This window comes from Polyangium sp. y55x31 (genome assembly GCF_029946505.1).
Classification (GTDB): Bacteria; Myxococcota_A; Polyangia; order Polyangiales; family Polyangiaceae; genus Polyangium.
Genome location: NZ_JARZHG010000005.1, coordinates 1 through 230,686, shown reverse-complemented (window position 1 = coordinate 230,686; position 230,686 = coordinate 1). Strand labels below are relative to the sequence as shown.

Annotated in this window: 195 protein-coding genes, 1 tRNA gene and 1 pseudogene (1 of these 197 cut by a window edge); 100 read left to right on the top strand and 97 right to left on the bottom strand. The window is 68.4% G+C overall.

Translation table 11 applies throughout. The features are described 5' to 3' along the window. A protein-coding gene (locus QHF84_RS12455; protein ID WP_281313473.1) for an SCE4755 family polysaccharide monooxygenase-like protein crosses the window boundary here: on the bottom strand, positions 1 to 511 show its 5' portion. Its footprint begins 269 nt before the window's first position; 511 of the gene's 780 nt are visible here — the first part of the coding sequence; the start codon lies at positions 509 to 511; its stop codon lies beyond the left edge, outside the window. A gap of 100 nt (positions 512 to 611) precedes the next feature. Next, the gene (locus QHF84_RS12450) at positions 612 to 1,523 is read right to left on the bottom strand and encodes a DUF2726 domain-containing protein (protein ID WP_281313472.1); all 912 of its coding nucleotides are present in this window, start codon (positions 1,521 to 1,523) and stop codon (positions 612 to 614) included. Between the two features lie 150 nt (positions 1,524 to 1,673). Here QHF84_RS12450 and QHF84_RS12445 point away from each other — a divergent pair, with 150 nt between their 5' ends. After that, positions 1,674 to 2,318 carry a hypothetical protein gene (locus QHF84_RS12445; RefSeq protein WP_281313471.1) on the top strand — a complete coding sequence of 215 codons (645 nt, stop codon included), beginning with the start codon at positions 1,674 to 1,676 and terminating at the stop codon, positions 2,316 to 2,318. On the opposite strand, the gene QHF84_RS12440 is transcribed toward QHF84_RS12445, so the two are convergent. After that, positions 2,270 to 2,806: a hypothetical protein gene (locus tag QHF84_RS12440; protein WP_281313470.1), complete on the bottom strand. Its 537-nt coding sequence runs from the start codon at positions 2,804 to 2,806 to the stop codon at positions 2,270 to 2,272. The two genes, QHF84_RS12445 and QHF84_RS12440, sit on opposite strands and share 49 nt — an antisense overlap. Positions 2,807 to 2,914: 108 nt before the next feature. Here QHF84_RS12440 and QHF84_RS12435 point away from each other — a divergent pair, with 108 nt between their 5' ends. From QHF84_RS12435 to QHF84_RS12370, 14 genes are all read left to right on the top strand, one after another. Further along, complete coding sequence (locus QHF84_RS12435; protein ID WP_281313469.1) at positions 2,915 to 3,946, top strand: tetraacyldisaccharide 4'-kinase; 1,032 nt, start codon at positions 2,915 to 2,917, stop codon at positions 3,944 to 3,946. Further along, positions 3,943 to 4,518 (top strand): hypothetical protein, encoded by a 576-nt coding sequence (locus QHF84_RS12430; protein ID WP_281313468.1) that lies wholly within the window; start codon positions 3,943 to 3,945, stop codon positions 4,516 to 4,518. Before QHF84_RS12435 ends, QHF84_RS12430 begins: the two co-directional genes overlap by 4 nt. A gap of 45 nt (positions 4,519 to 4,563) precedes the next feature. After that, entirely contained in the window at positions 4,564 to 6,063 is a 1,500-nt protein-coding gene (gene gcvPB, locus QHF84_RS12425) for an aminomethyl-transferring glycine dehydrogenase subunit GcvPB (RefSeq protein ID WP_281313467.1), read from the top strand. A 130-nt stretch (positions 6,064 to 6,193) separates the two neighbouring features. Further along, a complete protein-coding gene (locus QHF84_RS12420) occupies positions 6,194 to 6,511 on the top strand; it encodes a hypothetical protein (RefSeq protein ID WP_281313466.1) in 318 nt (105 codons plus the stop codon). Between the two features lie 163 nt (positions 6,512 to 6,674). Then, positions 6,675 to 7,661 carry an AAA family ATPase gene (locus QHF84_RS12415; protein ID WP_281313465.1) on the top strand — a complete coding sequence of 329 codons (987 nt, stop codon included), beginning with the start codon at positions 6,675 to 6,677 and terminating at the stop codon, positions 7,659 to 7,661. After that, on the top strand, positions 7,658 to 8,671 hold the full coding sequence (locus QHF84_RS12410) for a DUF58 domain-containing protein (RefSeq protein ID WP_281313464.1): 1,014 nt from the start codon (positions 7,658 to 7,660) through the stop codon (positions 8,669 to 8,671). The genes QHF84_RS12415 and QHF84_RS12410 overlap by 4 nt, the downstream gene beginning before the upstream one ends. Next, on the top strand, positions 8,668 to 9,792 hold the full coding sequence (locus QHF84_RS12405; protein ID WP_281313463.1) for a hypothetical protein: 1,125 nt from the start codon (positions 8,668 to 8,670) through the stop codon (positions 9,790 to 9,792). The genes QHF84_RS12410 and QHF84_RS12405 overlap by 4 nt, the downstream gene beginning before the upstream one ends. Further along, a complete protein-coding gene (locus tag QHF84_RS12400) occupies positions 9,789 to 10,925 on the top strand; it encodes a VWA domain-containing protein (protein WP_281313462.1) in 1,137 nt (378 codons plus the stop codon). Before QHF84_RS12405 ends, QHF84_RS12400 begins: the two co-directional genes overlap by 4 nt. Next, positions 10,922 to 12,022, top strand: a complete 1,101-nt coding sequence (locus QHF84_RS12395; RefSeq protein WP_281313461.1) for a VWA domain-containing protein — start codon at positions 10,922 to 10,924, stop codon at positions 12,020 to 12,022. The genes QHF84_RS12400 and QHF84_RS12395 overlap by 4 nt, the downstream gene beginning before the upstream one ends. Further along, on the top strand, positions 12,009 to 13,109 hold the full coding sequence (locus QHF84_RS12390) for a tetratricopeptide repeat protein (RefSeq protein WP_281313460.1): 1,101 nt from the start codon (positions 12,009 to 12,011) through the stop codon (positions 13,107 to 13,109). The genes QHF84_RS12395 and QHF84_RS12390 overlap by 14 nt, the downstream gene beginning before the upstream one ends. Then, positions 13,106 to 15,013 carry a BatD family protein gene (locus QHF84_RS12385; protein ID WP_281313459.1) on the top strand — a complete coding sequence of 636 codons (1,908 nt, stop codon included), beginning with the start codon at positions 13,106 to 13,108 and terminating at the stop codon, positions 15,011 to 15,013. Before QHF84_RS12390 ends, QHF84_RS12385 begins: the two co-directional genes overlap by 4 nt. Next, a complete protein-coding gene (locus QHF84_RS12380) occupies positions 15,010 to 15,813 on the top strand; it encodes a hypothetical protein (RefSeq protein ID WP_281313458.1) in 804 nt (267 codons plus the stop codon). The genes QHF84_RS12385 and QHF84_RS12380 overlap by 4 nt, the downstream gene beginning before the upstream one ends. Positions 15,814 to 15,878: 65 nt before the next feature. Then, positions 15,879 to 16,463 (top strand): hypothetical protein, encoded by a 585-nt coding sequence (locus tag QHF84_RS12375; RefSeq protein ID WP_272419903.1) that lies wholly within the window; start codon positions 15,879 to 15,881, stop codon positions 16,461 to 16,463. Between the two features lie 62 nt (positions 16,464 to 16,525). Further along, positions 16,526 to 17,692 carry a dienelactone hydrolase family protein gene (locus QHF84_RS12370; RefSeq protein ID WP_281313457.1) on the top strand — a complete coding sequence of 389 codons (1,167 nt, stop codon included), beginning with the start codon at positions 16,526 to 16,528 and terminating at the stop codon, positions 17,690 to 17,692. 52 nt (positions 17,693 to 17,744) lie between these two features. Here the strand turns inward: QHF84_RS12370 and QHF84_RS12365 are convergent, their stop codons facing one another. After that, entirely contained in the window at positions 17,745 to 18,185 is a 441-nt protein-coding gene (locus QHF84_RS12365) for a universal stress protein (protein WP_281313456.1), read from the bottom strand. Positions 18,186 to 18,294: 109 nt separating this feature from the next. On the opposite strand from QHF84_RS12365, the gene QHF84_RS12360 reads away from it, so the two are divergent. The 8 genes from QHF84_RS12360 to tssD all read left to right on the top strand — a co-directional run bounded on the left by QHF84_RS12360 (position 18,295) and on the right by tssD (position 26,048). Continuing rightward, positions 18,295 to 19,077 carry a GGDEF domain-containing protein gene (locus QHF84_RS12360; protein WP_281313455.1) on the top strand — a complete coding sequence of 261 codons (783 nt, stop codon included), beginning with the start codon at positions 18,295 to 18,297 and terminating at the stop codon, positions 19,075 to 19,077. Between the two features lie 35 nt (positions 19,078 to 19,112). Continuing rightward, on the top strand, positions 19,113 to 20,336 hold the full coding sequence (clsB, locus tag QHF84_RS12355) for a cardiolipin synthase ClsB (RefSeq protein WP_281313454.1): 1,224 nt from the start codon (positions 19,113 to 19,115) through the stop codon (positions 20,334 to 20,336). A gap of 44 nt (positions 20,337 to 20,380) precedes the next feature. Continuing rightward, positions 20,381 to 20,788: a hypothetical protein gene (locus QHF84_RS12350; RefSeq protein WP_281313453.1), complete on the top strand. Its 408-nt coding sequence runs from the start codon at positions 20,381 to 20,383 to the stop codon at positions 20,786 to 20,788. A gap of 2 nt (positions 20,789 to 20,790) precedes the next feature. Further along, on the top strand, positions 20,791 to 22,449 hold the full coding sequence (locus QHF84_RS12345; protein ID WP_281313452.1) for a protoglobin domain-containing protein: 1,659 nt from the start codon (positions 20,791 to 20,793) through the stop codon (positions 22,447 to 22,449). A gap of 7 nt (positions 22,450 to 22,456) precedes the next feature. Continuing rightward, positions 22,457 to 23,854, top strand: coding sequence for a sigma-54 dependent transcriptional regulator (locus tag QHF84_RS12340; protein ID WP_281313451.1), 1,398 nt, complete (start codon positions 22,457 to 22,459; stop codon positions 23,852 to 23,854). 52 nt (positions 23,855 to 23,906) lie between these two features. After that, positions 23,907 to 24,287: a response regulator gene (locus QHF84_RS12335; RefSeq protein WP_281313450.1), complete on the top strand. Its 381-nt coding sequence runs from the start codon at positions 23,907 to 23,909 to the stop codon at positions 24,285 to 24,287. A 69-nt stretch (positions 24,288 to 24,356) separates the two neighbouring features. Further along, the gene (locus QHF84_RS12330) at positions 24,357 to 25,196 is read left to right on the top strand and encodes a MoxR family ATPase (RefSeq protein ID WP_281313449.1); all 840 of its coding nucleotides are present in this window, start codon (positions 24,357 to 24,359) and stop codon (positions 25,194 to 25,196) included. A gap of 348 nt (positions 25,197 to 25,544) precedes the next feature. Then, entirely contained in the window at positions 25,545 to 26,048 is a 504-nt protein-coding gene (gene tssD, locus QHF84_RS12325) for a type VI secretion system tube protein TssD (RefSeq protein ID WP_281313448.1), read from the top strand. Positions 26,049 to 26,112: 64 nt separating this feature from the next. Here tssD and QHF84_RS12320 read toward each other — a convergent pair whose 3' ends face one another. Continuing rightward, positions 26,113 to 28,212: a choice-of-anchor L domain-containing protein gene (locus QHF84_RS12320; protein ID WP_281313447.1), complete on the bottom strand. Its 2,100-nt coding sequence runs from the start codon at positions 28,210 to 28,212 to the stop codon at positions 26,113 to 26,115. A gap of 131 nt (positions 28,213 to 28,343) precedes the next feature. On the opposite strand from QHF84_RS12320, the gene QHF84_RS12315 reads away from it, so the two are divergent. The 5 genes from QHF84_RS12315 (at position 28,344) to QHF84_RS12295 (ending at position 33,415) form a co-directional block, all read left to right on the top strand. Continuing rightward, entirely contained in the window at positions 28,344 to 29,069 is a 726-nt protein-coding gene (locus tag QHF84_RS12315; RefSeq protein ID WP_281313446.1) for a glycosyltransferase, read from the top strand. A gap of 55 nt (positions 29,070 to 29,124) precedes the next feature. Beyond that, on the top strand, positions 29,125 to 30,066 hold the full coding sequence (locus QHF84_RS12310; protein WP_281313445.1) for a hypothetical protein: 942 nt from the start codon (positions 29,125 to 29,127) through the stop codon (positions 30,064 to 30,066). Then, positions 30,063 to 30,557 carry a hypothetical protein gene (locus QHF84_RS12305; RefSeq protein ID WP_281313444.1) on the top strand — a complete coding sequence of 165 codons (495 nt, stop codon included), beginning with the start codon at positions 30,063 to 30,065 and terminating at the stop codon, positions 30,555 to 30,557. The genes QHF84_RS12310 and QHF84_RS12305 overlap by 4 nt, the downstream gene beginning before the upstream one ends. Before the next feature lie 212 nt (positions 30,558 to 30,769). Continuing rightward, positions 30,770 to 32,155, top strand: a complete 1,386-nt coding sequence (gene glmM, locus QHF84_RS12300) for a phosphoglucosamine mutase (protein ID WP_348652857.1) — start codon at positions 30,770 to 30,772, stop codon at positions 32,153 to 32,155. Positions 32,156 to 32,164: 9 nt separating this feature from the next. Continuing rightward, on the top strand, positions 32,165 to 33,415 hold the full coding sequence (locus QHF84_RS12295) for a tetratricopeptide repeat protein (RefSeq protein ID WP_281313442.1): 1,251 nt from the start codon (positions 32,165 to 32,167) through the stop codon (positions 33,413 to 33,415). Positions 33,416 to 33,422: 7 nt separating this feature from the next. On the opposite strand, the gene QHF84_RS12290 is transcribed toward QHF84_RS12295, so the two are convergent. Then, positions 33,423 to 35,543, bottom strand: a complete 2,121-nt coding sequence (locus tag QHF84_RS12290; protein ID WP_281313441.1) for a tetratricopeptide repeat protein — start codon at positions 35,541 to 35,543, stop codon at positions 33,423 to 33,425. Beyond that, complete coding sequence (locus QHF84_RS12285; RefSeq protein WP_281313440.1) at positions 35,540 to 36,712, bottom strand: tetratricopeptide repeat protein; 1,173 nt, start codon at positions 36,710 to 36,712, stop codon at positions 35,540 to 35,542. The genes QHF84_RS12290 and QHF84_RS12285 overlap by 4 nt, the downstream gene beginning before the upstream one ends. Positions 36,713 to 36,808: 96 nt before the next feature. Here QHF84_RS12285 and QHF84_RS12280 point away from each other — a divergent pair, with 96 nt between their 5' ends. Then, the gene (locus QHF84_RS12280) at positions 36,809 to 38,608 is read left to right on the top strand and encodes an OmpA family protein (RefSeq protein WP_281313439.1); all 1,800 of its coding nucleotides are present in this window, start codon (positions 36,809 to 36,811) and stop codon (positions 38,606 to 38,608) included. Next, positions 38,605 to 38,928, top strand: coding sequence for a hypothetical protein (locus QHF84_RS12275; protein WP_281313438.1), 324 nt, complete (start codon positions 38,605 to 38,607; stop codon positions 38,926 to 38,928). The genes QHF84_RS12280 and QHF84_RS12275 overlap by 4 nt, the downstream gene beginning before the upstream one ends. Positions 38,929 to 39,285: 357 nt before the next feature. Here the strand turns inward: QHF84_RS12275 and QHF84_RS12270 are convergent, their stop codons facing one another. After that, the gene (locus QHF84_RS12270) at positions 39,286 to 40,467 is read right to left on the bottom strand and encodes a hypothetical protein (protein WP_281313437.1); all 1,182 of its coding nucleotides are present in this window, start codon (positions 40,465 to 40,467) and stop codon (positions 39,286 to 39,288) included. Between the two features lie 1,189 nt (positions 40,468 to 41,656). Between QHF84_RS12270 and QHF84_RS12265 the strand changes: the two genes are divergently transcribed. Continuing rightward, on the top strand, positions 41,657 to 41,806 hold the full coding sequence (locus tag QHF84_RS12265; RefSeq protein WP_281313436.1) for a hypothetical protein: 150 nt from the start codon (positions 41,657 to 41,659) through the stop codon (positions 41,804 to 41,806). A 120-nt stretch (positions 41,807 to 41,926) separates the two neighbouring features. Here the strand turns inward: QHF84_RS12265 and QHF84_RS12260 are convergent, their stop codons facing one another. The 3 genes from QHF84_RS12260 to QHF84_RS12250 form a co-directional block, all read right to left on the bottom strand. Beyond that, positions 41,927 to 42,304, bottom strand: a complete 378-nt coding sequence (locus QHF84_RS12260; protein ID WP_281313435.1) for a hypothetical protein — start codon at positions 42,302 to 42,304, stop codon at positions 41,927 to 41,929. 82 nt (positions 42,305 to 42,386) lie between these two features. After that, positions 42,387 to 42,459: transfer RNA gene (locus QHF84_RS12255), tRNA-Ala, on the bottom strand. A gap of 113 nt (positions 42,460 to 42,572) precedes the next feature. After that, positions 42,573 to 43,742 carry an acyl-CoA dehydrogenase family protein gene (locus QHF84_RS12250; protein WP_281313434.1) on the bottom strand — a complete coding sequence of 390 codons (1,170 nt, stop codon included), beginning with the start codon at positions 43,740 to 43,742 and terminating at the stop codon, positions 42,573 to 42,575. Between the two features lie 192 nt (positions 43,743 to 43,934). Here QHF84_RS12250 and QHF84_RS12245 point away from each other — a divergent pair, with 192 nt between their 5' ends. Continuing rightward, on the top strand, positions 43,935 to 44,951 hold the full coding sequence (locus QHF84_RS12245; protein ID WP_281313433.1) for a RimK family alpha-L-glutamate ligase: 1,017 nt from the start codon (positions 43,935 to 43,937) through the stop codon (positions 44,949 to 44,951). After that, complete coding sequence (locus tag QHF84_RS12240; RefSeq protein WP_281313432.1) at positions 44,948 to 45,706, top strand: enoyl-CoA hydratase/isomerase family protein; 759 nt, start codon at positions 44,948 to 44,950, stop codon at positions 45,704 to 45,706. The genes QHF84_RS12245 and QHF84_RS12240 overlap by 4 nt, the downstream gene beginning before the upstream one ends. Positions 45,707 to 45,757: 51 nt before the next feature. On the opposite strand, the gene QHF84_RS12235 is transcribed toward QHF84_RS12240, so the two are convergent. After that, a complete protein-coding gene (locus QHF84_RS12235; protein ID WP_281313431.1) occupies positions 45,758 to 47,536 on the bottom strand; it encodes a hypothetical protein in 1,779 nt (592 codons plus the stop codon). A 197-nt stretch (positions 47,537 to 47,733) separates the two neighbouring features. Here QHF84_RS12235 and QHF84_RS12230 point away from each other — a divergent pair, with 197 nt between their 5' ends. Beyond that, complete coding sequence (locus QHF84_RS12230) at positions 47,734 to 48,891, top strand: PAS domain-containing protein (RefSeq protein ID WP_281313430.1); 1,158 nt, start codon at positions 47,734 to 47,736, stop codon at positions 48,889 to 48,891. Between the two features lie 197 nt (positions 48,892 to 49,088). Here the strand turns inward: QHF84_RS12230 and QHF84_RS12225 are convergent, their stop codons facing one another. After that, a complete protein-coding gene (locus QHF84_RS12225) occupies positions 49,089 to 49,541 on the bottom strand; it encodes an SUKH-3 domain-containing protein (protein WP_281313429.1) in 453 nt (150 codons plus the stop codon). A gap of 227 nt (positions 49,542 to 49,768) precedes the next feature. Between QHF84_RS12225 and QHF84_RS12220 the strand changes: the two genes are divergently transcribed. Beyond that, positions 49,769 to 50,485: a hypothetical protein gene (locus QHF84_RS12220; RefSeq protein ID WP_281313428.1), complete on the top strand. Its 717-nt coding sequence runs from the start codon at positions 49,769 to 49,771 to the stop codon at positions 50,483 to 50,485. After that, on the top strand, positions 50,485 to 50,952 hold the full coding sequence (locus QHF84_RS12215; RefSeq protein WP_281313427.1) for a hypothetical protein: 468 nt from the start codon (positions 50,485 to 50,487) through the stop codon (positions 50,950 to 50,952). Before QHF84_RS12220 ends, QHF84_RS12215 begins: the two co-directional genes overlap by 1 nt. Before the next feature lie 22 nt (positions 50,953 to 50,974). On the opposite strand, the gene QHF84_RS12210 is transcribed toward QHF84_RS12215, so the two are convergent. From QHF84_RS12210 to QHF84_RS12200, 3 genes are all read right to left on the bottom strand, one after another. Then, positions 50,975 to 52,009 carry an SDR family NAD(P)-dependent oxidoreductase gene (locus tag QHF84_RS12210; RefSeq protein ID WP_281313426.1) on the bottom strand — a complete coding sequence of 345 codons (1,035 nt, stop codon included), beginning with the start codon at positions 52,007 to 52,009 and terminating at the stop codon, positions 50,975 to 50,977. Positions 52,010 to 52,086: 77 nt separating this feature from the next. After that, entirely contained in the window at positions 52,087 to 53,613 is a 1,527-nt protein-coding gene (locus QHF84_RS12205; RefSeq protein ID WP_281313425.1) for a mechanosensitive ion channel family protein, read from the bottom strand. Between the two features lie 34 nt (positions 53,614 to 53,647). After that, a complete protein-coding gene (locus QHF84_RS12200; protein WP_281313424.1) occupies positions 53,648 to 54,160 on the bottom strand; it encodes a hypothetical protein in 513 nt (170 codons plus the stop codon). A 74-nt stretch (positions 54,161 to 54,234) separates the two neighbouring features. On the opposite strand from QHF84_RS12200, the gene QHF84_RS12195 reads away from it, so the two are divergent. Together QHF84_RS12195 and QHF84_RS12190 are read left to right on the top strand one after the other, a co-directional pair. Continuing rightward, positions 54,235 to 54,753, top strand: a complete 519-nt coding sequence (locus QHF84_RS12195) for a hypothetical protein (RefSeq protein WP_281313423.1) — start codon at positions 54,235 to 54,237, stop codon at positions 54,751 to 54,753. Positions 54,754 to 54,785: 32 nt separating this feature from the next. After that, complete coding sequence (locus QHF84_RS12190; RefSeq protein WP_281313422.1) at positions 54,786 to 57,116, top strand: ankyrin repeat domain-containing protein; 2,331 nt, start codon at positions 54,786 to 54,788, stop codon at positions 57,114 to 57,116. Between the two features lie 27 nt (positions 57,117 to 57,143). Here the strand turns inward: QHF84_RS12190 and QHF84_RS12185 are convergent, their stop codons facing one another. The 3 genes from QHF84_RS12185 to QHF84_RS12175 form a co-directional block, all read right to left on the bottom strand. Further along, positions 57,144 to 59,387: a 3'-5' exonuclease gene (locus tag QHF84_RS12185; RefSeq protein WP_281313421.1), complete on the bottom strand. Its 2,244-nt coding sequence runs from the start codon at positions 59,385 to 59,387 to the stop codon at positions 57,144 to 57,146. Positions 59,388 to 59,517: 130 nt separating this feature from the next. Beyond that, positions 59,518 to 60,825 carry a monooxygenase gene (locus QHF84_RS12180; RefSeq protein WP_281313420.1) on the bottom strand — a complete coding sequence of 436 codons (1,308 nt, stop codon included), beginning with the start codon at positions 60,823 to 60,825 and terminating at the stop codon, positions 59,518 to 59,520. An 11-nt stretch (positions 60,826 to 60,836) separates the two neighbouring features. After that, the gene (locus QHF84_RS12175) at positions 60,837 to 61,466 is read right to left on the bottom strand and encodes a TetR/AcrR family transcriptional regulator (RefSeq protein WP_281313706.1); all 630 of its coding nucleotides are present in this window, start codon (positions 61,464 to 61,466) and stop codon (positions 60,837 to 60,839) included. Positions 61,467 to 61,553: 87 nt separating this feature from the next. Here QHF84_RS12175 and QHF84_RS12170 point away from each other — a divergent pair, with 87 nt between their 5' ends. Beyond that, entirely contained in the window at positions 61,554 to 62,333 is a 780-nt protein-coding gene (locus tag QHF84_RS12170; RefSeq protein ID WP_281313419.1) for an enoyl-CoA hydratase/isomerase family protein, read from the top strand. 128 nt (positions 62,334 to 62,461) lie between these two features. Beyond that, positions 62,462 to 62,971: a hypothetical protein gene (locus QHF84_RS12165; RefSeq protein ID WP_281313418.1), complete on the top strand. Its 510-nt coding sequence runs from the start codon at positions 62,462 to 62,464 to the stop codon at positions 62,969 to 62,971. 9 nt (positions 62,972 to 62,980) lie between these two features. Here QHF84_RS12165 and QHF84_RS12160 read toward each other — a convergent pair whose 3' ends face one another. Together QHF84_RS12160 and QHF84_RS12155 are read right to left on the bottom strand one after the other, a co-directional pair. Continuing rightward, on the bottom strand, positions 62,981 to 64,165 hold the full coding sequence (locus QHF84_RS12160) for a PAS domain-containing protein (protein WP_281313417.1): 1,185 nt from the start codon (positions 64,163 to 64,165) through the stop codon (positions 62,981 to 62,983). Positions 64,166 to 64,276: 111 nt separating this feature from the next. Next, a complete protein-coding gene (locus QHF84_RS12155; RefSeq protein ID WP_281313416.1) occupies positions 64,277 to 66,013 on the bottom strand; it encodes an aldehyde dehydrogenase family protein in 1,737 nt (578 codons plus the stop codon). 156 nt (positions 66,014 to 66,169) lie between these two features. On the opposite strand from QHF84_RS12155, the gene QHF84_RS12150 reads away from it, so the two are divergent. After that, a complete protein-coding gene (locus tag QHF84_RS12150) occupies positions 66,170 to 67,348 on the top strand; it encodes a hypothetical protein (protein WP_281313415.1) in 1,179 nt (392 codons plus the stop codon). Between the two features lie 10 nt (positions 67,349 to 67,358). Here the strand turns inward: QHF84_RS12150 and QHF84_RS12145 are convergent, their stop codons facing one another. From QHF84_RS12145 to QHF84_RS12130, 4 genes are all read right to left on the bottom strand, one after another. Then, positions 67,359 to 68,819, bottom strand: coding sequence for a hypothetical protein (locus QHF84_RS12145; RefSeq protein ID WP_281313414.1), 1,461 nt, complete (start codon positions 68,817 to 68,819; stop codon positions 67,359 to 67,361). Positions 68,820 to 68,889: 70 nt separating this feature from the next. Continuing rightward, entirely contained in the window at positions 68,890 to 69,468 is a 579-nt protein-coding gene (locus tag QHF84_RS12140; RefSeq protein WP_281313413.1) for a DedA family protein, read from the bottom strand. A gap of 23 nt (positions 69,469 to 69,491) precedes the next feature. Then, positions 69,492 to 70,307, bottom strand: a complete 816-nt coding sequence (locus QHF84_RS12135; protein WP_281313412.1) for a hypothetical protein — start codon at positions 70,305 to 70,307, stop codon at positions 69,492 to 69,494. 50 nt (positions 70,308 to 70,357) lie between these two features. Further along, positions 70,358 to 71,116, bottom strand: coding sequence for an alpha/beta hydrolase-fold protein (locus QHF84_RS12130; RefSeq protein WP_281313411.1), 759 nt, complete (start codon positions 71,114 to 71,116; stop codon positions 70,358 to 70,360). Between the two features lie 119 nt (positions 71,117 to 71,235). On the opposite strand from QHF84_RS12130, the gene QHF84_RS12125 reads away from it, so the two are divergent. From QHF84_RS12125 to QHF84_RS12110, 4 genes are all read left to right on the top strand, one after another. Further along, positions 71,236 to 74,766 (top strand): nitric oxide synthase oxygenase, encoded by a 3,531-nt coding sequence (locus QHF84_RS12125; protein WP_281313410.1) that lies wholly within the window; start codon positions 71,236 to 71,238, stop codon positions 74,764 to 74,766. A 230-nt stretch (positions 74,767 to 74,996) separates the two neighbouring features. Next, the gene (locus tag QHF84_RS12120) at positions 74,997 to 75,854 is read left to right on the top strand and encodes a response regulator (protein ID WP_281313409.1); all 858 of its coding nucleotides are present in this window, start codon (positions 74,997 to 74,999) and stop codon (positions 75,852 to 75,854) included. A gap of 79 nt (positions 75,855 to 75,933) precedes the next feature. Continuing rightward, positions 75,934 to 76,641, top strand: coding sequence for a hypothetical protein (locus tag QHF84_RS12115; RefSeq protein WP_281313408.1), 708 nt, complete (start codon positions 75,934 to 75,936; stop codon positions 76,639 to 76,641). A 16-nt stretch (positions 76,642 to 76,657) separates the two neighbouring features. Next, positions 76,658 to 78,295 (top strand): glycosyl hydrolase family 28-related protein, encoded by a 1,638-nt coding sequence (locus tag QHF84_RS12110; RefSeq protein WP_281313407.1) that lies wholly within the window; start codon positions 76,658 to 76,660, stop codon positions 78,293 to 78,295. On the opposite strand, the gene QHF84_RS12105 is transcribed toward QHF84_RS12110, so the two are convergent. Next, positions 78,292 to 79,791 (bottom strand): CHASE3 domain-containing protein, encoded by a 1,500-nt coding sequence (locus QHF84_RS12105; protein ID WP_281313406.1) that lies wholly within the window; start codon positions 79,789 to 79,791, stop codon positions 78,292 to 78,294. The genes QHF84_RS12110 and QHF84_RS12105 overlap by 4 nt on opposite strands. Beyond that, positions 79,764 to 80,228, bottom strand: coding sequence for a response regulator (locus QHF84_RS12100; protein ID WP_281313405.1), 465 nt, complete (start codon positions 80,226 to 80,228; stop codon positions 79,764 to 79,766). The genes QHF84_RS12105 and QHF84_RS12100 overlap by 28 nt, the downstream gene beginning before the upstream one ends. A 605-nt stretch (positions 80,229 to 80,833) precedes the next feature. On the opposite strand from QHF84_RS12100, the gene QHF84_RS12095 reads away from it, so the two are divergent. Next, positions 80,834 to 81,619 carry a CBS domain-containing protein gene (locus QHF84_RS12095; protein ID WP_281313404.1) on the top strand — a complete coding sequence of 262 codons (786 nt, stop codon included), beginning with the start codon at positions 80,834 to 80,836 and terminating at the stop codon, positions 81,617 to 81,619. On the opposite strand, the gene QHF84_RS12090 is transcribed toward QHF84_RS12095, so the two are convergent. Both QHF84_RS12090 and QHF84_RS12085 read right to left on the bottom strand, forming a co-directional pair. Then, positions 81,620 to 82,174 carry a CAP domain-containing protein gene (locus tag QHF84_RS12090; RefSeq protein ID WP_281313403.1) on the bottom strand — a complete coding sequence of 185 codons (555 nt, stop codon included), beginning with the start codon at positions 82,172 to 82,174 and terminating at the stop codon, positions 81,620 to 81,622. It abuts the gene before it with no gap. Further along, entirely contained in the window at positions 82,171 to 83,880 is a 1,710-nt protein-coding gene (locus QHF84_RS12085; RefSeq protein ID WP_281313402.1) for a radical SAM protein, read from the bottom strand. The genes QHF84_RS12090 and QHF84_RS12085 overlap by 4 nt, the downstream gene beginning before the upstream one ends. A gap of 158 nt (positions 83,881 to 84,038) precedes the next feature. On the opposite strand from QHF84_RS12085, the gene QHF84_RS12080 reads away from it, so the two are divergent. From QHF84_RS12080 to QHF84_RS12070, 3 genes are read left to right on the top strand one after another with little or no spacing between them, the layout of a single operon-like run. Further along, a complete protein-coding gene (locus tag QHF84_RS12080; protein WP_281313401.1) occupies positions 84,039 to 85,706 on the top strand; it encodes a DUF1592 domain-containing protein in 1,668 nt (555 codons plus the stop codon). After that, positions 85,703 to 87,058, top strand: a complete 1,356-nt coding sequence (locus QHF84_RS12075) for a DUF1552 domain-containing protein (protein WP_281313400.1) — start codon at positions 85,703 to 85,705, stop codon at positions 87,056 to 87,058. The genes QHF84_RS12080 and QHF84_RS12075 overlap by 4 nt, the downstream gene beginning before the upstream one ends. Positions 87,059 to 87,069: 11 nt before the next feature. Next, on the top strand, positions 87,070 to 88,086 hold the full coding sequence (locus tag QHF84_RS12070) for a hypothetical protein (RefSeq protein WP_281313399.1): 1,017 nt from the start codon (positions 87,070 to 87,072) through the stop codon (positions 88,084 to 88,086). Between the two features lie 8 nt (positions 88,087 to 88,094). Here the strand turns inward: QHF84_RS12070 and QHF84_RS12065 are convergent, their stop codons facing one another. Further along, entirely contained in the window at positions 88,095 to 89,123 is a 1,029-nt protein-coding gene (locus QHF84_RS12065; protein ID WP_281313398.1) for a CapA family protein, read from the bottom strand. Positions 89,124 to 89,175: 52 nt separating this feature from the next. Continuing rightward, positions 89,176 to 90,243, bottom strand: a complete 1,068-nt coding sequence (locus QHF84_RS12060) for a hypothetical protein (RefSeq protein WP_281313397.1) — start codon at positions 90,241 to 90,243, stop codon at positions 89,176 to 89,178. A 150-nt stretch (positions 90,244 to 90,393) separates the two neighbouring features. Here QHF84_RS12060 and QHF84_RS12055 point away from each other — a divergent pair, with 150 nt between their 5' ends. Further along, positions 90,394 to 91,632 (top strand): hypothetical protein, encoded by a 1,239-nt coding sequence (locus tag QHF84_RS12055; protein ID WP_281313396.1) that lies wholly within the window; start codon positions 90,394 to 90,396, stop codon positions 91,630 to 91,632. A 50-nt stretch (positions 91,633 to 91,682) separates the two neighbouring features. On the opposite strand, the gene QHF84_RS12050 is transcribed toward QHF84_RS12055, so the two are convergent. Beyond that, on the bottom strand, positions 91,683 to 92,231 hold the full coding sequence (locus tag QHF84_RS12050) for an NUDIX hydrolase (protein WP_281313395.1): 549 nt from the start codon (positions 92,229 to 92,231) through the stop codon (positions 91,683 to 91,685). A gap of 396 nt (positions 92,232 to 92,627) precedes the next feature. Between QHF84_RS12050 and QHF84_RS12045 the strand changes: the two genes are divergently transcribed. The 3 genes from QHF84_RS12045 to QHF84_RS12035 all read left to right on the top strand — a co-directional run bounded on the left by QHF84_RS12045 (position 92,628) and on the right by QHF84_RS12035 (position 95,984). Beyond that, positions 92,628 to 93,863 carry a M57 family metalloprotease gene (locus tag QHF84_RS12045; RefSeq protein ID WP_281313394.1) on the top strand — a complete coding sequence of 412 codons (1,236 nt, stop codon included), beginning with the start codon at positions 92,628 to 92,630 and terminating at the stop codon, positions 93,861 to 93,863. Between the two features lie 131 nt (positions 93,864 to 93,994). Next, the gene (locus QHF84_RS12040; RefSeq protein WP_281313393.1) at positions 93,995 to 94,747 is read left to right on the top strand and encodes a hypothetical protein; all 753 of its coding nucleotides are present in this window, start codon (positions 93,995 to 93,997) and stop codon (positions 94,745 to 94,747) included. A gap of 28 nt (positions 94,748 to 94,775) precedes the next feature. Continuing rightward, on the top strand, positions 94,776 to 95,984 hold the full coding sequence (locus tag QHF84_RS12035) for an acyltransferase (RefSeq protein ID WP_281313392.1): 1,209 nt from the start codon (positions 94,776 to 94,778) through the stop codon (positions 95,982 to 95,984). Between the two features lie 110 nt (positions 95,985 to 96,094). Here QHF84_RS12035 and QHF84_RS12030 read toward each other — a convergent pair whose 3' ends face one another. Continuing rightward, a complete protein-coding gene (locus QHF84_RS12030; RefSeq protein WP_281313391.1) occupies positions 96,095 to 97,840 on the bottom strand; it encodes a hypothetical protein in 1,746 nt (581 codons plus the stop codon). Between the two features lie 123 nt (positions 97,841 to 97,963). On the opposite strand from QHF84_RS12030, the gene QHF84_RS12025 reads away from it, so the two are divergent. After that, positions 97,964 to 98,350 carry a hypothetical protein gene (locus QHF84_RS12025; protein WP_281313390.1) on the top strand — a complete coding sequence of 129 codons (387 nt, stop codon included), beginning with the start codon at positions 97,964 to 97,966 and terminating at the stop codon, positions 98,348 to 98,350. A 52-nt stretch (positions 98,351 to 98,402) separates the two neighbouring features. Here the strand turns inward: QHF84_RS12025 and QHF84_RS12020 are convergent, their stop codons facing one another. The 4 genes from QHF84_RS12020 to QHF84_RS12005 all read right to left on the bottom strand — a co-directional run bounded on the left by QHF84_RS12020 (position 98,403) and on the right by QHF84_RS12005 (position 103,555). Beyond that, positions 98,403 to 99,191 carry a hypothetical protein gene (locus tag QHF84_RS12020; protein WP_281313389.1) on the bottom strand — a complete coding sequence of 263 codons (789 nt, stop codon included), beginning with the start codon at positions 99,189 to 99,191 and terminating at the stop codon, positions 98,403 to 98,405. Continuing rightward, entirely contained in the window at positions 99,188 to 100,660 is a 1,473-nt protein-coding gene (locus tag QHF84_RS12015; protein WP_281313388.1) for an alkaline phosphatase family protein, read from the bottom strand. The genes QHF84_RS12020 and QHF84_RS12015 overlap by 4 nt, the downstream gene beginning before the upstream one ends. A 241-nt stretch (positions 100,661 to 100,901) precedes the next feature. Beyond that, positions 100,902 to 102,026 (bottom strand): UDP-galactopyranose mutase, encoded by a 1,125-nt coding sequence (gene glf, locus QHF84_RS12010; RefSeq protein ID WP_281313387.1) that lies wholly within the window; start codon positions 102,024 to 102,026, stop codon positions 100,902 to 100,904. Between the two features lie 185 nt (positions 102,027 to 102,211). Continuing rightward, positions 102,212 to 103,555 (bottom strand): erythromycin esterase family protein, encoded by a 1,344-nt coding sequence (locus QHF84_RS12005; RefSeq protein ID WP_281313386.1) that lies wholly within the window; start codon positions 103,553 to 103,555, stop codon positions 102,212 to 102,214. Positions 103,556 to 103,810: 255 nt separating this feature from the next. Between QHF84_RS12005 and QHF84_RS12000 the strand changes: the two genes are divergently transcribed. Beyond that, positions 103,811 to 104,182, top strand: a complete 372-nt coding sequence (locus QHF84_RS12000) for a helix-turn-helix domain-containing protein (protein WP_281313385.1) — start codon at positions 103,811 to 103,813, stop codon at positions 104,180 to 104,182. A 358-nt stretch (positions 104,183 to 104,540) separates the two neighbouring features. Here the strand turns inward: QHF84_RS12000 and QHF84_RS11995 are convergent, their stop codons facing one another. Further along, positions 104,541 to 105,260, bottom strand: coding sequence for a hypothetical protein (locus tag QHF84_RS11995; RefSeq protein WP_281313384.1), 720 nt, complete (start codon positions 105,258 to 105,260; stop codon positions 104,541 to 104,543). Positions 105,261 to 105,383: 123 nt separating this feature from the next. On the opposite strand from QHF84_RS11995, the gene QHF84_RS11990 reads away from it, so the two are divergent. Beyond that, positions 105,384 to 106,244 (top strand): MBL fold metallo-hydrolase, encoded by an 861-nt coding sequence (locus QHF84_RS11990; protein WP_281313383.1) that lies wholly within the window; start codon positions 105,384 to 105,386, stop codon positions 106,242 to 106,244. Positions 106,245 to 106,459: 215 nt separating this feature from the next. Then, positions 106,460 to 106,759, top strand: coding sequence for a KTSC domain-containing protein (locus QHF84_RS11985; RefSeq protein WP_281313382.1), 300 nt, complete (start codon positions 106,460 to 106,462; stop codon positions 106,757 to 106,759). A gap of 25 nt (positions 106,760 to 106,784) precedes the next feature. On the opposite strand, the gene QHF84_RS11980 is transcribed toward QHF84_RS11985, so the two are convergent. Together QHF84_RS11980 and QHF84_RS11975 are read right to left on the bottom strand one after the other, a co-directional pair. After that, positions 106,785 to 108,353, bottom strand: coding sequence for a hypothetical protein (locus QHF84_RS11980; protein WP_281313381.1), 1,569 nt, complete (start codon positions 108,351 to 108,353; stop codon positions 106,785 to 106,787). Between the two features lie 267 nt (positions 108,354 to 108,620). Further along, the gene (locus QHF84_RS11975) at positions 108,621 to 111,638 is read right to left on the bottom strand and encodes a kelch repeat-containing protein (protein ID WP_281313380.1); all 3,018 of its coding nucleotides are present in this window, start codon (positions 111,636 to 111,638) and stop codon (positions 108,621 to 108,623) included. A gap of 203 nt (positions 111,639 to 111,841) precedes the next feature. Here QHF84_RS11975 and QHF84_RS11970 point away from each other — a divergent pair, with 203 nt between their 5' ends. After that, a complete protein-coding gene (locus tag QHF84_RS11970) occupies positions 111,842 to 113,668 on the top strand; it encodes a right-handed parallel beta-helix repeat-containing protein (RefSeq protein ID WP_281313379.1) in 1,827 nt (608 codons plus the stop codon). A 93-nt stretch (positions 113,669 to 113,761) separates the two neighbouring features. Beyond that, positions 113,762 to 115,765 carry a hypothetical protein gene (locus QHF84_RS11965; protein ID WP_281313378.1) on the top strand — a complete coding sequence of 668 codons (2,004 nt, stop codon included), beginning with the start codon at positions 113,762 to 113,764 and terminating at the stop codon, positions 115,763 to 115,765. 7 nt (positions 115,766 to 115,772) lie between these two features. Here QHF84_RS11965 and QHF84_RS11960 read toward each other — a convergent pair whose 3' ends face one another. After that, positions 115,773 to 116,858, bottom strand: a complete 1,086-nt coding sequence (locus tag QHF84_RS11960; protein WP_281313377.1) for a hypothetical protein — start codon at positions 116,856 to 116,858, stop codon at positions 115,773 to 115,775. A gap of 53 nt (positions 116,859 to 116,911) precedes the next feature. Between QHF84_RS11960 and uvsE the strand changes: the two genes are divergently transcribed. The 3 genes from uvsE to QHF84_RS11945 all read left to right on the top strand — a co-directional run bounded on the left by uvsE (position 116,912) and on the right by QHF84_RS11945 (position 120,691). Next, complete coding sequence (gene uvsE, locus QHF84_RS11955; protein WP_281313376.1) at positions 116,912 to 117,841, top strand: UV DNA damage repair endonuclease UvsE; 930 nt, start codon at positions 116,912 to 116,914, stop codon at positions 117,839 to 117,841. 66 nt (positions 117,842 to 117,907) lie between these two features. Further along, the gene (locus QHF84_RS11950) at positions 117,908 to 119,263 is read left to right on the top strand and encodes a hypothetical protein (protein ID WP_281313375.1); all 1,356 of its coding nucleotides are present in this window, start codon (positions 117,908 to 117,910) and stop codon (positions 119,261 to 119,263) included. Between the two features lie 51 nt (positions 119,264 to 119,314). Continuing rightward, entirely contained in the window at positions 119,315 to 120,691 is a 1,377-nt protein-coding gene (locus QHF84_RS11945) for a hypothetical protein (protein WP_281313374.1), read from the top strand. A 403-nt stretch (positions 120,692 to 121,094) separates the two neighbouring features. On the opposite strand, the gene QHF84_RS11940 is transcribed toward QHF84_RS11945, so the two are convergent. After that, positions 121,095 to 121,340, bottom strand: a complete 246-nt coding sequence (locus QHF84_RS11940; RefSeq protein ID WP_281313373.1) for a hypothetical protein — start codon at positions 121,338 to 121,340, stop codon at positions 121,095 to 121,097. Between the two features lie 916 nt (positions 121,341 to 122,256). Here QHF84_RS11940 and QHF84_RS11935 point away from each other — a divergent pair. From QHF84_RS11935 to QHF84_RS11915, 5 genes and pseudogenes are all read left to right on the top strand, one after another. Then, complete coding sequence (locus tag QHF84_RS11935) at positions 122,257 to 123,879, top strand: hypothetical protein (protein ID WP_281313372.1); 1,623 nt, start codon at positions 122,257 to 122,259, stop codon at positions 123,877 to 123,879. Continuing rightward, positions 123,872 to 124,345, top strand: coding sequence for a hypothetical protein (locus QHF84_RS11930; protein WP_281313371.1), 474 nt, complete (start codon positions 123,872 to 123,874; stop codon positions 124,343 to 124,345). The genes QHF84_RS11935 and QHF84_RS11930 overlap by 8 nt, the downstream gene beginning before the upstream one ends. Before the next feature lie 57 nt (positions 124,346 to 124,402). Continuing rightward, positions 124,403 to 125,602 (top strand): tetratricopeptide repeat protein, encoded by a 1,200-nt coding sequence (locus tag QHF84_RS11925; RefSeq protein ID WP_281313370.1) that lies wholly within the window; start codon positions 124,403 to 124,405, stop codon positions 125,600 to 125,602. A gap of 95 nt (positions 125,603 to 125,697) precedes the next feature. After that, positions 125,698 to 125,952 carry a hypothetical protein gene (locus QHF84_RS11920; RefSeq protein ID WP_281313369.1) on the top strand — a complete coding sequence of 85 codons (255 nt, stop codon included), beginning with the start codon at positions 125,698 to 125,700 and terminating at the stop codon, positions 125,950 to 125,952. Between the two features lie 12 nt (positions 125,953 to 125,964). Beyond that, positions 125,965 to 126,378: pseudogene (locus QHF84_RS11915) on the top strand (deiodinase-like protein); the annotation flags it as partial. An 18-nt stretch (positions 126,379 to 126,396) separates the two neighbouring features. Here QHF84_RS11915 and QHF84_RS11910 read toward each other — a convergent pair. The 4 genes from QHF84_RS11910 to QHF84_RS11895 form a co-directional block, all read right to left on the bottom strand. Beyond that, a complete protein-coding gene (locus tag QHF84_RS11910; protein ID WP_281313368.1) occupies positions 126,397 to 127,704 on the bottom strand; it encodes a GAF domain-containing sensor histidine kinase in 1,308 nt (435 codons plus the stop codon). A gap of 126 nt (positions 127,705 to 127,830) precedes the next feature. Continuing rightward, the gene (locus tag QHF84_RS11905; RefSeq protein ID WP_281313367.1) at positions 127,831 to 129,330 is read right to left on the bottom strand and encodes a M14 family metallopeptidase; all 1,500 of its coding nucleotides are present in this window, start codon (positions 129,328 to 129,330) and stop codon (positions 127,831 to 127,833) included. A gap of 58 nt (positions 129,331 to 129,388) precedes the next feature. Beyond that, a complete protein-coding gene (locus QHF84_RS11900) occupies positions 129,389 to 129,511 on the bottom strand; it encodes a hypothetical protein (RefSeq protein WP_281313366.1) in 123 nt (40 codons plus the stop codon). A gap of 127 nt (positions 129,512 to 129,638) precedes the next feature. Further along, positions 129,639 to 129,965: a hypothetical protein gene (locus QHF84_RS11895; protein ID WP_281313365.1), complete on the bottom strand. Its 327-nt coding sequence runs from the start codon at positions 129,963 to 129,965 to the stop codon at positions 129,639 to 129,641. Positions 129,966 to 130,091: 126 nt separating this feature from the next. Here QHF84_RS11895 and QHF84_RS11890 point away from each other — a divergent pair, with 126 nt between their 5' ends. Beyond that, positions 130,092 to 130,952, top strand: a complete 861-nt coding sequence (locus QHF84_RS11890) for a phytanoyl-CoA dioxygenase family protein (protein WP_281313364.1) — start codon at positions 130,092 to 130,094, stop codon at positions 130,950 to 130,952. Here QHF84_RS11890 and QHF84_RS11885 read toward each other — a convergent pair. The 10 genes from QHF84_RS11885 to QHF84_RS11840 all read right to left on the bottom strand — a co-directional run bounded on the left by QHF84_RS11885 (position 130,934) and on the right by QHF84_RS11840 (position 140,097). Then, on the bottom strand, positions 130,934 to 132,154 hold the full coding sequence (locus QHF84_RS11885) for a PLP-dependent transferase (protein ID WP_281313363.1): 1,221 nt from the start codon (positions 132,152 to 132,154) through the stop codon (positions 130,934 to 130,936). The two genes, QHF84_RS11890 and QHF84_RS11885, sit on opposite strands and share 19 nt — an antisense overlap. Positions 132,155 to 132,199: 45 nt before the next feature. Beyond that, the gene (locus tag QHF84_RS11880) at positions 132,200 to 133,429 is read right to left on the bottom strand and encodes a hypothetical protein (RefSeq protein WP_281313362.1); all 1,230 of its coding nucleotides are present in this window, start codon (positions 133,427 to 133,429) and stop codon (positions 132,200 to 132,202) included. A 125-nt stretch (positions 133,430 to 133,554) separates the two neighbouring features. After that, on the bottom strand, positions 133,555 to 134,295 hold the full coding sequence (locus QHF84_RS11875) for a hypothetical protein (protein WP_281313361.1): 741 nt from the start codon (positions 134,293 to 134,295) through the stop codon (positions 133,555 to 133,557). A 109-nt stretch (positions 134,296 to 134,404) separates the two neighbouring features. Continuing rightward, on the bottom strand, positions 134,405 to 134,983 hold the full coding sequence (locus QHF84_RS11870) for a hypothetical protein (RefSeq protein ID WP_281313360.1): 579 nt from the start codon (positions 134,981 to 134,983) through the stop codon (positions 134,405 to 134,407). Beyond that, positions 134,983 to 135,615, bottom strand: coding sequence for a hypothetical protein (locus QHF84_RS11865; protein WP_281313359.1), 633 nt, complete (start codon positions 135,613 to 135,615; stop codon positions 134,983 to 134,985). Before QHF84_RS11865 ends, QHF84_RS11870 begins: the two co-directional genes overlap by 1 nt. A 44-nt stretch (positions 135,616 to 135,659) precedes the next feature. Continuing rightward, the gene (locus QHF84_RS11860) at positions 135,660 to 136,493 is read right to left on the bottom strand and encodes a Sir2 family NAD-dependent protein deacetylase (RefSeq protein WP_281313358.1); all 834 of its coding nucleotides are present in this window, start codon (positions 136,491 to 136,493) and stop codon (positions 135,660 to 135,662) included. A gap of 75 nt (positions 136,494 to 136,568) precedes the next feature. Further along, on the bottom strand, positions 136,569 to 136,907 hold the full coding sequence (locus QHF84_RS11855) for a helix-turn-helix transcriptional regulator (RefSeq protein ID WP_281313357.1): 339 nt from the start codon (positions 136,905 to 136,907) through the stop codon (positions 136,569 to 136,571). A gap of 108 nt (positions 136,908 to 137,015) precedes the next feature. Beyond that, positions 137,016 to 138,149 carry an SUMF1/EgtB/PvdO family nonheme iron enzyme gene (locus QHF84_RS11850; protein ID WP_281313356.1) on the bottom strand — a complete coding sequence of 378 codons (1,134 nt, stop codon included), beginning with the start codon at positions 138,147 to 138,149 and terminating at the stop codon, positions 137,016 to 137,018. After that, a complete protein-coding gene (locus QHF84_RS11845) occupies positions 138,146 to 139,465 on the bottom strand; it encodes a radical SAM protein (protein WP_281313355.1) in 1,320 nt (439 codons plus the stop codon). The genes QHF84_RS11850 and QHF84_RS11845 overlap by 4 nt, the downstream gene beginning before the upstream one ends. Then, on the bottom strand, positions 139,462 to 140,097 hold the full coding sequence (locus tag QHF84_RS11840; protein ID WP_281313354.1) for a hypothetical protein: 636 nt from the start codon (positions 140,095 to 140,097) through the stop codon (positions 139,462 to 139,464). Before QHF84_RS11840 ends, QHF84_RS11845 begins: the two co-directional genes overlap by 4 nt. A gap of 101 nt (positions 140,098 to 140,198) precedes the next feature. Between QHF84_RS11840 and QHF84_RS11835 the strand changes: the two genes are divergently transcribed. Further along, positions 140,199 to 140,897, top strand: a complete 699-nt coding sequence (locus QHF84_RS11835) for a phospholipase (RefSeq protein ID WP_281313353.1) — start codon at positions 140,199 to 140,201, stop codon at positions 140,895 to 140,897. Here the strand turns inward: QHF84_RS11835 and QHF84_RS11830 are convergent, their stop codons facing one another. The 3 genes from QHF84_RS11830 to QHF84_RS11820 form a co-directional block, all read right to left on the bottom strand. Then, complete coding sequence (locus QHF84_RS11830; protein WP_281313352.1) at positions 140,898 to 141,278, bottom strand: hypothetical protein; 381 nt, start codon at positions 141,276 to 141,278, stop codon at positions 140,898 to 140,900. It lies immediately after the preceding gene. Between the two features lie 85 nt (positions 141,279 to 141,363). Next, positions 141,364 to 142,416 (bottom strand): hypothetical protein, encoded by a 1,053-nt coding sequence (locus tag QHF84_RS11825; RefSeq protein WP_281313351.1) that lies wholly within the window; start codon positions 142,414 to 142,416, stop codon positions 141,364 to 141,366. Between the two features lie 66 nt (positions 142,417 to 142,482). After that, on the bottom strand, positions 142,483 to 142,869 hold the full coding sequence (locus QHF84_RS11820; protein ID WP_281313350.1) for a DUF423 domain-containing protein: 387 nt from the start codon (positions 142,867 to 142,869) through the stop codon (positions 142,483 to 142,485). 97 nt (positions 142,870 to 142,966) lie between these two features. Here QHF84_RS11820 and QHF84_RS11815 point away from each other — a divergent pair, with 97 nt between their 5' ends. Next, complete coding sequence (locus QHF84_RS11815; RefSeq protein ID WP_281313349.1) at positions 142,967 to 144,727, top strand: hypothetical protein; 1,761 nt, start codon at positions 142,967 to 142,969, stop codon at positions 144,725 to 144,727. 106 nt (positions 144,728 to 144,833) lie between these two features. Here the strand turns inward: QHF84_RS11815 and QHF84_RS11810 are convergent, their stop codons facing one another. The 7 genes from QHF84_RS11810 to QHF84_RS11780 form a co-directional block, all read right to left on the bottom strand. Then, positions 144,834 to 145,952 (bottom strand): methanobactin export MATE transporter MbnM, encoded by a 1,119-nt coding sequence (locus tag QHF84_RS11810; protein WP_281313348.1) that lies wholly within the window; start codon positions 145,950 to 145,952, stop codon positions 144,834 to 144,836. Further along, positions 145,949 to 146,461, bottom strand: coding sequence for a hypothetical protein (locus tag QHF84_RS11805; protein WP_281313347.1), 513 nt, complete (start codon positions 146,459 to 146,461; stop codon positions 145,949 to 145,951). Before QHF84_RS11805 ends, QHF84_RS11810 begins: the two co-directional genes overlap by 4 nt. 10 nt (positions 146,462 to 146,471) lie before the next feature. Further along, positions 146,472 to 147,335, bottom strand: a complete 864-nt coding sequence (locus tag QHF84_RS11800; protein WP_281313346.1) for an MbnP family copper-binding protein — start codon at positions 147,333 to 147,335, stop codon at positions 146,472 to 146,474. 142 nt (positions 147,336 to 147,477) lie between these two features. After that, entirely contained in the window at positions 147,478 to 150,579 is a 3,102-nt protein-coding gene (locus QHF84_RS11795) for a CusA/CzcA family heavy metal efflux RND transporter (RefSeq protein WP_281313345.1), read from the bottom strand. Continuing rightward, positions 150,579 to 151,832, bottom strand: a complete 1,254-nt coding sequence (locus QHF84_RS11790; protein ID WP_281313344.1) for an efflux RND transporter periplasmic adaptor subunit — start codon at positions 151,830 to 151,832, stop codon at positions 150,579 to 150,581. Before QHF84_RS11790 ends, QHF84_RS11795 begins: the two co-directional genes overlap by 1 nt. Beyond that, positions 151,829 to 153,115, bottom strand: coding sequence for a TolC family protein (locus tag QHF84_RS11785; protein ID WP_281313343.1), 1,287 nt, complete (start codon positions 153,113 to 153,115; stop codon positions 151,829 to 151,831). The genes QHF84_RS11790 and QHF84_RS11785 overlap by 4 nt, the downstream gene beginning before the upstream one ends. A 125-nt stretch (positions 153,116 to 153,240) precedes the next feature. Next, positions 153,241 to 153,588 carry a hypothetical protein gene (locus tag QHF84_RS11780; protein WP_281313342.1) on the bottom strand — a complete coding sequence of 116 codons (348 nt, stop codon included), beginning with the start codon at positions 153,586 to 153,588 and terminating at the stop codon, positions 153,241 to 153,243. A 179-nt stretch (positions 153,589 to 153,767) separates the two neighbouring features. Between QHF84_RS11780 and QHF84_RS11775 the strand changes: the two genes are divergently transcribed. Further along, the gene (locus QHF84_RS11775; protein WP_281313341.1) at positions 153,768 to 154,142 is read left to right on the top strand and encodes a cupin domain-containing protein; all 375 of its coding nucleotides are present in this window, start codon (positions 153,768 to 153,770) and stop codon (positions 154,140 to 154,142) included. 47 nt (positions 154,143 to 154,189) lie between these two features. After that, entirely contained in the window at positions 154,190 to 155,833 is a 1,644-nt protein-coding gene (locus QHF84_RS11770; protein WP_281313705.1) for a DUF255 domain-containing protein, read from the top strand. On the opposite strand, the gene QHF84_RS11765 is transcribed toward QHF84_RS11770, so the two are convergent. Continuing rightward, on the bottom strand, positions 155,830 to 156,648 hold the full coding sequence (locus tag QHF84_RS11765) for a hypothetical protein (RefSeq protein ID WP_281313340.1): 819 nt from the start codon (positions 156,646 to 156,648) through the stop codon (positions 155,830 to 155,832). The two genes, QHF84_RS11770 and QHF84_RS11765, sit on opposite strands and share 4 nt — an antisense overlap. Before the next feature lie 115 nt (positions 156,649 to 156,763). Here QHF84_RS11765 and QHF84_RS11760 point away from each other — a divergent pair, with 115 nt between their 5' ends. Then, the gene (locus tag QHF84_RS11760; RefSeq protein WP_281313339.1) at positions 156,764 to 157,354 is read left to right on the top strand and encodes a hypothetical protein; all 591 of its coding nucleotides are present in this window, start codon (positions 156,764 to 156,766) and stop codon (positions 157,352 to 157,354) included. 4 nt (positions 157,355 to 157,358) lie between these two features. Next, positions 157,359 to 158,234, top strand: a complete 876-nt coding sequence (locus tag QHF84_RS11755) for a hypothetical protein (protein ID WP_281313338.1) — start codon at positions 157,359 to 157,361, stop codon at positions 158,232 to 158,234. A gap of 7 nt (positions 158,235 to 158,241) precedes the next feature. Here QHF84_RS11755 and QHF84_RS11750 read toward each other — a convergent pair whose 3' ends face one another. From QHF84_RS11750 to QHF84_RS11735, 4 genes are all read right to left on the bottom strand, one after another. Beyond that, positions 158,242 to 159,195 (bottom strand): NAD(P)-dependent alcohol dehydrogenase, encoded by a 954-nt coding sequence (locus QHF84_RS11750; RefSeq protein WP_281313337.1) that lies wholly within the window; start codon positions 159,193 to 159,195, stop codon positions 158,242 to 158,244. 16 nt (positions 159,196 to 159,211) lie between these two features. Then, positions 159,212 to 159,556, bottom strand: coding sequence for a hypothetical protein (locus tag QHF84_RS11745; RefSeq protein WP_281313336.1), 345 nt, complete (start codon positions 159,554 to 159,556; stop codon positions 159,212 to 159,214). 59 nt (positions 159,557 to 159,615) lie between these two features. Next, positions 159,616 to 161,025, bottom strand: coding sequence for a PAS domain-containing protein (locus tag QHF84_RS11740; RefSeq protein WP_281313335.1), 1,410 nt, complete (start codon positions 161,023 to 161,025; stop codon positions 159,616 to 159,618). A 195-nt stretch (positions 161,026 to 161,220) separates the two neighbouring features. Further along, positions 161,221 to 162,591, bottom strand: coding sequence for a PAS domain S-box protein (locus tag QHF84_RS11735; RefSeq protein WP_281313334.1), 1,371 nt, complete (start codon positions 162,589 to 162,591; stop codon positions 161,221 to 161,223). 379 nt (positions 162,592 to 162,970) lie between these two features. On the opposite strand from QHF84_RS11735, the gene QHF84_RS11730 reads away from it, so the two are divergent. The 3 genes from QHF84_RS11730 to QHF84_RS11720 all read left to right on the top strand — a co-directional run bounded on the left by QHF84_RS11730 (position 162,971) and on the right by QHF84_RS11720 (position 167,236). Then, the gene (locus QHF84_RS11730) at positions 162,971 to 165,427 is read left to right on the top strand and encodes an FAD-dependent oxidoreductase (RefSeq protein WP_281313333.1); all 2,457 of its coding nucleotides are present in this window, start codon (positions 162,971 to 162,973) and stop codon (positions 165,425 to 165,427) included. Positions 165,428 to 165,490: 63 nt separating this feature from the next. Then, positions 165,491 to 166,075 carry a TetR/AcrR family transcriptional regulator gene (locus QHF84_RS11725; protein WP_281313332.1) on the top strand — a complete coding sequence of 195 codons (585 nt, stop codon included), beginning with the start codon at positions 165,491 to 165,493 and terminating at the stop codon, positions 166,073 to 166,075. A gap of 78 nt (positions 166,076 to 166,153) precedes the next feature. Further along, a complete protein-coding gene (locus tag QHF84_RS11720; protein WP_281313331.1) occupies positions 166,154 to 167,236 on the top strand; it encodes an aldo/keto reductase in 1,083 nt (360 codons plus the stop codon). A gap of 59 nt (positions 167,237 to 167,295) precedes the next feature. Here QHF84_RS11720 and QHF84_RS11715 read toward each other — a convergent pair whose 3' ends face one another. From QHF84_RS11715 to QHF84_RS11685, 7 genes are all read right to left on the bottom strand, one after another. Then, complete coding sequence (locus tag QHF84_RS11715; RefSeq protein ID WP_281313330.1) at positions 167,296 to 167,703, bottom strand: hypothetical protein; 408 nt, start codon at positions 167,701 to 167,703, stop codon at positions 167,296 to 167,298. A gap of 84 nt (positions 167,704 to 167,787) precedes the next feature. Next, the gene (locus QHF84_RS11710) at positions 167,788 to 169,473 is read right to left on the bottom strand and encodes a mechanosensitive ion channel family protein (RefSeq protein ID WP_281313329.1); all 1,686 of its coding nucleotides are present in this window, start codon (positions 169,471 to 169,473) and stop codon (positions 167,788 to 167,790) included. A 15-nt stretch (positions 169,474 to 169,488) separates the two neighbouring features. Then, positions 169,489 to 170,889: a family 2B encapsulin nanocompartment shell protein gene (locus QHF84_RS11705; RefSeq protein WP_281313328.1), complete on the bottom strand. Its 1,401-nt coding sequence runs from the start codon at positions 170,887 to 170,889 to the stop codon at positions 169,489 to 169,491. 98 nt (positions 170,890 to 170,987) lie between these two features. After that, positions 170,988 to 172,394, bottom strand: a complete 1,407-nt coding sequence (locus QHF84_RS11700) for a family 2B encapsulin nanocompartment shell protein (protein ID WP_281313327.1) — start codon at positions 172,392 to 172,394, stop codon at positions 170,988 to 170,990. A 21-nt stretch (positions 172,395 to 172,415) separates the two neighbouring features. Further along, complete coding sequence (locus tag QHF84_RS11695) at positions 172,416 to 174,731, bottom strand: family 2 encapsulin nanocompartment cargo protein terpene cyclase (RefSeq protein ID WP_281313326.1); 2,316 nt, start codon at positions 174,729 to 174,731, stop codon at positions 172,416 to 172,418. A gap of 484 nt (positions 174,732 to 175,215) precedes the next feature. Then, positions 175,216 to 176,838, bottom strand: a complete 1,623-nt coding sequence (locus QHF84_RS11690) for an amidase (protein WP_281313325.1) — start codon at positions 176,836 to 176,838, stop codon at positions 175,216 to 175,218. Between the two features lie 5 nt (positions 176,839 to 176,843). Then, positions 176,844 to 179,993, bottom strand: coding sequence for a serine/threonine-protein kinase (locus tag QHF84_RS11685; protein ID WP_281313324.1), 3,150 nt, complete (start codon positions 179,991 to 179,993; stop codon positions 176,844 to 176,846). A gap of 221 nt (positions 179,994 to 180,214) precedes the next feature. Between QHF84_RS11685 and QHF84_RS11680 the strand changes: the two genes are divergently transcribed. The 3 genes from QHF84_RS11680 (at position 180,215) to QHF84_RS11670 (ending at position 183,121) form a co-directional block, all read left to right on the top strand. Further along, on the top strand, positions 180,215 to 181,060 hold the full coding sequence (locus QHF84_RS11680; protein ID WP_281313323.1) for a hypothetical protein: 846 nt from the start codon (positions 180,215 to 180,217) through the stop codon (positions 181,058 to 181,060). 171 nt (positions 181,061 to 181,231) lie between these two features. After that, a complete protein-coding gene (locus QHF84_RS11675) occupies positions 181,232 to 182,338 on the top strand; it encodes a putative sensor domain DACNV-containing protein (protein ID WP_281313322.1) in 1,107 nt (368 codons plus the stop codon). Between the two features lie 27 nt (positions 182,339 to 182,365). Beyond that, the gene (locus tag QHF84_RS11670; protein WP_281313321.1) at positions 182,366 to 183,121 is read left to right on the top strand and encodes a hypothetical protein; all 756 of its coding nucleotides are present in this window, start codon (positions 182,366 to 182,368) and stop codon (positions 183,119 to 183,121) included. 17 nt (positions 183,122 to 183,138) lie between these two features. Here QHF84_RS11670 and QHF84_RS11665 read toward each other — a convergent pair whose 3' ends face one another. Beyond that, a complete protein-coding gene (locus QHF84_RS11665; RefSeq protein ID WP_281313320.1) occupies positions 183,139 to 183,462 on the bottom strand; it encodes a hypothetical protein in 324 nt (107 codons plus the stop codon). 131 nt (positions 183,463 to 183,593) lie between these two features. Between QHF84_RS11665 and QHF84_RS11660 the strand changes: the two genes are divergently transcribed. Genes QHF84_RS11660 through QHF84_RS11650 form a run of 3 tightly spaced genes read left to right on the top strand, consistent with a single transcriptional unit; the run spans position 183,594 to position 186,109 of the window. Further along, positions 183,594 to 184,478, top strand: coding sequence for a PfkB family carbohydrate kinase (locus QHF84_RS11660; RefSeq protein WP_281313319.1), 885 nt, complete (start codon positions 183,594 to 183,596; stop codon positions 184,476 to 184,478). A 26-nt stretch (positions 184,479 to 184,504) separates the two neighbouring features. Continuing rightward, on the top strand, positions 184,505 to 185,080 hold the full coding sequence (locus QHF84_RS11655; protein ID WP_281313318.1) for a L,D-transpeptidase: 576 nt from the start codon (positions 184,505 to 184,507) through the stop codon (positions 185,078 to 185,080). A gap of 36 nt (positions 185,081 to 185,116) precedes the next feature. Further along, entirely contained in the window at positions 185,117 to 186,109 is a 993-nt protein-coding gene (locus QHF84_RS11650; RefSeq protein ID WP_281313317.1) for a DUF2169 domain-containing protein, read from the top strand. Here QHF84_RS11650 and QHF84_RS11645 read toward each other — a convergent pair whose 3' ends face one another. Genes QHF84_RS11645 through tssI (QHF84_RS11605) form a run of 9 tightly spaced genes read right to left on the bottom strand, consistent with a single transcriptional unit; the run spans position 186,110 to position 201,561 of the window. Further along, entirely contained in the window at positions 186,110 to 187,870 is a 1,761-nt protein-coding gene (locus tag QHF84_RS11645) for a hypothetical protein (protein ID WP_281313316.1), read from the bottom strand. Continuing rightward, complete coding sequence (locus tag QHF84_RS11640; protein ID WP_281313315.1) at positions 187,867 to 188,871, bottom strand: hypothetical protein; 1,005 nt, start codon at positions 188,869 to 188,871, stop codon at positions 187,867 to 187,869. Before QHF84_RS11640 ends, QHF84_RS11645 begins: the two co-directional genes overlap by 4 nt. Then, on the bottom strand, positions 188,868 to 191,411 hold the full coding sequence (tssI, locus tag QHF84_RS11635; protein WP_281313314.1) for a type VI secretion system tip protein TssI/VgrG: 2,544 nt from the start codon (positions 191,409 to 191,411) through the stop codon (positions 188,868 to 188,870). Before tssI (QHF84_RS11635) ends, QHF84_RS11640 begins: the two co-directional genes overlap by 4 nt. Positions 191,412 to 191,414: 3 nt before the next feature. Then, positions 191,415 to 192,113 (bottom strand): hypothetical protein, encoded by a 699-nt coding sequence (locus QHF84_RS11630; RefSeq protein ID WP_281313313.1) that lies wholly within the window; start codon positions 192,111 to 192,113, stop codon positions 191,415 to 191,417. Between the two features lie 4 nt (positions 192,114 to 192,117). Further along, positions 192,118 to 192,720 (bottom strand): hypothetical protein, encoded by a 603-nt coding sequence (locus QHF84_RS11625; RefSeq protein ID WP_281313312.1) that lies wholly within the window; start codon positions 192,718 to 192,720, stop codon positions 192,118 to 192,120. A 9-nt stretch (positions 192,721 to 192,729) separates the two neighbouring features. Next, complete coding sequence (locus tag QHF84_RS11620) at positions 192,730 to 196,698, bottom strand: RHS repeat-associated core domain-containing protein (RefSeq protein WP_281313311.1); 3,969 nt, start codon at positions 196,696 to 196,698, stop codon at positions 192,730 to 192,732. Between the two features lie 16 nt (positions 196,699 to 196,714). After that, entirely contained in the window at positions 196,715 to 197,224 is a 510-nt protein-coding gene (locus QHF84_RS11615; protein WP_281313310.1) for a hypothetical protein, read from the bottom strand. Then, complete coding sequence (tssI, locus tag QHF84_RS11610; protein WP_281313309.1) at positions 197,190 to 199,361, bottom strand: type VI secretion system tip protein TssI/VgrG; 2,172 nt, start codon at positions 199,359 to 199,361, stop codon at positions 197,190 to 197,192. The genes QHF84_RS11615 and tssI (QHF84_RS11610) overlap by 35 nt, the downstream gene beginning before the upstream one ends. Position 199,362: 1 nt before the next feature. Then, positions 199,363 to 201,561 (bottom strand): type VI secretion system tip protein TssI/VgrG, encoded by a 2,199-nt coding sequence (gene tssI, locus QHF84_RS11605; RefSeq protein WP_281313308.1) that lies wholly within the window; start codon positions 201,559 to 201,561, stop codon positions 199,363 to 199,365. Between the two features lie 159 nt (positions 201,562 to 201,720). Here tssI (QHF84_RS11605) and QHF84_RS11600 point away from each other — a divergent pair, with 159 nt between their 5' ends. Then, a complete protein-coding gene (locus tag QHF84_RS11600) occupies positions 201,721 to 203,121 on the top strand; it encodes a hypothetical protein (RefSeq protein WP_281313307.1) in 1,401 nt (466 codons plus the stop codon). A 118-nt stretch (positions 203,122 to 203,239) separates the two neighbouring features. Here QHF84_RS11600 and QHF84_RS11595 read toward each other — a convergent pair whose 3' ends face one another. Both QHF84_RS11595 and QHF84_RS11590 read right to left on the bottom strand, forming a co-directional pair. Then, positions 203,240 to 204,580: a hypothetical protein gene (locus tag QHF84_RS11595; protein WP_281313306.1), complete on the bottom strand. Its 1,341-nt coding sequence runs from the start codon at positions 204,578 to 204,580 to the stop codon at positions 203,240 to 203,242. Between the two features lie 408 nt (positions 204,581 to 204,988). Further along, on the bottom strand, positions 204,989 to 205,816 hold the full coding sequence (locus QHF84_RS11590; protein WP_281313305.1) for an endonuclease/exonuclease/phosphatase family protein: 828 nt from the start codon (positions 205,814 to 205,816) through the stop codon (positions 204,989 to 204,991). Between the two features lie 105 nt (positions 205,817 to 205,921). On the opposite strand from QHF84_RS11590, the gene QHF84_RS11585 reads away from it, so the two are divergent. Beyond that, positions 205,922 to 206,125: a hypothetical protein gene (locus tag QHF84_RS11585; RefSeq protein ID WP_281313304.1), complete on the top strand. Its 204-nt coding sequence runs from the start codon at positions 205,922 to 205,924 to the stop codon at positions 206,123 to 206,125. A 20-nt stretch (positions 206,126 to 206,145) separates the two neighbouring features. Here QHF84_RS11585 and QHF84_RS11580 read toward each other — a convergent pair whose 3' ends face one another. Then, positions 206,146 to 206,709 carry a hypothetical protein gene (locus QHF84_RS11580; protein ID WP_281313303.1) on the bottom strand — a complete coding sequence of 188 codons (564 nt, stop codon included), beginning with the start codon at positions 206,707 to 206,709 and terminating at the stop codon, positions 206,146 to 206,148. A gap of 364 nt (positions 206,710 to 207,073) precedes the next feature. Here QHF84_RS11580 and QHF84_RS11575 point away from each other — a divergent pair, with 364 nt between their 5' ends. The 3 genes from QHF84_RS11575 to QHF84_RS11565 are packed head-to-tail and all read left to right on the top strand — an operon-like array spanning position 207,074 to position 212,399. Next, positions 207,074 to 208,642, top strand: coding sequence for a serine/threonine-protein kinase (locus QHF84_RS11575; RefSeq protein WP_281313302.1), 1,569 nt, complete (start codon positions 207,074 to 207,076; stop codon positions 208,640 to 208,642). After that, positions 208,642 to 211,206 carry a VCBS repeat-containing protein gene (locus QHF84_RS11570; RefSeq protein WP_281313301.1) on the top strand — a complete coding sequence of 855 codons (2,565 nt, stop codon included), beginning with the start codon at positions 208,642 to 208,644 and terminating at the stop codon, positions 211,204 to 211,206. Before QHF84_RS11575 ends, QHF84_RS11570 begins: the two co-directional genes overlap by 1 nt. Beyond that, on the top strand, positions 211,203 to 212,399 hold the full coding sequence (locus QHF84_RS11565) for a PEGA domain-containing protein (protein WP_281313300.1): 1,197 nt from the start codon (positions 211,203 to 211,205) through the stop codon (positions 212,397 to 212,399). Before QHF84_RS11570 ends, QHF84_RS11565 begins: the two co-directional genes overlap by 4 nt. 75 nt (positions 212,400 to 212,474) lie before the next feature. Here the strand turns inward: QHF84_RS11565 and QHF84_RS11560 are convergent, their stop codons facing one another. Beyond that, positions 212,475 to 212,987 carry a DUF1993 domain-containing protein gene (locus QHF84_RS11560; protein WP_281313299.1) on the bottom strand — a complete coding sequence of 171 codons (513 nt, stop codon included), beginning with the start codon at positions 212,985 to 212,987 and terminating at the stop codon, positions 212,475 to 212,477. Positions 212,988 to 213,231: 244 nt separating this feature from the next. Here QHF84_RS11560 and QHF84_RS11555 point away from each other — a divergent pair, with 244 nt between their 5' ends. The 3 genes from QHF84_RS11555 (at position 213,232) to QHF84_RS11545 (ending at position 218,048) form a co-directional block, all read left to right on the top strand. Continuing rightward, positions 213,232 to 216,423, top strand: a complete 3,192-nt coding sequence (locus tag QHF84_RS11555; RefSeq protein WP_281313298.1) for an amino acid adenylation domain-containing protein — start codon at positions 213,232 to 213,234, stop codon at positions 216,421 to 216,423. Positions 216,424 to 216,632: 209 nt separating this feature from the next. After that, on the top strand, positions 216,633 to 216,971 hold the full coding sequence (locus tag QHF84_RS11550) for a helix-turn-helix transcriptional regulator (protein WP_281313297.1): 339 nt from the start codon (positions 216,633 to 216,635) through the stop codon (positions 216,969 to 216,971). Positions 216,972 to 217,064: 93 nt separating this feature from the next. Continuing rightward, positions 217,065 to 218,048, top strand: coding sequence for a Gfo/Idh/MocA family oxidoreductase (locus QHF84_RS11545; RefSeq protein WP_281313296.1), 984 nt, complete (start codon positions 217,065 to 217,067; stop codon positions 218,046 to 218,048). Between the two features lie 6 nt (positions 218,049 to 218,054). Here the strand turns inward: QHF84_RS11545 and QHF84_RS11540 are convergent, their stop codons facing one another. Beyond that, positions 218,055 to 219,506 (bottom strand): aminotransferase class I/II-fold pyridoxal phosphate-dependent enzyme, encoded by a 1,452-nt coding sequence (locus tag QHF84_RS11540; protein WP_281313295.1) that lies wholly within the window; start codon positions 219,504 to 219,506, stop codon positions 218,055 to 218,057. Positions 219,507 to 219,643: 137 nt separating this feature from the next. Here QHF84_RS11540 and rpmG point away from each other — a divergent pair, with 137 nt between their 5' ends. The 4 genes from rpmG (at position 219,644) to QHF84_RS11520 (ending at position 223,229) form a co-directional block, all read left to right on the top strand. Then, positions 219,644 to 219,814 (top strand): 50S ribosomal protein L33, encoded by a 171-nt coding sequence (rpmG, locus tag QHF84_RS11535; RefSeq protein WP_281313294.1) that lies wholly within the window; start codon positions 219,644 to 219,646, stop codon positions 219,812 to 219,814. Further along, on the top strand, positions 219,811 to 221,091 hold the full coding sequence (zigA, locus tag QHF84_RS11530) for a zinc metallochaperone GTPase ZigA (RefSeq protein WP_281313293.1): 1,281 nt from the start codon (positions 219,811 to 219,813) through the stop codon (positions 221,089 to 221,091). The genes rpmG and zigA overlap by 4 nt, the downstream gene beginning before the upstream one ends. Positions 221,092 to 221,265: 174 nt before the next feature. Then, positions 221,266 to 222,429: a histidine kinase gene (locus QHF84_RS11525; protein ID WP_281313292.1), complete on the top strand. Its 1,164-nt coding sequence runs from the start codon at positions 221,266 to 221,268 to the stop codon at positions 222,427 to 222,429. Continuing rightward, positions 222,426 to 223,229: a LytTR family DNA-binding domain-containing protein gene (locus QHF84_RS11520; RefSeq protein WP_281313291.1), complete on the top strand. Its 804-nt coding sequence runs from the start codon at positions 222,426 to 222,428 to the stop codon at positions 223,227 to 223,229. The genes QHF84_RS11525 and QHF84_RS11520 overlap by 4 nt, the downstream gene beginning before the upstream one ends. A gap of 12 nt (positions 223,230 to 223,241) precedes the next feature. Here QHF84_RS11520 and QHF84_RS11515 read toward each other — a convergent pair whose 3' ends face one another. After that, positions 223,242 to 223,937 (bottom strand): SPOR domain-containing protein, encoded by a 696-nt coding sequence (locus QHF84_RS11515; protein ID WP_281313290.1) that lies wholly within the window; start codon positions 223,935 to 223,937, stop codon positions 223,242 to 223,244. A 117-nt stretch (positions 223,938 to 224,054) separates the two neighbouring features. Then, on the bottom strand, positions 224,055 to 224,567 hold the full coding sequence (locus tag QHF84_RS11510) for a hypothetical protein (RefSeq protein ID WP_281313289.1): 513 nt from the start codon (positions 224,565 to 224,567) through the stop codon (positions 224,055 to 224,057). Positions 224,568 to 225,171: 604 nt separating this feature from the next. On the opposite strand from QHF84_RS11510, the gene QHF84_RS11505 reads away from it, so the two are divergent. Then, positions 225,172 to 225,669 (top strand): hypothetical protein, encoded by a 498-nt coding sequence (locus QHF84_RS11505; RefSeq protein WP_281313288.1) that lies wholly within the window; start codon positions 225,172 to 225,174, stop codon positions 225,667 to 225,669. Between the two features lie 48 nt (positions 225,670 to 225,717). Here QHF84_RS11505 and QHF84_RS11500 read toward each other — a convergent pair whose 3' ends face one another. Further along, complete coding sequence (locus QHF84_RS11500; RefSeq protein WP_281313287.1) at positions 225,718 to 226,218, bottom strand: hypothetical protein; 501 nt, start codon at positions 226,216 to 226,218, stop codon at positions 225,718 to 225,720. Positions 226,219 to 226,435: 217 nt separating this feature from the next. On the opposite strand from QHF84_RS11500, the gene QHF84_RS11495 reads away from it, so the two are divergent. The 4 genes from QHF84_RS11495 to QHF84_RS11480 all read left to right on the top strand — a co-directional run bounded on the left by QHF84_RS11495 (position 226,436) and on the right by QHF84_RS11480 (position 229,762). Then, complete coding sequence (locus QHF84_RS11495) at positions 226,436 to 226,897, top strand: hypothetical protein (protein ID WP_281313286.1); 462 nt, start codon at positions 226,436 to 226,438, stop codon at positions 226,895 to 226,897. 222 nt (positions 226,898 to 227,119) lie between these two features. Further along, positions 227,120 to 227,788, top strand: a complete 669-nt coding sequence (locus QHF84_RS11490) for an START domain-containing protein (protein ID WP_281313285.1) — start codon at positions 227,120 to 227,122, stop codon at positions 227,786 to 227,788. 50 nt (positions 227,789 to 227,838) lie between these two features. Beyond that, on the top strand, positions 227,839 to 228,666 hold the full coding sequence (locus QHF84_RS11485) for a helix-turn-helix transcriptional regulator (RefSeq protein WP_281313284.1): 828 nt from the start codon (positions 227,839 to 227,841) through the stop codon (positions 228,664 to 228,666). A gap of 67 nt (positions 228,667 to 228,733) precedes the next feature. Further along, positions 228,734 to 229,762 (top strand): serine hydrolase, encoded by a 1,029-nt coding sequence (locus QHF84_RS11480; protein ID WP_281313283.1) that lies wholly within the window; start codon positions 228,734 to 228,736, stop codon positions 229,760 to 229,762. A 31-nt stretch (positions 229,763 to 229,793) separates the two neighbouring features. Here the strand turns inward: QHF84_RS11480 and QHF84_RS11475 are convergent. Then, on the bottom strand, positions 229,794 to 230,686 hold an 893-nt coding region (locus QHF84_RS11475), incomplete at its 5' end, for a hypothetical protein (protein ID WP_281313282.1).

The window sequence follows — 230,686 nt, the reverse complement described above, 5'->3', positions numbered from 1 at the left end:
TCGGGTCGACGATGTTCACGGCGGCGCACGAGTAGTAGTAGGGCTTCGAGGCGCCCTCCATGAACTGGCGAAGCTGGATCACGCAGTTCTCGCACGGCGTATTCGGGACGGTGATGGTCGCGCTCACGAGCCCGCCCGACTGCGAGTTCGCGTCGTTGGCCTCGTAGATCACCCCGGCGTCGAGGTCCGCGCGCTTGACCGTGTCGATCGACTTCGTCGAGAGCGCCACGCGGAACTTGCCATTGTGGTTGACCGTCTCCTTCCACGTGACCTGGAGCGGCTGCCCGACCATGAGGTCGGTGATCTTGTAGCCGGCCGGGCACGCCGAGGCAGAGCTGTCTTCGGCGGGATCCTCGGGGCCCGCGCCGAAATAACAGCCGCACGGGCCGCTCTTCGCGTTGTCGTCGTTCGTGAGGGGTTGCGGGTTCATCAGCACGGCGTGCGCGAACGCGCTCGAACCCACGAGGAGAACCGCGGCAAAGGCAAAAAAGGCAGGAGCTCGGGAATGCATGGCCACCTCGGACACGCCGAGGGTACCCGAGACGCGTGAGCGACGGGAGGAAAGCCGTTGCGAAAGGAAAAACCCAGCCGGGCGAGAAAACCGGCGAGGCTCAGAACGAGCCGGGCGGCATGCTCGGCGGGACGGCCTTGACCTTGTAACGCATGCGGAAGGCCGCGATCGTGGCGCCGAGCTCGGCGCGCGAGACGAGCCGGCCGCGGCCGCGGATGCATTCGAGCAGCTCCTGATAAAGCTCGTAGAGGAGCATCTCGTCGACGAGCGTGTTCGTCGTCGCGGGGAAGAGCTGGTTGCGCACCGCGATCTTCGAGCTCGCCACGGCCTCGTCCGTCACGCGGACGAACCCGACGGCGTGGAAGTTGCCGGCCGCGTCGACGCCGATCACGGACGACGCGACGGGGCTCTTGCATTTGCCCGACTCGTAGATGCGGCGGATGTTCCTGCGCACGTCGCCGAGCGCGCCCGTGGTGGGATCAAATTCCGCCGCGGAAGAGGCGGAGCCCGCCGAGAGGGCCGCCGTCGAGCCGGGGCCGGCGGTGCCGAAGAGATCGATCTCGCCGCTGCGGAACGAGCGCGACTTCTCCCCGCCGCTCGGCATGCCCTTCGAGGCGAACCAGCTCTCCAGCATGAGCGTCATGAGCTCGATGCTGTGGTGCTTCTTCGAGAGGTGGAAGGCGTGTACCCGCACGAGCGGCAGGAGCAGCTTGCGGCAGATCTCGTTCTCCTGCTGCTGCTTGACGCTCGCGACGTCGGTCGGGTGCGAGGTGCCGTCGAACTGGACGACGAAGAGCGGCATGCGCTCCGTATCGACCGCGACGTAGTCGAACGTGGCGCGGGCGACGAACTGGAGGAGTTCGTCCGAGAGACCGCTGCCCTCCGTTCGGAAGACGTCTTGCGCCTTCACGCGCATGAGCACGCCGGCGCCGAGCCGCTTGCAGACGGTCGAAAGCCCGAAGCTTACTGCCTCTTCGGTGTGGTGAACGAGCTTCTTCAGGTTTCCGTTCATCGCGCGACCGCTTGCCTACGGTAGGCTGATAGCGCGGGTGACCGCAACCGGAGACGACAGCGATCCAAGGTGATTCTCTTTACAGGATCTCACGAAGCCCCACCTTGCCCGCGGGTTCGCCCGAAGAAGCATGAGGGCGTCACGCCACACGTGGCCAGCGTTCGCGTTGCAGTCGTGCTCTTCGCGCTCTTCGTTCTTGCTCCATGCATCTCGCTCGGTTGCCGGTCGGAGGCGCCGCACGCGAGCACGTGCCCCGCGCCCTTTCGCCCCGATGCGGCGCGGGCCGAGGGCATCCTGGCGAAGCTCGGTGAGGTGCCCGCGGGGGCGCGCGCGAGAGACCGCGCGCTCGCGAAGGGCGGGGTGTCGTTCTGCTTCGGTCGTATCGGCGTGTCGTCCGTGACGACGTCGGGCGCCGTGCTGATCGACGAGGCGCTCGGTACGGAAGAAGCCGCGGCGCGGGTCGCGCACCTGCTCACGCACGTGGCCGAGGGGCTCCGCGTGGAGCCGAGCAGCCGCGAGGACGACTGCGAGGAGATCACGGCGCGCGCGCTCGCCGCAGAGGCGAAGGCGTTGTCGCTGGAGCTCGAGCTGCGCCGCGCGTTCGGGATCGGCGCGTCGGCGCGCATACGGTACGAGTTCGAAGGAAATTTCTGGGCGGCGCCGGCGGAGACGCGCGAGGGGCTCGTGCTCGACTATCTGCGCGCGCATCCCGACGGCGCGCCGGGCATCGACGCGCTCGCCTCGGGTTATGCGCGGCGCTGTCGCGAGGCGCGGGACGCGGCACCCGCGCGCTGACGGCGGCGCGCGAAGGCCGCGACGCCGAGCCCAAGCGCGAGCGCGCCGAGCGAGGCTTCGAACGATGCGGACGGCGCGAGCCGACACCCGCACCCGGCGTCGCTGTCCGCCGAGGAGGAGGAGGCCGCGGGAACACACACCTTCTGCGTCTTGCAGGTCGCGTCCGCGGCGCACTCGTTACCGTTCGGGCAGGAGCCTTCGATCTTCGCGCGATCGTAGTCCGTGGGGCTCGCATCGGGCGGCAGGAGGCCGGCACAGTTGATCGTGGAGACACAAAGCGGCGTGTCCTTGCACGTCTCGCCGCGCCCGCATTCCGCGTCCGAGGTGCACTCGATGGGGCGGCAGTAGGGCCCACCGTGGCAGCTCGCGCCCTCGGTGCCCGCGGGGCACTCGTCCGGCGGCGGCCCAACCACGTCTGCGCGCGCGGGCGTGACGTACGCGAGAGCCGAGAGCCCGAAGACCGCGATCCAGAAGGACGAACGCTTCATCGACGAACCTCCTGGCCTCTTGCCCTACGCGATCCCGCGCGCGCCGTCGACATCGAACGAGCCGCGTCGCGGCCCTGCGCGCCGCGCGCTACGTTCGAGGCGAGCGCCATGGACTCTCTCCGCGCCCGCATCGCGCGACGCCTCGAGCGTGGGATCGAGCCTTCCTTGCCCGGTCGCGCGCTCGCGAATGCATGGGCTGCGATCGCCGCCGCCCGCGTGGCGCGCCCCGTGACGCTCCCTGAAGGCGCGCGGATCGTCGGCGTGGGCGGCGCGGTCCTCGGCGGCGCGGGCAAGACGCCGGTGGCGATCGAGCTCGCGCGCGCGCTCGCGCTCGCAGGTCACGACGTCGCGCTCATCGGACACGGCTACCAGGCGCGCGTGCCTTTCCCGCGCCGCGTCTTCCCCGCGGATCCCGTCGATCGCGTCGGCGACGACGCCCTCTGCGCGGCGCGCGCGCTCGCTGCGATGGATGCGCCCGTCTTCGTGGCGAAGCGACGCGAAGGCGCGCTCGCGCTTGCGGTACGGTCCGGAAAAACCCTCCTCGTCGTGGACGGCCTCCTCCAGGCATCACCGCGCCGCCTCGACGACGCCGTCCTCGTGCTCGACGGCGCCTCCCCGTTCGGCGCCGGCGTCTGCCCTCCGCTCGGTGATCTCCGCGCCCCCGCGTCCGCGCTCGTCGAAGCGGCCGATCACGTCGTCGCGCTCGGCGGCGCGCGCTCGCCGGCTCTGCCTGCGAGCGCGGTACCGCTCGCCTCCTCGATCGATGGCGCCCTCGACGCGTCCGGCCGCCGTCACGACCTCGCATCCCTCGCTTCGCAGCGCGTCGGACTGCTCGTGGCCATCGCGCGCCCCGATCGACTGCTCGCTGCGCTCGATCGTGAGCGCATCCACCCTCGCGCGGTCCTCTGCCTGGCCGACCACGCCCGCTTCGACCCTGGGACCCTCGATCGTGCCCGAGACCTTGGCCTCGACGCCTGGCTCACCACGGCTCGGTGCGCTACCAAGCTCCCGCCCCGGCTCGGCGGTGCTCCGGTCCTCGCCCTCGATCATCGGATCGACGTGAGCCCGCTCCTCGCTCGGCTCTCGTTTCGAGGCTCGCGCGAGGGCGCACCTGCCTGTGCTAGGCTCCCGGCCCCATGAAATGGAAGCGTTCGCTCTGGTTGGTCGTGACGGCGATGGCGCTCGTCGGCGCTCCTCTTTCGACGGTGGGCTGCGCAGGTGGCTCGGGCGGCGCCAAAGCCGCGGATCTTCAGCCCGGTGACATGCCTTCCGGCGCGAGCTGGACCGGCGTCTACTTCAGCGAGCTCTACGGCTACCTGCACCTCGTCCAGGACGGCAACGTGGTCGAGGGCAAGTGGATCCGCCCGCACAAGGACCGGTGGGGCAAGCTGAAGGGCGAGGCCACCGGGGACGTCATCAGGTTCGAGTGGACCGAGTACACCCAGGGCCTCGTCGGGCCCAACGCGGCGAAGAGCGGCCGCGGCTACTTCAAGTACAAGCGCCCCGCGGGTGACAACGTCGACGACACGTTCGCCGGCGAGATCGGCTTCGACAAGGACGAGGTCGGCGAGCCGTGGGACGCGGTCAAGCAGCGCAACGTGAACCCGGACCTCGCGTCGATCGGCGGCACGGGAGCCTCCGACATCGGCGGCGGCGACTGGGATTCGGAAAACAAGGAACAGGGCGCGCCCGAAGAACCGGCGAACCCCTGAAACAAGGCTCGGGGACGTTCCCTCGCCCGAGCGAGATGGCGACACATGGCACGACCTCAACCGCAAGGAATCAAGTTCCGCGAGCCCCCCATTTTCGAGCGGGGCACGACGGGGCGCTCGGGCGCCTCGCTCTCCCCGCTCGACGTGCCGGACGTCGATCCGGCTGCGCACTTCGGCGCGCTCGCACGCAAAGAGGCCGCGGGCCTGCCCGAGGTCAGCGAGCCCGAGGCGTTCCGGCACTTCGTGCGCCTCTCGCAGTGGAACTTCTGCATCGACTCGCAGCTGTATCCGCTCGGGTCGTGCACGATGAAGTACAACCCGAAGATCAACGAGTGGGCCGCGCGCATTCCGGGCTTCTCGAAGATGCACCCGGAGACGCCGGACGAGCTCGCGCAGGGCTCGCTCGAGGTCATGTGGCACGTGCAGCAGATGCTCAGCGCGGTGAGCGGCATGGACGCCTGCTCGCTGCAGCCCTCGGCGGGCGCGCAGGGCGAGCTCACCGGCCTCATGATGATGCGCGCCTACCACGAGTCGAAGGGGCGCAGCCCGAAGAAGGTCTTCATCCCGGAGAGCGCGCACGGCACGAACCCGGCCTCGTGCGCGCTGAACGGGCTCGTCGCGGTGAAGATCGAGAAGAACCCCGGCGGCGTCGTCACGCCCGCGGAGGTCCTCGCCGCGATCGAGCGTGAGGGCAGCGACGACGTCTGCGGCCTCATGATCACGAACCCGAACACGCTCGGCGTCTACGAGAAGCACCTGCCCGAGATCATCGAGATCGTGCACGGCAAGGGCGGCCTCGTGTACGGCGACGGCGCGAACACGAACGCGATCATGGGCCACGCGCGCCCCGGCGACATCGGCGTCGACGTCATCCACATCAACCTGCACAAGACCTTCACCACGCCGCACGGCGGCGGCGGCCCCGGCTCGGGCCCGGTCTGCTTCAAGAAGCACCTCGAGCCCTTCCAGCCCGGTCCCGTGCTCGTGCGCAAGGACGACGGCACGTTCGCCTTCGATCGTGATCGCCCGCAGTCGATCGGTCGCCTGCGCGCGTTCTACGGCAACTTCGGCATGTTCATCCGCGCCTACACGTACCTGCGCGAGATGGGCGGCGAGGGCCTCAAGATGGCGAGCTCGCTCGCGGTCCTCAACGCTCGTTACCTCTGGGCGATGCTGAAGGACACGTACGCGGCGCCGGTGTCGGAGGCGTGCATGCACGAGGTCGTGCTGAGCGACGTCGACCTGGAGAAGACGACGGGCGTCAAGACGCTCGACGTCGCCAAGCGCCTGCTCGACTACGGCTTCCACGCGCCGACGATCTACTTCCCGCTCGTCGTCCCGGGCGCGCTCATGATCGAGCCGACCGAGACCGAGACGAAGGAGACGCTCGACGAGTTCGTCGACGCGATGAAGGCCATCGCTCGCGAGGCGCAGGAAGACCCGGCCCTCGTGAAAGGTGCGCCCCACAACACCGTCGTCGGTAGGCTCGACGAAGCCCGCGCGGCGCGGCAGCCGCGGCTGCGGTGGCGGCGCGAGGCGCGCTGAACACGGACTCCGGTTCGCCCCAAATTCGCGAACCGGAGTTGTCCGTGCGTACAATGTCGCCCGTCGGCCGCTCGCTCCCTCTCGGGAGCGGGCGGCGTGTCAGAGCGTAAAGGCCTGAACGAGTAGCGGCGTGTCCCGGACCATCACCGACAACGTCGGAGAAATCGAGACGATCTGCAAGACCGACCCTGCGCGCGTGGGGGACCTGGTCAAGCTCGTTTTCCGCTCGGACGATGACGCGGATCCGCCGTTCAACGTTCGGATCAAATCGCCCTCGGGCAAGGTGATCATCGAGCGGGTCCTGCGCGATCTGCCCACGGGCAAGCCCCAGAGCGCGCCGCCGATCGAGTTCACGGCCTCGGCCCCGGGCCCGTACAAGATCGAGATCTGGCAGCTTTACGGCAAGATTCGCGGAAACGCGGTGCTCAACGTGATCCCGGCGATGTAGCGAGCGCCGCGCGCCGCTTTCGGGAATAAACGCGCCGCCGCGCCTGTCCAGGCGCCGCGAGCCTTGCTATGTGCACGCCGCACGTCGATCTCGCGCGAGGCGCGGGATCGAGCCATGACGGCTTCGCGGCAATGCCCGCCCAGACAACCTCCCGGTTCATGCCATGCACGACGTCCGCGCCCTGAACGAGCTCGTCGCGAAAGAGAGTGCCTTCGTCGACAACCTGATCGCCGAAGTCGGCAAGGTGATCGTCGGGCAAACCTACATGCTCGAGCGGATCCTGATCGGCCTGCTCACGGGCGGGCACGTCCTGCTCGAAGGCGTGCCGGGGCTCGCGAAGACGCTCACGGTCCGCACGCTCTGCGATGCGCTCCACGCGAAGTTCTCGCGCATCCAGTTCACGCCGGATCTCCTGCCCGCCGACGTTATCGGCACGGTCATCTACAACCACCAGAAGGGCGAGTTCTCCTCGAAGCTCGGCCCGATCTTCGCGAACCTCGTGCTCGCCGACGAGATCAACCGCGCGCCTGCGAAGGTGCAGAGCGCGCTGCTCGAAGCGATGCAGGAGAAGCAGGTCACGATCGGCGACTCGACCTACAAGCTGCCCGATCCCTTCGTGGTCATGGCGACGCAGAACCCGATCGAGCAGGAGGGCACGTACCGTTTGCCCGAGGCGCAGGTCGATCGCTTCATGCTGATGGTGAAGGTCGGGTACCCGACGCGCGCGGAGGAGCGGCAGATCATCGACCGCACGACGGGGCTCGTCGAGGCGAGCGCGAACAAGATCATCGAGCCCGAGACGCTCGTCTCTGCGCGTAAGGTCGTGCGCGACGTCTACATGGATGACCGCGTGAAGGACTACATCGTCGACGTGGTCTTCGCGACGCGCGAGCCGAGCCAGAAGGGCATGAAGGAGCTCGCGAGCATGATCGAGTACGGCGCGAGCCCGCGCGCCTCGATCGCGCTGGCGCTGGCCGCGCGGGCGCACGCGTTCTTGCGGCACCGCGGGTACGTGACGCCCGAGGACGTGAAGGCCGTGGGGCCGGACGTGCTGCGGCATCGCATGGTGCTCACGTACGAGGCCGAGGCCGAAGAGGTGACGACCGAGCAGGTCGTGCGGCGCGTGTTCGAGGTGGTCGAGGTGCCGTGAAGGCCGCCGGCCGCACGAAGAAGGGGGCGACGAAGAGCCCGAGCTTTGGGGAGCGCCTGCGCGCGTTCTTCGGGCTCGGCGACGAGCCCCCGCCGGACGACGCGCCGAACAAGAAGGAAGGCGCGAAGGCCGACGCCGCGGAGCTGCTCAAGCGGCTGCGCGTGATCGAGATCAAGACGAGCCACATCGCGAACGAGCAGCTCTCGGGGACGTACTCGTCGGTGTTCCGCGGCCAGGGCCTCTCGTTCCGCGAGGTGCGCGCGTACCACCCCGGCGACGACGTGCGCTGGATCGACTGGAACGTGTCGGCGCGCATGAACGAGGCCTTCGTGAAGGTCTTCGTCGAAGAGCGCGAGATGACCGTGATGCTCGTGGTCGACGCGTCGGAGAGCGAGCTCTTCGGGACACGTCGGGCCTCGAAGGCCGCGGTGGCCGCGGAGATCTGCGCGCTCTGCGCGTTCAGCGCGATCCGCAACAACGACCGCGTGGGCCTCGTGTTGGCCACGGATCGCGTGGAGAAGATCGTCCCGCCGAAGAAGGGCGACAAACACGTGATGCGCGTCATCCGCGAGATCCTGGGGCACGAGCCGGAGAGCGCGGGGACGAGCCTCCGGGTCGCGCTGGAGACGCTGTCGAAGGTGCAGAAACGAAGGAGCGTCGCGTTCGTCGTGAGCGACTTCTTCGACCACGGCTACGAGCGGGCCCTCGCGCTCGCGGCGAGCAAGCACGACGTGATCCCGGTCGTGATCGAGGATCCACGCGACGCGGAGCTGCCGGACGTCGGGCTCGCGACGTTCGAGGATCTGGAGACGGGCGAGCAGGTGCTCGTCGACACCTCGGATCGCAAGGTGCGGGAGCGGTACGCGGCCGAGATGCGGAAGATGCGGCGCGAGCGGGACAAGCTGTTCAAGAAGCTCGCGGTCGACACGGTCACGATCCGCACGGACCAGAGCTACGTGGAGCCGCTGCGTCAGCTCTTCGCGAAGCGCGCGAGGAGGGCCCGGCGATGACGAGGACATGCCTCCCGCTCGTGTTCGCCGTGGCCCTGGTCGCCGTCGCCGCGTCGCGCACGGCGTCGGCCGAGGAGACGGACGCGGACGCGGGCGCGCCGGCGGCGGACGCGGGCGCGCGGGTGTGGGCGTCGTGCGTGGAGCGTGTGCCCGAGGGCGCGAGCCGGCCGAAGATCACGGACACGTTCCCCGAGCGCGGGACGAGCGGCTGGGCCGCGCCGCTCGAGATCACGGTCGTGCACGGCAAGGGCGAGACCGTGATGCCCGGCGGTTTTCGCGTCGAGCGAGGCAGCGATCAGTACAAGGCGCTCGAAGAGGCAGGGTTCGTCCTGCCCGACCCGGACGGCGGCGCAGGCCCGATCGCGGTCACGGAGGCGAGCGAGACGTCGTCCACGACGAAGGTGACGATCCCGTTCGTGGCCCTGCCCAAGAACCCCGGTCGCAACGTGATGATGCTGCCGCCCGTGCCGATCACGCTGGCGCGCGCGAGCGGGGATCTCGTGACGATCTGCACGGCGCCGCATCCGATCCTGATCGAGGATCCGATCGCGAACGAGCTCGATCCGAAGGTCCGACCGAACCCCGACGGGAGATCACAACGCGAGGAGTGGGTGCTCGCGAAGCAGCTCGCCGTGGGCGCGCTCGTGGGGGCGATCCTCACGGCGATCGGCGCGTGGCTCTTCGTGCGCTGGTCGCGCCGCCCGAAGCCCGAGCCGTACGTCGCGCCGAAGCTACCGTGGATCGCGGCGCTCGAAGAGCTCGAAGCGATCCGCGCGTCGAGCCTCATCATCGAGGGCAAAAACGACGAGTACTTCGACCGCGTGAGCGACTGCGTGCGCAAGTACCTCGGCGCGCGGTACGGCTTCGATGGTCTCGAGAGCACGACCGACGAGATGCAGCGGACGCTCGCGCGCGTGCGCCCGCCGGTGCGCGGGCTCGACACGATCACGCGCTTCCTCGAAGAGGCGGATCTCGTGAAGTTCGCGCGCGTCGTGCCGAGCGAAAACGACTGCCTCGCCGCGCTCGAACGCGGCATCACGATCGTGCGCAACACGACGCCGCCGCAGGCCTCCACCGGCGAGACCGCGGCGCACAAGGAAGCGGCGGGAGGGCCGACATGAAGCGGTTTGCCCTCGTCCTCTTGCAGACGCTCGTCGTGCTCGCGCTCGCGCTCGCGTGGCCCTTCTTCGCGCGGCGCGACGCCTGGGAGAGCGCGAGCTTCGAGCTGCCGTGGCTGCTCCTCGGCCTCGGGATCGTGCCGGTCCTGCTCTGGTGGGGCACGGCGGGTCAGGACCGGCGAACGCCGCGGCTGCGCGTCGGCACGATCTTCCCCTTCACCACCGGCCCGCGTGGCGTGCGCGCAAAGCTCCGGGATCTGCCGGGCGTCCTCCGTGCCGTCTCAGTCGCGCTGCTCGTCACCGCGATCGCGCGCCCGATCTCGATCCTGCGCGACGAGCGCAGCGACGACAAAGGCATCGACATCGTGGTCGCGCTCGACCTCTCGGGCTCGATGCGCGCGATCCTCGACGCCAAGCCGGGCGATCTTCCGGGCCGGATCACGCTGCCGCGCGGCAAGCGCCTCACGCGGCTCGATACGGCGAAGATCGTCCTCCAGGACTTCATCTCGCGCCGGAAGACCGACCGCATCGGCGTCGTCGTCTTCGGCAAGAGCGCGTATGTCCTCTCGCCGCCCACGCTCGACTATCACCTCCTGAGCGAGCTCGTCGGCAAGATGACGCTCGACGTGATCGACGGATCGAGCACGGCGATCGGCGACGGGCTCGCCACGGCCGTCGCGCGCCTGCGCAAGAGCGACGCGCAGTCGAAGGTGATCGTGCTGCTCACGGACGGCGACAACAAGGAAGGCCTGGTTTCGCCGCAGTACGCGACGCACCTCGCGACGAGCGTGGGCGCGCAGGTGAACACGATCCAGATCGGCAACGACGACGAGGTCGACGTCGAGGACGGCTTCGATCTGCTCGGCCAGCCGCGCTACGTGCGCCGCCGCTACCCGGTGAACCCCGAGCTGCTCAAGTGGATCGCCAAGACCACGAAGGGCGAGGCGTACATCGCGACCGACGCGAAGGCGCTCGCCGAGAGCATGCACGCGGTGCTCGACAAGCTGGAGAAGACGCGCTTCGAGGCGAGCCGCGGATCGTTCGAGGATCTGTTCCCCTTCCTGCTCGTCCCCGGCGTCGTGCTCGTGGGCCTCGACGCGCTCCTTCGCGCGTGGCTGCTCCGGAGGTTCCCGTGATCTTCGGCGCGCCCGTCTTCCTGTTCTGCACGGCCCTCGCGGCCCTCGTCGCGCTCCTGCTCGCGCTCGGCGCGGTTTATCGGCGTCGCGCGGCGCAGGCCTTTGGTGATCTCGAACGAGTCGAGGCGCTGCGGACGAGTGACCCCTCCGTACGCCGCGCATGGAAGGCCGTCCTCCTCGTGATGGCTACAGCGCTCGCGTTTTTTGCGGCGGCGCGCCCGCAGTACGGCAAGGGGACGCGCCTCGTGCCGGCGACGAACGTCGACGTGGTCCTCGTGCTCGACTACTCGAAGAGCATGTACGCGCGGGACGTCGAGCCCTCGCGGATCTTCCGGGCGAAGGTCGAGGTCGCGCGGCTCGTGAAGGAGCTCGAAGGCGCGCGTTTCGCCGCCGTCGCGTTCGCCGGTGAGCCGATGGGTTTTCCCCTCACCGCCGACGGCGCCGCGGTCGCGCAGTTCCTCCGCCAGCTCGACCCGAACGACATGCCCATCGGCGGCACCGCGATCGCCCGCGCCCTGACGCTCGCGCGCGACCTCTTGAAGCGGGATCCGAAATCGTCGGAGCACAAACGAATTATCCTGCTCGTCACGGACGGCGAGGACCTCGAGGGTGATCCGGCCTCCGTCGCGCGTCAGCTCGGCGCCGAGGGGACGACGGTGCACGTCGTGCAGATCGGCGGCCGTACGCCCGAGCGGATCCCCGAGGTCGGCGAGGACGGCCGGGTCGTCGGCTTCCGGACGGACCGGAACGGAAAACCGCTCACGACGGCGCTCACCGTGCACGGCGAGAAGCAGCTCGCGTCGATCGCCGCCTCGACGCCGGGCGGCGAGATCATCGTCGCGGAGAAGGGCACGACCGGGATCGATCGGATCGCCGCGGATCTGCGCAAGCAGATGAAGAGCGAGCTCGCCGAGAAGATCGAGACGGTCTACGCCGACGTTTATTACTACCCGCTCGGGCTCGCGATCCTCCTGCTCGTGGCCGAGGCGCTGATCACGGACGCGCCGCTCCGGATCCTCCGCCGCAGGGCCGCGCCGAAGCCGATCGCGCCCGCGGGCGAGCGCAAACGAAAGGAGGCGCGTCGTGTCCCGGCCTGATCGCAAACCACGCGTCCCTCGCGCCGCGGGTGGATCGAACGTGCTGCGTGACCGCGTGAAGACCGCGGCGATCGCCCTCTTCGCGCTCGCCTGCGTCGCCGGCGGCGCGACCTGGCTCGCGTCCGGATGCACCGGATGGGACCCGAGCTCGCCGTTCGAACGCAACGCGCCCGTCGTCGATCAGGCCCTCGCCGATCTCGACGCGGGCCGCTTCGAATCGGCCGAGCAGGCGCTCGAAACGTACCTCGGCACGGGCCCGTGCACGGACGCAGGCCTCGGCCTCCCGGACGCGGTTCGCCAGAAGTACAACGGCTCGTTCGATCTCGGCCTCGTGCTCTTCTCGGTCGCGGAGAAGTACGGCCGGCGCTTCGGCGAGGAGGAGCAAGGCGACGGCGGCCCCGAGGAGGAGCAGCTCGCCGCGATGCGCTCGCTCGAGATCGACTGCGCGCTCATCGTCGTGCGGGCGATCGCCGAGGATCCGAAGGTCCCGATCGATCTGCGCGCGCGCGCGCACTACCTCGCGGGCAACCTCGAGTTCTTGCGGAAGAAGTACGAGGAAGCCGTGCGCCACTACGACGACGCGCTCGCGCTCATTCCGGGTTTGCCCGAGGACGCGGCCGCCGACGGCATCGGGCGCGACGCCGCGTGGAACCGCGCCATCGCGCTCCGGCGCATCGAGGACCAGAAGGACGCGGGGCAAGACGCCGATCAGGACGCGAACCAGGACGCAGGCCAGGACGGCGGCGACGACGCGAGTGATGGATCCGACGGCGACGATGGATCTGATGGCTCGGACGGCGGTGACGACGGCGGCAACGACGCGGGCGAGGACGGCGGCGACGACGGCGGGAAAGATGCCGGCGACGACGGCGGAGGCGACGGCGGAGACGGGGACGCGGGCCAGGATGCGGGCGGACAGGACGGTGGACAGTCGCCGCCTCCGCCGCCGCAACCCGCGTCGCCCGAGCCTCAGCCGGGCCAGGAAGATCGCATCCTCGATCGCTTCGAGGAGGCGCCGACCTACCAGGAGCAGGAGGCCAAGATGAAGGCCGGCACGCGGCGCGGTCGCGTGATGGAGGACAAGTGAGGGCCGGGGCGCTCGCGTGCCTCCTCGGCGTGCAGGCCGCGATCGTTTCAGTCGCAACGATCGCGCATGCCGATCCGCAGGTCACGACCCGCGTGAGCGCGCGCAAGGTCGAGGTCGGCGAGCCCTTCTCGGTGCAGCTCTCCGCGCTCGTCACGCCCGGCGAGCCCATCCCGAACGATCCGCGCCTCGCGCCGCCCGCGGGCGCCACGATTCAGGGCGGTCCGGCCGTCGGCACCTCGATGGTCTCGATCAACGGGAGCACGCGCGTCGGCATCGACGCGAGCTGGCAGCTCGTCTCGAACGCGCCCGGCCGCGTGAAGATCCCCGCGCCGAGCGTACTCTGGCAGGGGAAACGTGTCTCCGGGCAAGCCGTCGAGGTCGAGGTCGTCCCCGCGAGCGGCCGCCGCAGGCCGCAGAGCCCGTTCCTCTTGCCGGGCGGCCCTGGGCTCTTCGGGCAGATCTTCGGCGGCCACGATCCCTTCGCCGACGACGATGACGACGACGAGCCGCAGCCCGCGCTCGACGAGAAGCTCGAGCTCAAGACCGCGCCCGATCCGTACGTGTTCCTCCATGCGCGCGCCGACAAGAAAGAGGCCGTCGTCGGCGAGCAGGTCACCGTCTCGTTCTACATCTACCAGCGCGTGAACGTGGAGATGGCGCCGGCGCGCGACGCGTCGATGACCGACTTCATCCGCATGTCGATGATCTCGACGCCCGGCTTCGAGCCGCCGTTCCGCACGCGCGCGGGCGGCAAGACGTACATGGCGCGCCTCATCGATCGCGTCGCGCTTTTCCCCGTCCGCACGGGTGATCTGCACGTCGGACCGATGACCATCAAGTTCTCGGGCCAGCACGTCGGCCGCATGGTCGATCGGTCGAGCGAGGACCTCGTCATCCACGTGACCGAGCCGCCGCGCGCGGGTCGCCCGCCGGGCTACGTCCTCGGCGACGTCGGTCGGTTCTCGCTCTCGGCCACCGTCGAGCCGCGTCGCCTCACGCAGGGCGGATCGATCGCGGTCACCGTGCAGGTGAAGGGCAGCGGCAACTTCCCGCAGACGCTCGCGGTGCCGGCGCGCACCGGCGTCGAGTGGCTCGATCCCGAGAAGCGCGAGTCGATCGGCCCGCAAGGCGCGATCATCACGGGCTATCGATCGTTCGGGTACGTCGTCCGCATCCAGGAGCAAGGCCAGGTCGAGCTCGGCAAGATCGACCTGCCGTACTGGGATCCCACATCGAAGCGGTACGAGGTCGCGAGCGTCGAGCTCGGCAAGGTCGACGTCGCGCCCTCCGCCACGCCCGATCCCCGAGCGTCCGCGAGCGCGTCTCCGAGCGCCGCGCCCGGCGCCGATCCAGCGGCCCCGAAAGGCGAAGCCGATCCCTTCGCGACCCTCCCTGCCCCGCGCGCCACGCTCGGCGCCTTCATCGCGCCCTCCGCGCCCCTCTTCGACGGTGCGAGCCTCTACGTCGTGATCGCCGCGCCGCCCCTCGCGTACGGCCTGCTCGCCACGGCGGCCGCGGGCGCGCGGCGCCTCCGATCGCGCAGGGCCGCGGGCGCTTCCTCGCCGACGCGCCTCGCGAACGTCGCGCTCGACGAGGCCGATCAAGCGCGCGAGCGTGGCGACACGAAGGCCCTCTCGGCGGCCGTCGAGCGCGCGATCCACCACGCGATCAAGGCCGCGACCGATCTCGAATCACGCGGCATCCTGCTCGGCGATCTCACGAAGGAACTCGAAGACGCGGGCGTCTCCGAGGACCTCGCGTCTCGCACGCGGAGCCTGCTCGACGAGGCCTCGGCGCTGCGCTTCGATCCGGGCGCGAGCGCGGCGAGCCTCGAAGAGCTTGCGAAGCGCGGACGAGCTGTCGTGCGTGATCTCCTCGCCGTCTCCGGGAGGGCGCGGGGATGAGGCGCGGGCAGGCCGCCGCGATCTCGCTCGTGCTCGCGTCCGTGCTCGCGTTCGCGAGCATCGCCCGCGCGGCGACGCCCGAAGAGCTTCATCGCGAAGGCACCGAGGCGCTCGCGCGCGGCGCCTACGGCACGGCGATCGAGCGCTTCGAGGCCCTCGCCGACATGGGCTTCGTGCACCCCGACGCGAGCTTCGGCCGCGGCCTCGCCTACGTCGCGCGCGTGCGCGCCGGCGCCGATCGACCCGGCGATCTCGGTCGCGCCGCGGCTGCTTTCGAGGAGACGCTCCGCCTTCGTCCTTCCGACATCGAGGCCGATCACGCCCTCGACCTCGTCCGCGCCGAGGTCGTGCGGAGGCGCGCGCGGCGCGGCAAGGATGCGACCACGGTGCGGCCCACGCTCGATCGCGCCGTCATCGGCCTCGCCTCCGAGCGCACCTGGAGCCTGCTCGCGCTCGTGTCCTCGATCCTCCTCTCGATCGGCCTCTTCCTCCGGCGAAGCCGCGCCTCTTCGTTCTCCGTCGCGGGCCGCATCATGGCGCCCACGGCGCTCGTTCTCCTCTGCGTCTTTTTGCCGCTCACGATCGCCGCGCGAAGACTCAGGCTCACCACGCGCGCGGGTGTCGTCGTCGTGCCCGAGGTCCATCTCGTCGACGATCACGGCACGGCGCTCGGCGGCGAGCCGATCCCGGAGGCGCATGCCGTCGAGGTCGGCGAGGCGCGCGGCGGGCTCGTTCATGTCCGTTGGGGTGCGACGGAGGGGTGGGTCCCGAGCGGCAGTGTCCGCTTGCTCTCGCCGTGACGTCCGCCTGATGGCCGTGGACGATGACGCAAGAACGCAACGTCGCCGTGTGCTAGGTTTCCGCCGTGTGGGTCCGCCGCGCTGCCATCCGTCCGGTACCGTCCTTCGCGCAGGTCCCTCTACGGGCCCTCTCGGAGGTCGAGGAGCAGCTCGCGGAGGATGACGAAGAGGCGCGGCAGAAGCTCGACGAAGCGTTCGCCCGCTTCGAGCAGACCCAGCCTGCGATGGCTGATCGCATCGCGCAGGTCCTCGGCGGTCCTCTCGATGAAACCGCGCTCGCGCTCGGATATTTCCTGACGCTCGCCGTCTGGCTCGCTTTCGACAACGTCTTTGGTGAAGACCTCGCGGAGGTCACGCCGCTCGCGCTCGCCGGCGTGGAGGAATCGCTCAAGCTCGACGAACAGCTCCGCATGGCCGATCCGGCCGAGGCGGTCGATTCCGACGACGTCATCGCGATGGAGCAGCCCGATGTGCTCTCGTTCGTCCACGAGCACGTCGACGCGGCGCTCGAAGCGAATGCGAGCGAGGTGGACGTCGACGACGTGCACGAGATTTATCGCATCGTATTGATCGAGGTCCTCGCGCTGAGCTACGCGGTCCGTCCCCCGACGAACTGGGGGATTCAGATGACGACCGAGTTCACGGCCTGATCGCTCCTGCACTCTCGGGTGACCGCGTTGACGCTCCCGCAGCGCCGGCTTACGCACGCCCCATGCAGAAAATCGGCTTTGTCTTGGGCATTGCAGGCCTCGTGTTCACGTCGGCTTGCACGGGTGGGAGCGATCTCGGGCTCACGGGAGGGACGATCACCGGGCCGACGGGGAGCGGCTCGGGCACGTCGGGGCCGGGCGGCAGCGGCGGCGAAGGTGGGACCGGCGGCGACGGTGGGAGCGGCGGCGTCGGCGGGATGGGCGGCGCAGGCGGATCGGGCCAAGGCGGCGCGGGCGGGGACGGCGGCGCGCCGATGGTTGTGCTCGACCCGAACAAGGACGGGCCGTTCACGTTTGCCGAGATCGACGACAACCAGTGGAAGTCCTCGACGGGTGACACGGTTCCCATGCACGCGGCGTATCCCACGGCGGGCCCCTCGAATGGGCCGTATCCGGTCGTCGTCGTGGCGCACGGCTTCCAGATCGCGGCGAGCCAGTACGACAGCTACTTGAAGCGCCTCGCGAGCTTCGGATACGTCGCGGTCACGCCCGATTATCCGACCTCGTTCCTCGGGAACGACAACACCAAGGCCACGAAGAACATCATCAGCGCCCTCGATTGGGTCGAGTCGAAACCCGAGCTCAAAGGCGACACGAAGCTCGCGGGCGCGACGGGGCACTCGCTCGGCGGCAAGCTCGCGGTCTACGCGGCGAAGCTCGACGATCGCTTCAAGGCCACGATCGTGCTCGATCCCGTCGACGGCGCCTCCGGCAACCCGCTCGACCCGAACCCGATGTGCACCGCGCCGGCGTGTATCGACGTGAGCGCAGAGCTCCCGATCGCCAAACCCACGGGCTTCCTCGGCGAGACCCTCGACAGCGGCGGCGGCGGCGGCTTCCAGCCCGCGTGCGCGCCCGCGGCGGAAAACTTTCTCACGTTTTATGCGGCGGCGAAGTTCCCGAGCTTCGCCGTCACGATCAACGGCGCGAACCACGTCGGCTTCGTCGACAACACGCAGACCTGCGGCATCGCCTGCAGCGCGTGCAAGATGCCCACGCTCGACAACGCCACGGTCAACGCCCTCTCGCGCGCCTACGTCACCGCGTTTTACGAGCGCTACCTGCGCGGCAACACGGGCTACGACACCTACCTCACCGGCGCCGAGGCCCAGGCACGCTACGTCGACACGGGCATCGCGGTGATCCAGTCGAAGCCGTTCGCGCCGTAACGAGCAGCCTTCGCGTGCGGCGCAGCCCTTGCGCTGCGCCGCACGCCTTGCATCACGACGTGAGCTTCTCGGCGTGCCGGACCACGAGCACCGATCGATCCGCGTGGTTCACGACCTTCGCCGCCGTCGTCCCGATCAGCCGATCGAGCCCCTGATAGCCGTGCGACCCGATCATGATGAGGTCCACGTTCTCGTCCTTCGCCGCCTGGCAGATCGCCTGCCACGGCGTCCCGACGGCGACCTTCACCGGCCCGCGCAGCTCCTCGGGCACGCGCTCGAGCTCCTTCTCGATGTACCGCAGCGCCTCTTGTTCGAGCAGCCCTTCGAGCGACGACGGCGGCAAGACGTAGGCTTCCGGCGGGATCTCGACCGGGATCCCGATCGCCCGCATCAGGATGAGCTTGCTGCTCGTTCGCCGTGCAAGGTCGATCGCCGCGTCGAGCACGTCGTTCGCCCGCGGGGAAGCATCGAGGCCAACCAGAATCCGGTGCATACTGTCGCTCTCCTTCTGCGCGGCACGGGCGTAACACGACCCGTGCCATGCGCGAAGCACCCTCGTGCCGCGACGCCGGCACGGATCTTCCAGGCAACCAAGGTCCACGATGCGATGGCTGCGGCGTGTCCCCGAGAGCTTGCCCCGCCGGCGGGTCTTTCCCGTCCTCGGCGCCCTCTTCGCCCTCGGCGCGCCTCTCGGCCTGCTCGTGCTGCGCGCCGTCCTCGCCGGGAAAGCGCCCACGCCCGCCTTGCTCGTCGCCGAGACCGAGGCCGATCCCGTCACCCTCGGCTACCTCGTGTTCACCTTGCTCCTCGTGTTCGTCCTGCTCGGCCGCGCCCTCGGCGCGCGCGAGGACGAACTCGCCACGACGAGCATGACGGATCCGCTGACCGGCCTCTCGAATCGCCGTCACCTGGACGCACGGCTCGCCGAGGAGATCGCGCGCCTCGCGCGGTACGAGGGCGCCGCCACCGTCCTCCTGCTCGACGTCGACCACCTCAAGGAGATCAACGATCGCGGCGGCCACGAGGCCGGCGACGCGGCGCTCCTCGCGGTCGCCGAAGCGCTGCGCCACACCTGCCGCGCGATGGACCTGCCTTCGCGGTACGGCGGCGACGAGTTTGCCGTGCTCTTGCCGGAGACCACGGCCGTGCAGGGCCTCGAGCTCGCCGAGCGGATTCGCGCGGCGCTCCGTGACATGCCCGGCGCGCCCACGGTCTCGATCGGCATCGCCGACCTCGACGCCGCGGCCGCGCCGCGCCCGCTCGCGCTGATGGAAGCCGCGGATGCGGCGCTCTATGCGGCAAAAAAGGCGGGACGGGATCGCGCTGCGCTCGCACCCTCTTCTCCGCCGCGGACGTCGCCCCTCGGCGAGGGGGCTCCGGGCTGATTCTGCGCTACCCTGGGGCTCGAAAGGACAAGCGTTTGAGCCGAGGCGATAGTCTGCCGCTCTTGCCGAGCGTCGACGTCATTCCGTCCGTCGACGCCGTGCCGCCGCCGCCCACGACGCTCCTTCGCACGCCGGCCTTCTGCGACATGGTCGTGGGCTACCACCGGCTGCGCCTCCTCCACGACGGCGCGCAGGCCTTCCCCGCGATGCTCGAAGCGATCGCGCGCGCTCGCTCCACCATTTGCCTGGAGACGTACATCCTGCGCGACGACCACGTCGGCCAGGCCTTCGCGTGCGCCCTCGCGGAGCGCGCGCGCGCGGGCGTCGAGGTCAACCTGCTTTACGACGCCTGGGGATCGTCGGTCTCCGGGGAATACGTGGCGAACTTGCAGGACGCGGGCGTGCGCGTCGTCGAGTTCCGGCCCGTGCGCCTCGCGCTCCAGAATCGAAAGCTCCTCCGCCACGTGGTCCGGAGAAACCACCGCAAATCGCTCATCGTCGACTCGCGCATCGCGTTCACCGGCGGGATCAACATCTGCGGCGATTACGCGCCGAAGGACATGGACAGCCCTCCGCCCTGGCGCGACACGCACCTCGAGCTCGAAGGCCCCGCCGCGATCGAGCTCCAATACTTCTTTTTGCGCACCTGGCGCAAAGCGAAGGGCCCGGCGCTCGACGAGCCGCGCTACAGCCACGCCGGCCGAAGGCCCGATCCGCACGTCCGCGTCATCACGAGCGACATGCGCCGCGGCCGCGCGGGCATCCGCGACGCCTACCGCTCGGCCATCAAGAACGCCGCGCGGCGCATCTGGATCACGAACGCGTATTTCCTCCCCTCGTTCGGCTTCCTCCACGCGCTCTCGGAGGCGGCGAAGCGCGGCGTCGACGTGCGGATCATGGTCGCGGGCACGACGGACGTCCCGGCGGTCCTCCACGCCGCGCGCTCGATCTACGGGCGCCTGCTCGAATCGGGCGCGCGGCTCTACGAATGGAAGGGCCGCGTGCTCCACGCGAAGACGGCCGTCATCGACGGGCGCTGGTCGACCGTGGGGTCGAGCAACCTCGACATGCAATCGCTGCGGCAGAACCTGGAGGCGAACGCGCTCATCGAGGACGAGCGGTTCGCGCTGGCGATGGAGGCCATGTTCATCGGGGACTTGCCCCATTGCGAGGAAGTCACCCAGACGAGCTGGGGGAAGCGGCCGCCGTGGGAGCGGGTAGCCTCCTGGGCGGCGTACCTGTTCCGGGATTGGCTGTAACGACGAAACGGCGCGCGCGGCGCGGGCCAAGGCCCGCCGGTTGCATGACGGCCGCGACCATCATGTCGAGCAGCAAGCCTCCGCCTCGTAACCCGCTCCCCGAGGTCCATCGTCTCCCGATCCGCGTCCTCGGCGCCGGCGGCAAAGAAATGCTCGTCGATTGCCCTCGCCGCGCCGCGGAGGTCCACATCGATCGATGCACCCTCTGCGCGGCGTGCACCGGCCTCTCCATCCGCGGCCGATACCTCGTCTGCACCGTCGATCCGGAGACGCGCGAGACCGAGGGGAACGAGCCTCCAGGGGCCGGTGACGTCGACGCACCCGTTGCACCCGAGGCGCAAGCTTTGCGCTGCTGCGGCTGTCGGGTCGCCTGGTTCGGCGCGGACCTCCCCTTGCTCGACGGCTGGATCGAAGGCAACGTGGACGACCCTTCGGCGCCGAAACCCCCGTGACCATGGACCGAAAGGCACCTCTCCGCGCCGAGACCGACGAAAGTCTGGTCCAGGAGCTCTTGCGGTACGTCCGCTTCAGCGAGGAAGACGCGCGCCTGCTCCGCGCGCTCCGGCCCCTCGCCGCCCCGCATTTCGAGCGCATCGCCACGGCCTTTTACGACCGCATCCGCGAGCACGACGGCGCGCACGACGTCTTCACGGGCGAGGATCAGATCCGGCGGCTCCAGGGCTCCATGGCCCGCTGGATGGATCGGCTCTGCGCCGGCCCGCACGACGAGGCGTACTTCAAGAAGACCCTCGAAATCGGCCGGATCCACGTCCAGATCGGCCTCCCGCAGCGCTACATGTTCACCGCGATGGCGCTCATCCGCGTCGCGCTCCAGCGCGTCGTCGACGACACGATGGGCGAAGAGGCCAGAGCCTGCCGCGAGGCGCTCGATCGCGCCCTCGACCTCGAGCTCGCGTTCATGCTCGAAGGCTACCGCGACCATTCCCTCGCGCGCACGCAGCAGCGCGAGCGGCTCGAACGCGCCGAGATCGACCTCGCCTTGCGCCGCACCGAGCACCGCTACGTGAGCGCCGTCGAGCTCGCCCGCGTGCTCGTCGTCGGCCTCGATCGCGAGGGCAAGATCCGCCTCTTCAACCGCGAGGCCGAGCGCGTCACCGGTTTCGGCCGCGAGGAAGTCATCGGCGTGCCTTTCCACGAAGCGCTCCTGCCCGAGGCCCTCCGCGACGAGCAGGCGGGGCTCCTCCAGGCGCTCCTCGACGGCCGCAAGAGCCGCGCCTCCCTCGACGACGTCGAAAGCGCGGTCCGCACCCGCGCCGGCAAGATCCGCGACGTCCGCTGGCAATTCGCGTATGCGCCGGGCGACGACGACGACATCGTCCTCTTCGCCGTCGGCCGCGACACGACCGACGAGAACGCGCTCGCCGCGCGGCTCCGGCAAAACGAGAAGCTCGCGGCCGTGGGCACGCTCGCCGCGGGCCTCGCGCACGAGATCCGGAACCCGCTGAACGGCGCCCAGCTCCACGTCACCTTCCTCGAACGAGGCCTGCGCAAGAGCGGCGCCGACGCCGAGCAGCTCGAAGCCGTCCACATCGTGGGCGAGGAGATCAAGCGGCTCGGCACGCTCGTCAGCGAGTTCCTCGACTTCGCGCGGCCGAAGCCCCTCGAGCTCCGCCCCACGTCGGTGCACGCCGTGTGCGAGCGCGCGAGCAAGCTCGTCGAGGCCCGCGCGATCCAGACCGGCGTCACGCTCACCCTGGAGCTGCCTGCGAGCGAGCTCGTCTTCGACCTCGACACGCCCAAGATCCAGCAGGTCCTCCTGAACCTCCTGCAGAACGCGGTCGAGGCGCTGCAGCCGACGGGCGGCGGCACCGTCACGCTCCGGGCCCGGCGCAGGCCGCGGGACGTCATGATCGAGGTCGAGGACGACGGCCCCGGCCTCTCGAGCCCCGACGCCCCGATCTTCGACCCGTTTTTCTCCACGAAGCCCGAGGGCACGGGCCTCGGCCTCGCCATCGTCCACCGCATCGTCACCGACCACGGCGGCACGATCGACGTCGACAGCCACCCCGGCAGGACGGTATTTCGTGTGTCCCTCCCGGTCCGCCTCGGCGCCCACGACGCCCAGTCGAAAGCGGGAAAGATTCTCCCTTGAGGCTCCCATGACGGATACGAAGATCGCGGGCAAACCGAAGGCGCGCGTGCTCGTCGTCGACGACGAAGCGAGCGCCCGCTCCGGCCTCGAAAAGCTGCTCCGGCAAGAAGGTTATGCGGTCGACGCCGCGGCCGATGGGCCGAGCGCGCTGCAAATCGCCGCCGAGCGCCCGCCGGACGTGGTCGTGACCGACCTCAAGATGCCGCGCATGGACGGCCTCGAGCTCTTGCAGAAGCTCCGCGCCACGTACCCGACCGTGCCCGTCATCATGGTCACCGCGTTCGGCGAGGTCTCGACCGCCGTCCAGGCGATGCGCAGCGGCGCCGACGATTTCATCACGAAGCCCGTCGATTTCGACGCGCTCACGCTCTCGATCGAGCGCGCGATCGAGCGGACGAACCTCAAGGCCGAGGCCGAAGAGCTCCGCCGCCAGCTCCGCGAGCGCGAGGGCGAAGGGTTCGAGGGCCTCATCGGATCGAGCCCGGCGCTGCAGAAGGTCTACCGCGTCGCCAAGCAGGTCGCGCCTGCCCGCGCGACGGTCCTCATCACGGGCGAGAGCGGCACCGGCAAGGGCGAGCTCGCGCGCGCCATCCACAAGAAGAGCCCGCGCGCGGGCGGCCCCTTCATCACCCTGCATTGCGCCGCCCTCGCCGAGAGCCTGCTCGAGAGCGAGCTCTTCGGCCACGAACGAGGCGCCTTCACGGGCGCCGACAAACGCCGCGTCGGCCGCTTCGAGCAGGCGAACGGCGGCACCTTGTTCCTCGACGAGGTCGGCGAGATCCCGCCGGCGACACAGGTAAAACTCCTCCGCGTCCTGCAGGAGCGCACGTTCGAGCGTGTCGGCGGCAACGAGCCCGTCGAGGTCGACGTGCGCCTCATCGCCGCGACGAACCGCGACCTCGCGAAGGACGTGCACGACGGCCGATTCCGCGAGGATCTCTACTACCGCCTGAACGTCGTGCACGTCGAGATGCCGGCGCTCCGCCTGCGCGGCGGCGACGTGCTCTTGCTCGCCCAGCATTTCCTGAAGCGGTTCGCGGTCGAGAACAAGAAACGTATCGACGGCTTCAACGACCGCGCCCGCGCCAAGCTCCTCGCCCACCGCTGGCCGGGCAACGTGCGCGAGCTGGAGAATGCGATCGAGCGCGCCGTGGTGCTCTGCGAGGGCACGCAGATCGACGAGGGGGATCTGCCGATCGACGTGGCTCCGTTGCCCAAGGGCGGCGTCCGGATCCCGGGCGCCACGATGGCCGAGATCGAGCGGTTCGCGATCCTCTCCACGCTCGACGCCACGAACGGCTCCACGGCGAAGGCCGCCGAGATGCTCGACATCAGCGTGCGCACCATCCAGTACCGCCTCCACGAGTACGGCATCGCCGCGAAGGAAAAAGAGAAAAAGGTCTGATCCCGCGTACGCCTACGATCGGGGTGGCACGACGTTTGTAGGCACTCCGGACGTGGACACGCAAAAGAAGCCGCGTCGACTGGTCCTTCTCGTGGACGACGACATCCGCTCGGCGCGTGTCTTCGTGCGGATGCTCCGCGAAGACGGCTTCGACGTCGAGGTGGCGCACGACGGCGCGCACGCCATCGGCAGACTCTCGCGCGCGCCTGCGCCCGACGTGCTCGTCACGGACCTGCAAATGCCGCACGCCGACGGCATCGCCGTCGCGAAGTACGCGCGCTCCTGCAACCCCACGCTGCCCATTTTCATGGTGACGGGCTATCCGGACATCGTCGCGGCGCGCGCCAAGGCATTCGATCCCGAGCCGCGGATCTTCACGAAGCCGCTCGATTACCCGACCTTCGCGAAGGAGCTCGATCGGACGGGCACGTGAACGCACGCTTTGCGCTCCGGCGCAAACCGCGCGCCCCGCGGGTGGTTCGTCCGTGCTAGGTTCCCGTCCATGACGGAGTTTCGTCGTTTCCGCGGCACGATTGGCTACCTGACGAACGAATCCCTCGAGGCTGCGGTGAACTGCGCCCTCGCGCTCGAACGTCCCCTGCTCGTGAAGGGCGAGCCTGGAACGGGCAAGACCCTGCTGGCCGAGGCGATCGCCCAGACGCTCGAGACCGAGCTCATCCCGTGGCACGTCAAGAGCACCACGCGGGCGCAGGACGGGCTTTACGTCTACGACACGGTCCAGCGCCTCTACGACTCGCGCTTCGGCGACGGCGACGTACGCGACATCCGCCGCTACATCAAGCTCGGCCCCCTCGGCCGCGCGCTCGCTTCGGACAAACGGGTCGTCCTGCTCATCGACGAGGTCGACAAGGCCGACCTCGAGTTCCCGAACGACCTGCTCCACGAGATCGATCGCATGCGGTTCCGCGTGACCGAGACGGGCGACGAGTACGTCGCGAAGGAGCGGCCCGTGGTGGTCATCACGAGCAACAACGAGAAAGAGCTGCCGGACGCGTTCCTGCGCCGCTGCGTCTTTCACTTCATCGATTTCCCCGACCGCGAGTTCATGCGGCAGATCGTGAACGTGCACCACCCGGAGCTCGCGCGGACGTTGATCGATCAGGTCCTCTCGGTGTTCTACGAGATCCGCAACATGTCGCGGCTGCGCAAGCGCCCGTCGACGAGCGAGCTCATCGATTGGATCGCGGCGCTCCGCAAAGCGGGCATCGACGAGGTGAAGCTCGAACAGGCGCTCCCCTTCCTCGGCGCGCTGCTCAAAAAAGAGCAGGATCTCGTCGCTTATGCCGATCAGCTCGCCGGCGGCCGCAAATATCGCTCCTGACGCGCCGCATCCTGGATCTTCTTTTCCCCAGGTGGGGCCTCGAAGATCCAGGCTTTTTGCCCCACCCTCCCCCCAATTTCACGCAATGACACGGTAGCCGTACGACCCGGCTGCGTCTTTTTGTCGTCTGCGGGGTGGCATGCCGACTGCAATGGTGTCTGGTCGGCGCCTCTCGAAGCCCGGCACGAAGATGCTTGACGCCGGCGCGGAAAAGAGGGAAAGCCGAAAGACCGCACGCGGAGGTCTTCGGATCTTCGGGTTCGGCTGGGAGACCGTCATCTGCCAGCGCGCAATAGGGCGTAGACTGAGTCCAGGGGACGGCGCGACCAAACGGAAGAGGTTAGCACCATGGCTCTCAATGCGTATCTCCGGCTGAAGGGGCAGAAGCAAGGCGAGATCAAGGGCTCCGTGACCCAGAAGGGTCGCGAGAACAGCATCATGGTCATCGCGGTCTCGCACGAGATCATGAGCCCCCGCGATCCGGCGAGCGGCCTGCCGACCGGCAAGCGCATGCACAAGCCCTTCATCGTGACGAAGGAGCTCGATAAGGCGTCGCCGCTGCTCTACAGCTCGCTCGTCAACAACGAGAACATCTCGGAGTGGGAGCTCAAGCACTACACCCCGCAGGTGAAGGCGCAGCAGGGCGTCGGCACCGAGGTGAACCACTACACGGTGCGCCTGATCAACGCGAACATCGCGTCGATCAACTTCCGCATGCCGAACAACCGGAACCCCGATCTCATGAAGTACGCCGAGTACGAGGAGATCGCGTTCACGTACCAGAAGATCATCTGGACGTGGACCGAGGGTGGCATCACGGCCGAGGACGACTGGGAGACCCCCCTCGTGTGATGTTGGGCTAACGCCCAGCAAAACCCACCGGGCGGCCGATTGGCCGCCCGGTTTCATTTTGTCCTCAGCCGCCCGTGCCCGGAAGGGTGGCCGCCGAGAGCCACTGGAACCCGTCCAGAATCGCGAGCGAGTCGTACGACGAGTCGCCCACGTCCCAGAGCGCGATGCGGATCTCCACGATTTGCCCGGGGATCACATTGCCCGCGGTCGTCAGCCAGAACGTACCGCCGCCGACGAGGCAATCTCCATCCGATTCGAATCCCGTACCCATGAGCTGCGCCGAGCCGAGCGAGCACGAGGTCGCGCTGACGCTCGTGTCCCAGCAGGTCGGCGACGCGGCTTGCGAGTCGCAGACGGCGAAGAGGTTCGTGCCCTGCGCGATGTTGATCCCGATCGGCCATTTCTGGTTGCCCGACGTGAACGTCATCAGGTTCTTGTCGACCGGGTTCGGCGTCGGCGAGGGCACGCCGCTCGGCGTGTCGACGAGCGCGATGAACTGATCGTTGTAGCTCGTGCAGACGAATTCCGGGTATTCGGCCGACATGAAGTACGAGTTGAACGAGAATGCCCGCGCATTCGTGGGCGCCCGCAGCCGCAGCACGAGCATGACCGAGTCCTCGGCCTCCGGCGTGTTGCTCGCGTTGCAGCCCGGCGAGTCGGGCAGGCCGTTCGCCGGCTTGAGCGGAAGGTTTGGCGTGGCGAACCAATCCTTGACCGAGAAATCGCTGCCGCCCGAGATCAGCACGTTGCTCACCGGCGTGTGCGACGTCGACACGTTGAGGCCGCCCCCGCCGCCGTTCGGCCCCGGGTTCGTCTGCGTCTCGTCCGCCGCGATGCCGCTCGACAGCACGACGGCGCTCTTGCCCTCCAGCACGGCCGGCGAGATGCTGCCGAAGCCCTGGCGGATCGACGCCGCCCGCACGTCCCCGAGCGCCGAGCCGTCGGCGCGCAGGAGCTTGGCGCTGAGCAGGCCCCACGTCCTCTCCGGCTTCGAGGCGTTCTCCGTCGTCGTGCGGCAGATGCCGAGCGCCTTGGCGTAATCGGTCGGGGACGACGAATCGGAGGCCAGCCCGTCGTCGCAGGAGACCGTGTCTTCCAGGTCGAAGAGGTCGGTCTTCGTGTTGCAATTGTCGTCGATGCCGTTGCCCACGACCTCGATCGCGCCCGGGTTCACCTTCTCGGGCTCGGCGCCGCAGAGGCCGGGTTTGTCGCAGCAATCCCCCTCGCTCGCGAGCCAGCCGTCGTTGTCGCAGTCCGTCGTCGCGCTGTCGCAGGCCTGGCAGGTCCCGTCCACGCACGACGCGCCGACGGGGCACTTGTTGCCGCACGTCCCGCAGTTCGAGGCGTCCGTCGCCGGCAGGACGCAGAGCTGCCCGCATTGCAGGAACGGCGCATTGCATTCGCCGATGCTCACGCACATGCCCGCCGCGCAGAGCTGCCCCGACGGACAGGCATTGCCGCACGTCCCGCAATGCGCCGGATCCGTGTCGAGATCCACGCAGCTCGATCCGCACAGGGCCGAGCCGCCGAGGCACGTCACCGCGCATTGCCCCATCGAGCAGACCTGGCCCGCGGCGCACGTCGTGCCGCACGCGCCGCAATTCGCCGGATCCGTGTCGAGGTCCACGCAGGACCCATTGCAGAACGTCGCGCCCACGCACGACGTACCGCATTGCCCCGCCGAACAGACCTGCCCCGGCAGGCACGTCGTGCCGCACGCGCCGCAGTTGTTCGGGTCGTTCTGGAGATCCGCGCACGCGTCATTGCATTGGGTCGTGCCGCCGAGGCAGGTGATCCCGCACTGGCCCAGCGAGCAGACCTCGCCGGCCGCGCAGGCCTTGCCGCAGGCGCCGCAGTTCGCCGGGTCGAACGAGAGGACCGTGCAGGCGTCCCCGCAAAGCGTCGTGCCGGGCCCGCAGGCCGAGCCGCCGCCCTGCCCTGCGCCGCCCATTCCCGCGCCGCCCTGACCGGGAATCCCGCCCTGCCCCGCCGTACCGCCTTGCCCGCCGGACGCGCCGTCCCCGCGGCCCCCGTCGCCGCCGGGGAACGTGTCCGAAGAGCTCGTCGCACACCCGGCCCACGCGCTCGCCGATCCCACGGCGAGCAGCGCCGCGAGCCTCGCGTTCTTGAATACGAGATTGGATATACTGGAATTTTTCGCCATGACAGGGATCCCCCGTTTGGAAGGGAGGACCTCCTTACCAGAGTTTCCTTCCGGCGAGCGCCTCTTGTCGGCGCCGGGCACGGTTCCGCGGACGTTGAAACCCGGGCTCCGTTTCGCTAAGGCGTCGCTTCGTGTTCTCAGGTGCGCGCATCGCCGTGGTGATCCCGGCTTTCCGGGAAGAGGATCGAATTGCCGATACCGTCCGAGCCGTGCCTTCGTTCGTGGACCACGTCGTGGTCGTGGACGACGCGAGCGACGACGCCACCTCGGCCGCGGCGCGCGCCGCGGGGGACGGACGCCTCGTGCTCGTTCGGCATGCGGAGAATCGCGGCGTCGGCGCGGCCATCTTGACCGGCTATCGCGAGGCGCGGGCGCTCGCGGCCGACGTCGCGGCCGTGATGGCCGGCGACGGGCAGATGGATCCGCTCGATCTGCCCGCCGTCGTCGGCCCCGTGGCGCGGGGCGAGGCCGATTACGTCAAAGGCGACCGCTTGCGCCACCCTTCCGTCTGGAAAGACATGCCACTCCACCGGCTCCTCGGCACCTCGGCGCTCGCCTGGATGACGCGGCACGCGGCGGGATTACCGTCGCTATCGGATAGCCAGTGCGGTTACACCGCGATCGGCGCGGCGGCGATGGATTGCCTGCTCCGCGAGGGGATGTGGGCGCGATATGGTTATCCAAACGACCTGCTCGGCACGCTCGCACGTCATGAGCATCGCATTCACGAGGTCCCGGTGAAACCCGTGTACCGCGGCGAGGCGAGCGGGCTGCGGCCGTGGCACGTGTTCACGATTGGGTACGTCGTCGGACGCGTCGCAGCGCGTCGTGCTGCGTTATCGTTGAAAGCACGCTAGCCACGCGCGATGCATTCGCGCATCCTGAAACCTCACGCTTCGGAATGGAGGTTTCATGATCCGATCGATTCGATGGGCGCTCGCCCTGCCCATGCTCCTCGTCGCGGCCTGCGGAGGCACCGACGACGGGAGCGCCCCGGCCGCGCCCGACGACGGCATCCGCGACCTGCGCGTCGAAATCCCCGCCGCCGACCCGAATTTCATCGATTTCGTGGGCGCGGAGGTCGTCGTCCAGCCGGGCGAGGACAAGATGATCTGCACGCATTTCCGCTACGACGGCGAGGACATCGCGTTCTCGCTGCAGGAGACGCTGCAAGGCAAATTCGGCCACCACGCCATCCTGCTCTCCGCCAAGGAGCCGCTGCCCCCGGGCACGATGGAGGACTGCACGGACGTCGCCAGCATGGCGAAATTCGACCCATTCACGGTCCCGAGCTACGAGCTGCCCGCGGGGCGCGGCACCTTCCTGCCGAAGGGCAAGGCGCTCGTGCTGCAGTCGCATTACTTGAACAGCGGCGCCGTGCCCATCCGCATCCGCGACGTCGTCCGGCTGAAGACGATGCCGGTCGCCGCCGTCGAGAAATGGGCCTCCATGTACGTGACGAACGACTACGGCTTCGAGCTCGCGCCGCACGGCCCGGGCGAGAGCAAATTCGATTGCGTCATCTCCGAGGACGTGACCCTCCTGCTCGTCGGCGGCCACATGCACGAGCGGGGCACCCGCTTCGAGGCCCTGATCGGCGAGGACGAGGCGAGCCTCGAGTCGATCTACCTCGTCGATCCGTGGGTCGGCGACTACCGCGACAATCCCCCCGTCTCGCTCTTCTTCGAGAACCCGAGACCCCTGCCCGCGGGCACGATCGTGCGGACCCATTGCTCCTGGAACAACCCCGACATGGGGCCCGTCGCGTTCCCGAACGAGATGTGCTCGACCTTCGGATTCGTCGAGGGGCCGAAGGACGCGATCAAGTGCTTCATTGGAGGCGAAACGAAATGAGCCGGAAGCTCCTCGGCCCACTCTTCGCCTTGCTCGCGCCCTGCCTCGTCGCCTGCGGCGGCGATCCCGAGCCCGACGGGCCCGAGGCGCCCCAAGACGGCACGGTCGTCCTGAGTTTTTCCGCGACGAACGGCGTCCGCGGGAGCAAGAACCTCGTCGATCCGCTGAAGGGCACGGTCTACGGAGGCCTGTACCTCGCCGAGGACGTCTCGGCGGGCGGCCCTCGCCCCGACGCCGTGCAAATGGCGGAGGTGGAGGTCTCCGGCGTGGACCTCGAAGCAGCCGACCCGAGCGAGGCCGCCTGGAAGAGCGGCCCGCTCGCGCCGAACCGCTATACCTTCCTCGGCTTCTTCGACGTCGACGGCAACGGCCCCGAGACGTACGAGCCCGACCCGGGTGATCCCGTCACCCTGCCGTTCATCAACCAGTTCGACATCACGTCGAGCCAGGAAACGTCGATGACGGCCGTCTTCGAGCTCGTCTACAACTGACCGTTCCTCCACGGCCCTGCCGGGCCGCCTCCCCGAATTTCTTCCGCTCCCGGAGAACCCGTTTCTCCGCGCCGTCATCCAACTGCCGCCTCACGCCGGCCGGGAATTTCACCGACGTACGCCTCATCTAGGGGCTAACGTTCGGCCCCATCCGCGGCTAGCGTGGCGGCGTGGCCAGGACGAAGTCGACCAGGAAAAAGGAGCAAGGGCCTTTGACCAAGGGCAGCGGACGAAAGCTCTTCGGGACCGATGGTATTCGTGGGACCGCAAACGAACCGCCCATGACGCCCGAGATGGCGTTGCGGCTCGGGCGCGCCATCGCGTTCGTCGCGCGGCGGGGCAAGGGTCGCAAGGTGCGCGTCGTCATCGGCAAGGACACGCGCCTCAGCGGCTACATGTTCGAAACCGCGCTCGCGTCGGGCATCTGCGCGATGGGCGGCCACGTCATGCTGAGCGGCCCGATTCCCACCCCGGCCGTCGCGCAGCTCACCCGCAGCATGCGCGCTGACGCCGGCGTCGTGATCAGCGCCAGCCACAACCCGTACGGCGACAACGGCATCAAGATCTTCGGCCCCGACGGCTTCAAGCTGCCCGACGCCGAAGAGGCCGCGATCGAGCGGCTCATGGAGGGCGGCGAGCTCGACGCGCTCCGCGTGACCGGCGCCGCCATCGGCGACGCCATGCGGCTCGAAGACGCGCGCGGCAGGTACGTCGTGTTCTGCAAGAACACCTTCCCCGCGCAGCTCTCGCTCGACGGCGTCAAGCTCGTCTGCGACGCCGCGCACGGCGCCGCGTACAAGGTCGCGCCGCTCGTCTTCAGCGAGCTCGGCGCGGACGTCGTGCCGCTCGGCGTGAAGCCGAACGGCCGCAACATCAACCGCGACTGCGGCGCCTTGCACCCCGACCACGTGGCCTCCGAGGTCGTGCGCAAGGGCGCGGCGCTCGGCATCGCGCTCGACGGCGACGCCGACCGCGTGATCATGGTCGACGAGAAGGGCCAGATCGTCGACGGCGACGCGATCATGGCGCTCGTCGCGCTGCGCCTGCTCCGCCAGGGCAAGCTGCCGCATGGAACCGTGGTCAGCACGGTCATGTCGAACCTCGGGCTCGAGCGCGCGCTCGCGAGCGAGGGCGGCCGCGTCGAGCGCACCGCGGTCGGCGACCGGTACGTCGTCGAGGCCATGCGCTCCGGCGGCTACACCTTCGGCGGCGAGCAGTCGGGGCACCTCATCTTCCTCGACCACGCGACCACGGGCGACGGCATCGTGGCCGCGCTGCAGGTCCTCGCGATCATGCTCGAGTCGGGCAAGCCCCTCTCCGAGCTCGCCTCGAAGGCGATGCAGCGGGTGCCGCAGGTGCTGGAGAACGCCACGTTCGTGCGGCGCATGCCGCTCGAATCGATGGAGACGATGCGGCTCGTCGTCGACCGCGTGGAGAAGACGCTCGGCGGCAAGGGCCGCGTGCTCGTGCGCTGGAGCGGCACGGAGCCGAAGCTCCGCGTCATGGTCGAGGGCGAGGACGAGGCGCTGATCGCCAGGTACGCGCAGGAGATCGTCGAGGCCGCGAAGAGTGACGTATCGAGCGTCGCGGCAGGGTAAATTCCGCGCGTGCTCCTCCTGCTCGACGTGGTGACGCGCGCTGCGCGCCTCTTCTTGCTCGCGCTGGCGCCGCCGCTCTCGTCGCCCGAGCCCGCGCCTGCCGGCAATCCGATCGTCGCGGCCATCCTGGCCGCTCTCCTGCTCGTAGCCGTGCTCTACGGGGCCGTACGACTTCGCGCGTGGGGCGCGGGAGACAAGAGGCTCGCGTGGAGCGCGGCCTTCGCGTGGGTCGCGGTCGCGGCCGCGCTCGGCGCCGCGCTCTACTTCCGCGAGGGCCGCGCGCCGCTCGGCCAGGGCGTCGCGTTCGTCGCGGTCCCGGCGTGGGCCTCGCTCGCGCTCGCGGCCTCGGCGCTCGCCGGAAAGAAGTTGCCTCGTGCGCGCACTGCAGGGCGCTTCGCGGCGCTCGCCGTGCTCACGGCGTCTGCGCTCGTCTTCGCGTCCGCGTCGTCGTGGCTCGCCTCCCCCGCGCAGATGTGGTGGGACGCGCTGCGCCGCGACGGCGAGCACCCTCGCGCGATCGGCGAGCTCACGCGAAAGCCGCTCGGATCCCGCGATTTCCTGGCCGCGCGCGCCATCGTGGACGAGTGCTTGCGGCTGCACCCCGGGAGCTGCCGCTGCCAGGGCGAGCGCGCCGAGATCGCCATCCGCGCGCACGACTTCGTGCAAGCCGAGAGCCTGGCGCGCGCCGCGCACGAACAATGCCCTGGCAACGGCGATCTGCGCGCGCTCCACGCCGAGACGCTCGGCTTGAGCGGTCAGGCGATACGCGCCGAGGAGGAAGCTCGGCGTGCCCTCGCCCTGGGCGGCGCAGAGGCGCGGCTCAGGTATGCGCTCGCCCTCGCGCTCGCGGGCCAGGGCAAGGACGCCGAAGCGATGCGGGAGGCCAAACGCGCCGTCGAGCTCGGTGCCGGCCGCAGCGCCGCGCTCTTCGTCGGCTCCTCCGCGCTCGTGAAGGGCGACCTCGACGAGGCCGCTCGGGTGCTCGGGCCGCTCGTCGCCGCCGATCCGGGCGACGCCGAGGCGCAGTACGATCTCGGGCTCGTGGCCGATCGCCGCGGCGACTACAACGCCGCGCGCTCGGCTTACCTCGCGGCCCTGCGGGCGGACCCGTCGTTCGCGGACGCGCGCTACAACCTCGCGCTCCTCACGTTCCGCCGCGGCGTCGTCGAGGAGGCGAAGCACCACGCGCAGAAGCTCCGCGAGGCGCACCCCGAGGACCCGCGCAGCGCCGAGCTCGCCCGATCGTTGGGCATGCAATAGTTGGAGCTCAAGGATTCTTGGCGAGGCGCGCGCGCGCGGCGTCGGCCGTCTTCGTATCGCCGATGCCCTCGGCCATGCCGAGCATCTTCGTCCAGAGCGGCCGCGCCTCGGCGGGCCTGCCGGCTTGATCGAGCGCCGTCGCGAGCTGGAACGTCGCGCCGTAGTGATCCGGATGATGCGCGAGTACGGCGCGGAAATGCGCCACCGCGGCCTCGGGGTTTTTCCGGTTGTAGAGCGCGTCGAGGCCGAGCTGCATCGAGGCCGTCGGATCGTCGAGCGACAAGGCGCGCTGCCGCTCGTCGAGCGCGGCCAACCGCGCGCGGGCGTGCTCGGCCGTCTTCGTGTCGCCGATCGCGTCGGCCATCGTCGCCATCTTCTCCCAGAGCGGTCGCGCCTCGCGCGGCTCGCCGGCCTGTTCGAGCGCGGTCGCGAGCTGGTACGTCGCGCCGTAATGATCGGGGTTTTTCGCGAGCACCTCCCGGAAACGCGCCGCCGCGAGGACGGGATCGTTCCGCGTGTAGAGCGCTTCGAGCCCGAGCGTCATCGGATCCGCCGGCGCGCCGGGGCTCCGCGCAGGCGCCGCGCGCGGGTTCGGCGTCGCGGCCGGAACGCTCACGCCGCCTGGTTTTCCGGCGGGAGCCGGGCTCGACGCCTTCCAGGCGATGACGATCGAGAGGACGGCGACCACGACAGCGCCGAGCCAGAAGGCCACGAGGTTCGATCCGCCGGCCGGTTTCGGCGCGCGCGCGGCGGTCTTCGCGGCGGGCTCTTCGTCCGTGGTTTCTTCGTTCGTGTCAGGTTCCGTCACGGCGACTTTCCTCCGGACGACGAGCCCCACGAAGAGGGCCCCGAGCGCCGCGAAAAAGACGAGCGGGAAGGCGCTCGAGCCCGCGCGCGCGGCGGCACCGGGCAGGGCGCCGAGCGCGTGGAGGACATCGTACGTGGTGGGATCATAGGTGCGAAAGGTGATGAACGTCTCGTGGAACAGGGCGAGCTCGAACACGGCCGACGGGATCAGCAAAGCAGCGGCGAACCCGGCCCCGCGCGCGCGCCCGGCCCAGGGGAACGTGACGATCGCCCACGCGGCGAGCAGGCGGAGGATCGGGTCGAGGATCACGACGAAACGCAGGTTCTTGGGCAGGCCCGCGAACGCGGCGAGGGAGACGAGCAAGAAACACGCGAGCCAGAGCGCGCCGCGATGTTCGCGCGGGCGCTCGGCCAGACGCGCGAGCGCGAAGACCCCGAGGACGCAGACGATCGGCGCGAGCACGAAGAGGTCGAAGAGGGGCCGATGCGGCGGGCCGCTCTGGTACTGGATGCCGTAGTCGTCGAGGAACGAGGCCCGCGTGAGGCGGAGGAGCTCGAAGAAGGCCGAAGCGTCGCGGCCGAGCAACACGAAGCCCGCGAAGAAGAGGACCGGCGGGGCCAGGAAGAGAAGCACTTGCGCGGGGCGCAGGCGCGCGCGTGAGGCGAGGACGGTCGCGGCCGCGAGGCCCGCATACGGAAAGACGAACGCCTCCTTCACGGCGAACGCGAGCGTCGCGAGGACGACGAACAGCGCCATCGGTCGCCATCGTGCGCGGAGCGCGTCGCGTTCGTCCTGGGCGAGCCGAACGAAGGACCACGCCGCCGCCAGGAAGATCGCGCAATACACCTCGTCCTGGAGCGCGCGTCGCGAGAGCGCGAGCTGGAGCGGCGAGGTCACCGTGAGCAGAGCGGCGACGAGCCCCGCGCGTGGCCCCACGAGGCGCGCGCCGAGCAGGTACGTGAAGACGATCGACACGATGCCTGCGAGCGTCGAGAGCCACGCGAGCATGCGCCCGTCGCACGGCGCGTCCGCAGCACACGCGAGCGTCGTCATCGCGAAGTAGCCCCAGCGCAGCGGCGTGGGGAACGTGGCGAGATCCGCGCGTTCGAGGTGCGCCGCGACGAGCTGCGGGTACGCGGACAACCCCTCGCGCTGGAGGAACTGTGTCGAGGACACGTAGTACGCCTCGTCCGCGGGCGCATACGACGCGACGTCGTTCCACACGATCCGGAGCGCCGCCCCGAGCCCCACGATCCCGAAGAGGACCGCGTACGTTCGGACGAACTTCACGAGCGCCGCGCCGAACGAGCGCTCGGTCATCGTTTCGCCTTCGAAGGTTTCTCCTCGGCGGCCTCGGCCTTCTCCTGCGCCGCTGCGAGCGCCTCGACGCGGCCCTTCGCCTCTCGCTGCAGATCCGCGACGAGCTGCTTCTGCGGGCCTTCGAGCGGGAGCGCGAGCAGGCGCCGGAACGCGGCGAGCGCCTGCTGGGTGCGCCCGAGATCCTCATTGGCCATGCCCACGCCGAACAGCGCCGGCGGCGCGAGCGGATCGGCCGCGAGCACCCCTTCGAGCACGTCGAGCGCCGCGACCGACTTCTTCTGCCGCGCCAGCGTGAACCCGAGCGCGATCGACGTCCCCACGTCCGACCGGAGCTCGAGCGATGCCCGCAGCGCCCGCTCCGCCTCGTCGAGCTTCCCCGCGCCGAGCAGCGCCTGCCCGAGCAAACCGAGCGCCTCCGGGCTCCGCGGATCCATCTGCACCGCACGCGCGAGATCCACCGCGGCCTCGGCATGTTTGCCCTGCTGTAGCCGCGCACTCCCCAGCGCGAGCCGCGTCCCGAAGTCGTCCCCCGCCTTCAGCGCCTCGACGAACCGCTCGATCGCGCCGGACAGATCCCCTTCGGCGAGCTTGATCTTCCCGAGCCCCACGAGCGGCCCCGGCGCACCTGGCCGGATCACGAGCGCCCGCTCCAGCGCAGCCTTCGCCTCCGTCGCGGCCTCGGGTCTGCCGGCGAGCAGCGCCCCGAGCGCCGCGTGCGCCACGTACGAGTTCGGATCGGCCTTCACGGCCTCGGCGAGCTTCAGCCGCGCGCCTTCGCGGTCCCCGCGCCGCGCGAGCACGTTGCCGAGCGCGGTCAGGCAAACCGCGTCGAGGTCCTTCTCCGTCCGCCGCAAGAGCTCCGCCTCGTACCCCACGTCCTCCAGCGCATCCGCGCCGATCCGGGCCGGGCTCTCGGCCATGAGGGAGACCCGCGCCCGCATCTGCGCCCGTTGCACGCGCGGATCGTGCGGCGCGAGCTCGTGCGCGTGGGCGTACGCGGCGAGGGCCTCCCCGTAACGCCCCTCCGCGAGCGCGCGATCGCCCCGGCCGAGATGCGTCACGGCGAGGTCGGGGAGCGCGTCACACCCCCCGGCGAGCGCCACGACCAGCAAAAAAGGCCGCAAGGCGGCTTGGCAAGCCGCGGCGCGAGCGGGGGTTCGGCGATCCATCGGCATGCCGTTGTACTCCGCCGGGTCGCCCTCGCGGAAGCGTCGCGTCCGCCGCGCAGCTTGACAGCTCACGCGTGGTCAGGGTTTTCTGCGGATATGCGCCTCGATCGCCGCCTGGGGCGGACTCGGTCGATCCTGGCCGGGGCCGCGTTCTTTCTGCTCGCGCGCGCCTCACTCGCGCAAGAAGCGAGCACGACCGGCGCCCTCGAGCGCTTTCAGCCCTCCGTCGCGGGCGACGCCCTCTTCGGCGTCCCCTCCCCGGGCGCGTCTGGGCACCTCGTCCCCCGCGCCAAGGCCGTCGTCGACTTCGGCCTGCGCCCGCTCTCGATCCAGGACGGCGACACCCGCTACGCCATCGTCTCGCAGCAGACGTTCTTGCACGTGAACGCCTCGCTCGCGCTCTGGGATCGGCTGCTCGTCTCGCTCGACATGCCCTTCGCGCTCACGCAGGGCGGCGACAGCCCCACCGTCCTCGGCGTGCCGTTCACGTCGCCGCAATCGGCCGAGGTCGGGGATCTGCGCATCGGCGCGCGCGTGCGCCTCTTCGGCGAGGATCGCGGCGCCTTCCAGGTCGGCCTCGGCGGTTACCTCGTCGCGCCCACCGGTCCGAGCGGCTACGCGGCCGAGGGCGCGGTCCGCGGCGAGCCCCACGTCGTCATGGGCGGCCGCGTCGATCGGTTCCTCTACAGCGTCTCGCTCGGCACGACCCTGCGCGCCTCGGCCCGCCCGCACACGTTCGACGCGCGCGCCGGCGCGGCCGTGGTCTTCGGTCAGGACTTCTTCCAGATCGGCCCCGAGCTCTCGCTCTCGACGCCGTTCACACGCGAAGTCCTCGTCGACACCCCGGATACGCGGATCTCCGTCGCGTCCCCGGTCTCGGCCGAGCTCCTCGTCGGCGCCAAGCTCCGCCCGCTGCCCTTCCTCGTCGTCGGCGCCGCCGCGGGCCCGGGCCTCACGCAGGGTTATGGAACGCCCGTCTTCTCCGCCGTCGGGAGCATCGGCTACGAGCCACAAGCCTCCCCGGCCGACAAGGACACCGACGGCGACGACATCCCGGACAAACGCGACGCCTGCCCCGACACGCCGGGCCCAGAGAACGACGATCCCCACAAGAACGGCTGCCCGCCCGACGCCGACGGCGATCGCATCGCGGACAAACACGACGCCTGCCCGAACGAGCCCGGCCCGAAGAACGAGGATCCCGCGAAAAACGGCTGCCCGGTCGACACAGACGGCGATCGCATCGCGGACAAACAGGACGCCTGCCCGAGCGAGCCCGGCCCGAAGAGCGCGGACCCCAGGAAAAACGGCTGCCCACCCGACACGGACGACGACAGCATCCGCGACGTCGTGGACGCCTGCCCCACGGATCCCGGCGTGCCGAACGAGGACCCGAAAAAAAACGGCTGCCCACCCGATCGCGACGCAGACACGGTCCCCGACAAGACCGACGCATGCCCGGACGTGCCCGGAAAGCCCGACGCAGAGCCGCAGCTCAACGGCTGCCCCAAGGTCGAGGTGACGAACGAAGAGATCGTCATCCGGCGCCAGATCCGCTTCCGGTTCGGGCAATCGAGCCAATACCAGACGGTGGATCCCATGAGCGACGACCTCCTGCACGAGGTCCGCGACGCGATCCTGAAGCACCCCGAAATCGAGCTCATCGAGGTCCAAGGCCACGCCGACGCGATGGGCGCCGACGAGTACAACCAGATCCTCTCGCAAAGCCGCGCCGACTCGGTCCGCGCCTGGCTCATCAAGCGCGGCATCCCACCCGAGAAGCTCGTGGCCAAAGGCTACGGCGCCTCGGTGCCCGTCGGCTCGAACGACTCGAAGGAAGGCCGCCAGCAAAACCGCCGCGCGAACTTCGTGATCATCAAGAAAAAGGAGCCTTGAACCTCGAGCGAGGCCGGCTCTACAATCGACGTATGGCTTCCCTCGCGCGCCTCTCGGTCGGATCCCTCGCGATCTTCGCGGTGATGGGCGTCCTCGGTTGCGACGCAGGTGGCCTGCTCGAGGTCGAGGGCAACCAAACGCCGCCCGTCACAGCCAAAGGCCACCCCGGGACGGAGATCGTCGCCGCCGGCACGCAGGCGCGAAACGCCAAGTACAAGCTCATCTACACGATGGGCCAGCCGACGCCGCAAAGCGTGCAGAAGCTGCCGGAGGGCAAACGCCTGAACGGCGGCATGCCCGGCTCGACGCAAGAGCCCTGAGGCCGCCGCGCCGGGGCGCTGCCCCGGACCCCGCGGGGGCTGTTCGCCCCTCGACCCGAACCAGGCACGGCCTGGACCGGGGGCGGAAGAACTGCGCTCCGCGCAGTTCTTCCGACGGGCCGGTGGCAAGACCAGGAAGGTCGTCGCACGCAGCGGCACGTTGCCGGCTGAAACGTCAGCGCTGCCGTCTTCGTTGGCAGGGTCGTCGTTGGTCTTGACCTGGCCTGTTCGATGAACTGCGCATCGCGCAGTTCATCGACCCCGAGTCCAGCGCTTGCGCTGGTCCGGGTGCAGGGGCGGACAGCCCCTGCTGGGGCCTGGGGCAAAGCCCCAGCGCAGCGCCTTCGAGCGAAAAGGCTATCGCCCGTTGTGCATGAGTGGCAGGAGCGCCTGCAGCCACGCGAGCGATGGGTCTGCGGCTGCGCTTGGGTTCTGTGTGCTCGGCGTATCGACGCGCGCGGGCATCGAGGCGAGGTCGTCCAGCGCGACTCCGAAGCGCAGATCTGCGTAGTGGGAGAGACGCCCGCTTGGTGTGATCTCGTCCGCGCGATTGCAGACGACGTGCCACTGGAAGGGCATGTTGGATGTCCCGCCGCCGAGTTCCACCACGTCGAAGCCTGTCGCCGTCTTGTTCTTCACGACCACGCCGCGCGTTTGCTCGTTTTCCTCGAGCTGGATGAACACGCGCAGTGGGTGCCGCTCGTCGACCTGGACGTTGGCTGTGAAGATTGGGTCGAGCTCGACGTGGGCGACGCCGTTTTTGAGCCGTGCCTCGCCGTAGTCCTCGAAGAGGACCTCTGGCGCCTCGGGCGCGTAGAGGGTCACGCGGCGCTGGCCTGCGGCGTCGGTTGGGTCGTGGACGACGGTCGAGACGACGCCGATGCCGTTGATCTTGAAGTTCGTGAGACCGTCCCAGAAGTTCACGCGGACGATGTCGCCGAAGTTGTCGGTGTATTCGGCTTGCGCGATGCCCGAGGAGAGGTTCCTCGAGTAGGTGCCGGTCGTTTGGCCGGTGAACGCGCCGCCGGAGCCGGCGACGAGGATGAAGCCGGCGACGTTTTGGCCCGCGCCGTGGATGGCGGTGCCGCTCGGGCTGTTGTTGTCGCCGTACACGGCTGCGAGGCCTCTCTGGCTCGTCACGCCGTACACGCCTGAACCACCGTCCGCGTTTGCGCCTTCCGGCGCGGAGTTGATGCCGACGATCGCTGCGCCGGTGGTCGTCGTGTTCTCGGTGAGGATTGTGCGGACCGTGCTCGCCGAGGTGGCGTGGAATGGGGAGTTCGGGGCGGTGGTGCCGAGGCCGACGTTGGTGCCGTTGTCGAAGAGGCGCGAGTTGCCGCCTGTCGTGGCGCTCGTGAACTTGATGATGAAGTTGGTCGTGCCGTTGATGTTCGCCGAGCCGGCGGGGCCCTGCGGACCCTGCGCGCCCGTCGGGCCGATCGGACCTTGCGGGCCCTGGATGCCCTGCGCACCCTGCGCGCCCGTCGGGCCGATCGGACCTTGCGGGCCTTGGATGCCTTGCGGGCCCTGCGGGCCCACGGCGCCGGTTGGACCGATCGGACCCTGCGGACCCATTGTACCTGTCGCGCCGGTGGGTCCTACCCCTCCCGTGGGACCCGTCGCTCCCTGCGGACCCATGGGTCCAACTGGTCCGGTCGGACCTACAGCTCCCTGCGGACCCATCGCACCTGTCGCGCCGGTGGGTCCCACCCCTCCCATGGGACCCGTCGCTCCCTGCGGACCGATGGGTCCAACTGGTCCGGTCGGACCTACAGCTCCCTGCGGACCCATTGCACCTGTCGCGCCGGTGGGTCCCACCCCTCCCATGGGACCCGTCGCTCCCTGCGGACCGATGGGTCCAATTGGCCCCGTCGGACCGACAGCTCCCTGCGGACCCATTGCACCTGTCGCGCCGGTGGGTCCGACGTCACCTTGCGGACCCGTCGCTCCCTGCGGACCGATGGGTCCAATAGGCCCGGTCGGACCTGCAGCTCCCTGCGGACCCATTGCACCCGTCGGTCCCATGGGTCCGACGTCACCTTGTGGACCCGTCGCTCCCTGCGGACCGATAGGTCCAACTGGCCCCGTGGCGCCTACGTTCCCTTGCGGACCCATCGCGCCCGTCGGACCCATCGGCCCCACGGGACCCACGGCGCCGGTCGCACCGGTCGCGCCGGTCGGACCCATCGGACCCATCGGACCCATCGGCCCCGCAGGACCCAGCGCGCCGGTCGGACCCATCGGACCGGCCGGACCCATCGGCCCCGCCGGACCCACCGCGCCCTGCGCGCCCGTCGCACCCATCGGGCCCATCGGACCCTGCGCGCCCGTCGCACCCGCGGGGCCCGCTGCGCCCTGCGCGCCGACCGGACCTTGCGGACCCGTCGCGCCCGTCGGGCCCACGAGCCCCGTCGGCGGACCGACCCACTCGCCGTTGTTGTTGATCACCTCGGTGCCGTTGATCGTCACGCTCGTCGGGTGGATGTCCCCGTTCACGTCGTTCGCGAGCAGCGCGTACGGCACGCTCTGGATGGGCGCGCGCGGCTGAAGCTCCGGATCGCTCTCGATCGTGATCCCCAGGTACCGCACCGAGCCGTCGAAGAGTTTGTCGAAGGGAACGATCGAGCCGAGCGAGACCGAGTAGAACCCCTCGTCGAACGCGACCTTGTGCTCTTCGCTCCAGAGCGGCGTCTGCGCGTTCGCCGCGTCGTAGATCGCGAACGTCACGGTGAGCTCGCCGTTGATCGGCGCGTCGTCCGCGTCGAAGAGCCGCCCCTGGTTGGTGATCGTCACGGGCACGGCCGCGCTCGCGCGCATCGCCGCCGCCGACACGCTGCCAGCGAGGAGTGCAGCCGTGATCCACCGCCGGATCGTGTGAGTCCTCATGCCAAGCGCTCCGCGAGTCGAAAGGATCCAGAAGCCGATCCATGAACGCGCGCTCGCGCGATCGAGCGCGCGCGGATCTCCTCTCGATCGTAAACGCCTCGCGAGAAAACAGTCAATCGCCGCGGCAGCTCCGCCGACGTGGCCTCCCGAGCCAGCCGAAGACCACCACGCCGAGCAAGTTCGCCGCCAGATCGCCCAAGCTGAAGGTCCGCGTCGGTGAAAACTTCTGCGCGCACTCCTCGATCGTCGCGAGGAGCCCCACCACGAAGGGCCCCGCAGGCAGCCCGATCCGCGGCACGCGCGTGTCGTCCGTGGCCCGCCGCGCGAGGAACGAGGCACCGCCGAGCAGCACGAAGTGCAGCACCTTGTCGAGGTACGGCGTCGATAGCACCGCGAGCGGCAGCCCGCGTGCGTACGCGAGGCCCGAGATGATCCCGAGCAGCACCACGTACCCTGCCAGGGCAACTCGCCACGCGCGGACCGAGCGCATCGTGTCCATCTCCGGCATTCGACCCCTGAAACGACGAAGGGCGCCGCATCTTCTGCGGCGCCCTCGTCGTCCTTCGTGCCGGTGGAGCTGAGGGGAATCGAACCCCTGACCTCCTGACTGCCAGTCAGGCGCTCTCCCAACTGAGCTACAGCCCCGTCGTGCTTGGGAGGCGCAGTATCTACAGCCTCCCAGCCCGTTTGTCTCCTGTTTTTTTAGCGATCCAACCTACACCGGTGCACTTTTCTGGTCGGGGGGTCGGTCCGGACGGTCAGAAGCCCATCAATTTGGCGATGTAGTACTTCATGGTCTCGGTCGTCCCGCCGCCGATGCGGAAGAGCCGCTGGTCGCGCCAGGCGCGGGCGATCGGGAAGTCCTCGATGTAGCCCCAGCCGCCGTGGAACTGCAGGCACGCGTCCATGATGTCGTTCACCACGTCGCCCACGAGCACCTTCGACATCGAGATGTATTTCACCGTGTCGAAGCTGACCGGCCCCTTCTTCACGTACCGCTCGTCGTTGTAATGGTCGACGCACTTGTACACGAAGGACTTCGCCGCCTCCGCGCGCGTGTAGAGGTCCACGAACTTGTGCTGCCAGACCTCGCGCTTGATGATCGGCTTGCCGAACGCCACCCGCTCGCGCCCGTACGCGACCGCCTGCTCCAGCGTGTAGAAGGCGCCGGCGAGCGCGCTGACCGAGCCGATGAGCCGCTCGCTCTGGAAGTTCTGCATCAGGTACATGAAGCCCATGTTCTCCTCGCCGAGCAGGTAGCGCTTCGGCACGCGCACCTCGTCGAGGAAGAGCTCCGCCGTGTCCGAGGACTTGTTGCCGATCTTCTTCAGCTTCTTCGAGACGCTGAAGCCCGGCAGGTTCGTCGGCACCAGGAAAAACGTACAGCCGTGCGCCCCGCGGTCGGGGCTCGTCTTCGCCAGCAGCGTCACGAAATCGGCGCGCGTCCCGTTCGTGATGAACGTCTTTTGCCCGCTGATCACGTAGTCGTCGCCGTCCTTGCGCGCCGTCGTGCGGATGCCGGCCACGTCGCTGCCCGCCGCAGGCTCGCTCACGCCGAGCGAGATCACCTTGTCGCCCGCGAGCACGGGCTTCAAAAACTCCTCGATCTGCTCCTTCGTCCCGAGGTCGCTGATCACCGGCGTCGCCATGTCGCTCTGCACGAGCAGGCCCATGGTCACGCCGGCCAGGCGCGAGCGCGGCAGCTCCTCCGCCTTCGCCGCGCTGAACCAGTAGTCGAGGCCTTGCCCGCCGTGCTCCTCGGGGAAATGGGCTCCCAGGATGCCGAGCTCGCCGGCGCGCTTGAACACCCAGTTCGGGAAGCACTCGTCCGCCTCCCACTCCTCCGCGTGCGGCGCGAGCTCCTTCTCGGCGAACGCGCGGACGGTCTTCCGGAACTGCTCGTGCTCCTCGGTGAAGGGCTGCCACATGGCCACGGTCTCCTCGTTTTGGCCGGCCCCTGGGGCGCTCCCACCCCACGATTTCCCGGCGTTTCGAAAATGATTCGTACACGAAACATTCGCGAACGCAAGAGGAAGAAATGTGAGGCCGTATCCTGGCCTGCGACGCCGAGGGAAGCGCGCGCCCCCGCTCCCAAGCTCTGCTAGCCTCGGTCCCCCCGGATGCGGTTCCTCCTCCTCTCGCGTAACGCCAATCTCTACTCGACCAGCCGGATCGTCCTGGCCGCCCGCGCGCGCGGGCACGAGGTCACGGTCATCGACCCGCTCGACCTGCAGATCGTCGTCTCCAAGGGCCGATCGAGCCTGCTGCACGAGGGCAACCCCGTGCCCCGGTTCGACCTCGTGATCCCCCGCATCGGCGCGAGCATCACGAACTACGGCCTCGCCGTGGTGCGCCAGTTCGACCTCATGGGCGTGCCCGTGCTGAACAGCGCCGTCTCCATCGCCCGGAGCCGCGACAAGTTGCGCGCGCTTCAGCTCCTGAACCGCAAGAACATCGACGTCCCCGCGACCATCTGCGCCCGGAGCCCCGCCGGCGTCGACTCGGCCCTCGCCCTCGTCGGCTGTCCCGCCATCGTCAAGCTCCAGCAGGGCACGCAGGGCATCGGCACCATGATCGCCGAGACCCCCCAGGCCGTGCACTCGCTCCTGGAGACGCTCTGGGCCATGGGCCAGGACATCGTGCTGCAGGAGTACGTGCGCGAGTCGAAGGGCCGCGACATCCGCATCATCGTGGTCGGCGGCAAGGTCGTGGCCTCGATGCGCCGCGTGGCCAAACCCGGCGAATTCCGCTCGAACCTGCATCGCGGCGGCAAGGGCGACAAGGTCAAGCTCCTGCCCGCCTACCGCAACGCGGCCATCCGCGCCGTCAAGGTGATGGGCCTCGAGGTCGCCGGCGTCGACATGCTCGAATCGAAGAAGAAGCCGAAGATCCTCGAGATCAACAGCTCTCCCGGCCTCGAAGGCGTCGAGCGCGCGAGCGGCATCGACGTGGCCTCGGCCATCATCGAGCACGCCGAGAAGTACGCCGCGACGCACGGGCGCATCTCGCAACGCGAGGTCGACCTGCGCATCACGAACGTGATCCACGACGAGCGTATGGTGCCCCGGCGCCTCACGCCCCCGCCCGCCCGCTTGAACGGCCGCCTGAACGGCCGCGTCCGCGGAGCGCCGTCTTGAGTCTCCAGATCGAGCCCACGGGCGATGCGCTCGTCCTCTCGATCGACCGGCCGAAGACCAGAAACGCCCTCGACCGCGACCTCACCCGCCGCCTCGCCGAGGCCGTCCGCGTGGCCGAAGCCGACCCCACGGTCCGCGGCATCGTGCTCACCGCGACGGGCGAAGAGACGTTCGTGTCGGGCGGCGATCTCCACGAGATCAGCCGCGCCGTGCGCGGAGGGGCCGGCCCTTCGGTCGTGCTCGACATGTACGAGGACCTCGCGGTCCTGGAGACGAGCGAGCTGCCCGTCGTGGCCGCGGTGCAAGGCAACGTCTACGGCGGCGGCTGCGAGCTCTTGCTCCTCTGCGACATGGTGATCCTCGAGGCCCACGCCTCGCTCGCGTTCCGGCACGCCCGCATGGGCCTGTCGCCGGCCTGGGGCGGGCTCACGCGGCTCGTCGAGCGCGTCGGGCCGATCGAGGCGCCGCGGCTCATGTTCTCGGCCGAGAGGATCGGCGCCGAGGAGGCCGCGCGCCTCGGTCTCGTGAACGAGGTCGTGCCGAAAGGAACGTCGCGCGAGCGGGCGCTCGCGCGCATCGGGCGCATCGCGGAGAGCGCGCGCGCCGTGGTCGCGGCGCAGAAGCGCGCGCTCACGGCCGTCCGCATGGCGATGCGCGGCGACGCGATCGAGCGCGAGCGGGCGATCTTCGCCGAGGTCTGGGGCGGCGAAGCGCATCGGGCCGCGCTCGACGCGTTCTTCAAGCGCCGCGGATGACGCCCTCTCCCCTCTCCCACGAGGAAGAGGGGCCGGGGGTGAGGGCGTGTTTCACGGGACGTACACGAACCCGTGCTTGCCGCGCCCGATGCGCCAGCGCTTCGAGGCCGCGTCCCAGTCGAACGACGACACGGGCCCGCTGCCCGCGGCCGTACCCACCTTGCGCGCGCCGCGCGGAGTCGCCGTGATCTCGTAGACGTCGCCGCCGGGCTCGATGCACCCGTGTGTCCGGCCGTCGCGCCGGGCGTATTTCTCGCCGAACGAGGCCTCCGCGGACGTGTCGATCGGCGCCTCCAGCACGCCGCCGGGCGCCAGGTACACGAGCCGGAGCTTGTTGTCCTTCGAGGTCACGATCACGCGGGTTCCATCGTCGAACGGCAGGATCGTGCGCATCCCGAGGCCCGGAAGCTCCCCGAGGATCACCGTCTCCACGTCCGCAGCGGGCGCGCCGTGGGCCACGCGGTGGACCATGCAGACCCCCACGTCACACAGCACGTACACCGTGTCGGCGTCGAGCGCGCTCGCCGAGAACACGGAGGGCGCAGCGTAATCGGACGAGCGCAGCGCCTCGCCCGTGCGCGGCGCCCAGCGGTAGAGCGTGCCTTGCGGCACGACCAGCACGTCGCCCGAGGGCAGGAGCGCGATGCGGATCTTGAACGAGCCCACGCTGCTCATGAGCGGCCCGAACTGCGGCCCGAGCCGCCCGTCGAGGGCCACGGCGCGCACCCGGAGGTCGTCCACGGCCACGTACGCCGCGCGGTCCGCAGCCGTTTGCCCCGCGCAGCAGGCGATCTCCACGACGTTGCCTCCGAGCTCGATGGGCGACCGGATCGAAGGGGATCCGCGCAGATCGTCGACCCGCCAGAGCATGTTGTCGTCCCCGCCGCCGATCAGCATCTTCGTGACCGGATCGTAGGCGACGGCTTGCTGATCACGCATCGTGAAGAAGGGACGGTTGCCGGACCGCCAGCGCTCCACGAGCGGCTCCGAGCCGAACACCTTGCGGCCCTTCGAGACGTCGACGATCGCGAACTCGTCGTCGTCGCTCGCATACGCGACCTCCCCGGGCCGATCCGGCATGGGGAAGACGTCGTTCACGTCCTCGTCCGTGTCGAACACGTGGGTCTTGCCCGTGGGGACGTCGAGGAGCGTGACCGTGTCGCTCTCCGAGCCAAACGCGACGTGCTTGCCATCCGCGGAGAACCGCATGCGAACCGGCACGTCGACGGTCGCCGCCGCGCTCTGCTTGAGGCTCGGGTACTCGACGACCCGCACGCGGCCGCCGGAGAGCGTATACGCGAACCGCGCGCCGTCCGGCGCCGCGGCGACATCCAGCACGTGCTCGGGGACGAGGCGCGAGCGCTTCGCCAGCGTCTTCGTATCGTGTTGCCAGAGGCCCGTGACGCCGGCGACGACGAAGGACGACCCGTCCCCGATCGGCGCTGCGGCCGTGGCCGAATGCGGCACGAAGCGCGTCTTTCCGTTCGCCTGCTTTTGCAGCGCCCCGCGAATGGGCAGCCTGCTGTCGAGGCTCAGGCCCGGCTTCTCGGCGCTCCCGTGGACGGGCTGACGTTCGGCCTGCGCGCCCTCGGGCGCGAGCGGCGCGCTCGGCTCGCCCTGCTCGGTCTCGGCCTCGGATTCGCCCGCTCCGCCGCCCACACCGAGCGAGGGCCCCGTCGAAGGCGGCGACGACCCCGGTCCCGGCAGGCTCTTCATCAGCGACGTGCACAGGCCCACCGGGCAGCCGCAGCAGCCGGACGCGCCGAGCACGAGGGGAAACAGGATCCCGGCCGTGATACGCGCGAGGAGGGTGAGGGCTCGGGTGCGCACCCGGACATGAGAGCGAAAGGGCGGCCGCGTGGGAAGGGCCCTCGCGAGCAGACGGGCCGACGGAGCCCCTGGAATTCACATGATGGAAACGCGCGAGACCACATACCAATGACACACCCTCCCGTCAGCGCAATGACGCCATGAAAATCCAAATTGCAACATTGCAATGATACGTTGCTTGGTGGTACGCACGAACGATGGCGGGAGAGGTCATGCTGGAGTCGTTTCTCGACGCGTGCCCGGGCATCTATTTCGTGGCGAGCCCCGAGGGCGTCATCACAAAGGCGAACCAGGAGGCCGCGTATGCCTTCGGCGAGCATGGCGCCGAGGGTCGGTCGCTCCTGGAGGCCGTTCACCCCGAGGATCGGGGCGACTTCCAGGCGCTCTGGTCACGTCTGCCGGAGGACGGCAAGGCGCTCCGCGCCGTGAGCCGGCTCCGGGGGGCGGACGGGCGCGACCAGGCATTCTCCTGGAGCGCGCGCCGGGTGAAGGAGGGCTCCGAGATCCACGCCGTGCTCCTCCCTGCCGCGCCCGCCCCTGCCGTGCAGCCCAGCGAGAAGGCTCCGGAGCGGATCCTGCGCATGCTCCTCGACAATCTGGAGATCGCCGTCTCCGTCGTGGATCGGAACGGCTACTGCACCTTGAATGAGGGCAAGAGCCTGACCACGAGCGGCCTTGGCCAGAACTTCAACCTCGGCAAGTGCCTGCTCGAGGCGTACGCGCACGATGCCGTGATCCTGGAGAACGTCGAGCGCGCCCTTCGCGGCGAGGACCGGCACTACATCGTCGAAGCACACGGCGTCCTCTGGGAGAACTGGTTTTCCCCGGTCAAGGACGAGAACGGCGAGGTCATCGGCGCCATCGGCTTGTCGTTCGACAAGAGCGAATCGAAGCGCGCCATGCAGGAGCTGCAAAACCGGCTGAATCTCATCGAGCGCCAGCAAGAGGTCATCCGCAACCTGGAGACGCCGATCATCGAGGTCTGGGACCGCGTGGTGACGCTCCCCATGGTGGGCGTCGTCGACAGCGCGCGCGCCGCGCGGGTGATGGACGACCTGCTCACGGCGGTCTCCCGGCAGAGCGCGCGTTATGCGATCCTGGACCTCACGGGCGTCGAAATCGTGGACACGGCGACGGCGGCCCACATCCTCTCGCTCATCTCGGCCATTCGCCTGCTCGGCGCCGAGGGCATCATCACGGGCATCCGGCCGACGGTCGCGCAAACCGTGGTGAGCCTGGGGCTCGACCTGTCGCGGGTGATCACGTGCGCGAACCTGCGCGAAGGGCTGAGGCTTTGCATTCGGCGGATGCACGCGCAGGCGACGGCGGATGCGAGCGTGGGGACGCTGGTCTGAATGTTCTCAGGTCCGCGAGGCAGGAGGTGGGTGGCGGCCTCTCCGCATATCGCGTCCGCACCCCCGCCGGGGCTCCGCGACCTACCCTGACTCGGCCTGGAGGACCACCCGCGGGGTGGCTCTCCGCTATGGACTTACCTCGTGGAGCCTGGGATAGAGGCGAAGGGGCCTCCCGAGGGCCGCCCGCGGCACGATCTTCACCCCCTGGGTAAGCGTCCCACCAAGATGGAGTCCAGCGCGCTATGGATATTGGCGCCAAGCAGTTGGATTCTGTCACCGAGTAGATAGACGCGGCCCATGCCATCAATTGCGAGAAATGCCTGACCGTTGTATGCCTCCCCCAGTGGGAAGAGATCACTCCCCACCTGATCCCGGAAGGCGTCGAACCGGTCCTCTTCGCCGCTCGCGAGCCCCGGGTCCAGGTCGAAGCCCCCCCGGGCGCACTCGAGACCGGGCCCTTCGCAGTCCACACGAATGCCGCCGAACTCCTCCAGAGCTCTTTCGGCTGCAATGGACATTCGAAACCCGTTTGGGTTTTCCAGCTTTCGCCGCCACTGCGCAACCCGCTGCGTGTCTCTGCGATCTTTGTGCCATCCGGCGGCCATCAGTCGTGCTTCGGTTTCTGCAGACCATCCCGGAGACCTGAACATGTCGCCCTCTTCATCCCGAACGCCTCCAGACGCTTCGCACAGCTAGGACACGTCGGAATTGTGGTCCTGTGATTTGCGTTTCCGTGCGCTCGAACAGGGGTTAATGTACGTAAGTTTGGTGCCACAACACACTTGTTCCGTACACCCCATGTCCAGCCCCTCCATCGGACGTGAGGGCAAACACACGCCACGTTGACAGGATCCGAAACGTCTGATCGCCTCTGGTGGTGACGTCTCGACGCCTGCGTAACCTCCTCTCGTGGGGGCTCCTCGGTTGCGCGACGGCGGCGCTCGTGCCCCTCGGCTGCGGGGCCACGGTCAGACAACTGGCGCAGCAGGACGACCGCCCGCGCGTGCCGGATGCCACCGCAGAGCGCCTGCGAGAATGCGTCGATGAGTTCGGTGGCGACCTTCCCCGGGGGTACTACACGTTCGACTACACGGTGAAGGTCGATGAAGAGGGCGGCGTGGTCGATGTGGAGTCGAAGGGCGTGCCCCATGCGGATCTCGCGGCGTGCACGCGGATCGCGCTGCGAGGCATGACCGTCCCGGAGGACCTGCTCCGGGTGCGCAAGGTGCGCCTGTCCGAATCGCCCGCGCCTGGGGACGACCCGACGCCGGCCGAGCGTGGGCTCGTGGGGAACCCCGCGGTGATCGTGGCCGTGGCCGTCGCCCTCGCCGACCTCATCATCGAGGCGGGCCCCATCGTCGTCGTGATGGCCGCTTCGCTGGAGGTCAGCAAGGATGTCGCGGAGGTGGCTCGGAAGCGGCCCAAGCCGAACCTGAACCGCTGCCTCGACGCCGCCGCGGGTGGTGGGGCGCTGTGGGAGGAGTTCTGCCGGTCGATAACCAATCGACAAGCGCGTCAGGCGTGCTGGAGTGAAACGAACAATAGCGAACAGAGCAAGCGAAACTGGTGCAACGAGAAACTAGGATACTGGTAATGTCCCAGCCTCAGAAGACCACATCAAAGACCAAACGAACACGCTGGATTGCCGAGCGCCGTCTCGAGCGACGTGATGCCGTCGGGGGCATCGTCGTGGTCCGCGTCGGTTCTCCTGAGTGGCCCCCTGGAGCCGAGGAGTGGAGATGCCCCTTCATCATCCTGGGGTTGGGTGACGACTCGATTCAATATGGCCGCAGTGACGATTCGATGGCGGCGCTCCAGAATGCCCTGATAGGCATTCGCTGCAAGCTCATGCAGAGCGGTGTTCCGCTTCGGTGGGAAGGATTTGATGAAAATATTACTGGGTTTCAGATGGCTGTCCCCTTCGCATATGGCCTCGGTTTTCAACAACACCTTGAAAGAATGATTGAGGCGGAGATCGAGGAGCGCGCCCGTCTCTTCCGCGAGCTCATCGAGCGTCGCGAGGCTCGCCGCAAGGCGCGGGCAAAGCCGCAACCGAAATGACCCACGACGGGAGCGCGACCTTTCAGACCGGCGGCTCCTCGTTGTTCTCCCGCGCCGCGCGGTTCCCGAGCTCGAGCAGGAGCGACCCGTGCAACGTCGAGTCGATCTCACGCCCCCTCCACCGCTCCACGCTATGGCCCGGCGGCGGCAAGAGGCGCGCGATCGCCGTGGAAATCAGCCCGAACAGCCGCGGCGCGAGCCCGTGCAGCACCGGCAAGATCCGCCCCACGAGCCCGAGGTGCACCTCCCTTTGCCCTTCCCGCGCCGCGCGCACGATGCGCTCGGCCGCGATCTTCGCGTCGATCGAGAGCAGCGGCAAGGACGAGAGCACGCTGAACCAGGCGAACTCCTCCTTCTGCCGGCCCAGGAACTCTGCATTGTAGAACGAGCCCGTCCGCATCGGGCCCGGCACCACCGTCGTCACCTTCGTCCCGCGCGCGCGGAGCTCGGCGGCGAGCGCCTCGGAAAAACCCACCATGGCGAATTTCGAGGCCGTGTAGCCGAGCATGTGCGGCAGCGGCACGCGCCCGCCGACCGAGGTCACGTTCACGATGCGCGCGTCCGGTCCGAGGTGTGGCATCGCCGCGAACGTCATGTTCGCCGCGCTCCAGAAATTCGAGCGCATCGCTTCATCGATCTTCGCCGCGTCGATCATCTCGAGCGGGGCCACCTGGATCACGCCCGCGTTGTTCACGAGCACGTCGATCCGCCCGAACCGCGAAACCACGCTGTCGACGAACGCGGCCGCTTCGGCCGGATCGCCGAGGTCGCGCGCCTCGCCGAGCACGTCTGCGCCGTGCCGGCTGAGCAAAAGCTTCGTCGCGCGGTCCACGGCATCCGGATCTCGCCCGCAAATGGCCACGCGCGCCCCCTTTCGGACGAGCTCCTCGGCCATGAGCAATCCGAGCCCCCGCGACCCGCCGGTCACGACCGCGACCTTGCCTTGCAGGCTGATGGCGCGCGCCCGACGAGCGAGCCAGCCGAACGACAAACCCAGCACCGCCAATCCGGCCAGCGCTGTACCCCGCGACATGCGCCCGTGTAGAAATCGCGCCACGGCTCCCTCCCTGGCTTTCGGGGGGCAAACCGCATACCGCGACGAACGGGCGACCGGGCCCGGCGTTCAGCAGAATGTCACAATTGGAAAAACTGCCGGATCTTGGCGAGGAGCGCCGAGCTCTTCGCGTCGGCCTCGGCCCGTGAGCTCCTCGTCGCGCGCGCGGAGAGGTTTTCCTCGAGGGCGATCTGCCGATCGACGAGGGCGCGCGTGATCTGCTCGACGAGGCGCGGGTCCGCGGCGAGCACCTCCTGGAAGGCGCCCTTGCTCACCTCGACGAGCTCGCAGTCCGTCGTCGCTTTCACCGTGGCGGCGCGCTTCTCGCCCGTCATGAGCGACATTTCCCCGAAGAACTGCCCGGGGCCGAGCCGCGCCACCTCGGCGACGCTCCCGCCCTCGCCGCGCCCCACGATCACCGCGAGCTCGCCCTTCTGCACGATGAAGAGCTCGCTGCCCATCTCGCCCTGCCGGATGACCGCCTCGCCGGGCATGAAGTGGCACGTGCGCGAGAGGGCCGCGAGCCGCTCCAGCGAGGCATCGGGCAGCGGCGCGAGGAAATGGACCGCCCCGAGCGCCGCCTTTCGCCGCTCCGTGTCCTGCTTCGTCTCCTCCGCGCGCGATTCGGGCGTCACCGCGTGCGTGTGCACCGTGCGCATCGGATACGGAATCGAGATACCGGCGCGCTTGAACGCGTACCAGATCCGGTGCCGCACCGTGGAGTCGATCCGATCGCGCAGCGCGAAATCCTCGATGAAGTAGTTGACCACGTACTGGATGCCGCTGTCGCCGAAGTCGCGCGTCTGCGCCGCGGGCGGAGGTTGTGCGAGGATGCCCGGGATCTCTTGCACGGCTTCGAGCAATGCCTCCTCGACGCGGCGCGGGGAGACCTCGTAAGGCGCCTGCACCGTCACGGTGCGCCGCGCGACGTGCGTCGGCTTCGTGAAATTGCGGATCGTCGTCTTCGCGAGCACGCCGTTCGGGATGACGAGCTCGACCTGCTCCAGCGTGAGCACGGTCGTCGCGCGCCAGTTGATCTCGACCACCCGGCCGATGAGCTTCGGATCGCCGTCGATCCCGATCCAGTCGCCGACCTCGAACGGCGTCTGCGCCTGGATCGCGAGCCCGGCGAAGAGGTTGCCCAGGGTCTCCTGCAAGGACAAACCGATCACGGCCGTCAGCAGGGCGGACGTCGTGAGCAAGGAGCCGGGCTCGACGCCCACTTCGCGCAGCACGATCGCGAGCGCCCCGAGGTAGACGAGCCCCTGGACGATGTCGCGGATGATCCGCGGCAGCGGCTTCGACAGGCGCGCGCTCACGACCACGTCGACGATCAGCACGAAGAGCGCGCGGGCCAGCGAGAACAGCAGGAAACCCAGGCCGAGGACCTCGAGACCGCGCTCGATCTTCCCTTCCGGCAGAGGCAGCCGGGCGAGCACGGTCAGGATGTGCAGCCCGAGCAGGACGAGCGGCGTGCGCAGCGTGGCCCGTCGCTCGGCGCGCGGCAGGGCGATCGCGCAGAGCAGGAGCACCGCCGCGCCGATGCCAATGCCGATCGCGCCCGCGCCGAGGGTATGGAGAAAATGCTGTGGGGGTTCGGTGCTCATGGTTTGCAAGGTAAACCCGAGGTTCACGGCGACTTCAGGGGCAGCCTTGGCCCCCGCCGTCGCAATCGTTGAAGCAGGACTGGCAAACGAGGCAAATCGCGGTCTCGTTGTAAAGCTCGATCCCGTCGGGGAAGGTCTCCAGGCATTTGTCGAAGCAGAGCTGGTCCTGGCAGGTCGGCAGGCAATTCAAGAGACCGTCGCACGACGGGGTCGCGAGGCACTTCGTCCAGAGCCCGTTGCAGATCGAGTTCGTCGAGCACTCGATACAAAACTGGCAATCGCCCTGGAAGTCGCAGGACATGGGGCCGCTCGAGGTGCTGCTCACGACGCTCGGACCGGGGCCGGGGCCGGGGCCGACGCTCGACACCATCGGGCCGGGCCCCACGCTGACCGTAATGGATGCGGGGCCGTTGGATGAGGAGGACTGGGTCGTCCCGCCGGCGCCGCCCGTCCCCTCGCTCGGCGCGTCCACGACGACCTTGGCGCCACACCCCGCGGCGAACGCGAGCCCGAGGGCGACCATCGAAAAAGCGAAGGCTTGCTTCATCGCGCGCAGCATACATCCACTCCGCCGGGAGCCAGCAGGATCTTTCTTCCCCTGGGCGCCGGTTCGAGGCATGAATGGGGTCGATGGGCGAGGCCCTCTCCCGCGTTCTGGACCCTGCCGCGCTCGACGCCTGCGACAAGCCACGCGGGCGGCTCGTGATCGAGGTGCCAGCCGGCTGGGCCGGCGCCGTGATCGAGGTCGTGATCCCCGCGCGTGTCGCCTGCGCCCGCTGCGACGGCGGCGGCTGCGACGGCTGCGGCCGGCGCGGCGGCCATCGCGTCCCGGGAGATCCGACGGCGCGCCTCGTGCGCGTGCGCCTGCCGAGCGAGCTCGAGGGCGGCGTCGTGCTGCGCATCCTGCGGCCGTTCGGTGAGGACGGGGCTGGTATCGCGCAGCTCCACCTCGAAGCGCGCGCCGGCGCCGCCGCGAGCGCGGGCGTCACGTGGTGCGAGCCCGCCATGACCGACGCGCCGCGCAGCGAGCCCACCAGGCCGCGTGTCAGCGCTTCGCCCCTCGACACCTGGAGAACCGCGACGTACGCGACGATCGCCGTCGCGCTCGCCGCGCTCGTCGCGTTCGCCGTCGGGCGCTGACATCCGCGCGGGCGGGCGTGTACGATGCCGCCATGTTGCTCGCTTTCGGCCCGCGCGCGCGCGCGTTCGCCTCGTGGTCTTCGCTCGCCCTCGCGGCGGGGCTCGTCGCCGCGTGCGACAAACCTGCCTCCGGCCCCCCGTCCCCGGCGGCCTCCGCGTCGGCTTCCGCATCTGCGTCCGCGCCCATCGTCAAGCCTCGCGAGGTACGGACGGGCGAGTACGATCAGCCGCGGCGCGTCCTCGCGCGCATCCAGGGCAACCTCGAACGGGTGGCCGCCGGAAAAGAGCCCGCGACATTGCCGGCCGGCGTGACGGCGCATCCATTCGAAGCGCTCGTCGGGGCGTACAAGGCCGTGCTCGACGGCGATCCGAGCGCGCCGGACAAACTCGCCGCGATTGCGAAGGAGGCGCAAGCGAAGCTCGACGCGATCGTGGGCGGCTCGAACGAAGCCAAACCCAAGGAGGGCAGCGGGGCCGATTACGCGCGCCGCGTCGGGGCGATCGCCGCGGCGAAAGCCGAGGGGCCCGAGGGGACGATGATCCGGCTCGTGGCCACGATGCGGCTCGTCGACGCCGCGCTCGTCCTCGCGAGCGGAGAGGACTTCCAGAACGCCGATTACAACCTCTTCAAGCGGTTCGAGGGCATCGTCCTCCGGGAGACCGACCGATTCCGCGACGGCGATTGGCTGCGCCTGCCCTGCCGCACGATCCTCGGCCGGCGCGCCCTCGTGGAGGCGGCCGCGAAGCGCCTCGAAAAGGCCGCGGGCCCGGTCCTCGGCTGCCCCACGCCGAAAGGCCGGGAGCTCGATTTCGATCTGATGGAGCGTTTTGCAAAGGACCCTGCGGGGACCGTGGCGGACGTGCTCCCCAAGAAACCCGAGCCGCCGAAGGAGACGCCCGCCGCCGCCGATCCGGCGTTGCCTGCCGAGCCCTGGGATCGCGACGCGGCAATCGTGTTCATGGGGGAAAAACCCGACGCGGCGGAGAAGCCACTCGAAGCGGCGTCGAAGAAGGACGCCGTGGGCAAGCTCGATTACGCGCTCTTCTTGCACGCGTTCCGACCGCAATCGGCGGCGCGTGACGCGAAGATCAAAAAGCTGCTCGGCGAAGTCGAGAAAGCGAGCCGTGCCGCGGCGAAGAAAAACCAGGACGAGGTCGTCCTGGAAGACAGCTCCATCGACCTCCGCGCCTACGACGGCACGGACGAGAGCTTGCTCGGCATCCTCCGGGTCGCCTCCTCGACCGAGGCTGCGAATACATCGTCGGCGTTTTATGCCATCCCCTGCGCCGTGCTCCTCGCGCGGCCGAAGATCCTCGCAGCGACGACGCCGCTCTTCGGGGGCAACCGCGACAATTTCCTCCCGCGCTCGGGTTGTGCCTGGGGTCGCGGCTTCGTGAAGGGCTTCCCCGACCGGGAGCTCGGAGCGTACACGGACGCGACCGTCGAGGCCGACGGCAACTTCTACGTCAATCACGGGGGCACGATGCGCTTCGCGCTCGCGGCCGCGCTCAAGGAGCGCGAGGAGACGATGCGAGTCGACCCCAAGTCATTCCTCGACAAACCCGAGCCGGCCATGGCGCCCTACGAGACCTGGTCGTACATGACGCCCGAGAGCCGCGTCATCTTCGGCCGGCTCTCCCGCCTCGCCGAGGCGCTCGAAAAGAAGCTCATCGCCCATTACCAGACCCGAGGCCTCGACGAGAAGCAGGCGAAACACGCCGCGCACGCGGGCCTCTTCGAGGTCGTCTGGGGCGCTGCGTGCGGCGACGCGCCGCCGCCCCGCTCCTTGCGCAAGCTCGTCACGGACGGCGCGCCGGCCGCGGAGATCCGCGCGTTCATCGAGAAGGGCGAGCACAAGGACGCGGCGCGCCTCGCGCCCTTCGACAAATGCGCGGCGAACACGGGCCGGGATCCGCTCATCCACATGGCGGTGCTCGATCCCGCTGCATTGCCGGTCCTCTTGGAGCTCTCGGTCGAGCCCGGCAAGGAGAAGGAGCTCGATCTCGAGGTCGATCCGAACGCGACGAACGATTTCGGAAAAACGCCGCTCATGGTAGCCGCGCAGCAGGATCGTGTGGAATCTGCGCGTCTCCTGCTCCAGCGCGGCGCGTTCGTGGACTCTACGACGTTCAGGTGGGGTTCGTTCAGGCTCGCGCACGACGCGCGGACCGCGCTCATGTACGCGGCCGCGCGCGGATCACTGCCGATGATCCGGCTCTTGCTCGACGCGGGCGCCGACAAATACGCGGCCGATACGAAGGGGCTGCGCGCCGTGGATTACCTGGTCGGCCACGGGCCGGTGGCGGCGAACAGCGTGCTCTCGCCGGCGGAGCTTGCGGAGGCGGTGAAGCTGCTGTTCTGAGGGAGCGCCCGGGGGGGGCGAGGCTCCTCATTCCGAAGGCAAAATCGGCGAAGGCTCCCCCGGCGACACGATCCACACCCGCCGCATCGCACGCGTCACCGCCACATGGAGCGCCCGCCGATGCTCCGGGGCGTCCGGCCAGACCTTCGCGCTCGCATCCGGGACGATCACGTAATCGAACTCGAGGCCTTTCACCTCGGACACCTCGGTCACCTCGATCCCAGGCCCGAACGAAAAATCCCCGTCCCGCACGAGGCGGCACGGCATGCCCCGGGAGACGGCCTCGTGCACGGCCCGCGCGGAAGGCTCGTCGCGCGCGATGATCGCCACGGACGCATACGGATCGTCGGCGCGCAATTGCCGGAGCGCCTCGCAAAGCACCGCCGCGGCGTGCCCCTCGCCTGCCGCGATCGTCCGGAGCACGTCCGCGCCCTCCCGCGGCGCGCGCGGCATCTCCGCGGGCGCGTCCGCGCCGAGGATCACGTGGGCAAACTCCACGACGGGCCGCGGCGAGCGGTACGACGTCTCCAAAAAGGCCGGCTCACTCCGCACGGAGAGCGCCTCCATCACGGCCTCCCACGAGCGGAAATGGCCCGACCGATCGATTCGTTGCGCCGCGTCTCCGGCCACGGTCACGCTCCCCTCTGGATCGAGCGCGCGTCCAATCACGCGGAGCTCGATCGGCGCGAGCTCCTGCGCCTCGTCGAGCACGATGTGCGCATAACGCGACAGCGCCCCGGCCTTCGTCGCGCTCGCGCCCGTCCTGCGGTGCAGCAATTCGAAGAGAATCGCATAATCCTCCACGTCCACCGTGCCCGACGTCTCCTCGGGCGTGCCTGCGTCGAGCGTCCGCCCGTCGAGCGTGGCGAGCCTGTCCGCGTCCACGTGCGCATAGGCCTCCTCGCTCGTCGTCGCGAGCTGCTGCTTCGTGTGCGCCGCGACTTGCTCCACGATCCCCGCCGGCAAATCACCTTCGGACGCCAGGACCGCACGCGCGAGCAGCGCCCGATCCCCCACGAGCCTCCGATGATCACCCCGCACCCGCGCGAGTTTGTCCTGCTCCTCGGCGAGCGCCTCCCGGAGGAGCCGCCCCTTCTCCCCGGGCGTTTCTTTCGCCAAACCCGCCTCGATCGCCCGCAGCCGGTCCCGGAGGATCGGCTCGTTCCGCGCTTCGAGCTCCTTCCGAAGCGCGCCGCGGAAGCCGAGCAGCCGGTCGAGCTTGCGCGCGATAACGCTCGTATCCTCGTCGATCAGCCGCTCGATCGCCGCGAAGAGCGCCGGGTGACGCTTCAAGCGCGACGCGGCGAACGGAGGATCCGGGGGCTCGCGATGCGGGAGCCAGGTGAACACGCGTCGCGCCTCGGCGCGGATCCAGTCCTCGAACGTGCGCACAAAGACGCCCTCCACGGCGAGCCCTTCGAGGATCCGCTCCGATAAACGACGGAGCCCCGGCTCGGGGACGAGCACGAGCATACGTTTGGCCGGAAAGACCTCCGGAGAACGCCGGCGCAACGCGGCCACGCGATGCAGCGCCACCGTGGTTTTTCCCGAGCCGGCCGAGCCCAGCACGAGCAGCGGCGCGCGCGGCTCCCGATCGACGAGGGCCTGCTGCTCGGCGTCGAGCGTGATGAACGGATTGCGCGTCTCCGGCGTCCGCCGCGGAGACGTGGGATCCACGAGCCTGGGGGCCCACGCGCGCGGTTCGAAACGCCACGTATCGCCCTCGCGCAGGAGCACGCCGCCCGGGACGGTGATGCTCGCGAGCGCGCCCCCCTCGAACGTGAGCAATCGCCGCTCCTCGACTTTCCCCTCGATGACGCGGCCGTCCACCTCGATCTCGTAGTCCTCGCCCTCCTCGCAGGAGAAAAACACCTCCGCGATCGGGGATTTTCGCCATTCCACGATCGTGACGCCGCGCTTGCCGTCGAGCAGCGGCGCCGCGCCGAGCATCACGTCCCGCACGCGCCCCGCCACGCGCACGCGTAGATGCGCGAAATATGGCGCCGCCGGATCCGGAAGCCGATCCTCGCGCACCCTCGAAAACCGCGCCCGCTCCTCGTGCATTTGCGCGAGCAAGGCGGGCCGGTCCTCCTCGCCGGCCGTATTCCATTCGTCCCGGAGCGCGCGCAGGCCCTCCCCGTCCGGCCGCGCGCCGCTGCGCGAGCCTCGCGCCTCTGCGAGGGCCTCGTGGGTCCGCGCGAGGAGCCGGAGCTCCTCGGCGACGACAGGCCCGGGTTCGCTGGAAATGGGCCGTTCGCCCGTACCTTCCATGCTCCCTCCCGCCGGATGACGAAAAGGTCACCGGCGAGGCGGAAACTACGGGCGGGGCCCCGTTTCAGCAAGACTTGAAAACGAGAATGTTTTTGCTAAGATGTATGGCGTTGGTGAGGGGGACGATTCGTCACTCGCTGACGTAGACGGTGCCGAGGCACATCTCGTCGTTCGTCCCTTCGCCCCAGTTGATGTCGTACATCTCGGCGTTGTCCCAGGTGCACTTCAGGTGGAGCTGATCGCCCGGCTCGAAGCGGGTGGGCGCCTTCAACGCATACGACCCCTGCCAGTGGAAATTCCACGACGGGATGTCGACCAGGCACTCCTCCGCGCCACCACGCACGACCTGCAAGAGGCCGGTCTTGCCGCGCGTGTGCATGTGCACGCCGGCCGTGTGGATGGTGACGGGCGCGTTCGACGGCAGGGCGCCGCCCGTGGCGATGCTCAAATACGATGAGGGATCGGCCGTGACCTCGTGCATCACGTCGCTCGTGTGCGCGGGGATCGTCATCGTCTGCTGCGTGACCCAGGAGATCTTCGTGAACGGCATGATCGCGGCCTTCTTCTCCACGGTCTTGTCCGTGCGCACGAGGAGCCTCGTCTGATCCGGCGCCGCCGCCGCCGTCGAGGTGTTGTAATGCATCTGCACAATGAGCTTCGAGCCCGGGGGAATCTCGATCCCCGTGCCCGCCGGGTAATCGGCGCCGAGGCTGCCGGGCGCCCACGCGCCGACCCAGCCCGCCGACGAAGGACCGCCGCCAGGGCCGCCGTAGCAGGTCCAACCGACACCCGGCTCGGCGTCGTCGAGCGCCTGGAAATCCGCGAGTTTGTCGGGTTTGGCCACGAACGCGATGACGTGATGGACGAGCGACCTCTGCCCCGGCTCGACGCCCATGCCCGTGATGTACGTCGTCTCCTCTGCGGGCCAGTCGACGAAGAAGCAATGGTAATCGTCGGGTGCTACCTTCGGCGTGTACGCCTCGGGGATCGGCAATTCGAGGTCGACACGCGAGAGCGTCTGCGCGGTGTCCTCGACGGGCACGGGCGCGTCCGCCGGGTTGCCCTCGGGCGCCCCGTCCCCGATCCAGCGCGTGATCGTCTGGATCTGCTCGTCCGTGAGCGACCTGTCGCCGAGGTAATCGTTGCAATCGTTGTTCGCCGGCCAGGGCGGCATCGTCTTCGCCACGACGGCGGCCTCGACGGCCCCGCGCATCGCCGAGACCTCCTCGTACGTCGTGAGCGGGAACGGGCCGATGCCGCCCTCGACGTGGCAGTTGCCGCATTTCGTGTCCACGAGCGGCTTGATGTCGCGATGGTAGGTCAGTGCCCCGGCCGCGGGCGTGCCTGGCCCGCCGCTGCTCCCGCCATCGCTGCAGCCAGCCAAAACGCCGAGCCCCACGAGCACAGACGCGATCCGGACGCCGTTCAAAGCAAGCATGTTTTCCTCCTTCACCGCTTCTGATTTCGCGCCGCGCGCTCGAGCATTCCCTCGAGCTCGATCCGCACGGCGTGAGTCGCCTCGTCCACGGAGAGCTCCTGGTTTCTCCGGAGCTCCTCCCACATCGCAAAACTCGCCGCCGCCGCGAGCCCCGCGAGCAGCACCGCCCGCGTCTCCTCCGGCGCCGCCGCGATCTCGGCCTCGAACACCGCGCCCATGGCAGCCCGATGCATCCGCGCCGCCTCGCGGAGCTGCCCCGCGATGAAGGCCGAGTCGTGCGCGAACAGCACGGCCGCGCGGCGCACCGGCGCGACGAGCTCGTGGAACCGACAAACCCCCTCGGCGACGGCCCGCGCCCGCTCCGCCGCCGTCCCAGTGCGCGGCAACTTCGGCCAGAGCGGCATGACCGTCTCCATCCGCCGGCGCGAGGCGCACCCGAGCAGATCGTCGAGGTCCGTGAAATGGTTGAAGATCGCCCGCCGCGACACCCCCGCGCGTTCGGCGATCTGCTCGGCCGAAGGCCGCAGGACGCCCTCCGCGAGGAGCGCGAGCAGAGCCTCCACGATCGCCTCGCGTGTGCGCTCGGCGCGCGCGTGACGCCCATCGACCTGCGTCTGCGCGGCGGGCTCCTTGGCGTGCATCACGACAACGACTCTACCTATCTGCACTGCGAGTGCAAGTAGTTTTTTGCACACCAAGTGCATATTCTATCGTGTTAGAGGGCTCGCATGCCCGACGTCCACCTCGAACGCGACGGCGCCGTCGCCACGCTCGTCCTCGACGATGCGCGCCGAAAAAACGCCATGAGCCCCGAGCTCGGAGACGCGCTCGCCGCACGCGTGCGCGAGATCTCGCGTGACGCGTCCATCCGCGCGGTCGTGCTCGCGGGCGCGGGAGACGCGTTCTCCGCGGGCGGCGACCTCGCCATGCTGGAACGCCTGCGCGCCGCGAGCTTCGCGGAGGCGCGGGCCTTCATGCTCGGGTTTTACCACCGGTATCTGTCGATCACGGAGCTCGACGTGCCCGTGGTCGCGGCCGTTCGAGGGCCGGCCATCGGCGCGGGGCTCTGCGTCGCGCTCGCGGCCGATCTCGTGATCGTCGACGAGGACAGCCGGCTCGCGCTGAATTTCGCGTCGCTCGGCCTGCATCCCGGCATGGGCGCGACGTACCTCGTGCCGCGCCGCGCGGGCGCCGAGCGCGCCGCGGAGCTCTTGCTCACCGGCCGCCGCTTCACGGGGCGCGACGCCGCGGCGTGGGGCATGGCCCTCGAAGCCCTCCCCGGCGATCGCGTGCGTCCCCGCGCCACAGAGCTCGCCGCCCAGATCGCGGAATCCGCCCCGCTCGTGGTGCGCGCGCTCAAGCGCTCTCTCGGCATCAACCGCGGCGCGCTCGCCGAAGCCCTCGACCGCGAGGCCTACGAGCAGGCCGTGAGTTACGCGAGCGAGGACCTCGGCGAGGGTCTACGCGCCGCCGGCGAAAAAAGAAAACCGGCATTTTCCGGTCGCTGATTTCGCGATTCTCGATTTCCCCCGCATCGGCCCGGGCGGTACGGACGGCCGCCCTCTTGCATGGCCGGATGGGCAATGCCACCGGACGGAACACGAACGTCCGTTCCATTCGACAAGGGGGAAGCACCATGAAACGTACGCTGGGAGCGGCCTTGGCCGTACTCTCGGGCGCCGCCGTCGCGCTCGGCGCCGGCCAGGCGGCAGCCATGAACCTGTCCATCGACGACGCGACGATCAACGATGTCGGCGACCTTTCGCTCGACGTCTCCGAGATCTTCCTGCCCCAGCGCTCCGAGGTCCGTTACATCGGATCCGCCCGCGCGCTGGCCATGTTCGTGTGCGTCAATGAACGAGGCCAGCCCCTCGGCGGCCCGCGCGGCCAGCGCGCCGCGATCATTCCAGTCGACGACGAGCTGGTCGCGCACGCCGATGTCCGCGGCAACGTGCGCGCGACGCTCACGCTGAGCGTCCAGGATCACATCCCCGAAATCGATTGCCCGAGCCGCTCCTACGCGCAGCTCGCCAGCATCCAGTACACGAACATCCTCGTCGAGCGGCCGGGGGCGTTCACCACGGGGCGCAACGTGCTCCGGCATTACATTCCCACGGCGCGGGTGCGCATCGACCGCGGGCGCTAGCGAATCTCGTCAACGCCGCGCGACCGTCGCCCGCGCCGGCACGCGCATGCTGGCGCGGAGCGCGGCGCGCAGGTCCGGCCACGTGCGCGCGCCGCCGAGGTCGGCCGAAAGCGTGACGAGCGCCTGCGCCACCTTCGGCTGCATGCCCGAGAGCGCGCCCTCGGCGCCGAGGAGCTGCACGGCCCGCAGGATCCGCACGATGTGCTCGGCCACGGCCGCGTCGACCTCCTCCACGGCCGTGAGATCGATGATCACGTGCTGGCTCTGTGTCCGCACCACGGTATCGAGCAATCCCTGCATGATCCGCTCGGCGCGTTGATCGTCGAGCACGCCCACCACGGGGAGCGTGATCACGCCGTCCCAGACCTCGATGATCGGAAGCGAGAGGTGCTTGATCTGCTCGTTTTGCTCGGCGATCACGCGGAGCTTTTCTTCGACCTCCTGCTGCGCCCGCACCCGCATCGTCACATCGGTGGCGAACCCTTCGAGCGCGACGAGCTCTCCCGACGCGTCGAAGACGCCGCGCCCGTGCTCCTCGAGCCACCGCTCTTCGCCCGATTTCTTGAAAAGGCGATACTGGAGTCGATAGGACGCGTGCGCCTCGACCGCGGCCTGCACCCCGCTCCACACGCGCTCGCTGTCCTGCGGATGCACGAGGTCGCTCACCGAAGTCGCGCCGTCGCCGACCAGCTCGTCGGGCGTGTACCCGAGCAAATCGATGCAGCCCGCGCTCACGAACTCCATCGTCCACGCCGCGTCGTTCCGGCACCGGTACACCATGCCCGGGAAGTTCGCGAGCAACGTGCCGAGGAACCGCTCTCGCTCCCGCGCCTCCGCCTCCGCGCGCCAAAGCGCCGTCACGTCGTGCGCGACGATGCGAAAGAGTCGATGCTCGGGGAAGGTGACGCCGCGCCATTCGAGCCAGCGGAGCTCGCCTTCGGGCCGCACGAGCGGGAGATCGAAGGTGAGGACGTCCCGCGCCGCCCCGCGCGCGAGCGCCGCCGATACCTCCGCGCGGGCGTCGGGCGCGAAGAGCGCCGTGAGCCCGGCAGCCTGGAGCTCGTCCTCGCTCCGCCCGGCGACCAGGCAAAACGCCGGGTTCGCGCACAAGATCGCGCCGTCGAAATCGATCTCGAGGCAAGGAGCGGACTGGAACCGGAAAAAGCGCTCGGCGCTGGAGTCTCGATGCAGCATCGTCGTGCAAAACGCAGGCGCGTCCGTGATCCATCAGAGCCGCGGGGTCGGCCCGGGTCAAGTCCCACCAGCGCGAAATCGTGCGCAAAGAGAAAACGTGACGGAAAATCGTCAACCACGCAACGCTGCCATTGCGACGGCCGGGATACGGCCCCACCCAGGTCGGGCATAATACCGAAGCAGCCGCTCCGCCGTGACGGCCATATTGCGGTGATCGTAGAAGAAGGGTGGCCGTGGAAACGTCTTCAGCGGGCCCCGGAGCACGGCCTTCTCGATGCGCCCGAGCATGACGGTGTTGTGGACGAAACCGATGCCGCTCTTCACGTCGGCGAGCGTCACGCTCGGATGACCGCCCCACGGGGCCGTGACGGTCCCGTACACGAGCCCGGGCCAGTGATTCACGGCGACCGCGCCATAACGGAGCTCGTCGATGGCGCGCTCCAGCGCGGCGCCGACGACCGGGTCGTCCTCCAGAATGCTCGGACAAACGATCGACGCGGAGAGCGTGCCCCAGAGGGTGTCGTTGCAGAAGCGCGTCGCGGCGGCGAGGAACTCGGCCGGGTCGTCGGAGCCGACCGAGACCTCGCTGACGATGCCGCAGAACGGCTCGGTGGAGAAGAGGGGCTCGCGCGCGTCCTTGGCGTCGAGATCGGTGATCATCGTCCATGGCAAGGTGCCGGGGCTCGCCTCGCCGATGAGACGCACGCGCTCGTGCCCCTTCACGAGCGAGGCGTGGCGCTGCTCCGCGCCCGGATAATACGCCTTCCGTGGGCGGACCTCGCCGAGGGCCTGCTGGAGTTTGTCGAGGAACAGGTCCCGCTGCGCCCAGCCGCGGGCGAGGACGAGCATCTTGGCCGCGTTGCAGTTGAACGAGGCGTTGTTGACGATCTGCGTGGCGACGCTGCGCGCCTGGAACCAGAGCTCGTCCTCGGCGTAGAGGTAAGGCACGACGACGACCGGGCTCACGTTGCCGAGCTCCGAGGTGATGGGCTTCCGGAGGACGGGATCGTTCGCGGCGCGCCGCGTGTCCTGTTCCGGCCCGGGTTTGCCCCACACGATGATGTCGTGCGTGTGCTGCGAGCCCGTGATGTGCACGTGCGAGACCATGCGATGCGACGCCAGGTAGCCGCCGACCTCCGGCCCGCCGTGCACGATCCGGACGAACCCGCGCGAGATCAGGGGCGCGAGCATGTCCTCGAGGATCGGGCCGAGGTAGGCGTTGACCGGGCTCGTCTTGAGGAGGACGACACGGCCCTCGTTGAAGAGGGTGTGCAGCGTATCCATCGGCCCGATGCTCGCGACGTTGCCGGCCCCGAGCACGAGCGAGATGCCGCCCTCGGGATCCGCCTGCCGGTAAAACGTGGCCTGCTCGGCGCGGACGTCGGCGCGGCGCACGCCTCGTTCGAGGTGCACGTCGCAGGTGAACCCGGAGAGCAACGCGCCGTCCGAGCCCCGCATCGGGAAGACGCGGACCTTCGTGCGTCCGTTCTCTTCGCGGACGGCGCGGAAGGGCAGGCGGGGCGCGCCCCGCGTGGCGATCTGGTCGAGGGCGTCGGCGAGCGCGGCGACGTTGCTGGCGATGGTGCAGGGGCCGGCGAGCCACTCCTCGCCGGCGATGGGGGCGGCGGGGTCGATGCCTTTTTCGAGGCAGCTCGCCTGGACCATTCGCAGGGCGGAGGCCTCGACGCGGGGCAGGACCTCCTCGCGCAGGAGCCGGGCCTTGTCCCGCGGGGGCAAACGCGCGAAGGCGCGGGCGTTATCGCCGAGCTCGGCGAGGGCGCGGTCGAGGTCTGCGTGGCTCGGCTCCACGCGGGACAGAGGACGGTCTTCGGCGACGCTGACACTCATGGGGGCCGCGAGGGTAGCCCAGGCGGCGGAGGGATTCGACAGGGGGCTTGGGGGCGGAGCTCCGATCTTGGAGCGGAGCCCCCAAACGTCGAGGACGCGCTGGAGCGTTGCTTGTGTCGTGGCGCGCGGGCCGCGGCTCCGGTACATTCGCAGACGATGGCACTTCGTTCTTCGCCCTGGATCTTGCTCGCCGCGGCCGCGACGGCGCTCAGCGTGACCGCGGCCGCGTCGGCGCAGCAGCCGGCCCCCACCACGCCGGCCCCGACCGCGCTCCCGCCCCCGCCGCCTCCGCCGCAGCAGGGACAACCGCCGCAGCAGGGTACGCCGCCGGCGCAGGGACAGGCGCCGCAACAGGGCGCGCCGCAGCAAGGACAACCGCCGCAGGGCACGCCGCCGCAGCAGCCAGTGTATCCCCCGCAGCAGCCGGGGTATCCTCCGCAGCAACCGGGATATCCGCAACAATATCCCCAAGGGTATCCGCAGCAACAGCCAGGCTACCCGCAGCAGCAACCGGGATATCCGCAACAATATCCCCAAGGGTATCCGCAGCAACAGCCGGGCTACCCGCAGCAGCAGCCAGGTTATCCGCAGCAGCAGCCGGGTTATCCGCAGCAGCAGCCGGGTTATCCGCAGCAGCAGCCGGGTTACCCGCAGCAGCAGCCGGGATATCCGCAGCAGGGGGGTTATCCTCAGGGGTACCCGCAAGGTTATCCGCAGGGCTATCCGCAAGGTTATCCGCCGCCGGCCGGGTATCCCAACGCGGCGGGCACGGGCGCGGGCCCGACCCCGCCGCCCCCGCCGCCACCCCCGAAATGCTGTCGCTGGTCGGCGCGCGTGAACCCGTTCGATTTGCTCTTCCGGCGCCTGAGCTTCGAGGCCGAGGTGGCCGTGTGGGGCCCGATCGCGCTGCAAATCTCGCCGACGTGGATCTGGGGTTCGCCGACGGAAAACCTCGACGCGAGCGGCTGGGCGCTCGCCGGCAACGTCGGCGTGTATTTCGAGGGCAAGGCGCTGCGCGGCTTCTGGCTCAAGGGCCACGTCGGCTACGAGAGCTTCGACGCGACCGTGACACACCCGCAGCTCACGAACGTCAGCGCGACGCAAAACGTGAGCTCGATGATCCTGGGCGGCATGATCGGCAACACCACGGTGTTCACGCGCGACGGCGGATTCTCGCTGTCCGGCGGCATCGGCATCGGCGTGGCGCTGGCGGACCCGGTCACGGTGATCGCGGAGTCGAAGGATCCACGCTTTCCGAGCGTGGGCGTGACGTTTTACGACAAGGAAGGCGCGATACAGATCCTGGGGACGTTCGGGCTCGGCGTGACCTTCTGAAGGGCCAAACTCATTTCGTCTTGAACCGCAGGACCCCGTCGGGCACGAGCAAGGCGGGGTTCGCCGCGGTGTTCGCGCTGGGCTCGAGGTAGGCGCGGAACGCGATGGCCGCGATGGTGCCCGGCGCGATGCCGTTCGGGCACGGCGCGTCCGGGACCTCGAGGCAGAACGCCTCGCCATTGCAGGCCCGGGCGATCTTGTAAGCGTAGAGCTTGTCCACGAGCGGGTGGTTCGGCAGGTACTTCTTGGCGCTGCCTTTCCAGCTCTTGCTCGAGACGCCGGCGACCCCGACGAGGTGCTGGAGCGCGTACACGCTCGCATTCGCGTACGTCGCTTTGCCGGTCTGCGAATGGTCGACGCCGTGGACGATGATGAAGTCCTTCGCGTTCACGGGCCAGAGGAAAGGCCCCGTGGCCGGATAGATCGTGTCGCGATTGTCGCCGGCGCAGCTCTTCTCCCCGGCGATGCAGGCATACGGATCGGGCGTCCCTTCCGTCATGGTCTCGATCGTCGCGTCGTGGGTGCCCGCGTACGCCGCGATGATCGCCTGCTCGAGCTCGGCGGCGGCCGCAGCGTAGGTCGGGTTCTCGTCGTTCATCGTGTCCTTGGGTCGGGGCGTGGCTTTCCCATAAAGCTCGGCCGCGGCGGGCGGCGTGGACGGGGTCAATCGATAAAGCTTCACCGGCGGCGCCTTCAGCCAGGCGTCTCCGGCGGCCTCGTCCTCGTAAATCGCGGAGCGGAAGAGGACGCCGAACGTATCGTCGGTCTCCTCGAGCCCGAGGCGCGTGCTCACGGAATCGATGGGCGCGACGTTCACGGCCGAGGCGGGGATGCCGGACGCGACAGCCGCCTTCTTCACGCGCTCGGCGATGGTGGCATCGGGCGTGTGCACGACGAGCGCGCGGCGGCCGTACTTGACGCCGTCCATGGGCCCGTCGACGCCGATCACGCCGATGTTGAGCGTCTCGGCGAGGCTCGCGAAGACCGGGGTGCGCGTATTCGTGCCGGTGCCGTCGTCGCGGGCCATGAGGTAATCGGTGAACCCGAAGTAAGCGACCGGCGGCGGTGTCTCGCCGAGCCAAACCACGGCCTCGTCGGCGCGGAGGCGGTAGGTATTGGCGAGGCCGTCCGCGTCCTCGTCGGGATTCGGCGTGGTTTGCCCGGGAGCACGAGGGAGGTAATAAGCGGCATAAGGGCTCGAAGGATTGTTTCCGGCGCAGGATTTGCCCTCGTCGCAGCAAGTGGAGAGGTCGAGGAGCTTGAACTTTCCTTCGCCCACGGAGAAGCCGTCGGCCTCGAGCGCCTCGACGAAATCGACGGTCGCGCCGCCGGCGCCGCCTTGGCCGGAGCCACCCGAGCCGCCTTGGTTTTGGCCGCCGGCGCCGCCCGAGCCCCCGGGCGTGCCGGAGCCGGAGGAGCCGCAGGCGGCGAGGGTGAAGCCGAGGAAAAGGAGAGGGAGGTGCCTTGTCATGGCGGTTTCGTCACCCGAGAGGGGTGAAAGGTTAAAAGCGCGAGCGCTCGTCGGCGCTTCCCGCCCCGCCTCACCGCCCCCGCGGCCCCGCCTGCCTCCTCTGCACCCGCTCCCGCAGCAGATTGAACCCGAAGATCGAGAGGGCCGCGAGCACCGCGCCCATCGCCAGCCGCTCGTCCCACGCGCGGATCTCCCCCCGCAGAGCCTCGATGGCTTGTCCGAACAGGTACCCGAGCCCCGTGACGATCACGGCCCACACGGCCGCCGCGATCACGTTCAGCACGACGAAACGGGCCATCGGAATGCGGCTCAGGGAGATCGCGACCGGCGCCACGTTGCGCAATCCATAAATGAAGCGGAATCCCAGAATGAAGAGCACCGGGTGACGCTCGAGGAGCGCCGTCGCCCGCGCGACGTGCGGCACGAGCTTCGGGCGACGATCGACGAAGGATCGCCCATAATGCCTGCCGAGCAAGTACGCGACCTGGTCCCCCAGGACGGACCCGACGAACGCCAACAGCACGACGAGCGAATACCGGAGATGCCGCTGGTGGGCCGCGAAGCCCCCGAGGATCGCCACGGTCTCCCCCTCGAAGAACGTGCCGATCAGCACGGCGACGTACCCGTACGTCTCGATCAGATGTTGCACGTCCCCCCCTTTGCGTCACCCGCTCAAAACACGATGCGCCCCATTTGAAGCCGCACGCCCGCCGATTTCGGCGTCGCCTGTACGAGCTTGATCTCCGTCTTGTTCAAGAGGACGAGCGTGATCCCCGTGGCTACCATGGCCGCGCCCACGCCGAGCGTGACGAAGCCGCCCGTCGTGAGGGATTTGTTTTCCCCCTGGGTCACCTTTCCCTCGCTGTTCAGCGTCGCGCCATCGGCGCTGTAACCAATGCCGAGCATGATCGCGCCGCCGAGGACGGCCGCGCCGCCGAAGCCGCCGAAAAGAAAGCCGAGCTGCCGGCCGAGGAAGCTCCCGCCGTCGACGTGCGCCACGACGTCGCCGCCCACGTTCGAAAGGAGAAACCCACGCGACGGCACCATTCCGTCGGCGCCGAAGAAAAAGACCTGATCTTTGCGGCCGTCCACGATGCGGTCGCAAGGCGCCTCGCACGCCGTCCGCACGAAAATCCCCTCGCCCGCCCGGTCCGAGACCACCCCCGAGATTCGCAGGAGCTTCACCCCCGGCCGATCCGCCTCGATGTGAATCCGCGGCGTGCCTTTCCCCGGCGCCTCTGCCGCCTCTTTCGCCGGCTCGGCAGCGGGCGGCGCAGCAAGCGGCGGCTCCTCGGGTTTGGCAATGCCGGACGGCGGCGCCGTGGGCTCGGCGGCCTCGGGCACCTTCGGCGACTCCTTGTCCTGGCCCGGCGCGGGCGGCGTGGGCGGGACCGCAGGTGCATCGGGCGGGCCCGGGATGGCCTGGGCAAATGCAGACGGCGCGAAGGCAAGGGCGACGAGGACGGAGGCGACGCAGGCTGAGCGCATGAGGCTCTCCGATACTGGCGAAACGTGCCTCCGGCAAGGGGAAATACGCATCAGCGCCGCCACTTCCGGCCGAACAGGAATCGAATCGCGCCGGGCGCTCGCCGCCGCCAGTGCTTTTCGTTGTGGGCGCCGCGCTTTGCCGCGACGAACTTGAGCGAATGGGGATCATAGCCCCGCTCGACGAACTTGTACGCGAGGCGCTCGGCCGCCCGCAAGAGGCCGCCGCCCGCCTCCAGCGCGCCCGCGTCGAGGTAAATGCGCGAGACACGCGGGCGCGGCTGGGATTCGATCCAGTCGAAGAGCGCGCCGCGCCCGATCTGCAGCGACGGCGACATGCTCATCGCCAGGCCGAACCGATCGGGCGCGCGCAGGTGCACGTAAAGCGCGGCGAGCCCGCCCATCGAGGAGCCGCCGACGCCCGTGTCGGCGGGATCCGTGGATACCCCGAAATGATGTTCGATATGGGGTCCGAGCCCGCCCCGCATCCAGTCGAGCAAGAGCTCGAGCCTCCCCGGACCACTCTTCGTGGGGAACGGCGAGAGCTCGTCGATGCGCTCGTGCCCGCCGTGGTCGATGCCCACGATCACGGGCACGCGCTCGCCGCGCGCCGCGAGCCGCGCCCCCACGGCGTGCAGGTGCCAGCCGCCGGCGAACGAGGGTTCGTCGTGGAAGAGGTTCTGCCCATCGAAAAGGTAGAGCACGGGTGGCTTCGCGGGCGACCGTCGCGGCGGGACGTACACACGCACGTGGCGCGCCGAAAAGCCGGGGACGTGAAACGGGCCGAGGAGATGCACGGTGGGTTCGGACATGAGGTAGTCGAGATCGCGCGAACAGGACACACTCGCGCCGCGCGAGCGCGCGGTGTTGTCCCACATTTTCGGCGGTCTTGCGAGGCCGCGCGCATGGATGGTAAGGGACGTACCCGATAATGACGCACGAAATCGAAGGCTTGATCCGCGGGGCCGGCCTGCTCGAAGGCCTCGGGCAGGACGCGACGAACAGCCTGCTCGAGCGGATCGTCGTCCAGCGGTACGAATCCGGCGCGCAGATCGTGCGGGAGGGTGAAATCGGGGACGCGGCCTTCGTCCTGGTCGAGGGCATTTGCCAGGTCTTCGGCGCGCGGCCGGGCGGCGGCGTGATCCGCCTGGCGCGCCTCGAACCGGGCGCGCTCTTCGGCGAGCAGGCCCTGCTCGGCCGCGCGGGCGGGCGAAGGGCGGCCACCGTGCGCGCGACGGGCCCGGTCGCCGTGGCCCGCATCGCCGCCCAGGATTTCCGCAATGCCCTGCCGCCCGAGCATCCCCGCCGCGAGGCCCTCGTGCGCCTCGGCGAGGAGCAGCTCCGCGACCGGCTCGTGCAGCAATCGAGCCTCTTCCGGGCGCTACGTGAGCTTGGGGGATCCGACGGCCCCGAAAACGACGGCCTCGGCGCCACGCTGGTCACGTACGAGCGCGGCGAGGCGCTTTTTTATCAGGGCGAGCCGGCCGACGCGGTGTACGTCGTCATCTCCGGCGCCGTCGGCGTGTACGTCGAAAAGGGCGGGCGCCCGCAGCTCCTCTCGCGCATCGAGGCCGGCCATTGCGTCGGCGAGCGAGGCCTTTTGCGCCGCGAGGCCCGCGCGGCCACGGCCCTCGCCGACGAGCCGGTCACGGCCTTCCGCGTCCCCGGCGATCGATTCCTCGCGATCCTCGAACGATCCGCCGAGCTGCGGGAGTATTTCGACAGCCTGGAGAGCGTGTACGAGCTGCCCCACCGCGGCTTCGTCACCATCTTCGCGGGCCGGTTCCTGGGCAAACCCTGCATCACCTCGTTGTATCACCTGCCGCGCGGCCGCCACGCCGTCGCCTCGCACGTCCCGGGCGAGGAGCTGCACCACCTCACCGTCAGCGAGCCGGGGCTCGAAGGCCCGCCCGACGAGCGCGGCAAATATCGATTCGTCGACGCGCGCCGCGGCCTCGAACGCGAAATCGTGGTCACGCCCGACGACGGCCGCATCCTCTCGTTCACCGCCCGCGGCGATTGGGTGGATCTGCCGAAGCTCTTCGCGCTCGCCCTCGAAGGCGGCTCGCTCTCGCCGTGGCAATGCGCCGCGTTCACCGAGACGGGCTCCATCGACCTCGAATCGCCGCCCTCGCTGCGCCCCGACGACGAGATCGTCTGCACCTGCATGCGCGTGCGCCGGCGCGACCTCCGCCGCGCCATCCTCGACGGCTGCAATACGCCCGAAGCGATCCGCGACCGCACCCGCGCCGGCAGCGCGTGCGGCGCGTGCCTGCCCCGCATTGCCGACATGCTCGGCAAGAGCGCCTGGACCTCGGCCGAGATCGTCTCCGCCATCGACGTTTGTCCAGGCGTACGCGCCTTCCGCCTCGTCCCGCGCGAAGGCGGGGTCCTCCCGGCCGAGCCGGGCCAGCACATCGTCATCCAGGCCGAGATCGACGGCCGCTTCATCGAGCGGCCCTATACACTCTCGGCGCCCACGTCGGGCGGCCATTACGAGATCACGGTCAAACGCCTCCCGGGCGGCGTGTTCTCCACCTGGCTCTTCGAGCGCCGCGCCGAGGACGCGCTCATCCGCGTCTCCGCGCCCGGCGGCCATTTCACGATGCCGCCGAACAATCGCCCGGTCGTCTATCTCGTCGCCGGCATCGGCGTGACGCCCGCCATCGCCGCGTGCCGCGCCATCCGCGAGATTGGCAGCACCCGCCGCGTCCATGTCGATTATTCGGCGCACAGCCCCGCCTCGGCCCCTTATGCCGACGAGCTCCACGCGCTCGCCGCCGCGTGCCCGAACGTCACGGCGCGTATTCGATTCACCGAGGTCTGGGGCCGGCTCGGCGCCGCCGAGGTCGCCTCGCTCGTCGACGCCCATCCCGACGCCGAATGGTTCCTCTGCGGCCCGATCCCCTACCTCCGCGCGATGAGCAAGCTCCTGCTCGAACAGGGCGTCCTCGATACGCACCTCCACATCGAGGAGTTCGTCGCGGGCGGCGTCGTCGTCGCGCAGCCCGGCCGCAGGCCCTCCTTGCTCGCGCCTGCCACGATCGTGCCCCCCGTGCACGTGCCGCCGTTGCACCTGCCGCCTTCATTTCCCGCGAGCCTGCTCCCGAAACCCCCGCCGGCCGTCAACATCTCCTATACGCCGGGCTCCTCCACGCCGCCCGCCGCGCCGCCTCCCTCCACGCCGCCGAGCGCCCCTGCGCCGCACGCACCGGGCACCGTCCCTCCGCCCTCGTCCGCGCCCGCCTCCACGCCGTCTCCGTCCTCCAAATCGCGCACGGACGGCGTTTGTCCCTTCGCCCACGGCACCCACCGCGAGGACGGTCTTGGCGTCATTCCGCCGATCGTCGCCGGGCAGGACACGAGCGTCGCCGAGGAAGCGCGGGCCTATCTCGCTCAATTTTATCGCGAAAAGGGCGCGCCGCGGGCCTTCGAGGTGCGATGGGCCCAGGTCTCCGCTGAACTCGAACGCTCAGGCTCCTATGTCCAGACCTACGACGAGCTCTCTTTCGGCGCGAAGCTCGCCTGGCGCAACTCCACCCGCTGCATCGGGCGCCTCTTCTGGAACGGGCTCGAAGTGCGCGACATGCGCCATCTCACGGACGAAGACGAGATCCTCTCGGCCCTCGTCGAGCACATCGAGCTCGCCACGCACGGCGGCAATCTGCGCGCCATGATGACCGTGCTCGCCCCCGCGAACCGCGCCGGCGAGGGCCCACGCATCTGGAACGGCCAACTCCTGCGATATGCGGGCTACACGAACCCGGACGGCACGGTCACGGGTGATCCGATGAACATCGAGCTCACCACGAAGGCGCTCGATCTCGGCTGGAAAGGCGGCCCGCGCACGCGCTTCGACCTGCTCCCGCTCATCGTGAAACTCCCCGGCCGCGAGCCGCGCTGGATGGAGATCCCGCGGCGCGTCGTGCGCGAGGTGCCGCTCGTGCACCCCGATCTCCCCTGGTTCGCCTCGCTCGGGCTCCGCTGGTACGCGCTTCCGGCCGTCTCGGAGCTCCTGCTCGACATCGGCGGCGTGAAGTATCCGGCCGCGCCTTTCAACGGCTGGTACATGGCGACCGAGATCGGCGCGCGCAACTTCAGCGATCCCTATCGCTACAACATGCTCCCCGCGATCGCCGAGCGGCTCGGCCTCGACACGCAGCGCGCCTCTTCGCTCTGGCGCGACCGCGCGCAGGTCGAGCTCACGCGGGCCGTCGTTCACTCGTTCGAGCGCGCGGGCGTCAAGATCGTCGACCACCACACGGCCGCCGAGGACTTCGTGCAGTTTGCCCAGGTCGAGCAGGGCCAGGGCCGCTGCGTGCACATGCGCTGGAGCTGGATCGTCCCGCCCATCGGCGGCAGCGCGACGTCGGTGTTCCACATGGATGAAGACCACCACCCCGACGTCATGCTCAAGCCGAACCTCTTCTATCAGCCGAAACCGTGGGCGCCGCCCGCGTGATCCCAGCCATTCCGGGCACGGCCGTCTGCCTGGGACATGCTCCATCCCACCAGCATCACCTTCGCAGCAGCAGCATTTCGCCGCAGGCGGGGGTTACCCTACGTAATTGTCAATGGAATGGCGTAGGTTTTGTGACCATTGTTTCGTAGACGTGTCGAGACAGACTATGCAAAGGGCAAAAACCATGTAGGCTCCTTGCTGGGGTACGATTCACCGGGAGGTCCGCGTCAATGGCTCCGCACGTCCTTCTCGTCGATGACAGCACCACGGTTCGCATGGTCATCGCGGCGGAGCTCCGCGAGGCCGGTTTCCGCGTCACGCCCGTCCCCACGCTGGACGCCGCGCGCCGCGCGTTCGCGCAGTACCGCGAGCGCGACCCGTTCCACCTCGCCATCCTCGACGTGCTCCTGCCCGACGGCGACGGGATCGACCTGCTCCGCGAGATTCGTCGAGATCCGGCGCTCGAACGCCTGCCGGTCATGATCCTTTCGAGCGACGCGCGGTTTGGATCGCGACTGCGGGGCCTTGGCGTGGGCGCCGACGATTTCGTGGGCAAACCCCACTCGAAATCGTTCCTCGTGAGCCGCGCCCACGTCCTCACGGGCAACCCGCAGACGGAGACGGCCCCGCGCGCCTTTCGTGTGCTCCTCGTCGACGCCGACGCCGGCTTGCGAGAGGCGCTCGAGAAAGTCCTCCGCGTCGGGCACGGTTGCGACGTCGTTTCGCTGGAGAGCGTCGATCAGGCCGCGCAATTCCTCGACCTCGAAGGCGCGGGCGTCGACGGCGCCGTGGTCGACCGGCGGTGTTTCCTGCGCGTGCTCGGCCTCCTCCGGTCGAAGCAGCCGAACGGGGTGCCCATGATCGTGCTCGACGATTCGCCCTCGGCCACCTGGCCGCCCGTGGCGGCGGCAAAGCGCAACACGGCCGTCGCCTCCGCGCTGGTCATGCCTCGCACGATCGGGCCGAGCACCGTGGCCGAGGTCATGATGTGCAGGCTGGTCGAGGAAGCACCGCCATCGGTATCATCGAGCAGCAAAATTCCGATCGCCACCATTGACGCCGTGCGTCGACTCGCGCGGGGCGCCTGAGCCATTCGTGGGTTCACCCGCACCGAAATGACAGAAAGCTGAAACTCGTGGGCGGAGGTGGCGGGTAGCCTTCGTTGCCTTGTCCAAGTCCACCGTCGATCCGACCGCGCTCGACCTCGAGCTTCCTGCGGTGCCTTTTCCCTCGGTGCCGGCGCCGGCGCCCATGCCGCCCGCTCGGCCCGAGAACTGGACGCGCAGCCTCTTCCACATCGCCTCGGCGCTGGCCGCGCTCGTCATGCTCCGCGTCGCGCCGAGCCGTGGATGGCTGATCGCCGCGAGCGGATCGCTGGCCGCGTGGGCCTGGTCTTGCGAGATCGCCCGCCGCCTGAGCCCGGCCGTCAACGAGCGGCTCATGCGTTTCTTCTCGCGCGTCGCCCACCCGATGGAGCGGCACCGGGTCAACTCGTCCACCTGGTACCTCACGGCCCTGGTCGGCCTCTCGATCTTCGCGCCCTTCCAGGCAGCCGAGCTCGGCGTCGTGGTCCTCGGCCTCGCCGACCCGGCGGCGGGCTTCATCGGCCGGCGCATCGGGCGCACGAAGATCCTCGCGAACCGCTCGCTCGAGGGCACGCTCGGCTTCTTTGCGGTCGGAACGCTCGCCGCGCTCGCGACGCTCGCCGCCTTCCACGGCCTGCCGCTCCCGGCGATGCTGCTCATCGCCTCGGCGGGCGCGGCCGCGGGCGCGATCGCCGAGCTCGTCTCCTCGCGCCTCGACGACAACTTCACCATCCCCGTCACGGTCGCGATCGCCGCCTCCATCGCAGGCGCGTTCGTCCCAGCGTCCTGATCTATCCTGGGCGCGCATGCGCCCGCTCCTCGGCTTGCTCGCCTTCCTCCCCTGCCTCGCCGCGTGCAGCGACGAGCCGCCCGGAGGCGCTGTGCCGCCCGCGCCCGACGCGGGCGCCGACGCCGCCCCGTCCTCCTTCCGCAGCGCCCTCTACCCCGAGGACTGGACGCCCTCCTTCACGGACGCCGAGGGCCACTTCCTCCACGACTTCTCCTACGCGGGCTACCACCACGGGGAAACGCCGCCCGGCGCGCCCGCCGCAACGCCGACCTTCGATGTCGTCGCGCACGGCGCAGATCCGACCGGACAGACCGACGCGACCCTGGCCGTACAAGCCGCCATCGACGAGGCCGCGTCCCAGGGCGGCGGGATCGTCACGTTCCCGGAGGGCCTCTACCGGATCGACGACAAGCTCGTCGTCGCCGCGTCGGGCGTCGTCCTGCGCGGCGCGGGCCCCACGAAGTCGCGGCTTCACTTCACGCGATCGGCGGGCATGAGCTACGACGCGCACCTCGCCTTCGTGGGCAAGGCCGAACCGAACCTCGAGCTCCCGCTCGCCGCGGACGCGACCTCGCGCGCCGACGTCGTCGAGGTCGCGAACGCCGAGGACCTCGCGCCCGGCGACGACGTCCTCCTCGGCTTTTCCATCACGCCCGCCTTCATCGAAGAGCACGGCATGACGGGCACGTGGACGGCCTTCAACGACACCTGGCAGCCCTTCTTCCGCCGCACCGTCCTCGCCGTCGACAAGGCCCAGACCCCGCACCGGATCACGCTCGACGCGCCGCTCCGGTACCCGGCCAAGCTCCGCGACGGGGCGAGCCTGCGCCGCGTCACGGGCCTCGTCCGCGAGTGCGGCGTCGAGTCGCTCGGCGTATCGAACGCCGTCTCCTGGGCCGAGGCCTGGGCCGAATCGCAGGTGCACGCGATCGACCTCCGGCGCGTCGTCGACTGCTGGATCAAGGACGTCGCCTCGTTCCCCTCGCCCACCGCGCCCGCCGAGGGCCCGGGCAGCGGCGCCCACCTCGCCTCGGGCGGCATCCTGCTCGAAGAGGCCAGGCGCGTCACCGTCGAGCGGGTCTCGCTCGGCCTCGCCCAGAACCGCGGCGGCGGCGGCAATGGGTATCTCTTCGAGCTCCGACGATCGAACGAGATCCTCGTCGCGGACAGCGAGGGCGACGGCGGCCGGCACAACTTCATCCAGAACTGGGGCTTCGGCACGACCGGCTGCGTCTTCCTACGTGTTCAAAGCAAACACGGGAAGTCGCTCACCGACATGAACGACACCTCGGGCTTCACGGGGTTGTCCGAGTTCCACCACTCGCTCGCCACCGCGAACCTCATCGACGCCTCGACCTTCGACGACGGCTTCTCCATCGTGAACCGCGGCGACGAGAGCACGGGCGCCGGCCACACGGGCACCGAGAACGTCCTCTGGAACAACCGCGGCACGGGCGCGCTCCGCTCGCTCCAGTTCGGCACGGGATACGTTGTCGGGACCGAGGGCCTCTACGTCACCGTCGAGTCGCCGCTCCCGATGGCCGAAGGCACGATGCCCGTCGACTGGGTCGAGGCCCAGGACGAAGGCGACACGCTCGCGCCGCCCTCGCTCTACGAAGATCAGCTCCTCCGCCGCCGCGCGCGCCTTCGCTAAAGCTCCGCGAGCGCTCTCCGGCTGCCCTCGTCCGCGTGCACGAGGCGGAGCAGCTCCTCCGACACGTTCGACAGCTCCGAGGCCGTCATCAGCGTCTGCTTCGCGCTCGTCTGCACCTCGCGCGCCGCCTCCGAGACGGACTGCATCGCCTGGTTCACCTGCTCCATCGCCGTCGTCTGGTGCCGCGTGCTCGCCTCGATCTCGCGCGACGACCGCGCCGTGTCCGCAACGTACGTGCGGATGCGCTCGAAGCTCGCGCCGACGTCCGCGAACCTGCGCGTGCTCGCCTCCACCGCCTTCGCGCTGTCCTCCGTGGCCATGACGGTCGCGTTCGTCGCGCCTCGCACCTGCTCGACCAGGTGCTGGATGTTCCGCGCCGCGCCGGCCACGCGATCGGCGAGCTTGCGGATCTCGTCCGCGACCACGCCGAAGCGCCGCCCTGCCTCGCCCGCGCCCGCCGCCTCGATCGTCGCGTTGATGGCGAGGATGTTCGTCTGCTCGGCGAGCTCGCGGATGATGTCCACGATGCCCCCGATCTCCTGCGATCGCTGGTTCAAGCCGACCATGTGCGTGACGACCCGATCGACCTGCTTGCGCGTCCCCTCCACGGTCTCGCGCGCCGCGGTCACGGTCTGATCACCGCCTCGCGCGGCCGAGGACGTATCCTCCGCGATACGACTCACCTGGACGGCGCTCTCGGCGATCTGGCGCGAGGTCGCCGTGAGCTCGCGGATCGTCACGGACACCTGCTGCGAGGTCGCGACCTGCTCGTTCGTCGAGCTCGCTTGTTGCGTCGCGGCGGCCTCGAGCTCGCGGGCGGCCGCGCGCATGCGCGCGGCGGCGGACCCGATCTTTCGGCTCAGCGAACGTACGATGGCCGCGCCCACGCCGCTCACGACCAGGAACGCGAGGACACACGCGCCCACGAGCCAGCTCGCGAACGAGCGCACGAGCTCGTCCACCGCGGCCGTCCGGGCGAGCAGGAGCGCCTGCTCTTCGTCGATCATCTCGTCGATGTGCCGGCGAATGGTGTCCATCGTCCGTTTGCCGTCGCCCGTCGCGACCCCCTTCGCCGCCGCCTCGAGCCCCTCGCGCCTGCGCAGCTCGATGTTGCCCGCGAGGAGACGCTTCTGCCGCTCCACGAGCGACCCGAGCTCCACGAGGCGCTGCTGCTGTCGCGGGTTGTCGCGAGTCAGCCGCGCGAGCTCGGCGACGTCTCCGTCGACGACCCCGCTCGCCTTTTGGTACGGTTCGAGGAACGCCTCGTCGCCCGTGATGACGTAGCCGCGCTGGCCCGTCTCCAGATCTTGGAATGCGGACAGCGTATGGCTGAGCGCGGTCAGGACCTCACGCGTATGCGCCACGGCGCCCGTGGCCACGAGCAGCCGCTGGGTGGTCGCATACGCGTACGAGCCAATGAGCACCAGAAAAATCACGGGAAGCGCGATGGCCGCGCCGAATTGTTTTCCTACCGTCCAGGTCCGCGACCCTGCCATGCGTCCGATCCTCCGACTGCTCTCGAGCTCGCCTCGCGGCTTTGGGCCGACCTCGCGAGCGTCGCGCCGAGCATCGCGTGGATGCTCGGCACGAGCTCCGCGTCGATGGCTCCTTTCGTCAACGATCCGTGCGCGCCCGATACCGCCGCGAGCCGCGCGAGCGGTTCTGCCTCCATGTTGCTGCACAGGAGCACCCGGGTCGTACCCATTCCCATCGCGTCGCGAATCATCCGTAGCACGAGAGGTCCGTCGAGCCTCGGCATATTGACGTCGAGCACGACGGCTTCGCACCGCATGTCGCGAATGGCCTGCAGGCAACCGAACGGCCCACGATGAAAGCGCGCTGCGAATCCGGCCTCTTCCAGCCGTCGAGCCAAGCCAAAACCGAAAAATGCGTCGTCATCGATGACGAGGACACGAACGCGTTCCAAAGGCATTCCTCCTGAATGCCACCATGGTGCCGAAGCCCACAGCGACATTGCCATATGTACGCGACGTCCTGGTTCCGAGAGCAAAGCGCACCAGGACCCAGCACGTTACACGCTCATCATCGAATGCGCAGTAAGAATGTTCCCGATTGGCAGGTAGGGTGCGGGGCGAATTTCGCCGACACTTCGAGATTCTCGGGGTCTCGTCAAGCTTTGTCGGGCATCGGCGGTGTACCGGGACACACCTTTTCGGTTTCAGGGCTCGTCGTCCTCGTGCGTGACGCTCTTCAAGATTTGCAGGCGAATGCCCTACACCTCGCCCCATACCTCGACCTCGCCGAGCGGCGCGGTCACACCATCACGCAGCGACAGCAGATCGAAAGTGCCCGCGCCGTGAGGAGGCCCAAGGAACGAAACCATACGACCTCCTTTTGCGACGATCGTACGCGGTATTCGTGCTCCTCGTATGAAGTTCGATGAAGAATCCGTGTTCGTCGCCCGGCGCGGAACGCAAGCGTTGCACGCTTTCACGCAAAGGTTGCGCGAAGGGGCTCGACAAGCGGGACGTCGGACCTGTATATGAGTTGGCAAACCTCTTGCCAGGCGCCGCCACCATGACAACGCCCCTCCTCGTCTCGACGTTGATGAAATCCCCCGTGCTGTCGGTTTCTCCCGACACCCTCGTGGATGAGGCTTACCTGCTGCTCGCGTCGCGACGCATCTCGTCGGCGCCCGTCGTCGACGCGACGGGCAAGGCGCTCGGCGTCGTCTCGCTCACGGACCTCCTGCGCATCGGCCGCCTGCAACCGGCCTCGCTGGCGGGCATCCAGCCTATCGATCTGCCCACCGAGCCCGTCACCGATCACATGCACAAGGGCGTCATCACGGTCTCGCCGAACGCGCCCGTGACGGCGGCGGCGCGGCTCATGGCCGACGAGCACGTGCATCGCGTGTACGTCGAGCAGGAAGGCAAGCTCGTCGGCGTCTTCAGCATCGAGGAGGTGCTCTCCTCCGTGCGCGCGCTCCGCCTCGAAGGGGCCATCGGCGACGTGATGACGAAGTCCGTCATCTCGCTCGCCCTCACGGCCACGATCGCCGAGGCGACCTCGCGGCTCGATCGCGCGCACGTGACGGGCATCGTGATCCTCGACGAGTATCGCCACCCGGTTGGTGTCTTCACGCAGGTCGAGGCGCTCGCGGCGCGTAGCCTCGATCCCTCGACGAAGATCGAGGACGTGATGAACTACGGCATCCTCACGCAGCACGTGAAGACGCCGCTCTACCGCGCGGCGGCGCACGCCTTCGAATCGCGCGCGCGCCGCGTGCTCGTGCTGGAGAACGGCGACCTCGTCGGCGTGATCACGGGCCTCGATTTCGCCCGCGTCCTCGCCGCGACCTGATCAGTACGGCTTCTGCCCGATGAAATTCCCGGGCGGATCGTAGTTGCAGACCCAGAACTCCCAGTCTCCCCCGCCGAACGGCGAGCCCGAGCTGCATTTCGCGATGCCGCAGCCGAGCTTCGTCGTGTTCGCCCAGACCACCTGGGTGTAATGGCCGCACACGGCCGAACACTCGTTCGATGAATAGATATAATCGGCCTTCTCGGACACCCAGTTCGAGACGACCTGCTCCGCGGTCGATCCATTGGAGCTCGCGTACAGGTTCTCGCCGTAGTCGTTCGAGCTGTGCTCCCAGACGCATTTCTCCGCGTACGCCTGCGCGACGGCGGCGATCTCGGGCGACCAGACGAGGGGCGGGAGCGGCTCGGGGGCCGGCGGATCGACGGACGCGCGCGCCGCGTTGTGGGCCTCGGTGATGCCTTGCATCGAGGCCGGCTCGCCGGCATTCGTACTCCCGCCGCCGCTGTCGCCGGATCCTTCGTCGTCGGAGCAGCCCGCGGCCGCCACGAGGAAAGAAACGAAGACGAGCCCATAGAAAGGTGAAAAGCGCTTCATGGGGCGATCGTGGCACGCCGCGCCGCCCGGGCGCAAGCCACCTCGGGGCAGGCGCATCGAATCGACGCCGGGGTCCTGGAGAGCGCTGCACGACGCAGGTTCTGCATCACCTCTCCGTTCCAGAGCGAAACGAAGGGCGAAGACGCGAGCGAGCCGATCGCGGGCGCCTCGTACGCAACGGGATGCACGGTGCCGTCCGGGTCGATGCACGCCTGCTCCCATTCCATGCGACACGTCAAAAACCGTGTGCGATTGGCAAAATCGTCGGCCGCGCGAAAACGACCCAACGCGGGATCGTCGCCGGCGACGCAGGGGCAATCGCCGCGGGGATCGAGGTGATCCACGAGCACGACGTTCGCGGGCGCGAGAATCGCCCCGAGCGCACGGACGGCGCGTGACACCTGCTCGCCCCGCGGCTCGATCCACTCGACCTCTGCCCGCGGCGTGCACGGAAAAACCTCCTCGACCTTCAACCAATCGACCCCGAGCGAAGCCGAAAGCCTCCCGAGCGCGGGCAATTCGCCGACATTCGAAGCGGTCACGACCGCCGAGATCCCGATCCGCACGTCGACCCCGCGCGCCGCGCGACGCCGCAACATGCCCTCGATGTTCTTCACGATCGTCGCGAACCGCCCGCCGATCCGGAGCCCGTCGTTCGTCGCCGCCGTCGCGCCGTCGAGCGAGATCGACAGGCTCGTCAGCCCGAGATCACAGAGCGCATCGAACCGCGCCTCGTCGAGCATCATCCCATTCGACAACAAGTGCACGTCCGTGCGGCCCGGACGACCGGCACGCGCTCTCTGGATCGCCGCGAGCACCTCCGGGAAGATCGGCGCCACGATCGCCTCGCCGCCGTGCACGAAGCCCACGTAATCGGCCGCGGCGAACGGCTCCCGCATTGCATCGAGCAGCCATGGCTGCATCGTCCGTGCGCTCCCGCTCCGCGTCTTCTCGGGCGCGCCCGTGATGCAATGGGCGCAACGCAGGTTGCACCGCTCGGTCACCGTGACGTAAAGCCGCACGGGCAACGGCGCGCTCGAGCTCCCCGTGCGAAACGCTTCGCCCGACGCGTCCGGCCCCGCACGCCCCTCGATCGAAATGCTCGCCGCGCCCTCGCCCCGCCCCGCGCCTCTCGGCGCCTCCGGCCGCGGAATCGAAAACCATTGCCCCGCCCCGCCCGCGCGCCCGACGAGCCGCCCCGATTCCAGTCGAAACACGTACGCCACGCGCCGCGCCGACGCCGGCAGCCGCGCCTCGAACACCACGTGCTCGTCCTCCTCCGCCGCGACCTGCATCACCTCCTCGCGCGCCCCCGCGCCCTCGTCCCACCGCACGACGAGCCCTTTTCCGTACCCCCGCCGCAACGCCGCGCGAATGCAAAGTCGCCCGTCCTCCTCCACGGCCACGAACGGGCTCACCGGCGCGTGCAGGATCGGCTCCTCCGCGCCGCCCACGACGAGCACGTTGTTCCGGAAGCCCCCCCGCGCCCGCGTCCGCGGATTGTCCGGATCGAGCTCCCAGCGCGCGTCCTCGACGTGAAGCTTGTACTCGTGGACGCCGATCGCCGCCTCGATCGTCGCCTCGAACGACCCGTCCTCGCGCCGCGCCATGGGCGTCGGTCGAAACGCCGACCATTCCCCGCAGAGCGAGACGAACGCCGCGGGCCGCTCCGGCCGGTAGAAGAACGTCACGGGAATGGAAACCACGCGGCCACCATACGCGAATCCGCGCCGCGGGGCAGGCCCCTCCGGCCTCGCGGAACTTCTTCACCCCGAGCGTCCCCGCGCCCCGGGACACCCTGGAGAGCGCCCCTTCCTTGTCTCTTCCCTGCCCGTCGGCTCCGCTGTAGCCTTCGCGGAAGGCCATGGTCCACAGACGTCCGCATCCTGGGCGATCCCGAGCGCGGTGGCTCGGGTTTTCCGCCGCAATCGCCGTCTTCGGCGCTTCGCTCACCGCATGCGTCGGCGTCATCGGCGACGCGGACGAGGACAAGACCGAGCTTGAGTCGCTCGTCCTCGCCGCGCCCGCGCTCCCCCGCCTCACGGCCGCGCAGTACCGCAATACGCTCGTCGAGCTCTTCGGCGCGAGCATGCCCGCGGCGCCGCTCGAGGACGACACGAAGCCGTTCCTCTTCTACAACATCGGCGCCTCCAGCACGACGCTCTCCGAGTTCGGCGTCCAGCAGTACGAGGAGTCCGCCGACGCCATCACGCGTCACGCGTTCGCCGATCCGGCCCGGCGCGCGGCCTTCGTCGGCTGCGAGCCCGCCGCGCCCGGCGACGCCTGCGTCGAGGGCTTCCTGCGTCGCTTCGGCCGCCGTGTCTTCCGGCGCCCGCTCACCGACGAAGAAGTCTCTCGCTGGGTCTCCGTCTCGCAGACGCTCGCGGATTCGAGCGCGTGGGAGGGCCTGCGCCTCGCCGTCTCGGGCCTGCTCCAGTCCCCGCATTTCCTTTATCGTGTCGAGGTCGGCGTCTCCGACGACGCGGCCCCCGGACGGCGCAAGCTCACGGGGTACGAAATGGCCACGCGCCTCTCGTTCCTCCTCTGGAACCAGGGCCCGGACGACGCGCTCCTCGACGCCGCCGAAAAAGGCGACCTCGACAAACCCGCGGGCATCGCCGCCGCCGCCGAGCGCCTGCTCGACGACCCGCGCGCGCGCTCGGCCATGCAGGCGTTCTTCCGGCAATACCTCGACCTCGGCCGCCTCGACGGCATCCAGCGCGACCCGGCCGCGTATCCGTACTTCACGCCCACCATGACCGAGGCCATGCGCCGCGAGGTCGAGCTCCTCGTCGAGGACGTCGTCTTCGAGAGCCGCGGCGACGCGCGCAGCATCTTCAGCACCCGCAAGACGTTCGTGAATGCGGACCTCGCGGCGCTGTACGGCATCGAGGCGCCCGGCGCCACGGTGGACACGTTCGTCCCGGTGGAGCTGCCCGCGGACGGCCCGCGCGCGGGCATCCTCACGCTCGGCGCGTTCCTCACCATGAATGCCCACGAGACCCGCACCTCGCCCACGGCACGTGGCAAATACGTCCGCGAGCGTGTCTTTTGCCTCGAAGTCCCGGCCCCGCCCCCGGGCGTCGACACGACCCTCGACCCGCCGATGGGCGAGCCCCAAACGGTCCGCGAGCAAATGGAGGCGCACCGCACGAACCCTGCCTGCGCCGCGTGCCACACCTTCATGGACCCGCCCGGCTTCCTCTTCGAGCATTTCGACTCGTCGGGGTATTACCGCACCGTCTTCGAAAACAACCTGCCGATCGACTCCTCCGGCGACCTCGACGGCAAACCCCTCGCGGACGCGCGCGAGCTCGCCACCGTCCTCGAGACCGAGCCTCGTGTCGGCCGTTGCATGGTCCAGCAGCTTTATCGTCACGCGCAGGGCCGCATCGAGACGAAGGGCGAGCGCCTCGCGCTCGAAGACCTCGCCTCGCGCTTCGCCGGCGCCTCCTTCGATTTCCGCACCCTCCTGATCGAGCTCGTCACACACGACGCGTTCCGTTACATCGGCGAAGAGGAGAGCCCGTGAAGACCACGCCCCTTTCCCGACGAACCTTTCTCCGGGGCGCCGTGGGCGGCACGGCCGTCGCCCTCGCCTTGCCCACGCTCGAAGCGATGCTCGGCTCGCGCGGCGCAGAAGCCGCGTCCACCGACCCGATCTTCGGCATCTTCTTCTGGGGCGGCGGTTTGCCCTGGCACGACGGCCACGGCGCGCCCCAGGCCGGCCACCCCGATGTCTGGACACCCTCCACGACCGGCAAGGATTACACGCCGAGCGAGCTGCTCGCGCCGCTCGCGCCGTACCAGCCGAGCGTCATCACGGGTTTGACCCCGCACACCGAAGTGCCGGATAGCCCACCGGGCCAGAGCGATGGCCATATGCGTGGCTTCATGGTCTCGATGACCGGCGATCGCATTCGTCCCGAGGGATTCGATCACCCCTCGCACACGCTCACCGCGCTCCGCCCCACGCTCGACCAGTACGTCGCGAAGCACAAGGACTTCTACGGCCCGGAGAGCCCCCGCTTCCGCTCCCTCATCCTCGGCGCGAGCACCGCGCGCTTCCATGATTACGGCCACTGGAACGCGATCTCGTACAATGGCCCCGACGACCTGAACCCGCCGATCCTCGATCCAGGCCAGCTCTACGATCTCCTGTTCGGCGTGGCGGCGGACACGGCCGGATTGAAGCGCCGCGCGCTCCTGCTCGACGCGGTCATGGAGGACGCGAAGAGCCTGTCCAGCCGCGTCGGCGCGGCCGACAAGCAACGCATCGAGGCGCACCTCGATCACCTCAACGCCGTCAAGAACCGCCTCGACTTTTCGGGCGAGGCTTGCGCGCCCCCGGGCAAACCCGCGCCGAACGGGGACCTCATCGCGAAGACCGAGATCATGGGCTCGCTCCTCGCCTCGGCGCTCGCCTGCAACATGACGCGTGTCTTCTCGTTCATGCTGAGCTCCCCCGCGACGACGCACGTCTTCTCGAACCTCGGCGTGCCCAACGATTTCCACGCCACCGTCCACGAGGGCGCGTGGGAGCACGCCCGCGCGGGTATCCTGTATCAAATGCAGGCCTTCGCGGCGTTCCTCGGTCGGCTCCAGGCCGTCGTCGAGCCGACGGGCGGCACGCTGCTCGATCGCGCGCTCGTCTTTGGCCTCTCCGAGTACGGCGAAGGATATCAGCACAGCGTCGCCGAGATGCCCTGCGTCCTCGCGGGCGGCGCGAATGGCAAGATCCGCCGCAACGTCCACGTCCGCGACCCCGGCGGCAATTACAGCAAGGCTCACGTCACCATGCTGCGCGGCGTCGGCCTGGAGACGCCGAGCTTCGGCTGGAACGGCGGCCAAACATCCGAAGCTTTCGGCGACATCCTCGTGTGAGGCGCGTGCCATTGCGTTCCCATCCCCTTTCGTCTTTCCAAACCCTCGGCGCCGCGGCGTCGCTCCTCGCGTGCTCGCTCCTCGTCCCGCGGTCGGCGTTCGCCGTCCAGCCCACGGGATATCTCGATAACGCCGGATGCGACGCCATCGCCGGCTGGGCCCAGGATCCCGACGTCCCGAACCAGCCGATCGACGTCCACGTCTATTACGGCGTCCCCGCGGGCACGCCCGGCGCGCCTGCCATCGCCGTCCGCGCGAACGTCCACCGCGACGATCTCTGCGCGGCGATCGGCTCGTGCGAGCACGGCTTTTTCGCCCCCTCCCCGCTCGCCTTTCACGATGGCAATGCCCGCGACGTCTACGCCTATGGCATCGACACGGGCGGCGAGGGCAATCCGGTGCTCGGCAACAGCCCACGCACGCTCCAGTGCCCGCCCGCCGCGCAATCGGGCGTGCGGCGGAAGGTCGTCGGCGCTCCCACGTACGACGCCTGGCGATTCTCGTCGTTCTGGGACCTCTTGCCCCTGCCCGCGGCGGACGCCGACCTCCTCCCGGACGGCCCTGATATCCCGGACAAACCCGAGCTCGTCCAGGCCGACGACGGCACCGGACAAACCTGGCTCGTCGACGGCGGCGTGCGCCGGCTCGTCTCGCCGGGCGCCGCGGCGACCTGGCGCTTCGACCTCGGCAAGGCGTCCGTACGCCCCGCGGCCGAGGTGTATGCCCTCGTCGAGGGAACGCCGCTCCGCCCGCGCCCCGTGCTTTTCCTTCGTGGCGCGCTTTATCTCGTGGACGACCCGCAACCGGTCGTCCCCGGCGGCACGAGCTCCTCGTCGTCGGGCGCCGGCGGCGCGGGAGGAGGCTGGGGTGAGGGCGGCGAGGGCGGTGAGGGCGGCGAAATGACGCCGGCCAAGCCTCCCAGCGGCGCGTGTACGCTCGGCGCCCCCGGAAACGCGGACGAACGATCGTTTTTCTTGCCAATCCTCGGCATTGCCGCCGTCGCCGCGCGTCTGCGGCGACGCAAATGAATCTTCTTTCAGTCCATCGGCGGTAGCGGCCTCGGGCCCGGCGGATCGAGCGGCGGCTCCTCGCTCGGCTCCCCCACGAAACGCGGCGCGCCCCGATCGTCGATCGCGACCCGCAAAAACCGATGCCCGGTGATCCCTTCCCGGGTCACGTCGAGCTCGAGCAGCGTCCCCGTGTGGCTCCCTGCTCGCGTCATCCCCGAAAACACGAAATTGCCGATCCCGTGCGCGATGAGCCGCCCGCGATATCGCTCCGCCGGCTGCACCACGTGCGCGTGCGCCGCGATGACCGCGTCCGCCCCGGCGTCGATGAGCGCGCGGCTCGCCTCGCGCTGATACTTCGTGGGCAGGGGCGCGTACTCGATCCCCCAATGCACGAACACGATCACCACGTCGGCGCGCTCCCGCGCCCGCTCCACGTCCTGCCGCGACCGGGGCCCGCCTCGATCCACGTGGCCGATCAGCGCAATGCGCACACCGGCGACCTCACGCACCACGAACGCCTCGCGCCCGGGGCTCGCCTGCGTCGTCCCGAAATTCCCCAAACCCGCCGAATCGAGGCGCTCGAGCATCTCGAAATACCCCGCCTCCGACATGTCGAGCGTGTGGTTGTTTGCCACCGACACCATATCGAAGCCCGCATCCAGGAGCAGGCGCGGCGCCGAAAGCGGCGCCACGAGCGGCTCGGGGATCGTGGGCTCCCCCTGCGACGTGACCACGCATTCGAGGTTCCCCACGAGAAGGTCGTACGACCGCAGCCGCTCGGCCACATGCGCGAAAGGAAAGGCCGGCTCCTGGCCTTTTTTGATCACCGCCGCGACCCCGCCCGCCATCGACACGTCGCCCACGAAAGCGACGGTCGCGCGCGGCACCGCTGCTGCGGGCGGCGCTTCCAACGACACGGGCGGCGGCGCGGGCCTCGGAATCGCGCTCACGAGCGGAACCGGCTGGCCCGGCGCTCCCGACGCGCCGCTCGAAAACCACCCCGCCGCGAGCACGAGCCCGAGGAGCGTCAGAGCCGAGGCGCGGCGCGCTTGCATTCAGACGATATCCTACACCATCCCCTCGGGTGCGCGAAACATTCGGGAGCGCTCAGACCGCGAGGACGTCGCGCAGATCGAGCCCCGGGATCGCCTCCGCGTGCTCGTTCACGAGCTTTCGCACGCCCTCGGCCAGCACCTCCTCGATCTTGCTGCGCACGAGCCCGGGGACGACCGACGCTTGCGCCGCCGGATCCTGCGCCGCGAGCGCGAGCCCCGCGTCGAGCGGCAGATCACAGCCGGCGAAACGCACGGCCCCCGCGACCACGCGCACCAGCGATTCGAGCCCCGCGACCTCCTCCAGCGTCCCGCGCAGCCGGAGCCGCGACAACGCCACGGCCCCGCCGCGCTCGATACGAATGCACCCGAGCTCCACGAGGGGGCTCCCGCCTTGGACGACCGAAAGCGCCTCGCTCGTGATCGTGATCGATTGCAGGCTCGCGGCGCGGACGCGCTCCGCATTCGAGCTCTCGGCGGCGATCCGCGCGAGGTTTCCGCTCCCCTTGATTTCCACATGGATCGCCCCGCCGGCCGCGACCGAGAGCCCTGTCCCGTTCTGTTCGTGCACGAACGGTTCGCGCAGCGCGAGCGTCGCCTCGGCCGCGGGATCGCCGAGATCCGCGATGGATACGTCCGACGCGCCGCTCGAAGGCGCTTTGCGAAAATTGTCGGCGATCGCCTCGAGCGTCGCGAGCGCGGCCTCGTCCCGCATCGGATCGTAGCCGGGGCTCGCCATCTTCGTGCCCCGGAGACCCGCGGCGATGATCTCCACGATCTGCTTTTTGGCCTCGCCCGTGAAATCCAGGAGCCCTTCCCCCGGGCCGTCGATCGACGAGACCCACGCCTCGATGCGCGCGTCCGAAAACCGCACGTCCGCGCCTCCGAACAGCATGTTCTTCGCGGGCCACAATGCGTCGACGACGATCGGCGGATCACACCGCAACGTCAGCCGATCCTGCGCGATCCGGAGCCGCACGCGGCTCGCGAGCTCGGTCCGGAGCTCGCGGATCCACGTCCGGCTGAGGTTCTTGCCGCGGGGCAACGTGAAGGACAAACCAATGTCGCGCAGCTCCACCATCGGGGGAAGCTGCCCGAGCAGCGCACTCGTCGGGTCGCCCATGTCGCCCATCCCCACGCCCACGTACGAAGTTGCGAGACCGATGAACTTTTTACCGCGACCGGGAACCGAAGGCAAGCCCCCCCCTCCAGCAACAATTCTTCACAGTCCGGGAGTTGACTTTGTGACCGCCGGTCACTAACACGGAGAGCCATGAATTTGCGCGATTTCTTATTCAAGACCGCCCTCCCGTCCCTCACCCTCGCCCTGCCGGCCCTCGTGGGCTGCGGCGGCTCGGAGCCCGCGGGGCCCGCCGAGCCCGGGCAGGAGCTGCTCGCGCCTCCGGAAGCGGGCAAGGGCGTGCAGTTCAAGATGGTGACGAAGCTCGACCCCGGCACCGAGGGCGAGCATTGCATGTTCGTGAGGGCGCCCGCCGAGGGGCTCTACGTGAACCGTGACGAGGTGCGCTTCACGAAGGGCAGCCACCACTTCCTGCTCTACCAGACGAGCTACGACGACATTCCGACCAAGAAAGAGGACGGCACGGTCGTCGACACGAGCGGCGTGTTCGACTGCTCCGACGGCGCCACGAATGGCTGGGCCGTGGAGAAGCTCATCGGGGGCTCGCAGAACGGCGAAGGCGAGGCCTTCCTGAAGTTCCCCGAGGGTGTGGCCATGAAGGTGCGCCCCGGCGCGGTGCTCCTCATGAACGCGCATTACATCAACGCCTCGATGAACGTCATCGAGCCCGAGGTCCGGATCAACCTCTACTCGGTCCCCGAGGCGGAGGTGACGACGGAGGGCGACGTCCTCTTCCTCTACAACCCCTTCATCCACGTCTCTCCGATGGGCGAGGGCCGCGCGCGCATGCGCTGTCCGGTGCACAAGGACATCACGATCGTGAACGTGCAGTCCCACATGCACGCGCGCGGCGTCGACTATTCCGCGTCGATCGTGGGGGAGGCGGAGCCTTTCTACACGAACACCGAGTGGGAGAAGGTCCCGGTCAAGGATTTCGGCGCGGGCCTCCAGGTCAAGGCGGGCTCGTGGTTCGATTACCATTGCGACTACGCGAACGGCGAGATGCGTGACGTCTTCCAGGGGCCGCGCTCGACCGACGAGATGTGTATGCTCATCGGCTCGTATTACCCGGCCGAGGCGGCGACCGCGAACTGCCTCGCCGAGCCCGCCGCCCCCAACCAGCCGAACTCCATCGGCGCCGAGTGGGTGGGCAATGGCAAGGCGACGTGCGCCGAGTCGTTCTCCTGCGTGCAGCAGGCCCTCGGCTCGGGCATGGGCGGCCTCGAGGCCATGACGCCGTGCGTGACGAACTCCGACGCCGCGGTCTCGAAGGAACTCTCGGACGCCTTGCGTTGCTTCTTCAGGACCGGCCCGGGCCAGGATCCGACGATGCTCTGCAAGACCGAATTCGAAACCTGCCTCGCGAACTGACCCTCCCCCGCCGGATCACGCTCCCCCGGGCGTGATCCGGCCCCTCCCTCTCAATCGAGCGACAAAAGCCCGCGCCGCACCGCGAGCAGAATCGCGCCCACGTGCACGCCGTGGATGATCTGCCCGCGCTCGATGGCGGGCACGATGTCCTTTGGCTCCATCAGCGCCACATGGATGTTCTCGGCCGGGTCCATCCGCTGCGCGGAGACACGGCGCGCGCCCGCGGCGAAAAAGAAATGGGCGCGGTTCGTGTGCCGGCTCGGCTCGGTGTTCGTCGAAAGAAGCGGCAGCCACGTCTCGGCGACGAACCCTGTCTCCTCTTCGAGCTCACGCCGCGCGGCTTGCTCGGGCGTCTCGCCCGCGTCGATCACGCCTGCCGGCAGCTCCCGACTCACGCGCGCCGCGCCGTGCCGATACTGATCGACGAACACCACCTGCCCTTCCGCCGTCACCGCCAGCACCGAGGCCCAGTCGGGCGCCTCGATCACGTGAAACTCGTCGATCTCGCCGCCGTGCGGCAGGGCGATGCGTTGCTCGTGCACGGTGAGCCATCGACGCGCGACGATCGGACGGCTCTGCATCACGGACCAGGGCTTCATGCGCCCTTCCCTAGCCTCCCTCCGCGGCCCCTGCAAGCCCGTCGCGGGGAGCCATGAGACGCCCACCATTGCATCTGATGGATACATGGCGAACCGACGCAATCCCTCTCACCTCATGCCAATGGTTTTTCGAGACACACCACGGGTGAACCATAGCCTGCGCCGCCGATGCGTGGACCGGATGACGCCTCTTCTTCTTCTTTCGCGTTTTTCAGGGATCTACACGGTTTCGACGACCCCTGAGGCGACCAATGGAACAACGTTGGCGTCGGCACCCTGACCGGTGAAATCGTGCGCTTGCATTGACGCATGAGGTCGCGTCCTGCTTCCTTACAACCTCCACATTCAATGCCCCGATGGCTCGACCCTGGGTGCGGGGGCCATGGAGGAATCAAGATGAGCGCTGGTACGAAGAAGCTCGGCCGCGAGGGCCGATCCGTGGTTGCTTTTGTCCTCGTCTCCGGCGCGCTCGGCGTCGGGTGCGCGGGAACGCCGAGCGGCGACGAAGCCGTGGCCGACACGTATGGCAGCTTCGAGGCATTCGAGGCCGTTACGTATCGTGAGCCCGACACGGGCATCTACATCGTCGACGGCGACACGCCCGTCGACGACATCAAGAAGCTGGAGGAGTTTTACGAGACGTACGTCCAGCAGGGCGCGCTCATCGTCCACCGCAACGGCAACCAAGACGCGAAGTGGAACGACACCCAGAAGCTCGACCTCACCTACTGCGTGAGCACGACCTTCGGCAGCCGCTACAACTCCGCGGTCCAGGCCATCAAGGACGCGACGGCCGCCTGGGAGGCCGTGACGAACGTCAAATACAAGCACGTCGCCGACCAGGACAGCAATTGCAACGCGCAGAACAACAACGTCCTCTTCGACGTGCGTCCCACGAATGCGAACGGCCAGTACCTCGCGCGCGCGTTTTTCCCGGGCGATGCCCGCAGCAGCCGCAACGTGCTCATCGACGGCGGCGCGTTCGGCAACAACGGGCCGACGACGCTCACCGGCATCCTGCGGCACGAGCTCGGCCACACCCTCGGCTTCCGCCACGAGCACACCCGCCCCGAGGCCGGCGCGTGCTTCGAGGACAACCAGTGGCGTGCGCTCACCCCCTACGACGCCAAGTCCGTCATGCATTACCCGCAATGCAATGGAAAGGGCGATCAGACCCTGAATCTCACCGACATGGACAAACAGGGCGCGGTTTCCCTGTATGGCACGCCGGGCGGCGCGCCGGCCCCGGAGCCCGGCGATCCCGGCCCGAGCGATCCCGGCCCCGGCGATCCCAGCGATCCCGGCAATCCCCCGGCGCCGGGCGGCACGCCGTCCACGCAGAGCTTCAACGGCACCGTGAACAAGAGTCAGGTCGTTCAGATTCCGCCGCTCTCCGTGGTCGAAGGGACGACGTTCGAGGTCACGATGACCGGCAAGGGCGACCCCGATCTTTACGTGCAGTTCGGCGCGCAGCCCGGGCCCGGCGGGAATTGGGCGTGCCGCCCGTACAAGACCGGCGCGAACGAGGTCTGCAGCTTGACCGTTCCGCCCGGTGAAACCCAGGCGTTCATCGCGGTGCGTGGATATAGCTGGGGCCAGTATCAGCTCGCCGTGACGTACACGGCCCCCTGATTCCACCAACCTTCGCGGCTCCGCGCGGCGCCCCTCCCGCTGCGCGGAGCTGCCGCTTCTCCCGGAACGCTCGCCGACGCCCGCCCGCTCGCGCGGTTGACCGCGCCTCGGGGCTAGGATATCCCCGCGCGATGCGAACGCGCTCGGCCCTCGTCCTCGCCCCCTTCTTCTTCCTCCTCGTCGCCTGCGGCGGCGGGGCCGCCCAAGATCCGAAGACGTCGGCCGACGCGAGCGGCGGCGAAGGCAAGGCCCGGCCGCCCGAGTGCGAGGTCGTCGGCAAGCACCTCGTCGCCCTCGAAGATCGGCCGAAAGGCAAGGGCCCGGCCGAGGAAATGCGCTCGCTCACGGGCGCTTTCCTCCGCCTCGCCGACTCTCTCAAAAAAGAGAACATCGAGACGCCCGACTTCAAGGAGGCCGTCGCCGAGCTCGCCGACCAGTCCGAGAGCTTCGGCAACCAGCTCAAGGCGCTCGGCCCGGTCGTCGACGAGATGGACCAGATCAAGGGCCAGCTCGGCGCCTGGGAAAAGAAGGTCACGTCCACGGCGAACGCGTTCGACGCGACGTGCAACAACGGGCCGCAGGCCGAGTGCGAGGCGCTCGGCGTCGAGCTCCAGAAGGTCCCGCGCATGGAGGGCGAGAAGTTCGCCGAGCACGCCGCCGCGATCGAGAAGTTCATCGCGGCGATGGAGAAGCTCCAGGTCAAGGACGCGAAGGTGAAGTCGAGCCTCGCGGCCATGCTCGGCGCGCTCAAGGAGGGCGTCCCGCCCATGCGCCGGTTCGCGGTGCTGCTCGCCGAGTCGAAGAAGGTCGACCCCGCAGGCGAGGAGTTCAAGGCGAAGGTGAACCGCGTCGCGGCGATGTGCGGCGTGAAGCCGGAGGAGTGAGGCTCCTAGAGCTCGCCATCCCCTTTCGATGTCCGCGCCCGCCCAAGCCCTCGGCGCGCCCGCGAACCCCTCCGGGCTCCGCGCCTTCTTCGGCCTCGATCTCCTCGACAACCGTTATCCCGCGCTCCACGGCCTGCGCGTCCTCGCGATCGTCAGCGTCGTCCAGTACCACGTCACGTGGATCTTCTGGGGCGAGCAGGGCATCCCCCTCGATCGCGACTTCGTCGACCGATCCCTCTCGATCTTCTTCGGGATGGATCTCTTCTTCCTGCTGAGCGGCTTCCTCATCGGCTCGATCCTGCTCCGCTCGCTGCAGAAGAGCGGCACCCAGGATCTGCGCCGCTTCTACCTGCGCCGCGTCCTTCGCACGTTCCCGTCGTACTACGTCGTGCTCACGATCCTCGCGCTCGCGCTCCCGCTCACGGAGACGCAGCGCGCGCACCTGCCCTACGAGTACACGTACCTCACGAACTTCGTCTCCTTGCACCGGCCCGACATCATCATGTTCTGGGGCTGGTCGCTCTCGCTCGAGGAACAGTTTTACCTCACGGTCCCGATCCTCTTTTTCGTGCTCCACCGCCTCCGCAGCGAACGCGCGCGCTTCGGCCTGCTCGGCGCGCTCTTCTTCGCGGCGCTCGTGGTGCGGCTCGTCATCTTCTTCCGCTACCGCCCGTGGAACGATTTCATCCTCTACGGCGCGCTCTACTTCCGCACGTACACGCGCTTCGACACGCTCATCGCGGGGATCCTGCTCGCCTTCATCCACCAGCGCCACGGCGAGGCCGTGGGCCGCTTCCTGTCGCGGCCGCTGCATCGCGCGCTCCTCGCGATCCCGGCGCTCACGTGCCTCTGGCTCCTCTTGAACCCCGCGATGTTCGGCGAAGAGCACGTCCAGCTCGTGCACGTCTTCGCCTGGGGCACCGTGACGAGCCTCATGTACCTCCTCGCCTTGCCGCTCCTGCTCCACGGCGACGGCTTCATCCACCGCGCCCTCTCGGCGCCTTTTTTTCGTCAGGCCGCGACGCTCGGGTACGGCGTCTACCTCGTGCACATCCCGATCATCGACCACGTCATCCTGCCCGCCGCGAAGTACCTCCACGGAAAACGCGTCTCGCTCCTCCTCGTCTGGCCCGCGTCCCTCGCGGCCACGATGCTGATCTCGTTCGTGATCGGCTACGTGATGCACGTGCTCATCGAAAAGCCCTCGCTCCGGCTGCGCGAGCGATTCGCGGCCTAGAACATCGATCGGTTTGACAACCGCTCGCTGTTCTAGGCTTCTCTTGTCCCGAGGGGGACGCTCTGCGAGCTCGCTTCGCGATCTCGCAGAGCGCCGAACCGTTCGGCGCTCTAGGGATCGAAGGGTTTTCCGAACCCACGCGACGGCAGCTCCGCGAAGGAAAAACCCTTTCGGCCCTCGGTGATCCACGTGAGCGAGGACGAATCGAGATCACGGTCGAGCTCGAAGCGCGCCGATCGCGGGCCACGCGGGCCGACGTCGAGGACCGTGACGCGGACGCCCGGCACCGTGAAGACCTCGCCCGGCGCGATCGGGGCGTCCTGGCTGCGGAAGAGCGCGCCCGAGCCCATCGGAAAGAGGCTGTGCTCCGGAGGCACGCGTACGTCGAGCGTGCGCGCGTCGCGCCGTAGCACGAGCACATGGCCCGTCTGTGCGAGGATCCGCCAGCGCGCGGGCAAACGGCCGCGATCGTCGAGCGCGAACGGCAGGAAAAACGCGCTCGCCATGCAGCGGATCACGACCACCTCGGCGTCCTCCGGCGCCTCGATCTGCCCGCGCAGCTCGGCCGAGTGCTTCGTGAAATCGTCGGCGGACCTCTGCTGCCTGCGCGCCATGAGCCACGCGGTCCCGGGGCCGTGCACGAAGTGCGCGAAGCCGAGCGCCACCGCCGCGAGCCCCGTGAGCTGCGCCGCCACGCTCCTCGGCCGGCGCGCGTCTTCGTCGCTCGCCGCGGAGAACCACGCGTATTCGAGGAGCATGCCGACCGCAGGCGCGATGCCGAGCAAGCTCGCGCCGAGCACACGCGGCGAGGGCACCACGGGCAGCACCGGCACGAGTGCGAGCACGGAGCCGAGGAGGAGCCACGCGACCTTCGGGCGGCGCGCCTCGTCCTGCGCCGCGTACGCGCGCCGCAGCGGCACGTAGAGCAGGGCCGCGGTGCCGATCGCCAGCGCCACGGGCAGGACGATCGAGGTGGTGTTGGGCAGCAGCGTCTCGTCGTCGAGCGCGAGCCATCCATCCGCGAGGAGCGTGACGAACCTGCGCGGCACGGCCCGCAGAAACAGGCCCGTCTCGCGGAATGGATCCGTGTAGAAGCCCGAGCCGAACGAGCCATACCCGCCCCGGTGCCGCACGTAGAGATACGCGGCCGTGGGCAAGACGAACGTCGAGACGAACCCGATGCGCCGGAGCAGGCTCTCGCGTTTGCCCACGATCTCCAGGGCGAGCACGTAAGCGCCGAAGCACACGGCGTACTCGCCGGAGAGCAGCGAAAGCGTGAAGAGCCCCGTCGCGAGCGCGGCGTCTCGAAGCCTTCGTTCCTCGCGGAAACGCGCGTGCGCGACGAGGCCCGCGATGCCGAACGTGAGCGAGAGCAACGCCTCGCGGTTGGCGAGCCATGCCAGCGGAATCGCGTGCGCGGGCGCGAGCGCGAAGACGATCGTCGCGATCGCCGCGGCCCGCGCCGAGAGCGCGCGCCGGAAGAGGGCGCGCGCGCCGAGCACCATCGCCGCCCACCAGGCGAACGAGTGCAGGTGCATGAGGAGCGGCACGCCGCGGAATGCTTGATGCTCAAAGTAACGGAGCGCGCTCGCGAGCGGACGGAAGAAGCGGATCTGGAGCTCCGGGTGCGCCCACCAGGGGAGCATGCCGCGCTCGACGAGGGCCGTTCGATCCGTGTCGTTGATGAAGTCGTAGAGGTCGAACGGACCCCGCTTCCCGGGGAACGTCCCCTCGATCATCGAGGCCTGGAGGTAATCGTCGAGCAGGAAGGGCGTACGGATCGCCGGCAGGTAGACGATGACGCCGAGCAGCAAAATGAGCGCGAGGCCGATCCAGAGGCGGCGACCTTCTGACAACGCTGCAATTGTCGCGCGAAGCTGCGGGGCGCGGGAAGAGCGAGGGGCCGCGTCGTTCGTCATTGTCGACAAGGAGGTAGTTGTGGAGGGCGCGGCATTCGGGTACTCTCAAACCACAAACTCGTGAAATACACTAGCGTCACTTGGTTGGTCCTTGGTCTCTTCGGCGCGAGCTTCACTGCCTGCGCGACCTCCGAGCGGCCGGAGTTCGGCAACCAGCCTTCCGGCGGCGACGGCGGCTACGGCGGTGACGTCGGAACCGGCGGCAGCGGCGGCGAAGGCGGCGCCGGCGGGTCCGGGAGCACGGCGTCGAGCTCCAGCAGCAGCAGCGGCGGCGGGCCGGTCTGCGTGGACCAGTGCAACGCCGACGCGGACTGCCAGAATAGCTGCCCCGCGGCCCCGCAAGGCGCCGTCAACTGCTGCGACGTCCCGACCCACGGCTGCTACGTCGTCGGCTCGTCCACCTGCCCGACGGGACAGGGCGGCAGCGGCGGCACGCCAATGTATTGACGGTTCTTGCCCAAGGTGGGGGGTGCTGCCCACGCCTCTCGGCGAGGCAGCGTCAGAATCGTCGATCGACCCGGACGGCAATCGTCGGCCCGAGGCCCCAAGCGGCCCCGCGGCAGGGGTCGATGTCGCCATACTGACAGGGAAATCGATCGACCACCCACGCGGCCCCCGCGGACGCTCCGATCGCGAGCGAGCCCGGCTCGCCGTGCCCCTTGATCCATTGCCGCACGCCGAGGGTCGCATACGCCCATAGATCGAGCCCATACCCGCCGTCCAGGGTGATCGCCAATCGTTGCGTCACCGGGACGTCGAGGCCGCCGGTCACGTGCGAAAGCGCGAACTGCGCCTTCTGCGTGTAATAATTGCGGATCAGCGAATACCCCATCTCCGCCCGCACATTCACGCCGTCCAGGCTGCCGAGCCGCATCGCCGGCGCGACGGAGAGGCCGCTCGGGCCGAAATACTGCATTCGCCCCCCGATTCCGAGACCGACCTCGACATAATCGGAGGAGAACGCCCCGCGCACGCGGGCATGCACGATGGTGCCCGGGCCCTCGGGGACGAAAACGAACGCGAACGGAGAGAGCTCGAAGCCGACCTTGAAGGGCCGCTGGAAGTAATACTCGACCGACAGATCCCCGATCGCGCCTCCGCCCGGCCCGATCAGGTTGAAGAACGGGCGCACGGTGCCCTGCACGCGCACCATGTTCCGCGCGAGCGGCGGGAGCATCAAGGGCCGCTTGGCCTCGGGCGCGGCCGCTTCCTCGGCGGCGTCCGCGCGCGCCGCCCCCGCGGCGAGGGCAAGGACGAGCGCGGCTGCATGGAGCGACGTCCGCCTCATCCGGTGACCCTCGCGACCTCGAATTCCTGTGCGTGGCGCAGCAAGGAGCCGAGGCGCTCCTCGTGCGAGCGCGTGTCGATTCGATCGAGGGGAATCGCGCCCGCGCGGAGCGCCGCTTCGATTCCCGGTTGGCTCGTAAAACGGAAGCTCACCTCTTCCACGCGCCGCCGGTCGATCTCGATGCGCGGCAGCCTGCCCATGGGCCCCGGGGGCAAACCCACCCGCGAAGGGTCGATGCACGACGCGAGATCCGCGGCCGCATCCATGCGCGACCCGAGGCTCTCGATGCCGAACCGCGTGGCCAGCGTCGCCGCGATCGAGACGTGCTCGAATTGCGTGGAGACGACCTCACCCGCGCGCACGGACGGGCCGATCACGAGGGAAGGGACACGGAAGCCGAGCTGGCGAAACGCCGGGCGTGGGTCCTCCGTGGTCGGCGGGGACACGTGGTCGAAAAACCCGCCGTATTCGTCGAAGGTGATGACGAGGAGCGAGCGCCCCCATTGCGGGCTCTCCTGCATCGAGCGCACGATGCTCCCGAGCAAGGCCTCACCGAGGGCCAGGCTGTGCGGCGGGTGGAGGTCGGAGGACCAGAAATCGGGATCGATGAGGGAGAAATTGGGCAGGTTGCCGGTGCGCGCGTCGTGGAAAAAGGTCTCGATCCGCGTGGAGACCATCGGATCGTTGCCCCCGAGCGTACGCCCCCGAAAGCCTGCGTGATACCAGTGCGCGACCCCGGCGGCGTACGCCTTCGAGGACCAGCAACCTTTCCCGAGCTTTTCCCAGATCGTCGCCGGCCCGTCCGTGATCGGATCGTTCGTGGTGATGCCCTCCGACGTCGCGGCGTGCAGGAAAAACCGGTTCGGCCAGGTCGGCCCGAGCACGGACGAGAACCACCGATCACAGACGACGTATTGATCGGCCAGCGCATAAAATAGCGGGATCTGGCTCCGATCGTGGTACGTCATCGCGTCACGCTGCCGCCACGCGGCGCCCGTATTCGCCCGCAAAAAGCCGTCGTTCCGCCCCCCGGCGAACGCGGTGTGCGCCGCGTCCCAGGTATGCAGCGGGCCGTGATGATCACAAGGCGCCTCCGCCCGATGCATGGCAATCGAGGTGCCGTCGTCGTCCTCGTTCGTCTCGCCGCCTTCGAGCCCGTCGACGGCTTCCCGCGCTGGATAATCGGGATCCAACGCGAGAGCGCCGAAGAAGTGGTCGAAGGAGCGGTTCTCCATCATGACGACCACGAACGTGTCGATTCCGGCGAGCAATCGCCTCGGCGAGGGCGCGCCATGGGCGTCGAAATCGGGCCCCACGGCCGGCGCCGTGCCCCCGGCCTCGCAACGATCGGGCCCAGGCGCGCACGCGCTTCCGAGCGCCGCGGCGCCGATCCCGGCACCGAGCCCCTTCAGCGCCGCGCGACGCGACACCTGTCCCGCAAGCCCTCGCAGAGAATTCCGTCGTGCCATGCCTGAGCTCGGTACAACATCAGCACGACTTCGAGGTCGAGCAAGCTCGATCGTTCCCGCATGAGGCTTTCTGCCTCCGGGAATTCGAGGACCTCACGTTACGGAGTGATATCGAGGCAGGGGGCGACGAACGCCCGGTCCCGTGGAGTCACGGATTCCCGGAACGCCAGAAATGATCTCCGGGGTCCCGCAGGGTCGGCCGGAGGCGGCCGCGCCGCCGGGACCGCTTGCTGGCCTTTCGCTAGGCAGCGGTCGCGAACGTCGTCCACCTGCGCGACAGGCCGGTGAGCTTCGCGTAGAGCGTGAGCGCCTGCGCGACCACCTGGTCCATGTTATAATACCGGTAGGTCGCGAGCCTGCCGATGAAATGGACGCCGGGCGTGGCCGCGGCGAGCGCCTCGTACTTCCGGTAGAGCTCCGCGTTCTCGGGCCGCGGGATCGGGTAACAAGGGTCGCCCTCGGCGCGCGGGTATTCGTACACGACCGTCGTCTTTGGGTGCTCCTGCCCCGTGAGGTACTTGAATTCGGTCACGCGCGTGTAGGGGTGCTCGTTCGGGTGGTTCACGACGGGCGCCGGCTGGAAGACCGGGGTGTTCTTCGTCTCGAAGCGGAACTCGAGCGAGCGATACGGGAGCTTGCCGTAACGATGATCGAAATAGGCGTCGATCGGCCCCGTGTAGATGACCTGATCGTGCGGGATCGATCTCTCGACCTCGCGAAAATCCACGCCGAGCATGACCTTGATGTTCGGGTGGTCGAGCATGCGCTCGAACATCCGCGTGTAGCCGCGGAGCGGCATCGCCTGGTACGTGTCCGTGAAATACCGGTCGTCGCGGCTCGTCCGGACCGGGATGTGCGTGGTCACCGAGGCGTCGAGCTCGGAGGGATCGAGCCCCCATTGCTTGCGCGTGTAATTACGGAAGAACTTCTCGTAAAGCTCGCGCCCGACCTTGCCGACGATGACGTCCTCGCTCGTCCGCGCGCGCGCGATTCTCTCGGCGCGCTCGGCGAAGAACACCTCGAGCTCGAGCGACGTCAGGCGCAGGTTGTACAGGCGATTGATGGTGTCGAGGTTGATCGGGATCGGGACGAGCTGCCCGTCCACGGACGCGAGCACCCGGTGCTGGTACGGCCGCCACGCGGTGAACTGCGAGAGGTAATCGAAGACCTCTTTCGAGTTCGTGTGGAAGACGTGCGGCCCGTACGCGTGGACGAGGAGGCCGTCGTCGTCGTAATGGTCGTATGCGTTGCCTCCGATGTGGCGACGTTTGTCGATGAGGAGGACCCGCTTGCCGGATCCACGCGCGAGCCGCTCCGCCAGCACGCTGCCCGAAAACCCTGCGCCCACGATCAGCCAATCGAACATGGATCCTCCGTGGCGTCGACATGCCCACTCGAAGCAGCGCCCCGGTCGAACGGCGCGCCCCTCGCGTGTGCGGCTCCGCGCGCGCGCGGGCCATCCATGGCCAGGTCTTTACGCCTCGTCGTGGGCATGGGGGCCCTCCTAGTGCTCGCCGCGCGAGCGGGAAGCCCCTTCATGAGCAAGGCGGCTCAGAGCCCGGTCGGGTACGTCTCCGGCGCCTCGCCTGCTTCCCAGCGCGCCGTCTTTTCGAGGGGCTCGACCGCGTGCGTCAGATCGAAATGAATGACCGCGTCGAACTGGGCGGCGAGGTCGGCATAGAAATAATGACTCGCCCGCTCGGTCGCCGGCAGATACACGACCCCGATCGCCCGTTCGAGCCGCTGCCTGTGGAGCGGCCCGAGCCTCGGATCATGCAGGAGGAGCGCGAACTTTTCGATGCCCGTGGCGTGCAGGATGGCCTCGTAACTGTCGGGACGCGCGGGACGCACGCGTTTTTGCTCGACCTCGGCGCCCCAGCCCGACGCGGCCGAGACCATCCCCGCATACGTGGTGAAACCGATCGAAAAAACGTCCGGGTGGCGCTCCTTCACGAGCTGGCCGACGTTGAGCTCGCCCTCGCGGGACATTTCGGTCGCCCGCGCGTCGCCGAGGTGCGAGTTGTGCGCCCACACGACGACCTTGGCGGGCGAGCCGCGCCGGCGCCCGAGGTGCGCCCGCAGCGCATCGAGCGTCTCGGCCATGTGCTCGTCGCGCAGGTTCCACGAGGCGGCCCCGCCGCGGAACATCGCGCGATAATAACGCTCCGCGTTCATCACGAGGCGCGCGTTCTGCTCGGCGAAGAACGCCTCGTCCTCGCCCTCCTCATCCGGCCCGCGGCGGGCATACTCGGGCGCGCGCCGCTGGATCTCCAGGAGCTGCCGGACCACTTCGTCCTCGCACGATTCCGCCATCCCGACGCTCGTCGCATACCCGTACGCCTGCGTATCGTGGCCGAAGACCTCGAAGCACCCGTATCGCTGCCTCGCTCGCTCGGCCCCTTCGGGATCGATCCGGTCGAGATACGCGAGCACGGCATCGATCGACGTGTTCATGCTGTAGAGATCGAGCCCGTAGAACCCGGCGGCTCGGTGGGGGTGGGCGTCGTTGTGCTCCCGGAGCCACTTCACGAAATCGAGCACGTCCGTGTTTCGCCACATCCACGCGGGGAAGCGCTCGAATCCGCCGAGCGCTTCGAGCGGCCCCGGGTCCGGGCCCCTGCCTCGGACGAAACGATTGATGCGATAGGCGTCGGGCCAGTCGGCCTCGACGGCGACCGCGCAGAAACCCTTCTCCTCGATGAGCCGGCGCGAAAGGCGCGCGCGCTCGCTGTAGAACTCGTGCGTCCCGTGCGACGCCTCCCCGAGCAGGACGATCGTCGAATCCCCGATGGCATGGAGCAATGCATCATGGTCGTGCCGCGTCCCCGCGAGCGGGAGAGCGCACGCCGCCACGGTGCGAGGCAGTGCCCCCTCTTGCAGCGCATGCGTAGCCATGTGCGCGGTCATGGTACGTCATGGTCGGAATCACAAGCTGCCATTGAGGTCTCGCGTGTGTGGAGGCCGCGTGAGCGTCGGCTTCTCCCGACACCGCTCGCGCGCCGGCCGGAGCGGGCCGCGCGCCCGCGATCCAGAGGCCTTGGATGCAGCGCATCGCCCCTGAGAACAGCAGAATGTTCGCCTAAGTAAAACTTGATGGGAAGATGACGAAATCATGTTTGGCTGGGCTCTTGTTGTGGCATAGTCAGCGCCATGCCTAGACGAAAGACTGCTGCTCCCTTCACTTCCAAGATTGGTGCCCGTATCCGTGCGCCCCGCGTCGAGCGGAACCTGTCCCTGGCCCAGCTCGCGGACGCGGGTGGTCTATCGAAAGGCCATCTTTCGAGCGTCGAACACGGGCTCGCGGCGATCACGGTCGAGACGCTGGAGCGCATCGCGCTCGCGCTCGAAGCGCTCCCGATGGATCTCGTGACGTTCCCCGAAGAGGACGATCGAGGCCGGATCGCCGACCTCGTTCGCAAATTGCCGAAGAAAGATCTGACGAAGCTGCGCCGCGAGATGCAGGCGCGCGCTCCGGTCGAGGCGCAAGCCCCGACGCGCCGCCGCACGAGCGCGCGAGCATAATCCGGGGGCGCTTGGACTCAGGTGTCCCCGGGCAGCTTGGGTATTTTTTCGTAATACCTCGGATCCGAGGGCTGCGTCTGCGGGGGCGTCGGCGTATGCAGGGCGTTCGGGGGAATGTGGCCCTCGGCGTCGGCCTTCGGCGCCCGAGGCGGCCCGCTCGGGGGCACCTCTGGCTCGCTTCGATCGTCGGGTCTCGATTTCTCCTTCCGCATCACCTTCGTGCTCCTGTATGCCGCGGACGCGCCCTCTCGCGCCCGGATGAGCCTCGGTATGCAGAGGCCGTGCCGAAAGCGCTCGTGTCCGTCCGCCGCGCTGCGGCGCGGTCAATGAGCCCCGCGCCGCGGCCCCACGCCCCGCGTCACTTCGCTTTGCCGCGTAGCCTCGCGGCGAGCCGCTCGGCCTCGGCCACTGCCTGAACGCCGTACTCGTGCGTCGAGATCCAGAACTGCCCGCCGGGAATGGGCGCCTTGACGACAGGCACGCTGAACGCTTTGCCATCCACCACGATCGCGATTCGCTCGTCCACGTGCTCGCGCGTCGCCGCGTGGAACCGCTCGCCGCCCGCGGCGTCGAGCGTCACGGTCACGACCCCCTGCCGGATGGGCGCGCCTTCCATGCCCACGCTCGCATCGACCACGTTCGCCTCGGTGACGATCGGCTCTCCGGTGAGCACGTACGTGCGCAGGCCGATCGATTGCGTCTCCCCCGCCTCGTTTTCCTGGATCACGTCGCCGAGGACGAACCTGCGCCCGGCCGGGAGTGGTTGCGCCGAGAGCCACGGCGAGAAGCGCTCCTTCGCCTGGGTGTCCGTCTCGCCGGGCTTCTTGAGCAGCACGGCGTAATGGTTTGTCGCGTGCGCGCCAGGCCCCGTGGGCACCAGCTCGACGCGGAGCGACACGCCTTCGGGCAAGGGGCCCACGGGCTTCGCGAATGCGTCGAAGCGATCGTCGACCAGGACGATCTCCATCGTCATGGGCTGCAAACCCGAATCGTCCGCGGCTTCGACGTTCTTCGCGTAGCCGAACGGCGACAGGGCGAGCGCGGCCAACAACGTCATCGAGGCGCGAGCGGCATCCATGATCGTTTTCGTATCCCAGCCCCCGTGGCGTCGTCAATCCGTGGCGTCCGTCACCCGCCGCCGAGCCCGCCGGGAAAACTCCGCGATTTGACTCCACGGCAAACGCACCCCAGGGGATCCCGGATGAAACCGAAACCAACGAAGCGCCTCGTCCTGCCGCCCGGCGCGGAGAATACCGGGGGAGCGGGCTCCATCTTTTTCGTCGGCACGGCGACCGTGCTCCTGCGGTATGCCGGCTTCACGATCCTCACGGATCCGAACTTCTTGCACGCCGGCGACCACGTTCATCTGGGTTATGGCCTGACCTCGGAACGTAAAACGAATCCGGCGATCGACCTCGCGGACCTGCCGCCGGTGGACCTCGTCCTGCTCTCCCATTTGCACGAGGACCACTTCGACCGGCGCGTCGCGCGCGAGCTCGATCGATCCTTGCCGATCGTCACCACCGAGCAGGCCGCGGCGTCCCTGCGCGGCATGGGGTTCGGGCGGGCCGAGGGGCTCGAGCGCTGGGGGGCGATCGTCGTGGAGAAAGGCGCGTCGCGCGTCCGCATCACGGCCATGCCCGCGCGCCACGGCCCGCCCGTCGTCTCGCGCTTCTTGCCCGACACGATGGGCTCGATGCTCGATTTCGAGTCCCCCGCGCTCCGTCTCTACGTTTCCGGCGACACGCTCGTCCACGAGGACCTCCGCGCCATTCCGCGCAGATACTCCGGCATCGACCTCGCCTTGCTCCACCTCGGCGGGACGAGGATCCTCGGCGTGCTCGTCACGATGGACGCAGCGCAAGGCGTCGAGGCCCTCCAGATCCTCGACCCGCGCAAGGCCATCCCGATCCATTACGACGACTACACGGTCTTCCGCTCGCCGCTCGAAGACTTCGTCAAGGCCGTCCGCGAAGCCGGCCTCGAAGATCGCGTCGTGTATCTCGCGCGAGGCGATACGTTCACCTTCGACGTGAAGGAACCTGGCCGCCGCGCGGCCTGAGATCCCCCATCCATCGGGCTCCGCGAAACGATCGCGCCGGCGCGCGGCCGCCGCCTGCTACCCTGCGCTTGCTTGCTTCGCCCAGCCGAGCAGCCACGCGCCGCTGGGCCGCCCCGGGCGAGCGGGGACGAACCCGGTTTGCCGGCGCCCCGCGGACAAACGGGGCAGGCAAGTTCGTCCCGGGACGGGCACGTTCGTCGCGGAACGTGGTCTGCATGCAGAACCGCCGCTCCATCATCGGTGATCAGGGTTTGCCCGCGGACTGGGTTCGTCCGTGCGAAACCGAGGCAGCCGAAACCTTCCCGCCGCGCGTCCCGGTGACGTCCACGAGCTTGCGCAGCGTCGGGTACAACCCCGAGGCGCGCGAGCTCGACCTCGAATTCAAGGATGGCAGGCTCTACCGCTACAGCGGCGTGCCCCCCGAGGTGCACGACGAGCTGCTCCACGCACCCTCGCTGGGGAGGTATTTCCTGGCGAACGTGCGTGGACAGTATCCGTGCGAGCGGCTCTGCTGAAGAGCAGAGCCGAAAAGGGACGGGCTCAGCGCGCGTCGAAACGGAGCAGGGGCGCGCTCGCGATGGGGTTCCAGGTGAAATCGCCGCCGAGCGAGTACACGAGCGCGATCGGGATCTCGTACCGATCGAGGGTGTAGGTGATCGTCACCTCGAGATCGTCGCTGCCCGTCACGAGCGCCTTGCACGTCTCGCCCAAGGCCTTGCCATTGGACGGGCCCTTCGTCCCGCGGTTCGTCGCGATCTTCACCTCGGCGCAGTTGAAGGCCTTCGCGAGCTTCTCGCGCTCGCCCTTCAGGCCGTTCTTGTATTTCGTCTCGGCGGCGCTCTTCGCGGCCTTCGCCTTCGCCTCGGCCGCCTTCGCGTCCGCCACCGCGGCGGCGTCCCCGCCGTCGACCTTCTGGAGGTCCGCGGCCGCCTTCTCGTATTCGCTCGACGCGATGTCGAACGGAACGCGCAGGCGCCGATCGATGCCGTCGCCCTGCAGGTGCAGGTTCCACGTCACGCTGAGCTTGCGTTGCCCCTTGGTGAGCGCCGTGTCGTCCACGTAATCGGTGATCGTCGCGGCTTTCACCGAGCCGGAGAGCTCGTTCTTCGTGAACGTCACCTCGGGCCTCTGCGTCGGCACGTCCTCGCGGGAAATGCCGAGCAGGCTGAGCTTCGCCTTCGCCATGTCCTGGTAGACGACCTTGTTCTCCTTGACGTACACGAGGACGTTGCCTGACGCGTGCACCATCTCGCCCGTGGGCATCTTGACCATCTGGAGGGTCAACGACGGCGGCGGCAGATCGAATTCGAGCGGCGCGCTCTCGATGATGTCCGCCCGCGTGTACCGGATCGGATAACGCAGCTCGAGGTGCGAGAGCGGCACGGAGGGCGCGTCCTTCGAGGCGTCCTTGGCCGCCGTCATCGTGAGCACGTTGTTCCGCGCGCTCCGATTGCCCTCCGCCTCCTCGCGGACGGGCACGAAGGCGACGTGCCCGGACGCCTTGTCGCGGATACGCACGGAATCGCCGACGAGCGCCAGATCGAACGCGCCCTCGTCGAACACGGAGGCGTACGATTTCACGAACACCTTGTTCGCCTTGACCACGATGCGGCCGCGGATCTGCGAGGGCGGCATGTCGGCGAGCACGACCGACTCGCACTCGTTCTTCCGCGACATGAGCCGGATCTTCTCCCCCGGCCGCCAGACGCTCTCGTTCGTCGAGCTCGACTCGTTCCGCCACGCCGAGGGCTTCTCGCCGGTGAACGGATCGGCCTTCGCGTCGTCGGGGACGTTGTTGAAATGGAGCGTGTAGGTCGTGTTGAAGAGATCGCCCACCGAATCGGGGCCGAACTTGCACTCGACCTCGCGGTCGCCATTGACGAAACGCAGGCTGCCCTCGAACCACGCGTCGGAGAGCACCTCGCCCGTGTCGTTCGTCGCCTCGATGATGATGCCGAGGCCATACGCGGAATTCTGGTCGCGCGTGCTGAAGCTGCCGTTGTCGCGCACGCTCGGCATCGCGCGCTCCGACGAGTACGGGTGGAAGAGCTGGAGGTCCTTGATGCTGACCTGGATGCTCTTCGTCGAGGGGGGCGTCGTCGACTGCACGGCCGCCCCCTCGCTCCCCGCTGCAGGCGCCGCGCCCGAGGATGCAGGCGCAGCGGCCGACGACGTGCCGGAAGCCCCCGGCGCAGCGCCCCCCGAGGCGCCCTCCTTGTTTCCACACCCCGACCCCATGCCGGCCCCGAGAAGGGCGGCGAGGAGAACCCACCGTGTAAAATGATTGTCCGGACGCATTGCGGGCCACCGTCTGCGATGTGACCCGCCCTTGTCAAGGAATTTGCTCCCGAACACTACCGTACCATACGGAACGGCCTACCTCGCCCGCCCGCGTCGCCGTCGCACGGCAAACCCGAGGAGGACCGCCGCCGCGGCCGCCGGAAGGCCGGTCGGCGCAGGTCCGCTCGTCCCGCAGCCACAGCCGCCGCCGCTCAAGCGCACGTTGCTCCCGCCCGCGCCGGTGGGCCCGTCCCCGCCCGCGCCGGCGTTCGTGCCGCCCGTCTCCGCACTGCCGCCGCCGCCCACACCGCCGCTGCTGCCCGCGCCGCCTGCGCCTCCGCTGCCGCCCACGCCTCCGCTGCCGCCCGCGCCTCCGCTTCCCCCTGCGCCTCCGCTTCCCCCTGCGCCTCCGCTGCCGCCCGCGCCATCGGGCGTGCACACGCCGCCCTGGCACGTGCCACCCGCACAGAAAATGCCATCGGGTTTGGCCGGGTACGAGCACACGCCGCTCGCGGGATTGCAGGTGCCCTCCCCGTGGCAGGCGTCGGGCGGCGCGCACGTGATCGGGTTCGAGCCGAGGCATGCGCCGGCCTCGCACGTATCCACCTGCGTGCAGGCATTGCCGTCGTCGCAGGACGTGCCCGCCGGCTTGACGTTCGCGGAGCATTGCCCGGTGACCGGATCGCAGGCGCCGGCGTCATGGCAAGAATCACTCGGCGCGCAGACGACCGGGTTCGTCCCGACGCACGTGCCCGCCTGGCACACGTCCGTCTGGCTGCAAGCGTCGCTATCGTTGCACGAGGCGCCGTCCGGCTTCGCGGGGTTCGAGCAGCCGGTCACGGGATCACACACGCCGGCCTCGTGGCAATCGTCGGGCGCGGCGCAGACGACGGGGCTCCCGCCCATACACGTCCCCGCCTGGCAAGCCTCTCCCGTGGTGCAGGCGTCCTGATCGCTGCAAGGCGTGCCGTCCGGCGCGCTCGGATTGGTGCAGATGCCGGTCTGCGCATTGCAGGTGCCTTGCACGTGACAGGCGTCGCTCGGCGAGGTGCAAACGACGGGGTCGGTCCCGACACACACGCCGTTCTGACAAACGTCCTTCTGGCTGCAAGCATTGCCATCATTGCACACGGGGCCGGTGAACAGCGCGCAGGTGCCGTTCGTGGCGGCGCCGGCGACGACGGAGCAGGCATCGCAGGTGCCGGCATTGCACGCCGTGTCGCAGCAGACGCCGTCGGCGCAGTAGCCGCTCTGGCAATCGAGGCCGGCGGCGCAGGCCGCGCCGAGCGGGCTGCCCCCGGTGAAGAGCTCGGAGGTGCCGAGGTACGTGAAGAGGCCGTGCTGCCCGCCCGCGACGAGGACCGCGCCATTGTCGAGCAGCGCCGCCCCGTGGCGATGACGCGCGCCGACGAGCGAGACGGCAGGGGTCCAGGCGTTCGTCTCGACATGATAGATGTCCGCGGTGCTCGACGACGTATTGTCCGGGAGCAAGCCGCCCACGACGAGCACCTGGTTGCCCGGGAGCAACGTCGCCGTGTGAATGCGCCGAGGATTGCTCATCACGCCCGCCGATACCCAGACATTCGCGTCCGGATCATAAAGCTCGGCGGAGGCGATGGACCCATTCGAGGAGCTCGTCCCGCCCGTGACGAGCACGTCGCCCGACGGAAGAAGCGTCGACGTGTGCTGCGCGCGCGCCACGTTCATCGGCGCGGCGGCGGTCCAGGCGTTCGTCGCCGGATCGTAGATGTCCACGGAGACATAGGTCGGCGAGCTCGTGCTCGGCGCGCCGCCGATCGCGAGCACCCTTCCATTCGGCAGCGCCTGGAGCGCGTGGTTGACGCGCGGCACGGTCATGGGGCCGGTCGGCGACCAGGTATTCGTGTTCGGATCGTAAACCTCCGCCGACGCGATCGCTGCGCTGTTGAAGTCGATGCCACCCGCGGCCATCACCTTGCCATTGTCCATCGACGTGAGCGCGACGACGCAACGCGCGACGCCGAGCGGAGCCGCACTGGACCAGGCATTCGTGGTGGGCGTGTAGATCTCGGTGTATTTGAGGCAATTCGCGCCGCCGTCCCAGCCTCCGGTGACGAGCACCCGGCCGGTCGAGAGGACCACCGATTGATGCCCCGAGCGCCCGTACGCCATGGGAGGCCCGTAGGTCCAGGTCCCGGTGGCGGGATCGTAAAGCTCGCTCGAGGTCAGGTATTTGATCCCATTGTGCCCCGAGGCCACGAGGACCTTGCCGCTCGGGAGCAGGCTCGTGGTGTGATAGGCCCGGTTTGCGTTGAGGGCCGCGGTCGGCGCCCACACCGGATCGACGAGCACCTCCTCCCCGTTCGTGTCGACCCAGAGCTCGATGGTCTCGCCGCGCGCGACGAGCCGCGCCCGGGCGGCCTTCCCCGAAGCCGCAAACGCCTCCGGCGCCGTCACGCGAATTCGCGAGACGCCGCGTCCATCGACGATCTCCACCGCATCCCCCGCCTGCCGCACCTCCGCGCCCTCGATCCTCCACGCGGCCGCAGCCCGCTCCGGCGTCGCCACGCCCCGCTCGAGCCACAACCATTCCTCGTACCCCGCCGGCGTCACCGTCCAGAACGAAGTGCCGTCCGCTCGCCCGTATGCGACCGCGTGCGCGGCGATCGCGCCCTCTCCGCCCGCGCCGATCTCGCGCACGTGCACCGAAACATCGCCGGGCAACACGAAGCGCACCGGGTCTTCCGCGCGACGCGGGAGCCGCATGGAAAGCCCGCTCGGCCAAAATAGGGGCGGCTCCGCATGCGTCACCTCGACCGCGGCCTCGGCGGGCACGGCCGGCGAACGCAGCACGCGCGCCTTTTGCGCGCCGCTCGTCGCCGGGGAAAAACCCTCGTCGCTCCCCACGAAGAGCGCATCCGTGTCGAGGATCCGCGCCGCCTGCGCCGGAAAACGCTCGCGCAGCGCCGCGGCCTCGCGAAGGAGCAAACCAGGCGTGAATTCGGCGGTCTCGACGCTCCCCGACACGCCCGGCGCCTCCTCGCCGCTGCACCCCGCGCCGGCCCAGGCGAGGCCGAACGGGAGCAGGAGGAGCGGCGCGACGAGGGCGCGCCGGTAGGCGCGGATCGATTGCATGCGTGGATCTCCTGGAGCGGGTCGGAAAGATGTGATCGAAGACCTGGGGACGCGCGGCGTCAAGCCCCTCCCGCGTCAATGGCGGGCAGCCGACTTTCGTATCGCACGGAAACGACCTCGACGACGCTTGACGATCCGAACGAAACTCCGTGAGATGAATGCCTTCCCCCGCCATGCCGGCGAGGGGCGCGCTGGAGATTGTCATGCTTTCGAAGATCTCTCGTTCGACTTCATTCGCCGTGGCCCCCGTGCTCCTGGGGCTCCTCGGGGCGCTCGCGCTCACGCAAGGCTGCGGCACGGATCCCGGCCCGGGCGCGAGCGGATCGTCCTCGTCGGGGACCAACGCGGGCGGCGCGGGCGGCGCAGGCAGCGGAGGCACGGGCGGCGTCGGGGGCACGGGCGGCGGCGGCGGGAGCGGCGGCATGGACGCTGGCCCGACGTGGGATCCGACCCTCGGATGGACCAACTTCGAGGAGAGCGCGGACACGCAAAAGATCTACGTATCGAGCTCGGGCGGCGACGACAACAACGACGGCCTTTCGCCGGAGAAGGCTGTCAAGACGATCGCAAAAGGTAAGCAGCTCCTGCGTGACGGCTACCCGGATTGGCTGCTCTTGAAGCGCGGCGACGTCTGGAACGAGGGGCTCGGCACGTGGACCTTGTCGGGCCGGAGCACGACGGAGCCGATGCTCGTCTCGACGTACGGCGATGCCGCGGCGCGTCCGCTGCTCGAGACGGGCGCGAAGCGGGGGCTCTCCGCGGACGCGGGCGTCACGCTCCAGCACCTCGCTTTCGTGGGTCTCCATTTCCATGCGAACACGCGCGACCCGGCGAGCCCCGATTTCGTGGGCCCGGCGGGCGACGAGGGCGTGGTGTGGCTGGCCCAGGGCGGCGACCTGCTCTTCGAGGACCTCATGATCCAGTCCTACACGGGCAACATGAGCATCCAGGGCATTCAGGGGAAAATCAACAACGTCCGGCTGCGCCGCTCGGTCATCGTCGATGCGTACGAGATCGAAGATCCCAATCCCGAGGTCCAGCTCGACGACTCCGAGGGCCTCTATGCGACGAACGTCGACGTGCTCGTGGTCGAAGGGAACGTCTTCGATCACAACGGCTGGAATTCGGACGTCCCGGGCGCGAACGCGACGATCCACAACCACAACGTCTACATCCAGTCGTCGTGCACGAAGGTGACGATCCGCGACAACATCACCACGCGCGCGGCGAGCCACGGCTTGCAGGCGCGTGCGGGCGGCGTCGTGGATGGAAACCTCGTCGTCGACAACCCCATCGGCTTCTCGTTCGGCCTGACGAACGGCTCGGCGACCCCGGTCTCCGGCGGCGTCACGGGCACGGTGACCGGCAACGTGGTGCACGACGCGGGCGACATCACGGCGGCCGAGCCGCGTGGAATCGCGCTCCAGATCGGGAACATCAAGTCGGCGGTCGTCGAGGACAACATCCTCACGCACGACAAGACCGCGGGCAGCAATTACATCGCGATCGAGCTCACGCGCAAATACGACCCGATGCAGGTGCCGGACGAGGCGATCAAGGACCTCACGATCCGGAACAACATCGTGCACGACTGGCGCGGCGGGATTCGCTTCTCCACGACGGCGCTCACGAACGTGAAGGTCGAGGGCAACGATTTCCAGTCGCCGCTCCGGGGCGAGGAGCTCGTGCGGTTCTTCAACCAGGACTACAACGCGGGCGTGACGTTCGGCAAGAACCGCTGGTTCTCGAGCGCGCCCGAAAAGAGCTGGTTCGAGTTCGGCTCGAATGCGATGGGCATTTCGTACACCGAGTGGGTCTCGAAGTCCAAGGAGGCGGAATCCACGAACGCGGCCGTCTCGTACCCGGATCCGGAGCGCAAGCTCGGCACGTATCACGCATCGGTCGGCAAGGAAGGCACGTTCGAGGCGTACATCGCCGAGGCGCGCAAGCAATCCCGCACCAACTATCGATACGAGTACACGGCGGAAGGGCCGATCGCCTACATCCGCGCGGGATTCGGCAAGAATTGACGGAATCGGAGCGCGCCCCGCCGCGGGCGCGCTCGCCCCTCCCCGCCGCGGGACACGCTTGACACGACTGACGAAGTTTGTCTTGCTGCCCGCATGCCTCGCGTGTTCTCTTCGCTCCTCTTCGCGCTCACGCTTTCCCTCGCGGGCTGCACGGGTGCCCTGCGTGGGACGGCGCTTTCGGAAGCGCCGAAGCCCGCCGCGGTGACGGCCCGCGCGACGGCGGCCGAGCCCGGCGGCTTGCGCGTGCTCGCGAATGGGAGGACGACGCGATGGGAAACGGAGGGCGCGTGGCTCGCGACCGACGAGGACGAGCTCGGCGCGCTCTGGAATGCCGTCGGCAAAGAGGAACCTCTGCCGCGCGTCGATTTCGATACCCACGTGGTGCTCGGGGTGGCCTACGAGGGCGGCGTCTGCGAGCCGGAGATCGAGGCGATCGAGGTCGATGCCGCGGGCACGTTGAGGCTTCGCACCGCGCATCTTGCCGGTGAGTGTATTCTGGCCGCCGTGAGCGTCGCGCGGGTCCTTGCCGTCCCGCGACGGATCTTGCCGCCGCGGTTCGTGTTCCTCGCGACGCCGCCCCGCCCGGCGTACGCCTTCGATTTGCCGGCGACGAAACCGAAGGCGTCGGCTCCCACGCCGGAGCCTCCTCCGGTTCCTCCCCTCGAACGCCCTTCCCTGCCCGCCCCGCTCGGCGTGGTCGCGCTCCCGGCGCGTGGCCACATCGCCCTCCGCACGCTCGACGATGGGCGCGCCGTGTGGGTGGTGGCCCATCGCTCGGGCGCCATTTCGGTCCTGTCCGCCGACAACCCCGCGTACGAGAATTCTCCTTGGCTCCGCAAGAAGGTGCAATGGCTCCCCAGGGTCGGTCGATTCGGCTCGGAGCACGATTCCGCGGGGCGCTCGGTGCAGGGCGCCCCGCCGCTCGAAACGCGGCTCTTCGCGCGGCAGAGCGACGGGCGTATCGCCATCGGCGATCCCGCCCCGCTCGCGCCGGGCCTCATCGAGCCTCGCGCCGAAGCGCCGACGCTGGAGGGTTCGACGGAGCCGTACACGGATCTGCCGCTCTTCCCGCTCGACGAGCTCCCGGAGGGCCGCATCGCGCTCGTGGACAGCGCGCTCGTCCTTGGCGCCTCCGGCCCGATGCGCCTCTGCAACGAGCCGACGAACCCCAAGCTCCTCGACCGATTCCGGGGTTGTCCGGACGACGCCCCCGCGGTCGTGGGATCCCCTTGGGAGGAGCGATCCAGGGTGACGATCCTGACCGCGCCGGTGATCGTACGGCGGCGCCGAGGCGCGCTGGATCTCGCGATCTGGGCATCCGACGGGATTGGCGGGATCGCCGTGGAACGGCCCCCGCCCCCGCCGCCGGCCCCGCGAGGCGCGTCACGCGCGCGTGGCGCGTTGACGCTCGGCGCCGCGGCGCGCGGAGACACGAGAGGCGCGAACGACGGTTTTTCCCTGAATTGTGTCGCCGCAGGCGGCTCGCCGGACGAGACCTGGACGTTCACGGCGCCGCGCTCCGGCCTTTATGCGATCCAGCTCGAAAGCGATTACGACGGCGCGCTCGCGCTTTACCACGCGGGCGGAGGGCTCCTCACTTGCAATGATGATCGGTACGGCTACGGGGGCTCGTCGATCGTGCACGTCTCCCTCGCGCGGGGCGCGCAGGTCCAGGTCGTCGTCGACGGGTTCGGCGGCGAGGCGGGCGCGTACACGCTCCGGGTCCAGGAGGAGGCGCCGCTCGCGTATGGCGGCGTGCTCGAGCTCGGGCGCGAAGTCGCCGGGGATACCACGAAATCCACCGACGACCACGTCGCGAACTGCACATCCTACGGCAACGACGACGCATGGTCGCTCGAAATCAAGGAGTCTGGCCCTTACGTCTTCCGCGTCGAGGCGCGGGGCTGGACGCCGGTGCTGTCCATCCTCGCCGACGGCGCGACGATGCCGCATGCGTGCACCATGGGGCGCTCGCCGGGTCACCCGCTGGTCAAGGAACATCACCTCGAACGCGGAAAATACAAGATCATCGTCGACGGGCCCCAAGAGAAGGACGCGGGACCCTATCGGCTGCGGGTCGACCGAAAAGCCCCGTAAACGTTCTTCAAGGGCGCGGCGGCGGCATCTTGAACCCCATGGCCGAGAGCAGGCGATCGAAGTCGTCGAAGGGCATGCTCCCGCCGGTCGCGCCCGGGTGCCCGTGGCCCGAGTCTCCGGTGAGCGGCGCGCCGAGGCCGTGCAGGTAACGCAAGAGGTCCGGCTCGGCGCGGCTCCGCATCGCGAAATTCACCCGGCCGGGCAAATAATCGTAATTCGCGGCGATCACGATGCGATCGGCGAACCGCGCGGCCGCGCGCTGGGCCACGAGCGGGTGCACACGCGCCCCGGAGCGGAAAGGCAGGAGCACCACCTTCCCCGCGAAATAAGGCCTCGATCGCGCGCACCTTTGCACCTCCGCCGCGACCTCGGCGCGGATCTCGCGGAGTTTGTCCACGCCCGGCACGCGCCCCTTCGCCACGTCCGCCGGCTCCCGCGCCCGGAGCAGCACCTCCCACGCCGCCGCGATGTCGTGCGCGGCCGAGCGTCGCGGCGCATTCAAGAGCACGATCGCCTCCCGCAGGCTCGTGCGTGGAATATCGCCCATCATGCCCTTCACCACGTCGGGTAGCGGCTCGGCCCCGAGGTCCGCAATCGCCCCGAGCAGCCCGAGCCACGCAGAATCGCGGACATCCGCGACGTCACGAAAGAGGTGCCACGCGAGCAAGCTCGTCGCGGCCACGGGCGGGTGGCCGAAGGCGCTCACCACCGTCGCGCCCGGGGGAAAACCACTCGTGGGTGCGTGGTGATCCACGAGCAAGGTCGGCAGGCCCGGAAGGATCGGCTCGCCGCGGCTGCCCATGTCGAGCACCACGAGCGCGTCCGGCTTCGCGGCGGCAATCCGCGCCCGCAACGCGTCCGTGTGCACGTGCTCCCCCTTGCCCGGCAGGACAGGCACCACCTCGGCCCCCAGCCGTTCGAGCGCTCGGAATGCGAGCGCCCCCGCGGACAAACCATCGACGTCTCCGTCGGGCACGAGCACGAAGCGCCCGCGCGCGTGGGCCCGGACGAGCGCCCTTCCGGCCTCCATCGCCGCGGGATCCGCGGGCCACGCCTCGGCTTGCTCGATCCTCTTCTCCGCCGCTGCTCCCATGAAAAACGTATGGGGCTCCCGGATCCGGACGTGGGCCCTATTTGCTCGCTTCCATGGAAAAGTATCGCCTCGGCTACGTCGCCCAGAGTTTGTCCTTGAAGATCGGCGCGAGCCACACCTGCCGCGTTGCCAATGCCACGCCCGCCCGCCTCCTCGACCTCACCGCGCAGAACCTCGCGGAGCTCGAGCAGATCCTCCTGTTCAACGAAAAACACGGGATCCAGGTCTTCCGCATCGGCTCCGGGCTCGTCCCGCTCGCTTCGCACCCCGTGAACGAGGTCCACTGGTGGAAACACTTCGTGCGGGATTTCGACAAGATCGGCGAGATCGCGCGGCGCTCGGGGCAGCGGCTGTCCATGCACCCCTCGCCCGCCGGCGCGTCGCTCGCCTCGGCGCGGCCGGAGGTCCGGCTGGCCGCCGAAAAGGAATTGCTTTATGCGACGCGGGTCCTCGACATGCTCGGCCAGGGCCCGGAGGCGCGCGTCGTGCTCCACGTCGGCGGGGCCGCGCCCGATCGGGCGACCGCGATGGAAGCCGCGCACCGGATGCTCGACGCCCTGCCCGACGACGCGCGCCGCCGCCTCGCCATCGAGCACGACGACCGGACCTGGAGCGCCCGCGAGGTTTTTCCGCTCGCCCGCGAGCACGGCCTGCCGTTCCTCGCCGATCCGCTGCACAACGCCGTTTTGCCCTCGGATCCCGTGGTCCCCATCGCCGAGCTCTTCCGCATGGCCAACACGACCTGGCTGCCGCTCGGCTTGCGGCCCAAGCACCACCTCGCGAGCCAGAAAAAGGACGGCCCTCCCGGCGCGCACGCCGATTACATCGATCCCAAGGATTACCGCGAGGCCGTGGCCGCGCTCGAGGTGCCGAGCGATTTCATGATCGAGGCCAAGCAGAAGGACCTCGCGCTCTTCAAGCTCCAGCGCACACGCCTCGAACCGGCGAAGCCGAAACGCGCAGCGGTCGTATCACGCGCCTGACCCGAAAATGCGGGAGGACATGGACCGGCTTTGACGTGCCCGCGGAGCGGCCCGACGTTCCGGGGCATGAGGCTGTCGCGCAGCGCGATTTCCGGTCTGGTCGTTTCGTCCCTCGCAACACTCGCCGGATGCGGCGCGGATTCCGCGCCCACCGAGCGCAACGAGACGCCCCTCCTCGGGAGCGACGTCGAACCCTCGTGCCCCGCGCCCAGCGTGTACGCGGGGCGGCTCGACGACACGTTCGGCGTGAACGGAATGGCCCGGGTGAGCTTCGAGGCCGACGACGACGGCTCGTATTTCGGTCTGGATATCGCGGGTGATCGAATCCTCGCGGCGGGTTGGGGCGCGGGGGGGCTCGGGGGCATTCGTTTCCGCCTGGCCCGATTGACGACATCCGGGCGGCTCGATCCCACGTTCGGCGACGAAGGCACGGCCAGCGCGGGGTTTGCGCCGTCGACCGCCGACGACGCCCGCGCCCTCGCCGTCGGGCACCAGAGCGACGGCGGGATCATCGCCATGGGATACCGGGACAAATTCCGTAACGAGTCCTCGAATATCGCGCTCGTGCGTTTCCAGCCGGACGGGTCGATCGGGGGCGCCGAGTTCGGCACCGACGGGAAAGCTTTGATCGACCTCGGCGGCGAGGAATCCGTCGCGGATGGCCTGGTTCTTCCGGACGACAAGATCCTCGTGGTCGGCTCTCGTGGGAACGAGATGCTCGTCGCCCGCGCCACCCGGACGGGCGCGCTCGATACCACGTTCGCTGCGCCGAAGGGATATGTGACCGTCCCGGTGGGCGTCTCCGCGCAAGCCAAATCGGTCGTCCTCGATACGAGCGGCCGCATTCTCGTGGCCGGCTCCGCGGACCTCGGCCAGAGGAGCGGCATGGTCGTGCTCCGCCTGACGGCGGACGGCGTGCTCGATCCCTCGTTCGGCGGCGATGGCGTGGTGGAACCCAGCCGTGACACGATCAGCGAGCGCGCCGTTTCCGTCGCACTTTCGCCCGAAGGCGCCATTGTCGTGGCCGGCGACACCGGCCCCGACAACCCTGAATTCGTGGTCCATCGCCTCCTCGCGGACGGCAGCCCCGATCCGACCTTCGGCTCCGCGGGCCGCGTGGGAGCGCCACACTACGGGAACACCATGCAAGCCGAGGACATGGTCGTATTGCCCGGCGGAGGCGTCCTCGTCGTCGGCAATGCGCCCGAGGGCACGGCGCCCATCCTCGTGCGGTACACGTGTGACGGCCGGATCGACACCTCGTTTGGTGTGCACGGCATCTTGCGACTCTACCTGGGTGAGGCCGGGGTCCTGCATACGGTCCGGCTCTACCCGGGAAACCGGATCCTCCTCGGCGGCGCCGACGTCGGGATGAGCCCCGGACCGGGGACGTATGGAGTGGTCGTTCGCATGTGGATGTGATGACGAAAAGAAACGGGCTCACGCGAGGAGACACGTGTGATATGGGACGGCATGCTCCCTCTGCCGACCGAGGATGCAGCGCTCCCCACGATCCACCGGCTCCTCGTCCGGTTCGACGAGGCGCTCACGCGGCTCGGGGGTCGTCCGAGCGCGCTCGAGCTCGAGCGGCCGACGTTCCTGGTCCATGAGGCCCTGTCGGGGCAGTCCCGCGAATTCCACAGCCACGCGCACGTGCTCACCCTCACGGAGGGGATGGGCCCGATCGAGACGCTCGCGGGCATCTTCCACGACGTCGTGTACGTGCAGGTGGATCAGGGTTTTCCCCGGATGGTGAGCGACCTGCTCCGCCCGCTGCTCACGTCCGTGGACGGGACCGGCTACCGGATCGGCCTCGGCGTGCTGGAGGACCCGGCGACAGCCCTCGTCGCCCGCATCTTCGGCCGCGAGCCCGGCGACGAGCTCACGCCGCTCACCGGCCTGAACGAGCTCGCGAGCGCCTTCGTCGCCGTCAAATGCTTGTCGCCGTTCCTGCCGCTCCGCCACCTCGCCGAGATCGCCGCCAGCATCGAGGCGACGATCCCGTTTCGCGAGACGGCCGCGTTCGATCGCCTGGTCGGGCGCCTGCGGGAGCTCGGGATCCCCGGGCTCGACGCGAATGCCTGCGAAGACGCGGTGCGCGGGGCGGTGCGGCTCGCGAACCGCGACGTCGAGAACTTCGCCGAGGCCGATCCGGCGCGTTTCCTCGACAATACCTGGCGGCTCCTCCCCGAGACGAACCCCGCGCTCCACATGCCGAACGTCTATCGAAACGGCGAGTATCGGCTCGCGCTGCAGCGCATGGAGGCCTTCCTCTCGACCCTCGCCGCCGAGCGCGTCTTTCACGCGTTCCGCGGTGAGCCCTCGCCCGCGGTGCATGCCCGGCGAATCGCCCAGGCCCGCCGCAACATCTCGCTCGCGGTGCGATACCTGCGGGCGAAGCTTTATACGATCGCGCTCGTCGAGGCCTTCGCCTGCGCCACGGGCGGCGACGCGCCGATCGAGCTCTTCCTCGGGGGCATTCCGGACGAGAACAACACGAACCCCGTGCGGGCCGAGCTCTTCCTCGAACGGGCCCCGGATTCCTCCGCGGACCTCGATCCCGTCCTGCTCCGCCTGCTCGAACAGGGCCGCGCGAGCCCTTCGAGCTTCGACCTCGGCGCCTCGCCATACACCGCGTTCCTTTACCGATCGTTCGGCGAGCGCGCGCTGATGGAGCGGCTCGAATCCACGCGGCCGTGGATCCGCGGGCGGGTCCCGGCGCGTGATTGGCTGGCCACGCAGGCTTGCCCGCCGGTCGCCGCGCTCGCCCGCGCCATCGCCCGCGTGACCATGACGAGGCGCGAGGCGCTCGAAAAGCTCGCGGACGGGATGAGCCCACAGGTGGGCTGAACGAGGACGCCGGACTTCCGGCGGCTGGCTGACGCGAGGCGTCGTCCTCAGCGGCGCGCGATGGCATTGACGTGACTCCCTGGACACGCGTAGCCTAAAAATACCAAGCGGGATCTCGCGCGGGTTTTTCCCCGGCGGCGGCCCCCGCGAGGACGAGACGCCCCATGAGGTTTCGCACGATTCGACGCCTGCTCGCGGCTACGGTTCTGCTGGGTGGCCTCTCTGTCGCCCCGAGCGTGGACGCGGCCGTTCCGCTGACGATCACCAACCAGGGGCGGCTCTTCGACGCGGACGACACGCCGATCAACGGCGAGCTCACCGTGACCTTCGCGATCTACGACGCGGCGAACGCGCAGGCGCCGCTCTGGAGCGAGGAGCACAAGGTCGCCTTCGACGAGGGGTTCTACTCGGTCTCGCTCGGCTCGCTCGTGCCGTTTGGGGACAAAGTATTCGACGGTTCGGTCCGGTACCTGGGGATCACGATCGAGAGCGATCCGGAGCTCCAGCCGCGCGCGCCCATCCAGAGCGTGCCGTATGCGCTGCTCGCGAACGACGTGAACGGGGACATCCACCCGACGAGCGTCACGATCAACGGGACCGAGGTCATCAACAACAACGGCGAGTGGGTCGGTCCGCCGACGGGGCTCATGGGGCCCACGGGTGCGACGGGTCCGCAAGGTCCGGTCGGCGCGGACGGCGCAATCGGTCCTGCGGGTGCGACGGGCGCGCAGGGTCCGATGGGTCCCATGGGTCCGACCGGCGCGCAGGGAGCAATGGGACCGGCGGGACCGATGGGTCCCATGGGTCCGACGGGTGCGCTGGGGCCGGCGGGTCCGATCGGACCGATGGGTCCGGTGGGCCCGACGGGTGCGACGGGTGCGACTGGCGCCGTGGGTCCGATGGGTCCGATGGGTCCGACCGGCGCGATGGGTCCGCAGGGTAATGTTGGTCCTACCGGACCCGTTGGACCCATCGGGCCACAGGGTGCCACCGGTCCTCAAGGTGACATCGGACCCATGGGACCGACGGGTGCAATGGGTCCGCAGGGAGACGTAGGTCCCATCGGACCGGTCGGACCCATCGGGCCGCAGGGTATCACCGGTCCTCAAGGTGACGTCGGACCCATGGGTCCGACGGGTGCGATGGGTCCGCAGGGAGACGTGGGTCCCACCGGACCGGTCGGACCCATCGGGCCGCAGGGTATCACCGGTCCTCAAGGTGACGTCGGACCCATGGGACCAACAGGTGCCATGGGCCCGCAGGGAAACGTAGGTCCCACCGGACCGGTCGGACCCATCGGGCCGCAGGGTGCGACGGGCGCCGTCGGTCCCCAGGGTCCCATCGGTGCCACGGGCGCCACCGGCGCCATCGGTCCGCAAGGTCCCGTGGGTGCCACGGGCGCCACCGGCGCCATCGGTCCGCAAGGTCCCATCGGCGCCACGGGCGCTACGGGCGCCGTCGGTCCCATTGGCCCGCAAGGTCCAGTGGGCGCTACCGGCGCCATTGGTCCGCAAGGTCCCGTGGGTGCGACGGGTGCTACCGGCGCCATCGGTCCGCAAGGTCCCGTGGGTGCGACGGGCGCGACGGGCGCCGTCGGTCCTATCGGCCCGCAAGGTCCTGCTGGCGCGACCGGCGCTGTCGGTCCTATCGGCCCGCAAGGTCCTGCTGGCGCGACCGGCGCCATTGGTCCGCAAGGTCCTGCTGGCGCGACCGGCGCGCAAGGCCCCGCGGGTCCCGCTGGCGCGACCGGCGCACAAGGCGCGCAAGGTCCGGCGGGTCCCGCCGGCGCAACGGGCGCGCAGGGTCCCCAGGGCACCCAGGGCATCCAGGGCCCCGTAGGCCCCACCGGCGCACAAGGCCCCGCAGGCCCCGTCGGCGCAACGGGCGCGCAGGGCCCCCAGGGCATTCAGGGCCCCGTCGGCCCCGCCGGTCCTGCCGGCTCGGCCAACATCAATGGCACCGTCAATACCGTCATCAAATTCACCGGCGCCACGACCGGCGGAAATTCGAGCATCACCGACGATGCCACCACGGTGACCACCACCGGCCGGTTCGACGTCACGGGCGGCGCGGGCACGGTCTACGATACGGCGTCCATCGAGGTCCGCACGACCGCGACGCCGCGTATCGCCTTCCACTGGCCGGGCGTCGTCGCCTCGCAGCTCGGCATGGGCAGCGACGGCATCATTCGCACGTACAACAACCCGGGTACGGGCTACGAGCAGTTCGCCGCCTCGAACATCCACGCGAACGGTTATCTGCGCATCGCCTCCGATCCCGACGGCGCCGGCAACATCCGGTTCACCGCGGCGAACCCGTACATCGTCGCGAGCTCGTACGTCATCGTCCCCGGCGGCGCCTATTTCAACTCCGGCACCGTCTATTTCACGGCGCAGGCCCAGTTCCGCGGCGGCATCCACAACGACACGGCCCCGTATCTGCGCTACGACGGCGGCACGTCGAACATCAACTACTTCCCCGGCACCATCGGCGTCGGCACGGCGACCCCCGCCGAGCAGGTCCACGCGACCGGCAACATCCGGGCCGACGGGATCGTGTACTGGGGCAATGGCCTCACGCGAACGGAGACGAAGGACAACGCCGACGCGATGGGCTCGCGGAGCGGCTTCTTCGAGACCTCGGCGCCGGTGAACTTCTATCCGAACGCGTCGGGCTGGCAGCACTTCATCGACGTGCGGCATTCGAACGGCGGCAACAACTACGCGATGCAGATCGGCGGCAGCTTCTTCGACCAGGACCTCTGGTTCCGCAAGACGAACAACGCCGGCAACACCACGTGGTCGCAGCTCATCGGCGCGGGCCCGAGGCCGTGCTCGGCGCCGTTCAATGCCTACGGCGTCACCACCAGCACGACCCTCGGAGGCATCGCGCGCTCCAACACGATCTGCGTCACGCCGTTCTTCTCCCCGCAGACCTTCAACAACGCGCAGAACGTCTGCGCCGCGCTCGGCGGGCACATCGTGACCTACAACGAGACCTACAGGATCTTGCAGGTGTACGGCACGGCGGGCCAGCTCTTCAATGGTGATTGGATCGGGCACCGCGCCGGCGACGACGACGCCTATTGCGTCAACAATACGAGCAACACCAGCAACTTCGAAGGCGAGTGCGACAAGAACGACAGCCGCTATTTCCGTTGCGCCAACAACTCCACCTTCAATGAGTGACAAGGCGCGGCGCGCGAGGGTCGTCTCCATCGTCGCGCTCGCGGGCCTCCTCGCCGGGGCCGCCCTGCTCGTCCGTTCGCGCTTCGCCGAGGCGCCCGCGTCGCGAGATCCGGCGGCGAGCCCCGTGGGCGTCGAGCAGGCGCCCGTCGTATCGCCGGTCACGACGAGAACGACGTCGATCGTGACGACGAACGCGGCGATCCCGCGGCCCGCGAGCGCTCCGCCCGAAGAAACGCGGACCGCGCTCGATCCGGACGACTACGTGCGAAACGGCCCCAAGGAGCCCATCATGCCGCGCGAGCTCCGCGTCGAGGTCGAGCTCTCCCCTCGTGGCCCGCTGACGGCGGAGCCGCTCGCCCCGCGCGTCCTCGAGGTGAATGCCGAGGTCGGCCCCCGCGGCGCCCTGACGACGGAGCCGCTCCCACCTCGCGCCCTGGAAGTCCAGGCTGAGCCCGCCGAGCGCTGACCCATCACGCCGAGCGGCCTTTTCTCCGGGCCGCCTCGGGCGTAGAACGGCCGTCCGATGATCCCGAGGCCCCTCGCCCGCGCCGTCCGGCTGCCTTCGCTCCTCCTCTGCGCCGCAATGCTCTGGGCTTGCAATCGCACCCCCGAGCTCGCGCGCGAGCACCTCGCGCAGGGCGACGTCGCCCTCGAAGCCAGCCGTTACCCGCAGGCCCTCGCGGCGTACGGCCACGCGCGCGAGCTCGCGCCCACCGACCCCGACGTGCAACGCGCCCTCATGCGCGCCCGCGTCCACCTCATCGCGGAGAGCGCCACGCGTATCGCCCCCGAGGCCATCGACGACGCACGTTACGAGGCCGCGCTTTTGCTCGACACCGACAAACCACGAGCGGCCGTGTATTTGACCGCGCTCGGCAACATCCTGGCCCGGCAGGGCGACGCCGAGGGCGCGAAGGCGAAGTTCACGGAGGCGCTCGCGATCGACCCGACCTCTCCGCTCGCGCATACCGCGCTCGGGCTCGTTTTGATGAGCCGCAAAGAAGACGCGGCGCGCGCGAAATCCGAATTCCAGCTCGCGCTGAAGGTGAAGCCCGCCGATGCCGGGGCGCTCGTCGGGCTCGGGCAGATCGAGCTCGCCGAGGGGGACATCGCGGGCGCGGCCGAGCACCTCGAAGCGGCGCTTCGGCTCACGGAGAGCTTCGACGCGCGTTTGGCCCTCGGGACCGCGCGGGCGAAGCAGCAGAAGAACGGCGACGCGATTTTGCATTTCCAGCGCGCGGTGGAGCTCGATCCGAAGAGCGCCGAGGCCATGGGTTCGCTCGGTCAAGCGCTGCTCGGCGCGGGCAAGCTCGAAGACGCGGAGCGCGCGCTCCGGGCCGCAATGCAGATGCGACCGGCTCCCGAGACGAAAAACGCGCTCGGCTTCGCGCTCGTGCGGCAGAAGAAGGCGGCGGCCGCGCTCGACGTCTTCCGCGGCGTGCTCGCGGACGATGCAGCCTCGACGCCCGCGCTGCTCGGGGCCGGCGTCGCGAGCGAGGAGCTCGGGCAAAAAGAGCAGGCGCTCGTATACTATCAGAAACTCCTCGCGATCACGCCGAGCGGCCCGGACGGGCGAATGGTCGCGGATCTGCAACGACAAGCGCAAAGCCGCGTCGCGGCACTCTCGGCAGCGGCGCCGGCCGCATCCGCTTCGGCCTCGGCCGGCCCGGCTCCTGCGCCGCGCCCGAACGAAAAGCCGCGGAATCTATCGGTCCCTTTTTAGATTCCGCGCGCCCGAGAAACGATGGCGCGACAGCCGTCCGCCGCGCAGTTCGTGCCCCTTCCAACCTCTTCGCGAACGTGATAAGCGAAGAGGCCATGACCCGGACGAAAAAGGCTCTGGTCGCGGTCGCAGCGCTCCTCGTGGCGGGCGGCGCGGCGTTCGTGGGGTGGATGGGCCCGCGCAACGTGATCGGCATGTTGCGGTACGATCAGCGTGAGGAAGGGCGGCTCAGGGTCGGGGATGCGGCGCCGGACGTGGAGCTCGTCGCGCTCGCGGAGGGGCGGCGGGAGAAGCTCGCGGGGTACATCGGGGAAAAACCGCTCGTATTGATCTTCGGCAGCTTCACATGACCGCCGTTCCGGCGCTCGGTCGAGCGTCTGAAGGCGATGTTCGGGCGCCATGGCAAGAGCGCCCGCTTCCTGACCATTTACATCAAGGAGGCCCACCCGACCGACGAATGGCAGATGGACGTGAACGAGGAGCACAACGTCTGCTACCCGCAGCCGCGGAGCACGGAGGCGCGCGTCGCCATCGCCGCCGATTTCGTGAAGCGATTCCAGTACGACATCCCCCTCCTCGTGGACCCGATCGAGAACCCCGCGAACGCGGCCTATGCGGCCTGGCCTGAGCGGCTTTACGTGATCGACGAGAAGGGGCAGATCGTTTACAAGGGCGGAATGGGCCCGTTCGAGTTCCACCCCGAGGAGGTGGAGGCCTGGCTCGCTCGGAGGTTTCCGGGGGACGAACAGGGCTCTTCCCCTGCGGCCTCGCAATAGCACCCCGTCCGGCGTTTTTCAGCTCGCGGACGACGGCCCGGCGCAGGGTAGCTCCACGGTGAACGTCGATCCGCTGCCGAGCACGCTCTCTGCCCGCACGGTGCCTCCCAGCGCATCGACGATGCTGCGGACGATGTAAAGCCCGAGCCCCAGCCCGCCATACGCCTGCGCGGGCACGGCGCGCTCGAAGCGCTCGAAGATACGCGCGATGCGGTCGGGAGGAATCCCGATTCCATGGTCGGTGACGACGAGCCGGCCGATCCCGGGCGGCGCCTCCTCGACGGTGATCTCGATGGGCTTGCCCGCGCCGAACTTCAGCGCATTGGAGAGAAGGTTCGTCACGACCTGCTCGAGCTTGCTCCGATCCCAGAAACCCATGACGGGCTGATGGAACCGGAACGACAGGGGGCAACGGACGCGGGCGAATTCAATCTCGAAGCGCTGCACCACCTCTCGGACCACGGCCACGAGATCGAGCGACTCGAACTGGAACGAGAGGCGCCCCGCCTGGATCCGCGAGACTTCGAGCAGCTCCTCGACGAGCCGGGTCAGCCTCGCGATCTGCCGCTCGGCCAGGCCGAAGGCTCGGAGCGTGGCCTCGGGCGTGGGCGACACGACGCCGCGGGTGAGCGCCTGCACCATGAGCTGCAGCGAGGCAATGGGCGTGCGGAGCTCGTGCGAGGCAATGGAGAGGAACTCGTCCCGCAGCCGGACGGCCTCTTGAAGCTGACGCTCGCTCGCTTGCAACCCATCTTGCGCTCGCTTCAGGTCTTCCAGCGCGTGCAGCGTGACGTGGTGGGCTCGCTCCGACTCTTCCAATCTCGCGCGGGCTTCCATGGCGAGCCGAGCGTCGAAATCGCACAAGATCCGGAGGTCGGCCTCGACCACGTCGCGGAACTGCAAGAGGAGGCGCTGGTAGGGCTCGCTGTAAGTGTTCTCCTTGGTATCGAGGACGCAGATCGTGCCGAAGATGTCCCCGCTCGGCCAGGTGATGGGAAAACCGAGATAAGACACCATCCCCTGCTTGATGTCGGGATTGCACTTCCAGGTCTCGTCGACCAGAGCGTTGGGAACGAGCAGACGCTCTCGGGTCGTCATCACGGTCTCACAGTAGAGCCCGGTGTCGAGGGCCGCCTTTTCACCACGCTCGTAGGGATTTCCTTTTGACTGGCTCGCGACGAGGACGGCGATCTCCGGCGGATCGACCTTCATGATCAGGGAGGCAGGGACCCGCACGATGTCCGCAATGAGGTCGACGACCCCTTGCCACTTCTGAATGAGCTCCGGCGGGATTCGAGTGTCGCAGGCGCAGGTCGGCAAGCGCATGGGGTCCTCGGGCGGACCGATTGATCTTTCCACCATCCCCTCTCCTGAACCACATGGCTCATGTCTGCTTCGAGGAGGTGGTTGTCAACCCGAGATGTCTTCGCGCGGGGGCGCCCGCGCATGCGCTCAACGGACGCGCAGCGCCGGGTGCTCGTCGCCGACGGCGGGCACCGGAAAAACCCCGTTTTCGACCGCGCCGTCGTCGCTCTCGGGCTCGCAGAGATACACCGCGATCGCGCCGAGCGGCTGGTTCGTATCGACGCGCGACCATCCCGCGGGCACGGTCCGTCGATCCTCCCGCCATTCCACCGACACCTCGCCGACGGCCGCCGCTTCGAGGATCCCGCGCCCTCCCTCCGTGCCGAGCGAGGTCACGCGCGCGACCTCGACATCGTGCACGCCCTCCGCCGCCTCGACGCGCAATCCGTGCCTGCGCAGGTGCTCGGCCATCGCAGGCGGCACGAGGTAAGCGCGCGGGCGATCGACCACGACGGTGCCCACGAAACGCCCGAGATAGGGGATTTCGACGGTCGCGGGCACGCCGTCCAGCGTGCGGGGCGAACGCGTCAGGACCTCGACCGGCGCCTCCATGCGATCGAGGCGATACCGCACGGCGACCTTCTCCGGCGGCGCGGCGCTCGACGCGACGACCTGGCGAATGTCGTCCGCGTGCTTCGCTGCCCAGGAGAGCGTCTCGATCTGCCACGCGGTCGCGGTTCGAACGCGCTCCTCGAACGGCAGGTAGCTATAACATTCGAGCAGCAGATCGAGCCGGTTCGTGAGGCCGCGATAATTCGATCCGAACCGCGGGTGGTGCGGGTACGTCATCCAGCCGAGGCCCACGTCCGACGCCTCGTCGACCTCCCCTCCCGCGTCGAGCACGCGCTCGTCCTCCACGAAATTGCCATACCAGCCGCTCTCGAACCCGCGCGCGCGGACGGCGGCGATGACCTCCGGGACGAGGCGCTCGCGCATGAAATCGATCGGCTCGCGCCGGCCCGATTCGACGGTGTGGGGTACGTCGACGGTCATGTGGAAGCGGTGCACCGAGCCGTTCGTCGCGTGGTTGTCGATCGTGAGGTCGGGCGCCCACGGAATGCAGACGTTGTCTTGCAAGGCCCGCATCTCGGGCGCGGCCTGGCGCATGTAATCACGATTCAGGTTGATGCCGTGGCTCTGCGTGCGGGTCCCGACCACGGGGCCGATCTGTCCGGCGAGCTTTTTCAGTTCGAGCCGCCGATTGGCAGGATCGAGCGCGTCGTTGCCGTCCGGGTTGAAGAGCGGGACGACGAGCAGCGTGATCGTATCGAGCCAATCGGGGTGACGGCCATCGAGCAGGTCGCGCACGAGCGCGAGGCTCGCCTCCTTGCCTTCGACCTCGCCGGGGTGGATGCCGTCGAGCATGAGGACGACGGGGCGCTCGCTGCGGCGGGCCTGCTCGGGCGTGCGGACGCGGTCTTTCGAGAGGATCAGAAGGGGCAGCTCGCGCCCGCCGGGCGAGGTGCCGAAGGTCGTGACGGTGAGGCGCGGGTCGTTCCGGGCTTCGAGCGCGCGCACGAAGCGCATGACGTCGGCGTGGAGGGAGGTCTCGCGGAAGGAGGTGGACTCGGCGCGGGTGAGCAGCATACGGCGTGAGGTAGCACAGAACGACGGCCGCGTGGACGGGCCCGCCGTTATGCCGCCGCTAGAGTTCGGCGCGCTTTTTCCCGCCCGACGCCTGCTCCTCGATCGGCGGAGGCGGCGGAGGCGGCGGGGGCGGCATTCCGGGAAACATGGCCGAACCGAGCACGAGGCCAATCCGGCCCATGGAACGAATCGAATGAAGCAGGCGGCGGACGAAGCGCCGCCAGGCCCTCCTCCGAGGGCTATCGACCAAAGGCGACATCGCTTTCTCCTTGCTGTGGAATCGAAGGCCGTGGGAAAGGCCGTCGAATTCAGCAGAGGAGAGCGCAATGAATGAGCCAGCGATCCGCGGGGACGAACGCGGCGCCCGGATCGGGCGGGAGAGGCGCCGTCGTCTGGACGAACGAGGCCGCCTTCGTGAGCCGGGCCTCGATCTCGGCGCGCGACGCCTCGGCGTTTTCCGGCGCGACCTCGCGCGCTGCCGCGGCGACCTGCAGCGCCGCCCCCGCATACGCGACGAAGACCACCACGTCCGGAGCGACCTGCGCGTGGCGCGCCGGTGTGGCCGGCAGCATCAGCATGAGGCAGGCGAAGAGCACGCGGAGCGCGCGCACGATTCGCCAGGGGTGCCGATGCATGGGCGCAGCGTAAGCCTCGATTCGACCCCGCGCAACACCCGCCGCGCACGACGGCTCGGCATACCGCAGGAGCCTCCCCGCGAAGCCGTGGACAGCCGGGTCCGGGAGGGCTACGAGAATCGAGCCATGCCCCGGCCCATCGCCCCGTCCGAGCGCCACGACGCCTTCCAGCGCGACGGTTTCCTCGTCCTGCCTGGATTCGTCTCGGTCGAAGCGTGCATCGCGCTGAAGCGCCGCGCCTTGGAGCTCGTCGCCACCTTCGACCCCGAGGCGCACCGCTCGATCTTCAGCACGCACGAGCAGACGCGCACCTCCGACGACTATTTCCTCGAATCGGGCGACAAGGTCCGATTTTTCCTCGAAGAGGGCGCGCTCGGTCCGGACGGCCGCCTGCGCGTGCCCAAGGAGCGCGCGCTGAACAAGATCGGCCACGCGATGCACGATCTGGATCCCATCTTCGATCGATTCTCGCGCGCGCCCGGCCTCGCGACGCTCACGGCCGAGCTCGGCCTCTCGCGGCCGGTCTTGATTCAATCGATGTACATCTTCAAGCAGCCCCACATCGGCGGCGAGGTCGTTTGCCACCAGGACGCCACGTTCCTCTATACGGAGCCGGTGACCGTGACGGGCCTGTGGTTCGCGCTGGAGGACGCGACGATCGAGAATGGCTGCTTGTGGGTGGTGCCCGGGGGCCATCGGCAGGGGCTCAAGAAGCGCTTTTTGCGGGACGGGCGCGGCGGCACGCGCTTCGAGGTGCTGGACGAGACGCCCCTCGTCGAGGAGGGCGCCATTCCCCTCGAAGTCCCGGCCGGGACGCTGGTCGTGCTGCATGGGCTCTTGCCGCATCGAAGCGAGGAGAATCGCTCGGAGCGGTCGCGACACGCCTATGCGGTGCACGTCGTCGAGGCCGACGCGTTTTACCCCGCGGACAACTGGCTCCTGCGCCCGGACCTACCTCTGCGCGGGTTTCAGCCTCCGAGCGCCTGATCGAGATCGGCGATGAGATCGTCCGGGTCTTCGAGGCCCACCGACAATCGAAAGACCCCATCCCCTGCCGCGGCTCGATACGCGGCTTCCTGCTCTCCTGCGAGGCGGAACGACGTGCGCAGGATGTCGTCCGTCGGGATGTAGAAAAGCAGGCTCTTCGTTTTCCCGAGCGAAACGGCATACGAAATGACCCGCAGCCGCTCGGCGAGCTGCCGCGCGAGCGCGGGGCCGCCCTCCTTCACCGTGAACGCGAGCAGGCCCGAGGCGTTTTGCATTTGCCTCTCGGCGAGAGCGCGCTGCGGGTGGCTCGACAAGCCCGGCCAGTGGACCACGGCGACCCGCGGGTGCGCGGCGAGCCAGGTCGCCACACGCCGAGCGTTCTCCTCGTGGATACGCATGCGCGCGGGGAGCGTCTCCAGCCCGCGCAAGACGAGCCAGGCCGCGAACGGGTGCAGGGCCGCGCCGTAATGGATCAACGCTTCCTTGCGCAGCGCTGCCATCCGCTCGGCGCTCCGCCCCACGACCGCGCCGGCGATCGCGTCACCGTGGCCGCAGATGTATTTCGTCAACGAATGCACGACGTAATCAGCGCCGAGCGCGAGGGGCCGGGTCGCGATGGGGGTCGCGATCGTCGAATCGACGGACAGCTCGGCGCCGGCCGCGTGCGCGACCTCCGCGACCGCCGCGATGTCCGAGAGCTTCAAGATGGGGTTCGCCGGCGTCTCGATGTGCACGAGGCGCGTCGCGCCGGGCCGGATCGCGGCTGCGACGCATTCTGGATCGGCCGTGTTCGTCGTGGTCACGGTGATTCCGAAGCGCGGCAGGGTCTCGTGCGCGAGCTCTGCGACGCCGGCATAACACACGTCCGAAAGGACGAGATGCGCGCCCGCGCCGAGCCTCGCAAAGAAAAGCGCCGAGACCGCTCCCATTCCGCTCGCGAAGCAGACGGCCGCCGCGCCTTCTTCGAGCGCGGCGAGCCGCCCCTCCAGAAGCTCGATCGTGGGATTGCCCCAGCGCGTGTAGAAATGCGGAGCGGCCTCCTGGAGATCGGCCGCGGAAAACCCCACGGCGTCCGGGGCCGTGTGGAAGCTCGTCGTGGTCGTGATGGGGGGCGAAATGGGCGCGCCCACGGCACGCGCGGCGCCCTCGGGCAAACCTGCGTGGAGCGCGAGGGTGGCGGGGCGTGGCGGCGATGATTTCATGGCGAGGATTTCATGAGGAGCGCGCGGAGATCCATGGGGGGCCTCCTACGGATCCGGCCACAACTTCATTTGCGGATCGGGCCAGCGGAAGGGGTTCTGCTCCGCGTTCGCGTTCGCAAAATCCGCCTGGCAGGAGGCGACCTGGCCGGGCTCGTTCAGCAAGGTCCAGAACGAGACGCATACGTTTTGCGAGATGAAGGACCGGCATTCCTCCATCGTGTGCTCGCCCGGCGTCGGCTGGCTGTAATAGGCGCTCACGAAGTCCCAGGCGATCTTCTGCATGTCGGCCGTCGGCTCGGCATTGATCTCCGCGGGGACGGCCGCGCCGACCGGCGACGCGCGGAAGATCGACGCGTACGTGACCAGCGCCAGGTAATACGCACCGAGCGGCGTCATGTGCACGTTGTCGCTGAAGATCATGTCGAGCTTCTGCTCCGTCGTGCCCGTGATGCCAGCCACCTCGTCGTTCAGGATCCGCTCCACGAGCGCGACGAGCGCCGCGCCTGCGGGGAGCGCCTCCACCCGGTCGGTCCGCCCCTCGGCCGCGAGCGAGAGGTTCACCTTGGTCGCCACGCATTCCCATGCGTAAAGCGCGTTCTTCTCGTGGCCGATCCACGTCGCCGGGGCATTCTTGTCGACGTCGAGCCAGCTATGGTAAAACAGCGTGTGCCCGGCCGGGTTTCCGTCGATCAATCGATCGTGGTAATGGCGCAGGAAGCCGAACGTATCCTCCCACCAGATCGTGCCCAGGATGTCGTGCCGCTCGGTGATCACGAGCGTATCGTAGAGCTCGCCGGGCCCGAGCGTCTTCGGGGAGAGGAGCTCTTCGATCACGTTCATGTCGCTGCCGTCGCGGTTTTTCCCGGTGCTGTATCCGGGCCAGCCCGGCGCATCGAAGCTCCCGCCTTTGGTCCGCACCCGGATGGGCGAGCCGATGCCGATCTGCTCGTTGAAATTGAAATCCTTCCCGAGGCTCTGCGCGATGGTCAGAACGTGATCGGGCAAGGGATTGTCGGTGAGGCTGTGCCCGGACAGGAACATGCGCGCCGACGTACGCTCCTCGAGCCCGCCGCCCCCGCCGCCCGTCCCGCCGACGCCGCCCGCGCCGCCCATCCCGCCGCCGCCCGCGCCGCCATTGCCTCCCGCGCCGGTCCCGCCGGCTCCGCCCGTATTCGACGACGACGGGTCATCCGAGCATCCGGCCGCCGCGAGCACGGCGGCCACGCCTGCCAGAACGAGCGGAATCCAAAGGCCCCTCCACCCACGATGATTCATGAATTCCTCCAGGAAAAGCAAGCGCTGTAGCGACCCGTACGAGTCCTATCGCCCAATGCCATTTCCTGTCAAGGAACACCGGCGGGGTTCGCCCCCCGGATCACGAGCGGGCGGAGCGGCCCGGCTCAGCTCCCACCGAGAATGCCGTACAGCTCCTTCGCCGTGGCCTCGTCGTCCGCATCCACGGCGATGAGCGTCGACGTCCCGACGAGCTGCGCCTCCTTCTCGGCGAGGGCCTTTTCATAATAGACGATCTCGATCGCGAGCGTGCCTGCCTCTCCCGAGAGGAAACGGTGGTTGTACACGACGCCGCTCGGCGAGAGCCGGCCACCCGCGCGGCTGCCGCTGTCGCTCAGACCCCACTTCTTCACGGCATCGTCGAATTTGAAGTCATTGAAGAGGTTATCGGTGGCCTTCTCCGGGGGGCAGATCGCGGCGACGTCCTTCGCGAACGGCGCGAGATCCGGCGCGGGCTTCTTGTCCGACGTGGGCTCCCAGCCGAACCGGATCAGCGTCCCCTTCCCCAGCGTGAGCACCGGCTTCGGCGCGCCTTCGGCCGGCTCCGCGAATGCGTCGATCCAGACTCTGGCCGTCTGCTGGTCGTCGCCCTTGACCTTCGAGACCTTCAAGTAAAGCGAACGCCAGTTCTCGCCGTTATCCTCGCTCGACTCGATCGTCCAGCCTGCCTTCGTCAGGCGCTCTTCCGTGGCCTTCGCGGAGGCATCCGTCCCCTTGCCCGCCGTGGCGCCCTGCGCCCCGGCGTTCTTCGAATCGGCAGGCGCGCCGGCTGTCGAATCCGACTTGCTGCAGCCATAACCGGCCGTGGCGAGAGCGAGCACAAAAAGAACGGTTTTTCGCAGGCGCATGAGCCCCTCCAACAGGAATGACGAAAATCAGTGGAATCGGCGTGGCCGTCCCTACCAGGGATGTCGTTCCGATGTCAAGGCGGACCTGCGAAAATAATTTCGCAGCGGCCTACCGCTTGCGCTTCCGCTTCTCGCCGAGCACCGCGCGTTTCGTCGCGAGATACGCCCCCGCGTCCGGCTTCTCGCCGTGCGCCCAGCTCGTCATGAGCGGCACGACCTCGTCGTCCCACGGGTCTGCGAGGCGCAGGCGCACGAAGTCCGCATAAAGCGCCGAGAGCGAGGTTTCGAGGTCCTCGAGCAGCATCATGCGCTCGTAGAACACCTCGTGTTTCTCGTCGTTTTTCTTGAGCTGCGTGGGCAATTTGAGCCCCGAGAGCCCGAGCGAATCGGCCTTGAGCGTCCAGACGAATTCGCGATCTCCGCGCACGAGGCGCATCTTCGCCTCCTTCGGGAGCTTGCCCTGCCGGAGCGCCTCCTTCGCCTCCGGCGACGAGGCCGGGATCGCGCCCTTGAGCCGGCTCTCCTCTTTTTCGAGCACCAGCGTGATCTGCGCCTCCAGCCACATCGAGACCGGATCGGCGCCCGTCGGCTCGAGGTTCGTCTCCTGCATCTCGCTCTCGAACCAGAGCCAAACCACGAATTCGCGCCCCATGAAGCGGCGCCCCTCGATGAGATCCAAAAGCTCCATCAGCGCGCCTCCTCTTCCAATCGGGCGAGCGTCATCGGCTCGAGTCCGGCGAAGGCCCGCGCCTCCTTGGCGTCGAGGCCCAGGCGATCGGCGGCCGTGCCCGGGCTTTCGGGCACGAGGTCGACCTTGAACGTGCGCTTGAAGAGGTCGTCGAGCAGGGTCGCGATACGCTCGGATTGGCTGTACAGGTGGAGCACGTTCGTCCGCAGATTCCACACGACGTCGTAACTCTTGAGCGAAGGCACGAGCTGGCGCCGGAGCTTGCGCACGACCATCGTCTTCAAATCGGCCTTCGCCTGCCGGCCGAGGCGTTCGAGCCCCTTCTTGGCCAGAAGCGCCTGCTCGGCCTCGCGCAGGTGCTGCTTGAGCAGCGACGAGGGGATGGCCCAGCGGTCGAGGCGCAGGCCCAGACAAACGTACTCGTTGTAGAAGACCTTCTCGTGATCGAGGTCCGTGTCGAAGGGATCATCGATGTTGGCCCAGCCCGCACCCTCGTTCTTCTCGTCGTCGGGCGAGAGGGGCTGGAAGGCGTTGGCACGGATGCGCTTCAGCGTCGTTCCGGGAACATCGTCGGGAATGTCACCGGTGACGTAGAAGCGCGAGAACGTGAGGCTACCGCGGAGTGCACCCAAGGTGGCGCCCATCTACGAGCTTCACCGCGCGGAGGCAAGAGGGTTCAAGCCGACCCCGCCTCCACGGCCACGCCAAGCCGCTTGCACACCTCGACGAGCGCCACCTCCGCGCCGGCGGCGATGGTCGCGATGCCCGGCTCGCTGACGCGCGGCGTGGGGTCGATGTTGAAGACGGGCACGTACCGCCGGAGCGCGAAATTCGTCACGAGCTCGGTCACGCCGACCGAAAAGGACGTGCCTGCGAAGATCACGACCCCCACGCGCACCTGCGCGGCGATGCCCACCCGCCTCCACTGGTAATCGCGGTGCCCGGCGTACATTTCGTCGAACCAGAGGACGTGCATCCGCAGAAACGCGCCGCACGACGGGCAACGAGGCACGTTCGCCTCCACGGGGTTTGCCCGGAACGCCGTGAGGTCGACCTCGCTCGCCGCGATCGATCCCTCGGGCTCGCCGAGCTCGCAGCCGACCCGCGAGCACCGATACCGATCACTCGTCCCGTGGACCTTGATCATACGCTGCGACCCGGCCTGCTCGTGCAGCGTGTCGACGTTCTGCGTGACGAGGAGGAACTCGCCATCCCTTTCGATCTGGAATCGCTCGAGCGCCGCGATGGCATGGTGCGCCGGGTTCGGCTTTGCGCCCACGAGCTTCTCGAATCGCGACAGATACCATTGCCACGAGCCCGCCGGGTTCTCGCAGAAGAAGGCGTGGGTGCCGAGCTCGGTGACGTCGCGCTTCCAGATGGCGTCGGGATCGCTGCCGCGGAACGTGGGGATCCCGCTCGCGTGGCTGACGCCCGCGCCCGTGACGATCAAGATCTGGCCGGCTTGCGCGGACCGCACGGCATCCGTGAGCGCAGCGAGAGCGTCCTTCATGGACGCGGACGATAGCACGGAAGGCGTGGCGTGGAGAACGTCGGAAAGGCCGGAGCGATCCCCCCCGGGGCGCTCTCAGGCCTTGTTCGTGCCGCGCGCTGCGAGCTCACGCCGGAGCTTCGGCAGCTCTTTCTTTCCGATCTTGGTGCGGATGATGTCGGCGATGCGACCTCGCTCGTCGTCCTCCGGGAACGTGAGCAGATCCATCGGCAATAGGTCGAGCCCTTGCGCGATGCGCACGAGCGTCTCGATGGTGATCGCCGCGAGGCCGTGCTCGATGCTGGAGAGGTGCCCCTTCGACAGTTGCCCGACATCGGCAACGTGCTGGAGTGACAGACTTCGTTCGAGGCGAAGCGCGCGGATGCGCGCGCCGACCTTGGCGGCAGCAGGAGAAGGTATGGTTCGTCTGGGCATGATGTTACGATGCCACAACCTTGCTCCGGCGACAAACGAAAGTTTGGCGGCGGGTAGCGCGGACCACGCGCAGCGCAGGCCGCGCCGCACGGTCCGCGCCCGCAGAGGTCAGCGCCGCGTCGTCCCTCGGACCGTCCGGAGCAGGCGAAATCCAATCGTCGGATCACTCGCCTTTTCCGGGGGTAGCCCCATGCGGAAGGAGACACGCACCGCCCACGCGCAATCGGCCCACGAGCCTCCACGAAGGACACGCTGCGTCGCCGTCGCGGGCCCGGTGGGACGCGCGCGCGGGCTCTCGGCGTAGTACGCGGCGTCGTATCCGTCGGCGGTCCATTCGCGGACACCGCCGCTCATCCCATGAAGGCCGTAGCCGTTCGGCGGGAAGCCCTGCGGCGGACGGATCGAGAACGCTTCGAATCGACCGAAGTCGCAAAGCTCGGGTGTGGGCGGATCGTCCCCCCACGGATAACGACAGCCGACGCGCCCGCCACGCGCGGCCTTCTCCCACTCGGCCTCGGTGGGCAAACGGTAGGTCACCCGATCATTCGAGAGCGCCTTTCCGAGCGCGTTCGCCTGCGCCCACGAGACCGCGACCATCGGCTTCTGGTCGTAGGTCCAGGGGCGCGCCGGGTCCGTCCGCGGGACCTCGCCGAACAGCTCCCGGGACGTGGCCACGTGCTCGCCGCTGCGGCCGCTCCGCCACGCTTGCTCGGGCGCGTGCGCGTGCCAATCGCACGCGCGAATCGTCTCGCTCTCGCAATACTGACGGCGAATCTTGTGGTCGTTGTAGAGGGAAAACAGCTCGTCGTCGAACTTCCCCGTCTTCGGATCCCGCATCGGCTTGTGCTGAGGCAAGCCGGCGGGCGGCGGCGGCCAGCCGACGAGGGCGTGATAGGCCGACCAGGTGATGGGGACCTCGGTGATCCAGAATGGGTCGAGCTCGACCGCGTGCACGGGCCGCTCGTCGGGGTCGCCGTCCTCCGCGCCCATGAGAAACGGCCCCGCGGGCACGTAACGAAAAACGAGGCCGTGCTCCACGATGCGCAGCCGATCGAGCAGGAGCGCCCGCGCGGAGGCGATGTCGGGATCGTCCGGGGCGACGCTGCATGCGGCGTCACAGGCGATCGCCGCCTTTTCGAGCTCTCCCTTTGCGGTGAGGTTCGCGGCGAGGGTCAAAAGCTCCGCGGCCGAAGGCAAGACGCGATCGGCCGAGAGGAGCCATTCCGTGTCGAGGGCGTTCATGCGAGCCTCCGCTGGGCGCGAAGCACGGTGAGCGGGTTGCGGCGGGCCGGCACGCGCTCGTGCTCGGCGAGCCAAGGATCGGGGGCATTGACGTCCCCGGCCATGACGAGCGAACGCGCGCGGCAGCCGCCGCCGAACGTCGCCGTGCCCGTGCCGTCGCCGGGCAATCCGCGAATGCTGCGAAATCGTTCGCCCTCGCTCCAGATGCGATCGAACGGGGTGCGGCGGACGTTGTCGGCGACGAACGTGGGCCCGAGGAAGCTGCAAGGGTTCACGTCGCCGCCGACGGAGATGGAGCAGACCGTATTGCCCGCGCCGCACCCCCAGTTGTCGTGGACGACGGCCTGCGAATCGCGGCGGCCCTTCGGGGAAAACGGATCGATCGCGCGCACGTCGACGGGGCGGCCCGCCTCGTCTCCGCCGAGCGTCCAGATCGCGTCGAGCGCGCGCTCGTAATCGCCGAACGACGGCCAGAGCTCTTCCCGCGCCTCGGCCGAACCCACGGGATACAGCGGCCGGAACACGGCCGTGAACGCGCCCGTCTTCGCGGCGAGCTCGGCGAACGCGCGCGCCTCGTCTACGTTGTGCCGCATCACCGTGAACGCGAGCGAGAATCGCGCGTGGGCCCGGAGCATCGCGAGCTTCTCGAGCACCCGATCGAACGTCCCCGCGCCGCGGACCACGTCGTTCGTCGCGGCCGTCGCCCCGTCGAGGCTTACGTTGAGCCAGACGAGCGACCGTTCGCCGAGCTTCTTCGCGGTCTCCTCGGTCAGCATGAGCGCGTTCGTCGTGAGGCACGGGTGCAGGCCGTGGCTCGTCGCGAGATCGAGGATGTCGAAAAGATCCTTGCGGAGCAGCGGTTCGCCGCCCGTGAGGCCGAGGCGGAACGATCCCATCCGGGCGAGCGTGGCGAACAGCGTATCGAGCTCGGCGAGCGTGAGCGGCGGCTCGCGGCGCGGCAGCTCGCCGGCGAAGCAATGCGAGCAGGTGAGGTTGCACGCGGCCACGACCTCGAGGTGCACGGCGAGCGGCCCCGTGAGATGATCGGCCGGCGGCACGACGTCGAGGGCCTCGCCGTCGAACCGCAAATCGTGGGTGAAGAAGTCCTTGCGATAGAACGCCTCGGCGAACGCGCCGAGCGCGTCCCTTCGCTCGGGCGGCGCGGCGTCGATCATCGCGCCGATCGAGAGCGAGCGCGCGCGGAGCAGGACGTCGGTGGCTTCGTGATCAAAAGGAAAATACCGCGAGGTTCGCCGATCGAAGACGGTCGACCCGAAAAACTGCGGCACGAGCACGAGAGGCGGGCGCGGGCTCACGGGGCACCTCCGAGCACGAGATCGAACGTGCAACGCACCCAGAGCGGCCCTGTCTGTCCGGGCAAACCGATGACGCGCGCGCCCGTCTTCAGCACTTGCTGGAGGTGCCAGTTCTTGTCGGGATCCTTCGTCGCGGCCTCCATGCGGACGAGGGGCTGCCAGCCACTTTCGTCGAAACCAGGCTGACGCCAGCCGTCCCCTTTCGGCGGCATCGTCGATCCGACCATCACGGCGCCTGCGCCCGAGAGGACCTGGATCTTGTAGCCGATCGATCGCGAGCGCTCGGGCTCGACGTTCCGCTTGGGGGCATCGTCCGAGTACCTGAGCGCGAGCGCGAGCTGCGGCGGCAGGCCGCCCTGGGGGCGCACGTGGAGCGCGAGCACGTGGCGACCCACGCGCGCATCGATGCGGCTCGACGTGAAGGGCGCGCCGTCGAAGAAGAGGTCGGCCTCGCCCGTCGTCCAGCCCCACATGTGCAGCGGCAACGCCTCTTGCGGGTCGATCCATCGCAGGATCGCGCCGCCACACCCCGCCGGCACCTCACAGCTCGAATATTCTTCGAGCACGAGGCGGCCCGATGCCTTCTCGTAACGCGACAGCGCGTTGACCTGAACCTCCCGCTTGTTCCCCATTCGTCGACGGTATCACGCACCCGTTCGCGGAACGACACGGATCTGGGAGGCCCCCTTCCGTCTGGCGCGGCGCATGCACCACATTGCCCAGGGAGAACACCATGCGTGCTGCACGAAAGCTCGATCCGCGCGACCTCGGCCGATTGCATGCCCGCCCCACGCCCGGTCCCCGCGACGCAGCACAGCGCGGAGACCGGCCGCTCGGCCTCGGCGACAAACGCGACGGCATCCTCTTCATCCCTTCGAGCTACGATCCCGCCCGCCCGGCTCCGCTCATGCTCTGCCTGCACGGCGCGGGCGGCGAGGCCCGCCATCGCATCGACTCCATTCGCCCAGAGGCCGAGCGCGACGGCGTCATCCTCGTCGCGCCCGATTCGATGGGCTCGACCTGGGATCTGCTCCGGGGCGGATACGGCTCGGACGTCGCCCGCATCGATCGCGCACTCACCGCCGCCTTTCATTGCCTCGCCGTGGACCCCACGCGGATCGCGATCGAGGGTTTTTCCGATGGGGCCTCGTATGCCCTCTCCCTCGGTCTCACGAACGGCGATCTCTTCCGGTTCGTCTTCGCGTTCTCCCCCGGATTCATGCGGCCGCTCACGCAGGTGGGCGCGCCCGAGGTCTTCATCAGCCACGGCGTGAACGACCCCGTCCTGCCCGTTCGATGCAGCCGAAACCTCGTCCCCGCCCTCGAAACCGCGGGATACACCGTCACGTACCGCGAGTTCGCCGGGGGCCATTACGTGCCCCAGGGAATGCTCCGGGAGGCGATGGACATCCTCCAGAGCGCGAAGACGTGATCAGTGCCGCCTTCGGTTCGTCTCGAACCCGCCGACCATGATGGCGTGATCGAGCGGCTCGGGACGGCCGAACGTCTCGTCGCGCGCCTTGTCCGCGCATGAACCGCAGAGCAGGACCTTGCCTACGTCGACGGCCTCGTACAGACGAACCTCCCCGAGCGCCGCGCAGGTATGACAAGCGCCCACGCCGCGGACCGCGCCGCTCCGCCGGGAGGCGAGCGTGGGGAGAGAATGACGCGCGGCGGGCGCGCGAGGCTTCACCATCACCACGGGCGTACGCTCGGGCATCGGCGCGACGCGAGCTTTCCCGCTCGGGCCGATCTTCACGAGTTTTCGCGTCTTGCCTTCTCCGGCAGCGATCGTGGGCGCGTGCCGCTTCATCCGTTCCTCGAAACGGATATACAGAATCCCCGGGGGCCTGTCCAGACCGGACGCCCCGGGGGATTCTCACGCCGCCGCGCGCGCCCTAGCGATTCGTGGAGGCTTGCGCGGACGCCTTCCGCCTCCGGGCCACGCGCCTCCGCCGCGCGAACGTCGCCGCGGCGAGCACGAGCGATCCGAGGAGCAACGAAGACGCGCCGCCGCTGCCTCCAGCCGTGAGTGCACAGCCGCTGTCGCTCTCCTCGCCGGAGTCGCACTGCGACTCGCCCCACACGGCGTTCTTTTTCGCGAGGTAATCCTCGCAGCTCTCCGTTCCGCCGCCGGCGCCCGGCGCCAGCATCGCGTTGATCGCGTCTTCTTTCGAGATCCTCGGCTTGCCCTCGGGGGGGCAGGTGAGCTCGGCGGTCCCGTCCGGGTTGAGCGGGCGCCCCACGTTCGTGGTCGAGTCGCTATCGATACCGACGAGGAGGGAGCTGCCGACCTCGTAGGTGCCAGATCCGTAGACGGTCACGGGGATCGTATCCCCCACCATGACCGTTGCGGGAGCGGTCCCGTGGAGGACGTCGATCTTCGCCGTGAGCTCCGGCATGACCGTGACCACCGTCGCCTCCGCGACGGCATCCTTGGAGCCGTTGGCCTGCAAACAGAAGCAATCGGAGGCCTTGGACTCGAAGCAATACGAAGGCTGGATCCGGGCCGCCTCGGCCGCGGTGAGCCCCGCACGATCGAGCCAGGCGCGGAGCGCGATGTCTCCCTCGATCTCGCGAATGAACGCATTGTTCGCCGTCGCTGCGACGCGCGTCACGAGGTCGGTCTCGCCCGTCGACTCGATGAGGTGCGCCATCGCGCAACGCGTGCCGAACGCGTCGACGAAATAGGGCATGCTGATCCCGGGGAAGTCGAGGTTCCGCGGGAAACGCCCGGTGCGGGCATAACGCTGGAGCTCGGCGATCAGGCCCGCGCGTGCCGCGCGTTGCTCGGGCGAGAGGTGGCTCGTATCACGGGCGCGCAGCTCGCCGAGGACCGTACGAAAATGGGCGACGAGGCGCGCTTTCTCCCTGGCGAGCAGGGAGCGCCCGCGGCGCAGAGTGGCACGCCGGCGGGCCGCAGGCGACGAGCGACGAGACTTGGAGGTCAACGCAAGGATCATTCTGGCTCCTTCGAGGCGCCCATCCGCGCCCCGGCGAAAAGCCTGTAGCAGGAGTCATGCCGTCGCAAAGAGAGCGTTCAACGCAATGGCGAGCCAGCCTGCGAGGAAGAAGAGTCCGCCGATCGGCGTGACCGCGCCGAGGACGCGGCGACCGGTCAGCGTCATGACGTAGAGGCTGCCCGAAAATAGAAAAATGCCGCCGAGGAAGAACCAGGGCGCGAGGGCGCTGCCCTCTTTCGTGGGCGTGGGATGCAACGCCGTGAGGCCTATCGCAATGGCGTGGAGGAGGTGGTATTGGGATCCGGTCTGCCACCAGGCGAGGCGCTGCTCTGCATCCGGGAACTGCGTGACCCATTTCTTGAGGCCATGTGCCCCGAACGCGCCGAGCGCGACCCCGAGGAAGCCGAGGACGCCGGCGAGCAGGAGGGAGAAACGTTCCATGCGTGGAGCGTGACGCGTGCGCGGCGTTCGTGCACGGCTCGGGAGGCACGAAAGTGCCTGGGACGGAGTGGTCTGTCGCGGTATGTTGCCCCGGCCAATGAAGCTCCGCGCCGCCCTCCCCTTCGCCCTCGCCCTCGCGCTCTCTGCGTGCTCGCTCACGCCGTGGAAGAGCGCTCCGCCGTGCCTCACCGGCGCGGTCCCCCAGGTCGGCCGTCCCGTCCCCGACGAGATGTTCGCCCTGATGCGGCGCGAGCGGGAGCGCGCCGAGCACGCCTCGCCGCTCGTACGGGCGCACATCCTCGAAACGATCCCGTCGCTTTTCCCCGACGTCAGCGATCTCCTGCTCGAGCCGCCTTGCCACGAGGAGCTCGAAGCGGAGAGCGCGGAGGCGTTCGACGAAAAACCCCTCGTCTTCTCCCGCTTGCTCGTCGCGCGCATCCGCACCGTGCACGACGCGGAGATCCTCATGGCGCTCGCCAAGCGGGACGAGGCGAGCATCACCGAATACGAACTCGGCCCGGACGAACCCGGGCCGCGTCCGCCGAAATCCCTCGTTCGGTATCTCGCGCTCGCCAGCATTCCCGCGTACTGGGTATTCAACAATGTCCCGGAGGGCCGGCAGCTCCTCCTCGATCGGGTGCGCACGAGCAAGGACGCGCGCGAGCAGCTCCTCTTGCGCGGCGCGACCACGGCTGCCTATGAGCAGGTTGGGCCGACGATCCTCCGTGGCCAGCTCCCCGAAATGAAGCGGAGGCTCGAAGGCCCGGCGGACGTGATCTCGCTGGAACTCGTGCTCCTGCAAATCAAGGATCTGGGCGCCTTCGGCGTGCGGTTCGGCCTGGAGCGAGAGGCGCGGGCGCTCGTGAACGAGATCCTCGCGGCAAAAGGCGAGGTGCCGCTGACGCAAGGCATTCCGGGCGCGGCACGGGACCTCGCGGAGGTCGCGCGCGCGGCGCTCTTCGATCTCGATAACCCCCCGCAGCGCTCCATGAGCATGGAGGACCTCCCGCGGCCGCGCCGGGAACGAATCGATGTCCATGCGGAATTACGCCGCGTCGAGCCCGCGGGCGGAAAGGTCCCGGAGGCCGCCGCGCTCGCCCGCGTGCGCGAGCTCGACGCGGAGCTCGAAAAGCTGCGCTTCAACGCGCCACGCTGCTACGTCCTCAAGGAGCTCGGCCAATGGATGCCGCCCGCCGAGGCGTCGCGGCGCTTCGATGCGTTCATCGCGCCGATCTTCGAGGGGGAGCGCATTCGCGTCGACACCGAGACCGTCTGCCGCCTGCGCGTCGCGTTCGACCTCGGCGGCGTGGAGGAGGCGCGGCGCGTAAAACTCCTCGAAAGGATCCTCACGGCGAAGCCCGAGCAAATCGGCGAGCGTGATCGGAGCCGCGACGAACATGGCCCGGCCATCGCTTATCCTGCCCACGAGCAGCCTTTGTGGTCGGTCGCGGCGTCCGCGCTGCTCAGCCATCCGCAATGGATCGAGCGATACCCCGAGGTGCGCGCCTGGCTCGAACGGCAAGCCCTCGTGCCGATCCCGCTCGATGACGCGACGGCGGAGGTATGGACGGCCTTCCAGCCCTCGTTCGAGCGTGTGATCGCATTCCACGCCTCCGGCGCTCCGGGCGCGTCGATGGATACGGCGCGTGCGATCGTGCGCAGCTACATGCAGCCCATCGACCCAGCGGTTCAGAAGACGATCACGCACATCTACTTCGGCCAGGTGTACAGGGCCCGCGTCCGCGCGCTCGGCGACTACGGCAAGGTGGTTGGGCTCGTCCCGGAGGTCACGGCGTACCTCGAAGAACGAAAAACGGAGCGCGCCGCGGCCGTCGCGCTCCATATGCTTAACCTCTAGCGGACTGTCGAGAAGCGCCGCGAGCGCCCTCCAGCCCGTGAACACGAGCCCCTTGGGCTCGTCGATGCGTCCCGGGCTTCGGGCTGCGACGCTTCTGCGTTCCGTTTCAAGGACCTGCTGGGTCGCTTGCGCTCACGAACTCGACATCCGTCAGGCTCTTCAGAAACGCAATGACGTCGGCTTTCTCTTCCGGAGTGATCGAGAACCCCTTCACCAATGGATTCTTGTTGGGGTTCTGGCTGCCGATGCCCGCGAAGGGGCCGTCCGTGATGGTCCGCCCGCCGGCTGCGTAGTGATCCATCACTTCTTCGAGCGTCGCGATACTACCGTCGTGCATGTAGGGCGCCGTGAGCTCCACGTTTCGCAGGGAAGGCACCCGGAACTTGCCCTTGTCCCCGGCATCTCCGGTGAACTCGAACAGCCCCTCCCCGCCGGGCGGGTACGATCCGTCGGATCCGACGTTGTAAAGGCCTGTATTCTGGAAGTCCATCTCCTGGTGCTGGGTATTGGCGCTCCTGTACGCCGTCGTGAAGTTCACGCCGCTATGGCAATGGTAGCATTCGAGCCGCTCCGAAAAGAACAAGTCCATTCCTCGAAGGGCGGACTCGGACATCGCGTCCCCCCGGCCGCCGTACGTGTACTGATCGTAGGGCGAGTTCCCCGAGAAGAGCGTTCGCTCATAGGATGCAATGGCCTTCACGATGTTCGGAAAGGTGATCGGGGCGGCTTCTTCGTGGAACGCAGCCTCGAATGCCTTCACGTAGTCGCTGTCACCTTCCAGCCGACCGAGTACGGTTTTTTCGAGACCCGTGACCCCGAGCTCCACCGGAAGCTCGCCGAACAGCGGAACGAGGGCCTGCTCCTCGAGCGTCTCGAGCGTCGGATTGCCCCACGTGAGCTGCGGGAACCAAGCGACGTTGGTCAAACCCATCGCGTTCCGCGGCACGAGATCCCCGGTCGATCCCGTGGGCTTGGGTTTCCCATCGGCAAACCCCTTCGCCCGCTCGTGGCACGACGAGCATGACATCGTCCCATTGCCCGAGAGCCGCTCGTCGAAGAAGAGCATACGCCCCAGCGCGACCTTCTCCGCGCTCATCGGGTTGTCCGGTGGGACCCAGGGCTCGGCGAAACCTGGAGGGAGGCCGAAATCGTAGCTCGGCGGCGCCGGCTCCGGCTCACTTCCACAACCGGCCGCCGCGAGCGCGGCCAGGAGCCCGAGGCTCACTCCACGGCGACGCGCTGCGCTCCCACGTGACATACGTTGCAAGCTCCAGAAAGGGTGGGGAACGGCATGAAGGACGTACCGCCGGCCCCCGGCGCACGCACGAACGGGAAGAGCGATTCATCGGGAAATGGCAAGGACTCCGTGGTGAAGAAGTTGCCGTTGTCGTCGATCTGAATCGCGAGCACGAGATCGCCTTGACCGTTCGGCGCCGTTCGTAGCTCCACGGTCCCGCCGGCGAGAGGCTCGCCGGTCGGCGAATGAGCCGTCCCGGCGGCCGTGAAGCGCCCTCTTCCAGGGCCATGCGCCTGATGGCAATTCATGCAGTTCTGGCCCATGTTGTGGCTCCGCGCCTCGCCGTGGGCGCTGACGTTCTCCACGTCGAGCGCCGGATCACGCACGAAGCTCGGATCCCCAGGCGCAATGCCTTCGTCAGGCCCCTCGTCCGCGGGGCCGCATGCGGCGAGCGGCAAGGCGAGCACGGCTGCCAAGAAAAGGTTCAATGGTTGCAAGGTCATCTCCTCATTCCACGCGGAAGGCCGTTTGCTCCCCGTTGCCCGGGGTCTGGCCCTCGAACGACATCCCGAGCGCCTCGAAGACCGGCGGGCATTCGGGATCACCGGCGAACGCCATGCAGCCGGAGACGCCGTCGGTCATCGGGTCGATCTGAAGATCGAGATCGGAACCCGCGTAGAACGAAGCAATGTCGAACACGATGCTCTTCGTGTCCGGATCGAATCCGTCGAGGCGAATCTCCGCTTGATTCGATGCCGCGCAGGAGAAGCCGTCCTTGACGCTCCCCTCGCAGGACGTCGACCCGAGGTGGAAAAAGTAGGTCGGGTTCGCCGTCGTGCGAAGCTCGAGCCGGACGAACTTGTAGCCGCCTTTCCAGGACCACCACATGCCCGGGATGTTGAGCGGCGCCGGGGCCGTGGCCGCGTCGAGGTGATTCATCTCGGGCGGCAGGCCAACGTTGAACGCGACGCCGACATACTCACCGGCAGGGACGTCGCCGACGATCTGCGTCCGCGTCTCGGGGCTCCCCGTCTCGCATGTCCCCGTGCCGTCCTCGAAATCGAGGAACGCGATGTCGTCGCGTTGCCAGCGACCATCCTGCTCCAGCGCGATCGGCGCTTCCGAGCCATCCGGGCGTACGAGCCTCACATCGTGAACGTACATCCGGAAATCCAGCGGATTCGCCGTGGTCTTCGTGCTGCCGAGGCCCGTGAACGTGGCGCCGCAGGCAAACGGCTCGCCGCCGACCTTGGCCGCGAATTCGAGCGCGACCGAACGTTGCGCGATTTCTTCGTCCTGGCTGCCGCAACCTGTCGAGGCCGCGAGCAAGATCACGCCGAGCATGGCTCGGCGGATCGGGATTCGATCCATGACACACCTCTCGAAACGGGAGTCTAGGTGATCCGCGTATGACCGCGGATGCGACATGTTGTCGCATGGATGATTCCGCGTCCGAGCCCTGTCGTGTCCCGTAGCAACTGGCGCGAATGACCACGCTCTTCGCCTCGATCTTTCACGCTGCCCCGCGCTCCTTTCCGAGCCACGCATACACGACGGGCAGCACGAGCAGCGTGAGCAGCGTCGCGGTGATGAGCCCGCCGATCACCACCGTCGCGAGGGGCCGCTGCACCTCGCTGCCCGGCGCCGTCGATATCGCCATCGGCAGGAATCCGAGCGACGCGACGAGGGCCGTCATGAGGACCGGCCGGAGGCGAAGCTCCGCGGCCCGCTCGATGGCCTCCGCGTGGCCCATTCCCTTCTCCTCCAGGTGCCGCGCGAAGGACACGAGGACGAGGCCGTTCAGCACCGCGACGCCGAACAGCGCGATGAACCCCACGCCGGCCGAGATCGAGAAGGGTATTTCGCGCAGCCAGAGCGCGAAGACGCCGCCGACGATCGCGAACGGCACGCCGAGGAAGATCAGCAATGCGGCCCGCGTGGAGCGGAACGCGAACCAGAGCAAGAACAGGATGAGCGCGAGCGCGAGCGGCACGACGATCGAGAGGCGCGCCTTTGCTTCCTCGTAATGCTCGAACTGCCCGCCCCAGACCGCGCGGTACCCCGTCGGCAGCCGCACGCCTTTCTCCACCGCCGCCTGCGCTTCCGCCACGACGGAGAGCATATCCCGGCCTCGGACGTTGAACTCGACGGTCAGGCGTCGTGATTGATTCTCGCGGCTGACCTGCGCCGGGCCCGTGAGGAATTTCAGCTCGGCGACGTCTCCGAGCGGTACGATCTGCCCGCTGACCGATCGCAAGGGCAAGGCTCGCAGCGCGTCGAGCTCCCCGTTGAATCCGTGGCCGGACTTCACCACGATTCCGAAGCGGCGCTCGCCCTCCATCACCTCGCCCGTCGAGTGCCCCACGGACATCGTCTCGACGATCTGATTGACGTCGGCCACCGTCAGGCCATACCGCGCGAGCTTCGCGCGATCGGGAATGACACGCAGATACGAGAGCCCCGCGACCTGCTCCACCCGGACGTCCTCCGCGCCCGGGACTCCGCGTACGATTTCGGCCACGCGATCTCCCTGGGCGCGAAGCTCGTCGAGATCGGGCCCATAAAGCAGCACGGCCACGTCCGAGCGTACGCCCGCCACGAGCTCGTTCGTGCGCATTTGAATGGGCTGCGAGACGCCGCCGGCCACCTCGGGCACCTTGTGCTCGACGGCCTCCGAGATCTCCTTGGCGATGTCCTCCTTGGTGACGCCCGGCCTCCACGTGTTCCGGGGCTTGAGGCCGACATAAACGTCGGATTGCTCGACGCCCATCGGATCGACGGCGAGCTCCGGCGCCCCCGTGCGGCTGACGACGTAATCGACCTCCGGGATCTCTTTGACCGCCTTCTGCAAACGAATGTCCGTCGCGACGGACTCACTGAGCGCAATCCCGGGCAAACGCCTCGCTTCGACGAGGAGATCACCCTCGTCGAGCTGCGGCACGAACTCGGCGCCTACCTTCGTGAACACCGCCGCCGCTGCCGCGATCGAGAGCACGCCGGCCGTGAGCGGGATCCATCGCCGCCGCATGGCTCGCCGGAGCAGCGGGACGTAGAGCGCGTGCGCTTTCCGCAAGAGCCACGTCTCGTGCTCGCCCTTCGTGGGGCGGATCAAGAAACTCGCGAGGACCGGGACGAACGTGAGCGAGAGGATGAACGCCCCGAGCAAGGCGAGCAGCACCGTGAGCGCCATGGGGTGGAAGAGTTTTCCCTCGATCCCCGTGAGTGCGAGGATCGGCAGGTACACGATGGCGATGATCGCTTCCCCGAAGACGCTCGCCGATCGCACTTCGAGCGTCGCCTCGCGGACGGTATCCACGCGCTCCTCGGTGGAGAGCGCGCGCCCGATCTCCATTTGCCGATCCGACAGGCGCCGGACGGCGTTTTCCACGATGATCACGGCACCATCGACGATGAGCCCGAAATCGATCGCGCCAAGGCTCATCAGGTTCCCGGACAAACCTGCCGCGTTCATGACGGTGATCGCGAACAGCATCGACAAGGGGATGACGAGCGCGACGACGAGGCCCGCGCGGAGATCCCCGAGGAGGAGAAACAGGATCCCGATGACCAGGAGCGCGCCCTCGACGAGGTTCGTCGCGACGGTCCCGATCGTGCGACGCACGAGCACGGAGCGGTCGTAAAATGGCTCGATCCGCGTGCCTTCGGGGAGCGACGGCTGGATCGCCGCAAGCCGCTCCTTGACGGCCTGCGTGACGGTGCGGGAGTTTTCCCCGAGCAACATCATCGTCACGCCGACGACCACCTCGCCCTCGCCGTTCTTCGATGCCGCGCCCCTGCGCAGGCGCGGCCCGAATTGCACGTCGGCCACCGTGTCCATCGTGATGGGCACGCCGTCCGACGTCGCGCCGATGACCACGCGGCGCAGATCGTCGAGGTTTTTCACGAGCCCATCGGAGCCGATGACGAACTGCTCCCGGTTGTGCTCGATGTACCCGCCGCCCGCGTTGGCGTTCGACTTTTCGAGCGCCTCGATCACCTGCGCGACCGAGATCCCGGCCGCCTGGAGGCGCTTCGGATCGAGGACGATCTGGTACTGTTTGTCCTCGCCGCCGAAGCTGTTCACCTCGACGATTCCGGGGACGGTGCGGAGCGCGGGCGCGATCTGCCAGTCGAGCAGCTCTTCGAGCTGCATCAACGTGAGTTTGTCATTGCGAACGGTGAACTGGTAGATCTCGCCGAGGCCGCTGCTGATGGGCCCCATTTCGGGCATGCCGTATTGCTCGGGGACGGCCTCTTGCGCCTCGCGCATGCGCTCGTTCACGAGCTGCCGCGCGAAGTAGATGTCCGTGCCGTCGCGGAAGACGACCGTCACGACGGACAAACCATACTTGGAGGTCGAACGGATCTCCGTCGTGTTCGGAATGCCCGCCATGGCCCGCTCGACCGGGACCGAGACGTATTGCTCGACCTCGACCGGCGAGAGCGCAGGCGCCGTCGTGATCACCTGCACCTGGATGTTGGTGACGTCGGGGACGGCGTCGATCGGTAATTGCGTGGCCGAGCGGATGCCGAAGAGGGCAAACAGGAGGGTCGCGACGAGGACGACCACCCGATTTCGCAGGGACCACGCGACAATCGCGGAGAGGAAAGCCATCAGTGATGTCCCTCCTCGTCGAGCGTGCCCTTGAGGACGATGCTCTTCAGCGTGAAGACGCCCTCGACGACGACCTCTTCGCCCTCGCCGAGGCCGGAGAGCACTTCGACCGTGCCGAGCGCGGAGTCCCCGAGCACGACGTCGTGCATCTCGAAGGCCCCTTCCTCGGCGAGCTTCACGAAGACCACGGATTTCTGGCCGATCTCGGTGACCGCCGAGCGCGGCACGAGCAGGCGCGGCTCGCGTGCCTGGTCGCCGCCCGTCGCCACGTAAGCCGTGCCGAAGAGCCCGATGCGCAGCATGTCGTCGCGGTTCTGGAGGTGGATCCGCGCCGTCACGGTCCGGGCGACGGGATCGATCTGTTGCCTGATGTATTCGAGCGAGCCCGCGAAACGCGTGGTCGGGTAGGCATTGAGCTCCACCTCGGCCCCGGCTCCGACACGCAGCCGCCCGAGGTCTTTTTCGAAGACGCGGCCGAGAAACCACACCTCACGCAGATCTCCGATGCTGCCGAGGACGTGCTCGGCGGCCACCGGCTGGCCGATGACGGCGTCGCGCGTGAGGATCGTGCCGTCGAGCGGCGCGCGCAGCGTGAGCAGGAAAGGCGCGCCTCGCGGAGCTCCCGCGCCCATGGCCGCGAGCTCCGTGCCGAGCGCCGCGGCCTCGGCCGAGAGCGCGCTGGCCTCGGCTTCCGCATCGATGACCGCTTGCTCGGAGGTGAGCCGTTTGTCGAGGAGCGCCTTCAGCCGCGCCACGTTCTCGCGCGCCGCCTTGGCCTTGGCCTGCGCCGCAGCTTGCGCGCCGCGCACCTTGCCGAGCTCGGGGACACGCACCACCGCGAGCACGTCGCCTTTTTTGACGGTCGCGCCTTCCTTGAAATGTACCTCCTCGATTTTTCCCTCCGCAGGAGAGGAAATGCGCGCCGAGCGATCCGGATCCGCAGCAATCGCGCCCGGCAATGCGATCGTGATGGCCAGGGTCCCCGTACGAACCGGCGTCGTACGAATGCGGGCGTCGGCGATCACCGCGGGCGAGAGGTTCACCCGTCGAGGCAGCTCCTCGTGCTCGCCGTGCTTGCCTTGCTCGCCGTGCTCGCCGTGCTCGCCTTCCTTGGATCCGTGCGCGGAGGCTACGGCCGAGGGAGCCTCCTTCGCGTGGTCGTCCTTCTTCTGGCCCTCTTCCGGCCCGCGCTTTCCGCATCCGGACGCGGCCAATAGCAGCGAGAGACCCAGGACAAACGCTCTGCTCGTCACGGTGCACCTCGCTCGAGCGGGTAGCCGGAGGCCAGCGCGAGATCGACGGAGCCGAGCGCCAGATTTTTCCGCGTCTCGAAGCCCGCACGCAAGAGGTCCACGAGGGCTTGCTGGGAGACGATGGCGTCGCGCGTCCCGAGGCGGCCGGCCTCGATCTCCGACGCGATCGCGCGGAGGCTCTGCTCGGCGCGGCCGAGGCGATCGGCGGTGTAGAGCTCGCTTTGCGCGCGCAGGGAGGCGTACGCCGAGAGAGCGTTCGCAAGGTCGAGACGGAGCTCGCGGCGTGTTCGATCCGCTTCGGTCTGCGAGCGCCTCGACAGCGCCTCGGACTCGGCGATCTCGCCCGCGTAGGTGCGGCCCACGGGCTGCGGCAGCGGGATCGGCATGGACAGGCCGACGCCGAACACGCGCTCGTTGAAGCCGTCGTTCTGCACGAACACCGAGAGCGTCGCGTTCGGGACGCGAGCGCGCCGGTACATGGACGCCCGCGCCTCGTAGGCGCGCCCCGAGGCTTCGAGGGCCTGGATCTCGGGTCGCTCGTCGACGACGCGCGGGTCTTGCTTCGCCGCGAACGCCTCGACCCCGGCGATCGGTACGAGCTCGCCCTCGATGGACAGCTCGCGCCGCGGCTCGAAGCCCATCGAGGAGAGGAGCGCGGCCTTCGCCTGTTGCTCGCGTCGAACCGCGCCGATCCGCTCCTGGACGACGCGCGCGTGCGCGATGTCCGCCACGTCCGCGTCGATCCCGGACACGAGGCCCTTGTCCGCTGCGGCGCGCGTCGCGACCGCCACCTTCCCCGTGAGCGCTTCGAGCTGCTCGCCGAGGCGCACCTCCTCGCGGGCGGCGAGCGCCTCGAAATAGGCCCGCCATGCCGCGGCGGCGACCTCGCGATCCGTCATCGCGACCGCCTTCTCCTGCGCTTCTCGCTCGGCGTCCGCGGCGCGTTTTCTCGCTCCGCGCTGCCCTGCGATTTCGATCTCTTGCGAGAGCGTGGCGTACCAGTTGATGACGGGCCCCTGACCGGCGGCCTCGCGCCGCGCGCCCGACAACGCCAGCACGGGATTCGAGGGCAAAACCGGGCTCGCGGCTTCTTGCCGGCCCTTCGCCGCTTCGAGGCCCTGGCGCTCGGCCTTCGAGGTGAGGCTCGCCTCGAGCGCGCACCGAATCAGATTGCCGCGGTTGATGGTCGTCGAGCATGCCGACGAGCCCGCGCGTGCTTTCACGGAATGAGACAAACAGGCGATGGCCACGGCGGCCACCGCGATGAAGCGCGTCCGTTTCACGACCCAAACTCCTCCGCCACGCGCGCAAGACGGCGCGCGGAGCGGTTCCCGGGACAAGGGTGGGCAGGCGGCATGCCTCGAAAGGCAGGCGCGCACGGCCACCCCGCGTTTACGGGTTCACTCGATCAGGCGCGGGCCTGTCTGGGAGGTCGATAGACGGCGGAGGGGTCGGGCCGTGGGGGTGCGGTCGCTTCGTACGGCGCGAGCGTGATCTCCGCGCCGCTCGGGAGCTCCAGCAGGTAAGGCGATACGAGCAGCGGCAGCGCGCCCATCAGGTGCGCGCAGTGGCAGTCGGGGCAGCCCGGAGGGCACTCGCGACCGTCCTTCTCGTTTGGACAGTCGTCGTCCCGGTGGACCGGGGTATCGGCGTCCTGGATGGCGGCGACCGCGTCCACGGCGAAGTGCGGCAGCCCGGTCATCTGGAAGGCGGTGAGGGCCACGAACAGACGGATGGCCACGAGGAGGATCCGCATGGCGCGGGATCCCCTGGGGAACCGTCTGCGACTCGGGGGGGCCGTCTTCACTCGCCTGCCCGACGTTACTCCTTGAAGTGATGGGCTGCAACCGGTACGCGCGAGGGCCGCGACCGTGGACGGCGCGTGCTGGCGGAGCCCCACGAGCGACGGTAGCATCGCGCCCAGAGAGGACTCGCATGACCGACCGCGACAAATACAACATCGACCTCGACGTGAAGTTTCAGCACCTCGAGCGTATCGACATCCCCTCGGTCGTCGCCGCGTGCACCGAGACGTGGCAAAACCGGACGCTCACGCAGGTCAATGGCAGCGTGGTGCGGCTCGGGGTCGTGGAAGGCGATTTCCACTGGCACAAGCACGACGACGACGACGAGTTTTTTTTCGTCCTCGAAGGCAAGCTGCTCATCGATCTGGAGGACCGGACGATCGAGCTCGGGCCGCAGCAGGGCGTGACGATCACGAAGGGGGTGATGCATCGGCCGAGGGCGCCGGGGCGGACCGTCATGCTCATGGTCGAGACGACGGCCATTCAGCCCACCGGCGATCCGTGAGAGATCCGGCGGATCCGCGGCGCGAGGCCGCGCGTACGTGGGGCGTGATGCGGAGTCGTTTGCTTCTCGCCGTCGTGCTCGTCCTCGGTTGCAGCGCCGCGCCCCAAGCGCGCTCCGTCGCTCCGCGTGGGCTCGTACGCGAGGGGACGCCCGACGCGGTGAACCTCGCGCTCGCGCGGGCGAAGGAGAAGAAGCAGCTCTTCACGTGGCAATCGTTCTCGCCGGAGACGTTCGCGCGCGCCCGCGCCGAGCGGAAATTCATTCTCCTCGACGGCGCGGCCTCGTGGTGCCACTGGTGCCACGTGATGGACGAGACGACGTACCTCGACGAACGCGTGGGCCGCCTCCTCCACGAGAAATTCGTCGCCATTCGCGTGGACATCGACGAGCGCCCGGACATCGGCGAACGATACGCCGACTGGGGATGGCCCGCGACGATCCTGCTCTCGCCCGACGCCGAGGAGATCGGGAAATATCGCGGATATCTGCCCCCGGACGAGCTCTTGCCCATCCTCGAAGCAATCACCCAGGCGGAGGAGAAGGCCGGGGAGAAGGCGCCGGATCCGGCGCGGATCGTCCCCGCGCCCGAGGCGTTGCCGTGGATCGCCGCGCGTGTCTCGATCGACATGGACCGTTATTTCGACCGAGAACAGGGGAGCTGGGGCGATTTCCAGAAGTCTCCGCTCGGCGCGAACGTGCTCTTCGAGCTTCGGCGCGCGTCGCACGGGGACGCGCTCGCGCTCCGGCGCGCGCTGTTCACGCTGGAGAAGCAGCGCGCGATCCTCGATCCGGTCTGGGGCGGCATTTACCAGTATTCGGCGGGATCGACCTGGACCGAGCCCCATTACGAGAAATTGATGCCGTACCAGGCGGCGAACCTCGAAGCCTACGCCGCCGCGCACAAGGCCACGGGCCGCAAGGATCTGCTGGAGGACGCCCGCGGGATCGCGCGGTACCTCTCGACCTTCCTGTCGAATGCCGCGGGCGCTTTCCTCGTGAGCCAGGACGCGGACGTGGGCGCGCACGAGGAGGGAAAACCATTCATCGACGGGGAGGTGTATTATCGTCTCGACGACGCAGGGCGGCGCAAGCTCGGGGTCCCGCGGATCGACGATCACGTGTATGCGTACGAGAATGGGCTCGCGATCGCAGCGATGTGCGGCCTGTTCGAGGCGTCGGGCGACAAGGATGCGCTCTCTCGAGCGGAGCGGGCTGCGACCCTGGTGATGGCGAGCCACGTGGGGACGGACGGCGCGGTCGAGCACGACGCGAAGAACCGTTCGCCGGTTCATTACCTCGCGGACGCCGCCGGGTTTGGCCGGGCGCTCGTGCGGCTCTTCGAGGTCACGCAAAACGCAACGTACCGCGACGCGGCGCTCCGGATCGCGGAGACCATGGAGAAGACGCTCCTCGACGAGGCGACGGGGGCGTATTTCGCGCACACGAAGGATCCTTCCGCGGTCGGCGTCTTCGCGCGGCGCGAGCGGCCGTTCGTGAGCAACACGCAGGCTGCGCGTTTCCTCGCAGCCCTCGGCCGGATCACGGGCGATCAAGCGTTTTTCACGCGCGCAAAGAGGACGCTCGTAGCCATCGGGAGCCCGCGCGGCGTGGCGGAGCAGGGCCGGATGGTCGGGGAGTTTTTGCTCGCGCTCGACGAGGCGGGCGTTTTTCCTTGGCCGGGTGCGCGCTAAAGAAAACGCGGGTCTTTCAGGGCATCCCAGTCGTATCCCCAGAACGAGATCTCGTCGTCATCCCCGAACAACTGCCAAACATCGACGGGCTCGCCGTCTTTTTTCAGCTCGTCCCCGAGCCGTACGGGGTTGTGGCTCGTCCCGCAGAAATACACCTCGCCTTCGGCGCCGGCCGCGCGGATCTTCTCGTTCGCGTCGTCGATGATCGCTTGCAGATACGAGCCGTAGTCCCGCGTGAGGAACAGGTCCCCGTCCGAAAAACCGTACTTGCTGGCGATGTTCTCGACCCCATAGTGGTACTCGATCACGAGGTGCCGCCATTCACCTTCGGGTCGCGCGAGGATCCCCCGGGCGGCGTGTACGAACGGGCTCAGGAAGAAAGTGCGGTCGATGCTCGGAGGCGCATCACGCGTGGCCTGCGCGGTGGGGGCGAGCGTGACGCCGCAATACCCGAGCACCTCACCGACCCAGGGGCACGGGTATTCGACGTCGAACCACGTGGCGGCCTTCCACGTGCGCCGGGCCTCGTCGGGATCGAGGATTCGATAGGTACCGACGATCTCTTCCACCGGCTCGAACGAGACGAGCGAGAAGATCGAGCCGAACGGCTTGCGGTTCATTTGCTGCGTCTGCACGATCGACCCGTCCGGCCGCAACGCGAGATGCTCCCAGGCCTCGACGTCCTCGCGAAACACCTCCCGGAAATCGGCGTTCTTCTTGCCCTTTTGGCCCTCCCTGCCGCCCGTGTCCCGACGCTCCATGATGGAAAAGACGATCTCGGCCGGCGAAGGGACATCCCCGCGACGAGGCTTCATGCACCGTTCGTATCACGACCCGCGTGGGTCTTGCAGGGACACGTGAGCTCGTGGAACACTGCATCGCCTGCCGGCAGGAGAACGCGTGAGTCCCTCGATACGATCCGTACCCGCCTTGCTGACGCTCTGCGCTCTCGGCTGCGCGAGCGCTCCCCCGCCGCCCGAGGTTGCTTCGGTGCCGCCGCCCGCGACCGCGAAGGCTGCGCAGGAACAGAAGGACGCCGAGGCGCCCTCGGCCGAACCGCCGCCTCCGCCCCCTGCGCCCACGCCGAAGGTCTTCGGGTTTCGCGATTTCCTCTCCATTGCAGGCGTGCGCGCCGGAGCCACGCTCGACGACGTCGAGGCGGCCTGGGGCAAGGGAGAACGGGAGAAAGACACGATTCGATACAAGAACGGTCCCACGGTGTCGATCATGCCCTCCGGCGGGCTGATGATCGACATCCATCTGGGCGCGGCGGACTGGGTGAAGCAGCACGCGAACGGACCGCTGTCCATCTGGGGACAAACCTGCGAGGAGGCCGCCGCGGCGCTCGATTTCACCGATTCCGTGGGTGGGTACACGACCTGCAAGCACTACGAGAAGAACCTGTTTCTCGACGTGACCTTGATGTGCGGCTCCGGCCGCGTGAACACCGTTGCCGTCGTGTGGTATCCGTTCGCCCCGAGCAGCGCCCCCGATCCCCTGCCGCCGGACCATTGTAACTGATCCCTTGAACTCCAAAGGCGCACTCGAATTGCTCGCCGATGGCTCGATCGCGGCGGAGGAGCGCCTCGCGCGGGCCGTCGGCGCGGGGGGCATTCCAGCATCCATGCTGCTCCGTTTTGCCTTCGATTGCGCCGAACGGGCCCTGGAGAAGGAGCGGGAAGCGCGGCGCGAGCCGGAGGCGGCGAGCTTGGAGGCGCTCCGGCGGGTACGGCAATGGCTCGATGAGCGATGGCCGTGGAAACCGGCGCCGGAAAAGGACAAACCTTCCCCCGGCGGTCCTTTCGGCAGCATCGCCATGGCCGACGCCATGCTGGCGCGGAATCTGTCCCCGGCGCGGGTCCTCGCAGACGTGGGCGCGGAGGCGCGCAGGGCCGTCGAGGCGTGGGAAGCGCGCGCGCCGGCAGCCGCGGCCGAGGCGGCGGCGATCGTCGCGGAGACGGCCGCCGAGATGGCCACGGCCGATGCCGACGCGGAGCGCGAATGGAAGGCCGAGGAAACTTGGACCGACGTCGAGCTCGACGCCGCAATGCAAGCGGCCGCGGCACGGGGGCCGGGGGCGTGGTCCGCGAAATCCGAACTGGATTCGGGCGCCATCGCAGCCCGGCTGGTTCGGCGACGACAAGCAGCGGCGAGCCGCGCCGCCCTGGAGGTGTCGCGCCTCGCCTCGAGCCGCGCCGCCGAGGACGCGGCGGCCTCGATGACCGACGAAACGGCGCCCGGCGGCTTCACGTCGTGGTTGCGCTCCCTCTGGACGCCCCGTTCCACGCCAAACGATTCCGCAGCGGCCCGCGCACGGGCCGAGCAGGCTCGCCGCGAGGAATACGCCTGGCAGGTCGCGCACCTCAGCGCATTGTTACAAAAGGACGAACCAGAATCCTGAAATCGGCTCAGGGGACGAGCAGGAGCTTGCCGACGACCTTGCCGGCGCGTGACCGGGTATGCGCCTCCTCGGCCTGCGCGAGCGGGAATTTCGCCTCGATGATGGCCTCGATGTCGCCCTTCGCGAGCGCCGCGACGAGTGGTTCGAGGGCGGCGCGCGTGGGTTTGCCGAGGAGCGTCTTCGTTCGGCCCGAGAGCAAGAGCGAAGGGTAATCCGCGGGCCGAACGACCACGAGCCCGAGCAAGCCCGTCGCGCTCAAGAGCTTCCGGCACGCGGACGACGGGTACACCGCCGAGCCCATGGCATTGAGCACGAGATCGAAGGGGCCGAGGCTCGCGGCGGCTTCGAGCGGGTCGCCCGCGTTGTAATCGATGGCCGTGGCGCCGAGCCGCGTGACGAGCGGCACGTTCCGCGCCGAGCACACCGCGGCCACGGTCGCTCCATACGAGCGGGCGAGCTGCAAAGCGAAAAGCCCGACGCCACCCGAGCCGCCGAGCACGAGCACGCGAGCGCCCGACTTCGAGGGGATATCGGCCTCCTTCAGCCAGCGCCACGCCGTCACGCCGGCGACCGGGAGGCACGCGGCGTCGTCGAACGAGACCGACGCCGGCAGCTCGGCGCATTGGTCGGCGCGGACGATGACCTCGTCGGCATAACTGCCGCGCTGGTTGCGGGAGAAATCGGTGCCACCGACGACGCGATCGCCGAGCTTCGGCCTCTCGACGGCGCTGCCGACCTCGACGACCTCGCCGGCGAAATCGATGCCGACGACGAGCGGCCCGGACGGACCGATGATTCGCTGGGCCATGCCGAGCGGGCCCCCCTCGCGCATTTTCCAGTCGACTGGGTTGACGCCGATGGACCGGACGCGGACGCGCAGCTCGTCAGGGCGGAGCGATCGCGAGGGGAGCTCGACGATATGCAAAGGTTCGCGGGACGAACGGGACGTCGCGACGATCATCGACTCGCACCCCGCGTCAATGGCTCGTGCCGAGCGACCCGCTCGCGCGCCCCGAGGCGTCGATCGAATAACAGAAGGTGGTTTTCGAGGTGGAGAACGGCAGGCGGGTGACGTGGCCGCTGCAGGTCGAGGCGCCCTTTTTCCCCTCGAACGTCCAGTCGAACGGACCCGACGGCGAGACCTTGAGGTCGGTGTAGCCCTCCTCCGCGAGAGAGGCGCGCACGCTCGAAAAACCCATGGCCCAGTAGAGCGGGATGATCAGGAGCACGCCGCCGATGATGAGGAGCTTCTTCCTGCGCTGAGCCGCGGCCGCTTGCTCGAGCGCCGCGATGTCGGGGTCATTCTGGAGCGAGGAGTCCATGGCCTCGCGTACCACATCACTCTCGCGTAAGCTAGCCAAGAAGGCTTCGATGGTTCACGTCACTCGGGCTCGGCGCTGCGCGTCGGGCGGGACAGCGCGGCGGCTCGGCGCGCGCCGCCGTCTTCGGTGAGCCTTCGAATCGCGAAGGACAGGCCGTCTCGCAAGGTGGCCAGCGTACGCACGCGCGACAGGTCGAGGCCGAGAGAAACCATGGTCTGCGCGACGTTCGGGCGAATCCCGGTGATGATTCCTTCCGCTCCGAGAAGACGCACCGCGGTGATGATGTTCAGCATATGGCCGGCCGTGGCCGTATCGACGACGTCGACGCCCGTCAAATCGAGGATCGCGAAGCGCGCCTGCGTGCGCGCGACCTCGGCGAGGAGGTCGTCCGTGACCCGCGCGGCCCGCCGGCTGTCGACGACGCCCACCATCGGGAGCGTGAGGACGTGATCCCAGACCTGGATGATCGGGGTCTCCAGATTGAAGATGACGTCCTGCTGCCGCTGAATGAGGGCGAGCTTCGCTTCGAGCTCCACTTTGGCTTGATGCGCCTCGGTGACGTTCAGGCTCATGCCGAGGACGCCCGACGCCTCCTTGCCATCCTCGCCGAACGGAATGACCCAGTTGTCCCAGTGGGCACCGTTCATCTGCGATCGATCGTACCCAGTGTTGCCCAGAAGGGCGCGCTGCACGAGGCGATCGCCCGGGGATATCTCGAAGACGTTTTTTCCGAGGAGCGAGCCCCGTTCGAATCCGGCGGCCACGCAGCCGTGGCCGTCGTGGAACGTGAAGTCACCTTTCTTGTCGGTCACCCATACGACGATGTCGAGGTGTTCGAGGAGGCTCTGGAGGATCCGCGCCAGACGAAGCCTCTCCTTTTCGGCGGCGAGCCGCTCCTCCTCGGCGCGGAGCCTTTGCTCGCGCTCGGCCTCGTAACGCCTTCGCTCCCCGAGGTCGCGGCAGACGGCGACGGCGCCGCAGAGCTCCCCGCGGGCGTCGTGGATTGCGCGCGCCGAGCATTCGACGAACCTGCCTCCCGGCAGTTGCTCACTCCGCACGAAGAGCTCGATCGCGTCGGCGTTCCTGCCCTGCAAGGCCCGCACGAGCGGCATTTCGTGCGTCGGGATGGGCGTCACGCCGTCCGGATGGTAAAGGCCATATCGCGTCGACCACTCCGTGGGGGTCGCCTCGCTCCGCTCCCCGAAGATCGCCGTCGCGGCCGCGTTGAAATGAAGTAGGCGGCCTTCACGGTCGCAGACCACCACGCCGTCGGCCAGGTTGTGAATCGCCGCGCGGAGGAGCCGTGTCTCGCCGTCCTGGTCGGACGGGTTTTCCTCGTGGTGGTGTCCGTTCGTCAGGTGTCCATTCCCATTCGTCATGGCGGGCGCCTGCTCGGCGAGACGTGCTTCGAGCTCGGCGACCCGCGCGCGTAACTCCGCGCACTCCTGTTCAAAGGCAATAATCGACACGCTGTCCTCCCCCTGGGCCCCACACGAATGAGGGCGCGAGACCAATTGTCGATCACGCTATCGGTGAACCCGTGGCGGTGTCAACGGATTGACGCCGTCGGAGACGTGCGCACGAATGCACGTACGCCGCCCGCAAGTCGGGATTTGCCTGATTGGTGGATACTCGTGGGGACGGTGGTTCGAGCGTGGTGCGATTCAGCCGGGGCGGGAAAAGCGGGCCGGCCGCGCTCCGGCCCCGTACGTGGAGCCGGCTGTCCCGCCGAGGTTTCGAATCGCCAAGGAGAGGCCGTCGCGCAACGTCGCGAACGTGCGCACGCGTGACAGGTCGAGGCCGAGGGAGATCATGGTCTGCGCGACGTTCGGGCGAATCCCCGTGATGATCCCTTCCGCCCCGAGGAGGCGAATGGCGGCGATGATATTGAGGACGTGGCCGGCCGTCGCCGTATCGACCACGTCGACGCCCGTCAAATCGAGGATCGCGAAGCGAGCCTGCGTGCGCGAGACCTCGGCGAGGACGTTGTTCGTGACGCGCGCCGCGCGCTGGCTGTCGACGACGCCCACCATCGGGAGCGTGAGGACACGGTCCCAGACCTGGATGATCGGGGTCTCCAGGTTGAAGATGACCTCCTGCTGCCGCTGAATGAGGGCGAGCTTCGCCTCGAGCTCCTGCTTGGCGTGATGGGCCTCGGTGATGTTCAGGCTCAGGCCGATGACGCCCGAGTTCACGCCGTCGTCGTTCATCGGAATGGCCCAATGCTCCCAGGCGACCCCGTGGACCTCGTTGCGGTCGTGCCCGGGGATGCCCGCGAGAGCGTCGTGAATGATGGAGTTGTCGGCGTAGACGTCGCGGGCATTCTTGCCGAGGAGCCAGCCCCGCGAAAGGCCTGCCGACTCGGCGCCGCGGCCGTCGTGGAACGTGAAGACGCCTTTTTCGTCGGTCGCCCAGACGATGATGTCGAGGTGGTCGAGCAGGCTCCTCAGGATCCGCGCCATGCGGAGCCGCTCCTTCTCAGCGGCGAGCCGCTCTTCTTCGGCGCGAAGACGCCGCTCGCGCTCGGCCTCGTACCGCCTGCGCTCGCCGAGGTCGCGGCATACGACCACCGCGCCGCAGATGGAGCCGTCGGCGTCGCGAATGCAACGCGCGGAGCATTCGACGTACACGCAGGCCCGCAGGCCCTCCCTTCGCACGACGAGCTCGATGCCGTCGACGGTCTCGCCCCGAAGGGCGCGATGGGACGGCAGATCGTCCGCCGCGATGCGGGTCACGCCGTCCGGATGAAAGAGGCCGTATCGTGTCGACAGCTCCTCCGACGTGGTCTCTCTCGACAGCTCGCCGAAGATCGCCGTGGCGGCCGCGTTGAAGTGGATGGTACGCCCCTCGCGGTTGCAGATCACGACAGCGTCGGCCAGGTTATGCACCGCCGCCCGGAGCAGCCGCGTCTCCGCCTCATGATCGGCGGGGATCGTCTCGCGATGGTGGCCATTCGTCACGACGGGCGATCGAGCCGCGAGGCGTGCCTCCAGCTCGGCGACACGCGCGCGGAGCGTTGCGCACTCGTTTTCCATCGGAAGATACACGCTGCCCTCCCCCTCGCGTCCACGGAGCTCGGAGCGGAATCAAATTACCCTACGAAGGGGCCGCAACTTCGTCAACGGATTGACGCGTCGGAGACGTGCCCACCTGAACGACGTAACGGCTGCGCATGAGACGGCCCCGAGGGGTATCCCGCAATGGCCGCCACGCGCGTCGAGCCGCCGCGCGTCCTCGTGCTTGCTCGTCACGCGTTATCGCGGCCGCGGCTCCCCGACCGCTCGGCATCCGCCGGCCGACTTCGGCGCAGAAACGTTGGCAGACCCACGTTTTGCCCCACCTTCGGGTAAGAATCGTCACGTTCGGTATCGATGGGCTTGGACGCGGGCGGCGGTTTCAGGCATGAGCACGGCCATGTCCGTACCGGTTCTGCCGAAACGCGCGCGTGTCGTCGTCATCGGTGGCGGGGTCATTGGCTGCTCCGTCGCCTACCATCTGGCTCACATGGGCTGGAAGGACGTGGTCCTGCTCGAACGGGACCGGCTCACCTCCGGCACGACCTGGCATGCCGCCGGGCTCATCGTGACGTTCGGCTCGACGTCGGAGACGTCGACCGAGATGCGCAAGTACACGCGTGATCTCTACACCCGCCTCGAAGCGGAGACGGGCCTCGACACCGGGTTCAAGCCGGTCGGATTCATCGAGGTCGCGGCGGATCCGGACCGGCTCGAGGAGTACCGGCGCGTCTCGGCGTTCAACCGCCACTGCGGCGTCGACGTGCACGAGATCTCGCCCTCGCAGGTGAAGGAGCTCTTCCCGCTCGCGCGGACCGACGATATCCTGGCCGGTTTCTACGTGAAGGAAGACGGCCAGGCGAACCCGGTCGACGTCACGATGGCGCTCGCGAAGGGCGCCAAGCTGCAAGGCGCGACGATCCTCGAAAACGTGCCCTGCACCGGCGTGATCACGAAGCGCGGCGCCGTCGCCGGGGTGCAGACGCCGTTCGGCGACATCGAGGCCGAGTACGTGGTGAACTGCGCCGGGATGTGGGCGCGGCAGCTCGGCGCGAAATCGGGCGTCAACATCCCGCTGCAATCGGCCGAGCATTATTACCTCATCACGGCCAAGATCCCCGACCTGCCGAAATCGATGCCGGTGCTCGAGGATCCGGGCTCGTATGGGTATTACCGCGAAGAGGTCGGCGGCATGATGGTGGGCCTCTTCGAGCCCGTCTGCGCGCCGTGGAAGATCGAGGGCGTGCCGAATGACTTTTCCTTCGGCGAGATCACCCCGGACTGGGACCGGATGGGCCCCTATGTCGAGAAAGCGATGCGGCGCGTGCCGGTCACGCTCGAGGTGGGCGTCCGCAAGTTCTTCTGCGGGCCCGAGAGCTTCACGCCGGACCTCGCGCCCGTCGTCGGCGAGGCGCCGGAGATCAAGAATTACTTCGTCGCGGCGGGCATGAACTCGATCGGCATCCTCACGGGCGGCGGCCTCGGGCGCGTGCTCGCGCACTGGATCATCAATGGCCGGCCCGACGTGGACGTCACGGGGATGAACATCGACCGGCTGCACACGTACCAGGCGAACCCCGAATACCGCCGCACGCGCACGGTCGAGTCGCTCGGGATGGTCTATCAATGCCATTATCCGACGCGCTCGATGCAGACGGCGCGCGGCGCGAAGACCTCGGCCATTCACGAAAGGCTCGCGGCCCAGGGCGCCTATTTCAAGGACGTGAGCGGCTGGGAAGGCGCGGACTGGTATGCGCCGGCCGGCGTCGCGCCGAAAGTCGAGCGCCTCTCCTGGGGCCGGCAAAACTGGTTCCCGTACTGGGAAGCCGAGCACCGCGCCTGCCGCGAGGGCGTGATCCTCATGGACATGTCGTTCATGGCGAAATTCCTGGTGCAGGGCCGGGACGCGGGCAAGCTGCTCGATTACATCTCCGCGAACAGCGTCGACGGCGCGCCGGGCGTGATCACGTACACGCAATGGTTGAACGCGGGCGGCACGATCGAGGCGGATCTCACGGTCACGAAGCTCGACGACGAGCGGTACTGGGTCGTCGCCTCGGACACGGCGCACCGCCACGCGCTCGCGTGGATGCGTCGGCATACGTTGCCGGACATGCACGCGTTCGTGACGGACGTGACCTCGGGGTATGCGCAGATCAACATCCAGGGCCCGCGTTCGCGCGAGCTCATGCAAATGGTGACCTCCGAGGACATGTCGAACGAGGCGTTCCCGTTCCGCGCCGCGCGGGAGATCGACATCGGGTTCGCCCGCGCGCTCTGCGTGCGCATCACGTACCTGGGCGAGCTCGGCTACGAGCTCTACATCCCCACGGAGCAGGCCACGCACGTCTACGATCGCCTCGTCGAGGCGGGCAAACGCGTGGACCTGAAGCACGCCGGGCTCAAGGCGCTGGCGAGCCTGCGCATGGAGAAGGGCTACCGCGATTACGGGCACGACATCGACAACACCGATTCGGTGCTGGAGGCGGGGCTCGGCTTCGCGGTCGATCTGAAGAAGCCAAACTTCCTCGGGCGGGAAGCGGTGCTCGCGAAAAAAGCCGCGGGCCCGCTCACGCGCCGGATCGTGCAGGTGCTCGTGAAGGATCCGGAGCCCTTGATGTTCCACGCGGAGATCGTGCGTCGTAATGGAAAGCCCATCGGCTACGTGCGCGCGGCTTCGTACGGACACTCTGTCGGCGGCGCCGTCGGCCTCGTCATGGTGGAGGCCGGCGAGCCCATCGACACGAAGTACCTCGAAAACGCCACGTGGGAGGTCGACATCGCCGGCAAGATCTACCCGGCCGTCGCCTCGCTCAAGCCGCTCTACGATCCCGAGGCGAAGCGCGTGAAGGCGTGAGCCCGGGTCGCCTCCCGGTGCTTGACAGACCAGTCCAGAACGGCTAGAAGCTTCCGTGCGAGCATGGCGCGCCCGAAGGAGTTCGACCGCGACGAGGTGGTGAAGCGGGCCATGGCCGTCTTCTGGGAGAAGGGGTACGAGGCGACCTCGACGGAGGATCTCTTGCGCGCGATGGGCATCGGGCGCCAGAGCATGTACGACACCTTCGGCGACAAACGTCGCCTCTACCTCGAGGCGCTGCAGCGGTATCAGGCGGAGAGCGGCGCGCAGCTCATCGAGCGCCTTCAAGCCGAGGAATCACCCCTTCAGGCGATCGAGCAGGTCTTGCTGGGCGTCGCCGCCGAGACGCCCGCCGAACGGGCGCGGGGCTGCATGTACGTGAGCTCCATCGTGGAGCTCGCGCAGAAGGATCCGGAGGTCGCGTCGCTGGCGAAGTCCGGGACGATCCTCTGCGAGACCGCGTTCGAGCGGATCGTGCGGGAAGCCAAGCGCAAAGGCGAAGTCGATCGGAGCGTCGACGAGCGGAAAACCGCGCGTTTCCTGCTCGCCACGGTGCAAGGCCTGCGGGTCATGGCGAAGGCGGGAGCCACGCCCGAGGCCCTCCGCGACATCGCCGCCGTCGCGCTCACCTCCCTGAAATCTCGCTAGTTCGTGCGCGGGTGCGAGGAGCACTCGCGTTCGCTTGCTTCATTCTGGACTGATCCATCAACAACCAAGGAGTCCGCGATGTCTCTCGATCGATACTATCTGCTGGGCCGCTCGGGTCTTCGTGTCAGCCGCCTGGCGCTCGGGACCATGACGTTCGGCACCGACGGCGCCTGGGGCGCGTGGGGTTCGTCCGAAGAAGCCGCCCGGGCCGTGTTCGACCGGTATCTCGACGCGGGCGGCAATTTCCTCGACACCGCGGACCTCTACACACGAGGGACCAGCGAGACCATGCTCGGCAAGTTCATCGCCGAGCGCGGCGCGCGCGATCGCGTCGTTTTGACCACCAAGTACACCTACGGCCTCGACCCCGGGAACCCGAACGCCGGCGGCAACGGGCGCAAGAACATGATGCGCGCGGTCGAGGCTTCGCTCCGGCGGCTCGGGACCGATTACATCGATCTTTACCTCCTGCACACGTGGGACCGGCTCACGCCCGCCGAGGAGGTGGTGCGCGCGTTCGACGACCTCGTGCGCGCCGGCAAGATCCGATATGCCGGCCTGTCCGACGTGCCCGCCTGGTATGCCGCGCGCGCGCAGACGTTCGCCGAGGCGCACGCGCTCACGCCGCTCGTCAACTTGCAGCTCCAGTACTCGCTCGTGGAGCGTCACATCGAGCACGAATTCGCGCCGCTCGCGCAGACGCTCGGAATGGGCATCACCGCGTGGAGCCCGCTCGGCGGTGGCCTGCTCTCGGGCAAATACCGGCCGAGCCAGGGCCGCGGCGAGGGCGAAGGGCGGCTCACGAAGAACGACGCCGGCAGCCAGCTCGGGCTGTTCACGGAGCACAACTGGGGCGTCGTGGCGGCCGTGGAAACAGCGGCGAAGGAGCTCGGCCGCAGCATGGCGCAGGTGGCGCTGAACTGGACGGCGACGCAGCCGGGCATCGGATCGGTGATCCTGGGCGCGACCAAGCTCGCGCAGCTCGAGGACAACCTCGCCGCGCTCGATTTCGAGATTCCGGCCGAGCTGCGGCGGGCGCTCGATCACGCGAGCGCGCATCCGCCGCCGTTCCCCTACAAGATGTTCGGGGATGCCTACCAGACGATGCTGCACGGCGGGGCAGCCGTGAGTGACAAACCGGTGGGGTATACGCGGCCATGAGCGCCTGATGCGCGCCGTGTACGGAAGCCGCGAAGACGAGGAATACCGCGCCGGGACGGTCAGGGCCCACGACGCTCGGGGTCCTGCTTCATCTCCTCCTGCATCGCGTTCACTTGCCGCACCACGGCGCGTGCGACAGGGACCGTGCCCGCGGCCTGGAATTTCATCATCCATCCCGTGTTCGCGAACAGGAGCACGATGATGCCGCCGAGGGCGACGAGCCCTCCTGCGACCATCATCACGATGCCGAGGAAGTACAGAAAGGCCGCGAAGCCGAGCGTCATGAACCCTTGAGCCTCGGCTCTCACGTGGAACAAGGAGTGCCCGAACAGGGCCATGAGCGCGAAGCTCGCGAACGTGACCCCGCCGAGAAACGCCACCCCTCCCCCGATGAAAAGCGCGTACTTGCCCTTGCGGCTGAGGTCGCGGCGCTTCTGCTCGTACTGCGGGTCGATCTCTTCGTGCACCGGTGGGCCCTCGCCGATGGATGGATTCAGAAGCGTTAGTACGCCCGAATACTCCTCGACGCAAGGCCGTGATGCGGTAGGTGATCAGTCGTCCGACGCCGGCGAGAACGGCGTGATGGGCACGGACTCCTCGATCTCTCGCTTGGGCGGGTTCTTGACGTTGAGCGTGCTCTCGATGAGGACGGCGCGACGCGGGCGCGGCGCGCCGACCTGGGCTTTGCGGAGCTCTTCCACGATACGCCCGCGCAGCGCGTCGTTCATGTCCTTGTTCTCGCCGGGCGGCACGCGCGCGCTGATACGCAGGACGATCGATCCCTCGTTCAGCTCCTCCACGCCGACCTCCACGCGCCCAGGCGCGCCCAGCCGCGCCTCGACCTCCTTTTCGGCGATGCTCGCGAGGAGATCACGCACCCGCGGGATATCCTCCTCGTAAGGCACGTGCACGTCGACCACCGCGTTCACGAAGGAGCGCGAATGGTTGGCGACCTTGCGGACCTCGCCATTGGGAATCGAGTGAAGGACGCCGAGGTCGTCTCGGATCTTCGTGATACGAACGCCGATCTCCTCCACGCGCCCCTGGATGCCGCCGATCTCCACGAGATCCCCGACGAGGAGGAGGTTTTCGAAAAGAATGAAGAAGCCGGCCACGATGTCGCCGACGAACGTCTGCGCGCCGAAGCCGATGGCGACGCCGATGACGCCGGCGCCGGCGAGCAGCGGCGTGGGGTCGATGGAGGCCTCACGCAGGCCCATCACGAGCGCCGAGAAATAGATCGCATACCGCACGAAACCCATGGCCACGGGGACCAGGGTCTTTCGTTGCTGGAGCGTCTGGGGGTTTGCCTCGGCCACCTTCCCCAGGAAGAGGTCGTTGATGAGCAATACGGCAAGCTCGACGAGGACCCGGCTCGCATAAAAGATCGCGATGATCCGGAGCCCGACGCGCCCAGCCTGGGAGAGCCACGTATCGGGGGTGAGCGCGTCCGCGACCCACGTGGCCGCCGTCAGGTACACGCAATAATCGACGACCCGCTTCGTGATGCCGAGCAGGTGCGACAGGTTGCCGAGGTACCTGAGCGGGCTCTCGAGGCGGGCGAGCCTCGTCGAGTTGTCGAAGATGACGTCGAGGAGGAGGTATCCGATGCCCGTCGCGAGACGGCTGATGTAGAAGGCCCCGAGCGTATAGGTGGCGAGCACGACGGAGCGCTGGGTCCCCGGCGCGAGCGCGAGCTTGTCGGCGATGAAGACCGCGGCGGCGCCGAAGACGACCACGCGCAGCGCTTTGCGCAGGCGTATCGTGACCTCGGCAAGCGGTTCGCGCCGTTTTTCGAGCCACTCCGAACGCGCGACCGCCTGGCCCAGCACGTCGGCAAGCCCCCGTGCGAGGGCGTCGACGAAGAGCGCGCCGACGGCAATGCCGAACGTCGTGAGCAATCGTGTCTTGACGAGCGCGGGATCGTCCCCGGCGAGCCCGCGGAGTGCGCTCTTCGCCACGTCGAGGGCCCAGATCCCTCGATACGTGGCAAAAAACGCAGCGGCCAGGAGCCCGGCCCCGACGAGCGCGACCCAGACGAGCGCGCGACGACGGACGCGACGACGGAATGCCTTGCGCTCGTCGGCCGTGACGTGCTCCAGCGTCGGCGAGCGCAAGATGAAGGCGTAGCCCCGATGAATCGTCCTGATCACCAGCTCCGACAGGAGCAAGAGCATCACGATCGTGATGCACAGGGCGACGAGGTTGTGGAGCAGGAGATCGAGTTGCAGGATCATCGGGGCCCGCCGCGATTATCTACCGATCTGGACGTTCTCCAAGATGCCGAGGGCGTCGGGGACGAGGACCGCGGCGGAGAAATAGGTGCTCACGAGGTACGAGCTGATGGCCTTCTCGTCCGTGTCCATCTTGCGGGCCGAGACGCCGGGCTCGATTTCTTCGGGGAGGCCGGTCCGGTGAAGACCGATGACGCCCTGATGCTCCTGCCCCGTGCGCATGACCAGGATCGAGCTCGTGTCGTCCTCGTTGATCGGGATCTTGTCGCAAGGCAGGATCGGGACGCCGCGCCATGCGGAGACCTTCGAGCCGGAGATCTCGACGCTCGTCGGGTAGACGCCGCGGCGATTGCATTCCCGGTGGAAGGCGGCGATCGCACGCGGGTGCGCCAGGAAAAACTGCGACTTGCGGCGCCGGCACAGGATCTCGTCCATGTCGTCGGGCGTCGGGGGGCCGCTCCGGGTATGGAGGCGCTGCTTGAGATCGGCGTTGTGCAGGAGGCCGAAATCGCGGTTGTTGATGAGCTCGTATTCCTGCCGCTCGCGGAGGGCCTGGACCGTCAGGTTGAGCTGCTCCTCGAGCTGGTTCATCGGATCGTTGAAGAGGTCCGAGACGCGCGTGTGGAGCCGGAGCACCGTCTGCGCGACGCTGAGCTCGTATTCGCGCGGCGCGGTCTCGTAATCGACGAACGTCCCCGGCAGCGTGGGCTCACCCTTGTGACCGGCGGAGAGCGCGATCGCCGCCTGCCCGAGTTTGTCCTGCGGCTTCTTCAGCCGCTCCTTGAGCGACTCGACGTGCGCGTGGAGCGCCGGCGTTCGGGTGATCAGCTCCTCGAAGACGCGCTGCGGGAGCTCGAGCACGATGCACGGCGTGACGGCCTTGACCGAATAGGTCCAGAAATCGTCCGACGTGACGACGGACTGATCCCCGAAATGGTCCCCGTCCGCGAGCGTGTCGAGGATCTTGTCGTCACCGTACTTGCCCGGGCCGAGCTTCTGGGCTCGTCCGTGCGCGATCAGGAAGATGGACTCTGCCGGCTTTCCGCGCTCGGCGATGAGCGCGCCGGGCTTGTATTCCCGCTGGACGAACCGACTCGCCAGGGTCTCGAGCACGGCGTCGTCCGAAAAGCCGTGGAGGAGCGGCAATTCGCAGAGCTCCTGCGGGATCACCTGCACCTTCGCTCCGATGTTGCCGAAGCTCAGCCGCCCGTCACCGACGGCATAACTCAGGCGACGGTTCACGCGATACGTGCCGCCCTTGACCTCGACCCAGGGCAAAACCCTGAGGAGCCAACGGGGCGTGATCCCCTGCATCTGGGGGTGCGACTTGGTCGTCGTCGCGAGCTTCCGCGCCCCCAGCGTCCCGAGGCTCGAACGATCCCCCTCGTTCCCGATCCCAGGTTTTTCGACGTTTGCCATGACGTACCTTTCCTTCTGCGCGCTTCGGAGAGCAGCGAGCGCTCCGCGGGTCCCCCGGGTCTCCGAGGGACACACGCGGAGCGCCTACCACGCACGGATCATTCGTGGGCGCGCCCGATCTCGACGCTCTCCAGAACACCGAGCGCGTCGGGGACCAGGACGGCCGCCGAGTAGTAGAGGCTGACGAGGTACGAGATGACGGCCTTCTCGTTGATCCCCATGAAACGCACGTTGAGGCTCGGCTCGACCTCGTCGGGAATGCCGGCGTGGTGCAGGCCGATGACGCCCTGGTTCTTCTCGCCGGCGCGCATCAGCAGGATGGAGGTCGTCCGCGTATCGGAGACCGGGATCTTGTTGCAGGGGAAGATCGGCACGCCGCGCCACGCCGGGACGTGGTTGCCATTGATCTCGACGCTCTGCGGATAGATGCCGAGGCGGCTGCACTCCTGGCCGAACGCGGCAATGGCGCGCGGGTGCGCCAGGAAGAACGACGGCTCCCTCCAGACCGTGGCCAGGAGCTCGTCCATGTCGTCCGGCGTCGGGGGGCCGCTGCGCGTGTGAATGCGCTGCTTGAGGTCGGCATTGTGCAGGAGGCCGAACTCGCGGTTGTTGATGAGCTCGTGCTCCTGGGTCTCCTTCAAGGCCTCGATGGTCAGGCGGAGCTGCTGCTCGGTCTGGTTCATCGGCTCATTGAAGAGATCCGCGACGCGCGAGTGGATCTGGAGCACGGTCTGCGCCACGCTGAGCTCGTACTCGCGGGGCGAGGTCTCGTAATCGACGAACGTCCCGGGGAGGACGGGCTCGCCGGAGTGACCCGCGGCAATCTCGATCGCGGCCTCACCCGTGTTGTCCTGCTTCTTCGCGGAGAGCGCCTTGAAGTTCTCGAGGTGCTTCTTCAGCGACGGATACTGCGCGACCAGCTCCTCGAAGACGTTCTGCTGGAGCGTCAGCACCGTGCAGGCCGTGACCGCCTTGGCCGTGAACGTCCAGTAATCCTGCGTCTCGAGCAGCGCCTGGTAGCTGTAATGGTCGCCGTCCGCGAGGACCGCGAGGACCGTCTCGTCGCCGTACTTGCCGGTGCCGATCTTGTTGATCTTGCCGTGCGCGATGAGGCAGATGTGATCGGCCTCCTTGCCCCGCTCGGTGATGACGTCGCCGGGCTTGTAGTCGCGCTGCACGAAGCGGTTCGCCAGCGCGCCGAGGACCTCGACGTCCTCATAGCCGCGGAGGAGGGGCAGCTCGCAGAGCTCCTGCGGGATGACCTGGATCTTGGCGCCGGTGTTCGTGAACGTCACGCGGCCGTCGCCGACGGCGTAACTCAAGCGGCGGTTCACGCGGTACACGCCATTGACGTGCACCCACGGCAAAAGCTTGAGCAGCCACCGCGACGAGATGCCCTGCATCTGCGGGACGGACTTCGTCGTCGTCGCGAGTTGCCTCGCGGCCGCCGTTGCGAGGCTGGTCTGCTGCTGATCGATCGAACCCAACTTCCCTGAGATAGACATGAGTCCCTCTTTCCCGGCCGGTTAGGACCGCCCGAGCTTCACCGGCACGGAACGCGCCGTACCCATCGAAAGATCCGCCTTCGCAGCAGGAGCCGCGGCGCCGGGCTTTCCCGCGCCGAAGAACCTGCTGATATGCGCCGCAGAGGCGCCAAACCCACGCGCGCCCTCGATCGCCCGCTCGATGGGCGAGCGCTCGAGCTCCGTGTCCACGTACCGGCTCGTACCGACGTGCCAGTTGAGGACCCCGGCCATGTACAATCGCTGCTTCTCGACGTATCCGAGCACGGCCTCGCGGGCCGCCTTGTCGAGTTTGTATTCGTCGAGGATGCGGGGCAGCTCGGTCGCGGCGATGCGCTCGAACTCCACGATGCGCGCCGTGATCATGTCATTGACGATCTCTTTGGCCTGCTTCGCGTCGCATTCGAGGAACCGCTCGACGACGAGCACGAAGTTATTGAGCTCGCCCTCGAACTCGATCTCCTTGCGGTACGAATAGAGATCGTTGATCCACCCGCCGACGTCGGCCGTGGTGTTGTCGAGGCTCCGCATCGCCCGCGTGCGGAAGACCTCGGCCGGGACGGCGTCGCAGAGCGTGAGCTTGGAGAGGCCCATCGTGAGATCGGCGCCGAACGTCTTGCGACGCATCTCGACGTAATCGACCGGATCCGGGATCCGGTTCTGGGTCTGGTTCAAGAGCTCCCAGAGCCAGCTCTGCGTCATGGTCTCGATGCTGCTGCGGAGCGTCTGCCGCGCCTTCATCGACATGGGCGTCGCGGTGCGAATCCAGAGGTCGAGCAGGCTGCTCTCCAGCGGGTTCTCGGGCACCGGGGCCCCAGCGCAGTCGAGGGGCATGAACATCGAGAGCCGGGCCGCGAATCGCTTCGCGCCCGCAAAGTCCCGCGTCGCGCCGAAGACGAGCGGGAAATAATCGTCGCCGTACGTGCCCCAGGTCAGCCAGCCCGAGCTGAGGTCGAGCTCGTGCGGGGACGCGTCCGGGTGAATGCCCGCGGCGCAGAGGGGGAAATCGAAGCCGCTGAGCTTGCGCTCGTTCCAGAGCCCGGAGCCGAAGACGCCCGGCACGACGTCGAGCATTCCGAATTTACGGGCCCACTCGACGGTGTTCCGGCGCGACGCGGGCAGATGCGGGCTCAAGCGGAGCTTGAACGGCATGTGGATCTTCGGGAGTGGCATCCTGCCCACGTGCCGGAAGGGCGTGTGGGTGAGGGTCTTGATCCGCTGCAAACCGAGCGCGCCGGGCGTGAGCCGGATCCGGAGCGCCGAGGTGCCGAGCCCCTTCGGTCCCCCGAGGAAATCGGGGACGCCCGCGGACTTGTCCGCGTGTTCGTTCATGTAGCGGCTCGACCGCATGTGCCATTCGTGGCCGCCGGATTGCCAGTCCTGGAGCCCCTTCACGTATTTCGCGACGTCGAGGGCTTGCGCCGGCGAAAGCCCGTACTCCGCGCAGAGCGCCGGCACCTCGACGAGCGCCGTGTTCTCGAATTGATGGAGCCGCGACGTCAGGATCTCGTTCGTCAGATCGGCCGCTTTTTGCGTGGGGACGCCGAGGAACTTCTCGAGGACGAGCACGCAGTTGGCATTCTCGCCCTCCTCCTCGACCTCGCGCTGGTACGAGAACAGATCATTTCGCAGGTGAACGCCGTCCGAGAACGTGTCGCGCAGGACCTCGAGGGGGCGCGTCGCGGCGACGGCGGCCGGGACCTCGGCGCCGACCGCGATCTCGACGAGGCCCGCGGACCAGGGCGCGCCGCCGACCTTGCGGCGCATCTCGACGTATTCGACCGGGTTCGCGACGCGGTTCTCCTGGATATTGGCGAGCTCCCACATGCACTCGAGGAGCAGGTTCTTCGTGGCTTCGAGGAAACGCTCGCGCCAGTTGACCGAGGTGAGCGGGACCGTGCGCGCCCACAAATCCGCGAGCGCGCGCTCGACCACGTTCGTCGGCTCGGGCGGCGTGCCCGTCGGCACGACGGGCATGAAGAGCGGCAGGCGATCGAGGTACGCCTTCGCGCCGGACATGTCCTTGGTGCGCTTGTAGATTTCGAGGAAATGGTCGTCGAAGAAGAACACCCACACATACCAATCCGTGATGAGATCGAGCTCGGACGGGGGTGCATCGGGGTGGGTGTACGCGCAGAGCAACGCGTAGTCGTGCGCGTCCAAATCCTGCTCGGTCCAGATGGGCTTGCCTTGGGGATTTTCCTCCAGGATGCCCATCTCGTAGGACCAGGCCTTGGTATGCACGCGCGCCCCTTCGAGGTGGGGGTTGATGCGCGCCGGATACGGCATGTAGAAGTCGGGCAGCGTGAAAGGTTGCATGTTCGCTGACTTCTCTCGCGCGTCGTCGACACGACGCGAACGACGACGACCCGTATGTCGTGACGGTGTGTATCTCGGACGCACCTCGGCACATCCACACGAAAACGTGCGACGAGGCCCCTCAGGTTCATCCATACAAACCGTTCGGGATCTTCCGGACGAAGGCGGATCTAGACCAGTAGGTTCATGCAAGTAAATTGAAATGTGACCGTCCGTGACGTTTTTTTCGCACTCGAAGCAGCAAGCGCAAAACGTTCATGATCTCAATGGTTTACGCGCTGAAGTATGGCCATGGTCCTCGGACGCGCGTTTTCACGAGGCCACGCACGTGGTTCTTCCGCAGACGGGTTCGGCAGAGTGGATCATTTCGTACACTTGTCCTAGGTTGTCGGAATCTTCTGCGAACGGTCATGCACGGTGACACACAGCACCGGGCAACAATACAACCATGCGGCGCGACCACATCGAAAGTCGGGGCTTGCATTCAGCGCCGCAGCGTCGGCTCGAACGTCGGCGCTCGCCGCGCCTTCGTGGCCTGCTCGAATGCGAATGCCATTCCGAGGAGCTCTCCCTCGGAATATGCGCGTCCCATGAATGCGAAGCCGAGGGGCAGGCCGTGGCTGTCGCCCATCGGCACCGTGATGCTCGGCGTGCCGGCGACGGCCGCTGCCCCATAACTCTCGCTCACGAAATGATCCCCGAGGACGTGATCGGTGAGCCATGCCGGGGCCATGCTCGGCGCGACGATGGCGTCGAGCTTGCCGCCGTCGAGGACCGCGAGCAGGCCCTCTTTCCCGGCGAGGCGCCTCGCCGCCTCGCGCGCTTCGAGATACTCCGCATCGGTGAGCGGCCCGAGCGCCGCCGCCTTCTCGAAGAGCTCCTGGCCGAAAAACGGCATCACCGCCTCGGCGTGGGCCTTGTTCCACGCAATCAAGGCCTCCAGTGACGCGTGCGGCGCGCCGCTCCGGCGTAGATACGCATTCAGCCCGTCCTTGAATTCGTACAACATGACCGTGAACTCGGGCTTGTTCCAGCGGTGGTACGTGGCCATTTCGACATCGACCACCTCCGCGCCCAGAGCTCGCAGGGTCGCAATCGACGCCTCCGCCGCCCTGTCCACGTCGGGGTGGTCTCCCATGGCCTGACGAAGCACGCCGAGGCGCTTGCCCCGGAGCGCGCCCGGCTTCAGGAACGTCGTGTAATCGGTCGGAGGCCCGCTCTCCTTCGGCGCGGCCGGATCGGACGGATCGACGGCCGCGAGGACGGTGAGCAGGAGCGCCGCGTCGGTCACGGTCCGGGCCATCGGCCCTGCGGTGTCCTGCGAGATCGAGATCGGAATGATCCCGCGGCGGCTGACCAATCCCACCGTGGGCTTGAGCCCGACGAGGCCATGGACGGCCGAAGGGCAGAGGATGCTGCCGTCGGTCTCGGTGCCAACGCCGATCGCGCCGAGGCTCGCGGCAATGGCCGCGCCTGCGCCGGAGCTCGAGCCGCAGGGATTGCGGTCGAGCACGTACGGGTTTTTCGTCTGGCCCCCGCGCGAGCTCCAGCCGGAGGTCGCGCGGGTCGACCGGAAATTCGCCCACTCGCTGAGGTTCGTTTTTCCGAGAATGACGGCGCCGGCCGCGCGAAGGCGGGCGACGAGGAAGGCGTCCTCTTTCGGCCGATGCTCCGCGAGCGCCAGCGACCCGGCCGAATTCACCATCCCGGCGACGTCGATGTTGTCCTTGATCAGCACGGGAATGCCGTGCAAGGGCCCGCGCACCTTCCCGGCCCTCCGCTCCGCGTCGAGGGCCTCGGCATCCGAAAGCGCGCGCGGGGAGAGCTCGATGACCGCGTCGAGCCGGGGCCCGGCGTCGTCGATTTGCGCGATTCGATCGAGGTAGGCCTGCGTGAGCTCCCGCGCGGTCAGCGTGCCTTTGGCCATGCGCTCCCGCGCGTCCGCTGCGCTGAGCTCGACGACGTCGAGGGGGATGGCCGCTCTCCCGCGGCCGATGGACGATACGTCGGTCGGAAAGGCGCCGCTCTTGGCCGTTCCCCCGCCACATGCCCCGACCCATGCCGCGCCGAGCAGCGCTGCGCCAACCATCCATTGCGATGTTTTCATGACCATCACTCGGCTCCCACCTGCGCGAGCATTCTCTCCGCCTCCTTCACCGCCGCCCCCCGTTCCCGCGCGAGCAGCGGATTCTCGCGGAGCGCCGCTTCCAGCGAAGCCTTGGCCTCGCGCGCCGCCAGCGTCCTTGCCTTTGCGTCTCGCGCGGCGCGGGCGCGCAGGAGGGAAAGAGCTCCCTTCGCTGCGAGCGCCGTCGCCATGTTCGGATGGATGGCGAGCGCCTTCTCGGCCATCACGAGCCCCATCGTCAGATCGTTTTCGACGTTTTTCTTCCGCGCGAGCAGCCAACCCGCGCGCAGCTCGTGAATCTCGGCCAGCGCCTCGTAGACCTGCGGATTGGCGCGCTCCTTGTCGAGGACGGGCAAGAGCGGCGCGAAGGCGGCGTCGAACATCGCGGCCTCGGCGCTCCCCTTCGCGAGCGCCCAGCGGAGCGCAATGCTCTCCGTGCGCGCCTGCTCGATGCGGAAATCCACGTCCCACGGCGACGCCTCCGCGCTCGTCCGGAAAAACCCGCGCGCCGCCTCGATCTCCGTCGTCGGGTCTTTTCCTTGCTGCAACATGGAGAGCGCCCGCGTCATCGCGACGAGCCCCCGGAGCTCTTCGTTCGTCGAGGAAGGCGCGACGCGCTCCTTTTCACGCAGGGACGCCTCGGCCTGCTCCAGGGCATGGCTCGGATCCCGGCCCGCGTCGCAGGCGTGCGAAGCTTCGAGCCAGAGCGCCCAGGCCGAGATGTGCGCGGCCTCCAGCGAATTGTGCGCCTTGACGGCGGCCGCGGCCTCGAGCGCGCTCGCCACGGGCGCCTCCGGCGAGCGCCCTTTTTCCACGAGGTATTGCGCCTTCCGTAAATGGGCGTGCGCCTTGTAGACAGCCGGGTACGTGAAGCTCGGGTTCTGCGCGAACGCCTGGCCGCATCGCTCGACGGCGCGCTCCACCGAGCGCGTGGGATCGACGCCTCGCCAGATCTCGCTCCGCGCGCGCTCCACGTAAATCGAGCAGATCTCGTTGTACGGCCAGAGGAAGCCCGGGTCGATCCGGATGGCCTCCTCGTGCGCCGCGACGGCGCGGTCGATCGAGGCCCGCGCTTCGAGGCCTCGATTCATGAGGTACACGAGCTCCGTCCGGTACGCGGTACCGACCAGGTAATGCGCCATCGGATCATGCCCCTCCGCCTTCGCGGCGTCCTCCGCTCGCTGGATGGCCGCCCGAAGGATGGGCTCCGGCACCTTTTCTCGCTCGGGGCCGTTCAACGCTTGCCAGGCGAACGCATTGTGCGCGAACGCCATCTTGACGCGCGCCGAGCCGCGCTCGGCGTCGGCCGCGAGCGCCTTTTCACAGGCGCCCTTCGCTTTCTCGAAGCTCGGACGCAAAAGCTCCGGCCGCGACTCCGAGGCGAGCACGATCTGCGTCCAGAGCTCGCATTCGGCCTCGTGCACGGCCGGATCGCTCCGCGCGATGGCCGCGGCCTCTGCGTAGGCCGCCGCCGCCGGCTCGAACGAGCGCATCATCTTCTCGTCATCGAATGCCGCGTCCCGCCCGAAGCGCTTGCCTTCGGCGAAATGCGCGTCCCCTTCGAGCTTCTTCGCCTCGTGCAGCCAGGGCGATTGCGCGAATGCCTCGCGCGCCTTCGCCAGCGCGACGTCATTTTGCCCTTCGTGGAGCGCGACGAGCCCCTCGACGTACGCCGGCGACGAGAGCCTCGCCCCGAGCGCCGCGCGCAGGTGCGCGAGCGCCGGCGCCTTGTATTCGGCGTCGATCGCCGCGAGCCGCGCCTTCTTGCGCCCCTCGTCCTGGATTCGCTTCGTCTCCTCGAGCGCGCGACGATAAAGCTCGACGAGCGCGAGCCCCATGGCGTAACGAAGTTCCGGCGGCGCATACCCGAGGGCCTCGGCGCGGCGGAGATGGGCGAGCGCCTGGTCGTGCTCCTGGAGCGCGAGGAACCCTCGACCGAGCGCGTAATGCCCCGGCCCCTCCCCGGCCCGCCCGAGGGTCGCCATGCGCGCCTCGATGTCCCGCAATTGCCGCCGCACGATGGCCCGCTCCCGCTCGATGTCGTGCAGCGGCAAGCCATAGGCGCGCGCGAGGAAGAGCTCCATTTCCTTCACGTTCTCGCCGAGCTCGCGCGCGAGGGCCGTTTGCTCGGCGAGGGCTTGCCGCTCGCGGACCCAGAGCGATCCGAGCACCGCCATCACCACGAGCAACGCCGCCGCGGCCCCGACGCGCAGCTTGTGCCGCCGCGCGGCCTTGAGCAGGACGTACCCGAGCGACGCCCGGCGCGCCAGCACGGGGATTCCGTCGAGAAACCGCTGCAGATCCTCGCCGAGGGCGAGCGCCGATTCGTACCTGCGGCCCTGCTCCTTTTCGAGGCATTTCATGACGATCGCCTCGAGATCCTCCGGCACGTCCGGGCGTATCTTCCGGAGCGGCGTGGGCTCCTCGCTGAGGAGCTTTCGTATCACGGCGAGCGCGTGTACTCCCTCGAAGGGAGGGCGGCCCGCGAGAAGGTCATACAGCGTCGCGCCCAGCGCATACACGTCGGTCCGCCGATCCAGCGTCTCGACGTCGCCCGTCGCTTGCTCCGGGGCCATGTACGACGGCGTCCCGGCGAACGAGGACGTCGTCTGGCTCGACTTCCCGATTTCGCGGGCAATGCCGAAATCCATGATGTAAGGCTTGTAGGCCCCGTCCTCGCCCTGCTCGACCATGATGTTCGCGGGCTTCACGTCGCGGTGGACGATTCCCAGCCGGTGCGCCTCGTGCAGCGCCATGGTCACCTGCCGCACGGCCCGCACCTTTTGCTCGCGGGTCATCCGCTCGCCGGCGACGTCGAGTGGATCGCCCGCGATGTATTGCATCACGATATAAGGACGGTCCCCGTCGATCCCCACCTCGTGCACCTTGCACGCGTGCTCGTGCTCGATCCGCGCCTGCGCCCGCGCCTCGCGCAAAAGCGTCCGGTTCGTCTCCGGGTCGGCCTGGTGCAAAAACTTGATTGCGACGTCACGGCCGAGGTGCCGATCCTTGGCCCGGTAGACCGATCCCATCCCGCCGGCGCCGAGAAACACGAAGTCCCCGAAACGCGTGAGGAGCGCCTGCGGAATGCTCTGCGGCGGCGCGCTCGGAGGCGTGGAGTCCTGCTGCTGGCTCATAGTAAGTGTAACAGGACCCACAGAACGCACGCCGACACCATGACCTGTCTTCGGGAGGGCCGCCATGGGACCAACGTCCCATGGTTCTGCAATTGCAAGAAGCCTACCTTGTGTTCGGCACTGGTTCACCAGGCCACCGGCGCTGGGAGGGTCTGCAGCAAGGTCGATGACGGGGAGGCTGTCCTGGGTCGCCAGCGCCGAGCGGAGAGAGAGGAAAGATCATGGTGTCGTTTCGTTTGCTTACGGTTCTTGGTGTTGCCTGCGCGCTCGCTGGCTGCGTCGGCGCGGCGGAAGATCCTGCTGATTTCGGGGAGAGTCCGGCGCTCGCCCCGCAGGGTGGTCCCACGAACGGCTCGGGCGGGATGAACGGGCTGAACCCCGTCGACTACCACGCGAACGTGGCCGCGCTCCTTTCATCCCTGAACGTCGCCGCGGCGAACCCCATGAATCCCTCGGCCGTGAACCCCGCGATCGAGGCGACCGGGCTGCTCGATACCTCGGGCGGTCGAGACGTCTTCGAGTACGTGGCGCGATGCACGCTCCCCGCGGGAACGCAGCTCACGAGCGCGGGGCGCATCTACGCGGGCGGCGGGATCCTCCGCACGACCGGCGCGTGGCTCACGGCAGGCCTCACGACGTCACAGAAGGAGGACGCGCTCACCTGCATGGTGACGCACCTCAACGCGTTCAGCGCGCACGTCCCGATCTTCCTCTCGGGCCCCAGCATCGCCGGGACGGAGAGCGCGGAGCGGCGAGGGTTCACCATCGAGGAGGCGATCTGGCAGGTGAAGCTCGAGGGCCCGAGCCAGACGCCGATCTACTACGCCTGGCCCCGCGTCGACCTGCTCGACACCTGCGGGCTCGTGACGTCACTCACCTGGGTCAGCCGCATCTGCGGCACATCCCTCAACACCTGCGGCGTGCAGGTCCGTTACGATCGCGCCACGGCTTGCGCCGGCGCGGATGGGATCTTCACCTGCAACGGCAAGCCGGCGATCCAGACCTCGCTCGACGAGAGCGACCTCTGCATCCTGCACCTCAACGTGCTCGGCATCGGCCTGCTGTAGCGCGAGCCTGATGCCTCCACCCCTCGATCCCCGAGGACTTCAGACCTCACACGAATCTCACGAGCTCGAGCTGCGAGGGTGAGACGCACGAGCGTCCCTCACCCGGCCGCTCGGCTTGACAGATCGCCATGAAGCGCCGTTTCATCTCCCGACGAGCTTGCGTGGGCGCTCATGACCTCCTTCAAATATCCGAGAGACATGCTCGCGCCGCTGAAGGCGCGCTGGTACGAGTGGGCCCGGCAGGAAAGCGAGCCTCCGGCCCTGCCGAGCGACGACAAGCTCGCGCTGCTGCTCGAGGTCGCATACCACGCGAGCTACACGGCGGACGAGCGCCGCGGGACCCAGTTCCGCGCCGTCGTTTGTAGCCCCGATCTGCGAGAATCGGAGATCGATCATCCCCTCCGGATCGACCCGCCGCGCAGCTTCACGCCCCACGAGATCATGCGCCTCGCGCCGGCCGCGGACGCCGCGAAGGTCATGCTCGCCGTCGATCCCGGCGGGGACGAGCCGCTCATCTGGGGGTTATGCAATGGCGCGGACATGCAGCTCACCGTCTCGGTGATGGCGCCGGGCAAGCTCTCCGTCGGGCGAAATATGCGCAGCCTCGTGGCCCTCGAAGACGGCCATATTTTCGCGGAGGGGGAGCGGCTCGGCGTCTTTCAATCCGTGGTCGAGGCGCTCTCCGAGGCGACCGACGCATTGTGGGACGGCGTCAACTGGCGCGGGGGCTCGTGGTCTCCGCAGGTCAACTATCCGGCGCACCTGCACGACGTCCTCTCGACGATCCGAAAGCTCGGGCACGGCGGAACGGTCCTCGTCATCCCCGACCGCGAATGCAAGTCCTCCTCCTGGCGACAGCTCCTCAAGATCAAATACCAGTGCCAGGACGACTCGGTCTGGCCGCTCCTGCGGAAATCGGTGTTCCAGTTCGACGAGGATTCCCCGGGGCGCGGCGCCATGGAATTCCAGTATGCGGAGGACAAGGCGCGCCGCTTGCTCGAACGGCTCCCCGGGCTCACGGCGGTGGACGGCGCGCTGCTCATCACGGACCGATATCGGGTGCTCGGCTTCGGGGTCGAAGTGCTGGCGCAGACCGAGCTCGAAACGATCTTCCTGCCGGACGGGACGTCCCGGAGCGTCGAGGCCTACGGCACGCGGCATCGATCTGCGGCCCGCTTCTGCGCGGCGTACCCGCGCGGGGTGGCCTTCGTTTGCTCGCAGGATGGCTCGATCAAGTGCGTGCGCAATCGCGACGGGAAGGTCACGCTGTACGAGTGATGCGGGGGCCCCGCAGGGAGGTACGTCATGCGAAAGAATTTGCTTGCATCGCTGTTCGTGCTGGTCGCTGTCGCTGGATGCGTCGAAAGCCCGAGTGAGCCCGGGGAGCAAAACGATGCTTTCCACCCCGGCCTTCAATACGCGGGCGCGATCGCGATCGGGAACGCGGGGCAGCCGAGCATCGAGCTCTCGGCCCCGCTCTTCCCCGATGCGACCGTGTTCCAGATGTTTCAGGACCCGAGCGTCTATCCCATGCTCTCCGACGCCGATCGTGATGCGCTCCTCGACGACATCCGCACCTTCGAGGAGCTCGTTCCGCTCTGCGCCCCCACGCACCCGGCCATCAAGCAGCAGAGCCCCGGCGGGCCGCCCCTCACGCAGGCCGAGATCATGACCAATTACGACGAGGTCGCGCGCTGCGGCTACGAGGATTTCGGCGCCAAACCTTACTGGATCCCAGAGCACGTGAATGACGTCGACATCTGCGCGGCGAAGCTCGGCGCGGATTGGCACCTGCCGACCGAGGCCGACATCGCCGCGTTGCAGGAGAGCGATTTCGCGTTCTTCGAGGCGACGCTCGCGCTGCCGGGCCAGGACCAGTTCCCGTCCCACTTCTACTATTCGCTCGACGTCTACGTACGTGGCGCCGACAGCACGCTCGCGCTCGGGAACCTCGCGCCGCAGACGGACCACGTCGTGCCCCTGCCCGTCTCGGGCGCCGCGATGAACGAGCTTTACATCGGCAATGGCAAGCCGATCGGCCTACGCTGCCTCCGGTTCTGAAGCCCCGTGCCTCGAGGTCATGAATTCGGGACCTTGAGCTTGTTTCGCACCCAGATTCCTACGAGCACCCCGGGCGTCGCCAGCAGCGCGAGGAGCCGCACCATGGAGCCCGGGCGCGAGCCGTCCCAGTCGCCTTCCATGACGCTGAAGAGCCCGCCGATGAGGGCCCCGCTGATCACGACGGCCACGAGGATGCCCGCCGCCATGGCCTTCGTGTTGCGGATCGTATACTCGCGCCGCCGCGCGATCGCCCGCTTCCATTCTTCTTCCGGATCCAGGGCGACCTTCACGGCGTTCCCCGCATTCGGCTGCCCCGAACCCCCCGCACGTTCGTCCGCCATCTCGCCCGTCTAGCACGAAACCAAACACGCGAGAACCGGTTCATACGCCGGCGAGCGAGCTCGTGGGGGCCGTCCAGAGGACGCACGGCATGCGCCTCGGGGTGCTATGCTCCGCGGGAGGGGTCGAAGAAATGGCCGCGCCGGACATCCTGCTCATCGGTCACGTCGCCCGGGATTTGCTCAGCACCGATCCGAACGACGGCTACCACCTCGGGGGCACCGTGAGTTTCGCCGCCGTCACGTCCGTCAAGCTCGGTCGGAGGCCGACGATCGTCACCGCGGCGGCGCCGGAGCTCGATTTCTCCGAGCTGCCGCGCGAGGTGGAGCTCCACGTCCTCCCCTCGGAGTCGACGACCACCTTCGTCAATGTCTATACCGAGGCGGGGCGCATCCAGCATTGCAGCACGCGGGCGCGGCCGATCACCGCCGCCGATATCGATCCCTCGTTGCGCCGGCCGCGGGCGGCGCTTCTCGGGCCGATCGCCGACGAGATCACCCCCGACGTGGCCCACATCTTCGCCGAGGAAACGCTGGTCGTGGCGACGCCCCAGGGGTGGATGCGGCGCTTCGACGAGGCCGGGCGCGTCCACGGCAAACCCTGGGAAAGCGCGAGCGAGATCCTCCCGCGGCTCACCGCGGTCGTGCTCTCGCTCGAAGACATCGACGCCGACCTCCGCCGCCTGGATCCCATCATCGAGCACGTCCCCCTCGTGGTCCTCACCGAATACCGGGACGGAAGCACGCTGTACAGGCGCCGCGACGACGGGACGACCCTCGTGACGCGGATCCCTCCCCGCGCCGCCCGCGAGGTCGATCCCACGGGCGCCGGCGACGTCTTCGCGACGGCCTTCATGATTCGTTTCCAGGAGACCCTCGATCCGGTGGAGGCCGCGCGCTTCGCGAACATCACGGCCTCGTTCGGCGTCGAGGCGGTCGGCGTCGCCGGCATTCCAAGCCGCGAGGTGGTCTTCGCGTACATGCGGGAGAACCCATTTCGAGAGGGCGCGCACGGCTGACGTGTGGCAAGATCGGGCTTCTGCCCATGCCTCGCTCCCGCCCGCTCGCGAAACGCTCGATCCTCCTCGCCGCCCTCGTCCTCGCGGCCGTCGCCCTCCTCGTGCTTTTCCTGCCGCCTTCGAGCCTCGCCACGCCCGCCTCCTGTGCCAAGCCCGAGATCGTCATCCGAAAGAAGGACGCCGCGCTCGATCTGCGCTGCGGCGGAACACCGTTCCGCACCTTCTCGGCCACGTTCGGGGCCAATCCCGTCGGGCAAAAGGAGCGCGAGGGCGACGAGCGCACGCCCGAGGGCGTCTATCGCATCACGAGCAAATCGGAGAGCGAGCGTTTTTATCGATTCCTGGGGATCTCCTATCCCGAGCTCGAAGACCTCGCGCGGGCGAAGAAAAACGGAATCGACAAACCGGGCGGCGGCATTGGCATCCACGGGACCAAGCCGAAGCTCGCGGCCCTGGCGCGGGCGTGGATCCGGCTCTCGAGCGCCACCGGGCTCGGGCAGGTCTGGGGCCCGACGGACGGCTGCATCGGGCTCACCAATGAAGACGTCGCCGTGCTCTACACCCTCGTCCCCGTCGGCACGAAGGTGACGATCAAGCCTTGAGCATGCGAGGATGAGGGCGACAAGGAGCCGCCGAGCATGACCTTCAGCAACGCCACCCCGTTCGTCGCGCTCGACGTCCCCACGACCGGCCCCGACGGCCACGCCCTCGTCGTCGCGGTCGTCAAAGCGACCTTCGACATCCTCCCCGGCGGCCGCGTCGCCCCCTCGGACGATCCCATCCCGCTCCGCCCCAACGACATTCCACTCGACGCGAAGAATCCGAATGGCAGCATCGTGCTTCCCTCGGATCTATGCATCGAGAAACACGGCGCCGACGTGATCGTCGCCGGCGACGCCGTCTCCAAGCGCCGCGTCGAATCGATGGACGTCGTCGTGAAGGTGAAAGACCGCACGGTCCAGCTCCGCGTGCACGGCGAACGGCGCTTCATTCAGGGCGTGGCCGGCATCGTCGTGGGCCCCGCGGTCCCGTTCGAGCGCATGCCCATCGTCCACGAACGCGCTTATGGGGGCATGAGCGAGGACCTCACGCTCATCGAAGAGCGCAATCCCGCCGGCGTGGGCGTCGCCAAGCGCAAGCGCGACCTCCTTGATCGACCCGCCCCACAAATCGAGCACCCGCTCCGGCCGCACGACGACGCTGGAGACAACCACCCGCCCGTGGGCCTCGGTCCCATCATGACGCATTGGCTCCCGCGGCGGGCATGGGCCGGGACGTTCGACGAGGCGTGGCAAAAGACACGAATGCCCCTCATGCCGGTCGATTTTGATGTCCGGCACAACAATGCGGCGCATCCGGATTTGCAGTTCGACCTGCCGCTCGCGCCGGGGGACGTGGTGTCGATCCTCGGCATGCACGAGGAAGGCGTGATCTCATTCGAGATCCCTGCGTTCCCCGTCGTCGTGCGAGCGCGCTTCGATGGAGGGGACAAGGCCGTCGAGCGTCCCGTCATCGATTCGCTCGTCGTGCATCCGAACGAACGACGCTTCGAGCTCGTGGCGCGGAAGGCGTTCCGCACGGGCCGCGGGAAGCGGGTCTTGCGGGAGCTTCAGGTGGATCTCGTGACGTAATTACGAGGACCGTCGCAACTGCCACCACGTTCCCGGCATTGCCGCGCGATCCCGCTCCCGCGCCGCAGGCACGAGCAGCGCGAGCGCGCGCTCGAGCTCCTGCCCCCACGCGGCCCCGTCCGCGGGTGCACGCATTCCCGCGCGCACGGCCAGCTCGTCGAGCAGCCGTTCGAGCTCGACCCGGGTGAGCGCACCGGACGCACACGCCTCTGCGACCCGCTCCGCCGTCCACGGCTCGCCGCCGCGATATCGAACGTTCGGATCCAATCGCATCGCCTCGATGGCCTTCCGCCACGCCCCTGCATCCTGCCGCCGCGAAGGCGCCACGCGCTCGCCGAACAGCGTCATGAGCGCAGCCTCGGCGGCATCCGCGAGATCCTCGTTCGCGAGTTGCCGCAGGAGATACGACCAGGTCCCCGCATGACCAAATCGCGCGAGCGCCGAAAGTGTCGCCGCGGAAGGAGGCGTTCGCGCGAGGCACGCAGCAAGCGCAGTTCGATCCGATACGTCTCCCGAGAGCACGAAGATCTCCGCGCCAAACGGCTGCAGACGAGCCGCACGAGGCCCGCCATCGCGCAGCTCGAAATACGGGTCTTTTTGACCAGCACGCAGGAGCGTCCGCGCCGCCGCCCATACCACCGCTGGCTCAGGGAGCCCCATGCATTTTCCGAGGAGCGGCACGAGGCGCGCCACGTCGTCGGCAGGCAAACCATCCACGACCTCGGCAGCCGCCGCCGTGACGGACGTATTGGGGTCGAGGAGGAATGCGCGAATCTCATCGACTCCGAGCGCGTTTTGCCGCCCGAGCACGAGCACCCCCACGGCGCGCGCGACCGGATGGGGCGAGACGAGCAAGGTCCGGCAGACGCCATTCCGCTCGGGATGTGGGGCGAGGAGGAGCGCCTCCGCAGCCGCGCGCGCGTGCTCCATCGCCGTCGGCGGAAGCGTGGTCAAGCCGTGCGTGAGGGCATCGAGCGCGTCGCGCTCGGAAAAACACGCGAGCGTGAATACCGCGGCCCACGTGTTCCACGGGCCCGGTGATTCGAGCGAGCGCTTCCACGCGTCGAGCACGAGCCGAATGCACGGCCCCCCGATCGACGCAATCGCATCCACACTTCGCAGCAATCGCTCTTCGATCTCCCCGCGGAACTGGAGAGGTCTCTCGGTACGATGGCGCGCGAGCATCGCCGCGCGATCCAAGCACGATGCGACGATGTCCGCGTAAAAAGCATCCTCCGAAATCGGCGCGCCCTTCCCCTCTTCCAGGGCGACGAGCGGCTTTGGCGGAACGGGAAGATCACGCTCATCCCTCGGCGGCGCGGCCTTCTCCGGGCCCGCCTCCACGGTTTTTTGCGGCGCCGCCGCGCTCGCATCAAACGGCTCGCGCTCGACCTCTCTCAGCGTCGGCTTCTCGCGGGCTGCAATGAGCACGCCCGGATTCGCCCTACGAGCCGCGTCCCCTCGCTGCGGCGGATACACGAGCCCGCGCGCGACGAGGCATGCATTATGGGCCGCGGCGAAGGCCTGCAGCGTCCCCGCGTCGACGTACCCATTGGCTGCGAGCAGCGTCGCATGTTGCGAGACCGTCTCCACCGCCGTCACGAGGCGCTCGAGCTCCGCGAAGCGCGTCGCCTCGGCCGCATCGAGCGCCGCCGTCAACGGCCGAACGAGCGTCGCTTTCCAGGCGTGCTCCGGCAGCGCCAGCGCCCGGTCGAGGGCTTCTTGCATCGGCCCACGGAGAATCTCCTCGAATGTCGTCATGGCGCCCCCACGCGCGCCGCAGCCATGCCACGCGTGCCGTCCGGAGAGATGGCCCATGCCAGGAACGAATCGCTCGATGCCCGCAGCGCCGTCTCGTGCCGCAGAACCGAGAGCCCGTACACGAGGTTCATCGCGCCGGCCGCCGCCCCCACGCGCCCCGCATGGTCCTCGATCCCGTCGAACACACACGCCGTGCCAAACCTCGCACGTTCTCGCGCCGATGCAAAAAACCAGTCTTGCGCGCGCAGGTCGTCCGTGCACGACTGTCCGAACACGTACGAAATCGGCTCGGTGCTCGGCATGCTCGAAAGGACCTGCGTCATTGCCACGCCGTCCGCCGGCTCGTCGTTGTCGTCGCGCGCGCTCCCCATCACCGTCGTGGCGCCGAGCATCGTGCCCATCGCAGCAATGCCCAGGCGACGCGCGTTCGGCGGCGACATCAGCACCACCGCGGCCGCGCCCTCCGACGGTGGCAATGGCGCGCGCGCCCATGGGCCCGGGGGACGCAGGACAGTGTCCGCGAGAATGTCCACGCCGACCGCCGAGTCCACGGCCACGATACAAACCGCCTGCGGCCCCGATTTCGAGAGCGCGGCGCCCGCATCCGCGAGCGCATCGAAGAAGGCCGCTTCTCCCTCGTAACGTTGCATGGAACCGAGGCGACGCTGCCGCGCAATCGCCCGCGCCGTATCGGCCAGAAGCACGGATTCCAGCCCCGGGCGCGGCGCGGACGTCACCACCAAGAGAGACATCTGCAGATCGGGCACGAGCGCCGCCGTCGCCTCCTCGATGGCTCGCTCTGCCATTTGCAGAAGCCGCGAGGAAAGCGGCTCGACGGCGCCCAGCCACCGGCAATACCGCACGTCGATTCGCTCGCCCGTGTCCCGCACGAAGGGCGAGGGCGACGGAGCAGGCACGCCCGCAGCCGCGAAAAACGCGTGCTGCCGCGCCGTCATCGCGATTGGTGACACCATGCCTGCCCCGACGATGGCCAAGCTCATGTGTGTCCCGTCACCCCGCTCTGCTTCGAAGAGCGATTGATGGTGATATTGCCAGCTTCGATGAGCACGCCGCTGTCCGAGGCGGTGACCGTGGCGCCGCCACAATTGAACGACACCTTGCCCCCTTGCAAGGTCAACGTGCCGCCCACCTTCAGCGTCAATGCGCCTCCTGCCTTGATCGTGTGTTTCCCGGACGCCTGACTCGTGAGCGACCCTGCGATCGTCGTACGCACGGGCCCTTTCACGTCGCGCACCAGCACGCCCTTGACGTCGATTTTGAGGCTCCCCAGGGTTTCGCTGGACGAACCGAGCACAGAGACCCCGCCGCGCGCCGTCTTCGTGGAGTAGCTTCCTCCAATCAGGAACGAGGACGGGCCCACGGTATACCAGCCGATGTCACCGGGCGTCACGATCGCGCTCGCGCCGGCAATGAGCTCGGTCATCGCCCCCTTCACCGACGTATTTCGATGTCCCGGGCCGGGTCCACCGGCGCCCGCATTGTCGCTCGCGCCCGTGCCGCCGCCTCCGCCCGCCGGGTCGCCGCTCGGCGCAGCTCCCTCGCGCCAGGGCGCGGGCTGCGCCGCTCCCTGCGCCACGGCGAAGATGGCTTCCCCGCCGGGAATCATACCGGCTGCAATCCCGACCGCGCCGAGCCCCACACCTTGCAGCGCCCCGGAGGCACCTCCATGCTTGTAGCCTTCATATCCGGCCAGGGCCAAACCCCCGCCCGCCGCGAGGAATTGACCATATTGTCCGAGCGCTCCGGCGCCTGATAGCACAGCCGCTTTCCCGAGGTTCAACAGGCCATTGACCGGATTGCCCACCTTCTCCAGCACGGCCGCGCCGACGAGCACCGACTCGCTTCCGACACCGACGATCGTGTTCCCCTTGACGTAGATCTCCTGCTTCCCGCCGACGGTCGCCGATTGCGAGCCCACCGCGGTGCGATAGGCCTGCGTGACGCTGACATTCTCATTGCCGGAGACCACGCGCGACTGCGAGCCCGAGATGCCGATGTTCTCGTTCTTCGCCGTCTGGGTCACCATGTCGTTCGACACGCTCACGGATTTGCCGAACTGTGCCTGAATGAACACGTGTTGCCTGCCGGCCGCGTCGTCGAAGCGGATCGAGTTCGTTCCGCCGCTGCCCGGCGAGCTGTAGGTCTGCAGCGCGGTGACGGTCTTGTTCGCAGGGAGCTGGTACGGCGGCGCGAACTTCGCATTGTAGGTCCTGCCCAGCACGATGGGCCTGTCGGGATCACCGTCCTCGAACGCGACGAGCACTTCCCAGCCCACGCGCGGAATCGCCATGGATCCAGGCATGTTCGGCTGCATCACGCGGATCGGCAGCGTCGTCTTTTCGTCCCCCTTCCCTTCGAGATCCCACGGAAACTGGACCTTGATGCGACCTTGCGCGTCCGTGTGAATCTCCTCGCCGGAAGCCCCGGTGACGAAGGCGCTTTGCACGCCGGTCAAGCGAGGCCGCGGCGTCGTGCGAGGCAGCCTGTGCGGCGTGTCGCGCGGAAGCGCACGCACTTCGACGGCCACGCGAGCGTCCCCGAAGGCCCACGTGTGCTCCACCGCCACGACCGTGTACTTGCCCGCCGGCTTTGCGCTGCCCGCGTAATCCCCCTGCGCCTCGATCGTGAAGGACAAACCGGGCGCGAGGGTCACCGCCGTCGTGCGAAAGACGAGCTCCAGCGCATCCGCGCGGAGCGTCTCGAGCCGAAGCCTGGCGCGCGCGTCCCCTTCGTCCGGCTCGCGGAATCCGCCCGGCCCCTCGTACACATCGACGGATTGCTCCACGTCCGTCCCAGCCTTGGAGGTCGACGAGAGCAACAGGTCCGGCTTCTCGACATTGTAATCGCGGAGCGTCACCTTCCCGGGCCTTCTCCTCGCGAGGATTCGCGCGTCGAACGCCGCGAGATCGAACATCCCGAGCGCCGATACGTCGACCAGCGGGAGCGGCTCCTCCAGCGCGGCGAGCGAATACGTCGTCGAGTCTTCGAGCACGATCCGCTCGACGCCCTCCTCGTCGGCGTCGAATCGAAACACGAGCCCCTCGTCCTCACACATGCGCCGCACGAAGGCCGCGTCGCTCTCGGCATACTGGACGACGTAATCCCGTTCGAGATGCGGCTCGTAAAGCCGGAGCTCGACTTGCCTCCCGTCGTACCCCGCTTCGAGCAGCACCTTTTTCACGATGTCGGGAATCGTCATCTTCTGGAAGATGCGCGACCTCGTACGAAGCTCCACGGCCGCGAGGCGCGATCGCACCGTGGCTCGGTACCGTCTCTCCCCATTCGGATTCGCCGTGGCCACGGCCGCAAACCGCGTGACGATTCCGCCGACCACGCGCGCCCCGATTCCTCCTTCCAGCACCACCGCGCATGGTTTGCCTACGACGTCGGCCGGGACGACCCCTTCCGTGGAAAAGAGGCCGAGTTCCAGCTCCGTGTATTGCCCGAGCCGCTCCGTCCCGCGCAGGCTGCGGCAAGAGAGCGTTTCGGCGCCGTCGATGAGAAACCGCACGTCGTGCACGGCCTACCTCCGGGGCTTCTTCAATTTCACCACCTGAATCGTGGCTTTGTCCACCGGCACGGGCGCAGGCGCCTTCCATTTCGGCGGCTTCTTTTTCGAGACCGGCACATAACTCGGCGGCGCCCCGGGAAAACCCTCCGGTGCGCCCGGAAGCTCGGCTTTCCCCGAAAGCAACGACGCAAGCACGGCGCTCGTCGACCCGCCGAGCTCCACCGGCATCGGACAGACGCCGTCGTCCCCCGGGGGTCCGAGATGCACCACCTTCCACCGATCGGGCGAGCCGGCCCCCAGCCAATAAAGCGCGCCGCCGTCCCCGAGCACGGCCCAGGCGATCCACTTCTGCCCGCGAGGCGGATAGGCCGCGAGCGCGAGACGCCGCTCGGCCTGCTTCGCGAGGAGCGGCGCGATCACCGGATCGCTCGTCTCCATCTGGAACTTCGAATCACTCCCGAGCAACGCGAGATGTTCGAGCCGCGCGAGCGATTGCCTGCCGAGCTGCGCGCCTGGATCATCGGAGAACGGGCTCAGGATCCAGACGAACCCGCCGAGACAACCAGCCCCGTATTCCTCGATGAACGCCTTGTAATCCGACGGAAGGCCATGCCCGAACAGGCCCTCCACCTCGGCCCATCCGAACTCGGCGGAGGCGCCTTCGGGGCGCGCCGGCTTGGGAAGGAGCTTGGTCACGCTGGTGATGGCCATGGCCCTACTTCCCCTTCCCTGCGCGCGACGTCGCCTCGTGCAATGTGAACGTCGGCCGCACCGGCTCCTCGTTCACTCCAGCCTGAAAAATGCCCCAGGAGATTCGCTCCGAAAGGACGTCGTGGAGAAATGCCGACATCGGCCCTGCATACTCCGCGTAACGGCCGCGCGAATCCGCGACGACGGTCCACTTGTCCGGCGTGCCCTTCGTGAGCCAAAAGAGCGCGTCGCCGTTGATGGTATACCCCCACGGCAGCAAGCCCCCGGGCTCCGGAAACACGGGATACGGTAGTCCGTTGATCTCCTCGAACGGCGCCGGAAGGTCCCGCGCGCCGGGCACCTGCGCGTTCCGACGCACGAGATGGAGCGTGAACGACATGAAACGCAGGCGCTCCATCCACGGCAGCTTCGCCGAGAACGGATTCATGACGTGGAGGTACTTGTTGATCCAGCCGGTGCCATACGTCCCGACGAACTGCTTGTAATCGGCGGGCAGGTCCGTCCCCAGGAGCGACTCCGCGGGCACCCAGTCGTTCTTGGCCGGAGCTTCTTCGGGCTTCTTCGGCGGGAGCAGCCATTTCGTGAGAGACGCCATCGAGCTCGCCATGGTTTGTCCTCAGAAGAGTGGAAGGCTGAACGGGGTGCCGCTGCTGGGGTTGGCGCTGAGGGTGACGTGCTTGGGCCGGCCATTGCCGTAGTTCGTGATGGAGACGTCGTAGTCGACCGGCCCCTTCTGCGCAGCTTGAAAGACGCGATCTTCGAACATGCGCATGTCCGTTTGATTCGCCTCGGCCCGCATCGTCACGAGGTTCTGCTCCCAGTCGCCCGGCCCACCCATGCGGTTCGGCCAGAGATGCGCGCGGTCGTATCCCGGGCTGATCCACCCGGGCGGGAGGATCCCGCCGTACGCATCGGTGCCGAGCCCTGATTGACACATGTCTTTCGTGATTTTGGCTTGCATGCCATTGATGTAACCGTTGGCATCGGTCGTAAACTTGACGTACCCGAGCCCCGGACAGGGAGCGAGCCCAAGCGGATCGATGGTGGTCGTCGGATTGCCGCCGAAGCCGAACAGGTCCGGAGATCCGTGCAAGCCGAGCGGATCGGGGCTCAACCAGCGTCCGACGCGCGGATCGAAGATGCGGTGACGCGTCGCCACGAGGCCCGTCTCGTCGTCGGCATATTGCCCGAGGAGCCGGAGTGGCGTCCTCGCCGTCGGGCGTCCCCCCGCACCATTGCCTTTCTCCTGGAGGACCCGACCAAAGACCGAGTGCTCCGCCGTCCACGCAATTTCGCCCCGCGCATCGACGAGATCCTTCGCCGTGCCGAGGTGATCGGTGACATAAAAGAATGGCTTGCCGTCCTCCTCGTGGAGCACGGGTACCGGCGAGAAGGGTTGACCCACGAACGCGCGCGTCGTCCCCTCGGAGCTCATCTCGGCGGCGAGCGTATTGACGTCCCACAGGTATTCGACGACCCGAGCCGGCGGCATGCCCCCGCCCTCAGGCGCCGGGCCGATGACCTGCTTTCGGATGCGACGACCGAAGGCGTCGTACGTAAAAAGAAGGCGTTCTCCGCTCGGAAGCTCGACCTCGCGGAGCTTTTGAAACGCGTCCCAGTAATATTTCGTTTCCTTGCGGCCCTCCGGCCTGTGGTCGCGGAGCTGTCGCTCCTCGATACGCCGCCCGTTGTCGTCATAGCCGAATTCGAGGTCGGGCGTACGCAGCAGCACGTTCCCCTGGCGGATCGCCCACGGCGCCGATTGCGTGCCGCTCGTGCTCCACCGCGAGAGCGAGCCCGCCGCGTCGTAGTCGAGCACCTCCGCGCGGGCTCCCGAACGTATGGTCGTGAGCCGACCACACGCGTCGTGCTCGTAATGGACTGTGCCCCAGTGGAGATCGTACATCGCCATGGGCAGCCCCCCGAGCCCGACTTGCCAAGCGCGTCGCGAAATGACGTTCGGCGGCCCTTTCCCCGCGCGCACGGCCGCCGTGCGATCGACGGGCCACCCTTGCGGCCCATACGTGGTCAAGATGTCGAGCGCGGCCTCGTACACGTGCCGGCGCACCTCGCGCCCCCGCATGTCACGGACGAGCAGCACCTTGTGGCCGTCATGGTCGATGCCGACCACGCGGCTCGCCAGATCGTAGAAATACGACGTGCGTTTGCCATTGGGGAGCACGCGCGCCACGAGCCGACCCCGCTTGTCGTATTCGTACTTCGTCGCACGCCCGTTCACCGCGGTCCCCACGATGCGGTGCAGTTTGTCGAACTCGAACTCGACGACGGATTTGCCCCACGTCTCCTCGACGACGGCCACGAGGATCTCGCCGAGCTCGTTCCGCTCGAAGGTGCGTGTGCCGTGCGGCGAGTCCTCGACGACGACACGTCCACCGGGATCGTATTCGAAGCTCCGCCAGGTCCCGTCCGGATACTCGACACGCGTCATGCGACCGGTGCGCGCGTGGAAATACCGCAGGAGCCGCCCGTCGAACGTCACCTCCTCGCGCACGCGGGAGGCTCGATCGTAAACGAATTCGTGCTGCTCTCCCTTGGGGTTGCGGACGAACCGGAGCCGTTCGTCGACGTCGTGGAGGAACGTCCACGCTCCGCCGTCGGGCTCGACCACACCCGCAACTTGCCCCGTGCCGCGGAATGCCAGCGCAACCGTATGGCCACGTTCCGTCGTGTAGGTCGTGGGGCAACCGAGCGCATCGTACGTGAACGAGACCTGGCCTCCATCCGGAAGCGTTTCCGCCGTCAGCCGGCCCAAGGCATCCCACGCATACCGCGTCACCGCGCCCGTCGGATCCGTTTTCTGCACGAGACGACCGAGCGCGTCGCTCTCGTAATGCGTCACCTCCCCGAGCGGGCCCCTGAGCTCTGCGATGTTGCCTTCCGCATCGTGCGTGATTTCGAGGAGCGTCCCGTCGGGGCCGTACATGGCGACAAGAAGGCCGCGGCCATCGTACGCGAGCGAGAAGGCATTACCCGAGGGCTCCTCATAACGAATCAGCGCGCCGCGCCCATCGTACGTGTACCGGGTCGTGAGCCCTGCGGCGTCGGTCTTGGCCATCATCCGATCGCCTTCGTACTCCCACGTGGCGACGTTGCCCGCGGGATCCGTCGCTTTGACGAGGTGGCCGCGCGCGTCGTACTCATACACGAACGCTTCACCGGCGCCGTTCTTGCGCGCCACCACGAGGAGATCGCCATCGTATTCGTTCGCGTCGACGTATTCGCCATCGAAGCTGCGCTCTTCGAGCACAGCGCCATGCTCGTTCCAGGTGAAGACCCTCGCGGCCGGGTTTCCGTGCGCCGTCGTCGTCCCCTGGGTCAGGTCGTACGTGAACTCGAATCCATGCAATCCGCCATCGCCCCACGCCTTGATGCAGCGCCCGTTCTCCGGGTCGTACGCGTATCGCCACGAAACGCCGTTTTTCGCCCTCTTCTCCACGAGGCGGTGACGCCCGTCGTAGGCATATCGTTCGGTATGCCCGAGGGGATCGGTGACACTCGCGAGTTCCCCCGCATCGGTGTACGCATAACGAAGGGTCGCGTGAATCGCTCCCCGCGCGACCACGTCGAGCTGCACGATTCGGCCGGACGAATCCGAGGAAAGCCGGATCTCACGCCCGATCGCATCGATCACCGAACGAAGCCGCCCCTCTGCATAGACGAGTTCGACGCGGTTGCCCCACGCATCCTCGATGGACCGGAGCATCGCGGGGCCCGTACGCGTGATCGGCGTGAACGTGAGCGTATACCCGTCATCGATGACCTGGAGCTCGTAACTCTTGCCGTCCGCGCGCTGTGCGAGCTCCATCCGCCGGCCGCGATGAAATGCCGCCTGTCGAGGCGACAGCGCCGGGAAAACGATGTCTCGCCCATCCTCCCCACGCACAACGGTCTTCCCATTCTCGACGGTCACGTACTGGTGGAAGCTGTGCGAGAAGCCTCCTCGACCGAGGGGCGTCGCCTCGATCGCGCGGCTCGACGCATAATGACGGTAAAAACGCACCGGGATGGGACCGTGGAGCTCGTAGTCGACGTGGGTATCGACGACGTCCCCTGACGCGACGGCGACCGGCTCCGCGGCGACGTACACCTTCGCCGCGTGTTTCTCGCTCTTCGCATTCATGGCCCTCGTGAACGAGAGGCCCGAAATGAACTTCCCCTTCGACTGATGAACCTCGAGATCCTTCGAGAGGAGGTTCAGCACGACGTCATCACCGGTCACGCAGAGCTCGACGTTCGAGCCCCTGGCGCTTTTCGAGCCCGAGATCGTCTTCGCGACCTTGAGCACGGCGTGGGTGACGATGTCCTTGATGGGCAGCGCATTCGCCGGCAGGTTGGCGGGCGTCTCGATGTCCATCGTGCTGCCCTTCTTCAGCACGGGATCGCCGCCGCACGTGATCTGCTGGCAAACGCTCTTCGCCGTCGACGATCTCGCCACGTAAAGAAACGGCGACGCCACCGGGCCCGTGGGCGGCGGCGGGGGGATCATGCTGGTCGCGGGCGGCCCCGGGGCCACGTGCCCGCTGCCGGTCGTCGCGACGTTTTTTCCCCTGACGGTCGTGGCCATTGCCGTGCTCCTCGCTTCAGGGCAGCTCGACCAAGGCCGAAAGGAATCGCACGAGAGAGCTCATGTCGACCACCATTCGCTCGCCCTCTGCCCGCAGAATGCCCGCTTTTTCGAGCCTGAGCGCCGCCTGTCCGGATTCGAGCGTGAGGCTGCGCTCGGCTCGCAGCCGGAGATCCTGCGCGGAGAGCGTCACGAGGCCACTCGCTTCCCGCACGAGCCCGCGCGAGGTCTGAAGCGCGCCGAGCACCGTGGGGCCGCGCTCGGTCTCCGTGACGAATACGGTGCGCCCGGTCCGCAGGCACTCCTCGGCAAACGCCGGCTCGACGTCGTCCGCGAGCACCGCCGTCACCCGCCGACCCTCCACCGTGCGCACGCGATAGGTGCCGTCCGAGGCAAACTCGATCTTGCCGACGAAAAGGCCCGGACCGAGCGCCGCGGGCGCGGGTTTCTTCGCGCGCGCGGCGGGCTTTGCCTTCGATGCCGGAGGCCTTTCACTCGTAGTTTTCGTCGCCGTCGTCCTGCGCATCGACAGACCCCTTGAATTCGCCGTCAATCGTGATGGATCCGGGCGTGATGGTCACGGTGGCTCCGCCCGCCTTGATCTTGATCTGGCTCGTTGCTTTCACGACCACGTTCGAGCCTTGCAGCTTCGCCGAGCCGCCAATCGAGTAACTCGCCGTGGCTGCGAAATCCTCGACCCGATCCCCGCCGGCCGTGACCTTGCGGGAGGCCAGCGTCTCGGCGAGCGCGCCTTTGACCTCCTGGGCGAACTTGCTCGCCTTGATCGTCTTCGCGCCCGCGACCATCTCGGAGCGGGCCCCCATGACGTTGACCCCATAATTCGCGCCCGCGAGCATGTTGCACGAGCCGCCCACCATCACCGTCGCCGCGCCGGCCGTTTGCCGCTTGGCATGCTCGATGGCCGTCTCCGCCTTGGCCGCGCCGACCATTCGCGTGAGCGTGGCGCAGCTCGTCGTGTAATCACCGCCGATGTCGAAGATACGCGCGGCGCCCACCATGACGGACTCGCTCGCCGCCTGGATGTACATGTTCGCATCGACGCTGACCGTGCGATTGCCTCCCACGGTATAACTCTGCGACCCCGTGACGCCGACCTCGTGCACTTCGCCCACGATCACCTTGCGCGTGGCGCCCACGGTCCACGTATCATCCGCCGTGATGACCGTGACCTTGTCGTTCTCCGTGCGCTCGCTGTAATCGCGAGAGGCATTGAACCCGAGGACCTCGGCGCCGGCCGTGTCATTCATGCTGACGACGTTGGCGCTCCCGCCTCCCGGCGTGGTCGAGGAGCCGAATGCGGTGACGACCTTCTCGCCCGGAAGGCCGTTCGGCGGCTGCGCCACGCCATTGTAAAGCCGTCCGAGGACGAGGGGTTCGTCCGCCGACGACGCGTGAAAACTCACGACGGTCTCCCAGCCGACGCGTGGCAGGAAAAACCCGCCCGTCGTTGGCGGATACACGACGCGCGTCCACGCCGAGCTCGTATCGTCCTCCGCTCGTCGCCGATCCCAGCTCAGGAGCACCTTCGTGCGGGCGAATTTGTCCGGATGAATCTCGGCGCCGCCGGGGCCGGTCACCGTCGCGGTCTGAATGCCTCCCATGCGCGGGACGGGCGTGCGCGCCGGCCGGAACGGGGCGTCGACGGGTACGGCCTCGAAGGAGGCTTCATATCGATCATTTCCCTCGGCCGCCCGATCGATCGCGCGATGCTCGACCGCGAGCAGGAGCCACCGGCCTTGCAATCCCTCCGGCCCTTCGAGCTCGACGACATGACCCGGCGAAAGCGCTCTGCACGTCGTCGACGCCGTGAGCACCTTCCGCCGCGCACGAAGCTCCTCCGCCCGGAGCTTCACCAGCTCCGCGCCGGACGCGGGTTTTCGATACTTTCCCGGGTATTCGTACACTTCGAGCGCGTCGCCGTCGGCCTTCGTCTCGGCCGTGAGATCGAGCCCGGGGTTCTCGAAGTCGTAATCTTGAAGCCGCGCCCGCTGCGGCACCATCTTCTTTCGCAGCCGCGCGCCGTACACGCTCTCGCCGGTGTCGAGCCCCGCTCGATCCCGAATGGGCAGAGGTCCCGTGGGCGCGTCGTCGAAGCCGGATAAGCCATCGACGAGGACGAGTTTGTCCCTGCTCCCGAACGGCGAGAAAAACGAGATTCCTTCCTCCGCGAGGATCCGCCGCACGAAATCCAGGTTGCTCTCGAACGCCTGCACGCATTGAGGGCGTTCGTCGAGCGACCTCGAAACGCGGACCTCGAGCTCGATGCCCGCCTCGGAGAGCACGTCGCGCGAAATCTCGACGGCGTCTTGATCGAGAAAGACGCGATAATCCTTGGTGTCGGCGAGCAGCGCGAGCGTCTGCACGACGCGGACGACGTAGCCCCGATCCCGCGCCTCCACCGCGTCCACGAGCCCCTCGAAGACACGCTCGCCGCCGTCGACAAGCGTCCACGATAGTTTCGCGGGCTTCGTGATCAGCGCATCCGGCGCGACGGCCAGGACATTCGTATCCCCGCCGGATACATCGAGCACCACCTCGAAATGTGCCGGCGTGCAGATCTCCTCGCGCCCCGAGAGCTGCACGATACGCAGGGGCCCCTCGACGCCCTCGATCTCCAGTTGCGCGAATTGATCGAGCGGCATACTAGCCCACCTTCGTTCCCGACTTCCGGGTGATGGTGCCCTCGAGCTTCGTCTTGCCCTTCTTCGATTGCACCTTGCCGCCCGACATCACGAGCGCGCCGGCCTTCAGCGATCCGCCGACCTCGATCGTGATCGAAGGCGCTTCGAGCACGAGCTCCGCGCCGGCCTGGAAGGTCGCGCTTCCGCCCACCTGCACCGTCCCGGTCGCTTTCCCGCCCGTCGATACGTGGCTCCCGGCCTTCTCGGTCGTCGGGCCCGCTGTCACGGTCTTCGCGCCGCGCACCGTATCGCCATAACCACCGGCACACGTGATCGTGCGTGAGCCCCCCACGACCTCGGTGCTCACGGCCGCGACGGAGGCCCCGTACCCGAGGCCGCCGCTGAGCGACATGCTGCCGCCGACGAGCTGCGTGAATACGCCGTCGATCTTCGTGTTCGACTGGTTGCACTGGATCACGTACGCCGCGCCGATCAGCTCGTTGTACGCGCCTTTCGCGCCGACGACGCGGTTCGCCGTGACCTTGATGTGCTCGACCGCGCCGATCATCTCCGTGCGCGCGCCCTTCACCGCCGTGACCATGTCGGTGCCGACGTCGACGCTCTGCGATCCGCCGACCGTGAGCGACTGGGATCCGCCGATGGCGAGTTTGTACGCGAGCGCAACATCGTGCGTCTCGTTCGCCGAGACGCGGGTCGTCGCGCTCCCGCCCACGACCACGGTCTGATCCCGCGACGCGTGCAGGAACATCTCCTGGCTGCCCGCGCCGTCGCCGAGCCGCAGCTCGTTCGTCGTACCATCGCTCGGCGAGGTCGCGGATTGCAGCGTCGTCGTGGCCGCGGCGCCGGGCAAACCGTAGGGGACGATCGCGGTCGCGTTGTACGATCGTCCGAGCACAAACGGTCGGTCGGGGTTGCCGTCGACGTACGCCACCGGGACTTCCCAGCCGACGCGCGGCAAAAGCATCGCGCCGGCCATGTTCATCTGGAGCGTGCGAACCCAGTACGACGAGCGATCGTCGAGCGTCCCCGATCGATCCCAGGGGAAACGAACCTTCACGCGGCCGAGATCGTCGACGTGGATCTCCTCGCCGCTCGGCCCCGTCGTGAACGCTGGCTCGATGCCCTCGACCTTCGGGCGGCGCGTGGGCAGCGCAGGCCGAAACGGCCGATCCACCGCGGGGACGAGCGTCACTCGGTTTTCGTACTTCGTTTGCGTCGTGCCGCTGCGCGAAGGCGCGTCGAACGCGTGCTCCGCGCGCACGATGAGGTAACGCTGGTTCATCCACGCGTCGGCGGCGCCCTCGATGTCGACGAGGCGTCCGGGCGTGAGGCGGATCGTCTCGCTGCGTCCTTTCGCCACGACCTCGAAACGGCGGAGCTGTTCGAGGCGCGCCTTCGCGCGATCGCTGGCGCCGCGCGCCGTGAGCACGCACGCGGGGTACTCGAAGTACGAGAGCGCGCCTTCCCCGGCATGGCCGTCGACGGGCACGTCGGGCTGCCGCACGTCGAGATCACGCACGTGCACCGCCGTGGGCACGATCGATTGCTCGATCTCGAGCTCGACGAACCCACGCGCGCCGACGAGCCCGCTCTTGTCGTCGAACGTCACGACGGGCGAAGGCTCGACGCCGTCGTGCGAGCCGAGCGCGTCGCCGAGGACGATCACGCTGCCCGTGCCTTCGACGTGATCGATCCAGAAGTTGATGCCCTCTTCGGCGAGGAGCCGCTGCAGGAAGGCGAGGTTCGTCTCGCCGTACGCGACGCAGTAGAGGCGCTTTTCGTAGTCCGCGCCGGCGAGGCGGGTGACGATGCGATCGGCGGGGATGCCGGCGTCGACGAGGACTTCGCGGACGATCTCCTCGGTGGTCTTCTCCTGGAAGACGCGGTAGCCGCTGCGAAGATCGAGGACGTACATCGCCGCGGAGAGCGTGAGCGCGCAAAACGAGCCGTCGCGATCGGCGCCCTCGTCTTCGGCGTCGACGACGAGGAGATCGATCGCGCGCGTGGAGCCGTCGAGTGTATCGACGCACGTGAGCGTGGCCGGCGTGCCGACGATGGCTTCGAGGTCGATCGGCGTGGTCGGCGAGAGGAGCTGGACGGTCCAGCTCGGGAGCTCGTTCATCGCTTCGACGCCGCGGGCCCGCAGGATGCGGGTGCCTTCGGGGAGGGCGTCACTCACGAGCTCGAGTTCGATCGTCACCGGCGACCTTGCAGGTATCTTCGCGGATCCAGCACGTGTTCACAAGATAGAAGGCCCAAGCGGGCGCATCCAATACGGGCGCAATAAAACAACGTATTGCTGGCGGGACGTCTGTCCATACCTCTGGGGCCTCGATCGACAGCCTGCTAGAATGTCCACGTGCAACCGCCCTCCCCCGCGACGACTCCCCCCGTCGACGCCTCGGGCAAGCCCCCTCGCGCGCATCCTCGACTCGCGGGCGTCGCGCTCGCGCAGCTCGCGGGTGTACGCGCCGGACTCGCGGCAGGCTTCTCGCTCGAAGACGTGTTGCGAAACGAGGGCGTGGATCCCGCGCGCTTCCCGCGGGCCGAGGCCGCGTGGGACGAGCGCTTGGCGGAGGACGACGCCGAGGAATTGCAGAACCTCTTCGACGCGTGCCAGGCGGAGGCCGCAGAGCGCTACCGGAGGCCCGTTCCGCCGCTCGACGAGGACCTCGGCGCGTGGCTCGATTTCGCTCGGCGCTTCGCCGCGCAAGAGGAACCCGTGCCTTGGCTCTCCGGGCTCGGGCTCCGCCTCGCCGACGTGTTCACGCTCCATCGTTGGTGGTCCAAGCGATTGTCGGAAGAGCCGTCCCTCCGCGAGCATGCGCATCGTTTGCTCGCGTCGACGCCGGGTGACGTGCCCACGCCGCGGCCGGGACAAGGCGTCCTGCGTCCGCCGGCGCCGCTGGGGGACGTGGAAGATCTTCCGGAGAACGAGGAGCCCCTCGACGACGAAGTCCTCGACGAGGGCGAGGACGACGACGTGCCCGCGGCGGATCCGGCCGACTTTTTCGCGCCGTTGCCACACGAGGGGGATGCAAAGCCGAGGGCCCCCGCGGCCGTCGAGCCACCGCCCCCACCACCAACGCCGGATTTGGATTTGCCCGCGGATACACTGCCGCCGGGCTCGAAGGCGGAGGCGCCTTCGATGCCGTTCCAGAAGCTCCCGCTGCCGCAACCCCTCGTATCGTTTGCGCCGGAGCCCGCGGAGGCCGAGCCCGTGGATCGGCTCGCGCAGACGCTTCCCGAGCCGGTCTTCGTTCCGGTGGAGCCTCTTCCGTTCCAGCGTGATGCCACGGCCATCACGGGCGATACGAAAGGCGTGGATCTGGGCTCGACGTTGCCCGCCGGGTTCGTCGTGCCGCGCGAGGCGTTGCCGTTCCAGGAGGCGGGGAAGGACAAAACCGCGGTCACGAAGAAACAGGCTCGGGCCGTCACACAGCCGCTCAAGGCCTTCGTTCCCGGGGAGGCGCTGCCCTTCGGTCCGAAACATGATACGTTGACAAACGAGGAGACAGGCCCGGCGACGATGCCCCTCGACGGGTCCGCGCCGCCCGAGCTGTCCCTCGAAGCCCACGCGGAGTTGTGCGCGAGGCTCGCAGCGTCGCCGGACGAGGCCGAGGAGATCTTTGCGCGATACGGTTTGGCGGAGCCGAACACGCGGAAGATCGTGGACGACGCGTGGAAGGAGCGATTGCGGAAGGATCCGGCGCTGTACCAGGAGTGGCAGCGGCTTTATCGGAGGTTCTCCGAGAGATGAAACGAGCTAGATCCCGCCGCGGGCCTCGTTCGTGGTTCGTTACGACCCGAAAGGGAACGTCACGAAACTCGAATCGCCTCATGTTTGGGATGGAGGCCCGCGGCGTTGCACGCCCTGATCAGTGCGCCGCGATCCAGCTCCGGATCGGCTCCCAGAAGAGCGTCTCCGCGTCGCTCCCCTGGAAGATGTCGGTGTGACCGATGTCGAGGAGGCGATACTCCTCGGGGTAATACTGGACGACGTGGTTCGACACGTCCTGGCTGCCGAGCAGGGTGGTCGTGTAAATGCCGGCCGCGCCAAACCCGCCGCCGGCGCCGACGTAGAAGGTCGGGACCGTGATGTCGGCGAGGTGATCGTCGAAGGGCACGTCATCCTGCGGGTCGTCGCAGGTGGCGGCGTCCGCGTCCGCAATCATGGCCCAGGGCTGCCAGGGTTTGGCGCGGGCGAGGACGTCGAACCAGACGGCCGGATCGGCATACGCGAGATCCTGCACGCCGGCCGCGTCCCAGAGGCCGCCCGTGAGATGGTACGAGGGGACCGGGGGCTGGGGCATCAAGAGGAACGTGGCCGCGCCGAGCGTCATGGCGGCGTGCTCGTTGTCGAGGCCGGGGAACGCGGGCGACGGGCCCGTGGGATCGATCTGAGCGAGGTAGCCGAGCGGCCCGACCGACCCGCCGAGGTTGTTTCCATATTGCCCCGCGGCGACGAGGGCGCGCTCGTCGGCCCGACGCTGGCAGGCGCCCGCGCGGAGATCCGGGTCGTCCGTTTCGAGATAGATGTCCACCGGAATCAGGCCGCCGACGTGGCGCAGACCGGGGGGCCGCTGGGTCTCGGCGCCCGCATAAGCATATGCGAGCTGACCCCCGCGGCTCCAGCCGAGCAAATGCAAGCGGCCGTGCCCCTGGCCCGAGAGCGCGCGTACCACACGGGCGACGCCGAGCGCCGTGCCGATGTCGCGCACGTCGCGCTGAAAGCCCCAATTTTGCATGAACGAGAGATTGGCCTCGCTCGCGGGGACGCGGGTCCAGCCGAGATCGACGCCCCAGACGTCGATGCCGTGCGAGGCGAGGTGCACCGGCAAGCTCGCCCCGTCCAGCGAGGGGCCTGCGGCGAGGAATGCGGCCTCGAAATCCCAGGCGTCGCCATGGACCATCATGACGGCCTTGCTGGTGGGCGCGGGGACGTTCGGCGCCGATTCGCGCACGACGCGGTGCAGGCCGATGACATCATAGGTGCCGGGGCCGACGCGCAGATTGATGCTGTATTCGACGACGTCCCCCACGAGGACACGCCGCGAGACGGCAGCGGAAAGGCTCTTCTCGGGCGCATCGCAATCGACATCGTTCGACTCGCAAGCAATGGCGAGCGCACGGGACAGGCTCGGTCCAGCGGCGGCGGTCGAGGAGAGAAGGGCAATGGGCGCGACGGCGAGAATCGAAGAAATGATGTGTCGGATCAAGATGTTACCTCTCGGTAGGATGGCGGGGGGCGCGCTTGGCAAGAACCGCGCCGAGGCAGGAGAGAGCCGCGCTTCAGGGTTCCAGGGTCTCGCGGTTGTGCAGGGTTTGCGCAAACTGTGCCAAATTGCGGCAATGCGCCGGGCATCGACGTCAGGATGCGCAGGGGGGAAGGCGCCGCGCTTGACAGGACCCCCGCGGCCTCCGCAAGAATCCTTTCATGCCGGTGGTTCAGTACCTCGTCATCAACCGCGAGATCCTCGCGCTCGGCTCCGAGAAAAGGTGACGAGCGGCGATAGCCTCGGCGAGCAGCTCATCGGCATAGCCGCGGAGCCCATCGAGACCCTCGTTCAAGCGATCACGCACGACGTCGACGATGATAAAAAATCACCCTCTCAGCATTCAGTCCTTCACGAAGGCGCGAGCTCGACCTCGATCCCGAAATGATCGGAGACGAACGTATCTTCTTCGTCGATCGGCTCCATGCCGACGAGCGTCGCCGTACGTGGAGACCAGGCGCGGCTGCGCAAGAAGACACGATCGATACGCTTATGGGCATGCTCGGCGTGCATGACGTAACGCATGAAGTTGATGTTCGTGTCGACCGTGAAGCCGGGGCGATCTCCATGCAAAGCAGGCCATACATCGACGAACGTCGGGTCGAGCGAGGCGTTCTCCGCCGCAGCGTCGGGCGCAAAGTTCATGTCGCCCGCGAAGACCACGTCGGGGCTCGATGCGGCGAGGTAGGGCTGGATGATGTTGAGCTGGGCAACACGCGTCGCCGTGCACTCGGACGTACTCTCCAAGTGAATCGTCGCCACGGTGAGGCCACACGAAAGCTCGGCCGAGAGGAGGCATCGCCCCATTTCGGTCGGGAGGTCGAGCAAGACGAGCCGCCGGATCGGAATACGCGAAAGCAACACGACGCCGTAACGACCGAAGGTGCTGCCCTCGACGTCGGATATTTGATAGCCTGAACGAACCCAGGGAGAATCGACGAGGGCAGCGAGGAGCTTGCGGGTCACCTCTTGCAGCACGATGACGTCGGGGCTCCGTCGCGAAAGCTCGGCGAGCAGCGCCTCCTGCCGCACGCGGAACTTGTGCGCGCCAAACCATACGTTCCACGTGACGAGCTTCAAGGGCGCGGCAGCGATGGGCGCCGCAGGCGCGGCGGCCTGCCATTCCCCTCGGGCAAAGGCGTGAGGCTGGATGACCGTGGGGATCGCCGACGACGACATGGCATACCTTACCATCGCCTCGGGTGACCGCCCAGAACCCGCCGGCCCGATCGAGCGGCAAGGACTCCCGTCGTCGTGAAGACGTGGTAGCCTCCGGCGCACGTCATGTTGTCCTCGTCGTTGCACCGCATCTGCCACGAATCCTGGGAGCTGATACAGGTCTTCCGCGGGCCCACGATCCCGCGCGAAGGGGAGCTCCTGCTCCTCGAGCAGGGCGGGCAAGAGGCGAAGTTCCGGGTCATCCGGGTGATGTACAAGGCCGCCCCGGGAGGCGAGCTCGTGGCGACCGTGTTCGTGACCCCGGCTTGAAGGACGCGCAGCGCGCCGGATCAGAACACGAACCGCGCAGCCGCCGCAGCGAATGCGCCGAGCGCGACGCCCACGAGCAGCCAGGCCAGGCGCGAGGGGCGCGAGGAATCATTTCCGTCGAGCGGAAATTCCACGGCATGCACCCGCTCCGCTTCGGCGTCGACCAGCAAGACACCGTCCACGTCGAACGCAATGCGATACTCAAGGAGCTGGCGGCGCGTGCCGGGCGTGTCGATCCGCGGCGCCGCGCGGCCCGTCTTCACCTCGGCCACGTAACGCTTGTCGCCAAAGCCCACGAGGTAATCGGCGCGTAGATCGATCGCCACGGGATCCCCGTCGACCCGCACGCCATACGAGACGGCCACCTGCCGGCCCAGAATGGTGAAGCCGAGGTCGCGAAGCAGGCCCTCGGCGCGAAGCTCGCCCGCCGCGCCCCGCTCTCGGCGAATCGCGATCGTGCGCCGCCGCCAGAAGCCTCGCCAGGCAATCCGCGCGGTCTGCACCAAAGCGAGCAGCGCCGCCGCCGCGAGGAGGACGATCAGGACATCGGGCGGGAGCGCGCGCAGATCCACCTCCGCGTCCATGACGACAGCCGCCCGCGCTGGGCCAACTTTTCAGCGGAGGCCACATGAGCCGGAACCACGCGCGGACGCTGCCGGCGGCGTTCTGCCTCGTCGATTTCACCAAAACGATTGTCGTGCCGGCATTGGAGCGAGCTCGGTTCGGTCCGACGCATGATACCGTCAGGAGTTTCCTGTCTCTGTAAGAGAAAGACCTAATCGGAGATCTCGGCCGCGTTGGGAATTTGCGCAGCCGGACCTGGCCTAGCTCCCTACACGAGAGGGCAGAATTCTGACAGTCGGACGAGCATACGGGGGCTATCGCTTCGTGTATTCTCGTGCGATGCAAGCCGCGGTCAGTCGCGGCTCTGCGTCGGAGGGTGAAGACGTGGCGACCGTTGGGGAGGTCATCGCCGGCAAATACCGCATCGAGCGGGAGATCGGCCGGGGAGGAATGGGGCTCGTGCTCCTGGCGACGCACGTCGACCTCGAGCAGCCAGTCGCCGTCAAGGTCCTGCACGAGGACTCCGCCTACGACGCCGACGCGATCGCGCGCTTCATCCGCGAGGCGCGCGCCGCAGGCAAAATCCAGAGCGATCACGTCGCGCGCGTGATGGACGCCGGCGTGCTGCCCGAAGGCGGCGCGTACATCGTCATGGAGCTGCTCGACGGGAAAGACCTCGCCGATGTGCTGCGTGATCAGGGGCCGCTCGATGTCTCCGTCGCCGTGGGCCACGTGCTCGAAGCCTGCGACGCAGTCGCCGCCGCCCACGCCGTGGGGATCGTGCACCGCGATCTGAAGCCCGCGAACCTGTTTCTCGCCCGCAAACCGGACGAGACCGAGATCGTGAAGGTCCTCGATTTCGGCGTCTCCAAGATGAGCCTGCCGAGCACGCCGTCGTCGCCGTCGTCGCTCACGCAGTCGGGTCAGATCTTTGGTTCTCCAAGTTACATGGCTCCCGAGCAGCTCCGCAGCGCGGCCGATGTCGATGCGCGCGCGGACATCTGGTCGCTCGGCGTCGTGCTGTACGAGCTCGTCACGGGGTGCCTGCCGTTTCCCGCGCGCACGATGGCGGACATGATGGCGGCCGTCGTCCGCGATCCGCCGCAACCGCTCGCGCAGGTGCGCGCGGACGCGCCGCCCGCGCTCGAGGCGATCCTGGTGCGTTGCCTCGAAAAGGAGCCGAGCGACAGGTATACGACCGTCGGCGAGCTCGCCCGCGCGCTCGCGCCGTTTGCCCCGGGGCGCGAGGCGCTCGTCGCGCGGATCGAGCGGGTCTCGGCGCGAAGCGCGGCGGCCGGGGGCGGCGTGCCCTCGCTCCCGGCGCCGGCCTCGATGCGTGTGGACGTCGTCGCGGCGGGAGAAGCCGGCGCGACACCGCTTGGAGGCAACGCGGAGGCGCCGCAGGACAACACGAGCGAATCGCCCCTCGCAAGGTCGCTCGGCAGCGGGCGCGTGTCGTCCTTGTCCGGCCGATCGCCGCGATGGGTCCTCGCGATTGCAGTGGCCCTCGCGGCGGCAATCGGGCTCGCGGTGACCCTCTCGCACCGCGCGCCTGCCGTGATGACCCCCGCGTCCACGCGCGCGCCCGAGCCTCCGCCCGCCGCAGCGCCCGCGGAGAGCGCGCAGGTGCTCCCCGTGGTGGCGCAGGCCTCCGCGACGCCTTCGGCCGCGCGTGTCGAGGTCACGATCAACGTCTCGTCCGCGCCGAAGGGGACGCACGTTTACCGCGGCGCCGAGCTCATCGGGACGGTGCCTGGCCCGCTCGTGCTCGCTCGAGGCGAGGCGCCGATCGAGCTGCGGTTTGTCGCAGATGGACATACACCTGCCGAAATCACGGTGGTGCCGGACGTCGATCGTGTCCTCGCCGTCGACCTCAAGCCGACGAAGTCCACGCCGCGCACGCCGAAGGCCGGAACCAAAGGCAAGGTCCCGGGCGACCTGGAGCCCTTCTGATGCGCCGCGCGCGCGGTGCGCCCCCTGCGCTCGTCTTTGCCGCGCTCTTGCTCACGCTCGCGGCTCCGGCGTGCGCGCCGTTGCCCACGTTGTCGGAGGGCGTCTGCGGCAATTTCGTGATCGAGGCGGGCGAGGATTGTGATGGCCACGCGCCCGCGCCGGGCTCGTGTGCGCCGATGAACGCGCCGAACGAGTGTCGGTTCGTCTGTGACCCCGCGGCCCCGGATGCCACGTGCCCGGCGGGCTACGGGTGCGGGTCCGATCAGGTTTGTCGTCGCACGTCGGGCGCGATCGAGCCTACCGGCGAGCGCGAGGGGTTCACGTGGCCGACGTCGCTGCGCGCGGGGGATTTTGATCTCGACGGGTCGCCCGATCTCCTCTTGCTCGGCGCGCCGGACGCCGCGGGGCTCCGGCCGGCGCGCGCGCTCTCCTCGAAGGGGTTTTCCCTGTCCGAAGCGCTCACGGAGCTTCCGTTCGAGATCGCGGCTCCGGCCGTCGGCGCCGGGACGGGGGAAGCTCATCGGGACGTGGCCTTCGCGGATCGCGAGGGTGTGGCGATCTTGCGCGGATACCCGGAAGAGGCGGCGCGCTTCGCGATGGTTCCTTCGATCCTCCTCGAGCAAGGGACATCCACGCGGCTCTTGTTCGTCGACGTGCTGCCGGATGTGCCGGGAGACGAAATCGTGGCGCTCACCGACTCGGTCGAGCAGGGCGCGTCGCTCACGGGGTTCGCAGGGGACGGGTCGCCTCCCGTCGCGCTCACGCCGATGCCGGGAGGCGAGGCGGCCGTCATCGGTGCCGTTCCGATGCTCGCCGCCGCGCTCGACGAGGACGTGCCGTGCAAGCAGATCCTCGTCGCGTATCGCGGAGCCACCGACGTGCCCGTGTTCACGCCTTGCAAGCTGGGACCTTCCGGGGTGGAGTGGAATGCGGGCGACACGCTCTTCCACGTGAAGCTTCCGCCGGAAGCGCCCATCGATCGTGGGGTCTTCGTCGCCGACGTGGACCTGGACGGGCACCTCGACATCGTCGTGGGCGCGGGCGGGCAGACGTACGTCGCGTTCGGGCTCGGGAATGGCACGTTCGTCTCAAAGAACCCGGGGGGGACCCTGAACGAGGCAGGACCGTACGTGCTACCGGAGGCGGCGGGCGACGCCAAATTTCCCCTCGCGATGGCGGATCTGAACACCGACGGCCGCGCCGATTTCGTCGTGCCGCGCGGGCTCGTGCTCTCTCAGCCGACGGGGTACGAGCTCGCGTATGGCAACCTCGGGGCATCCTGGTCCGAGGCGGTGATCGGGCATTTCAACGGCAATGACAAACTCGACGTCGTGGCGAGCACGGCGGGCGTGGTCGACCTCGATTTCTTGAACAACGCGGGCGGCGGCGTGTTCGCTCCGGCCGTCATCTCGACGCATGGCCCCACGCGGCTGCTCACGGTCGGCGATATCGACGGCGATCTGCTCGACGATCTCGTCTTCAGCGAGGAGAACGGGGAGAACGGCGAGCCCGTCGATCACCTCGCCGTGAGCTTCGGCGTGCCGTTCGGCGCGCCGACGCCGGCGGTCGCCGCGGTCGAGGCCGGCACCGTCGAGCAGATCACCGCGGGGCATTACGTGGGGCAAACGGGCATGGACGCGATGGCGGACGTGGCCGTCGTCTTCGAGGCCGAACTGCACAAGTCGGACGCGCTGGCGGTGCTCCACGGGCGGACGTCACGCAACATCTTCCCGGCCTTGCCTTTGCGGGGCGGGAGCAGGTCATTTTTGCCCATCGCGCTCACGTTCGGGCACTTCGGCGATGAAACGGCCGACATCGCGGCGCTCGGCGTGCGCCCAGAGACCGAAGAGCTGCGCCTGTTCCGCGTCGAGGCCTTCGAGGACGGCCCGCCGGGGTTGCCCGTGGCGAGCGAGGCGCTCGATTCGTCGTTTTCACCAGTGGAGTCGACGGGCTCGGTCCTGTTCCGTCATGGCGCGCTCATCGCAGCGGCGGACTTGAACGACGACGGAATCGACGAGGTCATCGTCGTCGGAGCCTATGGCGAGCCGAAGCAGGCCGCCCTCATGATCGCCGATTATGACGAACCGTCGGCGACCTTCCGGAGCCGCGCCGCGCAGCCTTTCACCGCGGCGCTCTCGATCGACGCGGAGCTCGTCGTCGCCGACGTCGACGGCGACGGGCACGAGGACGCGCTCGTCCGGACGGGCTCCCCGGGCGCGGGCGGCGCTCTCGTGATTCTGTGGGGGAACGCGGACGGGGATCTCGGAAAGGGCGAGCAGGTATCGGCGCCGTTCGACCCCGACGGCTCGGGCGTGCGTGCGATCGCGTGCGTGAAGTCCCCGCGGGGAAAGGGGTTCGACGTGCTCGCCGCGAGCGACACGGCCATCTATCGGTACGAGTTCGACGCGGGCAGGGATGCGACCGCCGCGCCCATTCCGGTGTTGCCGCTCGCGCAGGTGCGCGCGCTCGCGGTTGCCGATTTCGACCACGACGGCGTCGACGACGTGGCCGTGCAGACGGAGGACGGGTTCGAGCTGTATCGTTCGATCCCGAAGATCAAATGAAGCGCATCGTGTACGGTGTCTTCGCGGCGGTGCTCGTCGCGGCATTCGCGGGCCCTGCGCGCGCCGGGAATCCGGTCGAGGAGGCGAGGATCCTGTTCACCGCGGGCGCGCAGGCTTACGAGGCGGGTCGATATGCCGACGCCGTCGACGCCTTCCGCGCGGCGCACGCCCTGACGCCGGAGCGGCCGACCGTCCTTTTTTCGCTCGCGCAGGCCGAGCGCCGCCATTTCACGATCGTGCGTGATCCTGCCGTGCTACAGGCCGCAATCACGCATTTTCGTAGCTATCTCGAACTCGTGCCCGAGGGCGGGCGCCGCGCCGATGTCGTGGCCGCGCTCGGGGAGCTCGAGGCCGTCGCGGCGAGCCTCGAACAGAAAAACATCGAGGCGTCCGTATCGAAGGCGCGGCTCTTGATCACGACGCAAACCCCGGGCGCCGTCATCACGATCGACGGCGCGGCGCGGACGACGGTGCCCGTGATCGAGGCCATTGCACCCGGCAAACATGCGCTCGCCGTCTCGGCGCCGGGGTTCATCGGGGAGACGCGTGAAATCGTGGCCGTGGAGGGCGCGATTTTGCCGGTGGAGATCAACCTGCGCGAGCGGCCATCGTTTCTCGCAGTGACGGCGCCGCAGGGCGCTGCGATCCAGGTCGACGGACGTTCGCAGGGCGAGGCGCCGCTCGCATCGCCGATCGAGCTGCCCTCCGGCGCGCATGTGGTCACCGTCGCGCAACGCGGCCACGATCCGCGCACGCTCCGCGTGATGATCGAGCGAGGCGGGACGAACCGCCTCGACGTCCCGCTCGCGACGACCCGCCAGCGTCGTGTCTCGTACGGGCTCGTGGCCGGCGCGGGCGTGGCCTTCGTCTCGGGCTTCGCGCTCGCCGTGAGCTCCGCATTGCAGGAGGACGAGGCACAGCGGCTGCTTTCCGGCACCGAGCAGGGGAACATCGACCTCGGCACGCTCGAAGCGTACGAATCGGCGCGCACGTCGCGGAACGTGCTGCGCACCGGGGCGATCGGCTCGTTTGCCATGTCGACCGTGTTCGGCGTGGCCGCCTTCGCAACGTACTGGTTCGACAACCCCACGCCGCGACCTGCGGAATCCGGGGAGACGGCGCGCGTGGAACGTTTTGCGCGGGTGGTGCCGATGCCGGGCGGGGCGTGGATCGGCGTGGGCGGGCGGTTTTGAGGATGGATGGAGCCACCCGGCTCATGCGGCCGGCGTGTGGCTCGAAGCGCGAGGCTCGCCTCGCGCCCGCCGGCGTCAGACGTCGAAGAACGGCAGATTGCCGATGAAGTCGAGCTTGCCCACGTCGACGCCGTTGTGGCGGAGGATCGCGTAGGCCGTGGTGGCGTGGAAGTAGAGGTTTGGCAGGGCCATCTTGACGAGGAAGTCGATGCCCTTGAGGCCCTTGCCCGGCGCGAACGGCAGGGTGACGGTGCGGGCCTCGGCGCCCTCGAACTGCGCGGGCTCGAGGGTCTTCAGCCACTCGATCGTCTTGTCGAGGCGGGCGCGGATCTCGTCGACGGTCTTCTCGTTGTCCTCGAAGACGGGCGGCGTGACCCCGGAGAGGCGCGCGGCCGTGAACTTGGCCCCGTCGCTGACGGCCTGGAACTGCCTCACGAGCGGATACTGATCCGGCGCGAGGCGACAGCCGAGGAGCACGTTGACGTCGAACTTCTTTTGCTCGGCGAGGGCCTGGGCCTTGTCGAGCCACGCGCGCGCCTGGCCCACGGTCTGGATGAGTTGCGGCACGAAGGGATCGTAGAGGTTCATGATCGTCTCCTTGGTAGAGCGGGGACGGGTGTAGCACGCGCCGCGGATACGCCAACCGCGACGGACGGGGTCGTCCTCGAAGACGCACAGCGTCGTGGCACGCCCGATGCGCGTCCTTGGCACGGGCGCTCGACGTGGTCATTGAATACACCATCGCCGCATTGCGATTTCCTGCTCCTCGCTTGACAGGAAGAAGGCCTCTGTTCTTTTGGGCGCGCGAAGAGGGGTGGGATTGGACGGTGGTATGAAGAACGAGCGAACGAATTCTGCTCTCGATCTGGATCACAGCGTAGCGCAATACCCGCGAGCCGAGCCGGTGCACCGGCTCTTCGAGCAGCAGGCGGACCGGACCCCGAACGCGGTCGCCGTCACCTGCGGGCAGATGGACCTCACGTATGCGGAGCTCGCCGAGCGAGCGAACAGGCTTTCGTGCCGGCTTCGACGCAGCGGAATCGGGCCGGGGAGCAGGGTCGGGATTCTCCTCGACCACGGCGTGGATGTACCCGTGGCCATTCTGGGCACCTTGAAGGCGGGCGCCGCGTACGTACCGCTGGATCCGACGCATCCGCATGCCCGCACGAGGTTCATCGTGGGCGACGCCGGTCTCTCGATCCTCCTGACCGAGCCATGGCTCGCGCAGGGACTCGGCGAGGTCCCTGCACGCGTGGCCTTTCTCCCGGAGCTCTTGCAGGACGCGGCCGAGGACGCGCCCGTCCCACCCCTCCCCTCCCCCGAGGACGCTGCGTACATCATTTACACGTCGGGCACCACCGGGGATCCCAAGGGAGTGGTGATCCCGCACCGCGCCCTCACGAGTTATGCTTGGTGCGCAAAAGAGCTCTACGTCGGCGCGGGCACCGCCACGTTTCCGTTGTATTCGTCGCTGGCCTTCGATTTGACGGTGACCTCCCTCTTCGTCCCCCTGCTCACGGGCGGTCGAATCATCGTGTATCCGGGCTCCTCGCCCATCTCTTCGCTGATGGCCGCCGTCCTCGACGATCGCATCGACATCGTCAAGCTCACCCCGAGCCACCTCTCGCTCGTCATTTCTCGGGACAACCGGAGCCGCCGTATCAGGCGGATGATCGTGGGGGGCGAGGAGCTCACGACGAAGCTCGCGCGGCGCGCGCTGGAGAGCTTCGGGCCGCACCTCGAGATCTTCAACGAATACGGCCCCACGGAGGCGACCGTGGGTTGCATCGTCCACAGATTCGATCCGCACCGGGATACGCTGGACAGCGTCCCCATCGGCCGGCCGCTGTCGAATACCCGGGCCTACGTCCTCGATGCGTCGCGCACGCCGGTGCCGGACGGCGCGGTCGGCGAGCTTTACCTCGCCGGCGATTGCCTGGCGACAGGCTACCTGGGTGATCCGGCCGAGGCGCGGGGGAGTTTTCAAAAGAGCCCCCTTTCGCCTTCCGGAATCGTCTACAAGACAGGGGATCTCGCGCGGCGGCTCCCGGACGGCGATCTCGAATTTCTCGGTCGGAGCGACACGCAGGTCAAATTCGCCGGCCATCGCGTCGAGCTCGCGGGCATGCGGGCGCTCCTCCAGCGGCATCCGGAGGTGCGCGACAGCGTCGTCGTGCTGCGCGAAGACGAGAGCGGGCATGGCGCCCTCGTCGCCTATTACACGTCCGAAATGCCGCTCGCGCCCGGCCTCCTGCGGAGCTTCATGACCTCACTCGTCAGCCAGGACATCGTCCCGAGCTTTTTCGTCCACGTGCCCAGCCTGCCGCTCACCACAAACGGGAAGGTGGACATGGCCGCCTTGCCGTCCCTCGCAGACCTGCGGCGAGAGGCGGGCAGCACGTCGGCGCCGCCGCGCACGCCCGCGGAAATCGAGCTCGCGGCGATATGGGCTCGCTCGCTCGGGCTCGCGCACGTGGGCATCGAGGACGATTTCTTCGAGCTCGGCGGGCACTCCCTGCTCGGAAACCGCATCATCCTGCAGATCCGCGAATCCTTCGGCGTCGATCTCAACATGCGCAGCATCTTCGAGAACCGGACGATCGCCGCGCTCGCCCGCAGCATCGAGCAGGCCCGCGCGAGCGCGGCCGTGCGCCTCGGGGGAGACACCGCGCAGGTGGAGCCGCCGGCCGCCCTCCCAGCGCTCCCGCTCGACCTCGCAATGGCAGAGCGGCGCGCCTCGCCGACCACGCAGGCGGGGAGGAGCAGCGACGAGGAGAACCTGCCATCCGCCGAGTCCATCGCCGCGGTCGACGATATGGTCGGCGACTTTTACAGCCGCTTTCCTTGGCCGTGGAACTCCTCCAAATTCGAGACGCTCACCGACCCCGATTTCGAGGCCGTCATGGTGAGCCAGGAGGTCGGCGATTACCAGCATCGCGCCCTGCCGCGGGAGCCGTCGATCTGGGTCGCCGGGTGCGGGACCAACCAGGCCCTCTTGACGGCCCTGCGCTTCCCGAGGGCCCGGGTGCTCGGGACCGACCTGTCGACGAAATCGCTCGAAATCTGCGCGGCCAGCGCGGCCGAGCTCGGCGTCACGAATCTGGAGCTGAAGCTGGAGAGCATCAATGACGCCCCGTACGAGGGCGCATTCGACCACGTCGTGTGCACGGGCGTCATTCACCACACCTATGATCCCGCCCACGCGCTCTCGCGGCTGTCACGCGCGATGAAACCGGACGGCCTGCTGGAGCTGCTCGTCTACAACCGATTTCACCGGACGATCACGAGCGCGTTCCAGAAGGCGATCCGGATCATGACGCGCGGGCTCTCGGCGCACGACCATGCCGTGGCCAAGCGGCTCGCGGCAGGGTTCGCGCTCGACAACACGATGGCGAGGTTCATCAGCCGCCACCGGGACTGGGAGGAGTCCGACTTCGCCGATCTGCTCATCAACCCGGTCGAGCACAGCTATACCGTCGATTCGCTGGCCGAAATGGCGGAGGGCTGCCAGCTCGAGCTCGTCCGCCCCTGCATCAGCCTGTACGCCAAGTACCGCGCGGAGAGCATCTTCTGGGAAATGTCCTTCTCCGACGCCGACATCCAGCGCCTTTACGACAAGATGCCCGACCTCGAGCGGTGGCGCGTGTCGAACCTCTTGATGCACGAGAAATCGCCGATGCTCTGGTTCTATCTGCAGCGCAAGGACACACCACGACCGCGGAGGTCGGAGCAGGAGCTCAATGCGGCGTTCCTGCAAACGCGATTCGAGCGCGCGGTCACCGAGCAGCGGAGCTACATTCGCGGCCCCGACGGCCACTTCCGGGCCTCCCCGAAATCGATCCGTTATCCGACCGCGGCCCCGGACGACGCGGTGCGCCCGATCTACGAGCGATTCGACCGGAGCCGGATCATGGGCGAGGTCTTCACGGAGCTCGGGATCGATCCGTCCTTCGCGAACGTGCAGCGCGCGCGGCTCTACCTCACGATCCCCGCATTCCCGTACCTCAGGGCGACGGCGACGTGAGGCGCTGGCGGGGCCGTAGCTCCGGCCCCGCCATGACGAACCTGACGTCACGCGCGCGGGAGTATGCTCGGAGTTCGAGGCGAGCAGCCCGCCGAGGGCCAGGCGCCTGTATACCATGGCTACCGATAAAACGTTTGTCCAGGGAGGCTGGGGGTGGTAAGGGGTGTCTGTCGGAGCCATCCACGATCGATGCGCCCGAGGAGCCCCCCATGCCGCGAAGGACGACCCCCGACCCCATCTCCGCCAAGATCGGCGCCCGTATCCGCGAGCTCCGAGCCGAACGTGTCATGACGCTAATCGAGCTCGCCGAGGTGAGTGGCCTCAACAAAGGGCACCTGTCGAGCATCGAGCAGGGGCTCGTGCGGATCAACTTCACGACCCTGGTTCAGCTTGCGAGGGCTCTCGGCGTGCAGCCGATGATCCTCGTCACGTTCTCTGACGAACACCCGCTCGCGCGGTTGGTGGAGCACTGGAGGAAGCTTTCGCCGGAGGCGCTTTCGCGAGAGCTCGACGAGGTGCGGACGCTGTTGAAGCGGATGGGGAATTGAGGAGAAGCCTGCGCAGGAGCCGATCGGCCTCTTTCTCTTCTCGCTCGACAGGGACATCGAGCGCGTGGTCATGTAATCTGCGCTGACTCGATCATGATGAACATCCGCTGGGGAATCCTGGGGACGGGCAGCATCGCTGCCAAATTCGCCGCGGGGCTCGGCTTCGTCGAGGGCGCCGAGCTCGCCGCCGTCGGCTCGCGCTCGCGCGCCACGGCCGAGGCCTTCGGTGATCGTTTCGGCATTCCGCGCCGCTTCGCCTCCTACGAGGACCTCGCGTGTGCCCCCGACCTCGACGTGATTTACGTGGCCACTCCCCACGTCTTCCACCACGCGCACACGCTGCTTTGCCTCCACGCCGGCAAGGCGGTGCTGTGCGAAAAACCCTTCACCATCAACGCGCAGGAAGCACATGAGCTCGTCGCGTACGCGCGGCAGCGGGGCCTGTTCTTGATGGAAGCGATGTGGACCCGCTTCTTTCCTGCTCTCGAACGGTTGCGCTCGATCCTCGCGGCCGGGACGATCGGCGAGGCGCGCATGCTGATGGCCGACATCGGGTTTTCCGCGCCGTTCGACCCCACGAACCGCCTTTTTGATCCGGCACTCGGCGGGGGCGCGCTCCTCGACCTCGGCGTGTACCCCGTATCGCTCTCGTCCATGCTCTTCGGTCGCCCGAGCCGTATCACCGCGCTCGCCCATCTCGGACAGACCGGCGTGGACGAGCAAGCGGGAATCGTGCTCGCGCACGGAGAGGGGCAACTCTCGGTCCTCACCGCGGCCATCCGGACGGCGACGCCGTGCGAGGCGAAGATTCTCGGCACGCGCGGGCAGATCGAAATCGCCGCGCCATTCTGGTACCCGCACCTCATGACGTTGCGGGTCGGGGACGGACCGCCCGAGCGTATCGAATCGCCTTTCGTCGGCAATGGATACAATCACATGGCGGCCGAGGTCGGGCGTTGCCTTCGTTCGGGGAAGCTCGAGAGCGATACGATGCCGCTCGCCGAAAGCGTCGCGATCATGGAGACGCTCGACGCGATCCGCGCGCAATGGGGGTTGCGTTATCCGGGGGAAGACTGAAAACGCTCATCCCCGCGGGTCCGCAATGGCGTCCGCGAGGTCTTCGAGCAGCATGTCGATCCTGTCCGCGTGCGTGCGAAAGCAGAGCACGCAGACACGAATGACGAAGACGTCCTCTCCAAGCGCCGGATCACGCAACGTCGTGCCCGTCAACATCAGGCGCTTTCGTTGATTGACGCGGGCGAGTACACGCCGATTGAACGCGTCGAGCTCCGCGGTCTCCATGTCCTTCGGCTCGACCCGGAACGCAAACAAGGACAGCTCGGGTTCGGCCACGATGCGCACGCCGGGCAGAGCCCTCACCCGCGCCGCCGCCCGTCGCGCGAGATCGAGCTTCTCGTCGAGCGCCTCGCGAAATGCCGACGCGCCGTGGAGCCAAAGCGGTAGCCAGATACGCAGACCGCGGGCCGGACGGCTCAATTCGAGGCCGAGGTCGGCGAAATTCCAGTGGTCTTCGTCCTCCTGCGAAGGCGGCAGATACGCCGCCGTCTCGGCGAACGCAGCACGCAAGGTCGCGAGCTCCTTCACGATGAGGCAGCCGGTTCCATAAGGTAAAAATAATCCCTTGTGCGGGTCGAGCGCGATGGAGTCCGCCCGCTCGATCCCCGCGAGCGCGGCTCGCCCGCGCTCGGTGAGGAGGAAAAACCCGCCGTACGCCGCGTCCACGTGGAGCCATAACCCCTCGGCTGCGCAAAACTCTGCCAATGCGACGAGATCGTCCACCGCGCCGACCGGCGTGGAGCCGGCCTGCGCGACGACCAGGAAGGGTCGGCGTCCCGCGGCCCGATCCTCGGCCACGGCCCTGGCAAGTTCGTCGCACCGCAATCGGAACGACGCGTCCACGGGCACGACGCGCGTGGCACGCCGTGGAAAACCGGCCACGCGGGCTGCTTTCGAGATCGAATGGTGCGCTCCTTCCGAGGTATAAAGGACGCCCCCGTCGAACTCCTCACCGAGCTTCGCCTCGCGGGCCGCCACGACGGCCGCGAGATTTGCCAGCGACCCGCCCGAACAAAGCCAGCCTCCCGCGGAAGGCCCATATCCCGCGAGCGAGCAGAACCAGCGAATCACGCTTATCTCGAGCTGCACCAGCCCAGGCGCGGGCATCCACAGGCCCGTGTAGCGATTGGTGATGTCGGCGATGAGATCCGCGAGCGCCGTGCTCGGCAGGCCGCCCCCGGGGATGTACCCGAGATAGCCCGGCGAAGCCGGGTTCAAGCTGACCGGAATGGCGCGATCGAAGAGCCGCGCGAGCACACGCCGGAAGGGCACGCCGCGCTCGGGCATGGGCTCGTCGAAGGCACGGGCGACCTTGTGGCTCCCGTCGAGCGAATGGGCCGGTTGCTCGTTCAGCCCATCCAGCCAGGGCGCGAGCCGATCCATGCAGGCGGAGACGAGGTCGCGAAGCTCGGCGCCTCCGATCTCGAGCGGCGCGGGGTGTCTGAAGGGGCGAGGCATGGGCCCTTTTAACCCAAAACGACGCCGAACGTAGCACGGGTTTCGGGGGACCTGGCCTCCCCCTCGGGACGACCCGGCCACCGACCCATGATGCAACAAAGTTGCAACTGACCCAGACATGTTGTAACAACACGGACATGCGCGACACGATCAAGCTCGTCTCGTCGGCGGGCACCGGGTACTGCTACTACACGACGAAGAACAAGCGGACGATGGCCGAGAAGCTCCAGATCAAGAAGTACGACCCGATCGCCCGCAAGCACGTCGTCTTCACCGAGGGGAAGATCTCCAAGGGCGGGGCGAAATGAGCGATCGCAGGCTCCCCGTCACCGTGCTCTCCGGCTTCCTCGGCGCCGGAAAGACGACGCTCCTCAATCACGTGCTCGGAAACCGCGAGGGGAAACGCGTCGCGGTGATCGTCAACGACATGAGCGAGGTGAACATCGACGCCGAGCTCGTCCGGGGCGGCGGCGCGGCGCTCAGCCGCACCGAGGAGCGGCTCGTCGAAATGACGAACGGTTGCATCTGCTGCACGCTGCGCGAGGATCTCCTGCTCGAAGTGCAGAAGCTCGCGCGCGAGGGGCGCTTCGATTACCTGCTCATCGAGTCGACGGGGATCAGCGAGCCCTTGCCCGTCGCGGAGACGTTCGGCTTCGAGGACGACGCGGGCGCGCGGCTCTCGGACGTGGCGCGGCTCGATACGATGGTGACGGTGGTCGACGCCTATAACTTCTCGAAGGACTTCGCCGCGGCCGAGGATCTCGTGGAGCGGGGCGTCGCGGCGTCCGAGCAGGACGATCGGAGCGTCGTCGACCTGCTCGTCGATCAGGTGGAGTTCTGCGACGTCCTCGTGCTGAACAAGGTGGACCTCGTCTCGCGCGAGGCGCTCGGGTTGCTCGAGGCCACGCTGCAAAGGCTCAATCCACGCGCGAAAATCGTGCACGCCACGTTCGGGAAGGTGCCGCTCGACGTGGTCATGGGCACGGGGCTCTTCGATTTCGAGAAGGCGAAGGAGGCGCCCGGCTGGATGGCCGAGATGCGCGGCGAGCACGTGCCGGAGACGGAAGCTTACGGGCTCGGGAGTTTCGTCTTCCGTGACAGGCGCCCCTTCCATCCCGCGCGCCTTTACGCGCTCATCCATGAGGAGTGGCCGGGCGTGATTCGATCGAAGGGCTTCTTCTGGCTCGCGACCAGGCCCGAATGGGTGGTGGAGTGGTCGCAGGCGGGAGGCGCGTACCGGTTCGGCGCCGTGGGGAAATGGTGGGCCGCGCAATCGAAGGAAGAATGGCCGAAAGACGAGGCCACGCGGCAGAAAATCGAGGCGGACTGGGATCCCGAATTCGGCGATCGGCGGCAAGAGATCGTGATCATCGGGACCGCCGAGCGAGAGGGGCTGCGGGCGCGGCTCGAGGCTTGCCTGCTCTCGGACGAGGAAATGGCCCGCGGCCCCGAGGGCATCCGGCAATTCGAGGATCCGTTTCCGCCGCTCGGCTTGCCGGAGGGAGACGAAGACGACGGCACGCCGCCCGGTGATCCTCATTTCGCGTCGATGTGGACGAGGGAGGCGGCCGAGGACGCTCGCTGAGCCTGCTCGTCCTTGCGCCTGGTCGCCGCCAGGGCACGGTTCGTCCGTCGATCCCGACCATTCGTCCGATCGGAGTCGCCCCGCGCGGGGCCGCCGGTAGCTTCCCTGCTCTCGGCGAGGGAGAGGCCCCGATCCATGTCCGCTTCGATCGGTAGTAGGGTAAAATGCTCACGCATGAGCGTCCCTATGCCCGAGCTGTCCGGAGGCGCGCCGTCCGCGGGCGCCTCGCCCCTGGACGCGTATTTCTTCGGCTGGAAGCGCTTCGTGGCGACGACCGCGGTCGTCCTCGCCATCCTCTTTTTCCCCTTCACGCCCTCGGACCGACAGAGAGACAACACGACCAACCTGCTATTCTTGATGGCCGGCGTGCCCGCGCTCCTGCTCACGCTCTCGGGAGTCTTCCACTGGGCCACGCGCCGGCGCCTCGGCTCGGCGCAGACCCTGCTCGTGAGCCTCGCCGTCGCCTCCGTCGTCGGCGTCGTGCTCGTCATGGGCTTCTGGGCCGCACAGACGTGGCTGCACATCCCGCCGCCCTCCGGACGCCCCGTGACGTATCCGATCGCCCTCCGGTTCGGCGTCACCTTCGGCCTCTTCATGTGCGCCATCTGGGCGCTGGCGTTCATGTATCCCTTCGCCACGGAGGACGCTCGGCGGCGCGCGCTCGAGGCCGAAAAGCTCAAGCTCGAAGCCGACAGGTTACGAACGGCGGGCGAGCTGGCCCGGCTGCGCTCGCAGCTCGAACCGCATTTCCTGCTGAACACCCTCAACGCCATCGCCGGCCTCGTCACGCAGGATCCGCGCGAGGCCCGCCGCCTGCTCGCTTGCCTCGGCGACCTCCTGCGCGACGCATTGCACGACGCCGACGAGATGCAGACGCTCGGCGAGGAGATCGCCTGGCTACGCCGTTATGCCGAGATCCTCGAATCGCGCCACGCCGGGACGCTGCGCTTCCAGTGGGACATCGCGGATCGTGCCGCCGAGGTCCTCATGCCCCGGCTGCTTTTGCAGCCGCTCGTGGAGAATGCCGTGAAGCACGGCGCATTGCGCCGCGATGGAGGTGGGCAGGTCGTGGTGCGCGCGACGCTCACGGAGACCGGTGACGGGGCCCCGAGGCGACTCGTCTGCATGGTCGAGGACAATGGTCCGGGCATGCCGGCGAGGCCATTGCGCTCGGGAGCGTTCGGTCTGCACGCGGTGCGCCGGCGCCTCGAACTCAAATACACGGACGCGGAACTGCAGATTGATTCTTCGTCCGACGGGACGCGATGCATCGTCGAGCTTCCCTGCGTGACGCCGACCCCGCGGCCCGCGACCAGGATCACCCCGGAGATGGCATGATGAACGAGATCCCCCCGTCAGGTGATTCGTATCGGCTCCGCGCCCTCGTCGTCGAGGACGAGTGGCCCGCCCGCAATTACCTGGTCGAGCTGATCGAAGCGTCCCAGCTCGCCGAGGTCGTGGGCGCCGTCGCGAGCCTCGCCGAGGCCCGACAGGCATTGCAGCTCGCGGCCGGCGGGCTCGAAATCGACGCCGTCTTCGTGGATATCGCGCTCGGCGGGAGCGACGACGAGACGGGGCTCGATCTGGTGCGCGCCTCGGTGCAGAGCGCCCGGAGGCCGATGTTCGTCCTGGCCACGGCATTCAAGGAGCACGCCATCGAGGCCTTCGAGCTCGGCGTCGACGATTACCTGCTGAAGCCGTTCACGCAAGAGCGCGTCGATCAATGCCTGCGTCGCCTCCACGGCCGGAAACGGCCCTCCCCGCCTTCGAGCCCGCTGCGCGTCGTCGCGCGTCGGGGCAAGAGCCTGGTGTTCCTCGAACCCAATGAGGCCTGGGCATTCGAGGCGGCCGATCGGCTCACCTCCGTGCATACGCCGCACGGCACGTTCGACCTCGACCTGTCCTTGTCCTCGATCGAAGCGTCCTTCGGGCGAGCGCTCACGCGCGTCCACAGGAACTGGCTCGTGAATGCGGCCTACATCAAGGAGCTCGAACGCGAGGGGGGCGAGACACGGGTGTTCGTCGGCGTCGGCATCGGCCCCGAGCGGCGGGGCGTGAGCGTCCCCGTCTCGCGCGACCGCGCGCAGTCCGTGCGCGAGATGCTGCTCGCGAGCGCGACCGGGCTTCGGCGCGGCTGACGCGATCCGCGCTCAGAACTCGCCCTCGCCGACAGCCTTTCCCGTTGGCAGCTCTCGGACGAACCCACGGATCCCTTTGGCGCGCAACTCGGCGAGCGCGTCGTCGGCCTCGTCCCGGTCGAGGAATACATCGAAGATCACGCGGTGCGGCCCGGAGGCGTCGCGAATCACGTGCGCGGGGTCGTTCCTGGCGGGGAAGCCGCCTTCCGTGAAAAAACCTTGCGTGTCGATGTCGAGATTGGCGACACGCGCCTTCATGCGGCGGGCGCCACGCTCGCTGCCGGCGAAGATCTGCACGGTGTAGAGCGTGGGCTCGAGCTTGGAGGCCTTGCGGACCGCGGCGGGTTTCGCGCCGAAGGCCTGAGCGACCGCGCGGAAGATGGCCGGGAGATCGTCGGGCTCCATGGACAGGGTGGAGAAGGAGCCACACGCGCCGGTCTTGCTGGAGCAGGTGATCTCGCCGAATTCAATCGAGACCTCCGCGCCCTGCGGCACGATTGCCTCGATGCGCGTGCCCCAGCGCGCGGCCTCGCGGACATGGGCGGGGTTCCAGGACGCGGACTCGATTCCGCGGAGGATGCCGACAGGGCCGACCGTGGCAGCATACCCCTCCCAGCACGCGGCAGCCGGGCGCGCGGCGAACGAGAGCAGCCCAGCGATGCCGAGCGTGACGAGCGAGCGGAGGGGGGTCGGGGGGAACGTGCGCATGGCGCTGCCAAACGCGCGTCGGCGAGATGGGCTTCCCGTCGTTCAGGCGAGCGGCTTGCTTCGTCGCGCCTCGTGCGACGGTATCGTTCGGGCGATCAGGACCCGAGCGGCAGCCCCTTACACCAGCATGTCCTTTCCGGGCGCGGGCGGCCGCCCGGAGCGCTCCGCGTCCTTCTTGTTCTTTTCGCGCAATGCGGCGATCTTCTGGCCGACGGCGAAGTGATACTCGAGGAGCGTCTGGAACGGCGCCGCCACCTCCGTACCATTGGGCAACCGATCGGCCCGACGCCGCACCTGATGCGCCATCTCGCCGAGGCGGAACGCAATGGCGTGATTCCGGACGAGGCGCGTCTCGTGGAGGAGCTCGAGGAGCTTCTCGACCGCCGGCAAGACCTCCTCGATACGCCTGGACGCTTCCCAGTCCGCCTCGAGCTCCACGACCTCGGCCTCACTGAGCCCGGCCCGCTGTCGAGCCGCCGGGTCCGCATGCAGAATGGCCGCGATGGCAGGGGCGTGGCCGTCACGGAGCTTGCTCAACCGGGCGATGTGGTCGGGCGTGATGTCGACGAGGTCGACATCGGTGACGTCAATGCTGCGATCGCCGGCCTTGGGATGCTTGGGGTTACTCATGGGGGATGGTCTCCTCTTCCGCGGGGGAAGGGTGATGGTGCGTCGAATGAGAGTCCGACGTGGTTGCCGTCGGGGTGCGCGGGGGCTTTGTGCAAGGGGAATGCCAGGTTTGCCGGTGGTGCAATTGGGGTTGGAGAGAGGGCGGTGTTTCGAGAGGCGAGGTGCGGGTGTGGCGGGGAGGGATTGGGCGTCGGGTGCGGGTGTGAGCGGGGTGGATGGGAGGGGGGACGGAGCTGAATTCGGGAACGGTTTCGAGGGTCTGGCAGGGGTGGTGGATGTTGTTGCGGAGAGGGGTGTATGTGGCGGGGAGGGAGAGGGTGCTCGGGGGGAAGAGGGTCGGGATGAGGGGCGGCGTCAGGTGCGTGGGTCGCGGGGAGAGGTGAGAGAGGTCACGGGGAGGATGGGACAGATGTCCGGACAATTCCGGACAATTTTGGGAAATTGTCCGGAGTGGGTGTGGGTCCGGGTGGGAGTGGGCAGCGGGGGTGGTGGGACTGTCTTGGAGGTGTGGTGCGAGTGGGGTGGTAGGCACTCGATGCCCTCCGAGATGCTCGTCTTCCGTGGCAGGGTGGTGTAGGCTCGGCCGGACCCAGGGAAGACAGCCATGAACCGCCGCGGACCGTTCATCGCCATCGCCGTCGGCGCCGTCGCGCTCGTCACCGTGGGGCTAGGGGCGTCTCGGGGGGAAGTGCCCCACAAGGGGGAAGAGAGCTGCTTTTCGGATCTCGCCTCGACGCTCGAGATGTGCAAGCAAGGCGCTCATTTCGGCGATTGTATGACGATCACGGACGAATTCGCCGACGCTTGCGAGGCGGGTTGCGTGACGACGTACTGCCCGGACTACGCCCCATTGCCGCCGCACGACACCGACCCGATCTGGCGTGCGTCGTGCGAGGACCTCAAAGGCGCTCGCTTCTGGCGGGAAACACACGCGGCAGAGACGCGGTGTGACCTCGCGTTCAAGATGCCCCGCTCTCGCGAGGAGACCTTGGCCCTTCGAGAGGCATGGGACGCCTGCTTCAAGGCTGACGTGGAGCAACATTGCCCGGCCCTGGTTGGTACCGATTGGCACGCGCGAATGTCGATCGCGCTCGGGCAATAGACCTGGCCTCGCGCCGCTCGACCTCCACCAACCGGCGCCATCCCATGCTCAGATTCCGCCCTGGCCCCCCGCGCCGGCCCCCGCACCGAATGCCCCCGCGCCGCCGACCCCATCATCATATCCCTTGAAGTCCCCTGTCGCGGCCCCGCCCACCGTGACGATGGTGCCCCCCGTCGGGTTCGCGCCGAGATCACCCGAGCCTCCGTCGACGTCCAGACAGATGACGCTGGGTGAAACCTCGACCTTGCAATCCGTACCGGCCACACGAGGAAGTGCCAGATCCGTACACCGGGCACGATTCCAGCCGTCGCCCTCCTGATCAATGATGATCGGGTCCTCCAGCCCCAGAGGGCGCCGCTCGTCGTAGCCACCGCCTTTCCGCGGGCAGATCAGAACAGCATTGCACTGCAAGGCCACGCCTTGTCGGAAGCTATTCGAACGCTTGTGATAGCCTCCGGTTTTCTTCGGGTTCCTGCAGTCGTCGTTGGTGCAAGCAGACGCGAGCAAGAGGGCCGACACGAACAGCAACCCGATGACGAGCCCTCTCATGCGTACATTCCCAAACCCGATGATGCGAGCCGATGAAGCGCTCGCGGTCTCACGATACAGTAGAGCGGCAGCGAGCACATCCTTCGACGCGCTCCGGACTGGATCCGGTCTCTGGGGCGAACCGTGGGGTCTAACGGGTTCTGACGGCAGCGGGCTGCCAGCGTCACCCCCCGCAGGCCCTATCCCCCGCGCACCGCCATGACGTATCATCGCGGCCATGTTGCGTGATCGCGGCTTCTTCCTCGTGCTCCTGCTCGCCGCGTGTGGCGGGTCCTCCTCTCCGCCGCCTGCGGAGCCGGCTGCGCGTACGGCTGCCGATCTCGGGCCGATGTGCCATCGCTACTACGCGCGGCAGGCGACGTGCACCGACGACTACCTGTCCGCGGTGCTCGACGTCCGCATCGAGCTCGACATGCCGAAGGGCATCGGCGAGCGCGTCAAGACCGAGGGGCGCGACGTGGTCCTGAAGGAAGCGCGCACCTACTGGGAGAGCGATATGGAGCCCGCGAAGATCGACGCGATGTGCGAAGCGATGGCGACCCGCACGCCAGCCGATCAGTTGGAACGGCTGCTCAAGCAGGGCGACGCCTGCGAGGCCGCGGCCGATTGCAAGGCATTTGCGATCTGCGCGGTCGAAACCGAGCGATCGTTCATCGCGTCGGGCGCCACGCATCACTAGAACCTCGATCGCTCCCCAGCACGTCCAGCAGGGGCGGTCGGGCGTGCCACGCCGCAAAATCCATCCACGAGCACAAGTGGACGCTCATGTCCGCTTCAGGTACGCTCAATCCGCGGGCGCCGAAACGCGGGGCTGCTCGCCGCCGACGGAGTGATCCGTGGAATCCCCAGCGGCGCCGGTGGTCGGAATTTCTTTCATCCACCTCCTTTGAGGACACAGACGATGAGACGCTGGACCTTTTTTGCCCTCCTGGTCGCCATCGCGCCCTCGGCCGCGTCGGCCGAGCCTCCCCCGCCCGCGCAGGCCGCGGCCCCGTCGCAGGGACGCGCGCCGGCGCCCGCGAGCGCCCTCGTGTCGGAGGGTTTCACGTTCGTCACCGAGGAGAAAGGCGTCCGCGTCCACCGCCGCGAGAAACGAGCCGGCGTCGAGTTCGCGGTCGAGGCGAGCCTCCCGGCGCCGCCCGAGCAGGTGCGCCGCGCGCTGCTCGATTACGCGAACCACCAGAAGTGGCAAGAGCACCTCAAGGAAAACAAGGTCCTCGCCCGCAACGCCGATTCTCTGATCGTCTATCAGCGGCTCGACCTCCCCGTGATCGACGATCGCGACTACACCCTCCAGGTCACCTGGGGCGCCGAGGGTCCGATCCTCTGGATGCGCTTCGTCGCCGCCAACGAGCGCGGGCCGAAGCCCGTGGACGGCGTGGTCCGCGTGAACGCGCACCAGGGCGGCTGGCGACTCGAACCCGAAGGCGCCAAGGGCACCCGCGCCGTCTACCGCTTCCACCTCGACGTCGCCGGCTCCGTTCCCTCGTGGCTCGGGAAGGACCAGGCCAAGGACAACATCGTCGACTTCATCGTTCGGCTCAAGAAAGAGGTGCCGAACTACCGCTGACGCGCAAGGTCCTTGACTGTCCAAACCCGTTTGGATTCACTCCGCGCCCGGTGTCGCAACCCGGATCGGTCGCCCAGTCGACGCTGCAGCACGGAGAGTTCTTCGGCACGCGAGAGGTGCGCCGCGACGTCGCGGGCTTCTCGCTCTCGATTGCATCAGCGGATCCGGCGCGGCCGGTCGCGCGCCACACGCACGAGGACGCGCACTTCATTTTGCTGCTCGACGGCCATTATCTGTCGTCGGCGCGCGGCGCGGGGCACCTGCACGCGGAGCCCGCGCTGATCTACAATCCGCCGGGGACGACGCACGAGGACTCGTTCCCGGAGCACTGCGGCCGATTTGCGGGCGTGTCGGTGTCGGCGGCGCGATTCGCGGAGGCGGCCGAGGTGGCGGCGCCGAGCGAGGAGGCGATCCGCATGTGGGAGCCGGGGGCCCTCGCGATCGCGCACAGGATCGCAGCGTCCGCCGCGCAAGGGGGAGACGCGCTGGCGCTCGAGGCGTTGTGTCTGGAGCTGGTCGGCGCGTTCAGCCGCGCGCACGTGGTGGAGCGAAGGCCGCCGCGCTGGCTCGCGCGGGCGCGCGAGGTGCTGCACGATCGGTCGCGCGACGAGCTGACGATGACGGAGGTCGCGACGGAGGCGGGGGTGCACCCGGTCTACCTCGCGCGCATGTTCCGGCGGTTCTTCGGCTGCACGCCGGGCGAGTACGTGCGGCGCTGCCGGATCGAACGCGCGGCGCTGCTGGTGCGTACGACCGGGCGGCCGCTCGCGGAGATCGCGACGACGTGCGGCTTCGTCGACCAGAGCCACCTGACGCGGACGTTCGCGCGGACGTTCGCGACGAGCCCGGGCGCGTACCGCCGGCAGTACCGCGGCTGACTGCGACCGCGGCGGCGAGGTTGCGCGCGTACAAGACGTGGGCGGCGCGACCTGACATGGCGAGGGTATGTGGATCGTGATCCTCGCCTTGTTTCTGTGGGGGTGTGGCGCCGCCAGGCCGGCGCGCTACGACGGCATCGCCGAGGCGCTCGCCCGCGGCGACGCCCCGAAGACGACGAGCGTGCTCGTCACGCGCGGCGATGAGGTCGCATACGAGCGATACTTCGCCGGCGCGACGCCGGAGACGCTGCACGACACGCGCTCGGCGACGAAATCGCTGACCGCGCTCGCGGTCGGGATCGCCATCGAACGCCACGCGCTGCCGGGGCTCGACGCGCCGGCGTTCGCGTACCTCGAGGACCTCGCGCCGTTCGCGCACGACGAACCGGGCAAGGCGACGGTGACGATCGAGGACCTGTTGACGATGTCGTCGGCGCTCGACTGCAACGACGACGACGAGGCGTCGCCCGGCAACGAGGAGAACATGTACCCGAAGCAGGTATGGTCGCGCTGGGCGGTCGACCTGCCGGTGCGCGCGGACTACAAGCGCGACGCGAACGGGCGCGGGCCGTGGCATTACTGCACCGCGGGTGTGTTCCTGCTCGGCCAGATCGTCCAGCGCGCGGCGCGCCAGCCGATCGACCGCTTCATGGCAACGCACCTGTTCGCGCCGCTCGGGATCACGCGCTGGGAGTTCTCGAAATCGCCGACCGGCGAGATCATGACGGGCGGAGGATTGCGACTGCGCACGCGTGACCTCGGGGCGCTCGCGCGGCTCGTGCTCGCGCGAGGCCGGGCGGGCGGGGCGCAAGTCGTGCCCGCGGCCTTCGTCGACGCGGCGCTCTCGGTGCACCGCGAGGCGATGCCCGAGCAGCACTATGGCTACCTGTTCTGGACGCGCGTGTACCAGACGCCGTGCGGCGCGCAGACGGGCTGGTTCATGGGCGGCAACGGCGGCAACGCGGTGGTGATGTTCCCGGCGCTCGACGCGGCGGTGGTCGTGACCCGCACGAACTACAACATGCGCGGCATGCACCAGCAGACGACGCACCTGATCGAGGACGCGATCCTCCCGGTGCTGGCGTGCGGGCAGTGAGCGGCGCGGCGCCGCCCCCATCCTCGCCGCTTCACGGATTGGCCATGCTGTAATACTCGAAGACGTTCGTGAAGTCGTCCGGGTTCGGCGCGATGTTCTTCACGTCACCGGTGGTGATGTCGATCGTGACATAACCGAGGTTGGTGAACACGTAGTATTCGTTCTTCGCCGGGTCGATGCCACCACGAGCGTTGTGCGACGTGACGGTCGGAATGCTCTTGATCGGGGTATACATACCGGTCTGGAGATCCAGCGTCCCGAACGCGAATTCGAAGGTGACGGGATTCCGGAGGAGGCCGTACATCGTGCCGGTGATCGGATGCAGCTCGAGCGCCGCCACGTCGTCCACATCAGGGGCGACGTGGGTGATGACGCCCGTGCCCACGTCGATCGTCAGCCAGCCGAGGTTCGTCCTCAAGTAGTAATGATTGCCGGTCGGATCGATCCCGGGATTGTCCGAGAGGAGCATCACGCCGGGGAGCGTATTGATGCTGGAAAAGACGCCGGTCGCTGGATCGATGGTGCCGAAGTGCTCCTCGGAGGCCACGGCGTCCCACCTCACGGCATAAAGGACCCCGGTGATGGGGTGGGCACGCACCGTGAAGCTCTCCCACGGGGGGGAGACATCGACGACGCTGCCGGTTCTCACGTCAACCGCGAGCTGACCGAGGTTCGTCTGGAGATAGAATCGACCCTTCACGGAGTCGAGCACCATCGGGTCGCCGACGCCCATGACGCCGGGGAGGATGCTCACCGTATGAAGTTTCCCCGTGGAGGGCGTCACGAAGCCGAAACGCTCCTTCATCTGGGTTTGGTCGTAATGCACGCCGTACAGCGTCGTCGTCAGCGTCCCGCCGCCCGAGCCTCCGCCGCCGCCGGCGCCACCCGAGCCGCCGGCGCCGCCGGCGCCGCCCGAGCCGCCAG

Bases quoted from the DNA above. Each gene is read 5' to 3' on its own strand.
- QHF84_RS12215 (WP_281313427.1), top strand. From the start codon at position 50,485: ATGTCCCAGCCTCAGAAGACCACATCAAAGACCAAACGAACACGCTGG.
- QHF84_RS11940 (WP_281313373.1), bottom strand. From the start codon at position 121,340: ATGAGCCCCGTCGGCGGACCGACCCACTCGCCGTTGTTGTTGATGACC.
- QHF84_RS11665 (WP_281313320.1), bottom strand. From the start codon at position 183,462: ATGGCGGACGAACGTGCGGGGGGTTCGGGGCAGCCGAATGCGGGGAAC.
- QHF84_RS12190 (WP_281313422.1), top strand. From the start codon at position 54,786: ATGTTGCTCGCTTTCGGCCCGCGCGCGCGCGCGTTCGCCTCGTGGTCT.
- QHF84_RS12415 (WP_281313465.1), top strand. From the start codon at position 6,675: ATGCACGACGTCCGCGCCCTGAACGAGCTCGTCGCGAAAGAGAGTGCC.
- QHF84_RS12380 (WP_281313458.1), top strand. From the start codon at position 15,010: ATGAGGCGCGGGCAGGCCGCCGCGATCTCGCTCGTGCTCGCGTCCGTG.
- QHF84_RS12065 (WP_281313398.1), bottom strand. From the start codon at position 89,123: ATGCAAGCGCGCCGCGCCTCGGCTCTGACGCTCCTCGGGCTCGTGCTC.
- QHF84_RS12370 (WP_281313457.1), top strand. From the start codon at position 16,526: ATGCAGAAAATCGGCTTTGTCTTGGGCATTGCAGGCCTCGTGTTCACG.
- QHF84_RS11900 (WP_281313366.1), bottom strand. From the start codon at position 129,511: ATGGGCCGGATTGGCCTCGTGCTCGGTTCGGCCATGTTTCCCGGAATG.
- QHF84_RS12400 (WP_281313462.1), top strand. From the start codon at position 9,789: ATGAAGCGGTTTGCCCTCGTCCTCTTGCAGACGCTCGTCGTGCTCGCG.
- QHF84_RS11895 (WP_281313365.1), bottom strand. From the start codon at position 129,965: ATGCATCGGCACCCCTGGCGAATCGTGCGCGCGCTCCGCGTGCTCTTC.
- QHF84_RS11710 (WP_281313329.1), bottom strand. From the start codon at position 169,473: ATGATCCTGCAACTCGATCTCCTGCTCCACAACCTCGTCGCCCTGTGC.
- QHF84_RS12225 (WP_281313429.1), bottom strand. From the start codon at position 49,541: ATGTTCAGGTCTCCGGGATGGTCTGCAGAAACCGAAGCACGACTGATG.
- QHF84_RS12060 (WP_281313397.1), bottom strand. From the start codon at position 90,243: ATGGGCGACCCGACGAGTGCGCTGCTCGGGCAGCTTCCCCCGATGGTG.
- QHF84_RS11690 (WP_281313325.1), bottom strand. From the start codon at position 176,838: ATGAAAACATCGCAATGGATGGTTGGCGCAGCGCTGCTCGGCGCGGCA.
- QHF84_RS11590 (WP_281313305.1), bottom strand. From the start codon at position 205,816: ATGTCGTCGTCGGCGATCCCCACGGTCATCCAGCCTCACGCCTTTGCC.
- QHF84_RS12365 (WP_281313456.1), bottom strand. From the start codon at position 18,185: ATGCACCGGATTCTGGTTGGCCTCGATGCTTCCCCGCGGGCGAACGAC.
- QHF84_RS11645 (WP_281313316.1), bottom strand. From the start codon at position 187,870: ATGACGACATTCGAGGAGATTCTCCGTGGGCCGATGCAAGAAGCCCTC.
- QHF84_RS12130 (WP_281313411.1), bottom strand. From the start codon at position 71,116: ATGTCCGAACCCACCGTGCATCTCCTCGGCCCGTTTCACGTCCCCGGC.
- gcvPB (WP_281313467.1), top strand. From the start codon at position 4,564: ATGGCACGACCTCAACCGCAAGGAATCAAGTTCCGCGAGCCCCCCATT.
- QHF84_RS12045 (WP_281313394.1), top strand. From the start codon at position 92,628: ATGAGCGCTGGTACGAAGAAGCTCGGCCGCGAGGGCCGATCCGTGGTT.
- QHF84_RS12360 (WP_281313455.1), top strand. From the start codon at position 18,295: ATGCGATGGCTGCGGCGTGTCCCCGAGAGCTTGCCCCGCCGGCGGGTC.
- QHF84_RS11620 (WP_281313311.1), bottom strand. From the start codon at position 196,698: ATGGCCACGACCGTCAGGGGAAAAAACGTCGCGACGACCGGCAGCGGG.
- QHF84_RS11780 (WP_281313342.1), bottom strand. From the start codon at position 153,588: ATGCGGATCCTCCTCGTGGCCATCCGTCTGTTCGTGGCCCTCACCGCC.
- QHF84_RS12305 (WP_281313444.1), top strand. From the start codon at position 30,063: ATGAGCCGGAAGCTCCTCGGCCCACTCTTCGCCTTGCTCGCGCCCTGC.
- QHF84_RS11885 (WP_281313363.1), bottom strand. From the start codon at position 132,154: ATGAAATCATCGCCGCCACGCCCCGCCACCCTCGCGCTCCACGCAGGT.
- QHF84_RS11840 (WP_281313354.1), bottom strand. From the start codon at position 140,097: ATGGGGAACAAGCGGGAGGTTCAGGTCAACGCGCTGTCGCGTTACGAG.
- QHF84_RS11970 (WP_281313379.1), top strand. From the start codon at position 111,842: ATGCTTTCGAAGATCTCTCGTTCGACTTCATTCGCCGTGGCCCCCGTG.
- QHF84_RS12145 (WP_281313414.1), bottom strand. From the start codon at position 68,819: ATGACAAGGCACCTCCCTCTCCTTTTCCTCGGCTTCACCCTCGCCGCC.
- QHF84_RS11965 (WP_281313378.1), top strand. From the start codon at position 113,762: ATGCCTCGCGTGTTCTCTTCGCTCCTCTTCGCGCTCACGCTTTCCCTC.
- QHF84_RS11775 (WP_281313341.1), top strand. From the start codon at position 153,768: ATGACCGACCGCGACAAATACAACATCGACCTCGACGTGAAGTTTCAG.
- QHF84_RS11500 (WP_281313287.1), bottom strand. From the start codon at position 226,218: ATGAGAGGGCTCGTCATCGGGTTGCTGTTCGTGTCGGCCCTCTTGCTC.
- QHF84_RS12020 (WP_281313389.1), bottom strand. From the start codon at position 99,191: ATGAGGCGGACGTCGCTCCATGCAGCCGCGCTCGTCCTTGCCCTCGCC.
- QHF84_RS12350 (WP_281313453.1), top strand. From the start codon at position 20,381: ATGACGGCCGCGACCATCATGTCGAGCAGCAAGCCTCCGCCTCGTAAC.
- QHF84_RS11890 (WP_281313364.1), top strand. From the start codon at position 130,092: ATGCCCCGGCCCATCGCCCCGTCCGAGCGCCACGACGCCTTCCAGCGC.
- QHF84_RS11550 (WP_281313297.1), top strand. From the start codon at position 216,633: ATGCCGCGAAGGACGACCCCCGACCCCATCTCCGCCAAGATCGGCGCC.
- QHF84_RS11880 (WP_281313362.1), bottom strand. From the start codon at position 133,429: ATGAATCATCGTGGGTGGAGGGGCCTTTGGATTCCGCTCGTTCTGGCA.
- QHF84_RS11570 (WP_281313301.1), top strand. From the start codon at position 208,642: ATGCGCCGCGCGCGCGGTGCGCCCCCTGCGCTCGTCTTTGCCGCGCTC.
- QHF84_RS12080 (WP_281313401.1), top strand. From the start codon at position 84,039: ATGGTCCACAGACGTCCGCATCCTGGGCGATCCCGAGCGCGGTGGCTC.
- QHF84_RS11745 (WP_281313336.1), bottom strand. From the start codon at position 159,556: ATGGACTCCTCGCTCCAGAATGACCCCGACATCGCGGCGCTCGAGCAA.
- QHF84_RS11870 (WP_281313360.1), bottom strand. From the start codon at position 134,983: ATGGAGCTTTTGGATCTCATCGAGGGGCGCCGCTTCATGGGGCGCGAA.
- QHF84_RS12055 (WP_281313396.1), top strand. From the start codon at position 90,394: ATGAATTTGCGCGATTTCTTATTCAAGACCGCCCTCCCGTCCCTCACC.
- QHF84_RS12105 (WP_281313406.1), bottom strand. From the start codon at position 79,791: ATGGCAGGGTCGCGGACCTGGACGGTAGGAAAACAATTCGGCGCGGCC.
- QHF84_RS12205 (WP_281313425.1), bottom strand. From the start codon at position 53,613: ATGAGCACCGAACCCCCACAGCATTTTCTCCATACCCTCGGCGCGGGC.
- QHF84_RS12290 (WP_281313441.1), bottom strand. From the start codon at position 35,543: ATGACCGAGCGCTCGTTCGGCGCGGCGCTCGTGAAGTTCGTCCGAACG.
- QHF84_RS11835 (WP_281313353.1), top strand. From the start codon at position 140,199: ATGCGTGCTGCACGAAAGCTCGATCCGCGCGACCTCGGCCGATTGCAT.
- QHF84_RS12150 (WP_281313415.1), top strand. From the start codon at position 66,170: ATGGCACTTCGTTCTTCGCCCTGGATCTTGCTCGCCGCGGCCGCGACG.
- QHF84_RS12005 (WP_281313386.1), bottom strand. From the start codon at position 103,555: ATGGCTACGCATGCGCTGCAAGAGGGGGCACTGCCTCGCACCGTGGCG.
- QHF84_RS12405 (WP_281313463.1), top strand. From the start codon at position 8,668: ATGACGAGGACATGCCTCCCGCTCGTGTTCGCCGTGGCCCTGGTCGCC.
- QHF84_RS12310 (WP_281313445.1), top strand. From the start codon at position 29,125: ATGATCCGATCGATTCGATGGGCGCTCGCCCTGCCCATGCTCCTCGTC.
- QHF84_RS12155 (WP_281313416.1), bottom strand. From the start codon at position 66,013: ATGAGTGTCAGCGTCGCCGAAGACCGTCCTCTGTCCCGCGTGGAGCCG.
- QHF84_RS12110 (WP_281313407.1), top strand. From the start codon at position 76,658: ATGCGCCCGCTCCTCGGCTTGCTCGCCTTCCTCCCCTGCCTCGCCGCG.
- QHF84_RS11515 (WP_281313290.1), bottom strand. From the start codon at position 223,937: ATGCGCACGTTCCCCCCGACCCCCCTCCGCTCGCTCGTCACGCTCGGC.
- QHF84_RS11655 (WP_281313318.1), top strand. From the start codon at position 184,505: ATGCCTCGCTCCCGCCCGCTCGCGAAACGCTCGATCCTCCTCGCCGCC.
- QHF84_RS11735 (WP_281313334.1), bottom strand. From the start codon at position 162,591: ATGGAAAACGAGTGCGCAACGCTCCGCGCGCGTGTCGCCGAGCTGGAG.
- QHF84_RS11695 (WP_281313326.1), bottom strand. From the start codon at position 174,731: ATGCAACCTTTCACGCTGCCCGACTTCTACATGCCGTATCCGGCGCGC.
- QHF84_RS12090 (WP_281313403.1), bottom strand. From the start codon at position 82,174: ATGAAGCGCTTTTCACCTTTCTATGGGCTCGTCTTCGTTTCTTTCCTC.
- QHF84_RS11795 (WP_281313345.1), bottom strand. From the start codon at position 150,579: ATGGCTTTCCTCTCCGCGATTGTCGCGTGGTCCCTGCGAAATCGGGTG.
- QHF84_RS11950 (WP_281313375.1), top strand. From the start codon at position 117,908: ATGAGGCTGTCGCGCAGCGCGATTTCCGGTCTGGTCGTTTCGTCCCTC.
- QHF84_RS12450 (WP_281313472.1), bottom strand. From the start codon at position 1,523: ATGAACGGAAACCTGAAGAAGCTCGTTCACCACACCGAAGAGGCAGTA.
- QHF84_RS11510 (WP_281313289.1), bottom strand. From the start codon at position 224,567: ATGAGTAACCCCAAGCATCCCAAGGCCGGCGATCGCAGCATTGACGTC.
- QHF84_RS11560 (WP_281313299.1), bottom strand. From the start codon at position 212,987: ATGAACCTCTACGATCCCTTCGTGCCGCAACTCATCCAGACCGTGGGC.
- QHF84_RS11725 (WP_281313332.1), top strand. From the start codon at position 165,491: ATGGCGCGCCCGAAGGAGTTCGACCGCGACGAGGTGGTGAAGCGGGCC.
- QHF84_RS12260 (WP_281313435.1), bottom strand. From the start codon at position 42,304: ATGCGCTCGGTCCGCGCGTGGCGAGTTGCCCTGGCAGGGTACGTGGTG.
- QHF84_RS11540 (WP_281313295.1), bottom strand. From the start codon at position 219,506: ATGCCTCGCCCCTTCAGACACCCCGCGCCGCTCGAGATCGGAGGCGCC.
- QHF84_RS11930 (WP_281313371.1), top strand. From the start codon at position 123,872: ATGAGTGACAAGGCGCGGCGCGCGAGGGTCGTCTCCATCGTCGCGCTC.
- QHF84_RS11615 (WP_281313310.1), bottom strand. From the start codon at position 197,224: ATGCGCAGGACGACGGCGACGAAAACTACGAGTGAAAGGCCTCCGGCA.
- QHF84_RS11480 (WP_281313283.1), top strand. From the start codon at position 228,734: ATGTGGATCGTGATCCTCGCCTTGTTTCTGTGGGGGTGTGGCGCCGCC.
- tssI (WP_281313309.1), bottom strand. From the start codon at position 199,361: ATGCCGCTCGATCAATTCGCGCAACTGGAGATCGAGGGCGTCGAGGGG.
- QHF84_RS11730 (WP_281313333.1), top strand. From the start codon at position 162,971: ATGTCCGTACCGGTTCTGCCGAAACGCGCGCGTGTCGTCGTCATCGGT.
- QHF84_RS12340 (WP_281313451.1), top strand. From the start codon at position 22,457: ATGACGGATACGAAGATCGCGGGCAAACCGAAGGCGCGCGTGCTCGTC.
- QHF84_RS11705 (WP_281313328.1), bottom strand. From the start codon at position 170,889: ATGGCAAACGTCGAAAAACCTGGGATCGGGAACGAGGGGGATCGTTCG.
- QHF84_RS12435 (WP_281313469.1), top strand. From the start codon at position 2,915: ATGGACTCTCTCCGCGCCCGCATCGCGCGACGCCTCGAGCGTGGGATC.
- QHF84_RS11815 (WP_281313349.1), top strand. From the start codon at position 142,967: ATGAAGCTCCGCGCCGCCCTCCCCTTCGCCCTCGCCCTCGCGCTCTCT.
- QHF84_RS11820 (WP_281313350.1), bottom strand. From the start codon at position 142,869: ATGGAACGTTTCTCCCTCCTGCTCGCCGGCGTCCTCGGCTTCCTCGGG.
- QHF84_RS12135 (WP_281313412.1), bottom strand. From the start codon at position 70,307: ATGCGCTCAGCCTGCGTCGCCTCCGTCCTCGTCGCCCTTGCCTTCGCG.
- QHF84_RS11905 (WP_281313367.1), bottom strand. From the start codon at position 129,330: ATGCTGCTCACCCGCGCCGAGTCCACCTCCTTCCGCGAGACCTCCCTC.
- QHF84_RS11680 (WP_281313323.1), top strand. From the start codon at position 180,215: ATGGTGTCGTTTCGTTTGCTTACGGTTCTTGGTGTTGCCTGCGCGCTC.
- QHF84_RS11565 (WP_281313300.1), top strand. From the start codon at position 211,203: ATGAAGCGCATCGTGTACGGTGTCTTCGCGGCGGTGCTCGTCGCGGCA.
- glf (WP_281313387.1), bottom strand. From the start codon at position 102,026: ATGTTCGATTGGCTGATCGTGGGCGCAGGGTTTTCGGGCAGCGTGCTG.
- QHF84_RS11580 (WP_281313303.1), bottom strand. From the start codon at position 206,709: ATGGACGCGGAGGTGGATCTGCGCGCGCTCCCGCCCGATGTCCTGATC.
- QHF84_RS11875 (WP_281313361.1), bottom strand. From the start codon at position 134,295: ATGCGCCTGCGAAAAACCGTTCTTTTTGTGCTCGCTCTCGCCACGGCC.
- QHF84_RS11525 (WP_281313292.1), top strand. From the start codon at position 221,266: ATGAGCGTCCCTATGCCCGAGCTGTCCGGAGGCGCGCCGTCCGCGGGC.
- QHF84_RS12175 (WP_281313706.1), bottom strand. From the start codon at position 61,466: ATGCACGCCAAGGAGCCCGCCGCGCAGACGCAGGTCGATGGGCGTCAC.
- QHF84_RS11850 (WP_281313356.1), bottom strand. From the start codon at position 138,149: ATGAACGCCCTCGACACGGAATGGCTCCTCTCGGCCGATCGCGTCTTG.
- QHF84_RS11765 (WP_281313340.1), bottom strand. From the start codon at position 156,648: ATGAAGCCTCGTCGCGGGGATGTCCCTTCGCCGGCCGAGATCGTCTTT.
- QHF84_RS12000 (WP_281313385.1), top strand. From the start codon at position 103,811: ATGCCTAGACGAAAGACTGCTGCTCCCTTCACTTCCAAGATTGGTGCC.
- QHF84_RS11995 (WP_281313384.1), bottom strand. From the start codon at position 105,260: ATGGATGCCGCTCGCGCCTCGATGACGTTGTTGGCCGCGCTCGCCCTG.
- QHF84_RS11975 (WP_281313380.1), bottom strand. From the start codon at position 111,638: ATGCAATCGATCCGCGCCTACCGGCGCGCCCTCGTCGCGCCGCTCCTC.
- QHF84_RS11650 (WP_281313317.1), top strand. From the start codon at position 185,117: ATGACCTTCAGCAACGCCACCCCGTTCGTCGCGCTCGACGTCCCCACG.
- QHF84_RS12095 (WP_281313404.1), top strand. From the start codon at position 80,834: ATGACAACGCCCCTCCTCGTCTCGACGTTGATGAAATCCCCCGTGCTG.
- QHF84_RS11830 (WP_281313352.1), bottom strand. From the start codon at position 141,278: ATGAAGCGGCACGCGCCCACGATCGCTGCCGGAGAAGGCAAGACGCGA.
- QHF84_RS11910 (WP_281313368.1), bottom strand. From the start codon at position 127,704: ATGCGCTTGCCGACCTGCGCCTGCGACACTCGAATCCCGCCGGAGCTC.
- QHF84_RS11545 (WP_281313296.1), top strand. From the start codon at position 217,065: ATGATGAACATCCGCTGGGGAATCCTGGGGACGGGCAGCATCGCTGCC.
- QHF84_RS11945 (WP_281313374.1), top strand. From the start codon at position 119,315: ATGCTCCCTCTGCCGACCGAGGATGCAGCGCTCCCCACGATCCACCGG.
- QHF84_RS11505 (WP_281313288.1), top strand. From the start codon at position 225,172: ATGAACCGCCGCGGACCGTTCATCGCCATCGCCGTCGGCGCCGTCGCG.
- QHF84_RS11985 (WP_281313382.1), top strand. From the start codon at position 106,460: ATGCAGAACCGCCGCTCCATCATCGGTGATCAGGGTTTGCCCGCGGAC.
- QHF84_RS12180 (WP_281313420.1), bottom strand. From the start codon at position 60,825: ATGCTTGCTTTGAACGGCGTCCGGATCGCGTCTGTGCTCGTGGGGCTC.
- QHF84_RS12165 (WP_281313418.1), top strand. From the start codon at position 62,462: ATGAAACGTACGCTGGGAGCGGCCTTGGCCGTACTCTCGGGCGCCGCC.
- QHF84_RS11670 (WP_281313321.1), top strand. From the start codon at position 182,366: ATGCGAAAGAATTTGCTTGCATCGCTGTTCGTGCTGGTCGCTGTCGCT.
- QHF84_RS12040 (WP_281313393.1), top strand. From the start codon at position 93,995: ATGCGAACGCGCTCGGCCCTCGTCCTCGCCCCCTTCTTCTTCCTCCTC.
- QHF84_RS12195 (WP_281313423.1), top strand. From the start codon at position 54,235: ATGGGGTCGATGGGCGAGGCCCTCTCCCGCGTTCTGGACCCTGCCGCG.
- QHF84_RS11990 (WP_281313383.1), top strand. From the start codon at position 105,384: ATGAAACCGAAACCAACGAAGCGCCTCGTCCTGCCGCCCGGCGCGGAG.
- QHF84_RS12330 (WP_281313449.1), top strand. From the start codon at position 24,357: ATGACGGAGTTTCGTCGTTTCCGCGGCACGATTGGCTACCTGACGAAC.
- QHF84_RS11555 (WP_281313298.1), top strand. From the start codon at position 213,232: ATGAAGAACGAGCGAACGAATTCTGCTCTCGATCTGGATCACAGCGTA.
- QHF84_RS12160 (WP_281313417.1), bottom strand. From the start codon at position 64,165: ATGCTGCATCGAGACTCCAGCGCCGAGCGCTTTTTCCGGTTCCAGTCC.
- QHF84_RS11800 (WP_281313346.1), bottom strand. From the start codon at position 147,335: ATGGATCGAATCCCGATCCGCCGAGCCATGCTCGGCGTGATCTTGCTC.
- QHF84_RS11520 (WP_281313291.1), top strand. From the start codon at position 222,426: ATGATGAACGAGATCCCCCCGTCAGGTGATTCGTATCGGCTCCGCGCC.
- QHF84_RS12050 (WP_281313395.1), bottom strand. From the start codon at position 92,231: ATGAAGCCCTGGTCCGTGATGCAGAGCCGTCCGATCGTCGCGCGTCGA.
- QHF84_RS11495 (WP_281313286.1), top strand. From the start codon at position 226,436: ATGTTGCGTGATCGCGGCTTCTTCCTCGTGCTCCTGCTCGCCGCGTGT.
- QHF84_RS11700 (WP_281313327.1), bottom strand. From the start codon at position 172,394: ATGTCTATCTCAGGGAAGTTGGGTTCGATCGATCAGCAGCAGACCAGC.
- QHF84_RS12320 (WP_281313447.1), bottom strand. From the start codon at position 28,212: ATGGCGAAAAATTCCAGTATATCCAATCTCGTATTCAAGAACGCGAGG.
- QHF84_RS12125 (WP_281313410.1), top strand. From the start codon at position 71,236: ATGACGCACGAAATCGAAGGCTTGATCCGCGGGGCCGGCCTGCTCGAA.
- QHF84_RS11660 (WP_281313319.1), top strand. From the start codon at position 183,594: ATGGCCGCGCCGGACATCCTGCTCATCGGTCACGTCGCCCGGGATTTG.
- QHF84_RS12185 (WP_281313421.1), bottom strand. From the start codon at position 59,387: ATGGAAGGTACGGGCGAACGGCCCATTTCCAGCGAACCCGGGCCTGTC.
- zigA (WP_281313293.1), top strand. From the start codon at position 219,811: ATGAGCGATCGCAGGCTCCCCGTCACCGTGCTCTCCGGCTTCCTCGGC.
- QHF84_RS11585 (WP_281313304.1), top strand. From the start codon at position 205,922: ATGTTGTCCTCGTCGTTGCACCGCATCTGCCACGAATCCTGGGAGCTG.
- rpmG (WP_281313294.1), top strand. From the start codon at position 219,644: ATGCGCGACACGATCAAGCTCGTCTCGTCGGCGGGCACCGGGTACTGC.
- QHF84_RS11920 (WP_281313369.1), top strand. From the start codon at position 125,698: ATGACCCGGACGAAAAAGGCTCTGGTCGCGGTCGCAGCGCTCCTCGTG.
- QHF84_RS12250 (WP_281313434.1), bottom strand. From the start codon at position 43,742: ATGTGGCAGCCCTTCACCGAGGAGCACGAGCAGTTCCGGAAGACCGTC.
- QHF84_RS11770 (WP_281313705.1), top strand. From the start codon at position 154,190: ATGCGGAGTCGTTTGCTTCTCGCCGTCGTGCTCGTCCTCGGTTGCAGC.
- QHF84_RS11630 (WP_281313313.1), bottom strand. From the start codon at position 192,113: ATGGCCATCACCAGCGTGACCAAGCTCCTTCCCAAGCCGGCGCGCCCC.
- QHF84_RS12230 (WP_281313430.1), top strand. From the start codon at position 47,734: ATGGCGGGAGAGGTCATGCTGGAGTCGTTTCTCGACGCGTGCCCGGGC.
- QHF84_RS11625 (WP_281313312.1), bottom strand. From the start codon at position 192,720: ATGGCGAGCTCGATGGCGTCTCTCACGAAATGGCTGCTCCCGCCGAAG.
- QHF84_RS11925 (WP_281313370.1), top strand. From the start codon at position 124,403: ATGATCCCGAGGCCCCTCGCCCGCGCCGTCCGGCTGCCTTCGCTCCTC.
- QHF84_RS12280 (WP_281313439.1), top strand. From the start codon at position 36,809: ATGCGCCTCGATCGCCGCCTGGGGCGGACTCGGTCGATCCTGGCCGGG.
- QHF84_RS12120 (WP_281313409.1), top strand. From the start codon at position 74,997: ATGGCTCCGCACGTCCTTCTCGTCGATGACAGCACCACGGTTCGCATG.
- QHF84_RS11675 (WP_281313322.1), top strand. From the start codon at position 181,232: ATGACCTCCTTCAAATATCCGAGAGACATGCTCGCGCCGCTGAAGGCG.
- QHF84_RS12035 (WP_281313392.1), top strand. From the start codon at position 94,776: ATGTCCGCGCCCGCCCAAGCCCTCGGCGCGCCCGCGAACCCCTCCGGG.
- QHF84_RS11490 (WP_281313285.1), top strand. From the start codon at position 227,120: ATGAGACGCTGGACCTTTTTTGCCCTCCTGGTCGCCATCGCGCCCTCG.
- QHF84_RS11855 (WP_281313357.1), bottom strand. From the start codon at position 136,907: ATGCCCAGACGAACCATACCTTCTCCTGCTGCCGCCAAGGTCGGCGCG.
- QHF84_RS11640 (WP_281313315.1), bottom strand. From the start codon at position 188,871: ATGAGCTTGGCCATCGTCGGGGCAGGCATGGTGTCACCAATCGCGATG.
- QHF84_RS12430 (WP_281313468.1), top strand. From the start codon at position 3,943: ATGAAATGGAAGCGTTCGCTCTGGTTGGTCGTGACGGCGATGGCGCTC.
- QHF84_RS12285 (WP_281313440.1), bottom strand. From the start codon at position 36,712: ATGGATCGCCGAACCCCCGCTCGCGCCGCGGCTTGCCAAGCCGCCTTG.
- QHF84_RS12100 (WP_281313405.1), bottom strand. From the start codon at position 80,228: ATGCCTTTGGAACGCGTTCGTGTCCTCGTCATCGATGACGACGCATTT.
- QHF84_RS12200 (WP_281313424.1), bottom strand. From the start codon at position 54,160: ATGAAGCAAGCCTTCGCTTTTTCGATGGTCGCCCTCGGGCTCGCGTTC.
- QHF84_RS11860 (WP_281313358.1), bottom strand. From the start codon at position 136,493: ATGAAGGACGCTCTCGCTGCGCTCACGGATGCCGTGCGGTCCGCGCAA.
- QHF84_RS11960 (WP_281313377.1), bottom strand. From the start codon at position 116,858: ATGGGAGCAGCGGCGGAGAAGAGGATCGAGCAAGCCGAGGCGTGGCCC.
- QHF84_RS12015 (WP_281313388.1), bottom strand. From the start codon at position 100,660: ATGGCACGACGGAATTCTCTGCGAGGGCTTGCGGGACAGGTGTCGCGT.
- QHF84_RS12245 (WP_281313433.1), top strand. From the start codon at position 43,935: ATGCGGTTCCTCCTCCTCTCGCGTAACGCCAATCTCTACTCGACCAGC.
- tssD (WP_281313448.1), top strand. From the start codon at position 25,545: ATGGCTCTCAATGCGTATCTCCGGCTGAAGGGGCAGAAGCAAGGCGAG.
- QHF84_RS11685 (WP_281313324.1), bottom strand. From the start codon at position 179,993: ATGAGCCAGCAGCAGGACTCCACGCCTCCGAGCGCGCCGCCGCAGAGC.
- uvsE (WP_281313376.1), top strand. From the start codon at position 116,912: ATGGAAAAGTATCGCCTCGGCTACGTCGCCCAGAGTTTGTCCTTGAAG.
- QHF84_RS12170 (WP_281313419.1), top strand. From the start codon at position 61,554: ATGCCCGACGTCCACCTCGAACGCGACGGCGCCGTCGCCACGCTCGTC.
- QHF84_RS11720 (WP_281313331.1), top strand. From the start codon at position 166,154: ATGTCTCTCGATCGATACTATCTGCTGGGCCGCTCGGGTCTTCGTGTC.
- QHF84_RS12345 (WP_281313452.1), top strand. From the start codon at position 20,791: ATGGACCGAAAGGCACCTCTCCGCGCCGAGACCGACGAAAGTCTGGTC.
- QHF84_RS12440 (WP_281313470.1), bottom strand. From the start codon at position 2,806: ATGAAGCGTTCGTCCTTCTGGATCGCGGTCTTCGGGCTCTCGGCTCTC.
- QHF84_RS11750 (WP_281313337.1), bottom strand. From the start codon at position 159,195: ATGATCGTCGCGACGTCCCGTTCGTCCCGCGAACCTTTGCATATCGTC.